We start from the raw sequence: 226,265 nt of genomic DNA on the forward strand, positions 1-226,265 counted from the left end.
TCATGTCGCAACCGAGTCAAAGGCGATTTTTTTTAAGAATGGCGAGGCAGGCTTGTCCGGCCGTGCGGTCAACGATTGAAGTGACCGGGCCGGTCCAGGCGGTGGCTATTGCTGCCCGGCTTGTCGTCATTGGCCGATTGCAGCACTTCAGCCGCTTTTTTTCCGCGCTCACGCGCTTTCCTCCAGATGAGGAAAACGACCGCGAGGAAATAGCCGATCTGAATGAGGACCGCACAGATCGCCGTCTGGATCAGCGTGGATGTGAGAGAGCCATTGAGGAAATAGGTGACGACAGCAAAAACCGTCAGGGCGCCGATCATACTCACGAAGACGCGTGGTGCGTACATGACACTAGCTCGCAATCGGTTCTATCGCTGCAGACGTCATCGCAAAATCGGCCTTTCCTCTGCAAATGTTAATATATTGGCGACGGACATCGGCTGCAACCGGCAATAGCCGCCGCTTTGGCACATAGAAACAGGCAAATCTTTATGTCGCGTTTCGAGCAGCGTCGATCGAATCAAAATCAGTTGATTGGCCTCGAACGCCATTGCGACGCGAGCCTGCGCTCGGCAGCTGATTTTCCACCTCCCGTCGGGAGACGCTCTCTGCGTCGCCCAATGGTTGCCGCCACACTCACGTGCTGATCAACTTTTATTACAAGTTTGAACGATGCTGCGCGTCTTCGTGTGCGCCGCGAAGACTTGGTGCGACGCAGCAGAATTTGGGAAATACGGACGACCGATAATTTTGGAGCAGGGGAAATCACACTCCCGAAGCTCAAGGAAAACATCGGCCTGCGAAGATATCGCCACTTATCCGGAAATGTAATTTGGCTCGCCAGAAACAATACAGGAATACGTGCGAGGTGATACTGTTTCTCGCAATAATATAACCGCGCCTGTCACGGGAAATATTTCATATTCGAAAGTGGTGATATACGCATTTTGGCCCCTGCTCGGATACTCGCCTTTATTTCGCCTTCAAAAAGCAAATCCTTACCGGACGTTCATTATTCACGATGAGCGCGCCCCAGTGTGGGCTGTAGGCCCCCCTGGGGAGACCGACAAATCGCCAAACGTAAATGGAGTCACCTCTATGAAGTCTGCGACCAGATCGGCCAATTCGCCGTTTTTCAGTGCCGCAGAGTTTGCGGCAATCCCACCCGTGGGTGGCGTTTCGAAGCGTGGCTTCGACGTGCTTGCCGCTTCCCTCGCCCTCGTTTTCTTAAGCCCGCTGTTCCTGATGCTCATGGCGCTGGTCAAGTTTTCCGACGGCGGCAGCATCTTCTACGGCCACCGCCGCATCGGCCATAACGGCAAGTCGTTCCGTTGCCTCAAGTTCCGCACCATGCGGCCTGATGGGGACCGTATCCTGCAGGACTATCTCAAGGCCAACCCGGCCGCCTATGAGGAATGGCGCGCGACGCGCAAACTGCAGGATGACCCCCGCGTCACGGTCGTAGGCAGCGTCCTGCGCAAACTCAGCCTCGATGAGCTGCCTCAACTCTTCAACATCGTGCGCGGTGAAATGAGCATCGTCGGTCCGCGCCCGGTGGTGGAGGACGAGCTGGAACTCTACGACAGCGCCGCCGTCTACTACCTGCAATCCCGCCCCGGTCTCACCGGACTTTGGCAGATCAGCGGGCGCAACGACGTTTCCTACGCAACCCGTATCGCGTTCGACACCCACTACGTCCAGAACTGGTCGCTGCTGAGCGACTTTTCCATTGTTGTCAGGACCATTCCCGCCGTTTGCCTTTCGCGCGGCAGCTACTGACGAAACAGCGCCTGGAAAGCCCGCGCGACCGGTCGCGGGACGGCGCCCCTTCATTCGGGAAGCCCAAATGAAAAAACACAATCTGTCGGGAAAGTCGCGCATGCCGCGCGCGCTGCCCCGTTTCCTGCGCCGCGCCGCTCTCATCGCCGCGGCGCTCACTTTCGCTTTTCCGGCTTGGGCCGACGAGTACCAACTCGGCACCATGGACAGGCTGAGGATCCGCGTGGCCGAATGGCAGACCGCTGAAGGAGCCGTCCGCGACTGGTCTGTTGTCAGCGGCGAGTACACGGTCGGTCCGTCGGGAGCGCTTTCCTTGCCCTTCATCGGCGACCTGCCGGCAGCCGGCAAGACGACGACCGAAGTCGGCGAGGCGATCGGCGAGAAGATGCAGACGCTCTTCGGTCTGCGTGACCGACCGTCCGCCTCCGTTGAGCTTGCGCAATACCGCCCGGTCTATCTCGCGGGCGAGGTGCAGAAGCCAGGCGAATATCCCTTTGCGCCCAATCTGACGGTGCTGAAAGCCGTAAGCCTCGGCGGCGGTCTGCGTCGTTCCGAAAGCGGCCAGCGCTTTGCGCGCGACTACATAAATGCGCATGGCGATTCCAGCGTCCAGACGTCCGAGCGTAACCGGTTGTTGATCCGGCGCGCCCGCCTTCAGGCCGAGATCGCCGAAAAGGATGGCATCGAACTGCCGAAGGACCTTCAAGGGGTACCGGGCATCGATAAGCTTCTCGCCAACGAGACGGCGCTGATGGCCTCGCGCGACAGGAAGCAGAAGCTGCAATTGAAAGCGCTTGCCGATCTGAAGTCCCTGCTCGAAAGCGAAATCCAGTCGCTGGCAAAGAAGACGGAAACCCAGAATCGCCAGCTCGAGCTCGTCGTCGAAGACCGCGAGAAAGTCGAGAGCCTTGCCGAGAAGGGGCTGGCGCTCAGCCAGCGCAAACTGTCGTTGGAGCAGCGCGTCGCCGAACTGCAGGCCGCTCTTCTCGACATCGACACCGCTTCGCTGAAGGCGAAGCAGGATGTCAGCAAGGCGGGGCAGGACGAGACCAATCTTCGCAACGACTGGGACGCCCAACTGGCCCAGGACCTGCAGAACACCGAGGCCGAACTCGACACGCTTTCGATCAAGCTCGGCACCAGCCGCGATCTGATGGCCGAAGCGCTGCTGCAATCGGCCGAAGCCGCGCAGTCGAAGGACAATACGGCGGAGGCCACGATCGCCTATTCGATCATGCGCGAGCGCGACGGCAAGCCGACGGAGATCGCCGCTGACGAAAACACGCCTGTATTGCCCGGTGACGTGATCAAGGTCGAAGCCAACCTGGCAACGCAGTAGGACCGGCTGTGAAGATTTCGAAGGCGAGCCTGATTTCTGCCGATCGCAATGGTGTCTATGGCACCGTTGCGATCGCGTTATCGCTCTTCGTCTTCGCCTATTCCTCGCGTTTCGGGCAGGCATCGATCCTGCTCTACTATGGCCTTTGGCTGCCGCTGGTGCTGGTCGATTATCGTCGCGTGCTCGGCAACTACGGCATCCGCCTCTGGATTCTTGGCTTCGCGATTTTCGCCTGCCTGTCGGTCTTCTGGTCGGCAGCGCCGGGTATGACGGCGCGAACGGGGGTGCAGTATCTCTCCCACGTGATATGCGCCCTGATTGCCATGCGGGTCGTCGGTATCAGGACATTGGTGCGCGGCGCGATTGCCGGCACCGGCGTCGTTCTCGTCTACTCGCTGCTCTTCGGCGTCTATCACCTCGATCCGCTCGACGGCACCTACAGTTTCGTCGGCGCCTTCGCCTCGAAAAACCAGCTTGGCTTCTACGCCTCGCTCGGCATCTATTTCGCCTTCGTCGCGCCGATAGCGCTTGGAGAACGCGGCCTGTGGCTCGCGGCATCGGGCCTGGTCGCGATGCTGTCGGCCTATTCCCTCTTTGCCTCGCAATCGGCGACGTCGGTGTTGACCACCGTGGTCATCCTCGGGCTCTGGCTCGGTATGCGGGTCGTCGGCCTATTGTCGCCGGCACACCGCAAGGGTCTCTTCCTCGCAGCTGCCGTTTGCGCCGTCATGGTTGCCGTTGCAGGTATCTATGGCGGGGGCGTCGATCTTGTCCTCGGCCTTTTCGGCAAGGATTCCACCCTGACCGGGCGCACCTATCTTTGGCAGCAGGGCATCGAGGCCGCCATGTCATCACCGTTGGTCGGTGTCGGCTATCAGGCCTATTGGGTCCAGGGATTCTCGGAGCCCGAGCGTCTTTGGGAAGAGTTCTATATCGCCACGCGCTCTGGCTTCCACTTTCACAACACCTTTATCGAAGCGATGGTGGAGACCGGCGCAATCGGGCTCGTTCTCTTGTCCGGTATCCTGCTGATAACCGTGCTCGGGCATACCAAGCGGCTTTTGACGCAGGACCACGACACGCAGTCCTCGGTGCTTTTCGGCATAGCGCTGCTGCTGCTGGTGCGGTCCTTCGTCGAGATCGACATCATGAACCCCTATCATATCGGCTCGTTCCTGCTCTATTTCGCCGCCGGAAAGCTGACATTGCCGGAAGCGCGCCCGCAGCAGAGCGTCGAAGATCGTTCGGGGCCGGCCGTATCGGAGATCCCGCTGCGCTTGAGGTATCGATGATCACCCCTCCGACGACGATCTACGGCATCCAGTACCTGCGGGCCGTCGCAGCGCTCGGTGTCGTCGTCTTTCATGCCGCCGAGCGCACCGGACATCACTTCGCGATCGGTGCTGCGGGCGTCGATGTCTTCTTCGTCATCAGCGGCTTCATCATGTGGGTGATCAGCGAGCGGCGGCCGGTGTCACCACTCGCATTCCTGCGCGACCGCGTTCAAAGGATCGCGCCGATCTATTGGCTCGCGACCGCGGTAATGGTCATCGGCGGCCTCGCCGGACTGTTTCCCAATCTCGTCTTGAGCAATGGACATGTGCTTTCCTCGCTGCTGTTCATTCCCACGCGCTCACCCAGCAGCGGCGAAATCTGGCCGGTGCTGGTGCAGGGCTGGACGCTGAACTACGAGATGTTCTTTTATGCCGTCTTCGCACTGACGCTGCTGTTGCCGCGGTCGAGGCGTCTGCTGGCGATCGCTGGCTGTTTCTCGGCGCTGGTGGCCATCGGCTTTGCCGTCGACAGCGACAACGCGCTCTTCGTCACCTATACACGGCCGATTATTCTCGAATTCGTGGCCGGTATGGTCGTCGCCGAACTCTGGCTGAGGGGCAGGGTGCCGGGCGCAACGTCCGGCCTCGTGCTTGTCGCCGGCGCGTTTTCAGGATTCGCGGCGGTCGCCGTGCTTCGCCTGCCTTTCGACGAGTTCATTCTCGGACCCTTGGCCGTCATGCTGGTTTTGGGAACGCTGGCGCTCGAGGTTAAGGGCTGGTTTCGCCCGCGCAGGCTGCCGATGATGCTTGGCGACGCATCCTATTCAATCTATCTCTGGCACACCTTTGCGATATCGGTCGTGGTCAAGGCCTGTGGAATGATGGGGATTGGGCCGCTCGCATCGGCCCTGCTGGCGGTCGTTGCGGGGACGGCGCTTGGCGCTTTCGCCTATCTTCTGATTGAAAAGCCGTTGGCCACACGGCTGCGCTCGGGCTTTTTCTCAAGGCCGGTGCAGCACACGGCCTGACGCGTCGGAGTGATCCTGGTGCGGCGATGACCGCCGCACCAGCGCCATCAAAGCCTCAAACACCCTGATTGCGGCGGGAATGCCAGTTCCAGGCCGTGCGCGTGATGTCGGTGAGGTCGTATTTCGGAACCCATCCCAGCACGTCGCGAGCCTTGTCATTGTTGGCGACCAGTGTCGTCGAATCTCCTTCGCGGCGTTCGACGAGATCAACCTGGAATTCACGTCCGGAAACCTCGGAAATCGCCGTCAGCAGTTCCTTGACGGTCGTGCCGGTGCCAGTGCCGAGGTTGAGCTCGACGCTGTCGCCGCCGGCAAGCAGGTGTTCGACCGCGCGCACATGGGCGTCGGCAAGATCAAGCACGTGGATGTAGTCGCGTACGCAGGTGCCGTCGCGCGTGTCGTAGTCCGTGCCGAAGATCTTGAAGCTCTGGCGCCGGCCGAGGGCGGCGTCGATGGCGAGCGGGATGGCATGCGTCTCCGGTTCGTGCCACTCGCCGATGCGGCCTTCCGGATCGGCGCCGGCGGCGTTGAAGTAGCGCAGGATGACCGAGCGCAAGCCCTTGTACTGCCCGTAGTCCTTCAGCGCCTGCTCGCACACCCACTTGGTCCGGCCGTAGGGGTTGATCGGCGCCTGGCGGTGCTGTTCGTCGATCGGCACGCTCTCCGGCAGGCCATAGGTGGCGCAGGTGGACGAGAACACGAAAGCTTCGACGCCGGCGGCAAGGGCGGCCGAAAGCAAGGTCAGCGTGCCGATGACATTGTTGTCGTAGAAGGAAACCGGGTCCTTCACCGATTCACCCACCTCGATCATCGCGGCAAAATGCAGGATGGCGCGTGGCTTGTGTCGGGCAAGCACCTCGTCGAGCCGCTTGCGGTCGCGGATATCACCCTTTTCCAGCACGCCCCATTTGACGAATTCCTCGTGGCCATTCGAAAGGTTGTCGTAAACGACCGGCTCGAAACCCTTGTTGGCGAGTTCGAGGCACGTATGCGAGCCGATGTAGCCGGCACCGCCGACGACGAGGACTTTATTGCTTTCCATGATGCTTACGATCCTTGGGAGGTTCAGAGAAATTGCCAAGATTTTTCAACGGATGACGACAATGGTGTCAATGCCGCGCGCAATCAAGCACGTGTCCATGTCGCGTATGTGGCGGTGGTTACCAGCGTGCTTCTTTCCACACTTCTGTCGATCCCGGCCCGTCAAAATCGGTGGGAAAAATACGGGAAGGGACAATTATCTCCCGGGCGTTCGCACGCTAGATGCTTCTTTCTGTTCGGGCAAAACATATAGCATATTAATTTACTAGATTTAATTGATTATGCCTGCCGCGGTCGTACCATAGCCTCCAGATTTCTGAAGGAAGGCTCTCATGACGACGAAACTGAAACGCCTGGCGCTGACGCTCGCCACACTTGCGACCTCTGGCCTGGCTCTGAGCGGTGCCCAGGCGCAAACGACGGATCCGGTCAAGGGCGGCACGTTGATCTATCTGGAGCAGCAGGCCCATACGAACCTCTACCCGCCGGCCGGCGGCTTCTATCCGAACGGTGGCATCCTCAACCAGATCACCGACAAGCTGACCTATCAGAACCCGAAGACGCTGGAGATCGAGCCCTGGATCGCCGAGTCCTGGACGGTCAACGCCGATGCGACCGAATACACGTTCAAGATTCGCCCCGGCGTGACGTTCTCCGATGGCTCGCCGCTCGACGCGGCTGCCGTTGCCAAGAATTACGACGTCTTCGGCCTCGGCAACAAGGCGTTGAAGCAGCCGGTTTCAGAGGTGATCAACAACTACGAGCGTAGCGAAGTCGTCGATCCGCTGACGGTCAAATTCTACTTCAAGAAGCCGTCGCCGGGGTTCCTTCAGGGAACGTCCGTGATCGGCTCGGGCCTGGTGGCCGAAAGCACGCTGGCGTTGCCTTTCGAAGAACTTGGTGACGCGACGAAAATCATCGGCTCCGGTCCGTTCGTCGTCGAGAGCGAGACGATCGGCAAGGAACTGAATCTGAAGGCCCGCGAGGAATACAACTGGGGCCCGGTCAAGCTCGAACACCAGGGCCGCGCCTATCTCGACGGCATCAAGTACATCATCACCGGCGAAGACAGCGTGCGCATCGGTGCACTGCTCGCAGGGCAGGCGGATTTTATCCGCCAAGTCCAGGCCTATGACGAGGGTCAAGTCGAGGCGCAGGACTATCAGATCTACGCGCCTTCCACCCGCGGGGTGAACAACAGCGTCGTCTTCCGCCCGGACAACCCGTTGGTGGCCGACATCCGGGTACGCCAGGCGCTGCTGCACGCGACCGACACCAAGGAAATCGTCACCACGCTGTTCTCGGCCAATTATCCGCAAGCCACTTCGATCATCGCGTCGTCGGCGCTCGGCTACAAGGACATCTCGGCCAAGCTCACTTTTGATCCCGTAAAGGCCAAGGCCCTGCTCGATGAAGCCGGTTGGTCGGTCGGCGCCAACGGCCTCCGCCAGAAGGACGGCAAGGAACTGGTGCTGACGGCTTATGAATCGCTGCCGCAGCCGCAGAACAAGGAAACGCTTCAACTGGTCGCCCAGCAGTGGGGCAAGGTGGGCGTGAAGCTGAGCGTTCTTGCCGGCGACAGTGGCAGCAAGACGGTGGATGATCTCGATCCGCTGAAGACGCCGGTGTCGCCCGCCATGGTCGGCCGCGCGGACCCCGATGTGATCAAGAGCCAATACTATCCGAAGAACCGCGATGTGCTGCGCCAGAAGGGCGGACTCAGCGACAAGGTTCAGAGCTTCGTCGATACCAAACTGAACGGTCTGCTCGATGCGCTCGCCTCCGAGCCGGATCGCGAGAAGCGCCTCGCGATCGCCGGCGAAGTCCAGGACTACGTCGTTGATCAGGCCTATGCGATCCCGATCTTCGAGGAACCGCAGGCCTATGCCGGTGCGCCCTACGTCCAGGGCGTGGCCTTCGAGGCTGTCGGCCGCCCAAGCTTCTACAGCACCTGGCTTGCCGAACACTGATCGGTTCGACGGTCACCCAAAGTGGGTGGCCGCCGTCTCTGAAATCCGCCTGCGAGGAAGGGATCATGTCCGCCTATCTGTTCAATCGTGTCGCTCAGGCCCTATTTGTGCTTTGGGCCGCATTCACGATCTCGTTCGTGCTGCTGCAGGCAATGCCCGGCGACGCGATCCTCATCAAGTTCCAGAACCCCGATCTCGGCCTGAACGCCGAACAGGTCGCCGAAATCCGCGCTTCCTATGCCGCCGACAGCTCCGTGCCGGTGCAGTACGCGCGGACCATCGGCAACTTCCTGGCCGGCAACTTCGGCTACTCTGTTCAGGCCGGCGTTCCGGTTTCAAGCCTGCTCGCCGCGCATCTGCCGGCAACGCTAAAGCTCGCGGGGCTCGGCTTCGGACTAGCCGCGGTCCTGGCGATCATTATCGCTTTCCTATCCAGTCTCGCGCCGTTCGGCTGGCTGCGTGGCGCTTTGCAGTCGGTTCCCTCGCTCTTCATTTCGGTCCCCACCTTCTGGCTCGGCATTATGCTCATCCAGATCTTCTCCTTCCGCCTGAAGCTCGTGCCGGTCATCAATCCTGGTCCCTGGCAGGAACTGATCCTGCCGGTCGCGACACTTGCCGTGCCGATTTCCGCGCCGCTGGCGCAGGTGCTCGTGCGCAACATCGACGAGGTGATGACGCGGCCCTTCGTCGCCGTGGCGCGGGCAAAGGGCGCCACCCGCCTTTGGGTTCTCTGGCGGCACGTCGCGAAGAACGCGCTGCTTCCGACGTTGACGATTGCCGGTGTCCTCTTCGGCGAACTGATCGCCGGGGCCGTGGTGACGGAGACCGTCTTCGGGCTGAACGGCATCGGCGGGCTCACCGAACGCGCCGTCGGCAGCCAGGACGCCGCCGTGCTTCAGGCGATCGTCGTGCTGTCGGCACTGGCCTTCGTGATCATCAATCTCGCTGTGGACCTGCTCTATCCGGTGCTCGACCCACGCCTCAGGACCAAAACGGGAGCCGTTGCATGACGACGTTAGATACGCTTCACGATGACGCCGTTGCGGCGCCAAGAGCAAAGAGCGAACGCAACGGCGCTACATCGCGGCTGCGCCGCGTTCCCCTAGGGTTGGCGCTTTCCTGGCTTATCCTTGGCACCGTGTTCCTCTGGGCGGTCACCCCTTCACTCTTCACAGGTTACAACCCAGTTGAAGGCGTCGGTGGTGCGCAGTTGCAGCGACCGAGCGCTGATCACTTGCTCGGAACCGATGCGCTCGGGCGCGATCTCTATGCGCGCATCGTCTACGGGGCCGTTCATTCCCTGACCGGTGCTTTTGTCGCCGTCGGGCTGGGACTTGCGGTTGGCACCGGTCTCGGCGTCGTTGCTGGTTCGGTGCGGCGTCGCTTCGACGATGCGATCATGCGCGTTGTCGACGTGCTGTTGTCGATCCCTCCGCTGCTGCTTTCGCTCAGCATCATTATCCTGCTCGGCTTTGGAACTGTGAACGCGGCAATCGCTGTTGGGGTCACCTCGGTCGCAGGCTTTGCCCGTCTGGCGCGGGCGGAAGTCGTGCGCGTGCGTCGCAGCGATTATGTCGAGGCGGCCTTCGGCAGTGGCGGAACCTTCGCCTCGGTTCTGTGGCGCCATATTCTGCCGAATTCCCTGACCTCGGTCGTCGCCTTTGCCGCGCTGCAATTCGGATCGGCCGTTCTGCAGATTTCGACGCTTGGATTTCTCGGCTACGGCGCGCCGCCGCCGACCCCGGAATGGGGCCTGCTGATCGCCGAGGGGCGCAATTACATCTCGACTGCCTGGTGGCTGACCACCGCACCCGGCATCGTGGTCGTCCTCGTCGTGCTGGCTGCCAATCGCGTCAGCCAATCTTTCGGAAGGGCCGCAGCATGACCGTCATACCTGGATCGTTTCCGCCCGTTCTCGAGGTCGAGGGCCTCTGCATCGCCTATGCTGACGGTAGCGGCGAACGCCGCGCCGTTCACGACGTTTCGTTTCGCATCAATCCAGGCGAGGTTGTGGCGCTTGTCGGTGAATCCGGTTCCGGCAAGACGACGACGGCCCAGTCGATCATCGGTCTGCTCGCTGCGAATGGCCGGGTGGAGCAAGGCAGCATCAAGCTGAATGGAACCGATATCGCCCGCTGGACGGATCGACAGCTGGACACGGTGCGCGGCGCGAGGATCAGTCTCGTGCCGCAGGATCCGGGAAGTTCGCTCAACCCGGTCAAGACGATCGGCTCGCAACTCGGCGAGATCTTTCGCATTCACAGGGCGCTGCGTTCCGACGAGATCGAGGCCCGCGTCATCTCTCTTCTCGCCCGCGTCGGGTTGAGCGAGCCGGCGCTTCGAGCACGGCAATATCCGCATGAACTGTCGGGTGGCATGCGCCAAAGGGTGCTGATCGCGATCGCGATTGCTTTGAAGCCACAGTTGATCATTGCCGACGAACCGACGAGCGCGCTCGACGTCACCGTCCAGAAGCGCATTCTCGATCTGATCGACGACTTGCGAACGGAATATGGCACGGCTGTGCTTCTGGTGACCCACGATCTCGGTGTTGCCGCCGACCGCGCCGATCGGATCGTCGTCCTTCAGGGCGGGCGGATTCAGGAGCAGGGCACAACGGGCGCGATACTTGCCGCACCGCGCAGCACCTACACGAAGCAACTGCTCTCAGACGCGCCGTCCTTTACCTCGCCCCCGAGGTTGGCAACCGTTCGACCACCCGTTGCGGAGGCTCCGGACGATATCGTCGTCGTCGAGGGGCTTGTCCGCGAGTTCGTCCGCAAGGACGGCGGTTCTCCGCTACGGGCCGTCGACGAGCTGAGCTTCCGCGTCCGGCGGGGAACGACCCACGCGATCGTCGGGGAGTCCGGATCTGGGAAGACGACGACGATCCGCAGCATTGTCGGCTTTGACAGGCCGACGGCAGGCCGGATCTCGATCGACGGAACCGAAGTTTCGGGGGTGACCGGAGAAGACCTTCGGCAGTTCCGCCGTAAGGTCCAGCTTGTCTACCAGAACCCCTACGGCTCGCTCGACCCGCGCCAGAGTGTGCTGCAGATCGTGACCGAGCCGCTGACGAATTATCCGGGACTTCGGCGTTCTGAGCGCGAGGAGAAGGCAAGGGCGATCCTAGGCCGGGTCGGCTTGCCGGAGGACGCATTTGCACGGCGGCCCCACGCGCTTTCCGGCGGCCAGCGTCAGCGCGTTGCCATCGCCCGGGCGCTGGTGCTCGATCCGCAACTGGTTGTGCTCGACGAAGCGGTATCCGCACTCGATGTGAGTGTGCAGGCGCGCATTCTCGACCTCCTGGACGAACTGCAGTGCGATCTCGGGCTCACCTATCTCTTTGTTTCCCACGACCTCGCCGTCGTGCGCCAGATCTCCGATACCGTTTCGGTTCTGAAGGACGGGCGACTGGTCGACGGCGGAACCGCTTCCGACGTCTTCGAAAACCCGCGCAGCGATTACACCCGTGAACTGATCAATGCCATCCCCGGACGCAGGCGCCGGGTCGCGGCCTGAACAACCGACGACAGACAGGACCGACCATGATTGAGACGACGCCACGCAAACGCCTTGGCTTTTTCACCCGACTGCTCGACGACGTACCGGCAGGCACCCGCTACTACTACGCAAAGGAGCAGATCGTCACGGCCGAGCGATTCGGTTTCGACACGGCCTGGGTGGCGCAGCACCATTTCCACGCGGACGAAGGCGGCCTTCCGGCGCCACTGGTTTTCCTCGCCCATGTTGCAGCCGAGACGACGCGTATCCGTCTTGGGACCGGTGTCATCACCCTGCCGCTTGAAAATCCGATCCGCGTGGCCGAGGACTCCGCCGTTTTCGATCTGCTCTCCGGCGGGCGACTGGAGGTCGGGTTCGGGACCGGCGGCACGCCATCCTCATTCTCGGCCTTTGGCCTGCAAAGCGCCGATCGCGGCGCGATCTACGGCAGGCATCTGCAAACCGTTCTCGACGCTTGGGCAGGGCGTGGGCTGCCCGGCGGCGATCGCCTCTATCCTGCAGCACCGCAACTGCTCGACCGCATCTGGCAGGCAACCTTTTCCGTGGCGGGCGGTGAGCGGGCCGGGCGTGCCGGCGACGGCCTGATGTTGTCGCGCACCCAGCCGCGGCCGGAGGGCAATCCGCATGCTTCACTGGCGGAGCTGCAAGACCCGATCATCGACGCCTATCTGCATGCGCTTCCTTCCGGCCGCGCGCCGCGTATCCTCGGTTCTCGCAGCCTGTTCGTCGCCGACAGCCGCGCCGAAGCGTTGCGGCTTGCCGAGGTTGGGTTGAGACGGGGCGCGGAACGGCTGATCGCCAGCGGCCACGCGGTTCCAGGCAATTCGCTTGCCGATCTGATCGCGGCCTTCGACGTACACGTCGGCTCTGTTGACGACGTCATCGCCAGCCTTAGCGCTGACGAGACGCTTGAGCGCGTCACCGACCTGGTGTTCCAGGTCCATTCCGTCGATCCGCCGCACCCACTGATCCTGCGCTCGATCGAGCTCATCGCGACCCAGGTCGCACCGGCGCTCGGCTGGTCGCCACAGGAGAAATTTCATGCCCGGCGTTTTGGCGCCGTCGGTTGAAACGGATTGCTTTCCATCTTGCAAAGGAGACGACGTCATGACCACTACGTCACCGGATATCATCGATCTGCTGGCCGGCATTACGGCCGGATCGGCGCTCGACCGCATTCGCGCCCACCGGCCGGAAACCCGCGAACAGGCACAGAAGAGCTATCTCGCACTCTTTCAGCCCGCGGATTTCGGCGACGTATCGGCGGCGGATCGGCATGCGATCGCAAGTTTCGTTGCCGGCCTCCACCGTCAGCCGGACATTTTCGAATTTTACACAAGCCCGTTCGAGGATAGCGACACCGATCGCTGGTTGATCGAGGTCATCAAGGCCGAGATCGGGGCAGGACGGGCAACAGGGCCATACGGCAACTATCCCGACGGGCCGCTCAATGGAGAGAACCAAACCGGCCCGCTCTACCAAGTATCGCAGTCAAGTCGCGAGGCGCTCGGCCCCAAGCTGTCCGCGGCGCTGGAGCATGCCCACCTGCTCATCTTCCATTTGCGTGATGCCAGCCCGCAGGCGTTGCAAGCCTTGCTCGACGCTGGCTGGACGACAAATGGTGTCGTGACCCTGTCGCAGCTGGTTTCCTTCGTTGCGTTTCAGATCCGTGTCATCACCGGTCTTGGCTTGCTGTCGACCGCCACGAAGCGCGCTGCGGCTTAAGAACTCAAGAGGACATGCGAATGACCGAACACGCCATCATTCCGATCGTCGAAAACCCGCCTGTCACGTTCACGCAGGCCGAGATCGGCTGGACACCGTGGCTGCAGCCTTTGCCGGAGGAAGAGTTGACGGAGCCTCACCTCAAAGGCCTGGTCGAGGCTGGGCGGGCTAAGTCGCCCTACTTCCGTCTGCTGGTGCGCGATCCGGAAGTGCTTGAGGCGCGCACGAAAACCGACAAGGACATCTTCTACAACACCCACTCGGGCCTGCCGCGCGCCGAGCGAGAACTGGCTGCGACCGCGGCGTCGCGATACAATGGCTGCATCTTCTGCGCTTCGGTCCATTCGCGCTTTGCTTCGCATCACTCCAAACGCAGCGAGGATGTGCAGAAGCTCCTCGACGAAGGTGTCGAAACCGATCTCGGCGAGCGCTGGAACGCAATCGTCGCCGCTTCGGTGGCACTGACAGCGACCCCGCCAGCCTTCGGTGAGGAGCACATCTCCCGACTTTCGGCAGTGGGCCTCGACGAACTGGAGATCGCCGACGTCATCCATGGTGCCGCATTCTTCAACTGGGCGAACCGGCTGATGCTCTCGCTTGGAGAGCCGACACCGGCAAACTGAGCCGCAGACGCGACCTACCGCAACCCGCACCAGACACAAGCAAGCCCGCAAGGTCGAGAGATTTGCGGGCTTTCGCATGCGCGTCATCCAACGTGCCTCCCAGCTGTGCGCCGGCGCAACAGATAACGCGTTGGAGGTGAAGCCTTGGGGGGCAGCGTGCGGCAGGCAATCCAAAACGATTGCAATCACACGCAAACGCTCATGCCGGCTCCGGGCGAAGTAATCCGGCCTATCCTAAGTCTGGAACAAGAAACGGTGGCCGACTTTACTTTCGCCATAGAAAAAGCCCGCAACCTTTTACGAAGTTGCGGGCTTCTTTCATCCGAGTTTAATCGGATTAGAAGTTACGCTGCAGACGAACGAAGCCCGATACGAAATCGCGGTCGGTCGTCGCGTTGATGTCTTCCTTGTTGTACTGAACCGATACGCGGGTCGCCAGACCTTCGGTGATCGCGTAGTCGAGGGTCAGGCCAGCGCGCCAACGGTCGAGGTCGCTGTTGAACTTGTAGTCGCCCCAGTACTGAGCGCCGGGGGTGATCTTCAGCTTGTCGGTCGCCTTGAAGGCGTACGAAGCTGCAACCGTCCACTCCGAAGCGTTCCAGTAAGCGTTCGGGTCGGAGGCCCAGATACCAGCGAGCTGGAACGTGCCCGGGCCGAGGTCAGCCGAAAGCAGAGCGCGGATCGCGCCTTCTTCAACTTCGGTGTCGTAACCGCCGAGCAGGTCGAAGGAAACACCACCGACCGTAGCCGAAACGATGGCTTCAACGCCAACGCCATTGTTCTTGGTCGTTGCGCCTTCGAGTTCGTCGATGGCGATACCAGCCTGGAACGAACCGCCATCATAGAGGTAGGCGATCGAGTTGAACTCGGTGACGTTGCCGAGCGAGTCGGATTCGCCGTTCAGGCCCTTATCCCACCAGCTGTAGAAGAAACCGGCCTTGAGGCCACCGAGCTGGATGTAGGCTTCGTCGACGTCGATGCGGCTGTCGCCAGCGTCGGTGTCGTTGTCGGCGTTGAATTCAGCAGCGAAGAAGCCGGTGAGCGTGCCGAATTCGGTGTCGCTCTTGGCGTCGAACGAGATGTAAGCGCGCGAGAACGAATCCCAGTCAGACGTGCCGGCGTCGCCCCAGCCCTGACGGCCGTTGACTTCGTTCGGGCCGAAGGAGGTCTGGAAACGGATGAAGCCGCCGATCTTGAGGCAGGTTTCGGTGCCCGGGATGTAGAAGTAGCCAGTGCCGAAAGCGTCGCAAACGCGAACGTATTCCATGGGCTCCGGCTCGGCTGCAACGATGGCGTCGGCAGCCTGGGCGCCGGAAACTGCTGCGAGAGCAGCAGCGGAGCCGAGAAGAAGGCTTTTGATAGTCATTCGATCGATCTCTCTAATGGTTATCAAGGTCAACAAGGCCCGGCCCTGGTGTCCCCCAGAGATTTATCGGTTACCTCGCTCGCGCTGCTACGAAATGAACCACTGCGATGACTCGCAGCGGGCAGCGGCGACACCGCTATCACAAAAAACAAGACAGTTATGTAACAAACGCGTTTTGGGCGTTTGTTAATAGCTATTACTATAAGCTGTTGCATATGGGCAACTATCATATATTTCTAAAATAAGATTATCTTGCAAACGATAGTAATGAATCCGAATTATATTAAAGACGAAGTCTTCATATGACAAAATGCTCTCATAAAAACTTCACAGTTTGCAGATTGACGTCTTGATTTTGTTATTTTACGTAGATCCGGCCTTTGAGAAGAGAGGCTTCCGGTGAAAGCGCCGTCAACTATCAACAGTTGGCGGCGCAATTATTTTCTAGGGGTGTGTTCGGAGGCTTTTGGGCTTCTCTGGTGCCCGGGAAGTGGCCTGCGTAGATCTACTGCGTCGTCGCCGCAGCAGACGGATCGGTGTTTCGCCTTACGACCTTGCCTTCCTCGGCTTTGTAGAAAAACTGACTTGAGACGAGCCAGCCCTTGAGGGGGCGAAGCGGCGGAATGCAGGTCAGCAGCATGAAGGGGCCGGTCACCAACAGGTGTATCCAGAGCGGCGCGCTGTATTGAACTTCCAGCCAGACGCCAAGAAAGACGCTCGGCACGCAGGCAAAGCAGATGACGAAGAATGCAGGGCCATCGGCCGGATCGGCGAAGGAGTAATCCAGGCCGCAGACTTCGCATTCCTTGCGCATCTTCAGGAAGCCGTTGAAGAGGTGCCCTTGCCCACAGCGGGGGCAGCGACCGCGCAAGCCGGTCTGCATGGGTGGGATTGGCGGCCAGTCACTATCGGAAGACATGTATGTTCCTTTCAGGCGTTCTTGCTGGCGCTTGGGGTTTGCGCCGAAATTGCCTGGATAGGCGGCCAGCCACTTCTTGGGGCCGTCTCAGGCTTGCCAAGATTAGGCGCCGAAAAACATACATTGTCAATTTATTGTATGCATACATATGTGCGACAATTTCGCCGCCGGCGTTTACACCACGAAGCTGGAAGCGGCCGGGGGCTGGCCGATAAGGTCAGTGATGACGAGAAGGCTGCGCCGCAACTCCGCGTGGCTGGCAGCAGCGCCGAGGCCGAGGCGGACGGCTTCCGGTGGCGTGCCGAGCGCAAAGGCGTCGCTTGCAACGACGCTGATCCCGGCCGCCTGCAATCGCGCGCTCAGTTCGCCGCGTGTCCAGGGGGATGGCAAGTGCAGCCAGGCGTGGAAGGCGTCCGGGTTCGTTTGAGCCACGTTGGCGGGAAGAAGCTCCGAGACGATGCGCTGTCGCGCCGCGGTCTCGCTGCGAATGGCTGCGAGCACCGCGTCAGCCGTCCCGTCCTCGATCCAGCGCGTGGCGATTGCGGCCGCAAGAGGGGACGCCATGCCGACTGTGGCGCGGATCGCGCCCTCGATGCGGACCGAGCTTCGGCTGTCTGGAACGATGAGATAGGCGATGCGCAAGGCGGGCGACAGGCATTTTGCAAGGCCGCCGACATAGTAGACGAGGTCCGGCGCCAGCGCTGCCAGCGGGCGCGGTGCGGAAATGGGAAGAGCGCCATAGGCATCGTCTTCGATGATCGCTACGTCGTGCCGCCTGGCGATAGTGACGATCGCCTGGCGCCGCTCGAGCGAAAGTGTCGTCGTCGTGGGATTGTGAAGCGTCGGATTGCAATAGAGCGCTTTCGGCGCTTCCTTCGCGCAGAGTTCTTCGAATGCCTCGGGCAACAGGCCTTCGCTGTCCATGGCGAGGCCACGCAGCCTGATGCCGAGGTGCGCTGCGAGCGCTCGGAGCCCGGGATAGGTAATCGCCTCGGCGCAAATCATGTCACCGGCTTTGGTCAGGCTTCCAAGCGTCGCAAGCAGAGCCCCTTGCGCGCCGGCGGAAATCAGCACGCGCTCCGCCGGAACCGCGCCCAGCCTGGGTTTGAGCCACGCGGCCCCTGTCGCGCGATTGTGCAGGGCGCCGCCCGGCGGCTGGTATCGCATCAGCAGTTCAAGACCGTGATCGGCCTGCAGCGCCGCCATGTCATCCCAGAGACAAGCGGCGAGAATTCGATCGTCGAACAATGGCGGCAGGTTCATGCTCATGTCGACGAGACCGCCAGTCGGCGTGCCGCTGGCACGCACACGTCGCGTTTTCACGTAGGTGCCCTGCCCGACCCGGCCTTCGACGAGGCCGCGATGTCGGGCCTCGTTATAGGCGCGACTGACCGTGGTGAAGTCGATCCCGAGCGCCTCGGCCAGCGTGCGCTGCGGCGGCAGCCGCATCCCCTCGGACAAGCGCCCTTCGCCGATATCGGCCGCGATGGCGTCGGCGATGGCGAGATAGAGCGGCCCATCCGATTTGCGGATTGCCGGTTGCCACGAAATTCCCAAGCGTTCGTCCGCCATCGCGAATACCTCCTGCTGAATTGTATGGATATTGCATGTGTTTCGCGGTTCAGGCAAGTGCTCGTAGCGGAGAAGGCAAGCGGCAGGCCGCGAGCAAGCGTCACCTAGCGTGACATGCTCACCGTTGTCAGCAATACGCCGAAGCCGACAAGCAGGGCACCGAAGGCGCGATCGATCCAATGGCGAAGCGCGATTAGGCGACGTCGTACTGTGCCCGACGAAAAGAACAGGGCGACGATCGTAAACCAGATCAGATGTGTGGCAGAGATGAACGCTCCGTAAGCCATTTGGACGGGCAGCGACGTGGTCGGCTCGACGACCTGCATGAAAAGGCTGACGACAAAGATCGTCGTTTTCGGATTGAGCGCGTTGGTCAGAAACCCCATACGCAGCGCGCCGAGATCGGAGAGCGCAGGAGGTGCGGCCAAGGCGGCCTCTTCGGCCGGTTTCGCGCGCAGCATCTGGATGCCGAGCCAGATCAGATAGGCGGCGCCGACGAGTTTCAGCAGGGTGAAGAGAAACAGAGACTGACGGACTAGAAGGCCGACGCCGAGCAGAGTATAGGCGACATGGACCCAGACGCCTGCGGCGATACCGAGCGCCGTCAGGACGCCGGCCCGTCGCGACAAGAGCAGGCTGTTGCGCGTCACCATCGCGAAATCCGGCCCCGGACTGATGACGGCGAAGATTGTAATGGTCACTACAGCTAACAATTCAGTCATTGTCTTTCCCGTTCGTCTCTTTCATTACTGCTTCAATAATTTGATCGATGAGAAACGACTAACGATGAGTTCTGACGATTTTGGTGATTTCTACTCACAGATGAAAGCGCCACGGCTTCCGCCGCTTGCGGCGCTGCGCTGTTTCGAGGCGGCGGCCAGACTTGAGAGCTTCAGTCGCGCCGCGGACGTGCTGCATTTGACGCATGGCGCCATCAGCCGCGCAGTCCGTCTTATCGAAGACGATCTCGGCGTGGCGCTGTTCGAGCGCCGCAGTCGGCGTGTCTTCCTGACAGAGGCCGGGCGGAAGCTGGCGGCGGCCGTGCGCGAAGGCTTCGGTCTGGTGGAGAATGCTGTCCGGGAGATCAGGGAAGTGTCGCGAACGCCGGCGCTGGTGGTCTCCTGCGAGCCGACACTTTTGATGCGCTGGCTGATACCGCGCCTTCCGGATTTCCAGGTGCTGCACCCGGATGTGTCCGTCCATCTCGTTGCGGGTGGCGGGCCGGTACCCTTGGGGCGAGGTATCGATCTGGCGATCCGTCGCGACGATTTCCCCTGGCCGGAGGGCACTCATGTGGTGCGGCTTTTTCCGGAGCGAATAGGTCCGGTTTGCCGCGCGGACAAGGTCACCGCGTTTTTCGACGCAGCCGAAGCCGGCTCCTCGCCCAAATTGCGGAAGGATGCGGTCCCCTTGCATACGCGAACGCGACCAGAAGCGTGGGAGACCTGGGCGAGAATGGTCGGCTGTGCCGTCCAAGAGCAGCGCGGCCAAGTCTTCGAGCATTTCTACATCAGCCTTCAGGCGGCGATCGCCGGGATGGGCGTCGCGATCGGGCCCTGGCAGCTTGTTCGCGACGATATCGACAATGGCATCCTGGCCGCGCCGTGCGGCTTTTTCGAAGACGGTTCGGCTTATCATCTGCTGTCGTCGGCGCCGATCGGCGAGCGCGGACCGAGCGCGGCGTTGCGCGACTGGCTGCTGGACGTATCGATCTGAAACGGACCGTTTTCATTTCTGTCATTTGCATAAAGGCGAGCAACGTCATACGTTTAACGAAGACGTGCGCATGACCGGCGATGCCAGTTGGCGGAAAGGCGCGCGAAGCACCTGATATGCAATCGATTCGACCTTCGGGTCCTGGAGCGGCGCCATGAACATCCTCAAAATCAATCTCGGCCAGGAGCGCGGTAAGCTGCGCCCGGCTCGCGCAACGGCATCGAGGATCGTGGCCGACGTCATGAAAAGACTGGTCGTTCCGGCGGCTGCTTTGGGCCTTGTCGCGTTCGCGGCGCCGTCGATGGCGCAAGCGGCCAGTTGCAAGGATTCGGCATCGCCCGGAGCCGACTGGACCGACTGCAACAAGAAAGCGCTTATGCTCGGCGGCAGCGACCTTCAGGGTGCCAATCTCGTAAACACCGACTTCACCTTGACGGATCTGCGCGGCGCGAACCTGACGGAAGCCAATCTGGAAAAGGCAACTCTGGTTCGATCCTCGATTGCGGGAGCGACGGCGAATGGCGCGAACTTCTCCAAGATCGAAGCCTATCGCTGCAACTTTGCCGGCGTCTCCGCCGAGAAGGCATCGTTCGTGAACTCCGAGCTGCAGCGGGCCAATTTCAGCGGCGCCCGCTTGACGGGCGCAAGCTTTGAGAAAGCCGAACTGGGCCGAGCCAATTTCGACAAGGCGGAGCTCACAGGAACCCGGTTTACGCACGCCAATCTTTCGCGCGCGGACCTGACCAGCACGAGTTTTTCCGGCCCGATCGATTTCCAGGGCGCGTTCATGTTCCTGACGCGTATCGAGGGCGTTGACCTGTCGGAGGCAACCGGACTTGAGCAGGAGCAGGTCGACATGACCTGCGGCGACAGCTCGACCAAGCTTCCCACCGGCATGAATGCGCCGGCGGGCTGGCCCTGCGCCAGCGACTAACTCCCGTCACAGAGCATCGGCTTCCGGCCGGCCGCTATGCCAGATGCTGCTTGGCGGCAATCGCAAGGCATTCCTTGAAGGCTTGTAGGTCGGTCAGGCGATCAGCCTCGGGTACTTCGCGCTGCACGAGCCTGCCTTCCCGTCGCAGAACGCCGCCATCTAGCATCAGGTTGTCGGCCATATCGAAGTCTTCGATGCTGTTCCCGTCCGGACCGGCCATGCGGCCGTCGGGGCGCAGGGCGGCGTTTCCGCCGTAGTGGTCATGCAGGATGCGCTCGTAGTAGCTGCGGGCGGTGTTCGTATAGGCATAGACGTGCTTGCCATGGCCGCACATGAAGCCGAGTTCGAACACTGTGCCGACGTCGGCGCTGATGCCGCGAAACGGCGTCAGGTTGGCGATGATCATGTCGGCGGCAAGCATCATGCCTTCGTCGACGGCGTAGATTGCAAGGCCGCGCTGATGCTTGGTCGGAGCCGGCGGGATCTCGAGATCGCCCGGCACCAGCGGCGTAAACCCGGCAGCGCGCGCCAGTTCCGCCTTCAGTTTCTGGATCTCAGCCGCATTGGGCAGAAACACTTCCGGGCCAGCGAGATAGACTTTCACGCGCATTCCTCCTCACATTTTCGAGGGGCCAATCTAGGAGAGCTGCAGCCAAGAGCCTAGCCATGGACGTCAGCTTGCCCACGGATTTTTGGAGCGGGGGAGGCTGGCGGGCCGCCTGGCATGTTCTGCGCCGGCGGAGACGCCGTTGGCCCAGATCAGCTTCGGCCAATCCCGGCATCTTTGAGCATGCCACGCGGGCGAGCTTGAAATGCCGGTAACCTGAAATCTGCAGCAGAAGTCTCCTCCGAAGGTGATCGCAACCGTTGCCACCGTTGCGCGCACCGCCGTTTGAGAAGGCTCACGTGCTGTTGCCGGCTCCGTATCCGTCACGTTTACATGCAGAAACACGCGTAAACGTCAGTGTTTTCGGTCGAATCCGGTTCTTGCGACGATTTTGCACCGTGTCCGTGCGCGGCTTGCCTGCCGAGGCTCGGCGGTTTCGATTCGCCCGACAGTTGCTGCGTTCCCTGAAATTTCCCCATGCCTTTGTTCGTCGACGAGTGGGCGTCTTTGCCGTCGTATGCGACTTTAAACAATCATGCATACAAAATTGTCGACAAAATAGTTGACATTGTCGCCGACAGCTTCAAATCTAGGGCAACTTGCTCACGAGTGGGTGAGGGCGCCTGCATATGGCGACTGATGAGAAAACAGAGGGAACGACATGAAACTGAGAAAGCATCTCCTCGCGGGGTTGGCATTTGCCTTTCTCGCATCCTCGGCCTCCGCCGAAACGCTGCGTTGGGGTAGCCCGCGGGATATCTTCTCGCTCGACCCCTATTCCTATGGCAGCACCTCGAACCTGGCCTTCCTCAACCACGTGTACGAAGGCCTGACGCGCTACACGCCGGAGTTCAAGGTCGAGCCGGCGCTCGCCACGAGCTGGGAGATGGTCAAGGACAAGGTCTGGCGCTTCCATCTGCGCAAGGGCGTAAAGTTCCAAAACGGCGCCGAGTTCAACGCTGACGACGTCGTCGCCTCCATGGCCCGCGTCAGCCATCCGACCTCGCCGCTGCGCGGCAACATTCCGGCCTATGTCTCGACCACCAAGGTCGACGATTACACGGTCGACATCGAAGTCAATTCGCCGAACCCGCTCTTCCTCAACGACATGACCAACATCTTCATGTTCGACAAGGACTGGCTGGTCGACAACAAGTCCGAGCTGCCAACCGATGTCGGCGCCAAGGTCGAAGGCTACGCCACCTACAACACCAACGGCACCGGCCCGTTCAAGGTCGAATCGCGCGTGCCCGACAGCAAGACCGTTCTCATCAAGAACGACGGCTGGTGGGATACGCCGAAGCACAATCTCGACCGCATTGAATTCATGCCGATTACCTCGGCCGCAACCCGCGTTGCAGCGCTGCTTTCGGGCGAAATCGATCTGACCGATGGTGCGCCGGTTCAGGATCTTGAGCGCCTAAAGAGCTCGCCGGACATCAAGGTAATCGAGCGCACTGACCTGCGCACCGTGCACATGGTCTTCAACCGTCACGAGACCTTCGCCGACGGTCGCGAAAACTTCTTCAACAACATCAAGGTGCGCCAGGCGATTGACCATGCCATCGACCGTCAGCTGATCTTCAAGCGCGTGATGCGCGGCAAGTCGCATGTCGCCGGCACCATGGTTGCTCCGGAAATCCCGGGCTACAGCGCCGAACTCGATGTGCCGACCGCCTATGATCCGGAACTCTCCAAGAAGCTGCTCGAAGAGGCAGGCGCCGTCGGCAAGGAGTTCACGCTCGTCTGCATGAACGACGAAAGCGTCAACGAGGAAGACGTCTGCAGCGCACTGGTCTCTATGCTGTCGCGCGTCGGCCTGAAGCCAACCCTCGACATCGGTCCGCGCGCCGTGCAGGCGCCGAAGCGCGCCGGCGGCAAGTCCGACGCCTACATGATCGGCTGGGCCAACGAGCCGACGCTCGATGCCTATTCGATCCTGGTTCAGGTTCTCTCGACCCGTGAAGGTGCTGCCGGCGTTGCCAACTATGGCGGCTGGTCCTATCCGGAACTCGACGCGATGGTGAAGAAGGCCGCGCTCGAGATGGATCACGACAAGCGTCTGGCGATCGAGACCGAGGCGCTGAAGTTCGCCAAGGATGAGGTCATCATGATCCCGTTGCACCAGCAGCCGATGGCCTGGGCAATGTCGAAGAACGTCACGGATGTGACCATTCGGGCCGACAACAAGCCGCGTCACTGGCTGACCCGTATCGGCGATTGAGTTTTCCTGCCCCGGCAGAGCGTGCTTTGCCGGGGCTCCTCATTCAGCGAGAAACCCAATGATTGTCTTTCTCATCAAGCGGCTGGCCAATGCCGTGCTGGTCATGCTCGCCGTCGCGCTGCTCGCCTTCCTGATCTTCCGCTTCGCCGGCGATCCGGTCGAGTTGATGGCCAACGAGCAGATGTCGCAGGCCGACCGTATCGAGCTGCGCGAAAAACTCGGGCTCAACGATTCGTTCCTCACCCAGTTCGGTCGCTTCGTCGGCAATGCCGCCCAGGGCGATTTCGGCATCAGCTACCGCAACGGCCAGGACGTGATGAAGCTCATTGCCGAGCGCTTCCCGGCAACGATGGAACTGGCGCTGGTCGCAACCGTCCTGTCGCTCCTGATCGGCCTTCCACTCGGCGTCCTGACCGCTATCCACCGAGGGCGATGGTATTCCGAGGGGTTGCAGTTCGTCAGTATCATCGGCGTCTCCTTGCCGAGCTTCGTCGTCGGTATCCTTCTGATCCTCGTCTTCGCCGTAACGCTCGGCCTCGTACCTGCTTTCGGGCGCGGCGATGTGGTGCAGCTCGGCTGGTGGAGCACCGGCCTGTTGACGTCGTCGGGCCGCGCGTCGCTGCTTCTGCCGTCGCTCGCACTCGCGCTCTACCAGATCACTCTGGTCATGCGCCTGGTGCGCGCAGAAATGATGGAAGTGCTGCGCTCGGACTTCATCAAGTTCGCACGCGCCCGTGGCGTGCCGCGGTGGCGGATCTATTTCCGACATGCGCTCAGGAACTGTCTGATGCCGGTTGTCACCATGACGGCGATGAACTTTGGCTCGCTGATCGCCTTCGCGCTGATCACCGAAACCGTGTTCCAGTGGCCGGGCATGGGCATGCTCTTCATCCAGGCGGTCACCTTCCTCGATATGCCAGTCATGGCGGGCTATCTCTGCATCGTCTCCTTCATCTTCGTCACGCTCAATACGCTCGTCGATATCGCCTATGCGGTCATCGATCCGCGGTTGCGCGATGCAACCCGCTGAGGTCGTTGCCATGACAGATCACGTCCAGCAAACCACACCTGCGCGCAAGCCTTCGCGGCTTGCCCGCTGGCGCCAGAGCGATCTCTGGTGGTCCTTCACCCACAAGCCTTCGGCAATCATCGGCGCGATCATCCTTACGTTCCTGATCGCGACCGCCTTTGCAGCACCTTTGATTGCGCCGCAGAACCCCTTCGATCCGGCTCAGCTCGAGCTCTGGAACTCCGAGCTGCCGCCGATCTGGGAGGCCGACGGCCAATGGCCTTACGTGCTCGGCACCGACACGCAAGGGCGCGACATGCTCTCGGCCATTCTCTATGGTTCGCGCATCTCGATCCTGATCGGCGTCGCCTCGGTCGTGCTTTCGCTCGCGGTCGGCCTTAGCCTCGGCCTCGTTGCCGGCTATTTCGGTCGCTTCATCGACAACTTCCTGATGCGCATCGGCGACGTGCTTCTGTCGATCCCGACCATCCTGATCGCGATCCTCGTCAGCGCCGTCGCGCGCCAGATGCTGCCGCCGGAACTCAGGGATGTCGGCTCTGCCGCCGTTCTGGTGCTGGCGATCACGCTCAGCGCCTGGGTGCAATATGCTCGTACCGTGCGTGCCCAGACGATCGTCGAACGCGGCAAGGAATACGTGCAGGCTGCGCGCCTTCTGAAAACGCCGGCTCGGCGGATCATGCTGAAGCACATCCTGCCGAACACGCTGACGCCGATCATGGTCGCTGCGACCCTGAACTTCGGCATGGCGATCCTGACGGAAGCGACGCTTTCGTTCCTCGGCATCGGCATGCCGCCGAGCCAGCCGAGCCTTGGAACGCTGATCCGTCTCGGCAATCAGTTCCTGTTTTCGGGCGTATGGTGGGTGGTACTCTTCCCCGTCGTCCAGCTTTGCCTTCTCGTCGTCTCGGTCAACCTGCTCGGTGACTGGCTGCGCGATGCGCTCAATCCGAAATTGAGGTGAATGATGTCCAATCTCCTGATCCGTAACGTCAGGCCCAACGCCGGCGAAGCGACCGACATTCTCGTGCGCGACGGCAAGATCGCCGCCTTCGGCAAGGGACTTGCCGCCGATGGCGTGGCCGTGGAAGACGGCAACGGCCATATCGTGATCTCCGGTCTGATCGAGGCGCATACCCATCTCGACAAGTCGGTCTGGGGCATGCCCTGGCACGTCAACGCCAAAACCGCGACGCTGCGCGAACGCATCGATTTCGAACGTGAGAAGCGGCTTGAAATCGGCATTGATCCGCACCGCCAGTCCATGCGCCAGGCGATCATGCTCGCTGCCAATGGCGCAAGCCACATCCGCAGCCATGTCGACATCGACACCACCCACGGCCTCCGGCTGATGGAAGGCATCATCGAAACCCGCCAGGCGCTGAAGGATGTCATCGATATCGAGATCGTCGCCTTCCCGCAGTCGGGTCTCGTCACCCGGCCTGGTACTGTGGAGCTGCTCGACCAGGCTCTGAGCAAAGGTGCTGAAGTCCTTGGCGGCATTGATCCCTGCGGCATCGACCGCGACCCGAAGGGCCATCTCGACGCGATCTTCGGTCTTGCCGAAAAACACGGAAAGCCGATCGACATTCACCTGCACGAGCAGGGCGAGCTCGGCGCCTTCAGCATGGAAATGATGTTCGAACGCATCCGAGCGCTCGGCATGCAGGGCAAGGTGGCGATCAGCCATGCCTTTGCACTCGGCGCGCCGGATTATCTGCGCGTCGGCGGCCTGATCGAACAGATCGCCGAACTCGATATCCGTATCGTCACCACCGGTTCGCCGTCTTCGACCGTGCCGTCGATCTTGCGTCTGAAGGATGCCGGCGTGAAGGTTGCTGCCGGCTGCGACGGTATCCGCGACACCTGGGGTCCGTGGGGCCAGCCCGACATGATGGATCGTGCCCGCATCCTCGGCATGAAGAACGGCCTGCGCCGCGACGTCGATCTTGAATACGCGCTCTACGTCTGCTCCAAGGGCGGCGCCGACGTCATGGATATCGAGGGCTATGGCCTCGAGGTCGGCTGTGACGCCGATTTCACCCTGCTCACCGGCGAGACTTTGGCGCATGCCGTCGTCGACGTCGCGCCTCGGCCGATAGTCGTCAAGCGCGGCCGCGTCGTCGCCCGCAACGGCGTTGCGGAGGTGGCGATCCCATGACCAACATCAAGGATTTGACGCTCGGTGAGCGCGCCGAAGGACGCACGCTTCTGACAGCGCAATGGGTGCTCGGGCACCGCGACGGTTCGCACCGGCTGATCCCGAACGGCGAAGTCGTCATCGAGGGCGGCACGCTGCTCTATGTCGGCCCGCGCTTCGAGGGTGAAGTGGCACGCCGCATCGATCTCGGCGCTGCCATGATCAGCCCCGGGCTGATCGACCTCGACGCGCTCTCAGATCTCGACACGACGATCCTTGCGATCGACCATCAGCCCGGCTGGGCCAAGGGTCGCGTCTGGCCGCTGAGCTACATCGAGCGCGGCCCCTATGAGATGTACACGCAGGAGGAGCTGGCGTTCCAGAAGCGCTTCGCCTTCGCGCAGCTTCTCTTGAATGGCATCACCACCGCAGCGCCGATCGCCTCGCTTTTCTATCGCGAATGGGGCGAGACCGTTGCTGAATTCGCCGCCGCATCCGACGCCGCAGGTGACCTCGGTCTTCGCGTTTATCTGAGCCCGGCCTATCGCGCCGGCGGCATGATGGTGACGGCGCCGGGTCAGCTCGAAGCGATCTTCGACGAGGCAAGGGGTCTGAAGGGCCTTGACGACGCGATTGGCTTCATCCGTGACCATGAAGGTCGCCATGGTGGCCTGGTGAAGGGCCTGCTGGCTCCCGACCGGGTGGAAACCTGCACCGAGAAACTGCTGGTTCGCACCGCCGATGCGGCGCGCGACCTCAATTGCCCGATCCGGCTTCATGCTGCGCAGGGCACGATGGAGGTCGACACCGTCCGCCGCCTGCATGGCAAGACGGCGCCGGAATGGCTGGCGAGCTTCGGTTTCTTGAGCGACCGGCTGATTGCGCCGCACGCAACGCATGCGACCGACAACGATCTGCGGCTCTATGCCGAAAATGGCGTGAGCATCGTGCACTGCCCGCTGGTTTCGGCCCGCGGCGGCAGCACGCTGAACTCGTTCCGCTCGGTGAAGGCCCGCGGCGTCAACATTGCCATGGGCACAGACACCACGCCGCCGGACATGCTGATGAACCTGCTCGTCGGCCTGATTGCTGCCCGCGTCGTCGAAGGCGACCCGTCAGCCGTAAGTTGCGCCGATCTCTTCGACGCCGCGACACTTGGCGGCGCCAAGGCGCTCGGCCGCTCGGATCTCGGTCGCCTGGAAGCGGGCGCCCGTGCCGATATCGCCGTCTTCGATCTCATGGACCATCACATGGCGCCGGCGATCGATCCGATCACGACGCTCGTCGTCGGTGGTTCCGGACGCGTCACCAAGGCGGTTTTCGTCGATGGCCGTCTGTCGATGCGCGATGGCGAGGTGGCAGGCTTCGACATGAACGCGGCACGCGCGCAGGCACAGGTCCAGTTCGATGGCCTGATTGCCAAGTATCCGGAGCGGAGCTTCGGTCACCCGCCTGTCAGCGAGATCTTCCCGCCGAGCTACCCATTGGAGGTGCAGCGATGACTGAACATGCCTCATCGGCCGTGCTCGACGTGCGCGGTCTCTGCGTCGAATTCCCCGGCCGCCATGGAACGGTGCAGGCGCTATCCGACGTTTCGCTCAGCATTCGCCCCGGCGAAATCCTCGGCGTCGTCGGTGAATCCGGCGCTGGAAAGTCGATGACCGGTCTTGCCGTCCAGGGACTTCTGGAGCCGCCTGGTCGCATTTCCGGCGGCGAGGTCTGGGTCGGCGGCCGCCGCATCGACCAGCTCGACGACAAGCAGATGCAGCAGGTCCGCGGCCGGCAGATCGGCGCAATCTTCCAGGATCCGCTGACGTCGCTGAACCCGCTCTTCACCGTCGGGGCGCAGCTTGTCGAGACGATCCGCCTCCACTTGAAGCTGTCCAGGGCCGATGCCAAGGCGCGTGCCATCCAGCTCCTGAAGGAAGTCGGCATTCCGGCGCCCGAGGCACGTTATGACCACTATCCGCATCAGTTCTCGGGCGGCATGCGCCAGCGCGTTGTCATCGCCTTGGCGCTCGCCGCAGAACCGAAGCTGATCATTGCCGACGAGCCGACGACGGCGCTCGACGTCTCGATCCAGGCGCAGATCACCTCGCTGCTTCGCCGTCTTTGCGACGATCACGGAACGGCGGTCATGCTCGTCACCCACGACATGGGCGTGATTGCCGAGACGGCCGATCGCGTGGCGGTCATGTATGCCGGGCGTCTCGTCGAGATCGGCCCTGTGGCCGAGGTACTGAAAAATGCCCGCCATCCCTATACGCGCGGCCTGATGGGCTCGATCCCGGCGCTTGGCCGCCGGGTCGAGCGGCTGAACCAGATCGACGGTTCCATGCCGCGTCTGAACGCGATCCCCGCCGGCTGCGCCTTCAATCCGCGCTGCCCGGATGCCGGACCGCGCTGCCGCAAGGATCGGCCCGAACCGGCGCCGGTCGGGACCGGCGTCGCCGCATGCTGGCTCAATGCAGGAGGAGTGCTATGAGTGATGCCCTGACGGTCAACGACCTGACCTGCAATTTCGACGTTTCGGCACCCTGGCTGAACCGGGTGATCGAGCGCAAACCGCGGCAGTTCGTGCGCGCCGTGGATGACATCAGCTTTACCGTACCCATGGGCGGTTGTCTGAGCCTCGTCGGCGAATCCGGCTGCGGCAAGTCGACGGTGGCGCGGCTGGTCACCGGTCTCTATCGCGCCAGCGAAGGCGAGGTGCGGTTCGCACCGAGCAAGAACGGCGAGCCGCTCTCGGCTCAGATGATCTTCCAGGATCCCTATGCCAGCCTCAATCCGCGCTGGCGGGTGCGCAACATCATCGCCGAACCGCTGCGCGAGTTGAAGCTGCGCAACTCCGAAGCCGAGATCATGGAACGGGTCGGCGAGCTGCTCACGATCGTCGGCCTTGCGCCCTCTGATGGCGCGAAGTTTCCGCACGAGTTTTCGGGCGGCCAGCGCCAGCGTATCTCGATTGCCCGCGCGCTTGCCGGCGAGCCGGAGTTCCTCGTCTGCGACGAGCCGACCTCGGCGCTCGACGTATCGGTCCAGGCGCAGATCCTCAACCTCATGCGCAAGCTGCAGGACGAGATGGGGCTGACCTATCTCTTCATCAGTCACGATATGAGCGTGGTGCGTCACATGTCGGATCGGATCGCCGTCATGTATCTCGGACGCATCGTCGAGGAGGCCGACACCGAGACGCTCTTTGCCAATCCGCGGCATCCCTATACCCAGCTGCTGCTGGAGACGATCCCGGATATCACCCATCCGAAGCGCGGGCGCAGCATTGCGGCAAGCGAAGTGCCGAGCCCGCTGAACCCGCCGTCCGGCTGTACCTTCCATCCGCGTTGCCCGTTTGCAGACCAGCGCTGCAAGAGCGAGCGGCCGGAGATGCGCAGCTTTTCTGACGGTTCGCGTGCCGCCTGTCACCGCATCGAAGAAACGGTGAAGGCGATCAACGCAGCGTAACGCCGACCTCTTTCCCTGAAGCCTTGGGCTCCGTGTCGTGCCAGTCGCGGAGCCTCTTTTTTTGCCGCCGGCAAGTTTCAGTCTTTGCTCCGGGCAAATCGCGCGCCCCTTTCGCACCGCTGTCGTCAGGCAAATGCTAGCCTGCTAACCGGAATTCAACGAAATAGACCGATGACCATTCCCGGGCTCCAACACTCACGTTAGGGTAAGGGCCGATGGCCGGACCGCATCCCGCTTGGGACATCTGGCCGGGATCGAAATGCGTTGATTTGAAGAGTTGGCCTATGAACACGACCTCCGACACCGATTTCCCCATCCTCAATGCCGTTGAAGCCCGCGTTCTCGGATGCCTGATCGAGAAGAAGGAAACGACGCCCGACGTCTATCCGCTGACGCTCAATTCGGCGCATTCGGCTGCCAACCAGAAAACGGCGCGCGATCCGGTCATGGCGCTCGAGCAGGTCGAGATCCACCGCGCGCTCTCGTCCCTGGCGCAGAAGGGATTGGTCCGGCAGGCGTTTGCCTCGCGGGTCGAGCGCTACGAGCACCTCGCAGCCAACCGTTTTTCGCTGACGTCGCCGCAGATCGTCGTGCTCGGCCTGCTTCTTCTTCGCGGCCCCCAGACGGCCTACGAGCTTTGGGCGCGCAGCGAGCGCATGGCACGGTTCTCGTCGGTCGAGGAGCTGAAGGACAATCTGGATCTGATGATGGGCCGCCGGCCGCCGCTGATCGTTCAACTGAACCGGGGTGCCGGCCAGCGCGAGGACCGGTTCGCGCATCTGTTGTGCGGTGACGTCGAGCAGCCTGCCGAAAGGGCCGTCGTGTCTTCGGCGCCGAGCGGCTCGGCTTTATCGGCCCTCGAAGAACGACTGGAAGCGCTTGAGCGCAAGGTGGCGACGCTCGAGGAGCAGCTCGATGCTCTGACGCGCTGAAGGCGTCAAGCTTCTGAACATAATGTCACCGGGCGCGCCATGTGCGTCCGGTGACATATCGGGATGCGCTCAGCCGGCGTCGACCAACTGGCAGGCTGGTGTTTCCTTGGCACGCGGATAGTCGTAGGCGCCCACCTTAGAGGTGGCATAGCCGCCACCGACCAGCGCTTCGGCAAGCTTCACGGCCGCCGTCACGCCGTCGATCACGGGCATGCCGGTCCGCGCCTTCAGCCGATCGCAGAGCTCGGACATGCCGGCGCAGCCGAGGATGATCGCTTCCGCGCCATCCTCCTGACGTGCCTTCAGGATTTCCTGAACCAGCATCTCCTCGGTGTGGGCAAGATCCTCCTCCAGCGCCAGCACGGGCATGTCGACCGAGCGCACCTTGCGGCAGCGATGGCCGGCACCGTAGGCCTCGGCCAGATCCTCGATGATCGGCACGGAGCGGGGCAGGGTGGTGATGATCGTAAAACGGGTCGCGATGTTCATCGCCACCTGCACGGCCGCCTGACAGATGCCGATGACCGGACCGCGGGCGATTTCGCGTGCAGCGCCAAGGCCGGGATCGTCGAAGCAGGCAATCACATAGGCATCGACGCCGCGCGCTTCGCCCTTGCGGATCTCCGCAAGCATCGCCGGCACCGCCATCGCTTCGTCCGCGTGGCCTTCGATGCTGGCCGGGCTCGATGTCGGGTTGATCGATTCGAGTTGCGTGTCGGATGCAGCGACGCGCTCGGCGCTGCGGTGCGCCTGTTCGGTCATCGAGCGGGTGGAGTTTGGATTGATCAGCAGGATGCGCATGGATCAGCTCGTCTTCCGCATGGCGTTTGCAAGGGGGGCATAGGCGGCAATGTCGGGCGTCGGCATGACGAATTGACGATCCGATGTGATGTAGTTATTGGCGTGCAGCCGTGCGATCGGCTGGTATTGCGACGGGTCGACGTAGCGGCCCTCCTCGTCGAGGCAGTCCTTGCGCACGTGCATATGCACGACCTCGCCGAGAACGATGACTCGGCGGTCGTATTCAATGAGCCGTTCGACACGGCATTCCATCGAGCAGGGCGACTCGACGATACGGCGGGCGCCAACCTTGAGGCCGTCAGCCGCTGTCAGTCCGGCGATTGCCACTTCGTCGACATCCGGCTCGAAGGATAGGCCGCAGACCAGCATCTGGTCGGCGATCGCCATGTCCACCATGTTGACGACGAATTCGTTGGTACGCCGGATATTGGCGACCGTGTCCTTCTCTTCGCCGTTCGGGCGGGTCTGGATACCGAGGATGACGATCGGCGGGTCGTGCGAGAAGACGTTGAAGAAGCTCATCGGCGCGGCATTGTCCTGTCCGCTCGGCGAGAGCGTCGAGACCAGCGCGATCGGTCGCGGGCCGATGAAGTTCGTCAGCAGGCGGTAACGGTCCTGGGCCGGCAGTTCTGTGAAATCGAAGTCCATCGGAGCTCTCAATTGGCGCCGCGGCCCGGGTTTGTGCCGGTCGCACGGTCGTGTTTAAGCGGTTGCCATTGCACATCAAGTTGCGGTACACAATATTGTCTACAATTTTGTAGTCAATATCTAACTGCAGCGGATGGAATTGACTTTGAGCGCCGCACGGCGAGAGTAAGCGAACGGCTAAGGGAGATTTCATGTATAACGCGGACGAAGTCGCCGGTGCTCCGACGGCGATCATTTGCGAGAAGATCTGGCTTGCGATTGCAGAGCGTCGGCTACGGCCGGGAACGCGATTGAAAGAAGAGCAACTTGCCGAAATATTCTCCGTCAGCAGGGCGCGCATCCGCCAGGCACTGACCGCGCTCGAGCGCGATGGCCTTGTGACGATCATGCCGAACCGTGGCGCCTTCGTCTCCGAGCCTTCGGTGGACGAGGCACGCGATGTCTTCGTTGCCCGCAGGGCGATCGAGCAGCGCGTCGTCGAGCGCCTTTGCGAGCGCGCCAATCCCAAGGATATCGTCCGGTTGCGCGCCCATATCGAAGAGGAGCGCATTGCCGGCCGGTCCGGCAATCTTTCTGATATCGTTCGGCTTTCCGGCGGTTTCCACCTGTTGCTCGCGGAGCTTTCGGGTTCTGCCTTCCTCTTCGGCATCCTGCGAGACCTCGTGTCCCGGACATCCCTGATCACAGCGATGTACCGGTCGAACCACCTGCACAATTGCGGGCCGGACGAGCACCTGGCCGTGGTCGAGTTCATCGCTTCTCGCGATGTGGCGAGCGCGATCAAGGAGATGGCCGAGCACCTGAACCATGTGGAAGCGGAACTGGATCTGGACGAGGAGAAGGACCAGCCCCGCGATCTTCGCACTGCATTGCTCTGATGCGGCGCGCGCGACCCATTGCACCGCACTTTAGAGGAGGCGGTGCCTGCCAGCAGACTGAAGGAAGATATGACCAACCGTAGTTATTATGCGCCGCATGGCGGCAACCCGCCCCAAACCCAACTGCTTTCGGATCGCGCGGTCTTCACTGAAGCCTATGCGGTGATTCCGAAAGGGACGATGATGGACATCGTCACCAGCTATCTGCCGTTCTGGGACAAGACCCGGCTGTGGATACTGTCCCGGCCGCTCTCCGGTTTTGCTGAAACATTTTCACAATATATCATGGAAATCGCTCCGGGGGGCGGTAGTGACAAGCCCGAACTCGACGAGGGCGCCGAAGGCGCGATCTTCGTCGTTGAGGGCGAATTGACCATCACGCTCGACGGCAAGGCGCACAAGATGCAGCCGGGCGGCTTCGCCTTCATCCCGCCGGCAAGCAACTGGACCGTTCGCAATGCAAGTGAAGCGACCGTTCGCTTCCACTGGGTGCGCAAGGCCTACGAGTATGTCGATGGCCTGCCCGCGCCGGAGGCCTTCTTCACCAATGAGGCCGAAATCACCCCGTCGCCGATGCCCGGCACCGAAGGCAAGTGGGCAACGACCCGCTTCGTCGACCCGACGGACCTGCGCCACGACATGCACATGACGATCGTCACCTTCGAACCCGGCGCGATCATTCCCTTTGCCGAGACGCACGTGATGGAACACGGCCTCTATGTGCTCGAAGGCAAGGCGGTCTACCGACTCAACCAGGATTGGGTCGAGGTCGAGGCCGGCGACTATATGTGGCTGCGCGCGTTCTGCCCGCAGGCTTGCTATGCCGGCGGCCCGGGCAAGTTCCGTTACCTGCTCTACAAGGACGTGAACCGCCACATGAAGCTGCGCTCGCGTTAAGCGAGCCCACGCTCGGAAAGACAAAACCGCGCGTTCCGGGGAACGCGCGGTTTTTCTTTGCAATCAATCGGTTATGGCGGCATCCGCAGACCGTTTTTTAATGGAAGCGGCGTCCGCTTGCTCAATCTACCAGTTGCGGATCGGCCGGCTGCAGGTTGCGCGGCTGGAGACGCCTGAGTGTGCTTCCGGTAGGGTTCTTGTCGAGGTGCAGCACGCGGGTAAAGAAGTCGCTGCCGCGTTCAGTGCGTCCGATGTTGACGATCGCCACGCCTTGAAGCTCGTCCTCCATGAACTTCAGCACGCGCTGGTAGGCGTCATCCTCGAGGGTATCGAGCGCTTCGTCGATGATCAGCCAGCGCGGCCTGTGCAGACCGAGCCTAGCGATGGCGAGGAGGCGCTGCTCGGCCTCGCTGAGGTTCATCTGCTTTCGTGCATCCTGGTCGAGCCGGCCACTCAGTCTGCCAAGGCCAACCTTGGAGAGAACGGCGGCGAGTTCGCCCTTGCTGTAGGTATCGGGCGGGCTCGGATAGGCGAGCACTTCTCCAAGCGTGCCCGGCGGGAAATAGGGAGACTTCGGCACAAAAGCCAGGCCATCGTCCACCGGCAGTGCGATGCGGCCGTGGCCCCAGGGCCAGAGCCCGGCGATTGCGCGGAAGAACGGCGCCTTTTCCACCTCGGGCGCGCCGGTGACGAGCACGCGCTCGCCCGGATCGATGGTGACGCTCGGCTCGCGAAGCTGGATGCAGCCGGTCGGTGAGACGATCTCGATGTTGTCGAAGCTCATCTGCGGCGTATCGGAGGTCCTGAAGTCGATGCGCTTGTCGCCCTCATGCCGTTCGTCGGTCATCAGGAGCGCCGAGCGGAAGGCAGCGACGCGCAGCAACGTGGCGCGCCAGTCGGCGATCGCGCCGATGTTGTCGACGAACCAGCGCAGCGACGCATGCACCTGGTTGAAGGCGCCGACGGCCATCATCAGGCCACCGAAGCTGAGGTCGCCGGCGAAGTAGACCGGTGCGGCAATGACGATCGGCGCAACCACGGTGATCCAGCCATAGCCGCCGGTCACCCAGGTGAGTCGCGTTACCGCTCGCAGCAGGCCGTAGCTGACCTCGAGCACCGATGCGAGGTCGCGCTGTAGCCGCTTTTTCTCGTTGGCTTCGCCCGACGAAAGCGACACGGCTTCGATATGCTCGTTGACCCGCATCAGCGAGAAACGCAGCGCCGCCTCCCGGGCATAGTGCTCGCCATTCAGCGCCACCAGAGGCCTGCCGACCAGCCAGCTCAGCCAGGAAGCAGTCCCCGCATAGAGGATCGCCGCCCAGACCATGTAGCCGGGGATGGCGAAGGAATAGCTCGCGACATGGAAGACGAAGCCGTCCGATAGCGACCACAGTACGCCGATGAAGCTCACCAGCAGGATGCCGGATTGGAAGAGGCCGATCGAAAGTCCGGCCGAGAGGTCGGTCAGGTGGCGCGCATCCTCATGGATGCGCTGGTCCGGGTTGATGCCGATGGCGCCGGCATTCGCCAGCCGGAACGCCCGCGTCGGGCGCATCCATTCGGTAATCAGGTCCTGGGTCAGGCCTTCCCGCAGGCGCAGCTTGATGACCTGGCCGAGCCAGGTTTGCAGGACGTTGAGGACGAGAAGAACGCCGGCGATCTGGGCGAAGACGACGAGTTGATGGAGAAAGGCCGGAAGGTCGCGGCGCTCGAGCGTGTCGTAGAACGGCTTGTACCATCGGTTGAGGATGATCTGACCAAAGGCTGTCACAACGATGACAACGATGATGCTTATGCTCAGCCAGATGATCTTGTTGCGCAGTGGCGAGGCCATGAAGGCCCGATGCATCATCCGCAATTGATCACCGAGGGATTGTTCGTCGCTAGGCTCTATCCGGCCACTAACTTCGCCGTTCGTCCGGTTCGACATCGGTGCGAATCTCTCCTTCCCGGTCTCCTCAATGAGAATATAGCCTGCCTTACCCTCTCTCCCTAGCGCGGATTGTCTGCACTCACATGTAACCGCGATCACTGCACGCCCCGCAAAGACCGATATGCTTCGAAGTCCCTGCCTTCGCGGCACTGAGAAAGTTGATTTGTAACCGCGTGCAGAGAGTTCATAGTTTTGTGAACGAGGTCGAAAACGGCACTGAGGGAGGAACCTGCATGTCGGCGCATCTCGATCAAATCCGCGACCAACAAAGAGAGACCTGGGACCGCTTCTCCGCCGGCTGGAAGAAGTGGGACGCACTTGTGCTCGGCTGGCTTGCCCCCTTCGGCGAAGCGATGATCCGGCAGGCGGCGATCAAGGACGGCGACCAGGTGCTGGACGTTGCCGCCGGCACCGGCGAACCGGGTCTGACGGTGGCCGCGTCGATCCCGAAAGGTCGCGTGACCGTCACCGATCTCTCCGATCGCATGCTGCAGGTGGCGACGGAAAATGCCTGGCATCGCGGTTTGACGAATTTTGAAACGAGGGTCTGCGATGCGGGTGCGTTGCCGTTTGCGGACGCGACATTCGACGCCGTCCTCTGCCGCTTCGGCTTCATGTTCTTTCCCGATGTTGCAGCGGCTGCCCAGCAGTTGACGCGGGTCGCGAAGCCCGGGTCGCGTGTTTGCGCCGCCGTCTGGGGCGCACCGGAAAAGAACGCCTGGGCTACGACGATCATGGCGACGATTGCCCGCAACGTCGACATGCCGAAACCACCCGCCGGCGCGCCCGGCCTGTTTCGCTGCGCGCCCGAGGGCCTGATGAAGGCCGTCTTCGAGGATGCAGGCTTGCGGGACGTCCGGCAGGAGGAGGTGACCACCACGATGGTCCACGAGACCCCGGAGGACTACTGGGCCTTCATGACCGAGATCGCCGCACCCGTCGTTGCCGGACTGGCACAGGCGGACGACGAGACCCGCACCCGCATCCGCAGCGAGGTTCTCGATCTGGCGAGCCAGGCGATGCGGGTGGGCAAGGTGGAACTACGCTCGACGGCAACGATCATCGCCGGCACGCGACCATAAAAGAATGGAACGACGGGGAGGGAGGTTTCCATGGACAAGCGGTCGGCAACGTCCAGCGGGGTGGAGGAAACGCTCGACCCGAAAGACTGGGCTGAATTGCGGGCTCTGTCGCATCGCATCGTCGACGATTCGATCGACTATCTGAGCGGGGTCCGGCAACGGCGCCGCGACGAGCGTCTTTCGTCGCGACACCACGGGGTCTTCTCGATCGATTAGTCCAGCTTCTTTTCCGCCAGGAACTTGGAGATCTGGTCGGCGATCTCGATGTTGTTGAGGTCAGACATCAGGAAGTGGGTGCCGCCCCTGATGCCTATGTCAGGCAAGTGAATGAGCGTGGCGTCGCCGCCGTGCCTGTTGACCGCATCGACCCAAAGCTTCGCCATCCCGAGCCGCACACGCCAGTTGTCCTGACCGCGTTCTGCCGTCGGCTCGGCTGGGAAATTGTCACCGTAGTAGATGACGATCGGCAGCTTGGTCAGCTTGTCGAAATCGGCGACGGGCACCACCTCGCCCTTGAGGGTTCCGGCGGCGCTCGGCATGTCGGCCGGAACCTCGCCCTCCGGAAAGATGAAGCCGCTTCCTGGCTCAAGCGCGACGATGGCCTTGACCTTCGGATTCTTGATCGCCGTCAACCAGCCGGGGCCACCAGCCTGCGAATGGGTGAACAGGATCCCCGGACCGGTCTTGTCGAACAGCGCGGACATGGCATCGGAGATCACGTTGGGGTCGAAGGGCCCGGTGTTGGGCGTGACGGAGCGGAAGAACTGATCGAGTGCCGCGGGATCGCGGGAGAACTGGACGTTCGAGAAATACTCCGGCCACTTGCCGATACGGAACTGATCGAAGAAAAGCTGGTCGTATGGCGTCGGCTCGATCGTCGTTGCGACGGTGCTGTCGCCTGCACGGCCGCGACGCGGCTGATCGACAAGATAGACCGGGTATCCTCGGCGAAGGAAGATTGTCTGGAAGCCTTCGCGGCCGTCGGGCGTCGTCTCCCAGCTTCGGGCGGACTGGAAGGCTCCGTGGAGCATTACGATCGGCAGGGGCTTGGGATTTGGCGGAATCTGATAGAATACGTAGGCATGGTCGCCATGCAGCGTTTGCCCTGCCGCCGTGGGAGCGTTGTTGTCGAAGGTTCCAGGCGTGCTCGATACCGTGCCGCCGACCGCGAAGCTTCCCTGCTGCTGAATTGTCAGCGGCTCCTGCTTGGAAGCGCCCTGGGCTCCCGCCACGCCCGACGATAGGAGCAGCATGGAGAGCGCGAGCGCGGATAGAGGTCTGGCGAACATGGTCGGTACCTGCCTTTGAACATTGAGCTGGCAGGAGACTAACTGAGCATCATTCAGATGATTAGGGATGCATTTCCGATTGAGGGTATTAGCCCTCCTTATCAATACATGTTGTCACCCTCTGTAGCGAAGGGCATCAACGACGAGCTGGAATGCCGGGGACGCGTGGCGGCGGTTCGGATAGTAGAGATGATATCCGGGAAACGGCGCGCACCAATCATCGAGCACCCGGATCAGAGTGCCCCTGGCGAGATCCTCGGCCACCAGGTCATCCGGCATGTAGGCAAGACCCAGACCACGCCGGACAGCGTCGAGACGCATCGCGATGTTGTTGAACACCATTTGTCCTTCGACGCGGACGTTCAGTTCATGGCCGTCCTTCTCGAATTCCCACTGCAGGATGTTGCCATGCGTCGGCATGCGCATCTGGATGCAGTTGTGGGCCGTGAGATCCTGTGGGACTTCCGGCCACGCGTGCTGGCGGAAGTAGGACGGAGCGCCGACCACCGCCATGCGCATCTCCGGTCCGATCTTGATCGCGATCATGTCCTTGGCAAGTTGCTCGCCGAGCCGGACCCCCGCATCGTAGCGCTCCGCGACGATGTCGGTCAGGCCGTAGTCGACGGTGATCTCGACATTCACATCAGGATTTTCGGGCAGGAACTTGTCTAGGCAGGGTGCCAGGACCGAGATCGCGGCGTGCTCTCCCGCCGTAATCCTGACCGTCCCGGCTGGTTTGTCACGCATCTCGGTGAGGGCAGCAAGCTCCGCCTGTATCTCCTCGAAGCGCGGCCCGGCCGTCTGAAGGAGACGCTCTCCCGCCGCCGTTGGAGACACGCGGCGGGTCGTCCGCGTCAGCAAGCGGAGGCCCAGCCGCTCCTCCAGTCCCCGGACGGTCTGGCTAAGCGCCGACTGCGACACTCCGAGCTTCACCGCCGCCCGCGTGAAACTCTCCTCGCGCGCGACGGTCACGAACGCGACCAGATCGTTGAAGTTCTCCTGCGGCATTCATAAGGCATCCTTATAGCTTCATCCCGATTACTGCCCCTAATCGACATGGTGAGCAAGAGCTATCTTTCCGTCATCGCAACGCAGCTTGCCGCGGAGGACGGTCAAGCAAGCAAGTCAACGGGACTGCAATGCCTGACGCAAACACAGCTACCTCACCATCGAACAAGACAGCGATCCTTGCGATCATCCTCATCAGCTACGTGATGATCGTGCTCGACATTTCGGTCGTCCTCACAGGCTTGCCGAAGATCCACAACGAACTCGGCTTCACGGACGCCGGGCTTGCGTGGGTTCAAAGCGCCTATACGCTGACCTTCGGCGGCTTCCTGCTGCTTGGCGCGCGTGCCGGCGACATACTCGGCCGCCGTCGGATGTTCGTCGTCGGCATGACGATTTTCACGGTCGCCTCCGTCGCCGTCGGAGCCTCGCAATCGTCGACATGGATGCTGTCGTGGCGTGCAATCCAGGGACTTGGATCTGCGATCCTCGCGCCAACGACGCTCGCTCTCTTGCAGACCACATTCGACGAAGGCGAAGAACGTGTCCGAGCTGTCTCGCTTTACAGTGCCGCAGCAGGCGTGTCCGCGACAGTCGGTCTCGTCGTTGGCGGACTGCTTGCGGACTGGCTCTCCTGGCGGGTCGGGTTCTTGATCAATCTCCCGATCGGCATCGCCACGGTTGCCGCGGCCCGCATCTACATCCACGAGACAAAGAAGCGTCCGGGAACGTTCGACCTGTTCGGTGCAGTGACTTCGACGCTCGGCATGGCCGCCTTCGTCTACGGATTCATCCGTTCCGCCCAATCGGGATGGGACATCATAACCCTGACGACATTGGCTTTCGCCGTCATCATGCTCGGGGCGTTCGTGCTGATCGAACGTCGTGCAAGGCAGCCGATCCTTCCGCTTCGCCTGTTCGCGGACATCGAGCGCTCCGGCGCCTATGGTGCCCGTGCGCTCTACATCAGTGCCATGGTCGGCTTCTTCTTTTTCACGACGCTGTACCTGCAGCAGGTCGCGGGTCTGCGCCCGGCACTGGCGGGACTTGCCTTCGTCCCCGCCACGATGCTGCATGTCCCGGTCGCGATGATCGTGCCTCGTCTCATCAGACGCTTCGGCCGGAATGCTGTTCTTATTGCGGGCATGCTGATCGGCATCGTCGCTATGGCCTGGCTCAGCCGGGCGGGGGTGGGTTCGAACTATTGGACGGCCGTGGCGTTGCCAATGGTTTTGATCGGCATCAGCCAGGGACTGACGCTCAGCCCGCTGACATCGTCTGGCGTCGTTCGGGTCGATCATGCGGACGCGGGAGCAGCCTCCGGCGCGGTCAACGTCGCCCACCAGATCGGCAGTTCCGTCGGTCTCGGCGTTCTCATCGCCATTGCCGCCATCGGATCGAATGGCCTCAACGGAGCCGACCTGACAGCATATCGAGTTTCCCATGCGTTCGACGCAGGAACCGTCATGCTGATCGCGACATTGGTGATCTTGCTTCTGACCATCATCCCTGCTGCACGGCGGCAGTCTAAATCCCAGGAAGAAGTCGCGCCGACCGAATGCGCGGCCTGATCAAGGAGAATGACCATGAAGAAACGAACTCTCGGAACGCTCGAGGTTTCGACGCTCGGCCTCGGATGCATGGGCCTTAGCCACGGCTACGGAGCGGCGACCGACACGAAGGATGCTGTTTCGCTCATCCGGGCGGCCCACGACCGCGGCGTGACCTTCTTCGACACGGCACAGGTCTACGGCCCGTTCACCAACGAGGACGTCGTCGGGGAAGCTCTCGAGCCGGTTCGTTGCAAGGTGGTGATTGCCACCAAGTTCGGCTTCGAACTTCCAAGCCCCGGCGGTGGCCAGCACATGAACAGCCAGCCCGCCTACATCCGCCAGTCCGTCGAGGCATCTCTGAAGCGGCTTCGAACGGATGTGATCGATCTTCTCTACCAACACCGCGTCGATCCGAACGTGCCGATCGAGGACGTCGCCGGAACGGTCAAGGATCTCATTGCGGAAGGCAAGGTCAGGCACTTCGGTCTATCTGAAGCTGGTGCGCAGACGATCCGCAAAGCCCATGCCGTGCAGCCGGTGACCGCTCTCCAGAGCGAGTACTCGCTGTTCTGGCGCGAGCCCGAGAAGGAGATCATCCCGACGCTTGAGGAACTCGGCATTGGCTTCGTGCCGTTCAGCCCGCTCGGCAAGGGCTTCCTTACGGGCAAGATCGACGAAACGGCGACCTTCGGCCCCGGCGACTTCCGCAGCGTGGTTCCGCGCTTCCAGGCGGAGAACCTCAAGGCGAATAAGGCGCTCGTGGCAGCTCTGACCCAAATCGCCGAAGCCAAGGGTGTCACGCCCGCTCAGATCGCGCTCGCTTGGCTGTTGGCGCAGAAGGATTGGATCGTGCCAATCCCCGGCACCACCAAGCTGCACCGCCTGGAGGAAAACCTCGGCGCCGCCTCGGTCGAACTCACCGCCAGCGACGCTTCTGAAATCGCCGACGCCCTCGCGAAGATCGACATCGTGGGAGACAGATACCCCGCGCACCTTCAGGCACGCGTCGGAAAATAAGACCAACGACCACAAGCCCCCCATCCAGACAAAGGATATGAAGATGACTACCACCGTACCCACCGTCACCCTGAACAACGGGCTCCAGATGCCGATCCTGGGATTCGGCGTCTTCCAGGTTCCCGATCCGGCCGAGTGCGAGCGCAGCGTCCGTGATGCGATCGATGTCGGCTACCGCCTGCTCGATACCGCGACCTCTTACGGCAACGAAGAGGCCGTGGGCACCGCGATCCGCAACCACGGTATCGATCGAAAGGAACTGTTCGTCACGACCAAACTCTGGATCGAGGACGCGACCTACGAGGGGGCCAAGGCCGCGTTCGAGCGTTCGCTGAACAAGCTACAGCTCGACTATCTCGACCTCTGGCTCATTCATCAGCCATACGGCGACGTTTACGGTGCTTGGCGCGCGATGGAGGAGTTGTACGAGGCGGGCCGCATCCGCGCGATCGGCGTCAGCAACTTCTATCCCGACCGTCTGGTGGACTTTGTGCTCCACAACAAGGTCGTCCCCGCGGTCAATCAGATCGAAATCCATCCATTCCATCACCAGGACGACGCTCAGAAGATCCTCCAGGAATACGGTGTTCAACCCGAAGCTTGGGGTCCATTCTCGGAAGGGAAGAACGGGCTGTTCACGAACGAGCTCTTGCAGTCGATCGGTAAGAAACATGGCAAGAGTGTCGCTCAGGTCGTGCTGCGGTGGTTGATCCAGCGCAATATCCTCGCGATCCCGAAGTCCGTCCGAAAGGAGCGCATGGCCGAGAACTTCTCGGTCTTCGACTTCGAACTCGACCAGGACGATGTCGCCTCGATCAGCGCGCTCGACCAGAAGACCAGCAGCTTCTTCGATCATCGCGATCCGGAGAAAGTTAAGTGGCTCGGCACCCGCAAGCTTTGAGCCGAGGTCGGAGTATCGGCCTGTCGATCTCCCGTTTCGGTTTCGATGCCATAGGCACGGCCTGGGAGGTCGACACGCCTGCACCACTCGATGCCGGAATCCGGGAAGAAATTCTGGGGCTGGTCGTTAGCTTCGATCGCACCTATTCCCGGTTCCGCAAGGACTCGATGATCGCGAGGGTCTCTGAAGCCGTCGACGGTGGCTCGTTCGTCTTCCCATCCGAAGCGGCGGGGATGTTCGATCTCTACGACCGGCTTCACGTAGCTACGGATGGGGCCGTGGATCCTTTGATCGGCCGGGATCTCGAACTGCTGGGCTATGACCGCGAGTATTCGCTGTCGCCACTCCCAATCGACTGCGGACTGCAGCGCGCAAGCTGGCGGCGCGACGTGCTCCGGAATGGAAGCGAGCTATCGACGCGGAAGCCGCTCACGATCGACCTCGGCGCTGTCGGAAAAGGATATCTCGTTGATCTAGTAGCTGATGTCTTGGAGAAGGCAGGGTTCCGAGACTTCATTGTCGACGGCAGCGGAGACATGCGCCACGCTGGTGGAACCGCCCTTGAAGTCGGTCTGGAACATCCTCTCGATCCGACAATGGTGATCGGCGTCGCGAGCCTGCTGAACAGATCTCTCTGCGCTTCGGCAGCCAACCGGAGACGATGGGGCGACAACCTCCATCATGTCCTCGACGGCCGAACGGGGGGGGGCCACCATGGATGTCATCGCAACCTGGGCCATCGCCGCCGACACGGCGACTGCGGACGGCCTTGCAACAGCGCTTTTCTTCGGTTCCGCCTCGCGTCTGAAGACCACGTTCGACTTCTCGTACGTCCGCATGTTTGCGGACGGGCGTGTAGAAGTGTCTGAAGACTTCGAAGGCGAACTGTTCATATGAGAAGGGGCCGACCATGCGAAACCAGAAAAGCAATATTCTTATGGCTGCGGCACTCTCCGTGGTTCTTTCAGGACAAGCCGACGCTCAGGGCGCGCGTCCCCCGCAGTACGCCGACGGCGAGTATACGGCGACGGGCGAATACGGCGGGCAGCCCTCTCACATCACCGTCCGAGTGACGCTGAATGACGGAGTCATCACGGCAGTCGCTGTAACACCGCACGCCTACGTGCGTCGCTCCCTAGAACTCCAACGTGCATTCGCGGACGCCGTGCCGAAGGCCGTTGTAGGTAGACGTATCGATCAAGTCAGGGTCGGAAAGCTGGCGGGTTCGAGCGGGACGCCGAAAGGATTCAACGACGCCATACGCCAGATTAGGGAACAAGCAGCGCGCAGGTAGACAATAAACTACGTCGGTGGCGCTGACCGACAGGCCAGCCTTCTTGGACGCTCAGGCCTCCCAACAACGCTCAGTCGCTGCCGGCAAAATCGCGTGATCGCGCCGTGATGCCGCGCCTCGGTGCCGCGATCTGGCGAACCCGCCGCGGCCAAACCTTTCAGGTTCGTGTCAGGTTAGGGTGGCTTGTGTGGTGCATCAATCGCTCCGGGGACAGAGGCGATTGCCCTCTCCTTTGGCGTGCTCCGGAAAAGAAAGGAAAATGCGAATGGTTGGCAAGGCCCCGCATCTACACGTGCACGACAACAGCCACCGCCGGGATGAAGTTTTCGCCGCACCGGACCAGAATGTCGGCGACTTCGCCTTCAATGCCACCGTGGCTGCCGTCTTCGACGACATGGTCAGCCGCTCGGTTCCCTATTACGGCGAAATCCAGCGGATGGTCTGCGAACTCGCCAGCGACTTTGCCGAAGCCGACACCAACCTCTACGACATCGGCTGCTCGACGGCGACGACGCTGCTCGGGCTGGACGCCATCGTCGATCCTGCCGTGCGCTTCGTCGGTATCGACAACGCGCCGGACATGATCGAGAAGGCCAAGGAAAAGATCGCCCAGGCAAACTCCAACCGGGCGATCGACCTCAGGGGAGGCGACCTGCACCAGGGCATCGAGATCCACAATGCCAGCGCTGTCCTGATGCTTCTGACCCTGCAGTTCGTGCGCCCCCTCTATCGCGAGCGGGTCATGCGCTCGATCTATGATGGTCTCAACGAGCGCGGCGCTCTGCTGCTCGTCGAAAAGCTGACCAGCGAGGACTCGACGTTCAACCGCCTGTTCATCGAGCACTACTACGATTACAAGCGCCGCAACGGCTATTCCGAGATCGAGATCGCCAAGAAGCGCGAGGCGCTTGAGAACGTCCTCATTCCCTATCGCCTGGAAGAAAATTTCCAGCTTCTGAAGGAGGTGGGCTTCCGCAGCGTCGAAGTGTTTTTCCGCTGGTACAATTTCTGCGGCATTATCGCGATCAAGTAGGACGGACAGACCATGATCGCGATCGGCAATTTTCTCTTCCGCTTCCGCAACCAGTTGTTCCCCGCGATCATCGTGGTGTTGTTCCTGCTGATGCCGCCGCCGGCATTGGTGTTGGACAATCCGCTGCTGACGCTGGCCAAGGACGCGGTCGCGATTCTCGTCATCCTGGCCGGCCTGGCACTGCGCGCGACGGTCGTCGGCTACAAGTACATCCAGCGTGGTGGCCTGAAAAAGAAGGTCTACGCCAAGGACCTGGTGACCGAGGGCATGTTCGGCGTTTGCCGAAACCCGCTCTATGTCGGCAATATGTTGCTCTACTCCGGCGTCTTTCTGCTGCACGGCAACCCGCTGCTCATCGTGGTCGGTATCGGGCTCTTTGCCTTCATGTATCAGTGCATCGTTTATGCGGAGGAGGCCTTCCTGCTTCGCACCTTCGGCGACGCTTATCGCGCCTATTGCCGCGATGTGCCGCGCTGGATGCTGCGCCTCTCGAACTTCAGCCAGTCGACGGAAGGCATGACGTTCAACATCAGGCGCGTCGTCGGCAAGGACTATTCGACCGTCTCGGCGGCCATGATCGCGGTGCTGGCGACGGAGATGTACAAGTTCGCGACCTACGAGTCGTCTAGCCAAAATGCCGGCGTGCTGGCTGTTCTCGGCGGCGCGATGGCGCTGGTCGGGATCGCGACGGCTGTCATCAGCTACAAGAAGCGGCGCGGGGCCTTTCGCGATCCCGTCGCCTCCTGAAATCCTCGCTCTTCTGCGCCTTGAGGGCGGCGGCCGAAACGGACCGCCGTCACCGCATTTCTCCGCTTGGCCGCTCAAGGACTTGACGCCCATCCCCGATCGACCCTAGGCAAGGACGAACAAGTGTCCGGTGATATCTTGAGAGTCCTACTAGTCGAAGACGATCAGGTTCTGGGGGAGGCGCTGCGCGACCATGTCGCCGCGGCCGGCCATGCGGTGGACTGGTTCAAGCGCGTCCTCGATGCGGTGGCCGCGACCGATACGGTAACCTATGGACTGATCCTGCTCGATCTCAGGCTGCCCGACGGCGACGGACTGATGCTTCTGCGTTCGCTGCGCGCACGTGGTGACGGCACGCCGGTGATCATCCTGACGGCGCACGACCAGATATCCGACCGGATCGAGGGGCTCAACAGCGGCGCGGACGACTATCTGGTCAAGCCTTTCGACCTCAATGAACTGACGGCCCGCATGCTGGCCGTTTCCAGGCGCTACACCGGCAACGCCGCGCCGACGGTCAAGCTGCCCGGTATCGAGATCGACCAGGTTCACCGCAAGATCGCCGTCAACGGCGACAGCCAGAACCTGAGCGCCCGCGAATGGGCCGTGCTGGACAAACTGGTCGCGCATCCCGGCGCGCTCGTGTCCAAGGCGCAACTGCACGATGCGCTTTACGCCTTTGGCGCCGAGATCGAAAGCAATACGGTCGAGGTCTATATCAGCCGCCTGCGCAAGAAGATCGGGCCCGATCGGATCGAGACCGTGCGCGGCCTCGGCTACTGCCTTAGGTGATCGCATGTCCGACAAGAGGAGCATGACCCGCAGACTGGCGATTGCCCTTACCGGCATCGTCGCCCTCTTCTGGTTCGTTGCGCTCGGACTTGGCGTCTACGTGATGCAGGACGAGTTCACCGAAATCTTCGACAGCGGCGTGCAGGAAACGGCCGAGCGATTGTTGCAGGTCATCGCCGACGATGTCGCCAGAGACGCGGCGGACGGCGCGCCAAAAGCCTCCGTCGTGGCACCGGCGCTCAATGCGCAATATCTCACCTATCAGGTGCGCGACCGCGATGGCCGCGTCCTGTTTGACGACGGCGCGCCGGAGCCCTTTGCCGTTCCCCTTGCGACCGGCTTCTCGCAGACCGCCACCCATCGGATCTTTACGGCCGGGACCACCGACGGATCGCTCTACGTGCAGGTTGCCGATGCAATGGAGCATCGGACAGAGGCGCTCATGGAAGGCGGAACAGCGCTGCTTCTGCCGTTGCTCGTGCTGATACCCGGCAGCATCCTTGCGATCGTCTTCGTCGTCCGCAGCACGCTGTCGCCCGTCTCTCAGCTGCGCGACGACATCCTGACCAAGGACAGCGGCAATCTGGCGCCGATCGACGAGGCGACGCTGCCACGTGAATTGCGCGCGATCGCCCGTTCCGTGAACCTGCTTTTGGCGCGGCTGAAGGCAGGCCTGGAGGCGGAGCGGGAGTTCACATCGAACAGCGCCCATGAACTGCGGACCCCGATTGCCGGCGCGCTCGCGCAAACCCAACGGCTGGCGCGCGAGGTGCCGCCGGAATACCAGCCGAGAACCGCCCAGATCGAAAGGGCGCTCGTGCATCTGAGCCGGCTTGCCGAGAAGCTGCTGCAGATGTCGCGCGCCGAGGCGGAGATTGCCATTTCGGACGAACAGCATGATCTGCTGCCGGTCTTGATGGTGGTGATGCAGGACCTGGAGCGCTCGGCGCTCGGCGCCAATCGCCTGAATGTTCACGTCGCCAAGGGCACCGTGCTCGAACGCCCGATTCGGGTGGACGCCTTTGCGATCGTTTTGCGCAATCTTCTCGAAAATGCGCTGATCCACAGCCCGCCGGGCAGCCGCGTCGATCTCCATGTCGACCCGATGGGTATCCGCGTCACCAACGAAAGCGCTGTCGTCGCCGCCGACGTCCGCGCCAACCTGACCAAACGCTTCGTTCGCGGCCCGACCGAGGCCTCCGGTTCCGGGCTCGGCCTTGCCATCGTTGAACGGCTGGTCGAGCAGATGCAGGGCGAATTGCGCATCGCTTCGCCGGCGCGGGGCAAAACGCAGGGTTTTGAGGTGGAGGTCCGCCTTTGATGGCTCGCCGGTGAACCCGGCGGTGTCTGAGCCAAGTGTTTCGTGGCTATCGATCACGGCGACGCGGTGGAAGGACGAGCAACCGGGGCGCCTGGAACGGCACCCCGGTTGCCTCTAGACCTTACTGCTGGTCGAGCGCCCGGGTGAGGCTCAGCGCGGCGATCGTGCAGATTGCACCCGAAATCAGGTAGCCGCCGATGAAGATGATGCCGAAGCTGCTTGCAAGGCCGAGCGCCACGAGCGGCGCGAAGGCCGCACCGACGAGCCAGGCGAGATCCGACGTCAGAGCGGCACCCGTGTAGCGGTAGTATTGGGTGAAGCGCGAGGAGACGGCGCCGGAGGACTGGCCGAAGGAAAGGCCGAGTATGGCGAAGCCGATCAGGATGTAGGCGTCCTGGCCCTTGCCGCCGGCATCGAGCAGGAAGGGAGCCGAGAAGCTGAAGATCGCGATCAGGATCGCGCCGATCATCAGCTGGTTGCGGCGGCCGACCCGGTCGGCAATCACGCCCGAAAGCACGATACCGATGGCGCCAACGGCAGCACCGGCGACCTGAACCCACAGGAACTCTGCGGCCGACTGGCCACCGTTGAGCGTCACCCAGCTCAAGGGGAAGATGGTGACGAGGTGGAACATCGCAAAGCTTGCAAGCGGCACGAAGGCACCGAGCACGACGTCGATGCTGTGTTTGCTCAGCATCTCGAAGATCGGCCGCGCCTCGAGCTCCTTGGCTTCCATGGCGGCGCCGAACTCCTTGCTGGCGACGATGCGAAGGCGGGCAAAGAGCGCCACGACGTTGATCGCAAAGGCGACGAAGAAGGGATAGCGCCAGCCCCAGGCGAGGAAATCTTCCTGCGAGAGGTTGCTGACGAAGTAGCCGAAGAGGATGCTCGCAAGCGCAAAGCCGATCGGCGCGCCGAGCTGCGGGATCATCGCGTACCAGCCACGGTGATTCTGCGGCGCATTGAGGTTCAGCAGCGATGCAAGGCCATCCCAGGCGCCGCCAAGCGCAAAGCCCTGTCCGAGCCGGAACAATGCCAGGAGCGCCACGGCCCAATATCCGATCGTGTCATAGCCGGGCAGGAAGGCGATCGACGCCGTCGAGCCACCGAGAATGACGAGTGCGATCGTCAGCTTCGTGCCGCGCCCGTAATTGCGGTCGACCCACATGAAGACGAAGGAGCCGACCGGGCGGGCGAGGAAGGCAAGCGGGAACAGCGCGAAGGACATCAGCGTCGCGGTGACCGCATTGGGCTCGAACGGGAAGATCAGCTTCGGGAAAACGAGGATCGAGCCGAGGCCGTAGACGAAGAAGTCGAAGAACTCCGAGGTTCGCCCAATGACCACACCGATGGCGATGCTGCCGGGGGACAGAGGCTTGTCGTCCTCGTGAATGCGACGTGCGTCCCGTTCGAGACCAGACGATGTTGGGTTAGCGACCGAAACCATGAATTTCTCCGACGAACGAACGTCTTGTCGTTAGAGTGTTGACCAATTGGCGTCTGATATCAAGAATGCCGTGCACGTACATGCGCACATGCCTCATTCGAGTTCGTGCCTAACGTTCGCTGGAACAGCCGGCATCGAACCGACAATAAGCCTTTGCGCCCGTACAAACGCGCATAGAGCGATAGGGCCGTCACTGCACTGCGGCAAAATGTTGCGCTGCGACGATGGACCTCACTTCCATGCGCGATCATGCCCGAGTAATGCCGACTAGACAAAACGCAAGTTGAGGCCGCAATGCCGAAGCCATACAGTTTAGCCGGACGATCGATGATTGCCGTCCTGTTGCTCTCCGTTCTCTCGGGATGCAACATGGTGGTGATGTCGCCTTCCGGTGACATCGCCGCACAACAGCGGGATCTGATCGTTATTTCGACGGTCCTGATGCTGTTGATCATCGTTCCCGTCCTCTTCCTGACACTGTTCTTTGCCTGGCGCTATCGCCAGTCGAACACGGCCGCCAAGTATGATCCGGAATGGCACCATTCCACCGGCCTCGAAGTCATCATCTGGTCGGCGCCGCTCGCCATCATCATCGCGCTCGGCGCGATCACCTGGGTCAGCACCCACAAGCTCGACCCCTATCGACCGCTCGATCGGATCGATGCGGCGCGCCCGGTGACCGAAGAGATGAAGCCGATCACGGTCGAAGTCGTCGCGCTCGACTGGAAATGGCTGTTCTTCTATCCGGAATATGGCATCGCCACGGTCAACGAGATGGCGGCGCCGGTCGACGTGCCGATCAATTTCAAGATCACCGCCTCCTCGGTGATGAATTCGTTCTATGTTCCCGCGCTCGCCGGCATGATCTATGCCATGCCCGGCATGCAGACCAAGCTGCACGCCGTGATCAACAAGCCAGGCGAATACGAAGGCCTTTCGTCCAACTACAGCGGCGACGGCTTCTCGCACATGCGCTTCAAGTTCCACGGTGTGGACCAGGCCGGCTTTGACGCCTGGGTTGCCCGGGTCAAGCAGAACGGCACGATGCTCAACCGCGACGCCTACCTGAAGCTCGAAAAGCCGAGCATCAAGGAGCCGGTCCGCTACTACGCTTCGGTTGACGACGGCCTTTACGAGGCGGTGCTCAACATGTGCGTGCGCGAAGGGCAGATGTGCATGAAGGACATGATGCACATCGACATGATGGGCGGCGCAGGCGTCGAAAGCCACGAGAACCGCACCAAGCTCGAGCATGACAACCGCCATGCGGGCGGTGTGACCGAAGCGGCCGCACCGGCTGCGACCTTCCCCGAAACCGGCAACCCCGCCAAGAGCGAGGAACCGGCCGAGGGCGTCAAGGAGCAGTCTGCACCATCGGCAGAGCCGATGAACCACGACATGCACAAGACGCAGTAGGACTTTCGCGCGCTCGCAGGCTTCGATCCAGCGAGCGCCAAGGCCTTTTGGGCCGCAATTCGAGACATATTGGAAGACCCATGTTTGGTGACACCAGCCTCACGCAATTCATCTTCGGGCGGCTTACCTGGGAAGCGATCCCCTATCACGAGCCGATCCTTGTCGTGACCTTCGCGTCCGTGGCCGTCGGTGGCCTGGCGATCGTTGCGCTGATCACGAAGTACAAGCTCTGGGGCTATCTCTGGCACGAGTGGTTCACGTCGGTCGATCACAAGAAGATCGGCATCATGTACATCATCCTGGCGATCGTCATGCTTCTGCGCGGCTTTGCCGACGCGATCATGATGCGCCTGCAGCAGGCGATCGCCTTCAACGGCAACGAGGGCTACCTCAACCCGCACCATTACGACCAGATCTTCACGGCGCACGGCGTGATCATGATCTTCTTCGTGGCGATGCCCTTCGTCACCGGTTTCATGAACTATGTCGTGCCGCTGCAGATCGGCGCGCGTGACGTTTCGTTCCCCTTCCTCAACAATTTCTCGTTCTGGATGACGACGGGCGGCGCGGTCATCATCATGATGTCGCTGTTCGTCGGTGAATTCGCGCGCACCGGCTGGCTCGCCTATCCGCCGCTCTCGGGCGCGGACTACAGTCCCGGCGTCGGCGTCGACTATTACATCTGGGGCTTGCAGGTCGCGGGTGTCGGCACGACGCTATCAGGCATCAACCTGATCGCCACCATCGTGAAGATGCGCGCTCCGGGCATGACCTTCATGAAGATGCCGGTCTTCACCTGGACTTCGCTCTGCACCAACATCCTGATCGTCGCGACCTTCCCGATCCTGACGGCGACCCTGGCGCTGTTGTCGCTCGACCGCTACCTCGGCTTCAACTTCTTCACCAATGACCTTGGTGGCAATCCGATGATGTACGTCAACCTCATCTGGATCTGGGGCCACCCGGAAGTCTACATCCTGATCCTGCCGGCCTTCGGCATCTTCTCCGAGGTCGTCGCGACCTTCTGCGGCAAGCGTCTGTTCGGCTACACCTCGATGGTCTACGCCACCTGCGTCATCATGATCCTGTCCTACCTCGTGTGGCTGCATCACTTCTTCACGATGGGTTCGGGTGCCTCGGTCAACGCCTTCTTCGGCATCACCACGATGATCATCTCGATCCCGACGGGCGCGAAGATGTTCAACTGGCTCTTCACCATGTATCGCGGGCGCATCCGCTACGAACTGCCGATGTTGTGGACGATCGGCTTCATGGTCACCTTCGTGATCGGCGGCATGACCGGTGTCATGCTGGCCATTCCCCCGGCGGACTTCGTGCTGCACAATTCGCTGTTCCTGATTGCCCACTTCCACAACGTCATCATCGGTGGCGTGCTGTTCGGGTTGATGGCCGGCGTCGTCTACTGGTGGCCGAAGGCCTTCGGCTACAAGCTCGATTACTTCTGGGGCGCGATGAGCTTCTGGTTCTGGCAGATCGGCTTCTTCTTTGCCTTCATGCCGCTCTATGTGCTCGGCCTGATGGGCGTTACCCGTCGCGTCAGCCAGTTCGAAGACCCGTCGCTGCAGATCTGGTTCATCATCGCCGCCTTCGGTGCGATCCTGATCGCCATCGGCATCGCGTCCTTCATCATCCAGCTCGTCGTCAGCTATCTCCGCCGCGATCAGCTGCGCGAAACCTCGGGGGATGCCTGGGACGGCCGCACGCTCGAATGGTCGACCTCGTCGCCGCCGCCGGACTACAACTTCGCCTTCACGCCCGTCGTGCACGACCACGACAGCTGGTACGACATGAAGAGCCGCGGCTACGAACGCCCGCTCGAAGGCTTTAAGCCGATACACATGCCGAAGAACACCGGCACGGGCGTCATTCTCTCCGGCCTCAGCGTCGTGCTCGCCTTCGCGTTGATCTGGTACATCTGGTGGCTGGCGGCGGTATCCTTCGTCGCTCTGATCGCCGTCTCCATCGGTCACACCTTCAACTACAACCGTGATTTCTTCATTCCCGCGGAAACCGTCGCGGCTACGGAAGATGCACGCTCGAAGCTGCTTGCGGAACGGATCTGAAACGATGAGCCAAACCCAAGTCCAAGAAACAGAAAAGCCGCAGTTCTACCTGAAGGAAGATCATCACCCGGAGCACAGCACCATGCTGGGCTTCTGGCTCTACCTGATGAGCGACTGCCTGATCTTCGCCGTTCTCTTCGCCACGCACGGCGTGGTTGGCCGCAACTATGCGGCAGGTCCGGCGCCGGCCGACCTGTTCGACCTCAACCTCATCGCCATCAACACGGCGATGCTCTTGTTCTCGTCGATTACCTACGGCTTTGCCATGCTCCAGATGGAGCGCAACGCCAAGATGGAGACGCTGTTCTGGCTCGGCGTCACCGGCGTGTTCGGGGCGATCTTCCTCGCGCTCGAGCTCTATGAGTTCTACCACCTGATCCACGAGGGCGCCGGTCCGACGCGTTCGGCCTTCCTGTCCTCGTTCTTCACGTTGGTCGGCACACACGGTCTGCACGTCACCTTCGGCATCATCTGGCTGATCACGCTTATGGTGCAGGTCAAGAAACATGGATTGAATCCGGAAAACCGCCGCCGCCTGATGTGCCTCTCCATGTTCTGGCACTTCCTCGACGTCATCTGGATCGGCGTCTTCTCCTTCGTCTATCTGTTGGGAGTACTCGGATGAGTTCGCAACATCCTGGCCACGAAAGCGCGTTCGAGCCTCATCACGCGCACAGCCATCCGGGCGACGCTGCCGGGCATGGTTCGCTCAAGAGCTACATGACTGGCTTCATCCTGTCGGTGATCCTGACGGCCATCCCGTTCTGGTTGGTCATGGGCGGCGTGCTCGACAGCAAGCTGCTGACGGCCGTGCTCGTCATGGGCATCGGCGTCGTGCAGATTGTCGTGCACGTTATCTACTTCCTGCACATGAACGCCCGTTCGGAAGGCGGCTGGACGCTGATGGCGCTGATCTTCACGATCATCATCGTCGGCATCGCGCTCGCCGGTTCGCTCTGGGTCATGCATCACCTCAATACGAACATGATGCCGATGACCCACGAGATGATGAAGAACATGCCCTGATCAGGGGCGGACGGACGCGAACATGACCGGCGGCCACGACGTGAAAGTGGAGGGTGCGAATGCGTCCTCCCGCGCCCGTTTTCTTTTGACGGGCGCGCTCCTGCTTCTCGCCGTCGTCTTCGTCGCGCTCGGGACCTGGCAGATCCAGCGGCTCTTCTGGAAACTGGACCTGATCGCTCGCGTCGATGCGCGCGTGCATGCGGCAGCAGTGCCGGCCCCGCCGCGGCCGGATTGGGACAGCATCACCCGGGAAAAGGACGAATATCTTCGCGTCACGGCGACGGGCACCTTCAATCATGACAAATCGGTGCTGGTGCAGGCCGTAACCGAGCGGGGTGCCGGATTCTGGCTGCTGACGCCGTTGCACCGCGAAGACGGCACGATGGTTCTCGTCAACCGCGGCTTCGTGCCTGCCGACCGGCGTGGTCGGGCTGACCGTGCGGAAGGTGAAGCACTAGGGTCGACAGGGGTCACCGGGCTTTTGCGCATCAGCGAACCGGGCGGCGCCTTTCTTCGATCCAACGATCCCTCAGGCGATCGCTGGTTTTCCCGCGATGTTGCGGCAATCGCGACGGCAAAAGGGCTGACGGATGTCGCCCCCTATTTCATTGACGCGGACGCGACGCCAAACTCAGGCGGTCTGCCGATCGGCGGCCTCACGGTCGTCAGCTTCCGCAACAGCCATCTCGTCTACGCGCTGACCTGGTTCGCACTGGCGGGCATGAGCGTGGGGGGCGTATACATCGTCCGTCGAAGGTCGACGAGTTCACATTAGTGAGGCGTCAGGTCGCGCCACCGCGTTGGTGTCGTTCACGATTCCGGCCACGGCAGACGGTCGCCGAGGGGTCTGTAGCGGGCGGTGGGCTGTAAAGGCGCGCGTCGGTCGATGATTCTGGTCCGTCATGTGCTGAAAGCTCGGGTAACAGCATCGACCGAGAAACCGTAATTACCATGAGTTGCAATGCGGGTAAGGTGAGTCCGGAAACGGCGAAAATCCACCTTCTAGACGTCAAAAACTGTGGCAAGTAGGCCACATGGATTGTTCGCATCGCGCTTTCCGCAACAATGAAGAGTTGCAAGATTGACTCTCTCCCCGCCGCTTCATTAGCTGCCTCGGCCGGGTGGGGCCCGGCATTTTTTGGGGGTGTTCATGGGGCTGTGGGCTGGCAACGCCACGGACGGACGATCGTTTTCGTCCACTTTTTTGCGTGGAGCTTTTCCGTCGTTGTTCGGCGCAATGGCCATGCTGTTGGCTTCGGCTTTCGGCGCCGCGGCTCAATCCGTGGCAATATCCGCGAGCCCCACGACATTCAATGCGCTCGGTGACACGATCAATTTCACCTATGTGATCAATCCCGGATCCTACACGATCACAGGTGTTGATGCCGCCACCAGCGCGATCAAGGGTGTTGCCGTTTCATGCGGTCCGGTCGGTAGCGGCACTTCGCCGATAACCTGTACCGGCTCCTATCGGGTCGATGCCAATGACGTGATGTCCGGGCAGTTTTCCGACTTTGTTCAATTCGCCGGAGGGCGCATCGGCGGCAACGAGAGATTCACCGCCACCAGCCCGACGATCGTCGTGCGTGCCGCAACAGGCGGCCCTGTTGTGCTCGACGTGGCTTCCTCGCCGAACCCGTCGCGTCCGGGGGACCCCGTATCCGTAACCGCCACGGTTTCGTCGATGGGCTGCAACGCCGGCCAGTCACCGCCGGGCAACGTGACGATCACGATCGGATCGCAGTCGACGACCCTTGGGTTAACGCCGACCGGGCCTGTCAGCACGGCATCGTCCGCGACCTTCCAGACGTCGACGCTGCCGCTCGGTCAACACACGGTTTCCGCCAGCTACGGTGGCGGCAGTGGCTGCAGCACCGGCACGGCGACCGGCGCCAGCCACTGGGTCGACACCAAGCCGACGGTCACGATCAACCAGGCTGCTTCGCAATCGGATCCCAGCGCCAGGACATCCATTGCCTTCGACGTGGTGTTCAACAAATCCGTCACCGGCTTTACCGCCGGCGACATCCAGATTTCCGGCACTGCCGGCGCAACGACGGCAAGCGTCTCGGGTTCGGGCGCCAATTACACCGTTTCGGTCAGCGGGATGACGCAGGCCGGCACGGTCGTGGCGTCCATCCCCGCCGGCAAGGCTGCGAGCGTGGCCGGCTTTACCAACGATGCATCCACCAGCACCGACAATTCGGTTGCTTACGCACCGATCGCGATCTCGACGACGACGCTGCCAAACCCGGTCTACAACCAGGCCTACGGCGCGCAAACGCTGAGCGCCACCGGGGGCGCGGGCGTGTTGAGTTACGCACGGACCGCCGGGGCACTGCCCGCTGGCATGTCGATCTCGAGCAGCGGCGTCGTTTCCGGCACGCCGACGGCGAGCGGTCCGTTCAATTTCACGGTGACAGGGACCGATCTCGAAGGCTCGACCGCCTCGCGCGCATTCTCCTTCACCATCGCAGCCCCGACGATCGCGCTCTCGCCAACGACGCTTCCCGATCCGACGGCTGGCACCGCCTATTCGCAAACCCTGACGGCGTCGGGCGGCGCAAGCCCCTACACCTTCGTCGTCACGCAAAATGCCTTGCCCGGCGGAATGACGCTGGCGAGCAGCGGGGTCTTGTCAGGCACGGCAACGATCGGCGGCGCCTTCACCTTTACCATTCAGGCAACGGACGCCTATGGAGCGACGGGAAGTCAGGTCTTCACCGTCGACGTTGCGCCGACGGTCCCCGACGCGCCGACCATTGGCGCGGCCGTGGAGGGTGACGGCTATGCGGATGTGGAGTTCACCGCTCCCACATCGGACGGCGGAGCGACCATCACGGACTATACCGTGACGTCGAGCCCCGGCGGCATCACGGCGACGGGACCGACGAGCCCGGTCCGAGTGCCTGGCCTGACCAACGGCACGAGCTATACGTTCAATGTGACTGCCACCAACAGCGCCGGGACAAGTATTGCATCGGCCGCGTCCAACCCGGTTACGCCGCGATTCGCGCAGACGATCACGTTTGCTAATCCGGGCACGCAGGCGTTCGGCACGGCTCCGACATTGACGGCGACGGCAAGTTCCAGCCTGGCTGTTGCCTTCACCTCGTCGACTGCCGGCGTGTGCACGGTGACGCCCGAGGGCGATCTGACCTTCCACGAGGCCGGCAGTTGCACCATCGCCGCCGATCAGGTGGGGAACGGAACGTACCTGGCTGCACCGACAGTCTCACAGACGTTTGCGGTCGATGCCGTTATGCCCGGCGCACCGACGATCGGAACCGCAACCGCCGATGTCTCTTCGGCCTCCGTCGCCTTCACTGCGCCGGCCAGCACGGGGGGAGCGTCCATCACCAGCTACACCGTGACGTCGAGCCCGGGTGGTTTCACCGGAACGGGGCCGTCGAGCCCGGTCGCGGTGACCGGCTTGAGCAATGGGACCAGTTATACATTTACGGTTACGGCAACCAACAGCGCCGGCGCGGGGCCAGCGTCGGCGGTCTCGAACACCGTTACGCCGAAGGCAACCCAGACGATCACCTTCGTCAATCCAGGCGCGCAGAACTTCGACACTACGCCGACACTGACGGCATCGTCGAGCGCGAGTTTGCCTGTTGCTTTCGCATCCTCGACCGCGGCCGTGTGCACGATCACCCCGGGTGGCAACCTGACCTTCCACAGCGCAGGGACCTGCTCGATTGCCGCGGACCAGGGCGGCGACGGAACCTATCTGCCTGCGATGACGGTCACCCAGAGCTTTACCGTCAACGCGGTTGTTCCGGACGCCCCGACGGTGGGCACGGCTATCGCTGGCGACGGCGAGGTGTCTGTCAATTTTACCGCGCCGGCAAGCGCCGGCGGCGCATCGATCACCGGGTACACGGTCACGTCCAGTCCGGGCGGTTTTGTCGGAACCGGAGCGTCCAGTCCGGTCACGGTCGGCAGTCTCACCAACGGCGCGAGCTACAGCTTCACCGTGACGGCGACCAACGCTGTCGGCACGGGACCGGCCTCCAGTGCGTCGAACACGGTGACGCCCAAGGCGCCGCAGACGATCACATTCGCCAATCCCGGCCCGCAGGACTATGCAACGCCGGTGACGCTTTCGGCGAGCGCCAGCTCCGCGCTGCCGGTAACGTTCCAGTCGCTGACGACGCCCGTCTGCGTCGTCACGTCAACCGGCGATGTCACATTCCACAATGGCGGCACCTGCACCATCGAGGTCTCGCAGGCGGGTGACAGCGCTTACCTGGCCGCGTCCAATGTGAGCCAGTCCTTCCTCGTCTCCGCGCCGATATTCGCCTTCACGCCGGCGGCCGGCGCTTTGCCGACCGCAACCGTGGCAATGGCCTACAGCCAGAGCTTCACGGCCAGTGGCGGAACGGGGCCCTACAGCTACTCCTTGGCCAGTGGCGCGTTTCCGGCCGGACTTTCGCTCGACGCGGCTGGTACACTGTCCGGCACGCCGACTGCTGACGGCAGCTTCACCTTCACGCTCGAGGCGACCGATACCCATGGCGCAACCGCGACCAGCGGCAGCTATAGCCTGACGGTTCGCATCCAGGCGCCGATCGCCAACGCGACAACGGCAACCGTTGCCGCCAACTCGTCGGCCAACGGGATTACGCCCAATCTTACGGGCGGGGCGGCCGCTTCGGTCGCCATCGTCGCGACCCCATCGCATGGCACGGCCACGGTGGCTGGAAACACGTTCAACTACACGCCGGCGGCCGGCTTCTCCGGCGCTGACAGCTTCATCTATACGGCAACCAATACAACCGGCACTTCCGCCCCGGCGACCGTCACGGTGACAGTGTCGCCGCCGACATTCGCCTTCACGCCAGCTGCGGGTGCGCTTGCTGGTGCAACGGTTGCCGATACCTATGATCTGACGATCACCGCTGCCAACGGAACCGCTCCCTACACCTATGCGGTGACCGGCGGTGCACTTCCGGCTGGGTTGACGCTGGCAGCCGACGGCCGCCTGTCCGGAACGCCGACCGCCGATGGACCGGCAACGTTCACGGTGACGGCGACCGACGCGAACAATGCCACAGGCACGGCAAGCTATAGTCTCGTGGTTGCCGTGGAGGCGCCATCGGCCGGCCCGGTCGGCGCCACTGTCGCTGCGAACTCCAGCGCAAATGCCATCAGCCTCAATCTGACGGGCGGGGCGGCGACGTCGGTTGCGATCGCCACGGCGCCAGCGCATGGCATGGCCACTGTGACGGGGACGGCGATCCTCTACACGCCGGCGGCCGGTTATTCGGGGGCGGACAGCTTCACCTACACGGCAACGAATGCGACCGGCACGTCGGCGCCGGCCACCGTTTCGGTTACGGTCTCGCTGCCGGTGCTGGTGTTGACGCCGGCAGCCGGGGCGCTTGCCAACGGCGTACCCGGTGTTTCCTATAGCCAGAGCATTGCCGCCAGCGCCGGCACGGCCCCCTACAGCTACACGGTCTCGTCGGGTGCGCTGCCGGGCGGTCTCACGTTCGATGCATCGAGCGGGTCGATTTCGGGACGGCCTTCGGCCGACGGCGATTTCGGCTTCACCGTGACGGCGACGGACGCCTATGGCGCGACAGGCCAGGCCAGCTACCGGATCGCCGTTGCGTCCGCGAGCTTCGTCTTTACCCCGTCGCCCGGCGGGCTTGCCGACGCCATGGTCGGTGAGGCCTATTCGGCCCGCATTGCGGCAACCGGTGGCACCGGTGCGCTGGTCTACAGCCTGAAGAGCGGCGCGTTGCCGAAGGGCATGGTGCTCAACATCTCGACCGGCGAATTGACCGGGCCGGTTGCCGCCGATGCGGCGCCTGACACCTACGGCTTCACCATTGCCGTGACCGACAGCCGCGGCGCCAGCGGTTCGGCCGCCTATACGCTGAAGCTGAACGCCCGCGCGGTGACGGTTCCCAATGTCGTCGTCGAGGTTCCGGCCGGTTCGACGCCGAAGGATGTCTATCTGAACGGTGGCGCCACCGGCGGTCCCTTCATCGATGCATCGGTCGCCTCGGTCTCGCCGCCCTTTGCCGGCACGGCCGAGATCATCGAAGGCGAGCTTGCGGCTGCCGGCAGCTTCACGCCGGTCGGCTTCTATCTGAAGTTCACGCCGAATCCGTCCTATTCCGGTTCGGCGGTGGTCAGCTACACCTTGAGAAGCGCGCTCGGCGCGTCCAATCTCGGCCGGGTTACCTACAAGATCGCGCTCGACCGTGTCGCAGCCGGCGAGGAGATCGACGGCCTGGTGCGCGATTTCGTGCGCAACCGGCAGAGCCTGCTGTCGTCGACGGTCAAGGTTCCGGGACTGATCGAACGGCGACGGGCGGCCGCCAGTACCGATCCGGTGACAACGGCGGTGACGCCGTCGGAGAAGGGCGCCCGCCTCGGCTTTTCCTCCAGCCTGTCGCAGATCCAGGCGGCGCGCGATGCCGCCGATGCAGAGGCAGCCGGACAAAGCTTCGTCGCCACCGACCGGCCGTTCGACATCTGGGTGAACGGCAGCTTCCTGTTCCACAAGGATGAAGACGACAGAAACGACAAGTGGGGCAATTTCGCCCTGTTTTCGCTCGGCGCCGACTATCTCCTGAGCGATCGGGCGCTCATCGGCCTGTCGTTCCACTACGACTACATGACCGATCCGACCGACGCGGATGCCGAGCTTAAAGGCAACGGCTGGCTGGCCGGTCCTTATGCCTCGTTCGAGATCGGCCAGGGCGTCTTCCTCGACGCCAACCTGCTCTATGGCGGTTCGTCCAACGACATCGACACCGGCATCTTCACCGGCACGTTCGACACCACCCGCTGGATGGCGGACGTCAAGCTGACCGGCGAATGGCAACTGGATGAGGCGACGGTGCTGATGCCGAAGCTTAGAGCCGTCTACTTCAATGAAGAGACCGACGACTACACCGTCAAGAACGCGCTCGGCGAGGTGATCGATCTCAAGGGCTTCATCGAGGAACAGGCCCGTCTCAGCATCGGCTTCGACGTCGAACGCACGCTGGAACTGGAAAACGGGCTGATCCTGTCGCCGACGGTCGGCGCCGATGTCGGCTTTGCCTCGCTTGACGGCGAGGGTCTGTTCGGGCGGGTGTCGGCCGGGCTTGCGCTCAGCAACAACGACAACTGGGACATCGACTTCTCGCTGCTCTTCAACATCGAGGGCGACGGCTCGAAGTCGGCCGGTGCCAAGGTCGGCGCCCGCGTCCGGTTCTGATCGCGCGCAACCGGTTCGGGCAGGCAGGCCGCCCGAACCGGCGCTCCACCGCCTTCTTTCCGCTCCGGGATATGCACCGGCCCATGTGCGTTCTGACCGTTAAATCGCGTTGGAAATATTACGGGCTTCCGTCAAACATTAAAGATGAGTAATAGAGGAAGGAATTAGCCGGAGGCGTCGCCTCGTCCCTTGAGCATTGGATACGCCTGGATGTCGTTTCAACCGCGGATGCAGAACAAGATTTCCGGATTCAAGGTGATCGGCGGGCTCAATCGGCGGGAGTGGAACGGCATCATCGCCGATGTCTGGGACGTCGAGTGCGAGGCGAGGGCAGGTGGCCACTATTTCTCGGATGATCCGCGCATGTTCATCGTGCTCGACGCTGAGGGCGGTAGCCGCTGCAATGTCAGACTTTCGCCCGACGGGCGCGGCGCGGTCGCGAACGCGCACCAGCAGGCGCTTTCTTATATTCCGGCGGGTATGGAAATCTGGGCCGACATGGTCGATGTCAGGCGCATCCGCCACCTCGATTTGCATTTCAATCTCGATGTCCTCAGCAGGCGCCTGGCGGAAGATCTCGATGCCGGCCGTTGCGACACGCCGCGGCTGATGTTTCATGACGAGCGCTTTCTGCAAATTGCGCAATTGATCGCCGCCGAATGCGTCAACCCGCAGCCTTTGCACGATCTCTACGGCGATGGCCTCACGGTCGCCCTGTTCATCGACCTGATGAAACTCAACCGCAACGATGGCCGCAAACGCAGCCCGCTTGCGGCCTGGCAGCTTCGCCGTGCGGTTGAGTACATCGATGAGAACTGGGGGCGCAACATCCGCCTGGAGGAATTGGCGTCCCTGGCCGGACTGTCGCAGTCGCATTTCAGCCATGCGTTCAAGGCGTCGACCGGCATGGCGCCGCACCAGTGGCAGATCAATGCACGGGTCGAACGAGCCAAGGAACTACTGCTGAAAAACGAGGCGTCGTTGACGACGGTTGCGGCTGAGACCGGATTCTCCGATCAGGCGCACTTCACCCGGGTGTTCCGCAAAGTCGTAGGTGCCACGCCGGCAGCGTGGAAGCGCAACCGAACGGCCTGAGCAAGTGCCATCTTCCAAAGCAGTTGTTCGCAGTAAAGAGCCCAGGAACGTTCAATTTCCGCCGATCGCGACAAGAGTTGCCCGAATAGTTGATATAAAAACTCATCTTATCAGAGGGTGTAAGCCGCGTCGCCTGAAAAGGCCCTGCGGTCGATCGGGTGAGACGACAGACAGATGATGGTAAGAGGCAAGGCAATACGGCGGACGGAATGGCTGGCAAGCGGGGTCGCCGCCGTTGCGGTTCTGGCGGCGGGCGCAGCTATCGCGCAGGATGCACCGGCGACGAGGTTGGAAACGATCGAGGCGACAAGCGCCAGGACAGAGAGCGATGCGACCGGGCCGGTCGATGGCTATGTCGCCAAGGCAACGGCCACCGGCTCGAAATCCGCAACGCCGATTACCGAAATCCCGCAGAGCGTTTCCGTCGTCGGACGCGAGGAGCTTGACGACCGCGGCGTTGTCAACAAGGTCGATGAGGCGTTGCGCTACACGCCGGGCGTGATGGCCGAGCCCTTCGGCGTCGACCCGGATACCGACTGGTTCTACATCCGCGGCTTCGACGCGACGCAGACCGGCGTGTTCCTCGACGGCCTCAACCTCTTCTCCTACGGTTTCGGCGGGTTCCAGATCGATCCCTTCATGCTGGAGCGTGTCGAGGTGCTCAAGGGGCCGGCCTCCGTGCTCTATGGCGGCGCCAACCCGGGCGGCCTCATCAGTCTCATCAGCAAGCGGCCGCAGGCGGAGAACTCGACCTATGTCGAGACCGGCATCAACAACAACGGCAATGCCTTTCTCGGCATCGACGTGAACCGCCAGCTCGACGACGCGATCAACTACCGCGTCACCGGCAAGGTTTCCGGCGGCAACAACTATGTCGATCACTCGGAAGATCTGCGCGGCTTCATTCTGCCGCAGATCACCTACGAGCCCGACGATGCGACCAGCCTGACCGTTTACGGCCTGCTGCAGGGCCTCGATCAGGTCCATACCGGCGGCGGCTTCCTGCCCTATAACGGCTCCGTCGTCGACGCATCCTTCGGCAAGGTCGATCGCAAGGCCTTCTTCGGCGAACCGGACATCGATACCGGAACCTACGTGCAGCAGATGCTCGGCTACGAATTCAAGCACGAGTTCGACAGCGGCTGGCAGTTCAGCCAGAACCTGCGCTACGGCCATCTCTACAAGCACGAAAACGGGCCTTACACCTACGGCTACTACGATCCGAGCCTTCCCTTCCCGGTTTCGAACACGCCGGCGTCCCCGGGCAATCTGCTTTATCGCCTTGGCTTCGAGGCGACCTCGAAGGTGGATACATTCGCCGTCGACAACCGGCTCGAAGGCGAGTTCGAGACGGGAGCGCTTGAACATACAGTCCTCGTTGGTCTCGACTACAAGTTCTTCCGGCTGGACCACGTCCAGGCGTCGTCGGCGGGAACGCCGATCAGCGCCACCGATCCGGTCTATGGCGCGCCGCAGCCGGCCAACGCCATCTATATCAACCAGGTGATCACGCAGCAGCAGCTCGGCGTTTACGCGCAAGACCAGGTCCGCTTCGGCGATGGCTGGCTCGTGACGCTTAACGGCCGCTACGACTATGTCGATACCAAAACCGACAATGGACCGACCTTCTGGGCGCCGACCCAGAATTCGAGCTTCGACTACAGCGAAGGCGCGCTCAGCGGCCGCGCCGGACTTGCCTATGAATTCGACAATGGCCTCACCCCCTACGTCAGCGCCGCGACCTTCTTCAATCCGGTCGTGGCGGTAACGGCGACCGGCAACACCAAGCCGGAAGAGGGCGAGCAATTCGAAGCCGGGATCAAGTACAAACCGACCTTTTTTGACGGCGTGCTGACGGCGTCCATCTATCAGCTGACCAAGCGCAACGCTCTTGTCACCGATCCGCTGACCAGCATCTCCACCCAGACCGGCGAGGTGCGTTCCCGCGGCATCGAGTTCGAGGGCAAGGTCAATCTTGACGAAAGCTGGAAGCTGATTGCGGGTCTCGATTTCATGGATATCGAGGTGACCGAGGATGCAAACCGGGCGCTGATCGGCAAGTCGCCCTATCTAGCGCCCGATGCACAGGCCTCGCTGTGGCTCGACTACACGGTGCAGCAGGGCGCGCTGGAAGGCCTCAGCCTCGGCGCCGGCGTGCGCTATCGCGGCGAGAGCTGGGCGGACAAGGAAAACACCGAGAAGGTGCCGGCATCGGCGGTCTTCGACGCAGCCCTGCGTTACGAGAAAGATGGCTGGGGTGCTGCCCTCAACGTCACCAACCTGTTCGACAAGGACTATGTCAGCGGCTGCAGCGGCCTGCTTGTTTGCGGATACGGCGATGCGCGCACGGTCACGTTGAAGCTCAGCAAGACCTGGTGAGACCGATAGGCTGATCGACGATCTGCCAAAAGCAAACAGGGCGCTCAACCCGTGTTGGGGAGCGCCCTGTTTTCAACCCGGAGTGCCGCTATCGCACGCCAAAGGCGCCGACGACTGAGAGCACTCGAAACGGGTAGTGGCCTTTAGATGGAGAGACCTGCCGCCTTTTCAAGGGCGGGGAGCCTCCCTTGCAGCAAATTACTTCGCGCCGATTGCAGCAAGGCCTGCAGTTGCGCAGTTTGCGTCAACGTCGCCCGACGGCGCGCCGCCGACACCGATGCCACCGACGAGCGCCTTGCCGAACTTGATCGGCACGCCGCCGGCCTGGATGACCATGCGAGCGTCCATGTCGCGAAGGCCTTCGTTGGCGGGCTTGGTAGCAATGAACTCGCCGAGGCCAGCCGTATCGCGACCCATGGCGGCCGAGGTGAAGGCTTTGCCCTGGGCGCTGTTTCCGGTGTGCGGGCCGGCATTGTCGGCCTTCAGCAGAACCTTGGTCGAACCGTCACGTGCAACGACCGCGACGCTGACGTTGTGGCCTTCTGTGGCGCATGCCTTCAGTGCCGCGTCGGCAGCCTTGACGGCCATGTCGAGCGGCAGGTAGGCAGCGGTCGGAAGCTCCTGCGCGGTGGCGGCAACGGGAGCGAGAAGAGCGGCTGCAAGCACGATATTGCGGATCATCAATGGGTTCCTTTCCTGTTGATAGGGAAAGGTTATTGCCGAACGCCGCCCGTCGATATTCGTAGCTCTTCCGTCACCATCCGTAGTTCTACGGAGTTTGCGTCCCTTCGAGCCAGATGCGGGTCATCTCCGCCTGCGAGGTGCTGCCGAGCTTGGCGCCGATCGCGGCGCGATGGCTTTCCACCGTTCGCGGCGACAGGCCGAGCCCCTCGGCGATCTGGCGGGTGGTGAAGCCTGCCGCAATGCGGTCGAGAACCTCGCGCTCGCGCTGTGTGAGTGCCGCCAAGAGGGCAAGCGTTTCCGCCTTTTCCGCCCGCGCCTGCAGGGTGCGCACCAGCATTTCCTGCCCCTTGTGGATCGCGTCGATCAGGTCCTGCTCGTCGATGGGCTTGGAGAGAAAGTCGATGGCGCCGTTGCGGAAGGCGCGCCGGCAGGCCTCGATATCGCCATGACCGGAAATGACGATCGTCGGCCAGTCGACGCCACTTTCACGGAGCTTTTCCTGCAGTTTCAGTCCGGAGATCGCCGGCATGCGGATGTCGAGGATCAGGCAACCCGGCTCGAGGCGCGACAATTGCCCGAGAAAAGCCTGCGGATCGCCGAAGGGGATGACCTTGATGCCGACCGTTGAGAGCAGCAGGCTTAGCGCGCGGCGGACCGCATCGTCGTCGTCGACGAGATAGACGGGAACGGTCATTGTGTCTCTTCCTGTCGCGCCGGCGCTTTGGGCAGTGTCACCCGGAAGGTTGCACCCTCATCGCCGGCCACCAGCGAGATCTCGCCGCCGGCGCGTTCCACCAGGCGCTGGCTGAGGGCGAGGCCAAGCCCCGTGCCGCCCGCCCGCGTCGTCATGAACGGGGTGAACAGGCGCGGGCGCAGCGCTTCGGGAATGCCCGGACCGTTGTCCACGACATCGAAAACCACCGCGGTGTCTTCCTGCGTCAAGGTCACGACGACACGGGGCGTTTCGCTCGCGTGGCCGTCGAGCGCTTCCATTGCATTGCGCACCAGATTGAAGGCGACCTGCTCGATTTCAACGGGATCACCAGTCACGATTACGGGCGCTTCCGGAAAGCGGAACTCAAGTTGGATCTGCCGCGACCGGGCGTCCTGCTCCATCAGTGCCTCGACATTGCCAAGCGCCCGGCGCAGGTCAAACGTCGTCACCGGCGTCGCGTGCGGCTGCGACCAGTTGCGGAACCGCTCCAGAATGCCCGAGGCCCGGCGCGCCTGGCTGACGGTATCGTCGAGCACGGAGGCAAGGGCTGCGCGGTTTCCCTGGTTGAGCAGGCGGCGCCCGGCCTGCGCCTGGGCGAGGATCGCGGTCAGGGGCTGGGTCAGTTCGTGGGCCATGCCGCTTGCCATCTCTCCAAGCGCGTTGACGCGCGAGGCGTGGCTAAGCCGTGAATCGAGCGCACTCAGACGCGCCTGCTGTTCCGCCATGCGGGTCCTTGCCCGTTGGCGCAAGGCGGCGAGCCCGGCGAGATAGGCCAGCGTGAGGGCAACGAGGGTCAGACCGGTCTGCACCGGCGGAAACATATCGGAGAGGCCGATATCCATGCCGGTTTCGAGTACGAGCGGTTGCGACGCGCTGCTGAGCGGCCTGGAAAAACGGATGGCATCGGGGAGTGCCGCCGGCTGAAGCAGGCTGTGGCCGTCGGGCAGTGAAAGCCGGACGGCGGTGCTAGGCCGGGACCAGAAAGGCCCTCCATCGCCGATCAGCTTGCCGGCATCGATGGCGAGCATCAACCCGTAGCGCGCCTCGTTCGTGTTGGGGCTGCGCTTGATCATCATGTAATGATCGGGGCGCTGCGGATGGGGCAGAAGGGCAATCCGGCCGTCGGAAGCCTTGGCCGCAGCACGAATGCGCTCGGCCGTCGCTGCGTCGAGCGGACCGGTCCCGATGGTCTCTGTTGCCGGATCGAGCGAGACGAGCTGGACTTCGTCGATGCGCGGGTAGAAGCGGGTGATGGTGCGGGCGACATCGAGGAAGAGGTCGTGCCGGCGCCCCTCTGACGCAACCGCTACGGCCGAAAGCGCGGTCAGGTGGGCATCGTGCTGATCGGCGCGCTGGGAGGCCAGGCCATGGAGCACGGTGCTTTCCCGCTCCAGTTCGGCAACCAGCGCCTGCCGCTCGCGGGTGCCAAGGGCTGCCGCCCCGACCAGCAGGATAAGACACCAGAGAGCAACAAGGTAAAGGGGCCGCTCAAGCAACGGACGACTGTTCGGTAGCATCGATCATTCTTGTCATTTGCAGGCTTGCTTGCGCAGCCTGCTCTTTTGTTGTCCGGCTGAGCACGGCATCGGCCGAGAAAATACGACCGCAACAACAGAAAATCCAGCCGCTCGCTTCAGCCCATCTCTCGCGCGACCACAAGCTTCGCCCTGAGGGTCTGCACGGCCTCGCCTTGCCGGTTGATCGTCCGGCTGACGTCCCTCTTTCTGCGCCTTCGACTTAGTGTGCTCCACCTGCACCGGCGCCGCCGAGTTGGATCTTGCAGGTGAAGAGCAATGCGATGGCTGCGAGAACGAGCACGATCCCGATCACCGCGAAAGTATCACTGAACCCTAGGATAAGCGCCTGCCGGCGAACCGTGGCGGCGATCGCGGCGATCGCTTTTTGCTGCGCGACGGCGGCGTCGGTGACGCCGTGCGTCATGAAGTACCGGGTCAGATCGCCGATGCGGTCGCGGACTTCGTCGCGGTAGACGGTCACGGACTGGCCGATGATATTCGAGTGGAACTGCTCACGCTTGGTCAGCACCGTCGCAAGCGTGGCCGTGCCCACGGCGCCGCCGAGATTGCGCAGCATGTTCGACAGGCCAGAGGCGGCGGCCGCGTCGCTTGAAGCGATGCGGGCGGTGGTGATCACCGTGATCGGCGTCAGCACCAGCGCCTGCCCGATGGCGCGCACGATGTTCGGAATGAAGAACTGGTCGCCGGCGCTGTCGAGCGACAGCGTCGTGTTCATGAAACAGCTAGCCGCGAAGATGCTGATGCCGACGAAGCCGATGTAGCGTGCGTCGAAGCGCTTCATCAGCGCCGGTACGAACGGGATGATGAGAAGCTGCGGCAGTCCGGTCCAGGCCAGCACGAGGCCGATCTGCTCGGCATTGTAGTGCTGCACCTGGCCGAGATACTGCGGCAGGATGTAGACCGTGCCGAACAGGGCGACGCCGACAAGAACGTTGACGAGAACACCGACCCCGAAATTACGCTGCTTGAGCAGGCGCAGCTGCACGAGCGGCTTTTCGACCTTGAGTTCGATGACGATGAACGCGATCAGGAACACGGCCGCCGTCAAAGCGAGCTTGACGATGAACGGCGACTGGAACCAGTCGTCCTTGTTGCCTTCCTCCAGAACCGTCTGCAGTGCCGAAAGGCCGATGGCCATGGTAACTATGCCCGCCCAATCGCCTTGCTTGAGCAGGGACAATTGCATCGGCCTCTTCTCGAGGGTGAAATAGAGGGCAATCACCATCACCAGGCTCGGTGGGGTGTTGACGAAGAAGATCGACTGCCAGCCGTAATTTTCGGTGAGGTAGCCGCCGATCGTCGGGCCGATCGCCGGGGCGAAGGTTACCGAGAGCGCAAACAGCGCCAGCCCGAACGGCTGTTGCGCCTTGGGGAGCCGGGTCAGCACCATGGTGAAGGCCATTGGAATGAGCACGCCGCCGGCAAAACCCTGCAATCCGCGCAGCGCGATCATCGAGCCAAGATCATGGGCAAACGCACAGGCTGCGGAAAACAGCGGAAATAGGATCGCGTTCGCCAACATGTAGCGCCGGAACGAGAAGACGCGGCTCAAATAGTCCGTGAGCGGGATCACGACGATTTCGCCGATGAGATACGAGGTCGATATCCAGGCGCCGTTGTCGACGCCGGTCCCGATGCCGCCTTCGATATCGAGCAAGGAGGCGTTGGTGATCTGGATATTGAGGATCGCCATGAAGGCGCCGATCAGGCCGGCGAGTACGGAAATCCAGGCGGTCGTGCTTGCCCTGTCGGGTGACGTCGCTGCGGGTTCCCGCACGCTGGGCGAAACCATGGGCATCGTGGTGGTGGACATTGCATCCTCCTTCCAGCGCTTGAGGCTGGGAACGGCGCCTGAGCGTCCTTCAGTTTAGGCTTGCCGGCACGGCGGCCACCGTCGTTCCCGCGGTCCGGGTGTCGATCGTCGGGTAGACGGACATGCCGGATCGCAGCACCACGTTGAGCGGGCTGTCGCGGTCGAGCACGATCTTGACGGGGATGCGCTGCACCACCTTGGTGAAGTTGCCCGTCGCATTGTCGGGCGGCAGCAGCGCAAATTCCTGGCCGCTTGCAGGCGAGATGCTGTCGACGTGGCCCTCGAAGACCTGGCCCGGAAACGTGTCCACCTCGATCGCCACCGACTGGCCAGGAACGACATCGGCAAGCTGCGTTTCCTTGTAGTTGGCAACGATGTAGGCGGCGTGCGTCGGCACGACCGCCATCAGCTGCGTCCCGGCCTGCACATATTGGCCGACACGCAAGGTGCGGTTGCCGATCACGCCGTCGATCGGCGCTGCGAGCGCGGTGTAGGAAAGATTGAGCTCGGCCTGGTGCTCGGCCGCCTTCGCGCTGTCGAGCGCGGCCTTTGCCTGTGCGACCTCGGCTTTGATCACGTCGAGCTGCTTGACAGCGCTTGCGAGCGCTGCCGTGTCGCGCGTCACCGCGGCCCTTGCGGCGGCAATGCGTGAGGCCGCCTGTTGCGCGTTCTGCACTGTGCCGAACCCTTGCCTTGCGAGTTCCGAGTAGCGCTTGTCGTCCTGTTCAGCGAAAGTTTGGTCGGCCTTGTCGGCCTCGACCGTCGCCTTGGCCGAATCGATCGCGGATTGCTGCGCGACGAGCGCCGACTGCTTGTTTGCGATGTTGGCCTCCGCGGCTTCGACCCCGGCCTTGGCCTGTTCGAGGCTGACCCTGAAGTCGCGGTCGTCGATGCGGGCGAGAACCTGTCCGGCCTTGACCTGCTGGTTGTCGGTGACCAGGACCTCAGCGACATGGCCCGAGACCTTCGGGGCAATCGTCGTGCTGTCGGCCTTCACATAGGCGTCGTCTGTCGCCACTTCGAAGCGACCCGTCGTCCAGTAGGCCCAACCGAAATCGACCCCGCCGGCAACTGCGGCGATGGCGACGGAGGCGAAAAGCAGGTTGCGAAGCCAGCGCTTACGGGTACGCGCGGCGTTTGTGGCTGCCGCGGTCGGGATGGCTGTGAGCGTCCGCTGTGCCTCCCTGCGGGGCACGGCCTCCAGCGTTTCCACGGGCTGGGCATTTTCGATGCTGAAAGACTGCTGGCTCATTTTCCGGTTCCTTTCACCGGTGTGGCGCGTCGAATTGAACGGCTGGCCAAATAAAGAAACTTTATGCTTTCCAAAATATTCGCGCCGCCGATTGCTGTCAAACGAATTTGGAAAGTTTGGATGTTCCATAAGCTGGGCTGTCACCCAGGTAACATGATTATGAGGCGTTCGGGATCGAAGGTGCCCGCCCGTTTTTCAATTGGCCGAACATGAACGCTTCTCTCTCGATGCTGCTATCGGGCGCACATTCCGCGTGAACCACCGAGGTTGCTAGGCAACGACAGGCTGGGCCCCTAAAGCCCGGCCTGTCGCATCTCGCTCGCCAGAAACTCGGTGAAGACCTTCACCTTGGGCAGCAACAGCCGATTGGTGGGATAGACCACGTAGATGCCGCGCTCGGCGAGCCTATGGCCCGGCAGGAGCTGGCAGAGCTTGCCCTCAGCGAGCAAGGGCTTGGCGATGAAGGAGGGCAACACGCCAATGCCGATGCCGGCCTGGATCATTTCGCTGAGCATCAGGCTGTTGTCGGCGACGAAACGCGCGGGCAGGTCGATCATGACCGCGCCGTCGGGCCCTTCCAGCCGCCAGCTGCCGGGTTGGTCGGCCAGGCGATAGGTCAGGCAATGGTGGCTCTTGAGGTCGCCAACGGTTGCAGGCGTGCCGTTGTCCGCGAGATACGACGGGGCGGCACAGATAACTTGGCCGATGTCGCCGAGCCGCCGGGCGATCAGCGACGAATCCGTCAGCGTCGCGCGCACCCGGATGGAAACGTCAAAGCCTTCCGAAACGACGTCGAGCACGTGGTCGTCGAGCGTCATATCCACCTTCAGCTGCGGATGCAGCGCCATGAAGCGCGCAAGCATGGGCGCAAGCACCGTCAGGCCGAAGGACAGCGGCGCATTGAGCCGGAGCCGGCCGTTGATTTCGCCGGCTTCGCCGGACGTGGTGCGCTCCAGATGGTCGAGCTCGTCCAGGAGCCGGCAGCATTCGGAAAAGTAGGCGCGTCCGTTTTCCGAGAGGCTCATCCGCCGGGTCGTGCGCACGATGAGCACAGCCCCCAGGCGCTCTTCCAGTTGCCGGACCTGCTTGCTGATCGAGGCGTTCGACTGTCCGAGTTCTTCGGCCGCCTTGTTGAAGCTCTGAAGCTCTATGACGCGTCGGAACGAACGCATGGCAGCCAACAGGTCCATTTTTTCTCCAGAGTGAAATATGTTTTCCATCCATCGCTGATTATTCGCTCCAGCGCCAGCAATAAGGTGAACCCAGCTTCCTGATGTCGCGGGAAGACCAGAAGAAGGAGTTCATCATGTTCAACACCACAGCCCTGGAGCGTGTATTGGTCGCGTCTCTCGTCGCCGGCCTCTTTGGCGGCACGGCCTTCGCGCAGGAGGTCGGCAAGAGCCCGTGGGGGCCGAAGGACGAGATCGGTCGGCTCAACCTGATTACCCCGGAATCCCGCGCTGCCATTCTGTCGCGGATCGAAGGGAGCAAGTCCTACGACCTCGCGGTCGAGTATTTCATCGGCATGCCCAGCTGGGAGGCAGCTGGCGACCCGCCCTATCAGATGTGGATGACGCACACGCCGAATGGCACCCTGGTCTCCGATCCGATGAAGGTCGGCAAGGAGATGAACACGCATGTCAGCTACAGCGGCTCGGCGGTTTCGATGTATGCGCATATGGGCACGCACATCGACGCGCTCAATCACTTCGGCCTGAACGGCAAGATCTGGAATGGCTATGCCGCCGCCGACCACCTCGGGGACCAGGGCTGGACCGTCACCGGCGCCGAAAAACTGCCGCCGATCGTCGCGCGCGGCGTGATGATCGACGTTGCGGCCGCCAAGGGCATGCAGATGCTGCCCGACAACTACCGGATCACCCGCAAGGATCTCGAAGAAGCGCTGAAAAGTCAGGGCGTAACGCTGGCGGAGGGCGATGTCGCCTTGATCCGCACGGGGCGGATGCAGAACTACGAAAACAAGTCCGCCTATATGAGCAACCCTCCGGGACTCGGCATCGACGCGGCAAAGTTCCTCGTCGAGGAAGGCGGCGCGATGGTGGTGGGTGCCGACAACTTGAGCTTCGAATCCTTCCCGGCCGAAACCGAAAACAACTACATTCCCGTTCACACCTACCTGCTTGCGCAGCAAGGCGCCCCGATCATCGAGCTCATCAATCTCGAACAGCTGTCCAAGGACCGGGTCTACGAGTTCGCCTTTGTCGGCGCCTCGCTGAAGTTCCGCGGCGCGGATGCAGCCCCGATCCGGCCGGTCGCCTTCCCGTTGCGATAGGCGGATGCCGTCAGATCATAATCGGTTGACTCGAGTGCCGCGGGATTGGTCCCGCGGCACTCGCCGGTCCCGAAACAAGCGCCGCCGAAGTACCTGTCGCACGGCGATGTCGATGCATGATAAATCTTGACATTGCACGAAAATGCACGAAATTGCCCGACCGAACGATAGCCTTGTCATGGAGGGCAGGATGAGCATTGCGCACCGGGTTCAAGTGGAAGACGTCACCATTCTCTCGGATGACTGGTACGTCCTGAAGAAGACCACTTTTTCCTTTCTGCGTGGCGACGGGAGCTGGCAGCGGCAGTCACGCGAGACCTACGATCGCGGCAACGGCGCGACGATCCTGCTCTACGATCCGGTCCGCCGCACCGTGATCCTGACCCGGCAGTTTCGCTATCCGGCCTTCGTCAACGGCCACGACGATCTGCTCGTCGAGGCGCCGGCGGGACTGCTCGACAATGCCGAACCGGAAGCGCGCATCCGCGCGGAAACGGAGGAGGAGACGGGCTTTCGCGTGCGCGACGTACGACAGGTTTTCGACGCCTTCATGAGCCCCGGATCGGTGACTGAGCGCCTGCATTTCTTCGTCGGCGAGTATCAGCCCGGCGACCGCACGTCGCAAGGTGGCGGCAATGAAGACGAAGGAGAGGATATCGCCGTCCTCGAACTTGTGATCGACGAAGCACTCGCGATGATCAGTTCCGGCACCATTCGCGACGGCAAGACGATCATGCTGTTGCAATATGCCGCCTTGAACCTGTTCCCCAGCTCAACACCGATTGGTGCAATGGCAGACTGAAGCGAGGGCAATCGCCAGAGCCGGCGATCCGAACACTGCTAGGTGACCGACGAGCGTGCTGCAGCTCCAGCGTCTACGGAGATCCAGGCCGCTCCCGTGTGACCGTGGTGGAAACCATTCGAAAACGGTCTGTTCGGATAGACGTCGGCAAGATCCGCCTGTGCTTCACATGCTGAGCGCCGCCCGGAGATGGCATCGGCGAAGATGTGTGCCACGGCTGCCATGTCGCAGTCCTGCGGCGACAGCCGAATGCGGGAAACGCCAGCGGCCAAGAACTCCGGCAGTTCCTGCAACAGCGCCTGGCAGGTATGCGACATGGTCTGTACGCCGTTCAGCGCCAGGAAGGGCTGGCTGTCGAGGGTCTCGACGGTCAGGCCATCCGGGTCTTCGCCGCAGATGAACTGGCAATTGTCCTTGATTAGCCCCTTGGAGCGGGCATGGGCGCAGCGCGCCGAGATCGCCAGCGGCACGCGACCGAAGGCGAAGACCTCGAAATCCACTCCGGGGTTTTCGCCAATGATCCCGTGCACCGACGTCATCGGCAGTTCCGGCGGCAGACAGATGCTCGTCGCGCCCCTCGAAGCCAGGAGCCGGGCGGTCGCGCCGTTATAGACGTTGACCAGCGGCCCGATCGAATGCGGCCTGCCGGCAAGCAGATGCAGCGCGGATAGGTCATTGACCTCGATCGGATGGGTGCTGTCACGCACCAGCCCGCGCATCAACTGGCTTTCGCGTTCGAGCGTCACCAGCGCGAGCGAGGTGAGGCTCACCTGCTTGCCGGCAACTTCCAGCCGTTCGATGACCTCGCCGACAAAGGGCTCGATGAAATGCAGCCGCTTCGAGCAGACGGCCTCGCCGATCGTCACATGGGCGATCGGCGCTTCGTCGGCGATGCGGAAGTAGAAGTCGCGCCATTTGGGGCCGTCCCAGAGATAGTAGACCGGGCCGAGGCTCAAGACGGGTTTGGATGCACTCGTCGATTTTGTCATGGCCGCTATCTCCACCGCTTTTCATAGGCGCCCGTCGTTGTCTTCTGGCCTTCGCTGAGCGCCTTCAGCCGCGACACCAAGGCAGGTCGCTCGTCGGGGCCGGCGGTCAGTGCCCGCCGCATGACCGAGACCACCTCGGCGACATAGGCCTTGCCGCGCTGCCGACCCTCGATCTTCAGCGCGCTGACGCCGGCGCTACGCAGCGCATCGATATGGTCCATGACGTCGAGCGAAACCGGATCTTCGAAGGCATAGCCGCGCTCCTCGGCGATGTCGAAACGGCCCTTGCAGAGCGTCGGATAGCCGGCCGCTTCGCCCGCCGGGAAGCGGTTGATGGTGTAATCGCCGAGTTCGGACACCAGCTCGCGTCCGTCCTGGCGATAGCGCACATGGCTCGCGGGCGAACAGACACCGTTCATGTTGGACGACTTGCCGGTGGCGTAGGAAGAGAGCGAACAGCGCCCCTCGGCCATGACGCAGAGGCCGCCGAAGGCAAAGACCTCGATCTCGCAATCGATCTGCTTGGCAAGGCGGGCAATGTCGGCGATCGTCAGCGTGCGTGGCAGCACAACGCGTTTCGCGGCGAAGGCCTCGACGAGGAAGCGCACGGCATCGGCATTCGAGGCCGAGGCCTGGACGGAAACATGCAGCCGCTGCTGCGGATGGCGTTCGACCGCGTAGGCCATCAGGCCGAAATCGGCGAGGATGACGGCATCGGCGCCAAGTGCTGCGGCGTCATCCACCGCCTGATGCCAGAGTGTCTCCTGGCCGGCTCGCATGAACGTGTTGATCGCGACGAAGGTCATCACCCTGCGCTGTTTGGCATAGGCGATGGCCGTCCTAAGTTCGTCGCGTGAGAAGTTCAGGCCCGGGAAATTGCGGGCATTCGTCTCGTCGCGAAAGCCGCAATAGACCGCGTCGGCGCCGGCATCGACGGCTTCGCGGAAGGCGGCGGGCGTGCCGGCGGGGCAGATCAGTTCCATTGAGGAGCCTCCTCCTTGAGAACGCGGCCAAGCGCCCGCGCGCGGATCTGTTCTGCCGCACGGCGCACGAGCGGCGCCAGCGGCCCGGCCATGTCGGCGAGATCGCTTGGAAGGTCGATCTCGCAGTCGTCGAGGGCGTTGCGCAGCGCCAGCATCGCCTCCATGTCGCCGCTGACGGCAAGATCGCGCGAGAAGAAGACGGCGTCGCCGTCGATGCGCCCCTCGAGCAGCGTCAGAAGCAGCGCGAGTTCGCCTTCCATACAGGCATCGGAAACCGGCGCGCGCTCCTTGCGATGCACGGTGATGCGCGGCACGGCCGGTTCGACAAGGAAGCCGATCGGCAGGTCCGACGGCAGGAAGGCGTAGCGCTTGGCTGCATGATCCGCGAGACGGTCGAAGAGGCCCGGATGGCTCGCGATCACGCGGGCAAAGACGCGCTGCACCACGCTTTCGATGGCGATGATGGCAACGAAGCTAAGGGGGGCTGTGATCGCGAGCGGAAGTGTCATTTGCTACCTGTGGAGCGTCGGAATCGAACGATGCGGCGCATGCTAGTCGCCTGCTGCCGGTCGTTGTTTGCGCCACGTCAAAGACAAGCGCCATTCGCCGCCACAAACAGGCGAAATGAACAGGACCTTTCGCCCGTCCAAGGGCTTTGCAACGCTTCAGGATTTTGTCGAAACGCTTGAGCGCGAAGGCGATCTGAAACGGATTTCGCGGCCGGTTTCGCTGGTGCACGAGGTGACCGAAATCCACCGCCGCGCGCTTGCCGCCGACGGGCCGGCGCTTCTCTTCGAGCGGCCGGTCGATGCGACGGGCGCCGCACAGCCGATCCGGCTTCTGACCAATCTCTTCGGGTCGGAGCGCCGGATCGAGCGTGGTTTCGGCCTGATGCCGGGTGGGCTCGATGGCCTTGCCTCAGATCTTGCAGAACTGCGCGATCCGCGAGCGCCGCAGTCGCTGCGTGACGCCTGGGATCGCCTCCCGCTGCTCCGATCGGCGATGTATATGCGGCCGCGAAAGGTAACGCGTGCACTCTGTCAGGAGGTCGTCTGGCGCGATCACGAAATCGACCTCGCGCGCCTGCCGGTTCAATGGTGCTGGCCGGGTGAGCCGGCGCCGTTGATTACCTGGCCGCTGGTGATCACGCGCGCGCCGGATGATCCCCTCGATGTCAATGTCGGGATCTATCGCATGCAGGTGCTGGGGCCCGATCGTGCCATCGTGCGCTGGCTCGCCCACCGCGGCGGCGCCCGTCACCATCGCCTGTGGCAACGCCTGGGGCAGGACATGCCGATCGCGGTCGTCGTCGGAGCCGACCCGGCGACGATTCTTTCTGCGGTCATGCCGCTGCCCGATGGCTTGAGCGAATTGAATTTCGCAGGGCTGCTTCGGCGCGGCAGGACGCAACTCGTCAACGCGAAGACCGTGCCGCTTTCGGTGCCGGCCAATGCGGAGATCGTGCTGGAGGGCACGGTCTCAGCGAGCGAGACCGCGGAGGAGGGCCCCTATGGCGACCATACCGGCTATTACAATTCGGTGGAGCCGTTCCCCGTCATGCGTCTGTCGGCGATCACCATGCGTCGGAATCCGCTCTATCTTTCCACCTACACCGGCCGACCGCCGGACGAGCCTTCGCGGCTTGGAGAGGCGATGAACAGGCTGTTTGTGCCACTGGTTCGCAAGCAGTTTCCGGAGATATCCGATCTCTTTCTGCCGCCTGAAGCCTGCTCCTACAGAGCCATGGTCGTTTCGATCGACAAGCGCTATCCCGGGCAGGCCAAGCGCGTGATGATGGGGCTTTGGTCTGTCCTGCCGCAGTTCAGCTACACCAAGCTGATCATCGCCGTCGATCCGGATATCGACGTGCGCAACTGGTCCGACGTGATGTGGGCGCTTGCGACCCGCTTTGATGCCAGCCGCGACATGACCGTGATCGAGGGCACGCCGATCGACTATCTCGACTTCGCGTCGCCGCGATCCGGCCTCGGCGGCAAGCTCGGGCTCGACGCCACCAACAAAATTGGCACCGAGACCGACCGCGAATGGGGGCGTGTTCTGGCGATGTCACCCGAGGTCATTGGCCAGGTCGATGCGATGTGGGCCGGTCTCGGACTTGGAGGGCTGACCCGATGAACCGGTTGAAGATCGTCCTCGGCGTCACCGGCGCTTCGGGCGCGACGATTGCCGTTCGCATCGCCGAGCGGCTCAGCGAAATCGAAGGCGTCGAGCTGCATCTGGTCCTGTCGCCGGCGGCGCATCGCACGCTCGCACACGAGGTCGGCGCAGACGCTCTTCCATCCCTGCTGCGTCTGGCCGCGCGGACCTATGACCACGGCAATATCGGCGCGACGATTGCGAGCGGGTCGTTTTCGACGGCCGGCATGATCGTCGCGCCGTGCTCCATGCGCACACTTGCGGCGATCTCTGCCGGCATGGCCGATAACCTCGTGGTACGGGCAGCCGACGTGCATCTGAAGGAGCGGCGCAGGCTGGTGCTGATGGCACGCGAGACACCGCTGCATCTCGGTCACCTGCGCAATATGTGCGCCGTCACGGAAATGGGGGCGATCATCATGCCGCCGGTGCCGGCCTTCTATCATCGGCCTGAGAGCGTCGCGGCCATCGTCGACCATCTGGCGGCCCGAGCGATCGACCTGCTGGCACTGCCGATCACCCCGCAGGCTATGGCCTGGCAGGGTGAGGACCAAAAATCATCGTGATCTAGGAGAGGGTGGCCTGAAGCAGCGGATCGGCGCTGAACAGGACCTCGTGACCGCCAAGCAGCAGCCACACGGCAATCGCGACGGTGGCAAAGGCGGCGATGATCATCACAGGATCGGCCCGCAAACGGCTTTCTCCCCGGATGATCGCTGCAAAGGGCCACACTGACGTGCCCTTCGAGGCGGCTTGCCAGCTCTCGCCCAAACGTCGGCGGGCACGCTTTTCAAGCATGAAGAAACCACCGACGGAAAACAACGCGAAACCGCCGAAAAGCACCAATGCGCGCAGGTCGCCGTTGGGCACGATGTGACCGGCGGCCCAGAGCAGGAAGCCCCAAAGCACCGGGTGGCGGGTGATAGCAACGATGGCGCCCGGCCGTTCGTTTCCCTGATAGATGGAGATCGACAGTGCATTCTCGCTGAAGAGGCCGGCCAGCACGAGAAAGATACCAAGCGGCGCCAGGACGAAGGTCACCCAGGCCTGCCAGGCCGCCGGCTCCCAGAGCGGGATGAAATCGAGCTGAAGGGCCGCGTGAAAGACGAAGACGAGAGCAAGCACCGACAGAAGCGAATAGACCGCGAAATAGGTCGAGCGACCGAGCCGGTCGATCAGGCCCTGGCGTAACGCCGGCCAGGCCGGCACCAGATGGAGAAGCAGGAAGACGGCGAAGGCGAGGAGAAAATAGGTCATATCGGTTGTCTCACGCATGGCGCCAGAGAAGCAGGCGTTCCGTTGCGATATGGCGGCGAACAGTTTCGAAGAAGCCCCGTAGCATGTAGCCGATCGCATCCCAGCTGAGCGATGGCCTGTTGTCGAGAACCGCCTTCAGCACACGTACCAGCTCGACGGCTGCCCGATCGTCCTGGTCATGCTCGGCGCGCAGCCGTGCGATCAAGGCGTAACGACCGTCGTCTGACCGCTGAATTTCGACTGCTGGAAACAGGATCATTTCCTCCAGCGCGTGGACGCGCCTGAGCTTTTCCGGCAGCTCCGTCAGGATCACGCGGCAGCTCGTCAGGTCGATGCGGCGCGGGATGGAATCGGCCAGCGTCTCGAGGCGATCACACAGGGACAAAAGTTCGCGATAAGCCTGCCCCAGCTCGTGATGTTCTGAAAATTGCTGCTGGATCGATCTGCTCCGTTGAGTGTTGGTTCGAACTACACCCGACGGCAATGATCCTCTTTGACATTTCTCAAAGTCTGCGGATCAGCGATCGAGAAAGAGAACGATGGCGATCGCAACGGAGGAGAGGATCGCCGACAGCGTGGCGCCGCGCTGAAGCACGCCCATGCGATGGAGCACGAGGGCGAAGACGATGATGATGGGGGTAGCGACGGAAAGGCCGATCTGTGCGTCTGTCATCGGAAGGCTCCTTTGTTGTCAGCCAATAGCCCCGCCCCTTGGCCGCTTCTTTGCTCAATCGCAAAGACAGGATGCGCCCTCGCGCCTAGCTCGAACGATGTTTGGGAGCGGGAAGAGGAAAAGTGTGCGCGGTTTTCCGCCCGCATCCCGCTCTAACCCAATAGACCTTACGGAGGCGCTGACATGGATGCCCGCAGTCATCCGATTGCCGCAACGGTGGAAGAGGACACGACGGACGCCTTGCTGCTCTGGGTGCTCGTCTGGAGTGAACTTGCCGCGTTCGGTATTCTGCTTGTCGGCTTCCTGATTGTGGGTCTTCTCCAGCCGGACGCGTTTGCCGCCGCCCGCTCGCATCTCGATCCGCTGCTTGCCGGTATCAACACGCTTGTTCTTTTGACAAGCGGCTGGCAGGCGGCCTTGGCGGCGAGGCCGAGGGCATCGCTTAAGCAGCGCAGGCGGGCGCTGGTGAATGCAGCACTTTTCGGCTTCGCCTTCGCGGCGATCAAGCTCTTCGAGTATAGCGCCGAGGCTGTCGTTGCCGGCGATCCTCAGTTCGGCTCCTTCTTCGAGCTCTATTTTCTCGTCACCGGCTTCCATCTGCTGCACGTCGTCTTCGGTGCCTTCGTGCTCATCATCGTTGCCTGGCGACCGAAACCCGGCAATGTCGCGTTGATCACCACGCTCTGGCACGTCATCGATCTGGTCTGGATCGTGATGTTCCCGCTCGTCTATCTCGTGTGAGTGCCATGACCGATCGCAATCCCAGACAATTGTTCAACACTTGGCTTCTGCTTGCCGGAGCCGTGTTTTCGGGCATGGCGCTGATGGTGGTCGCCGGGCCGGCCACCCTCGTCATCGCCGTGTTGCTCGGGCTCGCCGTCGTCAAAAGCCGGTTCGTCGCGCTCGATTTCATGGGGCTCCGGCAGGCGCCGTCGGCCCTTCGTCTCGGCCTTTTGATCTGGCCCGCAGCGCTCGTCCTTGCCGCTGCAGCGAAGCTGGTCCTGAGCACTGCTCTCTTCAGCTGAGACGACCCGTGGACTTGTTTGCCGAAACGCAAAGAAGCCGCCGCCGATTTCCCTAGACATGGGTTTGCCCCGATTGTTGCCAGCGCAGGAAATGCTGCGCCGCACGGGGAGGGGATCAGATCAGCCGGCCGCACTCTCAGCGGCCAACTGAAATCGAAAGGACCACGTGATGGCAGAACGCCTCACCAAAACCGGGGCCCGTAACGTCTTTTACGGCGGGTCCTTCTTTTTCTTCGCAATCTTTGTCGGGCTGACCGCCCACAGCCACTACTACATGCGCACGACCTCGACGGACGAAACGACGCTGACCGATGCGGTCGCACGCGGCAAACACGTCTGGGAAAAGAACTCCTGTATCAACTGCCACACGCTTCTCGGCGAGGGCGCCTATTTCGCGCCCGAGCTCGGCAATGTCTGGAAGCGCTTCGGCGGCGAGGCCGATCCGGCCGGCGCCCGCGAAACGCTAAAAGCCTGGATGGCTGCCCAGCCGACCGGCATCGAGGGACGGCGGCAAATGCCGCAGTTCAATCTCACCGAACAGGAACTCAACGACCTCGCCGACTTCCTCGAATGGACGAGCCGTATCAAGACCCAGAACTGGCCGCCGAACGAGGCAGGCTAAGCGAACCGATTGGAGTGTGACACCATGAAATATCAAACCCAAAAGGTCGCGATGCTCTATTTCTACGGAGCGCTCGGCCTGTTCCTCGCCCAGGTGCTGTTCGGCGTGCTTGCCGGTACCATTTACGTCCTGCCCAACACGCTCTCCGAGCTGCTGCCCTTCAACATCGTGCGCATGGTCCACACCAACGCGCTGATCGTCTGGCTGCTCATGGGCTTCATGGGCGCGACCTACTACCTGCTGCCGGAAGAAGCCGAAACCGAACTCTACAGCACGAAGATCGCCGTCGCGCAGTTCTGGATCTTCCTGATCGCCGCGGCTGTCGCCGTCGTCGGCTATCTCCTGCACATCCACGAGGGGCGCGAATTCCTCGAGCAGCCCTTCGCGATCAAGGTGGGCATCGTCATCGTCGCGCTGATGTTCCTCTACAACATCACGCTGACGGTGCTGAAAGGCCGCAAGACGACCGTCACCAACATCCTGATCTTCGGGCTCTGGGGTGTGGCGATCTTCTTCCTCTTCGCCTTCTACAATCCGATCAACCTGGCGCTCGACAAGATGTACTGGTGGTACGTCGTCCACCTCTGGGTCGAAGGCGTCTGGGAACTGATCATGGCATCGGTGCTCGCCTTCCTGATGATCAAGCTCAACGGCATCGACCGTGAGGTCGTCGAAAAGTGGCTCTATGTCATCGTCGGCCTGGCGCTCTTCTCCGGCATCCTCGGCACGGGCCACCACTATTACTGGATCGGTGCACCGGGTTACTGGCAATGGATCGGTTCGCTGTTCTCGACGCTGGAAGTGGCCCCCTTCTTCACCATGGTGGTCTTCACCTTCGTGATGACCTGGAAGGCCGGCCGCAAGCATCCGAACCGCGCAGCCCTGCTCTGGTCGATCGGCTGCTCGGTCATGGCCTTCTTCGGCGCCGGCGTCTGGGGCTTCCTGCACACGCTGTCTTCGGTGAACTACTACACCCATGGCACCCAGGTGACCGCGGCCCACGGACACCTCGCGTTCTTCGGCGCCTATGTGATGCTGAACCTCGCGGTCATGGCCTACGCCATCCCGGAAATCCGCGGCCGTGCGCCCTATAACCAGTGGCTGTCGATGGTGAGCTTCTGGATCATGTGCACCGCCATGTCGGTCATGACCTTCGCGCTCACCTTCGCCGGTGTCCTCCAGGCGCACCTGCAGCGCGTGCTCGGCGAAAGCTACATGGACGTCCAGGACCAGCTGGCGCTGTTCTACTGGATCCGCCTCGGCTCGGGTGCCGTCGTCCTGATCTCGGCGCTGATGTTCATCTGGGCGGTTCTGATGCCCGGCCGCGAGCGCAGCGAGAAGCTCGCCGGCGTCGTTCAGCCTGCCGAATGACCGATCAGCCGGCGCGGTTCGCCGCGCCGGCATCTCCTCAAGAATTCCCAGCATGGAGACTTGCCATGAGCCCTGTCCAATCTGCCGTCAGTCGCGCGGCACTCGATATCCCCGCCTATAGCCCCTCCGGCAATGAATGCGCGCTGTTCGAAAGCGCCTGGGTGCGGCAGCTGCCGCTCCTCTTGAAGGGACCGACCGGATGCGGCAAGACCCGCTTCGTCAGCCACATGGCGGCGAAGCTCGGCCTGCCGCTTTCGACCGTTTCCTGCCATGACGATCTGGCCGCCGCCGACCTCACCGGCCGCTATCTGCTGAAGGGCGGCGACACCGTTTGGGTCGACGGCCCCTTGACCCGCGCCGTGCGCAATGGCGGCGTCTGCTATCTCGACGAGATCGTGGAAGCCCGCAAGGACGTGGCCGTCGTCCTGCATCCACTGACCGACGACCGCCGCATGCTGCCGCTGGAGCGCACCGGCGAACTGCTCGAAGCACCATCGAGCTTCATGCTGATCGTGTCCTACAATCCCGGCTACCAAAATCTGCTGAAGAGCCTGAAGCCAAGTACAAGGCAGCGCTTCGTGGCGATCGAGTTCGATTTCCTGCCGCGCAACGCGGAGATTTCAGTCGTTTCGCAGGAGAGCGGGCTGCTGGAGGGCCAGGTGGCGCCGCTCGTTAACCTCGCGCACCGCCTGCGCGCGCTGAAGGGGCATGACCTCGAAGAAGGCGTGTCGACCCGGCTGCTCGTCTACTGTGCATCGCTCATCGATGCCGGCATGCCGGTCAAGGATGCCGTGCGCGCCGCAATGATCGAACCGCTCACCGACGAACCGGACGTGCGCGCAGCCCTTCTCGAAGTGGCCGGTTCGCTGATCGCGTGAGGTGAACCATGCTTGATTTCCTCGAGCTCGAAGAAACCGTCGGACGGGCCTGGCACCGTTTCGTCGGCAACACCAGAACCTGGCGGCGCTATCCGGAAGAGGCGGTGAAGCTCGCCGACATGTTGCCGGTGCTCGGCGTCTCCTTTCGCGGACATGGCGGCGAGGCGGCGGTGCAGATCGTGCCCGCCCGAGGACGCACGTCGACCCATCGGCTGCGGTGGCGGCAGCGCATGGGGCTTGGCGAAGAGAAGCTCGTTCAGCCGGCGCGCGACCACGCGTCGCTGATGTTGCCGGGCGAGATCGACATCTTTCCGACGAAAGACCTGAACCGGGATCTCTATCACTGGCTCGTTGCCTATATGGCGACGATGCCGGTCGACCCCGTCAGCGAGACCGATCCGCTCCGCCGCGACCTGGCGCTGATATCGCGCGCGCTGGAAACGGTCGAGGAAGTCTTCCAGCGGTTTCCCGGCCTTAGGCGGCGCTATCGGCGCCTGGCCGAGGCGACCCTGGCCGAGCGGCAAAGGGGAGCGTTGCCGTCGGTCGAGCAACATCTCGAAAACCGTATCCTGCGCCTGTTGCGCAAGACGACCGGGGAAGCAGACACCACGCTGCCGTCCATTTTCCCTCACCGCGCGCCGCCCGGTTACCTGCCGATGCTGCCGATGCCGCTTTGGCCGGACACGCTGCTTCGGGCGGAAACGAAGACCACCCGCGACGAGGATGTCGCCGCAACGGCAGGCACGCAGGGGACGGTCGCCGAAGTCGAACGCCACGTCGCCGTGCGCGAAAATCCTGAGAACCGCAAGGGGGAGCGCAGCCCCTTCATTCTCAACCGCTTCGAGAAGATCCTCGCCATGGCCGAGATGGTCAATGTCGACCGCCCCGGCGACGACAGCGACGACCACGACAGCAAGGCTGCCGAGGAACTCGACGACATGACGCTCGGTGAGCGCAAGGGACGGCCCTCGGCGCGATTCCGTTTCGACCTCGACCTGCCGCCGGAAGCCGTCGATCCGACGCCGCTGACGGCCGAGCTGACCTATCCCGAATGGAACTACCGGACCGGGCAGTACCTCAAGGACCATTGCCGCGTGCTGGCGATGCCGGCTTCCGCTGAGGCGGAGCGGAGCGAACTGACCGAGGAAAGCCGGAGCTTGATCCGCCGGGTGCGGCGCCAGTTCGAAGTGCTGCGCCCGCGGCACGAGATGCTGCGTGCACAACTTGACGGCGCCGATCTCGATCTCGACGCGGTCGTGCGTGCCCGCACCGATCTCGCCGCCGGCGGCCAGGGCAGCGACCGTATTCATCTGATGAGCCGGCCGCAGGTGCATGATCTGGCGGTGACGATCCTCGTCGACGTGTCGCTGTCGACCGATTCCTGGTCCGACAACCGGCGGGTGCTCGATGTCGAGAAAGAGGCGCTGCTCATCCTTGCGCACGGGCTCTCGGCCTGCGGCGACAACCACTCGATCCTGACGTTTACCTCAAGGCGGCGCGACTGGGTGCGGGTCGAAACCGTGAAGGCCTTCAACGAGGCGATGGGACCGCTGGTCGAAGCGCGCATCGCGGCGCTGAAGCCGGGCTATTATACGCGCATCGGTGCTGCGATCCGGCACGCCTCGGCCGAGCTCCGACGGCAGCCGAACCGCAAGAAGCTCTTGCTTGTTCTGACCGACGGCAAGCCCAACGATATCGACCACTACGAGGGGCGTTTCGCGCTTGAAGACATCCGCCGCGCGGTCACCGAGGCCCGGCGCAGCGGCATCAACACCTTCGCCGTCACCGTCGACCGCGATGCGAAGTCCTACGTGCCCGCCATGTTCGGCCAGAACGGCTATTCCGTAGTCGGCAACATCTCGCGGCTGCCGGCGGCACTGCCGGCGATCTACCGGAATTTGGTGGGGTAAGGCGGTACCCAAGTCGAGAGAGAAGCAAGAGGCCCGGGAACCGCCGGGCCTCTTTGATTCAACGGAAGCCGTTTGCCAGCCGCGCGTGCGCCGTTTCGCGGCCATTTGGGGCGGATTTGCCGATCCGCTCGCGGCTATTCTCGGGGGGAGGAGGCTGGGTCTCGATGCTCGGGAAAAGCCGGGCATGACGTGTTGGATGGGCAGTTTTGCCAAAGTGTATAGCTGAGCTGCCAGCGATGGCTGCCGACGACAAGCTTGGAAACGGCTCGTTTTCAGTGAGCGTAGTTGCCCAAAACTTCGTCATCGTCGCCCTTGAGGCGAGGATCCAAGGCGCATCCGAACGTATTTCGTGGCACAAAATAACGAAGTGCTCGGGTCGAGCACGAGCATGACGGAAGAGACGGACGGCGCTTTGCCGGCGTGATTGCGCCGGGAACGCTCGGCAATAGCCAAACCTTCCCGGCGATCAGCGCACTCAAGCCGCCTTGCTGTGCACCCTCTGGGACTCGTCGATATAGGCATCGAAGGCCGCCGCCACCGCGCGGATGACGAAGCGGTGCTCGGGCCTGACCGTGATGACGCCATCAGCGATATCGATCACACCGTCTTTTCGCAGTTCGGCCAACTTGCTGTTGCCGCCTACGAACGATTGCCAGTCCCGGCCATGCGCTGCGGCGATTGCGGAAATATCCGCACTGAAATCGCACATCAGCCGTTCGATGATCGCTGCGCGCAGACGGTCCTCGTCGGTCAGTCGGTAGCCCTTGGTGGTTGCGAGGCGACTGGAGGCGATGCGGCTTGCATAGACGCCGGGCGGCACCTCGTTCTGGACATAACCGTCGCGCGAGCGGCCGATCGCCGAGGCGCCGAAACCGATCAGGGTCTCGCAGGTGTCGGTCGTGTAGCCCTGGAAGTTGCGGCGGAGTTGCCCAGCCTCCTGGGCGGTGACGAGATCATCGTCGGGCAAGGCAAAATGGTCGAGGCCGATCTGCCTGTAGCCGGCTTTTACCAGCGCCTCGCTGATCGCCATCGCCTGTTCGGCGCGCGCAGCACTGTCGGGCAGTGCCGTCTCCTCGATCATGCGCTGGTGCTTCTTGAAGCTCGGCACATGGGCGTAACCGAAAACCGCCAACCGTTCCGGCCGCATCGCCACGGCCACATCGACCGTCTCGACGCAGGAGCGCACCGTCTGATGCGGCAGGCCGTAGATCAGGTCGAAATTGATCCCACTGACACCGGCGCCGCGCAAATGGTCGACGGCTTCGGCCGTCTGCTTCTCGCTTTGAATGCGGTTGATTGCCTTCTGCACGACGGGATCGAAGCTCTGTACGCCGAGGCTTGCGCGCCGGACTCCGCCTTCGCCGAGTGCCTCGGCCATGGCGAGCGTCAGCCGGCGCGGATCGATCTCGACCGCGACATTGGCCGATGGTGCCAGCGCGAAACGCTCGCGCATCAGCGCCATCAACGCCAGGAATTCACGCGGCTCGATGATCGTCGGCGTGCCGCCGCCAAAATGTACCTCTGCGACCGGAAGCGGCCGGCCAATGGCATCGGCGACCATGCGGATCTCGTCCCGGAGCACCTCGAGATAATCGAGGATCGGATCGTCCTTCTTGGTGATCGTCGTGTGGCAGCCGCAGTACCAGCACATGGAACGACAGAAGGGGATGTGCAGGTAGAACGACACGTCCTGCCCATCCGGGATCGCCTTCAGCCAGTCGCCATAGGTGTGATCGTCGACATCAGCGGCAAAGCGCGGTGCGGTTGGGTAACTCGTATAGCGCGGCAGGCGCATTTCACCGTATTTCAGCAGCGCAGAAGCTAACATTTCGTCCTCATCTGGGTGGCGATGGATGCAGCTTTTTAGGACCCGCGGGCCCGCATCTCTTTGCGAAAAATCAAGGACGGGACGGTCTCGGCCAAAGCGAGATTTGTTTGCGCTTCGACAAAATGTCGCGGCGGCGCTGTCGCTAGGTTGCGGAAATCCGGGGCGTGTGCGCCGGCGTTGCCCGGATCATCATCAAATGACGGCGCTCAGAAGCGGATGACCATGACCATTGCAGAGACCGACAAGCCCTTCATCGATGTGCGGACGATCCCGCCGGTAGAACGCCATCCGAAAATCTTCGGCATGTTGAACGCGCTTGCCGAGAGCGGCGCCTTCATCATCATCAACGACCACGATCCGCGCCCGCTGCACTACCAGTTGGAAACCCGCTATCCGGGCGAATTCACCTGGGAGTATCTCGAGCAGGGACCTGACGTCTGGCGTGTCGAGATCGGCCGGCAGCAGTCCTCCGGCTGTGACTGCTGCTGCGGCGGGCACTGAGCCCCTGGGTTCCTTCAAGAGCGGGGTGAGAAAAAGCGTGCGTCATTTTCCGCTCTCATTCCGCTCTCACCTACCAGAATTGATCACACTTGCGCGGCTCGACCAGAGCCATCGTGATCCAAGGGTTGAACCACCATGTTCGCAGCCACGCTATCCCGCTGGACCATGTCCTATTTCGCGGCCGCGCTGATTTTCCTCGTGCTTGGCGAGACCATGATGGCTCTCGGCTTCGGCTATCCGGTCTTGGCCCTTGAGGCGCCTGAAACGCTGGCGCTCGTCCATGTTGTCCTTCTGGGTTGGCTGAGCCTGCTGATGACCGGGGCGCTGCTGCAGTTCGTGCCTGTTCTCGTCGGCCGGCCGCTTTCCTTTCCCAGCGCCGCGCTACCCGCGCTTCTGTTCCTCATCACAGGCATCGCCAGCCTGGCGCTCGGCTTCATCAGCCTTTCCGGCGCGATCGATCTTCCGGTGATGCTGCTTCCTCTTGGAGCCGCTTTCTCGATCGTCGGCTTTTCGGTGCTGGGCTTTTCCTTCGCGGTTACGCTTTGGCATTCACGCCCCCTGCCACTCCCGGCTCGCTTCGTCGCGGTCGGCCTTGCCGCTCTCTTCGGCGCGATGTTGCTCGGTGGCGTCTATGCCGGCGTGCTCTCGGGCCTGATCGACGCCGAGGGTGCGATCGACCTCACGATCGACGGTCTTTCCCTACATGCTTCGCTCGGCCTTTGCGGCTGGTTGAGCTTCACCACGATGGGTGTCAGTTATCGGCTTTTGACCATGTTCATGCTGTCGCCGGACAAGGAACGGACGAGCAGCCGGCTGGTCTTCGCGCTCGGCACCCTTTCCCTCGGCCTTCTGGCCGCAGCTGTGCCTGTCATTCTCGTGGGCACCATTGGCCGCTCGCCGCTTCTCCTCCTTGCCGTCGGTTCCGGCGTGGCCGTGGTCGCGATCTATGTCGGCGATATCCAGCGCATCTATCGCGAACGCCGGCGAAAGGCGATCGAGCTCAACAGCCGCGCCAGCATTGGCGCCTTCGTGTCGCTCGTCGCCGCGAGCCTGCTCTTTGTCGCCCTGCTGGCCGCCGGCCGCCTCGGTGAGGCTATCGGCGCTGTCGTCTATCTCGTCGCTTTTGGTTGGCTGACGGGCATGGGCCTCGCCCAGCTTTACAAGATCGTGCCGTTCATGACCTGGCTCGAATGTTACGGGCCGGCGCTTGGGCGCATGCCGACCCCGAGGGTTCAAGATCTCGTCAGCGAAACGTCGGCCCTTCGCTGGTTCCGGCTCTTCTATCTGACGGTCGCGGTGGGCACGCTCGCGCTCCTGATCGGCAGCGCGCCTCTATTTCGTTTTGCAAGTCTCGGCCAGTTGATTGCCGTCAATGCGCTCATCCTCGAGTTCGTGCGAACACGGCGACTGATCAACGTTCCGGCCGAGCTTCGATTGCCTGACGGACTAGTTCGGCCAGGCTTGTTTCTGCCATCCATTCCTCACGGAGGTTCCCATGAGCCAAGATCCCTATGAACTCGACGTACGGCCGCACTTGCGCGGCGGCAGCGATCCGTTCCAGGCCATTATGAATGCAGTCGACAGCCTCGCTCCGGGCCAGGCGTTGAAGCTGATCGCAACCTTCCGGCCCATTCCGCTTTTCAGCGTCATGGCGGGTCGCGGCTTCACCCATCAGGACCGCCCCCTCGACAATGGCGAATGGGAGGTTCTGTTTACGCCAGAAGGGGAGGTCGAGGGGATCAGGCTTTCGGCCGGTGAAACGGAACTCGACACCTGGCCCGACCCGAGCCGGCAGCTCGAACTGACGGAGCTCGATCCCCCTGAACCGATGGTGCGCATCCTGGCGACGGCCGAGAAGATGGCCGAAGGCGAGGTTCTCTTCGCCTTGCTCTCGCGCGAACCGTTGTTCCTCTATCCGGAGCTCGCCAAGCGCGGCCACAAATGGGCGGGCAATTTCGATGCGACCGGCGAGACCTATCGGATCCTCATTCGCATCGGCGGGAGGCGTTCCCATGTCGGCGGCTGAAAGCCTGGACCTCGAAGCCAAGATCCGCGATGCCTTGCGCATCATCATAGACCCCGAAATGGGCAGGAACATCGTCGATCTCGGCCTGATCTATGACATCGACGTTCAGGAGGGCGGCATTGCCCGCGTCACCATGACGACGACGATCAAGGGCTGCCCGGCGACCGCATTCCTGAAGGAAGCGGTGCAGAACTGCGTCTGGTACGTGCCGGGCGTCGAATATGCCGAGGTCCGCCTGACTTACGAACCGCCGTGGACGCCTGACATGATGGCCGACGGTGCGATGGAATTTGCCCACGGCAGCATCTTCTAAGGATCAGCCTTGTAACGAAGAAAAGGCGCCGCAGATGCGGCGCCTTTTGCATTGGGGTTCGGGCGTGCGGTCAGGACGAGGCGCGGGGCGCGCGGCGTTCGCGCACCAGCATCGGTCCGTATTCCAGCGTGAACAGTGCGAAGGCGGCGATCCACAACACACCCGAAAGCGCAATTAGATGGTGGTAGTGAGCCGGCAGCACCTCGGCCAGCGGCCGGATCAGCGCCGCGCCCGCAATCGCGACATAGGAGGCGCTGGTGACTGCCGATCCCACCAGCGGCCGTCCGGTATGGCCGCGTGTGGCGCGTGTCATCACGGCGAGCATCATGAAGGCGATCACACCGACGGTCAGCACATGCATGACCGGGTAGTCGCCGAGGAGCTCGACCGCCCCCGCCGCTATCGCCAGGAAGCCGAGCGGCACGAAGACGTAAGCCGCGTGCAGGACGAAGAGCAGCTTCTCCGGCCAGGTCGGCGATCCGTGCCAGCGCAGCAGGCGTACCGCATGAAAGGCGCACGCGACGACGGCAATCGCTGCGGTGACGATGTGAACGGGCGCGAAGGTCCAGGCGCCGAGCGCCGCAACACCGATCAGGATCGCTGCAGTGTCGAACCGGTTGTAGGGCACCGGGAAATCGGTGCGGCCGACCTTGTTCAACCAGTTGCGGGTGAAGCTCGGCACGATGCGTCCGCCGACGATCATGATCAGCATGGTGTAGGCGCCGATCGCCAGTCGCGCTGCGGCGTCGACATCGAGATTGCCGAGGACCGAGAGGTGGAACCAGATGTTGGCGGCGGACAAAATTATGAGCCCGCCGATCACCTTGAGGTCCTTCCACTTGCGACCGACGATCACCTCGCGCGCGCAGATCAGGAGTAACACCGGCAGAAACAGAGCTTCGACAGCGGCTGCGACAGGTAGGCCGATGAATCCGCTCGACAGGAGAGCAACGCGACCAATGACCCAGAGCCCGAAGAGGGCCGCGAGCGGCCGTCCGGAAACCGGCAAGCGTCCGGTCCAGTTCGGGATCGCCGTCAGCAGGAAGCCGCCGAGAACGGCGGAGGAAAAGCCGAACAGCATCTCATGCGCGTGCCAATGGGCAGCGCCGTAGTCGCCCGCAAGGTCCAGGCCGAGAGTAACCGCGGCGATCCACAAAGCCATGGCGCCGATGGCCCACAGGGCAGCCGCCAGAAAGAACGGCCGGAAGCCATAGGAGAAGAGCACCGGGCCGGTGGTCGAGAGCCCGCGCGGAATGCCGCCGCTCGGTTTCGGTCTTATCAGTCTGTCCAACATGGTCGTGGTCCTCGTCGTGCGTCCTTGCGGACTTGCGGATGAGGCTTGATCTATCAATGGGTTCGAAGGCCCTCTTTGCGAAAACGCAAGTATCGCGGCCCGATCGAACCGCCAGCTTCGCAAGGCGCAAAGAAAAGCGATCTGCTCGAAACGATTTGTTCCAAGACAAAGACGCGATTCGTCTGTGGTTCTACTTCTCTAGTGACTGCTGGGGGACCGGTGGTCGAGACCGGAGGTGAGGCCGCCCAAGTCGGCGCCGCCCACCCTAATTCGTTGAATACAGGCGCGTTTCGCAGAAGGCCAATCCCGGCCGCTGGAACGCGCCGAAGGAGAGCAAGATGACTGAACAACTTCAGATGACCCGCCGGACGATGCTTGCCGGCGCTGCCCTGGCGGGCGCGGTTGCGCCGCTTCTCCATACCGCCCAGGCGCATGCCGCCGGCGCCGCCGCGGCAGCCGGTGCTGCCCCCGTCGACATCTCGACGCTGCCGCGCGTGAAGGTCGATCTCGTCAAGCCGCCTTTCGTTCACGCCCATGATCAGGTCGCCAAGACCGGACCGCGCGTCGTCGAGTTCACCATGACGATCGAGGAAAAGAAGCTGGTGATCGACCGCGAAGGCACCGAGATCCACGCGATGACCTTCAACGGCTCGGTGCCCGGACCGCTGATGGTGGTGCATGAGAACGACTATGTCGAACTGCGGCTGATCAACCCCGACACCAACACGTTGCTGCACAACATCGACTTCCATGCCGCAACCGGTGCGCTCGGCGGCGGGGCGCTGACGCAGGTGAACCCGGGCGAGGAAACCACGCTGCGCTTCAAGGCGACCAAGCCCGGCGTCTTCGTCTACCATTGCGCGCCTGAAGGCATGGTGCCCTGGCACGTCACCTCGGGCATGAACGGCGCCATCATGGTGTTGCCGCGCGAAGGCCTGAAGGACGAGAAGGGTCAGCCGCTGACCTACGACAAGATCTACTATGTCGGCGAGCAGGACTTCTACGTGCCGAAGGACGAGGCCGGGAACTACAAGAAGTACGAAACCCCCGGCGAAGCCTATGAAGATGCGGTCAAGGCGATGCGCACGCTGACCCCGACCCACATCGTCTTCAACGGCGCGGTCGGCGCGCTGACCGGCGACCATGCTTTGCCCGCGGCCGTGGGCGAGCGCGTGCTCGTCGTCCATTCGCAGGCCAACCGCGATACGCGGCCGCACCTGATCGGCGGACATGGTGACTATGTCTGGGCGACCGGCAAGTTCCGCAACCCGCCGGACCTCGACCAGGAAACCTGGCTCATACCGGGTGGTACCGCGGGCGCTGCCTTCTACACTTTCCGCCAACCGGGTGTGTACGCTTATGTCAACCACAACCTGATCGAGGCGTTCGAGCTGGGTGCCGCCGGCCACTTCAAGGTCACCGGCGAATGGAACGACGATCTGATGACATCGGTCGTCAAGCCGGCGTCGATGTAGCCGGGTGACAGCGGATGATCGTGGGGCCGCACTGAAAGCGACCCCACGCGTGAACAAAGGTACGCGCCAACAGGCGCGTGCTATTTCCCCGGAGACCTCCCATGCCCAGCACCAAGAAAACTACGGTTTCGCTCCTCTCGCTCGCAGCCCCGGCCGTCCTTTTGGCGGCAATCGGCGGCGTGCTTTCGGCAAAGGTTGGGCTGTTCGACGATCTCAAGGACGGCATCGATCCGTCGATCCGACCGCCGGTGACCATGACGATTGCGCCGCGTCAGATGAGCTATCGCGCCGAGGGCCACTTCCTGAAGAACGGCTTTGCCGTCGACGCGCCGATCGTGGTTGCCGCCCTCAAGCAGCCGCTCGAGATCATGAAGTATCAGGTGACGCGCGACGACTACGAGCGCTGCGTCGCCGATGGCGGCTGCCAGCAACCGGAAGGCGGCCATGGCGCCGGGCTGTCGGGTGTGCCGATGACTGGAGTAAACTACACAGACGCGACCGATTATGCGGCGTGGCTGACCAAGAAGACCGGCGAGGTCTGGCGCCTTCCGACCGACCAGCAATGGGCCTTTGCCGCCGGGTCGAAATTCCCAGACGATGCGCTGGGGATCGACGGTACCAAGGACAATCCGGCGCTGCGGTGGCTTGCGGACTACGAGCGCGAATCCAGCCGGCAGCGGGCGAAGAACCCGATGCCGCAGCCCTCAGGCGCCTTCGGCGAGAACGAGTACGGTGTTGCCGATCTCGACGGCAACGTCTGGGAATGGACCGAGACCTGCCACCGCCGCGTCACGATCGGCGACGATGGCGAGGTGCTGAAGGAGTCTCCCGCGTGCGGCATCTTCGTCGTCAACGGCAAGCATCGGGCGTCGATGAGCTTTTTCATCCGGGATCCGAAGAGCGGCGGCTGTGCGGTCGGCGTCCCGCCTGACAATCTCGGCTTCCGGCTCGTGCGCGACGACCGCTGGTATTCGGGCTATCTCTATGCCTTCGAACGCCGGTTTCAGGGGGCGGGCTGAGATGCGACGGCCGATGAAATTGCTGGGAAAACCCTCTCTAGCGCATAGTGCCGGGTCCTTTTGCAGGACCCGGCACTATGCTAGAGCAAGGGCAATTTCAAATCGGCAGGATGTAGGGCCAACGTGGCTGCACTCGATCGCACACTCGTCAAATCGCTCCCACTGTTTCAGAAGATGAGCGACCTGGAACTGGACACGCTGCTGACGCGCGCCACGGTGCGGCGCGTGCCGCAGAACGAAGCCGTGTTCGAACAAGGTGCGACGGCCGACTTCTTCTTCCTGTTGCTGAATGGTCGGCTGAAGGTGACCCAGGTCACCAAGGACGGCCAGCAGATCATCGTGCGGGTCGTCAATCCCGGCGATCTCTTCGGTTTTGCCCGGGCACTGCAGCGCAGCGACTATCCGGGCACGGCAACGGCGGCGACCGAAAGCCTGGTCCTCGCCTGGCCGACGGAACTCTGGAACATCTTCGTCGAGAAAAATCCGCATCTTGCGGTCAATGCCCTCCATACGATTGGCCAGCGCCTCGACGAGGCGCATACCCGTATCCGCGAAATGTCGACCGAAGAAGTCGAGCGCCGTGTGGCGCACACGGTACTGAGGCTCGCCGAACAGGCCGGCAAACCGGAAAGCGGCGGCATCCGCATCGATTTTCCGATCTCGCGCCAGGATATCGCCGAGATGACCGGAACGACGCTGCACACGGTCTCGCGCATCCTCAGTGCCTGGGAGGGGCAGGGCCTGGTCGTCGGCGGACGGCAGAAGCTGACGCTGAAGGATATTCCGGGATTGCGGCGCCTGGCGGAACGTGCCGGCAACTAACCCGGCCTGCGCACTGGTTTGATCGCCTTGCCATTGACACGGGGAGGGTTGCCGGTCGTTCCAAGAACAGGTGACCACCAGCCCGTCAACGACCGGTCGTCTCTCGAACCCTGGTGATGCAGCGCCATGAACGGTTGAATCGGATCGCGTAATTCACCAGTATCGGCGCTTGCATGATAATGGCCATGACATGGGGGATGGTGTGGTTCGACGTAGCATGCGTGCCGGCCGCCGGCGGCGGACGATCGGGCGCGCACTTTTGTCGGTGGGGATGCTGACGGTCGCGGGCTGTGCCCGGGATCCGCTTGCGCCTTCGATCGTGGTGTTCGGCTCGTATTTTCCAGCCTGGCTGCTCTGTGCCGGGCTCGGTATCGTCACGACGGTCGTCGCACGGCTGATCCTCGTGCACGCCGGCATTGACGAACACCTGCCGGCGCCGCTTCTCGTCTACCTCTCGCTCGCGCTCACCACCAGCATCATCTACTGGTATCTGGCCTTTGGCGGAGCGCCGCATTGAGTGGCGGTGATCTCTTCCGGCGCGCCGTCGCGCGTGTGCTCGGCCCGCTCATCATCGCCAGCGCGGCCTTCGCGGTCTATTTCGCTTTCTGGCAGGTCGATCGCAGCCCGCGCACGGACGTCGCTGAAATCGATGCACCGACGGTCGCGATCGCCGCGAGCGTGCCGGGCCGGGTCATCGCTGTCGAAGTGCGCAACAATTCCAGCGTGAAGAAGGGCGACGTGCTCTTCCGCCTCGATCCGGAACCCTATCGCCTGCGTCTGGAGCAGGCGCAGGCCGAGCTGAAGGCGACACAGTCGGAGGTGGCACAGGGAGAGCGCAATCTCGATCTCGAGCGCGCCAATGCCGACGTTGCGGACAGGCAGATCGCCCGCGCAAAGAACAATGTCATGCTCGCGCGCCAGACACAGGAGCGGCTGGAGCCGCTCTTGCCGAAGCGGTTCGTGACCGCGCAGCAGGTCGACGAGGCGCGTACCGCCGTCAAGGATGCCGAGGTCAGCCTTGCTCAGGCGTTGCGGTCGGCCCATGGCGCAAACCGGGTGATCGGCACCCTCGATACCCGCAAGGCCCAGGCGGATGTCGCGCGGGCGACGGTCGCGCTTGCCGAGCGGGACCTGGAGAACACCATCGTTCGGGCGCCGTTCGACGGCAAGATCGTCGGCTTGCGCACGACGGTCGGCAAGGTCGTGGTTCCCGCCGAAACGCTGTTTACCCTGATCGACACGGCCGAATGGGAGACCGTCGCCTTCTTCCGCGAAACGGAACTCAAGGCGATCGCCATCGGCAGCCGCGCCGATGTCTTCGTCATGGCGGATCCGGAGCGTCGTATTTCCGGCACGGTCGAGGGTGTCGGCTGGGGCGTGCGATCGGAAGATTCCGCCACGATCCTCGGCATACCGATCGTTTCCAACTCGCTGAATTGGGTGAGGGTCGCCAAGCGCTTTCCCGTGCATGTGCGGCTTGAAAATCCGCCGGAGGACCTGATGCGCGTCGGCGCCTCCGCCGTCGTCGTCATCGGGCCCGCGCATAACGACGCCGATGCTGTTCCAGCCGCGAAGTAGCGTCCGCTACACGTCGATCCTCTGGAACGAATTGCAACCCTATCCGGGCCGGCTGGACCTTTCCCTGCGCATGGCGCTGGTCACCACGCTGGTTGCTGTAACGGCGATGGCGCTGCAGGTCCCCGAAGCGGCGATCTCCTGTTATCTCGTCTTCTTCGCGTTCAGAGCTGATGCCGGCTCCGGCATCCTGATCGCCATCGGCTTGCTTGTCGGGGCGACGATCGGAATTCTGCTGGCCATCGTCTGCCTGATGGTGGTGGCGGACGAACCGGCACTGCGCCTGGCTCTGGTCGCCTTTTTTACCTTCGGCGGCATGTACCTGACGCAGGCAAGCCGTGCCGGGCCGCCGATCGGTACGGTCGCCATGGTCTTTGCCTTCGTCATGACGCTCTACGATATCGTGCCGATCCCGGAACTGCTGATCCGAGGGCTCGCTTGGATGTGGGTGGTCGTGTTCTTTCCGGTGGTCTATCTGATCGCGATCCACGTCATCGCCGGCCACAGCCCGGCGCGACGGCTACGCTCGGCGATCGCCGAGCGGTTGGAGGTGGCAGGCCGGCTCCTGGCTAGTAGAGACCACGCGGCGAAACGCGTGGCTGCGACGTTGCTGGCCGAAGGCAATGGCGAGCTCAAGAAATATGCCGGGTTCTCAAAGCTTCTGGCGTTGATGGACAAGCACGACGTGCCGCGCATGCAGGCGGCGACGGACGCGTCCTATGATTTGCTGACGCTGGCACTCGCCCTATCGCTCGATGGGCGAAGGCCGCGGGAAAATGCTGCGGCGGTGGAGGTTCTTCGCCGCATTGCCGAAGCGATCCGTAGACGTAGGCCGCCCGAACAGGGTCTCGCCGGATCGCCTGATTTTCGTGCCTTCAAAGCCGCTGATCCACTCCCGGCGCGCCTGGTCGAAAGGATCGTCGACATCCTGGTGGGGGTTGGCCAGCCCGCGCTCGCGTCAGGCGCTGCTGAAGAAGGGTTCTTCCTGCCGGACGCTTTCAGCAATCCGCTCTACACGCAGTTCGCGCTGAAGGCGCTGCTTGCGGTGATGATCACCTACATTACCTATACGGCCCTCGATTGGTTTGCGATCCACACCGCCCTGATCACCTGTTTCATGGTAGCGCTTGGAACGACGGGCGAGACCATGCACAAGCTGGCGCTGCGGCTGACGGGCTGCCTCCTTGGCGGCGCCGTGGCGATTGGCTCGACGATCTGGCTCGTGCCGCACATGACGGATATCGGCCAGCTCGCTTTTCTTGTCGGTGCGGTCAGCCTCATTGCGGCATGGATTTCCGTCGGTTCGGAGCGCATTTCCTACATCGGTTGGCAGATGGCGCTCTGCTTCTTCCTCGTCGTGCTGCACGGTTTCGGCCCGAGCCTGGATCTCAACGAGGCGCGCGATCGCATCATCGGTATCGTCTTCGGCAACATCGTCGTTTCGGTCGTCTTCTCGACGATCTGGCCGGTCAGCATCGGGCAGGGAATACGCAGGAACCTTGCGGCAAGCGGTGCCACGCTTGCCAATCTGTTAGCGCGCCGCGGCGGCCCCACCGGCGACTATGCCGACCTGATCAGCGGTGTCGCTGGCGCATTGCGCCAGAGTGAACTGCTGCGTTTCGAGCCTGCAAACGTGCGGCGGGGAGACATCGATGCCCGGACGACGGAGCGCATTGCCCTCGGTCTGCAGGAACTGGCCGCACCCATCATCGAACTGCGCGAACACGACCGCGCCTTCGGCCCGTTGCGCGGCGCGCCGGCGCCGCTGAAACGCGCTGTCCTTGGCTATGAGCGCGCGGTGGCGCAATGGCTGAACGGTCAGGCCGAGCGATTGGAGGTTTGGCACCGGCCGAAGCCCAGTGCGGATCTGGCCCTGGCGCTTCGGCGGCTGAAAGCGAGTCTCGCCCGCGCCCGGAAGGCAAGCATACATGCCGGAGGTTTTCCCCGGCGAATCCGCGACGAGCTCGCCTGGAGGCTTGCACTCTACGAGAAGATCGAGACTGTGGTTCGGCGGCTGGCAGCGGGGGATGCCTTGGAATGATGGTTTCTGCGGGGGCGAGGTGGGTTTCGGTAGGGGGGATCGCCCTTTGCCGAAGCATGTGCCGTGCTGCCCGAGGCTCTCTTCTCCTTGGCGCATTGTCGATCCCGGCAGCCTGCACGTCCGCTGCACTCGATGATCTGGCGCCACCGAGCGCCGACCGGCCGGCCGTTTCGGGAACGGGCACCAAGGACGCCTCGAAGGTGAGTGCCGGCGCGCCGGATTTCTCTCTCGCGCCGAACCCTAAGATCCCGATTACGATCGCGACGCCGTCGATCGATCCGAAACACGATTACAGCTTGCCGGAACTGGTCGATATCGCCCAGCGGACCAATCCGATTACCCGTGCCGCCTGGCAGCGCGCCCGGCAGGCGGCGATTGCCGTCGGCATCACCGAAGCGGTGTACCTGCCTCTCCTGACGGCCGATGTACTCGCCGGTCTGGAGCAGACGTCGGCGACTGCGCCCGGCATCGGCGGTCCCATACCGATCGCCCCCGGCACGCTGACGACAACTGGCGCGCAGTTCATTCCATCCCTTACGGTCAAGTGGCTGCTTCTCGATTTCGGCGGGCGGGATGCGGGGAGAGCGGCGGCGACGCAATTGGCGTTTGCCGCAAACGTCACCTTCAATGGCACCCACCAGAAGCTGATCTTCGATGTTTCCAACGCCTATTTCGTCCTGACGGCGGCGCGCGTTCAATTGAAGATCGCCCGCCAGACGGTGCAGAATGCCGAGCTCGTCCAGGCGGCCGCCAAGGCACGCATGGGCCGCGGCATCGCCACGTCGATCGAAGTCGCTCAGGCAAACCAGCAGGTGGCGCAGGCGCGCTTCAACCTGACCCAATCGCAAGGGCACGAGCGCAATGCCTATATGACGCTTCTCGAAGCGGTCGGGGTCTCGCCAACGCTTGAGATCCGCATCGCCGACGGCAGCAATCGCGCTCTGCCGAAGGCCGTGCCTGAAGACCTCAACCGGCTGATTGCGACATCGCTCCAGCGTCGACCGGATGTGCAGGCGGCTTTTGCTCGCCTGCAGGCCGACAAGAACGGTATTGCGGCCGCCCGCGCGGAGTTCATGCCGAAGGTTGCGCTGGTGGGCAACGTGAACCGCAACATCGGGTCGCTCAGCGTCGAAGACACGCGTTTCGACCAGCGCTCGACGATCCGCGTCAACCAGCCGAATGCCAACCTGATGATCGGCCTGAGCTTCCCGATTTACGATGGCGGGCTGCGCGATGCGCGGCTGCAATCGGCGATGGCACAGGTCGGCGCTGCCGAGCAGGAGATGGCGCAGCTGCAAAACACCGCAGCGCGGGAAGTTGTCGTCGCCTATGATCTGCTGCGAACCAGCCTGGCCGGCTATGCGGCAGCGAGCGAGCTGACGACCGCCGCTCAGACGACCTACGATGCTGCGGTCGACTACTACAAGCAGGGCCTGGGCACGATCACCGATGTCAGCATCGCGCAGACGGCGCTGCTGCAGGCGAAAGTCGCAAGGGCGACCGCCTACAGCGACACGCTCGTCGCCGCGGCCAGCCTTGCTTTTGCGACGGGAACGCTGACCAACCGCAATGTGGTCAATCGCTTCTGACGACCCGACGCGATGTACGTTCCGCCGTGGTACTCACCGGAGGATCGACGACGCCTCGATCAACAGTCCATCGAACGCGCCAGCAAGGATGCCCGCCACGGCCGTCGTTCCGACATGAGCGGCAAGAATGAGCAATCCCAGCATAGATACGGCCGATCCGATCCGGATTGCCGATGCACGCTCGCTTTCAAGGGCCAACGGAATGGCGACCGGCGTGGATAGTATTGGGCGTGGCGCACCCCGGAGGTTCTCATTTGCCGCACGCAGGAGACGGCGCGGCCGCGAATATTTCAGGCGGCTTTTTTCGCATATTCCGGGATAGGTTTCGCAAACTGAGCTAGGCATCTGACGTGTCCCTGACCAACTGGATCTGAGGGGATCTTAAGCGCTCCGTCCGCGTTGGCCGTTCCCGAGGGAACTCCTAAGTGGAGGGCTTGTTGCCTTCGAGAAGCAGGCGGTGTTTTGCGAGCGCCTGGCCGACAAATTCGGTGAAGGCGCTGACGCGTGCCGTGCGCCGCAAATCCTCGTGTGTCAGAAGCCAAAGCTCCCGCGTCATCTCGGCAACTGGCGCGCCGATGCGGATGAGACCGGCCGTCGTATCGCCGAGATAGCAGGGCAGGGCAGCAAGACCGATACCGGCCATTGCCGCCTCGCGCGCCGTGACCAGCGAATCGCAACGCAAGACCGCGGGCGCCGCGAGCGCCGCGCGCATCCATCGTGCCACGCTCGTGGACGCAAGCGCGTCGCCAAGCCCGATCCAGTGTTCCCGTGCGATATCGATCGTATCGGCAGCGGCCAGTCCCCGAATGTCGAGATAGGACGGCGCCGCATAGACGGCGAAAGCGACCTTGGCGATCCGCCGACCGACCAGGGCATCCGGTGAATCGACCGCGGGGCGTATGGCGACGTCCGCGTCGCGATGGGAGAGATTTGCAAGCGCATTCGAGGTGCTGACCTCGAGCAGGACGCCGGGATGACGTTGACGGAAATCGGCCAGGATCGAGGGCAGGATCGACGCCATGAGCGTATCGGTGGTGGTGATCCTCAGGCTACCCTCGAGCCGCAAATCCTGCCCCGTCAAGCGGCGCTCGAGCTCCGTGACCGTGTCAGCCATCTGCCGGGCCACCGCCAGGAGCTCCTCGCCACCGGCAGTGAGCGTGTAGCCGAACGGGAGCCGGTCAAACAGCCGGACCCCGAGCTTCCGCTCGAACGACCCGACACGCCGGAGCACGGTCGTGTGATTGACGCCGAGCGCCCTGGCGGCGGCCGCAAGGGAGTTTGCTTCGGCAACCGCCAGAACAAAGCGAAGATCTTCCCAGTCGATACGGTGATGGCTGTGCATGATTGCGCAAACCTAAAACAGGTTGTTCGTCGGATGGGCGAATTTGCACTGCCACCACCGCGTATTGTCAATCGCTTTTCGCAATCGAGTTCCACGGTCTAGACGACCCATTCGCTCTGGAGCCGTCATTGAATGCGGCTGTGCAAATACGCAGAGACACTAGGCAAAACGACAGATCGTTCTGCAACGGAGCACCGGCTAATGTTGGTCTCACGATCGGATGGGCCGGTCGGTGGAGCGACACGAGATGATCCCACTCTTCGGCGATCGGGTGCTTAGGACGGGCGCTCACTCGGCCGCCCCGCATCCTCAGGCGCCGCCGCACTAAAGCGCATTCACCGATCAACACTTCCTCCATTCTCAACGTCATTTTCATCCAGGAGGTCCCGTGATGGAGACCCTGTTCGTTCCATTGGCTTTGCTTGCGGGTGGTCTGCTCGCTGTCCAGGCGGGTGCCAACGCACAACTTTCCAAAGCGGTCGGATCGCCTTTTGCGGCGACCACGCTTCAGCTCGCGATTGGCACGGGCCTGTTGTTTCTCGTCACCCTCCTGACGGGAACAATCGCCGCGCTTGGTGCAATTCCCGCGGTCAAGTGGTGGCATCTCATAGGAGGCACCGCCTCAGCCGTCTATGTCGTCTCGACCATCGTTCTCTTCCCCCGCCTTGGCGCCGTCGTTTCCGTCGGATTGTTCATCGCCGGACAGATGCTCGCTTCCCTGACGCTCGATAGTTTCGGCTTGCTGGGCGTTCCGCCGACGGGACTGCGGGTCGGGGCCGCCGTTGGCACGCTCGTCGTGCTCCTCGGGGTTGCTATGGTGGTGTTCGGGCAAGGCGGAAAAGACAATGTTAAAGCCGACCGGCTTGGCTGGATCGCCCTTGCGTTGATGGCAGGCGCCGTGCTCCCGGTCCAGGGCGCCGTCAATGCGCTCCTGCGCCATGATCTCGGCGGTGCGCCGTTCGCGGTGGGTGCGATCTCGTTTCTCGTCGCCACGCTCGCCATGGCCGTGGTGATGCTTCTGGTGCTCGCCGGGCAAAAGACATCCCGCCCTGACATCGCCGACGTGCAGACAATGCCCTGGTGGGGATGGCTCGGGGGTCTCGCCGGAGCGACCTATGTCACCACCGTCTTTACCGCGATCCCGGCGATTGGCGCAGCCGCCGCTGTCGGCCTCACCGTGGCCGGCCAGCAGGTCGCAAGCGTCTTCGTCGATCGCTACGGCTGGTTCCGCCTACCGCAGAGGTCCGTGTCGGGGCTGCGCCTGGGCGGCGTGGTGCTGCTCTTGGCCGGTGTCGCCATCATCAAACTCGTGTGAAGCCGCAACCGATCGCGATCTGTCGAACGCCGGAGAATTGCCATGTCATCCACATCGCTTGCCTGGATCTATCTCGTTCTCTCCGGCGTCGCAGACGTCGCCTGGGCTGTCAGCACCAAGTTCTCGAACGGCTACAGCCGCCTGTCCTGGACGCTGGTCTCGATCGTCGCGTTGGTGGTCTTTCTCTCCCTGCTTACCCAGGCGCTCAAGACCTTGCCGCTAGGCACAGCTTACGCGGTCTGGACTGGCATCGGCGCCGTCGGATCCGTTCTCTGCGGCGTGCTGCTCTTCGGAGAAGCCATCACCATCTCACGGGCAACCGCAATGCTGGTGATCGCCGGCGGCGTCATCGCGCTGAAAATCGTGCCAGCATGAGCTCCAGGGCAGAGCGACCTTAAAACACAGTCTCTTCAATAGATTGAGCCATTTTTTTTCGACCATGCTGTTGTCACAATCAGCCGGCCGCCACCGTGTGTGGCGGGTCAGCATTCCGTAGCGGGAGTTCGCAGTCCCAACGTGACCAAACAGCAGACTGGATGACCCCTTTACAGAAGCGGCCGCGCAAGCATTTCGGCGCCGAGAACGAGCAGGCAGACGAGGAACCAGCGCCGGAATGCGGACGGGCTCACACGGTTGCGAACGACTTGCCCTGCCCACACGCCGGCAAGCGCGGGCGCAATGGCGAGACCGGAGACGAGCAGATTGTCAGCCTCGAAGGCACCTTGCCAGACGAGCCCGGCGGTGAGGGCGACCGTGGACACGGTAAAGGAGAGGCCGAGCGCCTGCACCAGTTCGTCCCGTTCAAGACCGAGCGCCTGCAGATAGGGCACGGCCGGGATGACGAAGACGCCGGTTGCGCCCGTCACGATCCCGGTTGCCGCGCCGACGACTGGAGACAGCCACGGCTCCCACTTTGCCGGTACGTGTAGCTGACGCTCAAAGAGTGTGAAGGCCGCGTAGAGAACGAGCGCCGCACCCAGCGCGCCCGTCGTCAGCGCGGTGCTCCCACCGGCAAGCACCGATGAACCGCCGAGCGTGCCGACGACGACCGCCAGCTTCATCGGCCAAAGCCGGACAGCGAGCGCGCGGAAGCTCGGGCCGGCGAGAAGCTGCCAGACGTTCGTCAAGAAGGACGGGGCAATCAACAGGCTGGCGGCGGCAAGGGGTGAGACGAGCGTGCCGAGCACGCCCATCGCCAGGGTCGGCAACCCCATGCCAGTGACGCCCTTGAGGATGCCGGCGGCGAAGAAAGTAGCGGCAATCGCAACGGCGAGGGACGGAGCAAGGTCGAGCATGCCACGGGCATAGCGCATACCCGCACCGGCACAATGCGGATCATCCGCAATCAGACTTCGGCTGGTCCGAAGGCTGCTTTTCCGATAGCCTCGTTTGCATGCGTTTCGACCTCACCGACCTTCGACTGTTTCTTGCCGTAGTGGATGCCGGCAGCATGACCCATGGCGCAGCGGATGCCGGGCTTTCCTTGCCGGCGGCAAGCGAACGCCTGCGTGACATGGAGGCGATCGGCAAGGTCAAGCTGCTCGAACGTGGCCGCCGCGGGGTGCGGCCGACGCCGGCCGGAGAAGCGCTGGCGCATCACGCCCAGCTGATCCTGCGGCAGATGGGGCGGATGCGCGGCGAGCTTGGTGAACACGCCGATGGCCTTCGAGCAACGATCCGGCTTGCGGCGAATACAGCCGCACTCACGGAGTTTCTGCCGCAGCGACTTGGCGCCTGGATGGCGGCACATCCGCGGATCGACGTCGATCTGAAGGAACGCCAAAGCATCGAGATTGCGCGAGCCGTCGCCGCCGACCTCGTGGAGATCGGCATTCTTTCGGACCAGGTCGATACGGGCGGCCTGCAACTGCGCCCCTTCGCGATCGACCGCCTCGTCGTCGTGATCCCGCGCGATCATGCACTGGCGGCAAGCAGGCATGTCGACTTTGCCGACATTGTCGACCAGCCGTTCGTCGGCCTGACGGATGGCGCATTGCAGGGCCACATCGACGTGCACGCGCGCCGATTGGGTCCGACGCTGAAGATCCGCACGCGCCTGCGCAGCTTCGAGGGCCTGTGTCACATGGTTTCGCCGGGTGTCGGCCTCGCCATCATGCCGGAGACGGCGGCGCGGCGCGGCAGCAGATCCGCCAAGACCGCGTTCGTGCGCCTTGCCGATGACTGGGCGACGCGGCGGCTGTCCGTCTGCGTGCGGGCGGAAAAAGAACTGAGCCGGCCGGCACGAGACCTGTTCGGACATCTGGGCTCGCGCGGTTCGCGTTGATGGCGGAACGTGCGCCGGCCTTTAATCGCAAAAATCGATTTTCCTTTGGAACTCTTCGCGCCTTTGGCGGTTGGGCTCCCATACGGATGTCGTTCGGCCCGATCCTTGCCGGGCCTACTGCGTGAGAAGGAGAGGGAGCATGATGCTTTTCCGAAGAGGGCAGGAAACGCCCCGGAAGCCCACCTTCTCTCAGACGGACCGCCCGCTCGTTTCCAAGAGCGAGACACCATGCTGGGCCTTTTCTGCAGGCCGCGAGGTATCGTCATGATCGGCAAATCGGTGCCGGCCTATGTGATCGATCTCGTCTTTGTCGAGCGGATGCTGGAGATGGCGGAGCGGCGTATCGCCGAGCCCGCGTCGAGCCAATCTCTCCACCAAGAGATCGCCGACGAACTTGAGCGGACCGGAGGAGATCCGAAGATGGCGCGCATCCTGCTCGTCACCTTCACCAATTCCTACGCCGCGCACGTGACAAGCGGCGATCGCCTGCGAAAGCTGAGAATTGAAGCGGAATGGGGTTCTTTCTTGCGCCGAAGGTGGCTTTGAGGCTCGCTTCGAGCGCGCTCACGGGCCAGGCGCCGGCCCGAAGCTCGGCAGCCGAAGCTAACAGAGCAACAGGAATACCGGCATCAGGGCGGCCAGATAGGCGAGACCGTCGGCGGTCAGGCGATCGCGAAGGTTTGGCGCAGCGAAGGAGTTGCCCGATAGGCGTCCATTATTGTTCATTTTCTTGTTCTTCCTTGGTCGTTGTTGTCGGTCCCGCCGGGAGGAAGGGGCCGGGCCCGTCGCATATGGGAGACAGGTTGGTCGGGATCAATGAAGGGCGCCAGGCAAAGCAGGCCTCCACGCGAAATTCCGACATCGACCGGTTGTCGATCTTCCAACGCGGTGCTTGAGGAGCCGGGTGTTAGCAGGGTTTGGACCCGATGCAATGCGTTGCCGGTCACGTCCTTGCACGTTTGCGTGAGCTGCCGCTGCCAAGCCGTCCGAACCGCGCGCCCGAACGCCAACTCGCAAGCGGGCGCTCAACCGCCCGCTTGGCCACTCGTTGCAGCTTGAGATTTGAAGTCCGGGAAATGCGGTGCAATAGAGTCCGCGCGTTCACCGAGGGGGAGGGGCTTATGGATCGGCCGGAACCGCGCATCCTTCGCGCGACGGCGGCGGACGCGGAGGAGCTTGGTTATGTCGGACCAGCGGCCTATGCCGCAGAATATGCGTATCTCTGGGACGACAGCGCTGCCCTGGCGCGTCAACTGGCGACGTTCAGTTCGGACGCATTCTCGAAGCTGCTCGAACGTCCGGAGGCGCGCGTCTGGGTGGCGCAGATGGATGAGGCAATTGTCGGCTTCCTCACGATGATCATTGGGGCCGTCGATCCGATCCGGTCAAAGCCCGGCGGCACTGAGATCCCTCGAATCTATCTCCTGCGGGCCACCAAGGGGCTGGCCATTGGCCGTAAACTCGTGGAATGCGCCATCACCCAGGCGAAGCAGGAAGGCAGCCGTTATGTCTGGCTGGACGTGATGGCGTCGGCAGAACAGGCACGACGTGCGTATCTCAAATGGGGCTTTGTCGAACTGGGCGCGACGCGTTTCGCGAAACCCGTGAAAGCAGACCTTGCCGGGACGATCGTCTTAGCCAAGCAACTCGATTGAACGCCGTGCGAGGCGCGACCAGCTTCTGTCCGTCACACCATTCGTGAGGGCGGATTGTTTCAAGGCTCGGCGCGACGCGACTGGCGGCCTCGTCGTGGCATCCCCTCAAGCGCTGAACTCCGCCACCGCCGGCTCATGCGCTTGTTCGCACCCCAAGTCCTCTTGCGCTCGCTGATAGGCCACGGAAATGGCCGCGAACTTGATCGCCTGCCAGCGAACATAGTCATTGAGCAGGGTTTCGGAGACGAACAGGTCGCCTCGATTGCCGGGAAGGCTCCAGACGAGGAGCCCGTCCGATTTGGCCCGGGCAAATACCCGCAATACGTGGCCGCGCGACAGGGTGTGTCTGTTCGAGACCTCGCCTGCGGCGAGCGCTCCGAGGCAAACCGGCCGATCAAACACCTCAAGGCCGCTCGGGACCCGGCCGATGAGTTCGTGCAGGATATTGCTTCCCGTTTCCGTTCGCACGAACAGATCCACGCTCGCCGGCGGCTGCGCCCAACCCGGATCGAATACGAGGGATCGAACGGCCAGCGGGTGGATCCGTCCAAGCAGGCGCTGGTCGCCCTCGAACCTGGACGCGCGATCACCGCCATCGAGCCGATCGAGGGCGACCAGATGGCTCGCCAGCCATTGGCCGATCATGCTTTCGCCGTAGGCGCTCAACCGCAATGGTCTTATGCGTTTGTCCCTGCTTTCCTGCGGGACAAGCAATCCATAGGCAACCATTTCCGCCAGATGGGCCGTAAGCGTGTTCTTGCTGAAGGGGAGCTTTGGCGCGAAGAATTCGATGAGTGAGCCCGCCGTTAGTGGCGAACGCGTTTCATCGCGTTTGCGTTCAAAATGCAGCGCGATGATCGCCTGCGTGATCAACCACTTCTGCATGCTGGCGACATAGCGCACCACCCTCGGAGCGACATCGTGCATGGCGAGCAGCTCTTTTGCCGCATCGCGCAGGACGGCCAAGAAAGCCGACCCCTCAAGTGGCGTTATGGGACTGAAAGCGTCTTGCGATCCTAAAGGCATGATTGTGTCTGTCGCACCACGGCTGATGGCATCCCCGGCATTACTACCCATCCACTGTTGCATCACCATGTCACGCCGTCACCTGTGTGACTCAATTTTGGGTGCACTCACCCACAACTTGCTTCTTGAGTTGATCCTGTTCCGCCGGTCTCGCTATGAGTGGCCAGCTTCTGGGGGAAACACCATGAAATCAATTCTTTGTCGTCTACGCGCAGGTTGAGCCAACAGCTTGCCGGGGCCGACCGTCGCTGTGGCCGAAGCTTGATGTAGCCGACTGACCGAACGGTCCATCCAGGGTCCATGCACGTCGCGCAAGGCGCGCCATGGCCACGGCGTTCTGCGCCGTTTTTTTGCCCCTGCAACAACGCCCCTTAGGCAAAATCGAATGCTCAAAAGCCTGCCGCTCACCCCCGTGTTTTCTTCTTTCGCGTTCCCAAAGACGTTCCTGAGAACGTTGCAACCGTGCTTGCGCCTGCTCCAGGCGTCGCGGATACTGCCTGGTTGGATACGCGCCGGATCATGTGGGATACGAAGCTGCAGCGGCAGTGCCTTGCGGCCCAGCATTGAGGCGGATCTGGACCGGGCCTACCGTCTCGACAACGGCGCGGTGTTGACCACACGCTTTGGTGGCATAGCCGTCTTTGCCGCACTCGCAAACAACGGTACGGCAGGAACGGTCAGCGCGGGTCTGAACCTCTCCAACGACCTCCACTGGGATTTCGCTTCTTCATTGCTCTACGGAATCGAAAGCGATGCGCGAAGGCAGGTGCTCATGCGCGCTTCTGATTTTGATGCTTGATGGCCTCAGCCCTCTCGGCTCGTCCAGTCGAAATACGGCATATGCCGTATTTTGTTGTCCAGGCGGACATGGGAAGCCTGCGGCCTGCGAAGGGCGCGTTCCCAGGAACTCATTATCAGCCCGAATGTTCGAAAAGACCGGCGCACGCCCTGGCAGAGCCCAAGCAGGCTTCACGGCCCGATTGTTACTTACGAAGTAACGCCCAGAATTTCCAAAAAAGGACATGAGAATAGAGATAGCCATGGAACAGTTAATCGATAGGAGGGAGTTCTCCGCTGGCTGGAAGACGGCCGATGCACTGTTTCGAAATCCTGAGTTCCCGGCCGTCGACCGGCAGCTTGCCGCTCATCTCATCAAGATTCATCGGCAGACGCCGCGCCTGGCTCGTCTCCAGGCTTCTCATCGCAAGTGGTTCATGACGCAGTCCATGTACGCGCTTTGTATGCAACGGGCGACAGGCTGCGACGTCGTCGGGCTGCATGCGAGCCGTTTCATCGAAACCGTAACTTCCATCGGCGTCGCGAGCCGCAACACGGCCGATGCCTTTCTCAAGGAACTGCTGGCCTACAAGATGCTGCAGGAGATCCCCTCGCGTCATGACAAGCGGATCCGCAACCTTGACACGACGCCTGCCAGCGACGCGGCGATGCAGGGCTGGTTCATGGGCCACATGAACGGATTGGACCGTCTGGACGGCGGTGGGCGTGTCGCGGCCTGCACAAAGGACCCACTGCTATTCCGCTTGGCGCAGCCGCGCGCCGCGGCGGCACTGATTGCCAACTCCGTGTGGCGTCATCCGCCCGACAGTATAGGGCATTTTCTGTCGTCGGAGTTCGGCGGCATGATCATCCACGAATTCATCTTCGAGATCGCGGATTTTACGGCCGTGGGGGACAGGGTGACCGTCGGCCCCGTCAACGTCCATTCGCTCGCGGTACAGTACGGAATTTCCGCCACCAACATCAAGCGGATGTTCAAGCGGGCGCAGCAGCAGGAGTGCCTGGGCTGGGAAGGTTCCCGCGGGCGGAAGGTCCTCTGGCTCTCCAGGCAGTTTCTCGACGACTATTTCTGGTGGCAGGCCCAGAAATTCGCAGCACTCGACGAGGCCTTTCATGCCGCCGTGGCGATGGTTCGGCGCGGCGAGAAAAATGCTCCCAGATTTGGCCCTTGAACATCGCGGGCGCATCTTCGTATGCCCGCTAGGGTTCTTTCAATCGTATGGGAGCCGTGTCGCGGAGTTAGATCGATGGGTTCGGTGGATGAAGGGCTTTTCCGCAAGGAAGCGCTGGAAAGGAACTTCTCGCCCGAGCGGTTGGAAGAGGCGGTGCGCATCAACACCGCGGCGAGCCGTGTCGGGCTTCTCGCCATGCTCCTGCTTTGCCTGCTGTTTGCGGCCTGGAGTTTCGTTGGCCGTATAGCGACCCGGGTCGAGGGCGAGGGCGTTCTGCTTCCGGTGCCGGGCAAGGCCTTGCTGGAAATGCAGCTCTATCTGCCGCCAGCGAGCGGCAAACGGGTACGACCGGGCATGCCCGTCAACATCGAGATCGCCGGTCTGCCGCGCGAGCGTTGGGGAACGCTTGCTGGCAGGGTCGTGTCGATCTCGGATTTACCAGTGAGTCACGAGAGCATGCTCGCCACGTTGGGGGACGATGGCCTGGCGTCACGCTTTTCGGCAAAGGCCATGCCCTTCGTTGCGGTCGTCGAGCTTTCAACCGATCCGCAACGGCCCGGCGCTTATGTCTGGCGTGGCGGCGAAGGCGCACAGACACAGCTGGGGCGGGGCGCGGTCGGCACTGGCAAGGTAACGATCGAGGAACGGGCGCCTGTCGATTTCCTGTTGCCTTTACTGCGTACCCGGCCGGGGGCCTGACATGCGCCGTTTCTTGCCGGTTCTGCGGCGATCGGTTCCAATCATCCTGCAGATCGAGCATGCCGAATGCGGCGTCGCGTGCCTTGCAATGGTGCTCGCCTGGCACGGTCGCCATGTCGGCCTCGACGAGTTGCGCATACGCGCCGGCGTTTCCCGCGATGGCACCAAGGCGAGCAATCTGCTGCGCGCCGCCCGCTGGGCAGGCCTTGAGGCCCGCGGCCTTCGTCAAGAGCCCGAGGAACTGCGTAATATCGAAGGCCCCGCCATCCTCCACTGGCAGTTCAAACACTTCGTCGTTCTGGAGCGCGTTTCTGGCGGCTTTGCGACCATTGTCGATCCGGCCGACGGCCGCCGGGCGGTGTCGCTGCAGGAGCTCGCGGGAAGCTTCACCGGCGTCGTTCTGACTTTTCGAAAAGGCGAAGCGTTTCGACCGAGTGGAAAGAGACTATCTTCGCTCTCTTCGCTCCGCGAACGGTTGGCTGGCCCCGGGATGCGCTCGGCACTTTTCGCCGTCCTTGCCGCTTCGCTCATCCTCGTCGTGCCAGGCATGGTGCTGCCGGTTCTTTCGCGCAGCTTCATCGACGATATTCTCGTCGATGGGCAGAAGGATTGGCTTCTGCCGTTCTGCCTGTTGCTTTTCGGAGTCATCCTATTTCAGGCGGGGGTGACGATGTTCCAGCAACTGCTGCTGATGAAGCTGGAAACGCGGCTCGCCTTCGTACCGACGGCGCGGCAGCTCCGGCATATGCTGCGGCTGCCCGTCGCGTTTTACACGCAGCGCGATGCCGGCGAGCTCGCCAGCCGGCTCGATGCCAATGAACGGCTCGCGAACCTTCTCTCCGGCGAGCTCGCAACGCACGTCTTCAACCTCGCGAGCATCCTGACCTATGCCGCGGTGATGCTGGTGTTCGATCCCATCCTCGCGGTGCTGCTCATCGGCTTGCAGGGCCTATATCTGCTGCTGCTGCGCGAGGCCATCCACCGTCAGCAGATAAACGCCCGCCAGCAAGTCGCCGCGGCGGGCAAGCTCGTGGCCGCTACCATCGGCCCCATCCGAAGTCTCGAAACGGTGAAGGCCTCGGGTCTCGAAAACGAGGCGTTCCGGCGCTGGGCCGGCCATCAGGCACGGCTTCTCGGGTTGCGCAGCGACGAGGCCCATATCGACGTTCTCCTGGCCGCCGCCCCGGCGCTGATGCAAGCGCTGGCCGGGGCGATCGTTCTCGGAGTGGGTGGGCTGCGCGTCATGGATGGGGCAACGACGCTCGGTACGGTGATCGCCTTCCAGGCCTTGGCCATCAGTTTTTCCGCACCGATCGGCGGTCTGCTCGCCCTCACGGGCCAGATCCAGCAGGTCCAGGCCGACCTGGAGCGGGCCGACGACGTCATGCGTGCGCCCCTCCTCACGCCGCCGGCCGGCGGCGTCCTGCCGAAGGACGGTGTGCTTGAGGCAAGGGATCTCAGCTTCGGTTACAGCCCACTCGATCCGCCATTGATCGAAGGGTTTTCGCTGGTTCTCCGACCAGCGGCCAGAATCGCTATCGTCGGCGGCTCGGGCAGCGGAAAAAGCACGGTGGGTCGTCTGCTCGCCGGACTGCTTGAGCCGGGAGGCGGGTCGCTCAAGCTGGGTGGTGTTGACCTCATTGCCGTCGCCACGAACCAGCGGGCTGCGTTATGCGGCTATGTCGATCAGGACATCTTTCTGTTCGAAGGAACGGTGCACGACAATCTGACGCTCTGGGATAGGGGCGTGTCGGAAAATACGATCACGCGGGCGCTGGCCGACGCGGCTATACTTGACGATGTATTGGCCCGCGACGGGGCGCTCTTCGCGCCGATCGACGAGAACGGCGGCAACTTCAGCGGCGGGCAGCGCCAGCGCCTCGAAATCGCCCGGGCGCTTGCCGCCAACCCACAGGTCCTCATTCTCGACGAGGCGACCTCGGCGCTGGATACGGCAACCGAGAGGAAGATCGTCGAGAGCCTGCGACAAAGAGGGTGCGCCTGCCTCATCATCGCCCATCGCATTGCCACCATCCGTGATTGCGACGAGATCATCGTCATGCGGGCCGGGCGGATTGTCGAGCGCGGCAGCAACGCCGAACTGCTTGCGCTCCAAGGCGAATATTTCAGCCTCGTGCAGGAGTCTGCGCCATGACGGGACCTCTCCAGCCGATTGCGTATGACGACGAGCGCAGCAATTCGGGCCTGATGCAGGTTTTCGGCGAACCTCCCGGCAACGACGGCAGCGGCGCCCCTGGCGCGGGCACACCGCTTGTCGAAGCGATAGCCATGGCCTTGCAGGCAGCCGGGCATCCCGTGTCTGCAGAAGCGTTGTGCGATCTCAATGCGCAGGCCTCAGAGGATGACGCTCCAGCCTTGCTGACCCGCGCCGGCGTCGCCTTCCGCCCGGTGGAACTTGCGGCGGACTGGTGGCGTCATGATGGCTTGCCCATGCTGGCGGAACTGGAGGACGGTACGCCTGTGGCGTTGGTTCCGGGGGCGCAGGGCGGCTGGCGCATTGTCATGCACGGTAAATCCATACGGGCCACGGCGCGTGCCGCCGCGCAAGTACGCTCACGGGCGATCCAGATCTATCCGCTCTTGCCCCGCGCCCCGGTAACGCTTGGCGGCCTGTTGCGCTTCGGTCTTCGCGGGGCGGGCATGGACGTCGCGCGCATGGCTATCATGGCCGCTCTCGCCAGCCTCTCGGCGATCGCGTTGCCCATCGCGGCCATTCTGCTGGTGGAGCATGTGATCCCCTCCGGCGATCGGGCTGCTCTCCTGCAAATCCTTATCGGCCTCGTCGCGATCGCCTTCGGACAGACGGCATTCGATCTGGTGCGCGCCTTTGCGATGGCGCGAATAGAAACGCGCCTGGACGCGACCTTGCAGGCCGCGGTCTTCCATCGACTGCTGCGCCTTCCCGCGCACTTCTTCAAGGGATTTACGACCGGCGATCTGGCCGAACGCGTTCTCAGCCTGCAGGAGGCGCGGCAGATGGTGACGGGGAGCATGCTCTCCGGTCTCTTCGGCATACTTGGCATTCTGACCAGTGCCGCCGTCTTGTTCCTGACCGATTGGCGGCTCGCCTTGGTTGGTGTTTCGGCCGCGGCGCTGCTTGCGTTCGTTTCGGCCGTTGTCTCTTGGCGACAACTTCTCGAAGAGCGCCATCAGATTGAGGCCCGAGGGGAAGTGCAGGGCTTCGTGCTGCAGCTGCTGTTCGGCATCGTCAGGCTGCGCGGGGCCAATGCCGAGGAGCGTGCGCTGACGCGCTGGGGCTCAAAGAGCGCCCGGCAGCGCCAGGCTTTCATGCAAGCGAGGCTTTACCGCGCGTGGCAGAGCGTGCTGCAGGTTTCGATGCCCTGGCTCTGCCTGTTGTTGATCTACGCATCGGTGGGGTGGCTGGGTAATCTCGATGAAACGCAGCCGCTCCATGCGCTCGCAGCTCCGACCGACGGTGACAACAGCGGAACCTTGAGCATTGCCGTCTTCGCAGCTTTTGCGACGGCGTTCGGCCAGTTGACGGCTGCCTTGCGAGCGTCGATCGGGGCCGTCTCAGGGCTGGTGGCGGTTGTCCCGCTCGTGCAGCGCACCCGCCCGGTGCTGGATGCTCAACCCGAGCAGGAAACGCTCCGTAACGCTCCGCTTCATCCGGACCTCCAGGGAAATGTCGTCTTCCGCAATGTTCACTTCCGCTACTTCGCGGACGGTCCGCCAGTCCTGGAGGACGTCAGCTTCGAGGTCGCCGCCGGGGAATTCGTCGCGATCGTTGGACCATCCGGCAGCGGCAAGTCTACACTGCTGCGACTGATGCTCGGGTTCGAAACGCTGGAAAGCGGTGAAATTCTCTTCGACGGCATACCAGTGGACGCGTTGGAGCCCAGCTTCATCCGCCGCCACATGGGTGTGGTGCTCCAGAACAGCATGCTTTTTGCAGGTTCGATCTACGACAATATCGCCGGCGCTTCGGGCTGCGGACCGGAGGCGGTTCTCGAAGCCTCGATTCTTGCCGGCCTGGAACAAGACATCGCGACCATGCCGATGGGGCTGCACACCATCCTGGCAGATGGTGGCAACACCCTCTCGGGCGGACAGCGCCAGCGCATTCTGGTGGCCCGCGCGCTCATCGGTCGGCCCAAAATTCTCCTGCTCGACGAGGCGACCAGCGCGCTCGACAACCGCACCCAGGCAGCGGTGTCGGAGAGGCTGGCCGAGCTGAACACAACACGGATCGTCATTGCCCATCGTCTGTCGACGATCCGCAAGGCCGATCGCATCATCGTGCTCGATGGGGGCAGGGTCGTTCAGGTGGGTCCCTTCGACGCGCTAGCACGCGCTGGCGGCTGCTTTGCAAGACTTGCAGCCGTGGACATGCTGGGCGGCCGGTGAAAGTCCAAATCTGGGAGTTTCACCGAAAATTCTTGAAACGGGGCCGGGAGGATTTTACCTCATCTGCCTAGAGGAAAAGCAGAATTTGCAGGGTCTGAACCCGTTTGACGGCGATCACCGGCGAGAATGAATCTCGCGTGATCGGCGGAGGGAAAACTGTGCGCTTTTTCTCCGGCCTTTGCGCCTCACGACAACCCGCCGTTCGACCCTTGCGGCGATCGGCATGCAACCAACCGCCCTGCAGGACAGGGCTGAAAGGAAAACAAATGAGCGACAACAAGAAGGACCAAGCGGTCAAGACAACTGTCAACGACGAGCTGCCCGATGCTGCACTCGACATGGTTTCGGGGGGCTATCCGGTACGTACGAGCCTGAAGCCGTCGGGCAAGGGTTCGGTCTTCGGCCGCTGATCGACCGCCCGGCCTTTCCTTAAGGCCGCAGGGCGAATCGGCCGGTATCCGCAACGGAAATGCGGATACCGGTTTTGAGAGAGATGGTAACTGCAATGTTTGCCGCGAGGAACCGGTCGTTCACGATCGAAAGACGAGACACGATCGCAGGTCGCGAGGCCGAGCGGATGACCTTTCCCGCCTATCGGCGGCTGCTATCCGGCGCACCGGGCCACGACATCTTCGTCGCGACGCAAGGGGCCGAGCTATGTGGGTTGGCACTTTGGCGCCAGAGTGAGGACGGCGGCCAACGGCTTCTGTCGCTCTTCACGGCGCATGATTGGCGCGGAGAGGGCGTGGCACGCAGCCTGCTCGCCCATGCGCAGGAAACCTACCGGCTTGCCGGGATTGGAGGACTGACGGCCTTCTGGTCCGATACGCTGCCTGGCGCCGAGCCATTCTCGCGGCTCATCCAATCGCTTGGCTGGAGCGCGCCGGCGCTCGATTGTGTCCGCGTTTCAGCCAATGCCGCGCAGACGAAAGTCTGGTCCGATAGCCGCCGAATGGAGCGCATGACCACCCGCCCGGGTATGGTATTCCGCGCGTTCGACGCCGTCGGCGCCGCCGAGCGGGCGCAGATCCAAAGTGGCCTTCAAGCTGAAGGCGTCCCCGTTCAATGGCGCCCTTTCGAACCCTATGATGATATCAACCAGCAGCTGTCGCTGCTGATGTACCGCAATGCCAACCTTGACGGCTGGATCGTGGTGCAGGACAGCGGTCCCAGCGAAGTTTGGTTGTGCAGCCTTTACAACAGAGGACTTTCAACCAGCGCCGGTGCTTTGATGCCGCTGCTCGTGGAAGTCTGTGCCAGGCACCACGCCACCTTCGGACCGACCGGGCGGTGGCGCTACAATACCGGGCCAGAGCATCCGGGGATGGCCGCATTCCTTTCGCGCTATGCCAGCGAATTTGCTGATTTCTACGATCGGCACCTTTACTCCACCTTTGCCTCGAACGGCGGGCGCAGCGCTACGATCTGATCGGCCAGCGCCAAAATGTCCTGCCTGTGCGAGGCGATGACGACGGCGATGGCGGTAGTGCGGGCGTTGGCAAGGATTTGGGCGGCGTGCTCGCGGTCGAGGCTGGAGAGCGTTTCATCCAGGAACAGGATTTTTGGCTGGGCGGCGAAGCATCGGGCGATGGCGATCCGTGCGCCAAATGCGCGTGGCACAGCGCCTTCAATCATCAATGTCATGTAACCCATCGGCAGCGTCATGATCTCGTCGTGCACGCAGGCAGCTCGCGCGGCCGCCTCGATCGTCTCAGGCGATACGTCGGCAAGTCCTGCGCCGATGACGGCGGAGATCGTCCCCGGCTCATCGCCCTCGTCCTGCATCACGCAGGCAACGGACATTCGCCATGCCTGCAGGCGATCGTGGTCGAGAGCCTCGCCATTCACCAGCAACTGACCCGCTTGAGGCGTTTCAAGCCCCATCAGCAGATGCATGAGGCTGGATTTGCCGATGCCGGACGGACCCGCCAATGCCAGAACCTTGCCCGGAGCCAAGGTAAACGACACCGGATGAAACAGAGCCGCACCCGTTCCGTGGGCGTGGCTGATTGCTGACGCCTCCAAGCGGATGAATGGCAGGGGCTCGCCGTCGCTTGCGCCGCTTTCCGGGCGGAAAACCGTGGCCCTTGTCATTCTCAGGCGAACTGCGGCACGCCCGAAGGATATCGTGGCCGTGCTGAGCGCTAGCGCGAAAAGGGCGGTAACGGAGGCAGTACCCGCCGGCGCCAGAGTGTAGCCCGCAAGCGGCGGCAGCGTCAGGCCGGCAAGATCGATGCTGCGTGCCGTGTCGTCGAACCGCGATTGGCGATTCAAGCGCCGTATCTGATCAGAAACGAAGTTCCGTCCGATCTGCAGGCGGCTCTCCAACGCGCCGTATCCGATGGCCCATGGCATGTATTTGAGCTGACCGGCCCGTCGCGACGCCGCCTCAGATCGCTCCCGCAAGCGTCCGGCCTGCGCCGCTCCCAGCCCCTCGCAGATCGAGGCAGCGATGGCGAGCGCCATTGCAATGCCCAAAGTTACGGCAGCGCCGGGCAACCCCATCGTCAGGAAGAGAGCAAGCAGGGCAGCAAATACCACGGGGACGCGGGCGGCGATCTCCATGCGCGCCGCGAAACAGATCAACGCGCCATGATTGCGACGGCCCTCCCGCCGGTCTGAATGGGCGCGCCGCTTACCGGAAGAGGTGAGCAGCCTGTCCCAGGAGCGATGGCGGATGGCCATGCGCGCGTCCCGCAGTCCCCGCAATGCCGCGATCTGGCCGGCATGGGCCAGGAGCAGAAGTCCGACGGCAAGGAGCACGGCAGCGATCGGACCGGCCCGTTTCGCGGTATCCGCCGTCTGCCAGACCCACAGCGCACAGCCGGGTGCAAGCCAGCCCGCATGCATGAACGCGACTGATGCCGGCGGGCGAAGCCGGGGAGCTTGCCCCTTCTCAGCGAAGGCATAGAGCGCCCGGTCATCGCGCGTTGTCCCCGCCAATTGGCGATAGGCAGTTGTGCCCGGTCGAACGATGCGCTCATCCTCGACCGTCTCCCCGCTCAAAACCGGGCCGATATCCTCGCCGCGCCAATGATTCGCCATCGGACGGATGCGCCTTCGCCAATAGCGCCCGCTCATGATGGGACCATCTCGGAGCCTAGAACTAGACGATGAATGGTGAGGCCTGCCGGCAGGGGACGCAGCGACGAGACGAGCAGTGTCAGTCCAGACCGACGCAGGCGCATAAGGATGCGCTCGGCTAGTTCTGGCTCAATGGAATCCAGCAGGCCGTCGACGACGAGAAGCGCCGGGCGGGCAAGCAGGGCGCGGGCGAGGCGCAGCCGCGCCCTCTGGCCGCCGCTCAGTTGCGGCGCGCCGGCCGAGAGATAGAGATCAAGCCCGCCGCGCGGCGAAAGCGTTGCGGTCAATTCCACGAGGTCGAGCACGCGGTCCTTGTCTGCGTCGCTACCGGCCGAAAGGAAGCCCCGTACACTGCCGCGCGGCATCGGCTCTTCGCCGTCGAGAAGGATGACGCCGGGGCGTGGGCCCGAGCATCGTTCACCGAACAAAAGGACCTCGCCCTCGGATGGTGCAAACAGTCCGGTACTCAGACGACAGAACACACTATGACCGCTGCCTGATGGCCCCTCAACGGCGAGCATGTCGCCGGCGGGTACTTGCAAATTGACGGGTCCGAATACGGTCTCTGCCCGTTGAAAAGGTGCCCAGGAGACGTTGAGATACTCCAGGGCGATGGATTGTTCTGGACCGTGAACGGACGATGGTGCAACCGAGGTCGCAGGTGGCCGTGGGACAGCGGGTTCAGGCGGAGGTACGTCCGCGAGGCGGGCATGGGCGGCTTCTGTTGTATGCCCGCTCGCCAGGCTTTCAATGAGACGGATACTCAGGAAGGCTGCGATAAGCCCGCACCAAAACAGGGCGATGAGCCCTTCGCCGTTGCCGTAGGTGACGGGAACGAGGCTGGCCACGACGCCTGCGAAGAAAAGGACAGTACGGCGCTGGCTCTCTTCGACCGCCATGACGAGCCGCTTGTCGCCTGCCGCTGCCAACCCGGACAGGCGGATGAACATCGTTTGCGGGCCGGTCCCAAGGCGCCAGCGCGCACGGGGCTCGAACAGCATCGCCGGCAGCGGTCCGGGCTCGGCTTCCAGGTCGCTTCTTGCGCCTGGCGATCTTTCACGCAGGGTGGATGCGTTGACGAACAGCAGCACGGTGGTGAACAAGACGACGCTTTGGGCAAGGCCGGCCAGACCGGCGACGAACGGCGGCAGAAGCATGTTCGCGACCAGGGCCGGCAGAAAAATTGCGCTGCGCTGCGGACGTGGATCGGCGATCGTAGCGATTGCCGAAAGCATCGCATCTAGCCTGTAGCGCCCCGAAAGAAGCATGTCCGCGGCCGGCCAGCGCCGCACCTGCTGCTCCAACCTAACGGCCTGCGCCTCTGCCCGGCTTCGCGCGGCAAGGCGCGTTCGGCGCATCGCAAGGGCGTCGCCCGCAAGCAGAAGCAGGATCGCGAGGAGCGCGAGACCGACCTCGGCGGCGGCGAGAAAATGGGGGGTGGCGACGACACCAGCGGCAATCAGTATCGCGGGAAGACTGCAAGCCGCACGAAGGGTCTCCTTCGACGGCCACGCCGAGCGTCTTGCGCCGGAAGCCGGTTCTGCTGGCGCAAGCGTGAGAACGATGCCCGTGAACTGGCGCGAAAACTCGCGCATCTCGACATGAACGATGCCTTCCGCCGGATCGTTGAGCCGCACTCCGGTCTGAGAGACCGCTTCGAGCACGGCAAAATGGAGGAAACGCAGGTGCACAAGGACCGGAAGCGATAGCGAAGAGAGACCGTCTAGATCGACCCGGCGCGCGATCGCGCAAAAACCCTCTTCCCGCGCCGTTTCGCGCAGTTGTCGCAGCGTCGAACCGGCCAGTGGCGAGGAGATGCGCCGTCGAAGCGTATCGAGCGGGATATCCCGGCCGTGATGCGCCATGAGTGTCGCAAGGGCAACCACGCCGCATTCGGCCGCCATGCCCTGCAAATGCAGCGGAGTGGCAATGCGTCTCATCCGGAGCATCCTGATGTGGCGCCCGCACGGCCTTTGAAGATACCGCCAGATTTGGTTGAAACCCATGCTTGACTCTTTTTGCCGGCGGGCGCATCGGCGAATTGCAATCCCTCGGTGTGGATAGACACAGCAACGTGGGCGCGATCAACTCATTTAAGGTCCAATTTTGTGGGCAATGACGCACATAACTCTGGCGCTGCGGAACTCTACCGTAAGGAAGCGCTGGATCGCCTGGCAGAAGGCGAGCCGTTGGACGAGACCGTTGCCGTGCGCGGCAGCATTTGGGCGCCGCTTGGTGTCGGCCTGACCTTCATTTTCGCGAGCCTCATGCTCTGGATGTGAGATGCCGACCCGCGAGCTCAAAAGTCGTATGAGGTCAGGCGATGGGTGAGGTGGCGATCGCAGGCGGCCCATTGGCCATGGGGCCCGACCGGCATGCGATCGCCGTTTTTTCAGGCGTGCTGGTCGCGCGATACTGCCTCGCTGCCTTGGCGATTTTCGCGTCGGATCGCCAGTTTCCGCACCAGGACGTAGAACACCGGTGTCAGCACAAGGCCGAACACAGTGACGCCAAGCATGCCCGCGAAGACGGCAATCCCCATGACGTGACGCATCTCGGCGCCGGCGCCCGTCGCAATCACCAACGGAACGACGCCGGCGATAAAGGCGAGTGACGTCATCAGGATTGGTCTCAGCCGAAGACGGGCTGCCTCGAGTACGGCCGACAGGGGATCGGCGCCTTCATCCTCCTTCGCTCGCGCGAACTCGACGATCAGGATCGCATTCTTGGCCGCGAGCCCCACGAGAACGACGAAGCCGATCTGCGTGAAGATGTTGTTGTCGCCGCCGGTAAGCCAGACGCCTGCGATCGCGGAAAGCAGCGCCAACGGCGCGATCAGCAAAACGGCGAAGGGCAACGACCAGCTGTTGTACTGGGCGGCGAGAATGAGAAACGCCAGCAGGACCGACAGGGGGAAGATATACATCGCCGTGTTTCCGGCCTGCTTCTCCTGATAGGCGAGCTCCGTCCATTCGAAGGTCATGCCGGGTGGCAGCGTCTCCGCGGCGATCCGTTCTATGGCTGCTGTCGCCTGTCCGAAGGAATAACCGGGCGCCGGTCCGCCGCTGATATCGGCCGACGGGAAGCTGTTGTAATGCATGACGCGATCCGGCCCCGAACTGTGCTTGACCGTCAGCAGCGCGGACAGCGGGATCATTGCACCCGCCGCGTTGCGCACCTTCAACCGGCCAATATCTTCCGGCTGCATTCGGAATGGCGCGTCCGCCTGAACCACCACGCGATAGGTCCGGCCGAAACGGTTGAAATCGTTGGCGTAGAGCGAACCGAGATTGACCTGCAGCGTTTCGAAGATGGTGTTGAGCGGCACCCCTTGAGACTTGGCTTTCACCCGATCGATGTCCACCTGCACCTGTGGCGCATTCACCTGAAAGCTTGCGAGCATGCCGGCAAGCTCCGGTGTCTGCATCGCCTTGCCCACGATCGCGCCCTGTGCTTCGGCAAGCGCCTCGAAACCGAGCCCGGCCCGATCCTCGACCTGGATCTTGAAGCCACCGGTCGTGCCGAGGCCCGGAACGGGGGGCGGTGGGAAGATGCCGGCGAAGCCGTCCGGTATCTGGCTGAACTTGCCCATCAGGCGTCCTGCGATCGCGAATGCGGACAGGGAGGGATCCTTGCGTTCGTCGAACGGCGTCAGCATCGTGAAGATGACGGCGGCATTGGGAATGTTGACCATGCCGTTGACCGAAAGCCCCGGGAAGGCGACGACGCTTTCCACGCCTGGTTCGGTGAGCGCGATCTCCGACATTTTCTTGACGACCGCCTCGGTCCGGTCGAGCGAAGCGCCTGTCGGCAATTGGGCGATGCCGACGAGGTAGTATTTGTCCTGCGCCGGCACAAAACCGACCGGCACGGTCTGGAAGCCCAGCCATGTCACGGCGACCAGGCCGGCGTAGACGAGTAGGACGAGCGCGCTGAGCCTGACGGCACGGCGGACGGACCAGACATAGGCATCCGAAGCGCGTTCGAAGAACCGGTTGAAAAGCCGGAAGAACCAGCCGAACAGGCCGTCGATCACCCGGGTCAAGAGATCGCGCTTCACCTCGCCGTGGTGTGGCTTCAGAAGTACGCCCGCCAGTGCCGGGGAAAGCGTGAGGGAATTGACAGCAGACAGGATCGTCGAGATGGCGATCGTGAGCGCGAACTGGCGATAGAACTCGCCTTGCAGGCCGGACAGGAAGGCGGACGGAATGAACACGGCCGAGAGCACGGAGGTGATGGCTATGATCGGTCCGGTCACCTCGTCCATCGCCTTGCGCGCCGCTTCCTTCGGCGTTTCGCCAAGCGCGATGTGACGCTCAACATTTTCGACGACGACGATGGCGTCATCGACCACGATCCCGATCGACAGCACCAGGCCGAAGAGCGAGAGCGTGTTGAGCGAAAAGCCGAACATGTACATCAGCGCAAAGGTGCCGACCAACGATATCGGCACGGCAACCAGCGGGATGATCGACGCTCGCCAGGTCTGCAGAAAGAGCACGACCACGATGACGACCAGAACGATCGCTTCGAGCAGGGTCATCACCACGGCCTCCAGCGAGGCCTTCACGAAGACGGTGGGGTCGTAGGCGATGCGATACTCGATGCCCTCCGGAAAGCCTTTCTGCAGGTCTTCCATGGTGGCGCGAATGGCGCTTGCCACGTCGAGTGCGTTGGCGCCGGGGCTCTGGATGATCTGCAGCGCCAGCGCCGGCTCGCCGTCAAGAAGACTGCGCAGCGCGTAGGAGTCCGCGCCCAGTTCGATACGGGCAATGTCGCGCAGCCGTGTGACCTGGCCATCGGCGCCGGTCTTGACGACGATCGCGCCGAACTGCTCCTCGTTGGATAGCCTGCCGAGCGCGTTGATCGTGACCTGCAGCGCTGCCGACGCATCCGGTTGCTGGCCGACGGAGCCGGCGGCCACCTGGGCGTTCTGTTCCTGGATTGCCGCGACCACATCGGAGGCGGTCAATCCGCGCGCTGCGACCTTGGCCGGGTCGAGCCAGACCCGCATGGAGTATTCGCCGGCGCCCCAGACAAGCACATCCCCCACACCGGACAGGCGCGCGAGCTGGTCGCGAACCTGCAGCGTGGCAAAGTTCGACAGATAGAGCGGATCGTAGCGGTCGTCGGGGGAGACGAGATGCACGACCATCAGGATGTCCGGCGAGGTCTTCTGCGTCACGACGCCGATGCGCTGAACTTCCTGTGGCAGGCGCGGAAGCGCGCGGGAGACGCGGTTTTGAACCTGAATCTGCGCCATATCGGGGTCGGTGCCCTGCTGAAAGGTCACCGTCAGCGTCATGCGTCCGTCGGTTGCAGCCTGCGAGCTCATGTAGAGCATATTCTCGACGCCGTTGATCACCTGCTCCAGCGGAGCGGCAACCGTTTCGGCGATCACTTCGGGGCTCGCGCCCGGATAGCTTGCGGTGACCTGCACGGTCGGCGGCGTCACCTGGGGATATTCGCTGAGCGGCAGCTTCAGGAGGGTCAGGCCACCAACGATCAGCATCAACACCGAAAGAACGACCGCGAAGATGGGGCGGTCGACGAAAAAGCGTGGAATGTTCATCGACGCGCCTCCTGCGATGCGGCCGCTGCCACATCACCTTCGGCCGCCTCGGCCGACACCATCGATACCGCCTGCGGGTCCACCTCCATACCGGGTCGCACGAGGCCCTTGAGAATGATCTTTTCACCCGGCTTGAGACCGCTTGAGACCACACGCAAGCCGTCGATCATCGGCCCCAGCTCGATCGGCCGGTATTCAGCCTTGTTCTCAGGCCCAAGGGCCAGCACGTAGCGGCGCCCCTGATCGGTACCGATCGCCTGATCGTCGATCAGAACGGTGCGGGCGGGCTCGGCTGTCACCAGGTTCACCCGTGCAAAAAGGCCGGGCGCGAGCAGTCCGTCCGGGTTCGCGACGATCGCGCGGGCCCGGATCGTGCCGGTGCTGCGTTCGACCTGGTTGCTGATGAAATCGAGAACGCCGGCATGGGGGAAACCGGTATCCGTCATGACGCCAATCCCGACGGGCAGCGTCTCGGTGGCGCCTTCTCCCTTGTCAGGCCGCGCTCGCCCGACAAAATCGAGAAACGTCGCCTCGTCTATGTCGAAGTAGACATAAAGCGGGTCCATCGAAACGATGGTGGTCAGGAGCGTGGCGGCGCCGGCATTGCCCCCTGAAACCAGGTTGCCTTCGGTCACTCGCACGCGATCGACCCGCCCACCGATCGGAGCCACGACGCGGGTGAAGGAGAGATCGAGCTCTGCCGCAGCCACTGCCGCCTTGGCAATTTCGACCTCGGCCTGCCGTTGGCGCTGGACGGCTTCGGCATCGTCATAGGTCTTGCGCGACACGGTTCCGTTCGGAACCAGGGTTTTGGCGCGCTGGAACGCGATGTCGGCGTGATCGAGCAGGACGATCGCCTGTTTCAACCGCGCCGTGGCGGCGTCCAGGGCGACCTGGAACGGTCGCGGATCTATCTGAAACAGGATCTGTCCTGCTTTCACGAGCGCGCCTTCGGGAACACTGACGCTGTCGACGGCGCCGCCGACGCGCGGACGCAGTTCAACGGATTTTGCCGCCTCGAAATGGCCCGTGAATTCCACCGCCGGCGCGACCTCGCGCGTGACGACCTCGGCGACCGGAACCTTGGGCATGGGCGCACCCGTGGTACCGGTCGCCGCGACTGCCTCGGACGCACTGGTCGAGGAGGCAAGCGCAAGAAGGCGTTTGGCGAAGGTTCCCGCTCCATCGTTGTTGACAAGGGCAAGCCCCCCAACGGCTGCGATACCGGCTAGAAACAGGGCGGCGGCCTTTTTACGCATTCTCGTTCACCTTCATTTGTTCACGCGCCCGGCCGGAGTGGCCACGGCAACGATCAGTTCTTCGCGAAGGTGCGGTTTCCAACGATGGAAAGGTCAAGACCTCCAGAAATTTCTTTCGCTTACCCTGATGCGAATGATCAGGATCTGCCGGAAAGAGATTGGAAAATCTGCATTTTCGTCTTGTGTATTCTTAGCGGCCGGCACTCCGGTAGGGGAGCCGCCGCGCACGATTGAGCCGTGCTCTCCGCTGGGGCGCCACGCCACTCTCATTGGTGCCGTCGCGCCGAAAGTCCCGCCAGGCGATCGGTGCAGCTTCGCCGTCGCATTCAGAGCCTACGGCATCCGAACCCAAAAGCGTCGGCCGTAATCCGACACCCCTTGACCTTACCAGCGCTGGAAGCCGCAGCCTGCGGGCATTTCCGCTTGCCGCCGTCAGAAGCCGGCCGGCGAGCGGATCCGAACTCTCATGAGGAAACATTTGATATGACCGTCAAACGCATAGACATACGATCGGCGCGGACAAACCTGGAGGTGCATGCCGACCAGACCATTCTCGACGCCGCGCTCGCGGCCAAGCTTCCTTACCCCCATGGCTGCAGGTCCGGGCGGTGCGGCGCTTGCAAGTCTCGGCTGATCGAAGGCGAGGTGGAGCTGCTCCAGCATTCGCTCTTCGCTCTCACCGATGAGGAGAAAGCCGGCGGCCTTATCCTCGCCTGTCGGGCGCTTCCCGTAACGGACACTGCCGTGGCATGGCTTGGAAACGGCGAAGAAGATACGCCTCAGTCGCCCCAACTGCTAAACGGCATCGTGACGCATCTGGAGGACCTCACGCACGACATCAAGCTGGTGCGCATCGATGCCGTGGGTGGGGCGAGTTCGCGCTTCGTCGCGGGGCAATATGCCGATGTCCGCTTTGAAGGGGTCCCGGCCCGCAGCTATTCCATGGCCAATCGACACGGCGATGGCGGTGTGGAGTTCCACATTCGTCATGTCGTCGGCGGCGCGACCTCGCAACATGTGCACGGCGCTCTGAAGGCAGGCGACAGGGTGGCGCTGGAATACCCGATGGGATCGTCGTATCTGCGGGAGAACCATTCCGGTCCGATCCTCTGCATCGCCGGCGGCTCCGGTCTAGCACCGATCAAGTCGATCGTCGAAACGGCCCTTGCCCACGGCATGAAGCAGCCGATCCATCTCTACTTCGGCGCACGCAGCGAGCGCGATCTCTATCTCGTCGATCATTTCCGCGCGCTCGCCGAGTGGCACGCCAATCTCGTCTTCCAGGCGGTCTTGTCGGAGGCGGATTCGGCGCACCACCGCCGGGGGTTTGTGACAGAGGCCGTGGCCGAGGATCTGTCTGACCTCGACGGATGGAAAGCCTATGTCGCCGGCCCACCGCCGATGGTGGATGCGGCGATGGAGGTCGCCTTTGCGCGTGGCCTGAACCGCTCGGACATGCATGCCGACGTGTTTTTCACGCCCGAACCGGCGGAATAGCCACTGTCGGGCGTGAAAACTGGCGGAGCGGCTGCTTAACTCGCGATGCGGAAGCAGCCTGGCGGAAGCTCAGCGAAACTGCGCGCCCGCCATCTCCTCCAACTGCGGCCTTCTGATTCTGACCTTGTCGACGTTGCGGCCATCCAAGGCGACGACTTCATAGGTCAGGCCACCGAAGCTGACGCTTTCACCCTGGTTTGGCAAATGCCCCAGGCGCCAGAGAACGAGGCCCGCCAGCGTGGAGTAGCGGTCGGCCTCATCCACGAGATCGACGTCCAGCAGCTTTGAGACATGGCGGATATCGATCCATCCGTCGACGAGCAGCGCGCCGTCTTCCTCGTGCTCGACCGTCAACTGGTCGTGATCAGGCAAGGCCAATCCTTCTATTGTTAAGGGGAAAAGAAAATGCGTCGCGCGCCCGTCTGGCAGACGGCTACGAGCGCAACGGAAGTGACCGCGGAACCGCTTCAGCGGCGCCGCGATTGTAGGGTCTGATAAAGGTTGGTCAGGGTCGGCGTCGTCAGGCATGCCGCGTGGTCTGCCTTGTCGGATAGGCCAGATAAGGCGCGGCAAACAGCAAGCCGAACGCGGCCCATCCTGCGCGACCGGAGAGGTGGCGGGTCGTCGTGACCGGATGGCGGACAGGCAATGGGCTTGGTGCAGCTGGGATCATGAGAAGAGGATGGTCTTTGTAGGAGGCTGGCTTCCGGGGGAGGGGGATGATCCCCGGAAGCCAAAAGCGGCGTCAAATATCTTCGTCGCCGCCGAAATCCATGTCGTCAGCGGGCGCTTCCGGCTCCGGAGCCGGGGCGGCGGGTTGAGCGGCCTGGGCCTCGTTGCCGCCAAACATGCCCGCGATCGCGTTGCCGAGCAGGACGCCACCGGCGACGCCCATCGCAGTCTGCGCGGCGCCCGCGAGGAAGCCGCCGCCGGCGCGCTGTTGCATCGGCTGGCCGTAAGCCTGGCTCTGGTTGCCCCATGGCGAGCTCGGCGCGGCATGGCCATACCCGGCCTGTTGCGGCGCCGGGCGCGGAGGGGCAGCATTGCTGCCAAACATCGAGGCGAAGAAGCCACCGCGCTGCTGGCTCTGTGCACTGTGCGCTTCCAGTTCTTCAATGCGGCGTTGAGCCGCCTCCAGCGCCTGCTCTTGCACGACGATCGTCTGCGCCATGTAATAGGGCGCGCCCTGCTGCTGGCCGATCCGCTCCTGAATGAATCGGTCCGCTTGCGCGTCGCGCGGAGCGGATTGCCGCTCCGCCTGGGCGAGCTTGGAGAACAGGCCGTCGATAGCCTGCTGATCATTGCGATCCATGAGATATGTCCTTGATATCGGCGACTGTTATTCTTCCCGCTGGCCGGTGAAATTCAGCAGCAGCTGGAAGATGTTGACGAAGTTCAGGTAGAGCGAGAGGGCGCCGAAGACCGCCAGCTTCTGCTGGGATTCCTGGTCGAAGTTGTCGGCATACTGCTCCTTGATGTTCTGCGTGTCCCAGGCGGTCAGACCGACGAAGACGACGATGCCGATCACCGAGACGGCAAACTGAAGAGCGCTGGAGCCGAGGAAGATGTTGACGATCGAAGCGATCATCACGCCGATCAGGCCCATGATCATGAACGAACCGAACTTCGCAAGGTCCCGTTTCGTCACGTAGCCGTAGAGGCTCGTCGCGCCGAACATCGTGGCGGCGATGAAGAAGGTGCGGGCGATGCTGGCGCCGGTGAAGACCAGGAACACCGAGGCGAGCGACAGCCCCATGACGGCGCAGAAAGCCCAGAAGGTCATCTGCGCCGAAGATGCCGACATCGAGTGCATCTTGAACGAGAAGAAAAAGACGAAGGCGAGGGGCGCCAGCATCACCACCCACTTCAGCGGGGTGGAGAAGATCGGCACGTAAAGCGCCGGCGTTGTGCCGACGATGAAGGCGACGAGGCCCGTCACCACGAGGCCGAGGCCCATATAGTTGAACACGCGCAGCATGTGCTGGCGAAGGCCCTCGTCGAGGGCGGCGGCCGAAGCCTGGCTCATACCGCCGAAGCGGTTCTGATTCTGATACATGAAGGTTTCCTCAGTAAAGTGAGTTCTTGAGAAGCTCGGCCTCGTCGCTGAGGCCGATGCCCGGCGTGCTTGAAACGACGGCATAGGCAACCTCGCCGACCTGCCACCAGGCAGCCTCGGCATTGGATAGGTTGAGGTCCTTCACGGGTTCGACCGCGAAGCGACCGGGCCTGCCGGCGAAAAGTGAAATGACTGTGCCCGCATCGGTCTTGACGCTCATCTCGACGCTGGGGCCAAATTCCGAGGGGAACACCTGGACATCGACGACGTTCCAGCCCTTCGGGAGCTCCGGCATGACGATGGCGGTCGCGGCACGAATGTCGTCCCGGTCATAGGTCTGAACCTCCGGCTGCGACGGCATTCCCGCCCTGACGACCGAGGTCTGATGGGCGCGGATGGCGTGCTCCACGAAAGCCGGCGGATGGGCCGAGGCATTGACTTCGCTCGGGCCGACCGCCGAATGCGCAATCCACCCGACTGACACCAGCAAGCCGACCGCCGCAACTTTTTGCAGCGCGTTCCAAACGCGCGCATTGGCCAGGCCAGATGAAAGGCGCCGAGCCGCCTCGCGCGTTTCCGGACGACCGGCAACGGCGTCCGACGTCATCGCCAGCTTGAGCGTGGTGCGCATGCCAAGGTCGGCCATGACGCGCGCCGCAGCATCCGGGTTCCTGGCAAGCCAGGTCTCGACCCGTAGCCGACCGGTCGCATCCAGCTGATTGTCGATGTAGGCGTCGAGATCGCCATCGGTAATCGTATCGACGTCAGTCACTGTCGCCTCCGACAAGCTTCAGATGGTTGGGCTTCTTCCGACCGCTTTCGAAATCCCTGAGGGCCGCTCGTGCGCGCGAGACGCGCGACATCAAGGTCCCGACGGGAATATCGAGTATGTCGGCCGCTTCCTGGTAGGAGAGATCTTCGACCGCAACGAGGTGTAGGGCTTCGCGCTGCTCTTCCGGCAACAGCATGAACGCTTCGCGAACCTGAGCGAGCCGGACGCTGTGTTCCTGGTGGGCCGGGTAGGACGCCGCCGCTTCCTGCGCCGTCTGGCAGTCACGCTGGCCGCGCGACATCGCCGACCGCACGCGATCGATATGGGCGTTGCGAACGATGGCGAAGAGCCAGTTCCGAAGGTTCGCACCTGACCGGAACGTCGAGCGCCGCTCGTAGGCTCTCACCAGGGCATCGTGGACGAGATCTTCAGCGTCCGGCGAATTGCGCGCAAGCGAACGCGCATAGCGCCGCAGCGCGGCCAGCTGCCCAATAACGTCGAAAGCACCCTTCTTAGAATCCATACCCGCATATACGGAGCCGATGCGATTTCTCATCCATGGTCGACGAAAAAAATATCATCCACCCGGATGCGGCACATTCGGATGGCATATTCGCCATCATAAGCGGAGCGCGCTTGCGCTTTGGTTGCCCGGGCGCTGCCCCTATGTGCTCGCGGCTAGCGCTTCGAGGGTTGCGGCAAACAGCATACGGGCACCGTCGATGGAATGCGCGGGCTCGACATATTCCGCTTCATTGTGGCTGAGCCCGTCGCGGCAAGGCACGAAGATCATGGCGGCCGGCGCAACGCGATTGAGGAACAGGGCATCGTGGAAGGCGCCGGAAAGCATGCGCTTGGTCTTTAATCCGAGCGAGGCGGCGGCGCGATCGAGACAGGCGAGCAGGCCGTCCGAGAACAGGGCGGGCGGCATGTCGAAGATTTGCCGCGCTGTGCTCTGGCAACCGTTCGCTTTGGAGGCGCTGTCTAATGCCTGCCGGACCCGCGCCTCCAAGTCGTCGATGGCTTTGGTCTCCGGGTGGCGCAGATCGACGCTAAACGTGACCGAACCAGGTATCGCGTTCACCGAACCTGGTTCGACTGCGAAGCGGCCGACGGTGAAGCGTGCGCGCGGGTCGCTCGGCATGACATTCTTGTAAAGTGGTTCAAGCGCGGCAACGGCGGCGGCCATCGGGTCGCGACGGAATTCGAGCGCCGTCGTGCCGGCATGCGCTGCCTGTCCATCGATCGTGACCTCCAACCACCGCGTGCCTTGGATGCCGTAGACGATACCAACCGGTATGTTTTCCCGCTCGAGCGACGGCCCCTGTTCGATATGAAGCTCCAGGTATCCGGAGATCGGGAAGCCAAGTGGGCGCAATTCGGCGTCCGGCAAGGCTTTCAGTGTTGCCTCCAACTCGTCGACGAACGACGCTCCGTCGCGCCCGCGAAGATCGGACCAGGCCTCGGGGATCGCGCCGGCGGCAAATGCCATAGACCCCATCGTGCCCGGGGCAAAACGGCTTCCTTCCTCGTTGGTCCAGGCGACGACCTCAAGCGGAAGATCGGTCTCGATAGCGGCATCTTCGAGGCTCTCCATAACCTCGAAGGCCGTCAGGGTGCCGAGTGCCCCGTCAAAGCGCCCGCCGGTCGGCTGGCTGTCGAGGTGGCTGCCGATGACGAACGGCGGGCGATGAGGAAAACGGCTCTCCCGCCTGATGAACAGGTTGGCCATCGGATCCTGAAAGACACGAAAACCGCGCGCAAGCGCGAGTTCCGCCAGCATGAGGCGGGAGGCGCGATCCTCCGGCGACAAAGCCTGCCGGTTGACACCGCCGGCCGGCGTCCCGCCGATTCTTGCGAAATCGTCGAGACGCTTGAGCAGGCGCTTGCCGTTGATCGTTGTTCGAGAGGTCATCGTCGTTCTCACATGTCGCCTTGATCAGCCGTAGGCTGCATCATGAAAGGCGATTTCCAGCTGCTGCGCTCGCCCGAAGATCGCGCTCAGGCGCTTGCGCTCGGAAGCGTCGAGCGTGTTGCCGGCCGCATCGAGTTCTTGCTTCAGCCACATCGCCTGGGCCGCGAACTCATCATCGGCGTGCATTTCCACCCATTCCTTCAAATGCGGATCGGCAAACGATGACCGGACGGCCCTTTTCGACCAGGTCCAGTACATCCACTCGGCCGCGAACATGGCAGCGACGGTATCGAGGAAACCGCCGTTTCGGGCGATCTCGAGCATGCCCGCCCGGAAAGCCTCGACCTCAGCAACATCGAGATCATAGGCGCCGGGATCGATGTTGCGCTCGGCAAAAATCCGCTCGAAATAGGCGATCTGCTGGTTGGCGAGCGCGTCCAGAACGGCAACCAGCCAGCGCTTCTGTTCAATTGTCTCGGCTTTCGCCGTCGCGAAGGCGAAGATCGAGATCGCGGTTTCCACGAACGCGCCCTCATAGACGAGATAGCGTTCGAAAACCGGCGTGGGCAGGCGCTCCGTGACAATGTCATAGACAAAGCGATGGTTCACCATGGCTTCGAAGACGGCGGCGTTCTCCCGCAGGATCTGTTCCGAAAGCGTTTCAGCCGCCATCGTCACGCCTCGAGCGCGGGTTCGGCAGCGGCGCGGAAAGCCTTCACCCGCTCGATATCGACCGGGTTCCACCAGACCCCGCCGTGCTTCAGCGACGAGGCAACGATCACGCCGTTGGTGCGTTTGAGGATTTCGAGGATGTTGTCCTTGGTCACGCCCGAGCCGACCAGAAGCGGCAGGTTTGTCGCCGAGCCGATCTCCTCGATTTCCGCGATGGTGGCCGTATTGCCGGTGCGCTGACCGGTGGCGATCACGCCATCGGCGTCGAAGAAGGCGAGGTCGCGCGTCAGTTCCTGGATCGAGCGATCGGCAACGATGGCGTGGGCACCGTGCTTCACATGGCTGTCGGCAAAGACCTTGATGTGCTCGGCGCGCAGCAACGATCGGTAGCGCATCGCTTCTGCGGCCCGCCCTTCCATGAAGCCTTCGTTGGCGACATAGGCATTGGCCCACTGGTTGACGCGAATGAATTTGGCACCGCCAGCCATGGCGATGGCAAAGGCCGGGATCGGCGCATTGGCGAGAACGTTGATGCCGAGCGGCACACCCGTCGCCCGGGCGATCCGGTCGGTGACGACGGACATGAAGGCGGCCGTTTCGTGACCGATATCTTCCGGTTTGGAGAACGGCACGTCGCCGTGATTTTCGATCATCAGGCCATGCAGCCCCCCCTCGACCAAGGCCTCGGCATCGCGCATGCAGGCGTCGTAGATCGCGGACATATCGGCGCCCCGATAACGCGGCGCACCGGGGAAGGCCGGGCAATGGATCATGCCGATCAGAACCTTGTCAGTCCCGAATATTTCCCTTATGGCGCTTGAGGACTTGTCAGATATTTCCTGCATTTCTCTCCCTTTCGAAGGTATGTTCATGCACGCTTACGTAATCGGTAATGTGACGGTGGACGAGACCATCGCCGTGTCGGAAATGCCGGCTGCGGGCGCATCGATCCACGGTAGCCAGCGGTCCCGGGACCTTGGTGGCAAGGGCGCGAACCAGGCTGTCGTCATGGCCCGCACGGGCCTGCCGACGAGCCTTGTCGCAGCCTTCGGCGACGGTTTTCGCGCCGACATGATCCGCCAGCATCTGGCGAGCGAGCCGGTGGTCAGCAGGCTTGTGCCGGTCCTCGGGAAGTCCACCGACTTCTCGATCGTGCTGACCACGCCGGATGGCGAAAACGTCAACATCACGACCACCGACTCTGCACAGAACCTCACGCTTGCCGACGCCATCGCTCCGCTGACCGACGCGGTCCCCGGCGACCTTGCGGTGCTCCAGGGAAACCTGTCGGACGAAACGACACGCGGCATCCTTGAAGCTGCACGCGCTCGCCACATGATCACCGCCTTCAATCCGTCTCCCTTGCGTCCCTATTTCGGCACCCTGTGGCCTTTGATCGACATCGCCTTCCTCAACCAGGGCGAGGCGCAGGCAATGACCGGCACCAGCGGCGAAGAGGCTGCCCGCAAGCTGCTTGCGGCCGGCGTTCGCGAAGTCGTTCTGACCTTCGGCGGCGACGGAGCCATGCTCGTCACCGCCGAAAGCAGTGTCCGGATCGGCGCCGTCGAATGTGACGTCGTCGACACCACGGGCGCCGGCGACACGTTCATGGCGGTGGCGCTCGCATCCGCTGCACTTCGTGGCAGTCGTCTCGATCGCACCGCGATCGAACATGCAACACGGGCCGCCGCCATCACTGTCAGCCGTCCCGGAACCCGTTCGGCGTTTCCGTCGATTGAGCAGTTGCAAGCGATCCTCGCCGCGCGCTGAGGCTCTTCCCAGCGCGCGGTCCTCGCCGTGCTTAGCGCGCCGTCTCCGTCATCCATCCAAGGATGTTCTTCCAGAGGCGGCCGTAGCCTTCCCACTCGCAGAATGCCGGCGACAGCCAGTGCGGGCCGATATCGGACGTCCAGGCGGCGGTGCGCCCCTTGCCAAAGCCACCAAGCACGAGCAGCGGGTGCCCGCCCTGGTCTTCCGGGAGCCGGGCGATGACCTCGGCTCCATCGCGTACCTCCACTTCGTTGACGCCAAGAAGCAACGGCCAGCTGCCCGAAAGCCCCGCCATGGTCGGATGATCCGGCTTGACGACGTCGGCGACGGCACCCTCGGGAATCTCGACGCGGTCGTCATAAGGAAGGCAGGTGACCGGAAGCGTGTCTTCTACGGCCGTGCGGCGCCAGCGGGCCTTGCCGTCGATGCCCTGGAAGGAGAAGTAGCCGCCGACCATCAGCAGCGCTCCACCCTTTTCGACCCAGGCCTTGATGAGCTTCAAGCGGTTCGGAACGGTGCGCGAATGCAGCCATACTGCCGGCGGCAGCAACAGCGAGTTGGCGCCGATGTCGGAAAGGATGATCGCATCATACTGGTCGAGGCCGGCCATCTCATAGGGGAACTGGTCGACGGCGTCGTGCGCGGTCATGTAGGTCAGCTCGAATTCGCTGTCCTTGAGCACCTTGACGAGCGGTTCCGCGCCCAGGTGGAAGGTGACGCTGCCGAACTGGTCGAAACCCTTGTAGTGGGTGGCGGAGCTTACCCAGCTCTCACCGACGAGAAGCACTTTCTTTGTCATGGTCTATCCGTATGTCTTGAATTGCGTTGGGAGCCGATGTCAGGCCCCGGTTTGGAATACCGAGCGGGGATTGTCCCGCATCATTCTGTCGAGCGTGCCGTCGTCCAGTCCGTGCCGTTTGAGGCGCGGCAAGAAGTGGCGCAGGACGTAGGCGTAGCCGTTGCCTCCGTAGTGGCTGAGCATCATTTTCAGGAACACGTCGTGCGAAAGCAGGATGCGGTCCATGTGGCCGGTGTCCACCAGCCTGGCGATCGCCCGTGCCGCCTCTTCGTCACTCGGGCATTGCACCTGCTGATCGGCATAGAAGAAGTCCATGCCGATCATGTCGTATTCGATGAACGCCCCGCGCTCGGCGAGTTCGCTTTGATAGGCGAAGTCGCCGTGGGACGGGTTCATGTGGCAAAGTACGGTGTGGCGCAGATCCCCACCTTCCTCGGCGACGACATCGAGCACCCGGTGGCCGAGCCGGAACCAGCCGGGCAGGTGCACCATCAGCGGCAAGCCGGTCCGGACCTGCGCCCGGGCGGCCCCACGCAGGGACTTCTCCTCCGCTGGAGTGAAATCGGAGGAGACACCGATCTCGCCGATCAGCCCGATTTTGACGCCCGTGCCGTCGACACCGTCGATGGCCTCGCGAACGATGCCGTCGGCGATCTGGTCGACGCTCATGTCGGCGACCTCGGCCGGATGCGAGGAGGCAAGATAGTACCCGGCTCCCATCACGATGTTGAGGCCCGTCGCCTTGGAGATCCGCTGCAAGGCGAGCGGGTTTCTACCGATGCCCTTGCAGGTGGGTTCAACCACCGTGCGGCCGCCTTCAGTCGCGAAAGCCTGCAATTCGGCGATCGCCAGGGGTTCGTCGTCAAGCGTGATGTTATGCTTGTTGACGAAGGGGTCCTGGCGCAGTTCGCCAAGGATCTCCATGCAGACGAAGCCTTCAGCGAGATACTGACGCTCCTTCGTTTGCGGCGCGTTCCACCAGCAGCGGCAATCGTTGAGGATATGCTCGTGCATCAGCGTGATGCCGAGTTGATCCGCACCGATCGCGCCGTGCACCGTCATCACCTTGCCGGACCGCACATGTCCTTCGGACAGTTCCTTGCTCATGGCGGTCATCTCTTGCCGCCGAAGCGGAAGTTGGCGGTGAAGATCCGCGTATTGAGCCAGATCGCAACGAGAATGATCGCGCCGGTAACAATCTGCGTGAAGAACGGCGAGATATGCATGAGGATGAGGCCGTTGCCGATGACGGCGATCGTCATGGTGCCGAGCACGGTGCCCAGGATCGTTCCGCGGCCCCCCATCAGCGACGTCCCGCCAAGCACCACCGCGGCGATGACCTGAAGCTCGAAGCCGACAGCAGCATTCGAGGAACCGGAGCCGAGGCGCGCAGCGATCAAGAGGCCGGCAAGGGCGCAGGCGACGCCAGCGATCATATAGACCGAAGCGATCACCCATTTCGCCGGCATGCCGACGCGGCGGGCGGCTTCCATGTTGGACCCGACGGCGACGACCTGGCGGCCGTACTTGGTCGAGGATATGACGACATAACCAGCGACCGCGACCGCAACCGCGATCAGGGCAGGCATCGGAATACCCAGCAATTCGCCGCGGCCGAGCATGAAGAAGCCCGGGGCATCCTTGATCGGGATCGAATAGCCCTGCGTCAGATAGAGCGCCAAGCCGCGCAGGATCGACAGGCCGGCAAGCGTGACGATGAAGGCCGGAATCCCCTGATAGGCAGTGAACCATCCCTGCACGAAGCCAAGGAAGGCACCAAAGAAGAGCATCGCGATGACGACGAGAGGCCAGGGATACCCCATCGCCAAGACGATGGCCGCGACCGCATTGACCAGGGCGACCTGCGAACCGACCGAGAGGTCGATGCCGCCGGTGATAATCACCAGTGTCATGGCGACCGCGACGATGAGGATCGGCGCTGCTTGGCGGATGACGTTCAGAATGTTGCCGAGCGTCATGAAGGTATCGGTCGTGGCCGCGAAAAAGACGACGCAGGCCAGGAAGAAGAAGGCGATCGACAGGACCTGGGCGTTTTCCGAGAGGAAGTCTGCCGCGGGTGAGCCTTTCGCGCGTTCGGTGTAGGCCGTCATTGCTTGGCTCCTTCCCCGACGATCAGCTTGACGAGGTCTTCCAGGTTGGTCTTGCCGATTTCGCGCTCTGCCACCTTGGTGCCTTCGTACATGACGGCAATGCGGTCGCAGACGCGGAACAGGTCCTGGAGGCGATGGGTGATCAGGATGACCGAGACACCCTTTGCCTTGACGCGGTTGATCAGCGCGAGCACGGCTTCGACCTCCGCCACGGCGAGTGCCGAGGTGGGCTCGTCCATGATCAGGACCTTCGGATTGAACGATGCGGCACGCGCAATCGCGATCGCCTGCCGTTGTCCGCCCGAGAGCTGGGCGACCTTGCCGGTCAGCCGCGGAATGCGGATTTCCAGCGCGTCGAGCATCTTGCGTGCTTCGGCGAGCATGGTCTTCGTGTCAAGGAATGGTCCCTTGCTGATTTCTCGACCGAGGAAGAGATTGCCGACCACGTCGATGTGGTCGCAAAGGCTCAAGTCCTGGAAGACCATTTCGATATTGCGGTTGCGCGCATCTGCAGGTCCTGAAAAGCGGACCTCTTCGCCTTCCAGGGTAATGGTCCCGCCATCGGGAATGTAGGTTCCAGAGATGACCTTCGTCAGCGTCGACTTGCCGGCGGCATTGTCACCGACGAGGCCAAGGCATTCGCCAGGATAAATATCGAGGTCGACGCCGCGCAGCGCCTGGTGCGATCCGAACGTCTTGACGATCCCCTTCAGGGACACGCGGGGGCTGACACCGGCGCGGGAGGGCAAAGCCCCCCCGACACCAGCGACAGCGGGAGGATGCTGTCTTTCAGTCGTCATCATTTGAAGATCGCCCGATATGGCTCGACGTTGTCCTTGGTGACGATCGTTACCGGCACGGCGATGGTCTTCTCGACGCTGCCGCCGTCGGAGACCTTCTTCAAGGCGTCGACGGCAGCGGCGCCCATTGCAGAAGGATCCTGCTGGATCACGGCGGTGACGTAGCCTGCGTCGATGCCGGCGATCGCCTGGGCGGTAAGATCCCAACCGAAGACCTTGACGCTATCCTGCTTGCTCTGGCTTTCAACCGCGGCGATGGCACCCATCAGGGCCGGCTCGCCGGTCGCATAGATCGCGGTCAGGTCGGGGTTGCCGGTAATCAGGTTCTCGGCGGCCGCAAGCGCGTTGTCCTGCACGTTCTGTCCATCGACGACGCCGGCCGAACTGATGCCGTCGACATCCTTGATGGTCTTTTCAAATCCTTCCTGGCGAACGTTCTGAATGAACGAGTTGAGCGCGCCGACGACACCGATCTTGGCTTTGCCATCGGCGTTGGCCTTGATGTAATCGAGGAAGAACTTGCCCATGTCGGCGCCCGCCGTGGCGTTGTCGACTCCGATCTGCGCCTTCTGCGGGCCTTCCGGAAGGATCGCATCGATGGCAACGACGGGGATCCCGGCTTCGGCCGCCTGATTGACGGCCGGCATGATGCCGTTGACGTCGATTGCGACGACGGCGATGCCATCGACCTTCTGCTGAATGTAGGTTTCGATCGCACTATTCTGCGCGGCCGGGTCGTTGTTGGCATTGAAGATGACGAGCTTCGCGCCGGCAGCGTCAGCTGCCTTCTGCGCGCCTTCGTTCATCTGGTTGAAGAAAAGCGCCTGCTGGTTGATCTGCACGAGTGCAAAGGTCTTTTCGGCGGCAAGGGCCGGCGAGAGAGCCGCGCCGAGGGTCGTCAACGCCGTGAATCCAAGCGTGGCGATTAAGGTCCTGCGTTTCAAATTCCAGTTCATGTTCTCATCCTCTGTTGGTTCTCCATTGCGTGATTTATCGTTTCGCCGGCGGAGCAACGGATTTCCGCACGACGATTTCGACTGGCAGGAGCTCTTCGACGAGAGCCTGCTTGCCCTGCCAGTTTGTTTCGAGAAGAAGGGAGAGGGCACGCTCGCCGATCGCGCGGACCGGCTGGCGGATGGCGGTCATGGGCGGACCGAAAAGATGCAGCGGGCCGACATCGTCGAAGCCGATGACAGAGACATCGTCGGGAACGGACACCCCCTGGTCCCGGAAGACCTCGATCATGCCGATGGCGATTTCGTCCGAGCTGGCGAAGATCGCCGTTGCTGGGCGGCCTTCCTCGATGAAGCGTTTCGCCGCCCACCGACCAAAGGTCACGGTGTAGTCGCCCGCGTATTTTGACAGCCGGAAATCTTCGCCGAACGCATCGCGCAGCGCCCGCTCAAGACCGTTGAAGCGTCGATGCGAACTGATCATCGCTTCGGGGCCGCCGACGAAGAGCACATCCCTATGCCCGAATTCGGCCAGATGCCGGCCGGCGAGCGATCCACCCATCTCGTTGTCGCAGAACAGCTTCGGTGCCTGGGCGCCGGGGACGTCTTCGTCGGCGATCACGACTTTGCCGGTGCGGTTTATCAAGGTGGCGAGTTGACCGTCATCCGGGTGGTTGGTGACGAAGATCAGGCCGTCGACGTGATTGCGTTCAATCAGTTGGAGATAGGCGACCTCACGACCGGCCCGGTTCAGGGTGGCGTAAAGAGAGACGGCAAGACCGCGGGTATCCGCCTCTTCTTCGACGGCTGCCACGAGGGTTGCGAAAAAGGGGTTGGCAATATCCGGAACGACAAGACCGATCGTGTCGGAGCGACCGCGGCTAAGCCGGCGGGCATGCGGGTTGGGCTGGTAATTGAGGTCGCGGATCGCATCCGAGATCCGCTTCTTCGTCTCGAAGGGCAGGTCGAGCGATCCGTTCAGCAGGCGCGACACCGTCGTCACTGAAACGCCGGCAGCTCGGGCTACATCCTTCAGACCTGTGACGCGTCGTGTGGTCACCTTGGCTCCATCCCTTGCCGTTGTAAACCGATTTACTAAAACGCTTTACAATAAGATTTCGAGTTTCATGTTCTGTCAAGAGACTTTCTCGGACGCGGCGGTGGCGCGCGCATCTGGCCACGGATTTGGGACGATTGGCGGCGGCGAAAAGACCTAGAGACAGATGGCGTTTGCTCTTGAGAAAACAGCATCTTGGCGCCGCGAGGCGGGAACAAATCAGCGCCCTGATCGATTGAGCGATCATGGAAAACAAAGTTCTTTGGGCAGCGCTGATGTTGCTATCCCCCGCCGTGCTGGCCAATGCCCAGACGCTTCAGCCCGAAGCCATCGACCGCGCTTCGATCACGCCCACCACGTTGGAGCGGACGACCGAGGTCTCGGACACGCCGGATGCGGCCATCGTCCGGCTTCAGGTTCTTCTCGATCGGGCAGGGACTTCGCCCGGCGTGATCGACGGATTCGCCGGCGAGAATGTCGCCAAGGCGATCGCCGCCTTCGAGACCATGCAAGGCCTGCCCGCTGACGGAAAACTGGACGCCGACGTGATCGAGCGACTGTTGGACCAGACGACGGTGGTCGAGCCCTATGTCATCTCCGAGGACGACGTCAAAGGGCTGGTGGCTGAGATTCCCGAAGACTATTCCGAGCAGGCGAAGATGGATCAGCTCGCATACACGAGCGTTGCCGAGAGGCTGGCCGAGCGCTTCCACATGGATATCGATCTCCTCAAGGCACTCACTCCGATTTCAACGTTCTCGGTCGGTGATACGGTCTCCGTTGTGAACCCAGGCGCGCCGAGGCAAGGAACGGTCAAACGCATCGAAGCACACCGGCGCACCGGTCAAATCTTGGCGCTTAGCGCTGATGGTACGCTGATCGCGGCCTATCCGGCGACCATCGGCAGCAGGGAGACACCGTCTCCTTCGGGAACGCACGAGGTCAAAGGCGTCGCCCGAATGCCGCCCTACGTCTACAATCCGAGGATCAACTTCAAGCAGGGCGATAACCGAAAGGTCCTGACCTTGCCGGGTGGCCCGAACGGCCCGGTCGGCACCGTCTGGATCGATCTCTCGAAGCCCACTTACGGAATCCACGGGACGCCCGAACCTTCGATGATCGACAAGTCGGGATCGCACGGATGCGTTCGCCTGACCAACTGGGATGCGGAGGAGTTGGCGGCGATGGTCAAGCCTGGCGTCATCGTCAAGTTCGTCGACTAAGCTACCGAAGACGCTCAGGAATTTCCGAATGGTCAAAAGCCGAAATCGGCCACCGAACACGCCGGTGATCGTTCCCGCAATTCCCAAGTCAAAACTTCAGCGGATGCGCGTCTGAACGCGCACGATGTTCATCTGAAGCTCGTGGCTGGTTGCGTATCTGCCAAGCACCTTGATAAGGCGCAGCTCTTCGGTCTTGTGAATTCCGGTCCGCCGGCAATAATCCGCGACGTCCCAGATATGCTTGATCTGGGAGCTGTCGACTGTTCGAACATCCGTGTGTTTCATCCCGTGCCTCCCCTAACCCAACACAACGTTTGGAGGCCGGTTTGGTTCCGCCAGGATAGGTTCCCGGCGGTTATCGCCTATGCGTGCCGTGCCATAGTGGATGAGCGACGGCTACAGGGTGCAGAGCGAGCGCGACGTCGGGGTCAGCCTCGAAACCTCGATCCTTCGCCAGCACTGGCTATCCATTCGAGGAAAGACCTCATTGGTCCATCTGACGTCGTTGCTCAACCGCTCCTGATGCCGTGAAAGGCCGTCCTCGTCCTCATGCATTTCAAACCAGGCAAGCACCGTGTCGCCTTGACGGACGGGGAGCCTCGGGAAGGCGTTTGCGCTGCGCTCGGTGACGAAAACCGCATCGATTCGAGCGCCGGCTTCTTCGAAGATCGGCAGCGCCTCGGCGATGAAGAATGCGGCGAAACGGTCCTCCGTGCCGGGGGCCAGCGAGCAGATGTTCACAGTGACGAGACCTTTGGTCGACCGTGCCTGCTTCTCCCTTGCAAGATTGCGGGCAAACGGCTGTGTGCCGGCGACAGGCTTCAGCAGCAACACGTTGTCCGAGTTGAGCATCGTCTCGTTTGCTAGAGATCCATGCTCTTTCCAGACCGGCCCCGAATAAAAGGCCGCCAACGCCTCCGTTCGCGTCTCCATATCCGCAAAGGACCGTACCCAGACGAAGGCGTCGGGATCACCGCAGTCGCGGAATTCACCTTCGACACGCATTCCAAGCGCTTCCTGCGGATCGACAAATTCGCGGTCGAACAGATCGATCAGGCGCTCCCTTCCGCCGGGATGAAGTCGGTAGCGGCGAAGTTCGTAAACGGCGTGCGGTTTCATGATTCCTCCAAAACAGGTCGATTGTCCTGTTTTTAATAACAGGTTGATCGACCTGTTTTGTCAAGGCACTATGTGAATCGAATTGTCAGGCGACGGTCATGATCGAACACAAAAGAACCAACGACCCGCAAGCGGTGCGCCGCAGGATCGTGGATGCGGCCTATCAGGCCTTTGTCACGCAAGGATACCTCGCGACGGGAATGTCGGAACTGCGCGCGACGGCTTCCGTGTCGGGCGGTGCAATGGCGCACCACTTCCCGGCCAAAAGAGAACTTGGATTGGCCGTTATCCGCGATCGCGTCGCTGAGGCGGTGCAGGAGACGTGGATCGACCCGCTGCGTACCGCCAGCGATACGCCTGCAGCAATTGATCGGATAATCACCGAGATCATCAAAGAACTCTCCGAGAACGGTTCCGTCTCCGGCTGCCCGCTGAACAATATGGCGATCGAAGTCTCCAAGCACGATGACGAGATGCAGGAGGCACTGGGTGCGATTTTCGACGCCTGGGAGAAAGCGCTGGCGGCGCGATTCCACGAAGACATCCGCCTGAAACGCGTCGCGGACATTCAACCTAACAGTCTCGCGACCTTCATCATCGCCGCCTATTCCGGCGCCATGGCGATGGCAAAAGCCAGTCAGGACACGCGCCCGCTCGTGAACTGTCAGGCGGAGCTCGCAGCCCTTCTCGCGTCCAAATACGCCTAGGTCGGTCCGACCGATGCGCTCGCTTTCGGTTGGTGGTTTTGACACCCTTTCGGCTTCCAAGCCGAAGGCCTTCATTCGAGATTCTTCGCAAATGTCGCCGGTGTGGGCGACAGGCCACAGCTCTAGATGCTAGAGGTGTTCATCGGGAAGGGGCACTCCAGTAAACAGGAGACTTCTCGATGAGCAGAACAGCCATGAACGCCCTTGGACAACCGCTTCATTACAGCGGAAGTTCGACCGCATGGTTTTCCGCAACCGGATCCGGGTCCACGCTCTACGGAACACCCGGTAACGATTCGATCTGGGGCGACAGTTCCGTCGACGTGACCATGTTCGGCGGCACGGGCGACGACATCTACTACCTCTATTCATCGGCGAACCGGGCCGAAGAGGCGCCCGGCGAAGGGATCGACACGATCGATACCTGGATGAGCTACATCTTGCCGGAGAACTTCGAAAACCTGACCGTCACCGGTGACGGCCGACACGCCTTCGGCAATGCCGCCGACAACATCATTGCCGGTGGCTCCGGCAGCCAGACCATCGATGGACGCGCCGGCAACGACGTGCTGATCGGTTCCGGCGGCGCGGATACCTTCGCGCTCAAGCGCGGCAACGGCAGCGACCTTGTCGCCGATTTCAGCTCCAACGATACCATCCGCCTCGACGGATACGGGATCACCTCGTTCGAAGAGGTGCTGGCGAGTGCGGCCCAGGAGGGAAACGATCTCCGCCTCCATCTCGACGATGGCGAAAGCCTGGTCCTGGCGGATACGACAGCCGATGAATTGCAAGAAGGCCAGTTCCAGTTGAGCCTGGACCGATCCGGCCTGACGCAGACCTTCTCGGACGATTTCGAGATGCTTCAGCTCACCGACGGCACGAGCGGCATTTGGGATGCGAAATACTGGTGGGCGCCGGAGGAGGGGGCGACGCTCTCGGAAAACGGTGAACTGCAATGGTACATCAATCCGAGCTACGGGCCGACCGCATCCGCCAACCCGTTTTCGGTCGAGGATGGTGTTCTAACGATCACCGCAGAACGTGGACCGGAGGCGATCCAGTCCGAGATCGGCGGTTATGACTACACGTCCGGAATGTTGACGACCTATTCGTCCTTTGCCCAGACCTACGGTTACTTCGAGATGCGGGCCGACATGCCGGACGATCAAGGCGCCTGGCCCGCTTTCTGGCTGCTCCCCGCCGACGGTTCCTGGCCGCCGGAGCTTGATGTCGTCGAAATGCGCGGGCAGGACGCCAACACCGTCATCACCACCGCCCATTCCAACGAAAACGGCGAGCACACGATCGTCCGAGACGGCGCGCAAGTCGCCGATACCGACGGGTTCCACGACTACGGCGTGCTTTGGACGGAAGACGAGATCGTCTGGTACTTCGACGACACGGAGATCGCCCGCGCCGATACACCAGCGGACATGCACGAGCCGATGTATATGCTCGTCAATCTCGCGGTCGGCGGAATGGCCGGTTCGCCCGATGGCGATTTTGACGATGGGGCGGAGATGAAGATCGATTCCATCGAGGCCTATGCGCTCGACGCCGACTGGCTGATCTAGACGGACGAGAGACGAAGGGAGCCGGCAGCATCCACGCTGCCGGCTCCGGCTGAGCCTATCTGGTAGTGAAGGGGAGCTGCGACGGTCCGCCGTTTCAGCTCCGCAACAGAGCTACTCCGCGATATGCGTGAGCCAATGGCGCGGCTTGTTGTCGGCGAGCTGAGCGACCTTATCGATCTTGTTGCTCATCACCCAGGCCATTGGCTGCTGGTGCAGCGGCAGCATGATGATCTCGTCCTTGACCATCTGCATTGCCTTGGTCTGCAGATCGAGCCGCTTCGTCCGGTCCATTTCCGTCGAGGCCTGGATGATCAGCTTGTCGATCTCAGGATAGCTCCAGCCGCCCCAGTTGAAGACGCCCGCCTTGTCGCTCCTCGTCTCGATCATCTGAAGCAGGATAGAATAGCTGTCGAGCATCGGCTCGTTCGCCCAACCGATGATGTAGACGTCCGACAGACCGCCCGTGCGCTTGGGCGCCTGTGCGGCCGTCGGGCCGATGTCGAGCTGGGGCTTGAAGCCGGCGCGGCTCAGCATGTTGACGATGCTCTGGCAAAGCTCCTCTTCGTTGACATAGGCCTCGTTCGTGCAGACGAGCGTGAAGGGGAGATCGCTGGCGCCGGCCTCGGCAAGCAGTTTCTTCGACAATTCGGGATCGTACGGTACGACCTTGTCCAGTGCCTCGACATATCCCGGGATCTCCGGCGCAACGATCGCACCCGCTGTCCTCGACTTGCCGCGCATGACCCGCTTCTGGATGAGCTCTGTGTCGAGCGCGTGGGCGACGGCCTGGCGGACACGCAGGTCGTTGAACTTGTTGTCGACGCCGTCAGCCAGTTTCGGCTTGCGGTTGAAGCCCATCATGATGGTGCGAAGGTCCGTGCGCTCCATGACCTTCAGGTCCGGCTGCGCGACAAGGCGTGGAAGATCCTGCGCCGGCGCATTCTCAGTGAAGTCGATCTCGCCTGACAGCAGTGCCGCCACGCGTGTCGCGGCCGAGACGATCGGCGTGAACTCGATGCGATCGATGTTGGATTTCGCCGGGTCCCACCACTCGTCGTTCTTGACGAGAACGGTCTTGCTGTCGGGCGTGCGGCTTTCGAGCTTGAACGGGCCCGTACCGTTGGTGTGATAGGTGGCGTAGCCCTCGATCTTCTTGCCGACATCTGTCGGCTTCAGCGAATTGTTGTCGGCGAGCCATGTGGCGTCGAAAATGTGGATGTTCGTCAGGTCGTTCAAGAGCAGGGGATAGGGGCCGGTCAGTTCGATATCGACAGTGCGGTCGTCGACCTTCTTCGCAGACTTGTAGGCCGGGAGGTTGCCCCGCAGCGGTGATGCCGGATCGCTAACCCGCGTCAGCGAGGCGATCACGTCATCGGCCGTGAAATCGGCGCCATTGTGGAACTTGACGCCCTCGCGCAGATGGAACCGCCAGACGGTGTCCGATACCGTCTCCCAGGAGGTCGCCAAGGCCGGCTCGATCTTCAGGTCGGCGTCAAAGCGGACGAGCCCTTCATAGACGTGATTGAGGAAGGACAGCGTGTAGCTGTCGCCATAGGAATAGGGGTCGAGCGAGTAGATATCGCGCGAAGAGCCCCATTTGAGCGTCTCCGCGTGAGCCGCCGCGGAAAGCGCCGTCGACATGGCGGCTGCGAGGATCAGTTTCTTGAGCATTCTGCTGTTCTCCTTTGTTGAGGTCACCGGTCCCCTTGACGGGAATCTTCTTTTTAAGAGGCATGAACGGCGCACAGGCCGTCCGTCTCGCCGCCCGGTAAGGGCGGCCAGTGGCATGATCTATCGTTGGCGCGGGCATGACCTTCGCGGTCGTGTCGATCACCGCAAAGACCTTTGAGTGCCTATGCGGGGATCTTGATCAACTGGCGTTCTTGGATGGCGATGCGCCCAAGCGAAAGCCTCCTGGCAATGCTTGAAGCGCCAGATCCTGTTGTCGATAGCGGTCGTTCGATGGCCAACGCCAGACATCGACTCGAACAGGGACACATCTCTGCGCCGCTTATGGATGCGGCTCAGAAACCCAATGTTCGGCGGTGCACGCTTGGAATGGCGTGCGAATGAGGAGATGTCAGGCGTGCCGGCCCGGCGGTGCAGGCGGGTATGTTTGGTATCGCGAAAAGACGTGCGAGTACGCTGTCTTCTGAAGCCCTTGCATCAACCTGCTCCTCCCTAGCTCGTTGCTGCTAGGCGGCACCATCGCACGCCAAAAGTATTTGTCAACGCTTTTGTCGACAATCATGAATACGATTATGGCGACAATCTTGGTGGCGACTGATCGGCCCGCTACGGTTGTCGCTCGCAACGTTCTGAACAAGTGAGATGGCTTTCAGGCCAGGGCGCGCACCGCCTTGTCACTTTGCGATGAAGGTTTGCTCGCTCCCGCCGCAAAGCGTGTCGATGCGGGCGCGGACGCGGGCAACGCCCTCGGCAATGCTTGTGCTCGGAATCGACGAATATCCCATCCGGAAGTAGCGGCAGGGCTGGTCGCTTCTGGGGAAGAAGGGCGAGCCGGATTCGACCAGCACGCCGTCCTGCCGCAATTCGCTGACCAGCCGGTCGGCGTCGAGCCCTTCCGGTCCCTCCATCCAGAAAGACGTGCCGCCGAAGGTCGAGGAGCCTGCGACTTTCAAGTTCGCCCTGCGTAGGGACTCGGCCATGATCACATGGCGTTTGTGATATTCGGTCCGCATGCGGTGGAGCACGGCGTCATAATGGCCGAGCGCGAGGAAATAGGCTGCGGTGCGCTGAAGATGCCCGGGCGGATGACGCAGCATCAGCGAGCGAAGCGCGCGCGCCTCGCGAATGAAGGGGGCAGGTGCGACGAGGTAGCCAAGCCGAAGCCCGGGAAACAGCGACTTCGAGAAGCTGCCGATGTAGAGCACCCGACCCGACGGATCGAGCGCCTTCAGCGCCGGCGAGGGCGGGGCGAGGTAGCTGATCTCGAACTCGTAATCGTCCTCGACGATGACGAAATCCCGTTCCTCCGCAGCCTGCAGCAGTTGCGTTCGCCGGTCGACCGGCATGGTCGCGCCGGTTGGCGAGTGATGGCTCGGGGTCACGAAAACGGCGTCCACCTTCTCCGGTAAGGCATCCGGTGACAGGCCCTCGCCATCGACATCGACGGTCGTGACATCCGCACCGCTCAACAGCAGCGAGGCGCTGATATCGGGGTGGCAAGGGTTTTCGCAGACGGCGGCGGAGCCCTTCTCCAGGATCAGGCGGGTCACGATCCAGAGCGCATTCTGCGCGCCGACGGTAACGAGGATTTCGTCCGGCGTGGCGTGGATGCCGCGGCGCGGCAGCGTGCGGGAGCAGATATAGTTCACCAGCCGCACGTCGTCGGCCGCGGCAAAGTCGCTCGCCATCAGCACGAAGTCCTCGCGCGCCAGAGCGCGGCGGGCACAGTCGCGCCAGGCATTGAGGTCGAAGAGCGTCGGATCCATCTGGCCATAGAGGAAGGGGAACGGGTAGCGCCGCCAGTCCAGCGGCTTGGCGACCTGGCGCACGACGCCGAAGCTCATCTTGATCTTACGGCTCCAGTCGACCGGATTGGACCCGGCGGATGGACGCTCCCCCTCCACATCCATGCCCGGCGGATTGCCGGAGATCCGATACGAACTGCGGTTGACCGCCTCGACGTAACCCTGGTTGATCAGCTCCTGATAGGCGAGCGTCACCGTGATGCGCGAAATCCTGAGATAGTCGGCGAGCTTTCGGCTCGACGGCAGATGCGCGCGCGGCTGCACCCGTCCGGCGAGCACGGCCGAAACGACTGTCTCACGCAGCTGCGCCTGCAGGCCGATACCGCTCTCTCGGTCGATGAAAAAAATGGTTTCTGAAACGTTCATCTGCACGGCGCCTGCTCCCCTTGGCGACGTTAAACTGGATCTATTCAACTTCCAGACTGGATATAACGCAAGCCGGATCTCGGCCTTATCGTCATCAACAAGACCGGAGAAACGGTCAGCGAATAAACAAAAGGGAATAAACAAAGAGGAGGAAGACGAATGCTACATGGACATTTCAGACGACTGGCCGCGGCGGCCAGTATAGTCGCGAGCCTCGCCGCATCCGGCGTCGCTTATGCCGAAACGAAACTCGTCGTCGGCTATCAGCAGATCGTGGGCCCGTTCGTGGCCGCGATCGCCGATGGCCGCTTCGATGCAGCCGCCAAGGAGGCCGGCTATTCGATCGACTGGCGCCAGTTCAGCTCGGCCGGCGACATCACCACGGCGCTCGCCTCGGGCGACGTGCCGATCGGGGTTCTCGGTTCGACCGGCACGGCATCTGCCGCAACGCGCGGTGTCGAGCTGCAGCTTTTCTGGATCCTCGACAATATCGGCCAGTCGGAAGCGCTGGTCGCCCGTGAGGGTTCGGGCATCGAGACGCCGGCAGACCTGAAAGGCAAGAAGGTTGCCGTGCCGTTCGTCTCGACGTCGCATTTCCACCTGCTGGTCGGCATGAACAAGGTCTGGAACGTCGATCCGCGCGAGGTGGAAATTCTGAACCTGAAGCCACCACAGATCGTGGCCGCTTGGCAGCGTGGCGATATCGACGCCGCCTATGTCTGGCCGCCGGCGCTCTCGGAAATCCAGAAGACCGGCAAGACGATTTCCGACTCTGAAGTAATCGGCGCTGCGAGCGTCCCGACCTTCGACGGGCTGGTGGTGGACAAGGCCTGGGCCGCGGAAAATCCGAAACTCATGGAAGCCTTCACCAAGGTTCTGGCCGATGCCTATGCCGACTACAACGCCAACAAGGCGGCATGGACGGAGGAATCGCCTCAGGTCGAAGGCATCGTCAAGCTGATCGGCGGCGATGGTCCGAGCACGGTCGAAGCCCTACGCCTGCTTTCGTTCCCGAATGCGGATGAGCAAGCCTCCGAGGTCTGGCTCGGCGGCGGCGCCACGCGTGCGCTGACCGAAAGCGCCAAATTCCTCGTCGAGCAGAAGCAGATCAGCCAGTCGCTCGACGACTATGCGCCTTACGTGAACGCCGACTTTGCCAAGGCGGCCGCACAATAGGCTAAGCTGCCGATTGCGCCGGCCGTTGAGGAGCGGCCGGCGCACCATCATAGACCGTGACCGAGGTGCAGGGAGGCATTTCTCATGGAAACACTCAGCGTCAGAAACATCAGTCTGACCTATCCGGGCCTCTACTCGGACCAGGCGATCATCGCCCTGAAAGGCGTCAATCTTACCATCAACAGCGGCGACTTCGTCGTCGCCCTCGGTGCCTCGGGCTGCGGCAAGACTACCTTGCTCAACCTGATGGCAGGCTTCATGGCGCCGTCGGAAGGTGACATCACGCTTGGCAACCACCAGGTCAACGGCCCGGGCGCCGAACGCGGCGTCGTCTTCCAGAAACACGCGCTTCTGCCGTGGCTGAACGTCATGGAGAACACTGAATTCGGCCTCAAGCTGCGTGGCGTCGACAAGGCGACCCGGCGGGAGCTTGCCACCAAGAACCTGGCACTTGTCGGCCTGCAGGACTTTCACCGCCACATGATCTATCATCTGTCGGGCGGCATGCAGCAGCGTGTGGGCATAGCAAGGGCGTTGACCTGCGACCCCGCGATGCTCCTGATGGACGAGCCTATGGCAGCGCTCGACGCGCTGACGCGCGAGACCATCCAGGAACTGCTCTTGAAGGTCTGGCAGCTCACCAACAAGATGTTCTTCTTCATCACCCACAGTGTGGAGGAAGCGCTGTTCCTCGGCTCGCGGCTGATCGTCATGTCGCCGCGCCCGGGCCGCATCACCCACACCTACGAGCTCAACTTCAACAAGCGTTTCCTCGCCGAGGGCAATGCGCGCGCGATCAAGTCCAGCCCGGAATTCATCCGCATGCGCGAAGAAGTGCTCGGCATCATCTATGGCGACGAACGCGCGTCCGGCAACCCGGAGGTGGCCCATGCTTGACAGAGTGACCCGGGCCAAGCCCGTAAAGGCCGGCAAGATCTTCGGCGCTCCCGGTGACGGAAACAGCGGCCTCATCAGCTTTTCGACAACGGTCGTGATCGTCGCGCTCTGGTTTCTCGTGACCGAGGGCGGCTGGGTCAAGCCGCTCTTCCTACCGTCGCCTCTGGCGGTCTGGGACAAGTTCATGCTGGCGATGACCGACGGCGTTTCGAACTCGACCTTGATGCAGCACACGCTCGCCAGTATCGGCCGCGTCTTCGGCGCCTTCCTGCTGGCATTGGTGACCGCTGTGCCGATCGGCGTACTGATGGGCGTCAACCGCTTCGTGCGCGGACTGTTCGACCCGATCATCGAATTCTACCGGCCGCTGCCGCCGCTTGCCTACCTGCCGCTCGTCATCATCTGGCTCGGCATCGGCGAGTTCCCGAAGGTCTTCCTGATCTATCTGGCGATCTTCGCCCCGATGGCGATTGCCGCAAGGGCAGGGGTGCGTTCTGTCTCTACCGAGCAGATCCACGCGGCCTATGCGATGGGCGCCACCCGTGGCCAGGTGATCAGCCAGGTGATCATGAAGGCGGCTTTGCCCGAGATCTTCACCGGCATGCGCATCGGTATCGGCGTCGGCTGGACGACCCTGGTGGCCGCGGAAATGGTGGCGGCCAACCGAGGCCTCGGCTTCATGGTACTCAACGCCGCCGAGAACCTCGAAAGCGATACGGTGATCATGGGCATCTTCATCATCGGCATCTTCGCATTCGCCTTCGATCTTTTGATCCGCTACCTCGAAAAGGCGCTGATCCCCTGGAAGGGCCGCCTCTAACCGGCGACCACCTCCGACACTTCAACTGAATAAGGCCTGGCGGCCTTTTGAAGACGGTCTTTCCCGTCTCCGGCGAAGCCATGCCTGACGATCAAGCCAAAGGACAGGACCATGACACTGACGGCAACCGATCTCAAAACCTTGTTCGATGCCTTCAACCGGCATGACATCGATGGGGTCATGCACTTCTTTTCCGAGGATTGCGTGTTCAACGCGGTTGGCGGCCCCGAGGTCTACGGCAACCGTTTCGTCGGTACTGGTCCGATCGCCGATGCCTTCAGCGGCGTCTGGAAATCGATGCCGGATGCCGAATGGGCCAACCACAGCCACTTCGTGGACGGTGACCGCGGCGTGTCCGAGTGGACTTTTTCGGGGACGGCTGCCGACGGCAGCCGCATCGAGGCCGAAGGCTGCGACCTCTTCACCTTCCGCAACGGCAAGATCGTGCGCAAGCAGGCGTTCCGCAAGAACCGCCCGGTCCTGCAGCCCCGCTACTAATGGCCTGGAGCGAAAGCCATGCAACTGCGCGCCACCCCTATCAAGCCTGCCAAAGAGCCGTTTGATCCGGCCTATGACCCTAACCATGCCCGCAGCCCCGGCACGGGCAAGGACTATGCGCCGACCTACTGGATCGGCACGGCCGGTCCGGAACCGGAGGACGACGGTCCGGTCACGGGCGATATCGATGTCGACGTCGCGATCATCGGTTCCGGCTATACCGGCCTCTCCTGCGCCATCCATCTGGCGCGCGAGCACGGCATCAAGGCAACGGTGCTCGAGGCCAATGGTGTCGCCTGGGGCTGCAGCACCCGCAACGGCGGGCAGGCGCAAATCTCCGCCGGCCGGCTGAAGCGCTCGCAATGGATCGCCCGCTGGGGCGTGGACGTTGCCCGCAAGATGCACGCGGAGATCTCTGAGGGCTTCGACCTTTTCCGCTCGCTTGTTCGTGAACCAGAAATCGACTGCGATCCGCAGGATGGCGGCCACCTCTATATCGCCCATCGCGACAAGATGCTGCCGGCTTTGCAAAGCGAGGTCCGCGTCCTCAACGATACCTTCGGCTATCGCGCCCGCATGGTTTCGCGCGACGAGATCCACCGCGACTTCGTCCGCGACGAGGAAGCGCGCGGCGCGATGTACGAGCCCGACGGCATGGGCATTCATGCGGCCAAGCTCGCCTTCGGCTACCTCAAGCTTGCCCGCAAGCTGGGCGCCAAGGTCCATACGTCGAGCCCGGTGCTTGACTGCACCGCCAAGGGCGGCGTGCATTACCTGACGACGCCTAGCGGAACGGTCAAAGCGCGTGCCGTCTGCATTGCGACGGCCGGCTATACCTCGCCGGGGATGAATGCGCTCACCCGTCACCGGCTGATGCCGATCCTGTCGAACTCGATCGTCACGCGGCCGCTGAGCGAAAGCGAGCAGCAGGCGCTGAACTTCAAGACGCGCATCCCGCTCACCGACACACGCACGCTGCGGCACTATTACCGCATGCTGCCTGACGGACGCGTGCAGATCGGCAGCCGCAGCGCCATTACCGGACGCGACGCGAGCAACCCGAAGCACCTCGAGCTGCTGCTTGCCGGTCTCTACCGCAAGTTCCCGGCGCTTCGCGGCATCGACATCGACTACTCCTGGTGGGGGTGGGTGGATGTCAGCCACGACATGATGCCGCGCATCTTCCAGCCGGACCCGAGCCAGCGGCTGTTCTACGCCATGGGCTATGGCGGCAACGGCGTCATGTATTCCGCCCAGGCCGGCCGTCGCATGGCGCAGATGGTCGCTGGCAAAGGCGGCGGCCTCGACCTTCCCATCTTCACATCACCCTTGCCGGGCCACGGGCTTCTGACGCCGTTCCGACGGCTTGGCCAATGGGGAATGTACCGCTGGTACTACCTCCGTGACGAGATCCTCTAACTCTTTGAAATAATACCAGGAAAGGAACCACCCCATGAAAATGACCACCGAGGAAGCCTTCGTCAAAGTTCTTCAGATGCATGGCCTCGAACATGCCTTCGGCATCATCGGCTCGGCCATGATGCCGGTGTCGGACCTGTTCCCGAAGGCCGGCATCAAGTTCTGGGACTGCGCCCACGAGACCAATGCGGGTATGATGGCCGACGGCTTCAGCCGCGCGACCGGCACGATGTCGGTCGCAATCGGCCAGAACGGCCCCGGCGTCACCGGCTTCATCACCGCGATCAAGACCGCCTACTGGAACCACACGCCGCTTCTGATGGTCACGCCCCAGGCGGCCAACAAGACGATCGGGCAGGGCGGTTTCCAGGAAGTCGACCAGATGGCGATGTTCGAGGAGATGGTCTGCTACCAGGAAGAAGTGCGTGATCCCTCGCGCATCCCGGAAGTCCTCAACCGCGTCATCGAGAAGGCCTGGCGCGGTTGTGCTCCGGCGCAGATCAACATTCCGCGCGACTACTGGACCCAGGTGATCGACGTCGACCTGCCGGCGATCGTTCGTTTCGAGCGTCCGGCGGGCGGTCCGCAGGCGATCGCCGAAGCCGCCAAGCTTTTGTCGGAAGCGAAGTTCCCGGTCATTCTCAACGGCGCCGGCGTTGTCATCGGCAATGCCATCTCCGATAGCATGAAGCTCGCCGAGCGTCTCGATGCGCCGGTCTGCTGCGGTTACCAGCACAACGACGCCTTCCCCGGCAGCCATCGCCTCTCGGTCGGCCCACTCGGCTATAACGGCTCGAAGGCGGCGATGGAGATGATCTCCAAGGCCGATGTCGTTCTCGCCCTCGGCACGCGGCTCAATCCATTCTCGACGCTCCCGGGCTACGGCATCGACTACTGGCCGAAGAACGCCTCGATCATCCAGGTCGACATCAACGCCGACCGGATCGGCCTGACCAAGAAGGTATCGGTCGGCATCTGCGGCGATGCCAAGCAGGTCGCCCGCCAGATACTCGAGCTGCTCTCGCCAACGGCAGGCGACACCGGACGCGAAGAGCGCAAGGCTGCAATCCACCAGACCCGCTCAGCCTGGCAGCAGCAGCTCTCCTCGATGGACCACGAGGACGATGATCCGGGCACGGAATGGAACGAAAGCGCACGTTCGCGCGAGCCGAACCGCATGTCGCCGCGCCAGGCCTGGCGGGCGATCCAGGCGGCCTTGCCGAAGGAAGCGATCATCTCGACCGACATCGGTAACAACTGCGCGATCGGCAATGCCTATCCGACCTTCGAAGCCGGCCGAAAGTATCTGGCGCCGGGCATGTTCGGCCCCTGCGGCTACGGCTTCCCGTCGATCGTCGGCGCCAAGATCGGTTGCCCTGACGTGCCGGTGGTCGGCTTTGCTGGTGACGGTGCCTTCGGCATCTCCATGAATGAAATGGGCTCGATCGGCCGCGAGGGTTGGCCGGCGATCACCATGGTGATCTTCCGCAACTACCAATGGGGCGCGGAGAAACGCAACACGACGCTCTGGTACGCCAACAACTTCGTCGGCACGGAGCTCAACCCCAACCTCTCCTACGCGAAGGTGGCTGAGGGCTGCGGCCTGAAGGGGGTGGCCGTCAACACGACCGCGGCCCTGACCGAAGCGCTTTCCAACGCGATCGCCGACCAGGAAAAGGGCGTGACGACATTCATCGAAGTCATCCTCAACCAGGAGCTCGGCGAACCTTTCCGCCGTGACGCCATGAAGAAGCCCGTGCCGGTCGCCGGCATCGACCGCGCCGACATGCGTCCGCAGAAGCGCGCCTGATCCACGCTCTACCTCAAGCCCCGCCCGGTGCGCCCGGGCGGGGCGAAGCTTCTCGCAGATGACCGGAACAGAACCATGACCTTCGTCGCCTCCGTCCACGAACGCTTCCGAAGCGTACCCTCCGGCTTTGCGGCCTACTGGCCGGGCTTTGCCGTTACCGCGGCCGTCGCCGTCGCCGCACAGTTCCTTTCCGATCACTACGGCGCACCGGCCATGCTGATGGCGCTGCTGCTCGGCATCGCCTTTCATTTCCTGTCCGAGGAAGGGCGCTGCGTCGCCGGCATCGATTTCTGCGCCAAGAAGGTGCTGCGCATCGGCGTGGCGCTGCTCGGCATGCGCATCAGCGTCGACCTCCTGATCGGCCTTGGCGCAAGCACGATCCTGCTGCTCATCTCGGCCATCGCCGCGACCATCGGCTTCGGACTGCTTGCCGCAAAATTGCTCGGTCGCGGCTGGCGGCTTGCGCTCATCACCAGCGGTTCGGTCGCGATCTGCGGCGCGTCGGCGGCCATGGCGATCGCAGCGGTGCTGCCGAAGAACGAGTTCTCCGAGCGTAATCTGATCTTCACCGTGCTGTCGGTCACGGTGCTCTCTACGCTTGCGATGATTGCCTACCCGATTCTTGCCCAGACCATGGGGCTGGACGCGCGCGCCACCGGCATCTTCTTCGGTGGCACCATCCATGACGTCGCGCAGGTCGTCGGCGCCGGCTTCTCGGTCTCGCCGGAGGCGGGCGAGACGGCCACACTCGTCAAGCTGATCCGCGTCACCATGCTCGCACCAGTCGTCCTCATCTTCTCCCTGTCGCTGCGCAGGGTACCGCAGCCCGAAGGCGAAACCGGCAAGCGCCCGCCGCTGCTGCCTGGCTTCGTCGTCGCCTTCCTGATCTTTGCGGCGCTGAATTCCTTCGGTTTCGTTCCGGAAATGGTCACCAAGGCCGGCATGGAGACATCGCGCTGGGCGCTGCTCGCCGGCATCGTCGCCGTCGGCATGCGGACGTCACTTCGCCGCGTGCTCGACGTCGGTGGCGACGCGGTCGCGCTGATCGTCGCCGAAACCGTCTTCATCGCTCTCTTCATCCTCGTCGGCATTCACTATCTGGGGCACGCCTGATGAAACCGCTCGACCGCATACTCGAGGCTGCAGAAGCCGCGCCGCGCCATATCGTGCTCGCCGAAGGCGAAGACCCACGGATCGTCGAAGGCGCCTTGCGTGCGTCGCGTGCCGGCATTGCCGCGATCACGCTCGTGGGCGACAGGAAGATCGTCGCGGCGCAACTGCACGCCGCCGGCGGCAGCCCAGACGAAATCCGCATCGAGGATCCGGCTTCGTCTCCGCTGACTGAGCATCTTGCCGCCGCCTACCACGACCTCCGGCGTGGCAAAGGTATCGATGAAGCCGCAGCCGCCGCAGCCGTTCGCTCGCCGCTCGTTTTTGCGGCCATGATGGTGCGCGAGGATCACGCAGACGGAACGGTCGGGGGGGCTGTCGCCACCACCGCCGATACGGTGCGCGCCGCACTCCAGACCATCGGCCGGGCACCGGATGTCGGCCTGGTGTCGAGCTTCTTCCTGATGATGCTCTGCGCGCCGCACCACGAAAAGAAGGGTGCCTTCGTCTTCGCCGATTGCGGGTTGATTGTGGATCCTGATGCCACCGGCCTTGCTGATATCGCGGTAACCTCGGCGCGCTCCTACGAGGCGCTCTCCGGCAAGCCGGCGAAGGTGGCAATGCTCTCCTTCTCGACGGCGGGCAGTGCTGCGCATGAGCGCGTTTCGAAGGTGGTGGAGGCGACGCGGCTCGCCCATGCCTCGGCACCAGGGCTGGTGATCGACGGGGAATTGCAGTTCGACACCGCCTTCGTCGAAGCCGTCAGCGCGGCAAAGGCGCCGCAATCGGCGCTACATGGCGAGGCCAATGTCTTCGTCTTCCCCAACCTCGACGCGGCAAACATCGGCTACAAGATCGCCCAACGCATCGGCGGCGCGACCGCGATCGGCCCGATCCTGCAAGGTCTTGCCAAGCCCGCCAACGACCTCTCGCGCGGCTGCAACGCCAACGACGTGTTCCACATGATCGCCGTCACGGTCGTTCAGGCGGGCCGAGGCCGGTGAGTCCGGTGGCGTGCTTCAAGTGCACCCGGATGGTTTGAAGAATGCCATCGCGGCGCGCTTCATCAAGGCGCAAAGGGCCTTCGACGCCCGAATGCTCTGCACCCACTAGGTGCCCGATCTTCTCTCTGAGTACCCGTCGTGTTCGCGGCGGAGCAAAGTCCGGTTGCGCGCAGGCTGCCGGTCACGAAGTCATGATGAAGGGCCGGCACGTCTCCGACGGCAGGCCGTCAAGCAGCAGTTTTCGGAACGCAGCGTCGACTTCGCGGGGAGGCATTTCCGGTCGCTCTTCCAGCCACCACCGCAAAACGGCGTTGAACGTGGAGACCATGTGGCGGATCACGAGGTCGCGGGGAAGAGCGGCATGCATCGTGCCAGGAAGCGACTGGCGGAGGACTTCCGCAAGCACATCATCGACCGCATCGCGCACGATGCCGCCTCCGCGTCCGCCGGCAAGCGCGACCTGGATGTCGGCGTGTTCGGCGACGTGCTCGAACAAGGCGCGGCTGGGATCCCATGCTTCTTCATGGCGTGCCGACGAGATCGCCTTGTCCTTTGCAGTCACCAGCAGATCGCGAAGACGTTCCAGACTGCGTTTCAAAAGGTCGTCTTTCGACGTGAAGTGCGCATAGAACGTCGATCGTCCGATGTTCGCCTCGGTCAGGATGTCTTCGACGGTGATCAGCTCGTAGTGCTTGCGGCGTATCAAGGCGAGAAGCGCTTCATAAAGCGCCGTGCGCGTTCGGGCCACGCGTCGATCGATCGCCAAGTTTGCTCTCCTTTTTCCGGACGAGCGCGCGCTCCAGTCCAATTCGGTACAAGTGGTGCCCGTCTGTTTCGCAACTTCCGAACACCATGTTCCGGATCGTGCTAGCCGATTGTCGTCTAGTCAACATCGAGGAACAGCCATGGTTGAACTTTCCGCAACGTCGCCTCTCTCTTCGCCTTTTCGAAAAGCCGGTGCCGGTGCGCTTCTGCTGCTCGCTCTGACGAGCCTGCACCACGCCTATGGCGCCTATATCTATGAAACACCGTGGCGCCTCCACATCGTCCATTTGGCCGTGCCGGCGGCGATCATCATAACAACCGCTCTGTATGTCGGTCGGTCAAAGGGCGGGACCATGGCCGGACGTGTCGCGATATGGCTGGCGGCCCTTGTCGTGCTCGCCTTCCCGGTCGCGATGATCGGTATCTACGAGGGAGGCTGGAACCATGTGATCAAGAATATCGCCTATTTCGGCTTCGGAACGGATGCGGCACGGTTCCTGTTTCCCGAGCCGGTGTACCGGTTGCCGGACGATTTTCTCTTTGAATTGACGGGGATTGCCCAATTCCCGCTCGCCATCGTCACCGCGCTCAACACGATCAACCTGTTGCGGCGACCCATCCGGTGATCGGATCTAGCTGCCGGCGGCCGCGCCCTCGTGCCGGCCGCCCGCAGGGTTGCGGTCGAAGGCCGCTACCTCAGCCTGCACTGCGTGGAGATTTGCCATCCCCTTTAATGAAATCGGCAAAGGCTGCGACCAGGTAATCGAACACCGCTGCGATCCTGGCCACCGATCTGAGATTCTCGTGGGCGACGATCCAGGTATCCAGTGACGTCACCACTACCTCCGGCAGGAGACGCTGAAGTCCTGGGTCCCTCTCTCCGATCGGAACCTGCATGATCGTGATGCCGAGGCCGGCCCGTGTCGCGGCAATGCGCGCGGGATGGCAATCCGTCCGCATCGCATAGCGCATCGGGGGTAGTTCTGGTGCGGCGCTCTTGCCGATCTTCATGTCGACGGGGGAGCGATACGGCCCGAGGACGTCGTGACTGGCGAGATCGGCCAAGGAGCCCGGCCGTCCCCGGCGCGCGATGTAGTCGGCGCTGGCGAACAAGCCGAGCGGGATGGAACCGACTTTGCGGGCGATCAAGGCATCCTGCGTCGGCGCAACTGTTGTCCGCAGTGCCGATCGTGCATCCCGATCAATGTCGCAGCCGAACCCTCGGCGCGCGGGAATTGCGCAGCCCGATCCATCCGCCAGGCTACGTCCACCAGACGCCAGCCTTGAAGGCGGTGGGTTTTGAGCATTATGCGCGGCTAGCCTGAGAGGGCACTCAGCCTCGGAGATCGAGCGCTCCTTCCGGGCGCTCACAAAGCAAGACCTGTTGCGGGATTTCCCGTTCGGGCGACAATTCGACGACAGGAAAACATATGCAGACTCGGCGATGCTGCTGGGCGGCGGCGCCTTGGGAGCGCAGGCGTCTCCTGTCATCTCGGACTTGACTGGCAGTTGGCGCATCGGGCTCGGTTCGCTGGCAGCGCTCGGCGTTGTCGCCGTCGCTGTTGCCTGGGTCGCGCTTCCCAGCGACGGCCCACGGAAACCGGAGGGCAATCTCGTCCGAAATTTGCTCACGAAGCCGCGGGCCTGGCTCCTCATGGTGTTCTTCGGTCTGGTCAATGGCGGCTACACTTCGGTGGTGGTCTGGCTCGCTCCACACTACCAGCAGCTTGGCTGGGGCCCTTCGGCGAGCGGCAGTCTGCTCGCGGTCATGGCGGTCTTCCAGGCAGCGGCTGCGCTCATCCTGCCGGTCTTGGCCTGCCGCAACGGGATGGACCGGCGGCCGTGGCTGTGGTTCACGCTCGGGTGCCAGTTCGCAGGCTTTGCGGGCTTTGCCTTCGCGCCGCATGCAGCACCGTTTGCGTTCGTCGCGCTGACCGGCGCCGGGCTCGGCGGCTGCTTCGCCCTGTCGATGGTGGTCGCGCTCGATCATCTGGCCGACCCCGCACAGGCAACTGCGCTATCGGCCGTGATGCAAGGCGGTGGTTTTCTGCTGGCGGCCACACCGCCGATGATCGTGTCCGCACTCCACGACCTGACCGGAAGCTTTGCCGCCGGCTGGACGTGGCACCTCGGTTCTATTCTCATCGCGGCCGCGCTCACCGCACGCCTGGCGCCGCGAGGCTATGCAGCCGCAAGGCCACTGGCACAGGCGACGACCAGCACCGACCGGCCATTCGGATAAGGCAACGCTCGAACAAGCGCGTCAGGCGATCGTTCGTGCGCTATCCGTCATCAGCTTCAGCCCAAGTGCGCCCACCACGGCGCCGGCGGCGCGGTCGATCCAGGTCTTTGAGCGCAGATAGACGACCCGCGGCCCCTGGGAGGAAAAGCCGAGGGCGACGATCGCGTACCACAGGAACTCGTTGATGAAGAGCAGCGGGGGGAGAGCGAGAAGCATCCAGGTGGGCGCCGGCGACGGCAGCAGCGCGGCAAACATCGAGGCGTAGAAGATCGCCGTCTTCGGGTTGGAGATCTGAACGAAGAGCCCCCGTAGCAGGGATTTCCAGAGCGTGCTCGGCTGGTCGGCGGGCGTCTCGGCAATCGTAATCTTCTGCGGTGCTGCCCGCCAGATGCCGATGCCGATCCAGACGAGATAGGCGCCGCCGGCGAGCCTTAGGAGGATGTTGAGCCATTCGACCTGAAGGAGGATCGCCGTCAGGCCAGCGACCGCAATACAGGCGAAGAAAAAGCCGCCAATGCCCATGCCGACCGCTGCCATCAATCCATCGGCGCGTGACCGCGCAATCGCGATCCGCGACACGACGATGAAGCTCGGGCCGGGGCTCATGGCTCCAAGCAGGAAGACGCCCAGGATGGAGGCAAGAATTGCAAGTTCATGCATGTCGCTATCCTCTCATTGGAGCGCTGCCGCCAGCGCGGGGTGATTATGTAATGCGTCGCGTCATTCCTCAATCGGGCGCGTGCCACACCTGCCTGCTCCGCGGGGAAACCGAAGATGTATCCCTCAATGGCGCCCCTCCTCGATCTTCGGGAGGAACCAAGCGAGAAGCCCCGCAAGCGGAAGGAACGAGCAGATATAATAGACCGTTTCGACACCGTAGCGGTCGGCCAATATGCCGAGAAGCGCTGCGGCAATGCCACCCAAGCCGAAGTTCAGGCCGTAGAACAGCCCTCCGATCAGTCCGATGCGGTTCGGTAGCAGTTCGATGGCGTAGATCAGGATCGATGCAAAGGCGCTTGCCATGATCAGGTTGATCATCACCGTCAGCACGCCGGTCCAGAACAGATCGACGTGGGGCAGGATCAGCGTCAGGGGAAGCGGCCCCAGAACCGAGATCCAGATGATCCGGTACCGCCCGATGCGATCGCCGATAATGCCTCCGATCAGTGCGCCTGCGGCCGAGGCGAGCAGGAAGATGAACAACATCATCTGTGCGGAAGGAATGGAAAGTCCGAACCTTTCCATGAGGTAGAAGGTGTAGAACGAACGGAAACTTTCGCCGTAGGCGTTCTTGGTGAACATCAGCAGCGTCAGGACCACCAGAGCGACAGCGATCGTTGCCGGCGCGTGACGGACGCTGCCGGCCTTCTTGCTCTCCGCCCGCAGCGCCATGAATGCAGCGCTGATCTCGCGCTGCTTGCTGCCAATCCAGGCGAGAAGCATCATGGCCAGCAACGCCAGGGCGGCGAACCACGCAAGGCTCGGCTGCCCCCAGGGAACGATGATCACCGCGGCAAAGACCGGGCCGAGCGCACCGCCTGCCTGGCCGCCGACCTGAAACAGTCCCTGCGCCAAGCCCTGCCGGCCGCCGGCGGCATAGCGCGCCATGCGCGTGGCTTCGGGATGGAAGATGGACGACCCGATGCCGATCAGTGCGACCGAGACAAGGATCATGGCATAGCTATCGGCAAGGGCGAGGCTGACCAGGCCCGACAGCGTGAACATCATCCCGACGACCGGCGAATAGGGGGCAGGGTGCTTGTCCGTGACCATTCCGATCGCCGGCTGCAGCAGAGACCCGGCAATCTGGAAGGTCATCGTGATCATGCCGATCTGTACGAAGTCGAGCGCGTAGGCGTCCTTCAGGATCGGATAGGCGGCCGGGATCAGCGACTGCATGAGGTCGTTGAGGAGATGGGTGACCCCGAGAACGACCAGGACGGCAAGATGCGTCTTCGGGCGTGTCACGGCAGGGATGGCGACTGTCATGGTAGATTTCTAGACTCCAGGATGCCGTGAAACGGCCTGCGGCGAAGCCGCGCGGCGGGGAGCTTATGCATCCTCCGATAGGCGGGCAACCACCGGATGACGTCGCGCGCGAAAAAATGGGCTATCGGGCCAGAAGGTTAGGCCCGTTCGGGCGCTTTCTTCGTCTGTCTACGACAGCGGGCACCTCGGCGCTTGCCGTCAACGTCCGGTTCCCGCCTCGCATGCTCTCGTTCGCGCCGACTCAGGCCTCGTGTCTGAAACCGGTCTCATGGCGCTCTCGCTTTCGGGTAGCAAGGTCCGCGATCGCGAGGAAAACACCGATGGCCAGGGGCTCGGCCGGCCGAGGTTATCGGTCCTTAACCAGCCGATCGGAAGCGAACCGTCGGATAGCCCGCCGCGCTACCGCGGAGCCGGCTCATTCACGCGTGGTCAAGGCGAAATGTCCGTGGTTCCCGGGGCCTATCACGGCTTCGATACGATGGTGCCGCAAGCGCGCGTTTCGGCGGATTTCGTCGCCAGCTGGAAATCGGCCTTGGGCCGATCGTTGGAAACAGACTGAAGGGCCGGCGCACTGCACAGTTGGCGCCGCACGGTTGCCACAGCGCAACAGGCTGTCCGCCCAAAGGCGGGCATCTCGCTTGACGACCACTACCTTTTCTTCCGATAGGGTCAGTGTACGCGCAGATGCAAGGCGAGGTGGCGACGGTGGCAATGCTCTTGGTTCCCGGCTTCATGCTGGACGCCGATCTCTGGCGCGACGTTGCTCCCGCGCTTGGCGACTACGGGCCTGCGATCCATGCCGACCTGTCGCAGGATGCCTCGATCGCTGCCATGGCCCGTCGCGCGCTGCTGGATGCGCCGGATCGCTTCATACTCGTTGGGTTCTCCATGGGCGGGTACGTCGCCCGGGAAATCGTCAGACAGGCGCCCGAGCGAGTGAGCGCCCTTGTCCTCATCGCTACGTCCGCGCGCGGCGAAAGCGACGTGGAGCGCCAACGAAAGGCAGCCGTCGCCGGGCAGTCGGCCGGCACGGCATTCAGAGGCCTCAGCCGTTTGGCCATCCTCTCGTCCCTGCACCCCGACAATGCCGGGCGGACCGATATCCTTGAGCGAATCCAGGCGGCCGGCCAGCGAATGGGAGGCGACGCCTTTCGCCGCCAGTCGCTCGTCGAGCGGAAGGACGAGCGGGATGCCCTGGCTTCGATCCGAAGCCCCAGCCTCGTCATTGCCGGTGAAGAGGATCGCTTGAGATCGCGCGCTGAGGCGCTCGAACTGCACCACGGGCTCGTCGGCTCAAGCTTCGAGGTCGTCGCTGAGACCGGCCATATGGTTCCGATGGAAGCGCCGCAACGCCTTGCGGCCGTCATTCGGGATTGGCTTGATCAATTGAACACCGGCGCCTAACGATCGCTGCTGTCAATGGGCGCCCGTTCGAGCGGCCATGGTCTCCACCTTTTCCATTTCCAGCCTGCTCCTCTTGCCAATCGAGCGGATATCTCACCGGGGCCGCGGGCGTGCCCATGAACGCTCCGGCAGGACCGAGCACGCCGCATAAGCGGCCGACTAACTCGCCACGTCCGCTCACCTCCCGTGGACGTAACAGAACAGCGTGAAGAACGCTGTTGACAAAACACACCGATGACTGGCAAATGTCAGAAATGTACAGAGGACGCCGGCTGCGGCTGGTTTCAGGGGAGACAGGAGCCTGAAACCGAAGGGTCGGGAAGCATATCCGTCTGCACAGATGCCAGCATGGGAGGGGGACATCGTGGCTTTTCAGATGGATCGGCAGCTCGGCTTTCTTGCCACTGTGAACGTTGCCGCGATTGTCGCCGGTGCGGTGCTCGTCGGCGCCAGCTTCGTCGAGCTCTATAACTTCCAGTCCATGGCGTCGCAGGTCCCCGAGCTGGGTTTCCTCGCGCTTGGCGTCATGCTGGCCATGATGTCCGGCAATGGCGGCATCGACCTTTCCGGCATCGCGCTGGCCAATCTCTCCGGGGTTGCCGCCTACTTCTTCCTGCGCGATGTGATTTCCGCCGACGACGCTCCGCTTCTCTTCACCTGGAGCCTGATCGGCCTTGCGCTTGGCGTCGGCCTTGTCGGCGGCATGCTGAACGGGTTCCTGATCGCGAAGGTCGGATTGACGCCGATCATCGCCACGCTCGGCACGCAATTGCTCTTCACGGGGTTGGCGATCGTTCTCACCAACGGTTCGGCGCTCAGCATCGGCTATGTCGAGCCGCTCGACGATTTCGGCAATGCCACGATCCTGAGCGTGCCCCAATGCTTCGCTCTGTTCCTGGTCGTCGCACTTGCGATCGGCGCCATCCTGCGTTTCACGCCCTTCGGCCAGCGTCTGCTTCTGCTCGGCAACAATGCCAAGGCGGCGCGCTACGCCGGCATCCCGGAGAAGCGCATCCTGTTCCTGACCTATACGGTTTGCGGGCTGTTGGCATCGGTTGCCGGCATCGTCATCGCCGCGCGCACCTCGAGCGTCAAGTGGGACTACGGCACCTCCTATGTCCTCATCGCGATCCTGATCGCGGTCATGGCTGGCGTTCGCCCTGAGGGCGGCTATGGGCGGGTCATCTGCGTCGTGCTTTCGGCAACATCGCTGCAGATGCTCTCCAGCCTCTTCAACTTCATGAACATCTCGAACTTCTTCCGGGATCTCGCCTGGGGCGTTCTTCTGCTCGTCTTCATCGCCACCTCCGGCTTCGATCTCAAAGCCTGGTTCAGGGCGACCCGCAGCTAACCCCGTTTCCGCCAGGGCCGGGCGCGAGCCTTCGCGCGCCACAGCTCTTTCCCTTCGAAGGCGCAATGGGAGGAACTATGCCTGATTTTCGTAAAATTGCCGCCTGCACCGTGGCCCTCGGCACCATCTGGGCCGCAACGGCGGCCACTGCCGAGGAGAAGCCGAGCATCGTGACCGTCGTGAAGGTCACCGGCGAGAACTGGTTTACCCGCATGGAGGAAGGCGTTGTCGCCTACGGCAACGACAATGATACGGTTGCCACGAGCCAGATTGGCCCCGGCAAGGCAGACGCTGCCCAGCAGGCGCGCCTGATCGAAGACCTCGTCGCCAAGAAGGTCAGCGCGATTGCCGTCGTGCCGATGGATGCAGCGTCGCTCGAAGGCGTGCTGAAGCGCGCCGCCCAGCGCGGCATCAAGGTTGTGACCCACGAAGCCGACAGCATGAAGAACACGCTCGTCGACATCGAAGCCTTCGAAAACAAGGCCTTCGGCGCTCGCTTCAACGAAAAGATCGCCGAGTGCATGGGCAAGTCCGGCAAGTGGACCTCCTTCGTCGGTTCGCTCGGCAGCCTGACGCACGTGCAGTGGGCTGACGGCGGCGCTGAAAATGCAAAGAAGTACCCGGACATGGAACTGGTCTCGGAGAAGAACGAATCCTTCAACGACGCCAACCGCGCCTACGAGAAGGCCCGCGAGATCCTGCGCAAATACCCCGATATCAAGGGATTCCAGGGCGGCTCTGCCATCGACGTCATCGGCATCGGCCGCGCCGTCGAAGAGGCTGGCCTTCAGGACAAGACCTGCGTATTCGGTATCGGCCTGCCGAAGGATACCGGATCCTATCTGGAGTCCGGTGCTGTGGATGGCATCAGCTTCTGGGATCCTAAGGATGCCGGCTACGTCATGAACAAGGTCGCCGACATGGTCATCAAGGGCGAAGAGATCAAGGACGGCATGGATCTCGGCGTGCCCGGCTACGAAAAGGTGACGGTCAAGAAGGGTGCAGGTGACGGCATGATTGTCGTCGGCGAAGCCTGGGTCGACGTCGACAAGTCGAACTACAGCAAATACCCGTTCTGATCGGTTCAGCCGATCAATGCCGTCGCGCCCACCGGCGCGGCGGCAGGACACTCGAACGCCCTCATGCCCCGTCAGGACAAAGCCATGCAGCCCCAGCCCACTGGCGGTGAACCGCATCTCAAGCCCGCGACCCCGTTTCTGGAGGTGCGCAACATCGAGAAGCACTTCGGTGGCGTGCGAGCGCTGAAGGGCGTCAGCCTTTCGATCGAGGCCGGCAACATCTATCACCTGATGGGTGAGAACGGCTGCGGCAAGAGCACGCTCATCAAGATCATTTCCGGGGCTCAAGGGGCCGATGCAGGCGAACTCCTGATCGACGGCAAGACGGTCACCGGACTGACGCCAGTCGCCGCCCTCGCTGCCGGCATCGAAACGGTCTATCAGGATTTCTCGCTGCTCCCCAACCTCTCCGTCGCAGAGAACATCGGCCTGACGCAGCAGCTCGTATCCTCGTCGGGCAAGCTTGCGCGGCGGCTCGACATACCGAAAATGCGGGCGACAGCCGAGCGCGCCCTTGCGGCCGTCGGCCTGCCCGCGAGCAGGGCCTTTCTGTCGACGCGCACGGACGAGTTGCCGATGGCGACGCGGCAGTTGATCGCCATTGCCCGTGCGATCGCCTCCGACGCCCGCCTCGTCATTATGGACGAGCCGACGACGGCGCTGACCAAACACGAGGTCGACAATCTTATCGGCGTCGTCGATCGCCTGCGCGCCAAGGGCGTTGCCGTGCTGTTTGTCACCCACAAGCTCGACGAGTGCAAATCGCTCGGCGGGCGGGCGATCATCATGCGCGACGGCCAGAAGGTCGCCGAATGCGATGTCGAAGGCCATTCGAAGACCGATCTGGCCTTCTGGATGACCGGCAAGGTGCTGGACGATACGCGCCAGCGCTCTGCCGTCACGCTCGGCGAGAAGTTGCTCAATGTCGAGAAGCTCTCGCGGAGCGGCTTTTTCGCTGACGTCTCCTTGTCGCTGCGCAAGGGCGAAATCGTCGGCATTACCGGGCTGCTTGATTCCGGGCGCAACGAACTGGCGCTTGCGCTCGCCGGCGTTTCGCCGGCTGACGGCGGCGGCATTTTTCTCGAGGGCGACGAGATCCGCCTTGGCAAACCCGCCGACGCGATAGCGTCTGGCATTGGCTACGTTCCCGAGGACCGGCTCTCGGAGGGGTTGTTCCTCTCGCAATCGATCAAGGACAATATCGTGGTTCCGGTCCTCGACCGGCTGCGCAATGCCCTCGGTATCGTTGACGGACGCCGCAGCCGTGCGCTTGCCGAGCGCACGGTCGACGATCTCCAGGTCGTCTCGGCCGGCGTCGACAAGCCGGTGCAGTCCCTATCCGGCGGCAACCAGCAGCGCGTGCTGATCGGGCGCTGGCTGACGATCGAGCCAAAACTTCTGATCCTGCATGGCCCGACGGTCGGCGTCGATGTGGGCTCCAAAGACACGATCTATCGGATCATCCAGCGGCTCGCCGGCGACGGCATGGGCGTCATCATCATCAGCGACGACCTGCCCGAATTGTTGCAGAACTGCGACCGCATCATGGTCATGCGCAAGGGTCGCGTCGTCAAAACCTTTGCCGCCGAAGGGCTGGCCGAAGACGTCCTCTCGCGTGCGCTGACGGACGATACCATTGCGAGGCTTCAATGACCGAAACCACCTTTTCCTCGGCTGCACCCCGGTCTGAAAGCGCAGGCGCGGTTGCCGGCATTTGGGCGTGGCTCATGCGGCATCCCCCGGCCTTCACGCTGATCCTGATCGTCGCCGTCTCGCTCGTCGTCGGCGCGATCAACACGGACTTCTGGCAGGTATCGAATCTCTTCGACATCCTGCGCGCGTCCGTCGTGCGTGGCCTTTTCGCGCTCGGCGTGCTCGTCGTGTTGGCCTCCGGTGGCATTGACGTCTCGTTCACGGCGATCGCCGCCTTCGTCATGTACGCCGTCACCATGCTGGTCGTGAACGTGGTGCCCGACATGCCGATCGTGGCGATCCTTGCGCTCGGCGCTGTCGGCGGCGCCTGTTTCGGCGCGCTCAACGGTGTTCTCGTTCATGCGCTCAAGGCGCCGTCGCTGATCGTGACGATCGGCACGCAATATGTCATTCGCAGCTTCCTGCTCACCTTTGTCGGCACAGCGCTGTTCATGAACATTCCGGCAGCAATGGACGCGTTCGGAAAGCTTGCGCTCTTCACCCACCACAGTGCCAACGGCTCAACCTCGACGCTGCCTGCCTTCGTGCTGATCCTTGCGGTCGCCGCGATCGTCACCTGGTGGATCCTCGAGCGCACCCTGATCGGCCGCGCGGTCTATGCCGTCGGCGGCAATGCCGGTGTGGCCGAGCGGCTCGGCTACAACCTGCGCACGGTCCGCATCTTTGTCTTTGCCTATGCGGGGCTTCTCGCCGGCATCGCCGGGATCATTCACGTCTCCAGCAACCGGCTGGCGAACCCGTTCGACCTCGCGGGCGCCGAACTCGAAATCATTGCCGCGGTCGTTCTCGGCGGCGCGCGCATCACCGGCGGCTCCGGGAGTGTCATCGGCACGCTTCTGGGCGTGGTTCTCATCACACTGGTCAGCAACGTCCTCATTCTTGTCGGCATCCCGAGCACCTGGCAGCTCGTCATCGTCGGCATCTTCATCATTCTCGCCGGCGGGATCTTCTCGATCCGCGGCCGACAATCCTGACGGCCGGCCTTAAGGCCGCCAAGCCGCGGTCGGGGCCGGTGTCTTTCGACACCCCTGTTTCTTTGAGAAAGGTTTGAGTGCATGGCGCACGATGTTTCGGTCATCGGACTTTACATTCTCGACATCCTCGGTCGCCCCGTCGACCGAATTCCCGAGGGCGGCAATGTCGAGTTCATTGACGAGATCCGCCTGACGGTTGCCGGTACCGCCGGCGGCACAGTGGTCGACCTTGCAAAGCTCGGTCTCAACTGCCTTGCGGTTGGCGCCGTCGGCGACGACGAGAAGGCCGACTTCGTGCTTTCGACCCTGCAGCGCTTCGGCGTCGACACCGCGGAGATGCAGCGGATCGCCGGCGTTCCGACGTCCGCCACGATCCTCAACATCCGCCGCAACGGCGAAAGGCCGGCGCTTCACGTCCGCGGCGCGTCCGGTCATTTCGAGATCGCAGCCGAAGCCCTCGATCGCGTGACAGACGCGCCGATCGTTCATCTTGGCGGCACGGGACTGCTCGACCGCCTCGACGGCGAGCCGAGCCGCGTGCTTCTCGAAGCAGCCAAGGCCAAGGGCCGCACCGTCACCTTCGATCTGCTCGGTGCCAGCGAGAAGACGCTCTCCCTCATCCGCCCGCTCTTCCCCTATATCGACTACTTCATGCCGTCGGTGGAGGAAGCCATGCTGATCTCCGGGCGGAAAACCGCCGAGGATGCGGCGCTCTTCTTCTGCGATCTCGGTGTGAAGCACTGCGTCTTCACGCTCGGCGGCGACGGCGTCTACTTCATGGATCCGGACCGAAAGACCGTGAAACTGCCAGCCTTCGAGATCGACGTCGTCGATACGACGGGCTGCGGCGATGCCTTCAACGCCGGCTTCATCGCCGCCCTGCACCACAAGATGGACACGGAGACGTCGCTGAAGTTCGCGCAGGCCTCGGCCGCGCTGGTGGCGACCGGTCTCGGTTCGGATGCCGGCATCACCTCTTTTGAGGCGACGCAGGCATTCATGCGCACGGCGCGCGTCAAGACGAACTGATAGGCTGGCGGGGCGCTCCTGTCGGAGCGCCTCAGGCCTATTCGGCCAGCAGCATCTCGGCGGTTGCGATGTCGGTGACGAGGTGGGTGGCGTAGCCGCCCTTCATCGTCGCGCGGATCGCCGTGACCTTGTTCGCACCGCCGGCGACACAAACGCGGCTCGGGATACGCACGAGTTCGTCGAGCTCGATACCCACCATGCGATCGTCGAGTTCACCGCTCACCTGTCGGCCCGCCTCATCGATGAAACGGCAGATCAGCACCGCGACGGCGCCGTGCGCTTGATAGGAATCGAAGTCCTCCTGGCTTGCGACATTGGCCGAGCGGATCAGCGTGTCGGGGCCGATATCGCCGACGCCGAAGACCAGGATGTTGGTGGAATGAATAAGCTCGAACTGCTTGACGAGCACCGGTTCCGAAAGCAGCCAGCGCTTGAGTTCCGGCGTCGACAGCAGCGCCGGCGCCAAAAGGTTGACGCAGCGTGCGTGAATGCGCTGGGACATCAGCGAGGTGCAGAATTCCGGCGAGAACTCGGGATTGGCGATCGAGCTGCCCGAAACCTGGACGACAGTGAGCCCATCGAGCGGTTCGGCCAGCGAGATCTGGTCGGCGACGGCAAGCACTGTCCGTCCCCAGGCAACGCCGATCGTGTCGCCTTGCTTGATCATGTCGGCAAGCAGGCGGGCGCCGGCCTCACCGAGCCGCGTGACCAGCGACGCCGGCTCTCCGGCTGGAATGACCAGCGCTCCTTCGAGCCCGAACTTCTCCTTCAGCTTGCGCGCGATGGCCACGCGTCCACCGACATCGGTGTTGACGCGGATGGTAACGAGGCCGCGTTCACGGGCCTCCTGAAGGTAATTGACGATGGTCGCGCGAGACATGCCGAGGATCTTGGCGATGTCGCTCTGGGTCAGTTGATCGACGTAGTAGAGCCAGGCGGCCCAAACGACCCCGTCATCGAACTCGGGCGGCAACGACTTGCCTTCGCCGATCATCCAACTTGCCCGTGCGCTCTCCGCCATCCGTCACTCCGCCTGATACTGTTTGCGCCACCTCAAACCGGAAATGAGGCCGCCGTCAAACAAATTCGAACGCTCAATTGACATTTGACACATGATGTTGTCATTTGTTTACGCCCCGTTGTAACGGGCGATCGAGAACGGAATCGCGTTTGAGCATGCGGCCACGAATGCGGCCGCATGGGCAGACGAGACTGCGGCAGACTGGATCGGATCCGCGCCTTCTTCGACGCGGCCCGCGCCAGACGCCGATCCCAAATTTCCCAAGCGGCCTTTCCTGCCAGCCTTCCACGGCTCGGCGGGCACGGTCCCGCCATGTCATTTTTGTCCGGAGCCGTCGCAGGTGATGTCCGCCGGAAGCTGAGGAGCCTTTGCATGAAATCGAGATGGTCCGAAACCGAATATGCCGATGTCGTCGACGCCTACGTCCGCAACGGCGTCAACCGTGATCTGGCGATCCGCACCTACACCACGCGCCTGCTCGGATCCGACCCGGAGCTGGTGCTGCATGGCGGCGGAAACACGTCGGTAAAGACCGTTTTCACCGATCTCGACGGCTCTGAAATTCCGGTTCTTTGCGTCAAGGGAAGCGGCTGGGACATGGGCACGATCGAACCGCCAGGCCTGCCTGCCGTCCGCCTGCAACCGCTCCAGGCGATGGTCGGTTTCCAAACGCTCAGTGACGACGACATGGTCATGCTGCAGCGCCGCTTGCTGCTCGATCCGGCAGCGCCCAATCCGTCGGTCGAAGCGATCCTCCATGCCAACCTGCCGTTCAAGCACATCGACCACACCCATGCCAACGCGATCGTGTCGCTGACAAACCAGCCGCACGGCGAAGAAATCGTGCGCGAACTCTTCCCTAAGGCGATCATCGTTCCCTATGTCATGCCCGGCTTCGATCTTGCGAAAGCCTGCGATGAGGCTTTCCGCGCCGATCCGACCGCCGACGGCATGATCCTCTTGAAGCACGGCATCTTCACCTGGTCGGAAGACCCGCGCGAATCCTACGAGAAGATGATCGCCGCAATCGACCGGGCCGAACGCCGCATTGCCGAAGGCAATCCGCGTCCGTTCGTCCAGGTGAAGCAGCCAATAGCGCTTGCAACGGCTGCGGAAATTGCGCCGGTCCTGCGCGGTGCCATCGCGATCGACACCGGTGTCGAAGGCTGCCCGAAACGCTTCGTGCTGGAGCACCGGGCAAGCGACGCGGTGCTTGCGTTCTGCAATGCGCAGAATGCCGGCGATCTCGCGCGCCGCGGCAATGCTACACCGGAGCATGTCATCCACATCAAGCGCTTCGGGCTGGTCCTGCCGGCGCCGGTTGCCGATGAAATGGCCACCTGGGCAGAGACGGTGCGCACGGCCGTGGCCGACTACGTCGCCGAATACCGCGCTTATTTCGAGCGCAACAACGCGCGCGTCGGTGGCAACAAGAAGATGCTCGACCCGATGCCCCGCGTCTTCTACGTCGCCGGCGTCGGCCTCTTTGCGGCCGGCCCCAGTAAGAAGGCCGCACGCGTCGGCGCCGATGTCGCGGAAGCCACGATCAACGTCATCCGTAACGCTGAAGGAATCGAGAGCTTCGAGGCGCTGTCGGAACATGATCTCTTCGACATCGAATACTGGTCGCTCGAGCAAGTCAAACTGACGAAACAGGTGGAGAAGCCGCTCAGCCGCCAAGTTGCGGTGGTGACTGGTGGTGCCGGCGGCCTTGGCCTTGCGATTGCCGAGGCGCTGCGCGCGGAAGGTGCGGAAATCGCGCTCGTCGATCTTGCCGAAGCGACGGTCAAGAAGGAGGCCGCCCGGCTCGGAGGGCTTGGCGTCGCCTGCGACGTGACCAATCCTCAGGCCGTTGACGCCGCTATCGCCAGCGTTGCCGAACATTTCGGCGGTATCGACATCGTCATTTCGAATGCGGGTGCCGCCTTCCAGGGCGCCATGATCGAGGTCGCCGACGAACTCTTCGAGAAAGCCTTCGCCCTCAACTTCTGGGGACACCATTACATCGCCCGGGCAGCAACCAGGGTGATGAAGACGCAACGCACCGGCGGCGCACTGGTGTTCAACGTCTCCAAGCAGGCGGTCAATCCCGGCCCCGATTTCGGTCCCTACGGAACGTCGAAGGCGGCGCTGATGGCACTGATGCGGCAATACGCCGTCGAACACGGTGCGGACGGCATCACCTCGAACGCCGTCAACGCCGATCGCATCCGCACCGGCCTCATGACCGACCAGATGGTCGAGGAGCGCAGCCGCGCCCGCGGCATCACGCCGGAAGCCTATATGCGCGGCAACCTCGTCCACCGCGAAGTCGCCGCCAAGGATGTGGCCGAAGCCTTCGTGCACCTTGCCAAGGCGCGCGCAAGCACAGGCGCGGTCATCACCGTCGATGGCGGCAATGTCGCGGCGATGATGCGATAGAAGGATAATGGGCGGCCGCGGTGGGAACCCCCGCGGCCGTGCCCAACGAAATGAAACACATCGGCACGATCTTCGGCCGAGTGGTGTCGCCGTAGCGGAGGCAACAGGCCACGCGACGGCCTATGCCGCCGCTGACGAGCAGGGCCCAGCCAACGACCCGGCGCTGGCGCTCCTAGATCCCGGAGCCGTCCAGTTCCTGCTCGTCCTCGCCTTCCCAGGGCAGCGGCATCGCGGCGCGATCGAGATTGGCCGTGGGCATCGGCATCCAACACTTCAACTCAGGCTCGGGATACTCGATGATGCGGCCGGGCGAGGAATCGGAGGCGCGCCAGCCTTCAGTCCCGAACTGATCACCCTTCGACCAATAGGCGAGATCGACTTCCGCGGGGCCCTGCTCGGACGGCCGGATCGTGACGAGGATCCGGCTCCCGTTTTTCGGAGCGCTTGCCATATGACGCCAGTGGTCCGCCTCAGCCATCACTTACCTCCTGCCTTGCTGCACCTGACAAGTGTCGCCTCGCCATCAAAAGCGGTCAACTCATAGTTTACGTGGGGGGAGGGAGGAGAAGGCGTGCGCCTGCGCGGTGTGTCTCGTGGCCGACAACGCCTTGTCCGCGCTACATTTGGCCAAGACCAGTGATCGCAAGTACGGCTCTGTTAGACGGCGAGACTGCACTCTCGTTGGCATGACCGGGAGCGCCCGGCCGCAACCAATAGATTCGATTTAAGGCTATCTCGAAATGGATCAGTTCCTGAAGTCTATCCGCAGCCGCAAGACGATCATTGAAACTCGAATCGCCGAGGAACAGGCGCGGCCAGCCCCTGATCGCTTTCGTCTCTGGACGCTGAAGAAACTCAGGCTGCAATTTTTGGAGCAGATCGCATTCGTCGAGCGCACGAACCGTCTGCTTCCGACGTAAGGTCCGATAGCACAGCCGCGAGCCACGGCTTGACGAACGACGTCGCCCCCGACGCGCGGATTGATTCCCGATGGTGTACCTTTAGCGGCATCGCGATGCCTGGCTTCCCGGACGCTGATTGCCTGTCAGCGTCCGGCGCCAGTAGGCCTTACGGGATGGCGATGACAGCCTCGATCTCCACCTTCGCGCCCTTCGGCAGCGCGCTGACTTCGTAGCAGGCGCGGGCCGGAAACGGCTTGGCGAAGAAGCCCGCATAGACCTTGTTGATTTCCGCGAACTGCCCGAGGTCGGTCAGCAGAACCGTGGTCTTGACGGTGTTCGAAAGGGTAGTGCCCGCGGCAGTCGCGATGGCAGCAAGGTTCTTCAGGCACTGCTCGGCCTGCGCGATCGCGTCGTCCGAGTTGAACTCTCCGGTGGCCGGATCGATCGGAAGCTGGCCGGAGACGAACAGGAGGTTGCCGACCTTGATCGCCTGCGAGAAGGGACCGACGGCGCCCGGCGCGTCGGTGGTGTGGATTTCCTGGATCATGATCCGTCTCCGAGATTGGTGGTTGAATTGAGCACGCTTATGCGTAGCGGGCGATCGCGAGATCGGTGGCGTCGATTTCCGGCTTACGCCCGCTGACGAGATCGGCGATCACCCGTGCCGAACCGGAACTCATCGTCCAGCCGAGCGTACCGTGACCGGTGTTGAGATAGAGGCCGGCGACCTTCGTCGGACCAATAACCGGCGTGCCATCCGGCGTCATCGGCCGAAGGCCGGACCAGAAGCTTGCCTTCGACACGTCGCCGCCCGGGAAGAGGTCGGTGACAGAGTGCTGCAGCGTCAGGCGACGGGGTTCGCCGAGATCGTTGGTGTAGCCGGAGATTTCCGCCATGCCGCCGACGCGGATGCGGTCGCCGAGCCTGGTGATGGCGATCTTGAAGGTTTCGTCCATGACCGTCGATTCCGGCGCGCGTGACGCGTCGGTGATCGGGATCGTCAACGAGTAACCCTTGACCGGGTAGACCGGCAGGCGGATGTCATGCGGCCTGACGAGGAGAGGGGAGAAGCTGCCGAGCGCCACGACGACGGCGTCGGCCTTGAGCGTGCCGTGCGCCGTGACGACGCCCTTGATCCGACCACCTTCCACGTCGAGACTGCGGATGATGCTGCCATAGTTGAAGCGCACGCCGAGCGCTTCCGCCTTCTTCGCAAGCTCGTTGCTGAACTTGAAGCAGTCGCCGGTCTCGTCCTTCGGTGTCAGCAGGCCGCCGACGATCTTTTCGCGCACATGTTTCAGCGCCGGTTCGACGCGAATGCAGCCGTCGCGATCCAGGACCTCGTAGGGGATGCCGTCGGCGGCAAGCGCCTTGACGTCCTTGCCGGAGGCGTCGAGCTGGGCCTGGGTCCGGAAAAGCTGCAGCGTTCCCTGCATGCGCTCGTCATAGGCGATGCCAGTTTCAGCGCGCAGCGCGGCGAGCGAGATGCGGCTGTAGTCGGCAAGCCTGAGCATGCGGCTCTTGTTGATCGCGTAGCGCCCGGACGTGCAGTTCGAGAGCATCTTGATCATCCAGGAGATCATGGCGGCATCAACCTTCGGTCGAAGGATGAGTGGCGCATGCTCCATGAACAGCCATTTCATCGCCTTCATCGGAATGCCGGGTGCCGCCCAGGGCGAGCAGTAGCCGAAGGAAACCTCGCCGGCATTGGCAAAGCTCGTCTCCAGCGCCGGCCCCGGCTGGCGATCGATGACGGTGACCTCGTGTCCGCTCTTGGCAAGCTGGTAGGCCGAGGTGACGCCGACGATGCCGGCGCCGAGAACGATAACTTTCATGATGTCCTCAAAAGGAAAGGAAGCTCAGCGATACTGCCGTTCGTAGCGATGCCCGAGACCGGTCAGGATTTCGTAGGAGATGGTGCCGGCATCGCGTGCGATGTCTTCGAGTGTCTGGTTGGGCCCGAGGACCTCCACCAGGCTGCCGAGTTGCAGGCGCCCCTCCGGCAAGGCCGAGATGTCGATGGTGATGCTGTCCATCGACACCCGGCCGACGATCGGCAAGCGAACACCGTCGCAATAGACCGCACCCCGATCGCTCAGGCTGCGCGGCAGGCCGTCGGCATAGCCGGCGGCAATTGTGGCAAGCCGGGTCGGGCTTGCGACGACATGGCTGCCGCCATAGCCGACGCGCGCACCGGTCGGCACTTCACGCGTCTGCACCACCGCGACATCGAGCTTGATGACCGGCTCCATCGGGTTTGGGTGACCATCCGTCGGAGCCCCGCCGTAAAGCGCGATCCCCGGACGAACCAGCACGCCGTGATAGGCTTCGCCCAGGAAAATGCCACCGGAATTGGCGAAGCACAGCTCGTATTCCGGAAACTCCGCTGCAATGCGCCGGAGTTCGGCAAGCTGGCTGCCGTTCTGTTCGCTCAAGACGTCGTCGGCAGAGGCCAGATGGCTCATGACGAACTGGATGTCGATCATGCCGCAGGTCCGCAACATCGAGGCGACCGCCGGTCGTTCCTGCGGCGGGACGCCGAGCCGCGACATGCCCGTGTCGAACTGCAGCGACGCCGGGAGCCGGCGGTTGAGATTTACCGCCGCACCGGCCCATTGCCGCAATTGCTCAAGAGAATTGATCACCGGTACGATGCCGTCGTCGGCGCAGGCGAGCTCGTTGCCCGGCTGCAGGCCGTTCAGGACGAAGATCATCGCATCGCGGGCAAGCTGCGGTCGCAGGCGCCGAGCCTCCACGAACTGGGCCACGAAGAAATGCCGGCAGCCATGGTCATAAAGGCGCGCCGCGACCCGGTCTGCGCCAAGCCCATAGGCATCCGCCTTGACGACGGCTGCGGCCCGCGCCGGCGCAATTTCAGACACCAGCCGGTCGTAATTGCGAACCAGCGCCGCAAGATCGATCGTGAGGTAGCCCGAGGCGCCGCCCTTGATCGCTTTCTGCTGCGTACTTTCCCTGACTGCGCCGTCCATGGCCGAGCCTCCCAACCTGTCCGGAGGGTAGTGAAACGATCGCAAAATTGTCGACGAATTGTCGATTGATCGTTGTGCAAATTCGTGATCTTTGAATGAAACGATCACGAATTGGAATAATCTGCAATGACTGCGCTCGACACCATAGACCGCAATATCCTGCGGCTGCTGCGCCTGGATGCGCGCCGGAGCAACGCCAGCCTCGCGAGCGAGGTCGGGCTCTCGCCTTCCGCCTGTCTGAGGCGGATAAAACTGATGGAGCAGTCCGGCGTCATTCGCGGCTATACCGCCCTGGTGGACACCTCGAACGTCGAGGCCACCATTGCCGTTATCATCAACATCACGCTGGACCGCCAGACGGAGGACTATCTCGACCGGTTCGAGGCGGCGGTGCGACGACATCCCGAGCTACGCGAATGTTTTCTGATGACCGGTGGATCGGACTATCTGCTGCGCGTCGAAGTCGCCAATGCCGGCGAGTTCGAGCGCATCCACAAGGAGATTCTCTCGGCCTTACCGGGGGTCTCCAGAATCCATTCGAGCTTTGCGATCCGCAACGTTCTTGCGACACGCCCCAAGGCACGTCGATAGGCCGCAATCCCGGAACCCGCGCGGCCGTCCCTAGCAGAGCAGGAGGGCGACGGGCATCGAGGCGAGGAGATAGGCAAACCCATCCTCCGCAAGGCGCTCGCGCAGGCTGTGCGTGATTGGCGAGTTGCACCTCGCCCGGGACGATCGAGCGTCGTGCGTTCCTATATGAAACAGAACGAATATTCCGAGGGTGGAAATTTGCGAATTCTGCATTCTATTTTCTCTTGCAGGTTCGTTAGCGTTCGTTTTTAATCAGCGCACTTTCGCTGCGAAAGTCAGGCGCGACTGATTGAGGAGGATCAACGCGACTGAGCACCGAGACTTGTCGTCTCAATATTGGGAGGAATCGCCATGACAGTTTTGAAATGGACGCTTGCGGCCACATCTGCGATGTCAGTCTTCGCCGCCCCGAACGCCTTCGCGGCGACGGAGCTTGCCTGGTGGCACGCAATGACGGGCGCCAACAACGAAACCGTTGAACGGCTTGCGAAGGAATTCAACGAAAGCCAGTCGGAATACAAGATTGTCCCCGTCTTCAAGGGCACCTATGGCGAGACGCTGAATGCGGGCATCGCTGCGTTCCGCTCCAAGCAGGCTCCCGCGATCCTGCAGGTGTTCGACGCCGGCAGTGGCGTGATGTTGGGCGCCGAAGGTGCCGTGGTCCCCGTGGCGGAAGTGCTTCAGAAGGGCGGCTACGAGTTCAACAAGGACCAGTACCTGCCGGGCATCGTCGCCTATTATTCCAAGGCTGACGGGACCATGCTGTCCTTCCCCTTCAACTCGTCGTCCCCGATCCTCTATTTCAACAAGGACGCCTTTACGAAAGCCGGCATCGATACCGACAAGCCACCGGCCACCTGGCCCGAGGTCTTCGAAGCGGCCAAGAAGATCAAGGCGAGCGGAGCGGCAAACTGCGGGTTCACCTCGACCTGGCTGACCTGGATCCAGACCGAAAACTTCTCGGCCTGGAACAACGTGCCCTACGGCACGAACGAAAACGGGCTTGCCGGGCTCGAAGTGGAACTGAAGATCGACGCGCCGCTCTTCGTCGACCATTTCCAGTCGATTGCAGATCTCGCCAAGGATGGCACCTTCCGCTACGGCGGCCGCACCTCCGAGGCCAAGCAGCTGTTCATGTCGGGCGAGTGCGCGATCCTGACGGAATCCTCCGGCGGTCTCGGCGACATCGTCAAGTCGGGCATCAACTACGGTGTCGGCGAGCTTCCCTATTATGAAGGCCATGGCCCGCAGAACACCATCCCCGGCGGCGCAAGCCTCTGGGTCTTCGCCGGCAAGAGCGACGCCGAATACAAGGGCGTGGCCGAGTTCTTCCACTTCCTCTCGAAAACGGAAACCCAGGCGCAGCTTCACCAGGTCTCGGGCTACCTGCCGGTGACGCTTGCAGCCTACGAGGAAACCAAGAAGTCCGGCTTCTATGAAAAGAACCCGGGCCGGGAGACGCCGATCAAGCAGATGATGGGCAAGGCGCCGACCGAAAACTCCAAGGGCGTCCGCCTGGTCAACCTTCCGCAGGTTCGCGACATCCTCAACGAAGAGTTCGAAGCGATGCTTGCCGGCCAGAAGGATGCCAAGACGGCGCTCAGCGAAGGTGTCGTGAAGGCAAACGCTGCGATCAAGACTGCGATCGGCAACTGACCTCCAGACGAAATGTCCGCATCGCCCGCAAGGCGGTGCGGACTGGTTTTTGATGGGGAGGGGAGACCATGCAGTCCGTCGTATTTCCAAACAAGGTGCTGCCGTATCTTCTGCTGGCACCGCAGATCGTCTTGACGGTCATCTTCTTTTTTTGGCCGGCAAGCCAGGCGCTCTATCAGTCGGTGCTGCGCGAGGATCCGTTCGGCCTGAAATCCGGCTTCGTCGGTCTCGCCAACTTCCGGGCGATCCTCGCCAATCCCGACTATCTGCATTCGCTCAAGGTCACGGTGGCCTTCAGTGTTGCGACAGCGCTGTTGTCGATGGCGCTCGCGTTGCTGCTCGCAACGGCGGCCGACCGGGTGGTGCGCGGCCGCAACGTCTACCGCACGCTCCTGATCTGGCCCTATGCGGTTGCCCCGGCCGTGGCCGGCATGCTGTGGCTGTTCATGTTCAACCCGGCGATGGGAACCTTCTCTTACATTCTGCGCCGCAATGGCTTTGCGTGGGATCCGTTGCTCAACGGCAACCAGGCGATGTTCCTGGTGATCGTCGCGGCAGCCTGGAAGCAGATCAGCTACAACTTCCTCTTCTTCGTCGCAGGCCTGCAGGCGATCCCGAAGTCGCTCATCGAAGCGGCAGCCATCGATGGCGCCCGCGGCACCAAGCGGTTCTGGACCATCGTCTTCCCGCTGCTCGCGCCCACGACGTTCTTCCTGCTTGTCGTCAACACCGTCTACGCCTTCTTCGATACCTTCGGCATCATTCACGCGGTCACCGGAGGCGGCCCCGCCAAGGCCACGGAGACGCTCGTGTATAAGGTCTACAACGATGGCTTCGTCAATCTCGACCTCGGCAGTTCGGCAGCACAATCGGTGATCCTGATGGTCATCGTCATCGCGCTGACAGCGTTCCAGTTCCGCTTCGTCGAGAAGCGGGTCCACTATTCGTGAGGCGCCGATGATCGAGAATCGTCCCATATCAACTGCGATCAGCCACCTGATACTCGTCATCGGGATCATCATCGTCGCGCTGCCGATCTATTATACCTTCGTCGCCTCGAGCCACAGTTCGATCGAGATCGTGCGGCCGCCGATGTCGCTCGTCGTCGGAGATCACCTCGTCGAGAACTATCGGGAGGCGGTCGGCGGCGGCGTCGAGCGCGTCGTCGGCGTCAGCCTCGAGCGTCTGCTGTTCAATTCCACCGTCGTTGCGATCGCGATCGCCGTCGGCAAGATCGTCATCTCCTTCCTGTCGGCGTTCGCGATCGTGTTCTTCCGCTTTCCGCTGAAGATGCTGTTCTTCTGGATGATCTTCATCACCCTGATGCTGCCGGTCGAGGTGCGCATCCTGCCGACCTACAAGGTGATCGTCGATCTCGGCCTGATCGACACCTATGCGGGGCTGACGCTGCCGCTGATGGCTTCGGCGACGGCGACGTTCCTCTTTCGCCAGTTCTTCCTGACGATACCGGGCGAGCTGGTGGAGGCGGCGCGCATCGACAATGCCGGTCCGTTCCGCTTCATGAAGGATATCCTGCTGCCGCTTTCGGCAACGAACATCGCGGCGCTCTTCGTTATCCTCTTCATCTATGGCTGGACCCAGTATCTCTGGCCGCTGCTCGTCACCAACGACGCGAAGATGAACACGATCATCATCGGGCTCCGGCGGATGATCGATTTTACCGACGCCTCGACGCCCTGGAACTATGTGATGGTGACGGCGATCCTTGCAATCATCCCGCCGATCCTCGTCGTCGTGCTGATGCAGCGCTGGTTTGTCAAAGGTCTTGTGGAGACAGAAAAGTAATGGCTGAAATTACCCTGAAGGACGTCCGCAAGACCTATGGCACGGTGGAAGCGATCAAGGGCGTTTCGCTCGACATCAAGGACGGAGAGTTCGTCGTTCTTGTCGGACCGTCCGGCTGCGGCAAGTCCACGCTGCTGCGCATGATCGCCGGGCTCGAGAACATCAGTGGTGGAGACATCCTGATTGGCGGTCGTCGGGTCAACGATGTCGAGCCGGCGGAACGCGACATTGCGATGGTCTTCCAGAACTATGCGCTCTATCCGCACATGACGGTGCGCCAGAACCTTGCCTACGGGCTCAAGAACCGGAAGACCCCGGCGGCCGAGATCGACCAGCGCATTGCCACGGCCGCAAGGACGCTCGAAATCGAGCCCTATCTCGACCGCAAGCCACGGCAGCTTTCGGGCGGCCAACGGCAGCGCGTTGCCATGGGGCGGGCGATCGTTCGCCAACCCGCCGCGTTTCTGTTCGATGAGCCGCTGTCGAACCTCGATGCGAAGCTGCGCGGGCAGATGCGCATCGAAATCAAGCGGTTGCAGCGTTCACTCGCAACGACGAGCGTCTACGTCACCCATGATCAGATGGAAGCGATGACCCTTGCAGACCGGCTTGTCGTCGTCAGCGCCGGCCGCATCGAGCAGGTCGGCACGCCACTGGAGCTTTACGAGAAGCCCGCAACCACCTTCGTTGCCACTTTCATCGGCTCGCCGTCGATGAACCTGCTGCACGGCAAGAATTTGTCGGCAGGATGGTCGCTCGCCTCGGACGCGGCACGCCCGAATGGCGATTACACGCTCGGCGTCCGTCCGGAAGACATTTCGCCGATGTCAGCCGACGCCCCGGCGCGAGCCTTCGAAGCGACGGTTCGCATCGACGGCATCGAACTGGTCGGCGCCGAAAGCCTCATACACGGTCGCCTCCAAAACGGAGACGAGTTGGTCTTTCGCGTTTCCGGGCGCGCGCGCAACGAGATCGGTGACGAGGTGAAGGTTGGGGCGAGCACCGAAGCGCTCCATATGTTTGATGGTAGTGGGAACCGGCATGGATGATAGCCGGAAGGTCGGCGCGAGATCAGCAGAGGTTCGTTGATCTCGCGAGCGTAAACTGTTGAATTGTTGGAAAACATTGGGGGCTATGGTCACGACCACAGGGAACGTAGCTCTTTGGCCTGTGGTCGCTTCTTTCAGGGCGTCTCGCTAAAATAGTCCGAAAGGACGCCCGCAGGCGAGTTCCATAATACTTGTTATGCGACTTAAATTTGTAGCCGGGCGGATTCCATTTTCAAATGCAACGGAGGCAAATTGGCCATCGTTTCAGGGGGATGGATGTGGCCCGCTCTTTTGTGCAGTTGAGTATGGATGAACGCCGCGTCATTGCTCGGATGCATGGAGAATAAGATCAGCCAGGCGGAGATCGCGCGGACGCTTCGTCGCGACCGTTCGACCATCTGCCGCGAGCTACGACGGAGTTTCTGGCACGATCGTGAAGTCCGCATTGCCGAGGGCTATTGGCACGTGACGGCTCAACAGATGGCTGAGGACCGGCGTCGGCGCTACCGGAAGCTACACCACCCGCGCAAGTGCCTGGGGCTCCAGACGCCGAAGGAGATCTTCAGCCAGTACCTGTTGGCTATGAGGGGTCAAAGCATGTAGGTTTCTCGCGATCATTGCATTCAATCTGGAACCACCACCGCAAAGTTAGAGCGTCCTGATCCTGCAAAGTTGGAATGTCACTCTCCCCGGGTTTTGATGAGCTGGGAGATTGCGGATGGGATTGATTGCGATGAGCGAGCGCGATCTGCAGCGGATTGAGGTTTTGTCGAATGTGATCGCCGGACGCATGACGCTGATGTCGCCGGCGCACGTGCTGGAGCTGAGCACCCGCAGGTTCGCCGGTTGCTGGATCGGGGCAGCACTGGCGGTGCGGCGTCGATCCGGCCGCACGCTATGACCGTGCGAACCGTATGTTCGGCATCTTCCTAAGACATGTCGTTTTCGAGCTACCCTGAAGATCGGCTAAAGGGCGCGTGGTGGCTCGGTCGGTCGTCGAGCGCGCGCCGGATAAGCGTTGAAGGCGGGACGTAAGCTAAAAGATGCTCCGCAAACAGGCGCTTACGATTGTCAACTTCAGCTGCGCAACGCAGGCCGACATCTCTCAAAAGATGACCCGAAGCCTCTGATAAGGCAAGCCAATTGCAAAGCGGCATCGACTGCGGATTGACAGTCGACAGAAATGAGCGGATAGCCCGGATGCCATTTAAGGCTTCAAAGCACCCTGCTTCCGGTTCTAGGGCTTTGGCAGCGATGCCGTTGACGGGCAGATGGGCCAACCGGTTATGAAGCCGACCCCGGGTTCTCGGCCACCCGGCAAAGCCACAAGAATTCTTCCACGCCGACAATCAGAGGACACCATGGAAACGGTAGAAATCAGCGATCGAAACGACTTTGCCCTTTGGGCCATTCAGCGCGCACAGGAAATCGTGACGGGAGAAGGCGCAGCCTTCGCAATCGCAGCCCAGGGCGCAGACGAAGAAGCTCTGTCGCAAACCGCGGCTGCCCTCGGCAAGGCGATCAGTGAGGCCATGCTCGAGGTTTTCGACGGTCTCGTCGCCTCATAAATTCAACCTTCGCCGAATTGGCTCTAGTTGCCGTCTCGCGATCCGCATTGGCGGGCGGCACGGGTATGTCCCCGCGAGATCGGGACCAATCTTCAGCGTCCTCAGGCCCGAGCCGAATTGTCGAAGGAAGCCAGCGCAAGCTGGCTCCCGACAGATTGAAGCATTAGATCACGCCGAGCGCGTCCATGGCTTCGGCGACCCGGACGAAGCCGGCAATGTTGGCTCCGAGCACGTAATCGCCGGGGTTTCCGTATTCCTCGGCGGTCTCGGCGCAACGGTCGTGGATCGATTGCATGATGATGGCAAGCCGCGTTTCGGTCTGCTCGAACGTCCAGCTGTCGCGTGAGGCGTTCTGCTGCATCTCAAGAGCCGATGTCGCAACACCGCCCGCATTGGCGGCCTTGCCAGGGGCAAACATGACCCCTGCATCCTGAAAGATGCGAACCGCTTCGGGGGTCGACGGCATGTTTGCCCCCTCACCCACTGCGATAACGCCGTTCTTTACCAGGGTGCGGGCATCCTTGCCCGTCAGCTCGTTCTGCGTCGCCGAGGGCATCGCGACATCGCAAGGAACGTCCCAGACGGAGCCGCCCTCGACGTAATGCGCCCTGGAGCCTTTCAGCCTGGCATACTCGGATATCCGCTCGCGGCGAACCTCCTTGATCTGCTTGACCAGTTCGAGATCGATCCCGTGCTCATCGACGACATAACCGTTGGAGTCGGAGCACGCGACGATCTTGCCGCCGAACTCCGCAACCTTTTCCATGGTGTAGATGGCGACGTTTCCGGATCCCGATACGGTCACGCGCTTGCCTTCGAAATCGAGGCCCTTGGTGCTGAGCATCCGCTGGACGAAGTAGGTCGCGCCGAAACCCGTTGCCTCCTTGCGCGCACGCGAGCCGCCGTAGATCAGCGCCTTGCCTGTCAGCACGCCGGCCTCGTACCGGTTGGTGAGCCGCTTGTATTGGCCGAACATGTAGCCGATCTCCCGGCCTCCGACGCCGATATCGCCGGCAGGAACGTCGGTATATTCGCCCAGGTGTCGATGAAGCTCGGTCATGAACGACTGGCAAAATCGCATGATTTCCCCATCCGAACGGCCCCTCGGATTGAAGTCCGAACCGCCCTTGCCGCCGCCGATCGGCATGCCCGTCAGGGCGTTCTTGAAGGTCTGCTCGAAACCGAGGAACTTGATGATCCCGACGTTGACGGAAGGGTGAAAACGTATCCCGCCCTTGTAGGGCCCAAGCGCCGAGTTGAATTGGACGCGGAAACCGCGGTTGATCTGTACCTGCCCGGCGTCATCGACCCAAGGCACCCTGAAGATGATCTGCCGCTCCGGTTCGCAGATCCTTTCTATAAGGGCCTGTTCCGCATAGCGCGGGTGCTTGGCAATGACACGCCCCAGACTTTCAAGCACTTCGCGTACGGCCTGGTGAAATTCCAGCTCGCCGGCGTTGCGCCTCAGTACTTCCGTCAGAATTGGTTCCAGCTTCTCATCGACATTCAAGATGGTTCTCCTCATGCGCGCAGGTTCTATGCGCAGACCCTCGCGCATTATCGGAAGCAGAGCGGCAAGTGAAGATTTATTTCCCGCGACCATGCAATTCGTGATTGCCGACCTGCGGGCCGGTTTTCCAGGGGAAAAGGTACACAAGGCGTGACTCTGATAGACACGCTCAAGATAAGGCGACCGTGCGCGGTCGCCTCTCCGGCAACGCCCCTCTTCCGGGGCAAAGTGCGGTAGCTTCCGGTGATGAAGTAAACGTCACTCCTCGCGGAAGGCTCGAAGCATTTGGTCGGTGAAGGGCTTCGTCAGATAGGAGATGGCCGTGCGCTCGTCCGTCTGGACATAGACTTCGACCGGCATGCCCGGCATCAGCTTGCGGTCGCCGAGCTTGTCCAGCGCCTGGGTGATGTCGACCGTGGCGAGATAGTAGGGCTGTCCGGTGGCGCGATCGATCGTCGTTGCGGCGGCGACCACACCGACCCGGCCATCGAGTTCCGGGGTCGTACGCTGGTTGAAGACGGTGAAGCGCAGGCGGCTGGCCCGGCCCGGTGCGATGCGGTCGATGTCGGCCGGCGGGATGCGGATTTCGACAGTAAGATCATCGTCCTCGGGCACGATCGACATCACGCTGGCGCCGGGGGCGATGATGCCGCCGATCGTGTGGACCTGCAGGTCGTAGACGAGACCGTCGACAGGGGCGCGCACCACCATGCGCGACAGTCGGTCGCGGGCGGCGACCTCGCGCTCGCTGAGTTCGGCGATCTTGGCCTCGATGCCGACGATCTGGGTCTGGGTTTCCTTGCGGATGTTCTGGTCGATGGCGAGCAGTTTGATGCGCAGTTCGCTGATCTGCCCGACTGCTTCTGCGATCCGCGCGACGAGTTCGCCCTTGGATCCATCGATGCGAGCCATCTGCCGCAGGAGGTCGCGGTGTTCGGAGACCGGCACCAGACCGCTCTTCAGCAAGGTCTCGAGCTTGGCGATTTCCTTCTCGACGATTTCCCTTTCGGCGTCGCTCGAGCCGGTCTGGGCCTTGAGGCCGCGGATCTGCTCCTCGAGCTGGGTGATCTGCAGGCGCATCTGCTCTTCCTGGCTGGTGATCATCCGGCGGTTGGCCTCAAACAGCTTGAGTTCGCTGACCTTCAGCACCTCGCTGACATCGAGGCCGTCGAAAGAAACAACGGTCTCGCCATCCCGCTCGGCCTTCAACCGAGCGCGCATAGCGTAGAACTGTTGCAATTGGCCGCGCACGATCGCAAGCTCCACCCGGGTCTGTGTTTCGTCCAGACGGATGAGCACGTCGCCCTTCCTGACCTGGTCGCCGTTGCGCACCGCAATCTCGGAGACGATACCGCCGTCACGGTGCTGGATGAGCTTGACCTGCTGGGAGATGGCGACCTGGCCTTGCGTGATGACAGCCCCGGAAAGCCGGGCGTGGGCGGCCCACCCACCGACGCCGAAGAGCAGGGTTGCGGCAAAGGCGGCGGAGACGACGATGCGCGAGGTGATGCCGAACTGGCTGCTGCCCTTTGCGATCTTGTCTTCGGCCTTGTTGGTCCTGCTCTCGTTCTCTCTGCTGATCATGGCCTTCTCCCGGTAACGCGTGACAACTCTGGTTGATGCGGGTGGTGTGTTTGCGATTGCTTAGACGGCGTCTCTCTGCTGCTCCCCGGCCGTCTCGATGGCGGCGAGAATGAAGTCCTGCTCGGTCAGCGCGTGGCGGCCGGCGATCAGGAACTCGAGGTCCTCATCGCGCTCGAGATCGATGACGGCGCGCACGACCGTGCGCTCGCTGTCGCTGAAAGTCTCGTGATAGAAGGTGATGCGGTTGACCGGCGCCGGGCTGCCGTCGTCGGCAAAGGGCGCAAAGACGAGGCCGCCGATGGCTTCGGCAATCTTCGACAGGTCGATGCGATCGCCGACCTGGAAGTCGCGGATCTCATCGCGCCCCTCCCCGCCATTGGCAAGAGCGGCGAGGCTGCGGAAGACGAAGATATCCGCCCCAGCACCTCCGGCCAGGAAGTTGACGGCGTTGCTGGCGACGACGATGTCGTCGCCCTTGCCGCCGATCGCGGTTTCGACGGAACTCAGGCTGTCGTTGCCGATCTCGACGCCCGTGGCAATGCCGCGGTCGAGATCGATCACCACGGCCTGCGTGGCTGCGGAGGCATCGTAGCGATCAACGCCATCACCGCCGTCGATCGAATCGTCTCCGTCGTCGGTACCGGGCAGGAGGACCACGACGAAGGTATCGTTGCCATCCTCGCCCTTCAGTTCGTCGTCGCCGGCACCGCCGACGAGCACGTCATCGCCGTCGCGGCCACGCAGCCTGTCGTCTCCGTTTCCGCCAAATAGCATGTCGTCGCCGCGACTGCCGGAAATCCGGTCGTTGCCGCGCCCGCCGACGATGATCTCGAAGTCTTCGATGCGATCCTCGCCGATCTCCTCGCCCTCGGCGATGCCGGTCTCCATATCGGCGAGAACCGCCTGCACCAGCGCGGACAGATCGAGCGTGTCGATGCCATCGCCGCCGCTATAGGTGTCATCGCCGTCATCGTCAGCGTCGCCGCTGCCATCGAAGGCGAGCACCAGGATCGTGTCGTTGCCGGCGCCTCCGGAGACGACATCGTCACCCTTGCCGCCAATCAGCGTGTCGTCGCCGGCATTTCCGGCAATCACGTCGTTGCCGTCCTTGCCGATCAGTGTGTTGCAACGCTCGTCGCCGGTGATCCGGTCGTCGCCGGAACCGCCGATCACGCTTTCGATGCTCTCGATCGTATCGGAGCCGATTTCCGTACCTGTCGCAGTGCCTGCGGCGAGGTCGATGACAACCGTGTCCTGTGCGGTGCTGGCGTCGAGCGTGTCATGGCCTTCGCCACCGGAATAGCGGTCGTTACCGTCATTGGCGGGCGGCGATGCGCTGCGCGCTTCCTCGGCGGCAAGGCCGGTGACGATGACGTCGTCGCCGCCTCCGGCAAGCACTGTATCCTCGCCGGAACCGCCGGTCAGCCGGTCGTTACCGGCCCCGCCGTCGACGAGATCGTTGCCGGCATCGCCATCGAGTACATCGCGACCCTCCTCGCCAAACAGGCGATCGTTGCCAGCACCGCCGGAGAGATAGTCGTCGCCGGCCTCGCCAAGCAGGATATCGTCTCCCTCCTCGCCATAGAGATGATCGTCCCCTGCCCCGCCGAACAGGATGTCGTTGCCGCGCCCGCCAAAGAGGCGGTCGTTGCCGGCTTCACCATAAAGCGTGTCGTTGCCATCGCCGCCGAGCAGCGTGTCGTCGCCGCTGCCGCCGAGGATGATGTCGTCGGACTCGCGGCCATAGACGATGTCGTCACCGCCAAGGGCCGCGATGATGTCCTTCTGCGGCGTGCCGCGCATCACGTCGTCGCCGTTGGTGCCGCGGATCTCGTTCGCCGGCCAGTCCATCAGCGTCATCGACGCGCCATTGACGGTACGGCCGGTGCCATCCGAAACCGAATAGGTGAAGGTGACTTCGCCGAGATCGCCACGCTCCGGCGTATAGAGCCACATGCCCTCGCCGTAGGAGCGGATCGAACCATTGGATACCGTCAGGTTGGCGATCGACAGCCCGTCGCCGTCCGGATCGACCGTGTTGGCGAGCAGGTCGTTCAACAGGATGACGGCCGAGAGGTTCATCAGGCCGTTGGCGAGCACATTGCGTCCGGTGACAACAGGCAGGCGATTGCTGCGAGCACTGCCGTCGTCGTCATCGTCACCATCGCCGGGACCACCAGGACCACCGGGCTCGTCATCGTCATCGTCATCGTCGTCGTCATCGCCCGGGCTACCACCGTCATCATCATCATCATCATCGCCCTCCTCGCCGCCGGGTGGCGAACTACCGAAGGACGCCAGAGCGGGGAAGTCGAAATCCAGCGGGCCGTTGTCGTTGGCGGGGCGTGCGCTTGTCTTGTAGGGCCGCTCGTCGATGAGGTCGGTCGTGGGCTGGCCGTCATCGAAGGCAAGCCGCACCGATGAGCGCAGGCGACCGAGCTTTGCCGGGATGGCTTCGTCCGGAAACGCCAGGTCTTGCAGCAGCGCCTGAACGTAGGCGGCGGCATCCTCGATCGCCCCGAGCGCCCCTGACATGTCGAGCAGGTCGCTCGGCTGGCCGGGCCCGACAGGTGCGGGATCCGGTTCGTGCTTTGCCGGTTCGCTTTCGCCTTCCTTGCTGCCGAACACCGAACCGAGTGCGCCGAGGAACAGCGCCGACAGTACCAGCCGCCCACGCTTGCGCTCGGGCTTGTCGGCGATCGCGTACCGGTTCATCGGCGCGATCGCCTGCTGACTGTCGGGGCGCTTCAGGATGAGCTTTTCGTCCATGACATCCTCCTCGGCCTGCGGCCGAACCTCTCAAGGTCTCTCACTCGGCCGCCGCCGACACCCGGTGCGGCGGTTGCCCGCCAGCATCCGCGCGCCGCGTCTTTTCGACCACCAATGGCCGGGTCTTCTGCGACGGCAGGATCTCCTCCTTCGGACCGAAGGCGACCAACCGACCGCCTTGCACCAGGCCGATCATGTCGACCGTCTGCAGCGCGCTCGGGCGATGTGCGACGATGACGACGATGCCGCCGCGCTCGCGTACATTGAGGATCGCCCGGTTGAGCGCTTCCTCGCCTTCGGCATCGAGGTTGGAGTTGGGCTCGTCGAGCACCACGAGAAAAGGGTCTCCATAGAGCGCGCGTGCCAAGGCGATGCGCTGTCTCTGGCCCGCGGACAGGGCCGTTCCATGGGGACCAAGCTCGGTCTGGTAGCCGTTTGGCAGATGCACGATCATCTCGTGAATGCCGGCGGCCTTGGCGGCGCGGATGATCGCCCGCGCATTCGGCGCTTCGGCGAAGCGCGAGATATTGTCGGACACGGTGCCATCCATCAGCGCCACGTCCTGCGGCAGGTAGCCGACATGCTGGTTGAACAGCCCCTCCGGCCACTGGCTGAGATCGGCGCCGTCGATGCGCACGGCCCCGCGCAGCACCGGCCAGATGCCGAGTATGGTGCGGGCGAGTGTGGTCTTGCCGCCACCGGACGGGCCGATCAGCCCCACGGCCTGGCCGGCCTTCAGTTCCAGGCTCACCTCGCTCAGAAGCACAGCACCTGTCGAAGGCGCGACCGTCGTCACCTTGTCGAGGCTAAGGCTCTGCTGCGGCGCCGGTAGGTCAAGATTGCCGCTGCGTTCGTCGAGCACGCCGAGCGTCTCGTTGAGGCGGTGAAAGCTGCGGCGGGCGGCAACGACGCCCTTCCACTGCGCGATTGCCAGGTCGACCGGCGCCAGCGCCCGGGCGGTCACGATCGACGAGGCAATGATCGAGCCGGCCGACATCTGTCCGCGGATCGCCAGATAGGCGCCGAGCCCGAGGATCGCCGATTGCAGGATCATGCGCAGCACCTTCGACAGGCCCGACAAGGTGCCGCCGATGTCGGAGGTTTTGGTCTGACAGTCGAGGTGGCGGCGGTTGGCCTTCTCGAAGCGCGCCACGGCCCGGCCGGTCATGCCCATTGCGTGCAGCACGTCGCTGTTGCGGGCATTGCTCTCGGCAATCGAGCTGCGCGCCACCGAGGCCTTGATCGTCGGGCTGGAATGGCGCCGCGTCATGACCTCGGCAATCACCGTCAGCAGCGCCAGAACCAAGGCGCCGCCGAGCGTGAGGTAGCCGAGCATTGGATGCAGCAGCCAGACGAAGGCGAGATAGATCGGGATCCAGGGCAGGTCGAACAGCGCCATCGGTCCCTGGCCGGCGAGAAAGCCGCGCAGCGTGTCGACATCGCGGCCGCGTTCCGTCGCCTCCGCCGTCGAATAGCCGAAGCGCGGCATTTCGATCACCACCTTGTGGGCGAGCGGTGCCAGTTCCGCGTCGAGCCGAGCGCCGAGACGCACCAGGATCTGCGAACGGATGACGTCGAACAGACCCTGGAACAGGTAAAGCCCGACCGCCAGAACCGAGAGCGCCACCAGTGTCGAGATGCTGCCGCTGGTCAGCGCCCGGTCATAGATCTGCAGCATGTAGAAGGCGCCGGTCAGCGCCAGAATGTTGATGATGCCCGATAGACCGAAGAGATAGATGAGGATACCGCGCATGCCGCCAATCTTGTATTGCGGCTCTTTCTTCTTGCTCATGATGAGAACCCCTTTTGCCCGCCCCGCATTCCATCCCGGCCGGCCTCAGCCGACCGGGATTTTTTGCTTCATGTTCAGGAGACGCCGTTGAAGTCGGCGACCTTGAGGTTGTGGGTGCCGTCGAGCGTCAGGGCGAACTCGGCATCCGGGTCGCCGTCGACACTGCCGCGGATCACGGTTACGTCCGCACCGTCGCGGGTCTCGTGCGTGACCACGATCTGGCCGGCCCCTGAAAGCGTCGTGCCGCTCGAGAGCGTGAAGCTCTGCTTGCCGGCCTGCCCGCTGTTTGCATCGATCGCCGAGAAATCGATCCGGTCACCCGGCGAGAAGCCGTAGATCGTGTCGCCGTCGGCCGCCGCCACCGAGGTAAAGCGGAAGACGTCGTCGCCAAGGCCTCCGTCCATGATGTTGACGGCAGTCGAGGCGGTGATCTCGTCGTGACCCGAACCGGCGATGATGTTCTCGAACCCGTAGATCGTGTCGGTGCCGACCTCGGCCCCCACCACCTGGCCGCGCCCCATGAAGCCGCTGCCGAGATCCACTTTGAGGTTGCCGGTCGCCACCGAATAGTCGAGCGTGTCGACGCCATCGCCACCCCAGTAACTGTCGGAACCGTCGTTGAGCGTGGCAAGCACGGTGTCGTCGCCGTCGCCGGCCCAGACCTTGTCCGCCCCGGCGCCGCCTTCGATGATGTCGTTGCCGGCATCGCCGTAGAGAAGATCGTCGCCGCTATTGCCGAACAGCGTGTCAGCACCGGCCCCGCCATGGATCTCGTCGTTGCCGGCTCCACCGGAGGCGACATCATCGCCATCGCCGCCGGACAGCACATCGTCGCCATCCTCGCCGCGCAGCACGTCGTTGCCGCCATCGCCCGACAGAATGTCGGAGGCTGCGCCGCCGAGCAGGATGTCGGACGCCGCGCCGCCCAACAGCACGTCCGACGCCGAGGTGCCGACCAGGGTGCGGGCTGCAATCGGCAACGGCACGCCGTTGCCATCGCCATCGCCCGATCCGCCGTCCGTACCACAGCCGTCGTCGTCACCGTCGTCGTCCGAGCCACCATCACCGCCGTCATCATCGTCGTCACCGGCGACGAGGGTCGGCGTATCGCCGCCGAAGGTGATGGAATGCCCGCCATTCGATAGCGTCGTGGTGCCGTCGCCGTTGTCGGTTTCCTCGTAGCTCGCCGGGTCCGCGCCGACGGGGATCTCGATCACGTCCTGGGGACGCAATGCACCGACGATCGTGTCCTGGCCGCCGTTGCTGCGGAAGACGATGCGGTGGGCGGACGACAGGCTCGAAATATCGACCACATCGTTGCCGGCAGACCCTTCGATCGTGATCGTCGAGTAGTTCAGGCTGGTCGTGTCGAAATTGCCGATGACCTGGATCGTGTCGCCCGCGCTTGCGCCCCCATCCGGTCCGCCATTGTTGTTGTTGTTCGTCACGTTCAGCGTGTTGACGCTGATCTCCTCGATGTTGTCGAGTTCGGCAATCACGCTTTCGGTACCGTTGACCGTGCGGGTGATCACGATCTCCGTCGATGCAAGGAAGGTCGTGTTCAGGCTTGCTGCCAGACCGGCATTCTGCCCGGCGGTAACCGCATAGATGCGGAACAGTTCGGCTCCCTGAACTCCGTTCAGAGTGTAAGTGTCACTGCCGGCGCCGCCATCGATGATGTCGCGTCCCTGGTTGCTGGTTTGGTTGATGTTGTCGTCGCCGCCGCCAGCAAAAATGATGTCGTTGCCCGCGTTGCCGTTCAGCGTGTTGGCGGCATTGTCGCCGACAAGTATGTCGTTGCCGGTCCCGCCGTCGATCGGTCCGCCGGCGTCGCGGACCACATCGACGGTTGCCGTATCGGTACCCGTACCGCGGTAGGTGAAGGAACCGCCGTTGGTGAGCCCGTTGTCGGTAACCGTGACGCCGTTCGGGCCAAGGGTGGCCGCGACGCTGTTCGTTCCTGTGATGGCCGAGATCGCCAAAGGGCTGTCGGGATCGGTATCGTTGGCAAGCAACGCCCAGCTCGGAATTGTGAACGGGTTGCCATTGGTCCAGTTCGTCACGATGCGATCGTTGTTGGCGATCATGGGGTCGTCCACGGCAACCACGCTGATGGTCGCCGTCGCGGGCTGGCTGTCGCGGATGCCATCGTTCACCGTCACCTCGATCGTCCGGGGCGTCGTGCTCGGATTATCGGAGGAGTTGGAGAAGCGAACCGAGTCCAGCGCGCGTTGGTAATCTGCGGCACTCGCCTGGCCCGTGAACTGCAGGACGATTTCACCACCAATTATGGCTTGCGTGACCGCGATAGCGGTGGGGCGCCCGTTCGCCGTGGTCGCCGTCAGTACGTCGCCGGCTGCCATGTTCTTCAGGACGATGCGGGCCGAAGCGATCATCTCGTTTGTGGTAATGCCCGACAGGCTGGAGATGCCGACGGCAGCCTGGTTTTCGGTGAACGTGCTGCTCCAATTGTTCGTGCCGTCGTCCACGGGCGTGGTGTATTGAACGTTCACATTGTCGATCAAGACAGACTCGGCGTTGCTGTTCACACCGCTGAAGACAAAGCGGATGGCCGACGAGGCCGAGAAGGGGCCGGCAAGCGTGAGGTTGGCGCTGCCGTCGTTGGCGTTACCGTCGATCGTGCGGATTGTGGTGAAGGTGATGCCGTCGCTCGAATACTGCACCAGAAGGCTTTCGCCGTTGTCGAGGCCGGTTTCGTCGTAGTCGAAACTCAGCGTCGCAGTGCCCGTGCCGACCATGGAAAGATCAACGGTCCGGGTGATCGTGGCGCCCGCCGGCGTCGAGCCGAAACCGGTGTCCTGCCGGAATTCAAGCTGGCCGCCATTGACGCGGATTTCACCCGTTGTCGCCACGTTGGTCGTGCGGTCGCCCGTCTCCGTCCATGCCGAAGTCCAGGCCGCCGATCCATTGGAGTTGGCGTAGTTCGCGGAGCCGAAGGCATCGCGATAGTTGCCGCTGTCGAAGGCGTGCAGGTCGAGCGATGGGCCGCGAAGGTCGAGAACCCGATCGGCAAACTGGATGCGTTCAATGTTGAAGAGGCGGTCCGTCCCCTCCGCTTCGAGATTGCGTCCGGTCACCGGGTCGATGACGCCGGCGGCCGGGTCCGTATGGGCGACCGTCACGCTGCCGTCGGCGTTGAAGGTGACCTCGTAGTTCTCGAAGTTGTCGTAGTAAACGGCCGTGTCGACATCGCCGGCCTTGCCGCCATCGACGATCTCGCGGACGACCTGCAACTGGCTCGGCTTGATCTCACCCGAAAACAGACGGCTCTGGATGTCGGCGATCGAGTCGACGCTGAAGGCCGGCCAGCCCTGGCCTTCGCGCGGCGAGACGAGGATGCGTACGTTCAGCCACTTGTCGCCGTCGATGATGTCATTGCCGCCCATGCCGCGGATCGTGTCCGAACCGCCGCCGCCGAGGATGATGTCCGACCCGTCGGACGTATCCATGACGGCGACCTCCTTCGCTCCGGCCGGGTTGATCGGAACGCCGTTCGCATCGAGGTTGTGCGGATTGTAGAGGTCGAAGCGCTGGAGGTGGGCGACGAGCTCGCGCAGGCCTGCGATCCGGTCGACATTCTTTTCGAGCAGCGCGTTCGAGAAGCTCTCGATCGGAGCGTCGGCGTCGACCTGGGCGGCGTTGCCGTTTGGATCGTACCCGCCGATGACCACGTCGCGGCCGGTGAGGGTATCGTTGCGATCCCAGCCGGACAGCCCTTCGACCAGATCGTAGCGGTCGCGCAGGATGTTGTTCTGCTGGTTGACGAAGATGCTGATGTTCATGTTCGCATCGGCGTCGTAGTTGTTGTTCTTGAACGTGGTCCAGTCGAAGCCGGCCATGCCGTTCGAACGGTTGATGCCGATGCCCTGAACCATGATGTCGTCGCCGGATTCGGCATCGAAATCGGTGTCGTTCTCGCCTGCGATCATCACGTCATGGCCGATGATGCGCGAGTTGAAGAACAGTTCCGAATTGTCGCCCGTGAGCGTCGTCATATTGCCCTGGGCTTCCATCCAGTCGTCACCCTCGTTGCCGAGAATGGCGCCGCCGCCGCCGGTGGGTGCGCGGATGAAGTCGTTGCCCTGGCCGCCGGAAAGCGTCTTCTGATCCTCGCCGCCGGCCAGCACGTCGTTACCGTCGCCGCCGAAGATCAGATCGAGGCCCATGCCGCCGTTGATGACGTCGTCGCCCGCTTCGCCCTTGATGACGTCGCTGGCGCCGATGTCGGTACCGCTATCGGTGATGATGTCGTCGCCGTCGCCGCCGTGCAGATGATCGACGCCGAAGCCGCCCTCGATGCGGTCATCTCCCCCCTCGCCCCAGATCGTGTCGTCGCCGGCACCCCCGATCAAGGTTTCGCCTGTGTTCGTGCCGCCGAGCACCACGTGCTCTTCGCCGGTGAAGCGCAGGTAATTCGTGCCGCGAATAACGAGGGAATCAGTGCCCGTAACCGCGGAAATCACGTCGGCCTCGCGGGTTGGGTCGGCATTGCCGAGCCCATGGTTCCACTGCTTGGTCTGATCCATCGTGATGATGTAGTCGGCCGTCTGGAAGGCCGAGCCATTGATATGGAGGCCGCTGTCCTCGGTGTCGGTGTTGCGGCGGATGAGGTCGGCAAAGCTGTCGGCCTCGAGCTCGTTGAGCAGGTTATGCCCTTGCGTACGGCTCAGGTAGTAGAAGCGGTCGGCGTTCTGGAGGTTCTGGATCTGCAGCTCGAAGACGAAGGTGAAGGTCGAGCCCAGCATTCCGCCGAAGGGCATCAGCGCCTCGGCTAGGCCGCCGATCCAGAAGTCCACCTTGTTGAGGCCGGTTTCCCGCGTTGCCCATGCGCCGGTGGAGTTCAGGTAGTCCAGTCGCGCCTGGCGCTCCGCCGCCGTTTCGCCAGTCGTGCCGAAAACGAGATCCCAGGCAGCATCCCGCTTGGCTTCGGCCGTGGTGGCAGCGACGATCGATTCATGGGTGCCGTAAGCGGCGATAAAGTTGACGATCGAAAGCGGGTTCTTGATGTGCAGCGCGAAATCCGCCCAGCTTTCATAGGGTTTGAGGTAGCTGTCGTTCGTCTGTTCGTAGATCTGGCGCCGCGCCTCGTTGAGCGAGGGGATGCCAGTTTCGCGCGCTCGGGTGATGTTGACCGCCGCAAGGTCCAACGGCAGGCCGACGAGGTTGTTGCGCAGCGCGCTGGTCATGAACTCGTCGATTTCGTTGCCGACCTGCTGGGTCATGCCGCGAATGATGGCGCCGGAGGCAGCGTGCGCATCGACACCCGCGTTGTTGAACGCCAGCGGGTTCAGGAACGCTTCGATCAGGCCGAGTTCTTGCGGTGTTGCAGCACCTTGAGCGTTCAGCGTGAGCATCTCGACGTTTTCGGTAAGCATCGAGTGGCCGAAGCGATAAACGACCTGGGCGAATTCTTCGAAGATCGCGCCGTCGAGTTCGACGGAATGGGAGAACACGAAGGCATCGATTTGCGGCGCGACAGCGCGGACGAACTCCTCGAAGACGAGGTGCTGATAGACCATTTCCGTCGAGAAACGTGCCGCCTGGAAGAGACGCTCGCCATCCCAGACAAGGCCTGCGGAACTGGTCGGGAACGTGGTCACGTCGACCAGCAGCCACTCGTTGAGCAGCGCCAGGTCTCCTTCGGCCAGCACCGTCGCCTTGATCGCGCTGACCTGTCGGTTGTGCTCGCTGTGGAAGACCGAATGGGTCGCCGTCAGCGCGATGTTCTCGTTGCCGCGGCCATCGCCGACGACGAAGTGGGCGTCGAGCAGTTCGTCGTCATAGGTGACGTTGACGCCGAACGCGTTCGGAAGGATCGTGTTGCCGGCAACGTCGTCGTCGTCCGCAACAACGGCAACGGGCGCGGTTAGCGGGTTCCGGTCGTGATCGACCGGGCCGCTCGGTACGGCGCTATGGGCGATGTCGTTGAGGAAGGCGCGGCCGGCGCTCAGCGCCGTGACCCCATCGAGCGGGTTTGCAAGATTGCCCTCCACAGGTCCGTTGACGGTGATCATCAGCGGCAGGCCGTTGGGTCCGCGAACGAATTCGCCGTAGAGGTCCGTCACCAGGAGCGGCACGCTATGGACGTTCAGGTCGCTAAGCTCGATGCCGAGCAGGTCCCTTGCCTGGTTCTTGATGTCGGCCCAGGTCGGCGGCCCACCGGTGGCGCCCTGCAGCATCTCACCCGTTGCCAGGGGCTTGCCGTCCACCAGCACATACTCGCGCAGGAAGACCTGGTGCGACGGATTGGATGTGTAGACCTGGTTGAGGTCGATCCACGGGGTGGTCTCGTTTTGATGATCGCGGATGTCGTCGGCCGTACCGAGCTGACCGTCAGGACCGGGATCGTTGGTCGCGCGGGTGAGGACCATGAAATTGGTCTGGCTACCCACGACGTAGAGCGGATCGTCCGGCTGCAGCGGAATGATGACGTTGCCGCTGCCCCCCTTCGAGGTCAGGTCAAGGCCGTGGTCGAAGAACTGGCCGAAGATGGTCATGAAGCCGTTGAACGAGGCGGTGTCCCCGAGGTCGGCGGCGACGTTCTTGATGAAGACGTTGTCGCCATCCATCGTCACGCCGTGAGACGAAAGCTCGTTGATGACGGCGGCATCGGCCGCGGCGGCCGCAGCTTCGGCGGCTGCCGTCGCCGCACTTCCGGTCGGGATTGCGTCGCGCACGGCAATTGCATCATTGAGCGCATCCGTCACGTCCGCCAGATCCCCCGCTGCCACGCCCAGGGCCGCGTCGGCGCTCGCGAGTGCCGAGGAGGCGCTTGCCGCAGTGCTCTGGGCACTGTCGACGGCGCTCGCCAGGTTTTGTTGCTCGGCCACCGCGTCCTGCAGGGCGACGACTGCCGTCGTATGCTCTGCCTGCGCTGCCGTCAGGGCAGCCGAAGCGTCTTCCAGATTCTCGGCGGACAGATTGTAGGCGATTTCGGCATCTTCCCGGGCTTCCACGGCCTCGATGTAGAGCGCGCTGTTTGCCGGCGTTGGATTGTTCTGGAACGCCGTGAGGGCGGCGCTCTCCGCCTGCTCGGCCAGGGCAAGATTGGCAAAGGCGACGTTGCGTGCATCGGTCGCGTTCGAGACCTCCGCCGCTGCAGCCTGGCTGGCTGCAAGTGCCGTGGCGGCAGCCGCCTGGGCGCTTGCGACCACAGGCGCATGGGCATCGCGCGCCGCGATTGCCGAGGCCAGGGCGGCATTGGCGCTTGCGAGTGCCTGCGCCGCTCCCGACTGTACGACCACGGCCGCGTCATAAGTCGCCTGCGCCGTTGCTTGCGCTGCCTGGGCGTTGGCGACGACGACATTGGCGGCAGCGACCGCGGCAGCGGCATTCGCAGCCGCGGTCGCGACGGCGGCATGCGCCGCCCGTGCGACGGCCTGGAGATCCATGACCGTGCGCACGATGCCCAGGGCTTCCGCCCCCTTGATGTCGACGGACGCAAGCGCTCCGGCTATCGCTGCCGGATTGTCGAGCGACTGGTCCGCGACGATGTTGGAGATCAGCCGAGGCTGGCTGTCGTAAACCGTACCCGATGGGTCGGCGTAACTCGTCTGCTGTCCGTTGCGCGGGTTGATTTCGGCCGGCGCGTAGTTCGGCGTGAGCAGGCGCACCATCGTCTGGTCCGATGAGCCGAGATGGGTCATGTTCGGCTGGAAGTTGTTGTACGAGCCGTCAACCGTGCGAAGGCCGTATGGAAGGAGCGGGTTGGAAACAAGCTCTGCAAGGGCAGCGCGCGGATCGGCGCCGCCGTCGATGGCCGCCGTATGGGCTTCTGCGATCTTGATCTGCTTCAGGATGAAGTCGAGGTCGTTCCGGTTAAGCTTTACCATTTTTCCCTCCATCGGAGCACCCCGCGGTCGCGGTCGCCCGTTTTCAAACAAAGTTCCACCGTCCGGCGGTGAGGCTGTCCTCCGCGGCGCGCCGGTTGCTTTTCGTGTCTCGTTGGTGAGCCGAATAGGCCTTTTGATGCTCGTATGGTGAGCCGCAGCGCCGACGAAAGAAACGGCGCAAGGTCGGACGAGATTGTCGACGAAGGTTGGAGCGGATTTCGGACTAGTGGACGTGCACCGATGGCATTGGTCCAATGAAAAACCTGGACTTAGGTCCAGTTCTTCTTTCTCCCGTAGAAATTGACTGGAGTAGCTCTTTCAATTTGTCAGAATAGTGCGATCATCGCGAAAGCGGCTTGGCCGGGGCACTGCATTCCGCGGCACGCAATCCGAGAGGAAACCGCGCAGCGTGACGGAGCATTCAGGGGGTATTTCGCATGAGATCGCCGCGCCAGCGGAGCCGGCGCTAGTGGGCCGCCGTCGGCTGTTGCTGCCGCTACGACAATGGTTTGGCCGGCAGACCCTCTCCATGCAGTTCCTGCTTGCTTGCGGTGTACTGATCTTTCTGGTCGCTGCCGTCTCCGGCTATCTCATTTCTCGCGAAGTGTCTCACAATGCGGCGGTCGATCGCGCAGCCGCGACGGCTCTCTTCATGCAGAGCATTCTCGAACCGGCCGGCAACGACCTTGCCCAGTCGGGCCAGCTTTCGCCGGAGCGCCGGCTTCGTCTCGACGAGCTTTTTGCCGAACCGCAGTTCAAGGATCGCTTCCCCTATTTCGAGCTCTGGCTTCCGGATGGGTCGGTCGCCTACTCCACGTCCAAGGAACTGATCGGCCGCCGTTTCAATCCGCCGCCGGGGCTTCTGCGCGCGCTCAAGGGAGAGGTTGCCGCAGAGTATGCCGACCTGACGGCGAGCGAGCATACGCTGCGCAGCCTGAGCACACGTTATCTGGAAATTTACAGTCCGCTGCGCCGGTCCGATACCGGCGACGTGGTTGCCGTCGCGGAGATACACGAGGACACGGATACCCTGCACTGGGAGATCTTCGAAGTGCGGCTGATGGGCTGGACGGTCGTTGCCGGCGCATCCACCCTCATCATGCTCGGACTGCTCGCGATCGTGCATCGCGGAAGCGCAACGATCGAACGGCAGCGTCTGCGGCTGGAGCAGCGCGCCGAGGAGGCCGAGCGGGTTTCCGAAGAAATCCGCGTCCTGCGTGATCGCGCAAGGATCGCCTCCTTGCGCATGACGGACTCCAACGAACGTCTGACTCGCGGGATTGGCGCGGATCTGCATGATGGTCCCGCGCAGCTTATCGGCTTTGCCATCCTCCAGACGGAGCCCGTCCGCGTCGCCCGGTCCAAGTCCGAGCGTGAGGAGGCGCTGGAGGTGATCTGTGGCACGCTGGAGGAAGCCCTGAAGGAAATTCGCCTGATCGCGCGGTCGCTGCTGCTCCCGGATATCGAGCATCTGGACCTTGACCAGGTGATCGAGCGGGCAGTGAAACTGCACGAGGCGCGAACGGGAACGCAGGTTGCCATCAAGGGTAGCGGCAGCAGTTTGCCGCTCCCGCCGGTTATCAAGACCTGCATCTACCGCTTCGTTCAGGAAGGGCTGAACAACGCCCACCGCCATGCGAACGGCCAGGGCCAGGCGGTGCGCTGTCGCATCGACGGCACCGTTCTGAACCTCAGCGTTCGCGACCATGGCGGCCCTTCAGCCAAGCGCAGCCCCGGCGACAAGCCGGACGGCAGCGGTCTGGGCATTCACGGCCTTCAGCAACGGGTGGAAAGCCTTGGCGGTACGTTAAAGTTCGTGCATCGACGAGATGGGGCGGAACTGCAGATGACGCTGGATCTCGGGGGAGGAATGCTCGATGGATGAACGATCGTCGGTCATCGTCGTCGACGACCACGCACTCTTTCGCATGGGCGTTCTCCAGGCACTGTCAGCGCACAAGCGCTTTGCCGTCGTCGGCGAAGGAGGTTCGAAAGAGGACGCGCTCCGGCTCGTGGAAAATTTTCTTCCGAACGTGGCATTGCTCGACATCTCCATGCCCGGCAACGGGATAGACGCCGCCCGTGAAATCTCGGCGCGATGGCCAACGACGAAGATCGTGATGCTGACCGTGTCGGAGGAGGACGACGACGTCCTGGAGGCACTCGATGCCGGTGCGGCCGGCTACGCGCTCAAGGGGGCGCCGGCGCTGGACCTGATTACGGCGATCTCGACCGTTGCCGAGGGGCGAGCCTATCTTTCGCCAGCACTTGGCATGCGCCTTTTCGGCGTCATTCGGAACCGCACCGAAGGGCATCGGGTGGAACGGCTCGTCGACAAGCTGACGCCGAAGGAGGCGACCGTCTTCCGCCTGCTGGGACGCGGCTGCACCAACCGGACGATCGCCGAGGAGATGAGCGTGCAGATCAAGACGGTGAAATTCCATGTCGGCCGGCTGCTCATCAAGCTCGGCGCCAAGAACCGGGTCGAAGCGGCACTCCTGGCGCAGCGACATCTGAAGCTTTCGGCAAACAGCAAGACGTGAGCCGGAGCGCCGGCAGGGCTGGTGCATGCATCTGGCCGAAACCGCGGACTCGGAAACGAACTCGCTGGCAGGTCACAGGTTCTCCAGCCGCATGATGCCCTGACGCGCGTTGCGATCCTTCAGGCTCAATCGGTGCGCGTTCAGTTGTTGATTTGGCGAATGCCGTTATCGCAAAACCGCGGCGCACGTTTGGGCGACATGCTCTAGTTAATCCGCTCGCCCTCGCCGGCACCCTTCGGGATCACATCCAGCCGCTGAGCCGCCAGCACCACTTCCAGGCGGTTCCTGGCATCGAGCTTCTGCATGAGCACGCTCATGTAGTGCTTCACCGTCTTCTCGCTGATATCGAGACAGCGCGCGATCTCTCGGTTGGTGCTGCCACGCATCAGGTGACGGACGATCTGCTCTTCGCGAAGGCTGAGGCGCTGCTGGGCCTGTTCGCGCCGGCGCATCTCCGCGGTCTTCATCGCCATGATGACCTTGGTGGCAAAGCCTGCCGAAATGAAAGTCTCCCCGTCATAGACCATGCGGATCGCCTGGTGCAGGTCGCTGGCCCTGCTGCCCTTGAGCACATAGCCGGCAACGCCGTAGTTTAGCACCTGGATCGCCGTTTCTATGCTTGAATTTGCCGTGAAAACGATGATGCGCGTGCCCTGGTATTTTCGAGCAATCAACTCAATGGCCGCAACCGCATCCCCCGGCATGCTGAGATCGAGGACCAGCACGCGCGGCGAATGATCTTCGACAATTCTTAAAGCGTCGACAGCGTTCTCACCCTTCGCAACGATCTCCAGATCGCTCTTTGCGGAAAATACGCTGATTAAGCCGTCAAGCAAAATAGGGTGATCATCGACAAATGCCACGGAAATACACATGGAAACCAGCCCGAAATTAGAAACAGTAATAAAATTACATTGCAAAATCGCAGAGAAATTACGCATTCAAATTTATGCAGTTACGAACGAATACATTCGATATCGAATATCAATACATACGAAAATTAAGGCGCCCCGCACAAAGCTTCGCGCATCCTCGTTCATTCGGTACGCGCGGGTTCGAATGACCTCCCCGCCCTCCGATCCTCAAATACTATTACAGAAGAACTCAATTTTAAAGTGCATGCTTAAACATAGGTTAATTTTAGGGGTTTGACGAGCCGCTGAGCGAGAAGTGGCGTCGCCGCGCAAAGCCCCTGTTCGCCGATCGGCACATCTGCGGCCACATGTCGGAACAAATCCGCTTATCAAAGGCCTTGCCGTCGGCAGGACGGTCGATTTCAATGCGCGCTGCCCGATCTCCTTATGGCTCGGATGCCGCCGACATTTGCCGAATGGGTGGTGAAACGTGGAAAACGCGTAAAGGACCTCGCGATGCCCAGAGCCGTCATTGTTGGTGGAACCGGACAGGTCGGCCTTGCGACGGCCCGCCGGCTGGTCGGCGAAGCCTGGGATGTGACAATCGCCAGCCGGCGCGCCACGACGTTGCCGGAAGGCTGCCACCACGTCGAAGTCGACGCTCGGGATGTCGATCGACTGCGCGCCGTCGTTGGTTCGGACACCGATGTACTGCTGTCTTGCGTCGCCTTCAACGCGACCGATGCCAAATGTCTAGCTGAGGCGGGGAAATCCGCCGGTCGCATCGTCGCGATCTCAAGCGCAAGTGTTTATCGAGATCACGAAGGGCGAACACTGGACGAAGCCGCGGACTGCGGATTTCCGGTTTTCGCCGGAGCGTTGACCGAAGAGAGCCCAACTGTTGCCCCCGGACCGGAGACCTACTCGACGCGAAAGGCGGCGATGGAACAGACACTTCTGGGCCGCGCCGGTTGCCCGGTCACGATCCTGCGCCCCTGCGCCATTCACGGCTCAGAAGCAGACACGCCCGCGAATGGTGGTTCGTCAAAAGGCTGCTGGACGGCCGGACCGCTATTCCCTTGGCCTATGGTGGCCGGAGCCAGTTCCAGACGACATCCGTGGCCGCCATCGCCAACGCCGTGCTTCAGGCAGCCGATGGACAGTTGCCGCCGATCGCCAATGTTTCCGACGCCGACAGCCCCACCGTTGCGGAAATCGGCCACGCCATCATGAACATTCTGGGTCGGCGGGCAGAGCTTATCGGCTTGCCGGAGGCGCCCGTTTATCCACCTGTTTTTGGTGCGACGCCCTGGTCGATCCCCTCGCCCATGATAGTTGCAGGCACGGCAGACCCGACTGCCACCTACGAACAATCGGTCAAACCCGCCATCCGATGGCTTGTAGAGCATGTCAGGAGCGACAATTGGCAAGAGCGCCTGCCGCAGCTTGCCGCATATCCAAATGAGCATTTCGACTACGAGAGAGACGATCGCGCGCTGCAGCTTCCGGAAGCGATACCGATCGCCTGTTGAACCCGTGGCTTCGGAAACCCCACACGTGCCGAGCCGAAACGCAGATTTGGAACCAACCCCGTGATCTTGGCGGCATGCGTTCCTATATTACGGTTCCGTCTCCGGCGCTGGCCGCGGCCAGTGCGAGACAAAAGCGAAGAAGCGCTCATGAAACAGGTGGAGGATATCTGAATGACCGAGAGAGCTGTTCTGGCCGGCGGTTGCTTCTGGGGAATGCAGGATCTGATCCGCAGGCTCCCCGGCGTCACCGGCACCCGCGTGGGCTACACCGGCGGCGATGTGCCCAATGCCACCTATCGCAACCACGGAACCCATGCCGAGGGCATCGAGATATTCTACGATCCGGCGAAGACCTCCTATCGGCGGATTCTGGAACTGTTCTTCCAGATCCACGACCCCACGACGAAAAACCGCCAGGGCAACGACATCGGCACCTCCTATCGTTCGGCGATCTACTATGTCGATGACGAACAGAAGCGCATTGCCGAGGACACCATCGCCGATGTGGAAGCCTCCGGCCTGTGGCCTGGCCAGGTGGTGACGGAGCTCGAACCTGTCGGCGATTTTTGGCAGGCGGAGCCGGAGCACCAGGATTACCTGGAGCGCTATCCCAACGGCTACACCTGCCATTTCCCGCGCCCGAACTGGGTGCTGCCGCGACGGTCCGCAGCGGAGTAACCGACGCCGGTCGAGCACCTGATAGAACCATGTCCGCATGAAACCGCCAGGTTCTGCGGACATGGACGCCGGCCGCATCATTCGCGTTCAGGACAGTCGTTGCGCCCTTGGGATGATTGTTCTCCTTTCTGGAGCATCACATGAACTTCAACAGTCAGAGACTTGAATTTACCGGCCATTCCGGCGCAACTCTCCGCGCCCGCCTCGACCTTCCAAACGGCCCGGTACGGGCATATGCGATTTTCGCCCACTGCTTCACCTGCTCCAAGGATCTGGCGGCGGCGCGTCAGATCTCGGCCGAGCTCGCGCGCGAGGGGATCGCCGTCCTGCGCTTCGATTTCACCGGCCTCGGATCAAGTGAGGGCGAGTTCGCCTCGACGAATTTTTCCTCCAACATCGCCGACCTTCGTTCGGCCGCCGACTATCTGCGGCAACACTTCGAGGCGCCGTCGCTCCTGATCGGCCATTCGCTTGGCGGGGCCGCCGTCTTTGCGGTTGCCAAGGAAATTCCCGAAATCCGCGCCGTGGCCACGATCGGCGCACCCGCCGACGTCGGCCATGTGCTGAAGAACTTCGGAGCGAGCCTTGAGGAAATCCAAGAGAACGGCGCCGCCGAGGTCGATCTGGCCGGTCGCAGGTTCCTGATCAAAAAGCAGTTCGTCGATGACGCCTGCGCCCAGCGCCTTCATGAGGCTGTGGCGACGCTCAGGAAACCCGTTCTCATTCTCCACGCGCCGCTGGATCAAACGGTCGGCATCGAGAACGCCAGCGACCTCTTCCATGCGGCCAAACATCCCAAGAGCTTCGTTTCGCTGGACAAGGCCGACCATCTGCTCACCGATCCTGCCGATGCCGCCTATGCCGCCCGGGTGATTGCGCAGTGGCTGAGCCGCTATCTCGTGGCCGACAGTCCGCAGGGCACGAAGCCAGTGGAACAGGTCCAGGTGACGGAAACGGGCGAAGGCAAATTTCAGAACTCGGTTCAAGCCGGCAGGCATCGCCTCTTTGCCGACGAGCCGCAAAGCGTGGGCGGGTTCGATTCCGGACCATCGCCTTACGATTACCTGTCGATCGGGCTCGCGGCCTGCACCTCGATGACGCTGCGCCTTTACGCCGACCACAAGAAGCTGCCGCTCGGGCGCATCAAGGTGGAGGTCTCGCATTCCAAGATCCATGCGCGGGATTGCGAAGACTGCGCCGCATCGGAGCGTGCCGACGGCGGGAAGATCGACCGGTTCGAGCGGCTCATATCGATTGAGGGCGAGGTCGCGGACGAGCTTCGCAGCAAGATCGAAGAGATTGCCGACAAGTGCCCGGTCCATCGCACGCTCGAAGGTATCGCCAGGATAACGACGGCGGTGAAGTAATCTGCAGGCTGCAGAATTTTTCTTTGTAGTATTCCGCTAGTACCCGTTGCTTTGCCCGCGTTGCTAAGCTCCGCCCATTGGTTTTTGGGAGGAAACAAATGGCAAACTCGAAAATTCTGATGATCACCGGTGATTTCACCGAAGACTATGAAACGATGGTCCCGTTTCAGACGTTGCTTGCGTGCGGCTACACGGTGCATGCCGTCTGCCCCGGCAAGAATGCCGGCGAGACGGTCGCGACCGCGATCCATGATTTCGAAGGCGACCAGACCTACTCCGAAAAGCGTGGCCATAATTTCGCACTCAACGCCACCTTCTCCGCCATTCGTGCCGAAGATTACGACGCGCTGGTCATACCGGGCGGCCGCGCGCCCGAATATCTGCGTCTCAACCCGGACGTCATCAAGGCCGTCCAGCACTTTTTCGCCGCGGGAAAACCGGTGGCGGCCATCTGCCACGGCGCGCAGCTGCTGGCGGCGGCCGGTGTGTTGAAGGGCCGCACCTGCTCAGCCTACCCTGCGTGCCGCCCGGAGGTCGAACTTGCCGGCGGCATCTATGCGGATATCGCGATCAGCGACGCGGTCGCCGACGGCAACCTCGTTACCGCGCCGGCATGGCCCGCCCACCCGTCGTGGCTGCGCCAGTTCATGGCTGTGCTCAACGCCTCGGCCCTGCTACAAACAGACGCCGCCTGAGGCGGCAGCCACGGGAGGGGCGAGATGTGCGAGTTGTTCATAAAGGCGGATGCGCGGCTCTGGGAAAGCACCACCCGGTCGCTGCGCATCGATGGCATGGTGACGAGCGTCCGGCTGGAGAACTTCTTCTGGTCGAAGCTTGAGGAAATCGCCCGGCGCGATCGCATGAACGTCACGCAGCTGATCACCAAGCTGCACCACGAGTCCATCGATGCCGGGCATGACCTCGGAAACTTCACGTCGTTCCTGAGGGTCTGCTGCGCGCGCTACCTCGACCTGCAGCTGTCTGGCGACATTCCGACGGATGTCAACCAGCCGATCGCCGGGCTGAACGCCCCTGCGATCCTCACGCGCGAGCAGGAAAAATACCATTGAGGCGAGGCAGGCTGCCCCTTCGCAGGGGCAGCCCCTGCTCGGCGCGCCCCTCGCCTGACCGACTGCTGCCGCGGATCCCCGATCGTAAAACGGAAGTCGTTTGGCTCGCGATGACGTTTGGTTCAATCCGCAGCGACAAGACTATGCTAATCAAGGGGACAGTGATTCTGAGTTTGTAATGCGATGAGCCCCAAGACCCGCGGTTATCTGTTTGCCTTCCTAGCCATTTGCATCTTTGCTGGCCAGGACGCCATCACCAAGTATCTTGGCGACCGCTACCCCGCATTGTTCATCACGATGATCCGGTTCTGGGCGTTCGCGCTCTTTGTTTTCGCCTTCGCCGCCTCGTCGTCGGGTGGACTTCGCAAGACCGCTCAGACGCGTCATCCCTGGCTGCAGGTCGTGCGAGGCCTGCTCCTCGTCGCCGAAATCGTCGTCATCGTCATTTCCTATGTTCACGCCGGGCTCGCCATGAGCCAGTCGATCTTCCAGGCGACGCCGCTGATCATCACCATCCTCTCGATCCCGCTTCTCGGAGAGACGGTGGGATGGCGGCGCGGCGCGGCCATTCTGATCGGCCTGATCGGCGTTCTGGTGATCATCAATCCCGTGAACGTACACTTCGACATGTCGCTGCTTCTGCCGCTCGCAGCATCCGTGCTTTTCGCGCTCTATAGCATCGCCACCCGCGCCGTCAGTCACGAGGACTCGGCCGTCACGAGCCTGTTTTATGCCGGTGTTATCGGCGCTGTGGCGATTTCGTTGATCGGCCCGTTCTACTGGACAGAGGTGGTGCCGTCCGATTGGTTTGCGCTTGCCGCACTTTGCGTCTGCGGCACCCTCAGCCACTTTTTCCTCATCAAAGCCTACGGACTGCTGCCGGCAGCCGAAGTCCAGCCCGTTACCTATTTCCAGCTGGTCCTCAACGTGATCTTCGCCGTCATGCTCTTCGGCGAGACGATAACCCACAACATGATCGTCGGCGCGCTCATCGTCGTCGGCGCCGGTCTCTTCACGATCTGGCGCGAGCATCAACTGACGAGACGGTCGTCGGCATCGCGCCCCTAGTCCTGCTCGCTCATTGGCAGCTCTGGCGCCGATAGGGATTTGAGAGCAGCCAACGTTTTGCGAAGGCCAAGATCAAACCGCTTGTCCTGCCGGACGATCACGCAGAGCCGCCCGCTCAGTTTTGGCGAAAACGGCCGGACCACAAGCTCACCCTGGCTTCCACGAGACCGACGATCGCTCGGCGGATCGTCGCCTCACTCTTGAATGAAATCACACAACACGTTCAGTGCGCCGGATATTATCGGAATTCCGTTCATCATCCATATTCCCTTCAAGCGAATGGAAACAGTGGAGGCGGTCAAGCGACCCCTTCCATCGATGCTGAGGGAGTTAGCAATGCGGATTTTGGTTATCGGAGCGTCCGGGACGATTGGTCGACCGCTGTGTGATGTGCTGGCGCAGCGCGGGCATGAAATCGTTGCTGCCGGCCGCAACGGGCGTGACGTTTCTGTCGACATTCGTTCGGCTGAAAGTATCGAGGCGATGTTTCGAAGCGCAGGGCTAATCGATGCCTGCATCTGCGTCGCCGAATCCGGCGCCCTCGACAAATTCGAGGAACTGACCGAGACCGTCCTGCTCGAAAACATGCGCGGGAAGTTCTTCGGCCAGATCAATCTTGTCCTGATCGGCCAAAGATATCTTTCCGATGGCGGATCCTTCACGCTCAGCAGCGGCATCTTTGCCGACGAGGCATGGCCCGGGGTTACCGGCGGCGCGGTTATCAGCGGCGCGCTGCACAGTTTCGTCCTGTCGGCCGCGATCGAGCTGAAGCGAAGCATGCGGATCAACGCCGTCAGCCCGACGATGGTCGCCGACTCCTTTGCCGACTACGGCCATCTCTTTCCGGGCATGGCCCCGGTGGCGATGGACGACCTGATCGGCGCCTATGTCGCCAGCGTCGAAGGTGGCGGCACAGGCGAAATCTACAGGATGTATGGCCGTTGATGCGCTTCCGGACTTCGACCGCGGCAACGCTTACGGCGCGGCCGAAGCCCGATCGAGGGCACGCTCGCGCAGCGCAAAGACATCGTCTACCAGTTCGGGCACCGGCCCCGCCACCACTGCGTCGCGGATGACCGCTTGGATCGGCAAGGCGTTCACGGGCGGTCGTGAAAGGCCGCGTCGGTCCAGCCATGCAACGAGTTGGTCCGACGATGTCGCATAAACGATCCGGCCAAGGCCGACCCATCCGTGTGCGGCGGCGCACATGGGGCAATGCTCGCCCGAGGTATAGACCGTGGCGCTAGCGCGCTCGACCGGTGTCATGTTTTCTGCCGCCCACCGGGCGATGGCGAATTCCGGATGCCGGGTGTGATCGCCGCCGGCAACCTCGTTTCGGCCCTCGTACAGAATGTCGCCGCCGCTCGAAACCAGCACCGAGCCAAAAGGCTGGTCGCCGGCATCCACCGCCTCCTCGGCAAGTGCGACGCAGCGGCGCAGATGTGTCATGTCGACTTCGGAAATCACGCTATTCTCCCTTGCTCACTTCTTGCCGTTGCCGGCCAGGGCCGCGGTGACGCCGAGCCCGATATAGAGAAATCCACTGAAGTAACGTTCGAACCGCAGGTAGCTGCGATTGCCGCGAAGCCAGCGTCCAGCCATCCCTGCCGCCATCGCATAGCTGGTGTCGGTGATCAGCCCAAGCGCAGTAAACAATAGACCGAGGGTGAAGATCTGAACCGCCACATGGCCAAGCGCCACATCGACGAACTGGGGCAGGAAGGCGAGGAAGAAAAGGGCGGTCTTCGGGTTCAGAAGGTTGACGATGAAGCCATCCCGAAACAGGCGCCAGTTGTTGTGACGCGCGAGCGCCGGTGCGCCGGTCGCAAGGCGAGGCACGGGCGCGAAGAGCTTGCGAAGGCCCATCCAGATCAGATAGGCGCGCCGGCATATTTCACGATGGCGAATGCGAGTGCAGAAGATGCGAGCAGCGCCGAGAGGCCGAGTGCTGCTGCCAGTACATGAAAAACGGTCGCGGCATGAATACCGGCAATCGAAACCAACCCGGCCGTCCGGCCCTGTTCGATCGAGCGGCCGACGAGATAAAGCACCGCCGGCCCCGGCACGAGGAGCAGCGCGAGTGCTGCGCTGACGAAGAGGCTGAGGCTGGCGGCATTCGGCAAAACGAAGTCCATGCGTGGTTACCTCATAAATTTGGCGAAGGAAGTACCCGAGCGCCGGGGCAAGCCGCAATCGCCCGCGGACCTGCTGTCCCATGATTGTATCCGCTATCGCTTCCACCGCTCCGGACGGCTGGCGCCCTGGGTGTTTCATGATGTGGGCGACCCCCACACGGTCGACGTCTCCGGCGGGCTCATCGTCAGCGACCACCCGACGCTCTATCAGATGATCGCCGACGGCCTAGGGCTCGGCTACGTGTTTCGCGATGGCCCGCCCGAAGCCTTGCGCCGCACAGGACTGGCCAGCGTTCTCACGGACCATCTCCTGCCCATTCCCGGTCTCTACCTCTATTATCCGCGCGAGTATCGTTCGATGCTGCCGCTTCGCCTGTTCATCGACCACATGCGCGGCGCCTTCAGGCGTGATGACCCGGATGCGTTGCCTGCCGAGATCCCGCGGCATCCTGCATCGCCCGTTCCGCAATCGTCGAAAGCTTGAGTTCGGCAAACTCCCGCAGCAGGGTCCGCTCCGCCTGTTCGAAGGCGCCCACCAGCGCCGCATTCGCTGCGCGCTCGACCGGGCAGGTCGGATGGTCCTCCGACACGCCGGCCGCCAGAACCTGCCCGTCATCGAGCGCCCGCTGCACATCCAGCACCGTCAACGCCTCAAGCGGCACCAGGAGCGCCCAGCCCCCTCCCCGACCGCCTTCGGAACCGACGACGCCCTTGCGCTTCAACGCCCCCATCGTCCGGCGGACGACAACCGGGTTGGTGTTCAGCATCTTGGCGATGGTCTCCGACGTCTCCCTTCCCCCGAGCAATGCCATGTGTATGAGCACATGGATCATCCGCGCCAACCGGCTATCTTGCTTCATTCCATTCCCCATAGCGTAACATCGTAAGTTACGCACTCTTGACGCCATCCGTTTCCGTAACTTATACAATTACGGTATAGAGTGTCGAGAAGGAACGAAGATGCAGGCCCGGACAATCCAGACCCGAACCATCCGCATGGGCTTTATCGAGCACGGAAACGGCCCGGCCGTCCTGCTCTGCCACGGCTTCCCGGAGACCTCGCATGCCTGGCGACACCAGGTAGCGGCACTTGCAGAGGCCGGCTTTCGCGCAATCGCGCCTGACTTGCGTGGCTACGGCCTCACGGAATGCCCGTCCTCGGTCGACGAATACAGCTTGTTTCACATCGTCGGCGATCTGATCGCTCTGCTGGACGCCCTTGATGTGCCGGTGGCCATCCTCGTCGGTAACGACTGGGGCGCGACCGTTGCCTGGCAGGCGGCACAGATGCGGCCGGACCGTTTCCACGGCGTCGTCGCCTTGAGCGTGCCGATGATGGGCCAGCCGCCCGTTCCGCCCACCCGGATCTTCCCGCAGACCGACGAGGCCGAGTTGTACACGCTCTATTTTCAGGAGCCCGGCGTCGCCGAGGCGGAACTGGAGCGTGACGTCGGCCAGACGCTGCGAAAGATCCTCTTTGCCGCTTCCGGCGACGCCGGCCCGCGACAGCCCGGAGACCAGACGCCCAATCCGTTCGGCATGGTATCGCGCCGGCATGGACTGCTTGGGGCCCTGCCCGACAGCATGCCGCGTTGGCTGACCGCTGCTGATCTCAACGCCTATATCAGCGCCTTTGCCACGACCGGTTTTCGCGGCGGGTTGAACTACTATCGAAACCTCGATCGCAATTGGCAGTTGCAGGCCGCCTTCGCCGGCGTGAAGGTCGGCATTCCCGCCCTGTTCATGACTGGCGAACGCGATACGGGCCTCGCCATCCCCGGGATGCGGGCTATCGTCGATGCGATGCCGCAACTCGTCCCACAGCTCAAGGAGAACATCATCGTGCCCGGCAGTGGCCATTGGCTGCCGCAGGAACGCGCCGATATCGTGAGCGAGGCCCTCATCCGGTTTGCCAGACAGATTTGAAAGGTAGGCGGCAAGACAATACCACGACGGCGTTTATCGCCGTCGTGGCGCGCTATCAGGCAAGAGCGGGTGAAATGACCTCGGCCCCCAACTGATCCGGCACGGTGCAGCGTCGCGAAGCCTCGTCCAGCATCGCGCCAACCGTCTCGAAACCAAAGGCACGCGCCATCTCGGCCGCGGTCTGGCCGTCATGGCCGCGTGGCGCGAGAGACACGCCGGCGTCGATCAGGATGGCAACGGTGTCGGCATGCCCCATCCACACCGCATCGTGCAGCGCCGTATAACCGTTGAACGGCCCATGGATATCCGCGATCTCGGCGAAGCGCGGATGCGCCACTAGCGCCGTTATGACATCGGACCTGCCCATATAGGCCGCTTTGTGCGCCGGGTGGGCGTGCAAGAAGTGGTCGACGAGCGTCATGTCGGCACCCGCTTCCAGAAGCGCACGAGCCGCCTCCGCCAGCCCGTCGCAATGACCGACGCCGCTTAGATTCTCACGAAAAGTCTGGCGGTATCTTTTAAAGGCTTAGGCGCGCCTCTATGTGGCAGCACGAAGATATGCATGATCGCACACGTAAAACGCGTGGGGCCGACGGGCACATCTCGATGAGAAAAGACCGCTCTCGCCTCACGAAACTTAAAGCCGGCCTCAAAGAAACCTCAGGATCCCAGTGAAAACCGTAAGATATCTTATATTGACTGCGGCCGCGATCACGTTATCGGCCTGCACGACGGCCTCCGAGCGTTCCCGGCAGCAGACACTGTCGATCACCGTGCGCAGCGGGGTGAAGACGCTTGTGGCCAAGAACTGGCACATCAACGACGATTGCAGCCAGATCGACTATCCTGCGATGACGATTGCCGAAAAGCCCAAGCATGGCCGCCTCGAAATCGTCCACGAACCGGTCTATCCAAAACTGGACGGCAAGCAGTCGAAATGCGCGACGACCAAGGTGAACGGCGTCGTCGCCTACTATACGCCGAACGCCGGCTATACCGGCCGCGACCGGCTCGTCATTCGCTCTCCTTATGAGGACGGAAAGATCGAAGAGGGCATGTTGAGCGTGACCGTCGTCAAGTAGACGCCAGCCCGAGGCGGGCAACGGAAGCACCTTCCAAAACGAAGTGCCATCGGGCCGGTTCCGCGCTATAATCAGGCGCGGGGTGGAAAGAAGGTGAAGCCAATGAAGAGGCTAGCAATCTTTGCCTTGTCGCTGGCGGCGGTAGCCACGAGTATTCCGCCAGCCATGGCATTTCCCCCAGCCGTTGCGGCGGGGGTACAGGCATCTCAAGTCCAACCGGTTCAATACAGGCACTACGGCGGCGGTTATCACGGCGGCCGCTATTATCACGGGCATCACCACGACGGTGGCGATGACTGGGCGTGGGCGCTCGGCGGACTGGCGACCGGCGCGATTATCGGCGGGCTGCTGGCGCAGCCACGCTACTATGGCCCGGGCTATTATGACGACGGCTATTACGGCCCGACTTACGATACCCCGCGTTACTATGCGCCGCGCTACTACCGCCAAACCTATTATGGAGGCAGCGCGCACACGCGCTGGTGTTATGCCCGCTACCGGTCCTACAGGGCCTATGACGACACTTTCCAGCCCTATTACGGTCCGCGGCAGGTATGCGTCTCCCCATATTATTGAGGTTGTGAAGCCCGGTTGAAACGGGCTTCATGATCGCGTGCAGGGCCAGAGGGGTTGCGCCGAAGGCAGGCCGGCGGCGCCCGCTCTTGCCCGCAGAAGTATCGATCGACCGAAAGCCGGAGGCGGAGCCCTCACTGGACGCAGCCGGTGATCCGAGGGCGGAAATCCCGCCGCGGCAGTCGCCGGGTCGATCCGGCAGGCGGCCTCTCTAATTGTATGAAAGTTTTACTCTTTTGTCGAAGCTGATGAAAGGAAAGTTTTGCATCCCTAATGTACGCAATGGTAGAGTGCATTGTTTGCCCTTCTCGCGTGGACAGAATTATAGCGTTTAGAGCACTTTGAGAGGGCAATACCCCCGGGGACCGTCAGCATGCTGAACCTGCCTCGCTTGCCGCTTCTGGACAACCTTAAGGGGTATCAGGGAAGCTGGCTACGCAACGACATCTCCGCCGGCGTCGCCATTGCCGCGGTCGGACTGCCGAGTGCGATCGCCTATCCGGCCATCGCCGGACTGCCACCCGAGACGGGCCTTTACGCGAGCATCACGCCGCTCGTCGCCTACGCCCTCTTCGGTCCGTCGCGCCAACTGATCGTCGGACCGGACGCGGCGACGATGACGGTGCTGGCGGCGGTGCTGACCACGGTCTTCGCCTCATCCTCCGGCGACGGCGACCGCGTGACTGCCGCCGCCCTGCTTGCGCTCATCGTCGGCATCCTCTGTCTCATTGCCCGCCTCGTTCGTCTCGGCGTGCTCGCGACCTTTCTGTCGCGCCCGATCCTGACGGGCTTTTTTGCCGGCATTTCGCTCTCGATCCTGGTCGGGCAGATCAAGCGCGTCACCGGAGTGCAGATCGAATCCGAGGGGTTGATCAGCCCCATTCTCGAACTTCTGAGGCAAGCCGGCTCCATCCATTGGCCCACCCTGGTGTTTGCCTTGGCGTGTTTTGCGCTCCTTCAGGTCGCCCGGATCTATCGCTCGCCCGTTCCAGGTCCCGTCATCGTCGTCTTCGTTGCCGTGTTGTTATCCTATCTCTTCGATTTCGAAGGGCGCGGCATGACGGTCGTCGGCAACATTCCCGACGGCTTGCCGTCCTTCCTCCTACCCCGTCTCGAGGGTCTGCCGATCGACGCCCTCCTGACAGGGGGTGCCGCGATCTTCCTGGTCAGTTTCGGCTCTGGCGTCATCGCAGCGCGCAGCTTCGCCGCACTCGGCGGCTACCGCGTCGATCCGAACCGCGAACTGAGCGGCTTTGGCGCCGCCAATATCGCGGCGGGCCTGTTCGGGACGTTTCCGGTGACCGCTTCAGATTCACGCACGGCCGTGAACTTCGCCGTTGGCGGACGGTCGCAGATCGCTAGCCTCGTCGCCGCGGCAACCCTGATGGCGGTGCTGCTCTTTCTCGGCAACGTCCTGCGCATCCTGCCGGTCGCGGCACTCGGCGCAATTCTGGCGGCGACCGCGCTCAGCCTGATCGACATCGACGGTCTCCGACGGATCTGGAGCGTCAACCGCATCGAGTTCATCTTCGCACTGATTGCCCTTTGGGGACCGATCGGCCTCGGCGTGCTCAACGGCGTGGTCATCGCCATTGCCGCGACGCTGGTCTACCTCATCCTGCAGACCATGTATCCGCACGACGCCATGCTGGGCCGCATCCCGGGGCGCGACGGTTTCTACAAGCTGCATCGCATGACCGACGCGCGCCCGGTCCCAGGTTTCGGCGCCTGCATGGTGCAGGACAGCCTGCTTTTCTACAACGCCGACTACGTTCGCGAGCGGCTGGAAGCGATCGCCGAGAGCCTGCCCCAGCCTGCCCGCTGGCTGGTGATCGACGCGAGCGCCATCCCGCAAATCGACAGCACCGCCGCGGACATGCTTGGCGAGTTGCAAGACGACCTGACGAGCCGCGGTATCGCGCTTGGCCTTGCCGAGTTGCACACCGATGCGCGCGCCCTGCTCGAGCGGTCCGGAGTCGTCGAGAAGATCGGCCCGGGCATGATCTTCGAGGGGATGGAAGATGCGCTCGACGCCTACGAGGCCAAATACGGGCGGAACGCCGACCAGCCGGCCGCTTCCGTTGAAATCAAGCCAGATGACCATGTCCAAACGGGAGGGAAGAATGGGCAAGCATGACGGCAAGAAGAAGAAGGGCAAAGACAAGAGCGAAGGCGAAATAGCCGCGGACGCAACGTCCTCGGAAGAATCGTCGTCCGAGGCATATGCCAAGGAGCTCGCCCGGCTGCAGCAGGAAACCGCCCATCTGCAGGCCTGGGTGAAGAAAACCGGCGCGCGCATCGTGATCGTCTTCGAGGGCCGCGATGCGGCCGGCAAGGGCGGCGTGATCAAGCGGCTGACCGAGCGTGTCAGCCCCCGCGTCTTCCGCGTTACCGCGCTGCCTGCGCCGACCGACCGCGAGAAGTCGCAGATCTACATGCAGCGCTATATCCAGCACCTGCCGGCCGCCGGCGAAATCGTGATCTTCGACCGCTCCTGGTACAACCGTCCCGGCGTCGAACGCGTCATGGGCTTCTGCTCGGACGACAGCGCCCGGCGCTTCCTCGAGCTCGCGCCACGTTTCGAAGCGGCCATGGTCGAAAGCGGCATCATCCTGCTCAAATACTTCCTCGACGTTAGCGAGAAGGAACAGGAAAAGCGCTTCCGGCAGCGCATTGCCGATCCGCTGCGCCAATGGAAACTCAGCCCGATGGACGTTGAATCCTATCGCCGCTGGTGGGACTATACTCGTGCCTACAACGAGATGATCCGCATGACGGACACCGAATTTGCGCCCTGGTGGATCGTGCCGTCGGATGACAAGAAGCGAGCCCGCATCAATTGCATCTCGCACATTCTCTCGTCCATTCCATATGAGCGCGTCAAATTCACCGAGCCCGACCTCGGCAAGCGCCAGAAGCGGCCGGATGTTTTTGCGGAGGACGATCATGTGCGCAGGAATGTGCCAGACGTTTTCTAGCTCGGCAAAGCCCGCAACTGGAAGTGCGGGCGCTCAGCTGTCGATCGGCCGCCCGGGGCGGGGAGCGCGCTGTTGCTCGATCCGCGTCCCGGTTGGCTGGCCTCAGGCTTTATCGGGAGCCCAGTTCAGAAAGAACCCGACGTCACCGGGTACCCCGCCCGGGAAGTTGATGATCATCGCCTTCAACTTATAGCCACTTGGCTTGCCGAAGCTCTGGTAGCGGTCAAAGAACTCCTTTGCTTTTCCCTGCAGTGTGTTCGGCCAATCTCGGTCGCCACTGTTGATCGCGCGGCCGCTGTCGGTGCAAAGCTCGGACGGGAAGCTGTAGACCATCGCTTCGAACTTGCCGGCCTTCACGGCGTTCGCGACCAGCCGGCGGACGATGGCGATTTCCTCTTCCGTTACCTGTTTCTTGAGAAAATCCGCTGCAAAGTCAGCGTGCTTTTGCTCTTCGATGGCCTTCAGCCGCCGCTCCTTGTCCATCTCGTCCATTTCACGCTGGAGCATCTGCATTCTAAGGTCCTGTGCACTCGGAGGTGCGCCTGCATTCTTGTTGTCAGACATCACATCGATCCACTTCAAGCTATTGGGCGCTCTGTGACCAGGCGGTACACGCTTTCCGCACATCGCATGACCAGGAACGTCCCGCAGTTACACCTAAGGGAACCCGAACGGAGTGCAGTTCGGGGACGAAACATTTTTGAATGCGAGCCGCTGTTTCTCCGATGACCCTCTATTTATTGGTCTTTTCACAGCAAACCGAGGGAGCCCCGCTGGCTCTCCCGACACAAGGCTATCCTAAAATACTACGACCGCAAGAGGACAGTGACAACTCAACAGGGGCGACAATATCAGTCGAAAATCCGCGCGCGTCCAAGCCGACTGAAAAGTTCGCGCCGCAGATATGTGGCGCATCCTAGAGTGCGGAACGCCCCGTTGCCCCGCCATATGTTTCCAGCGAGCCGGAGTGGGCCGACAGGCCAAAGATGGCCTCCATTCGCGGGTCGTTCTCGCCGATACGCTCATCGATCCATGACCTTGCCCATTGATAGGCTTCGGCGAACAGTTCGGAGTGCCGGCTCCAATCCATAAAGCTGATCGCGGCCGAAACCCGTGGGGAAATCAGGATGTCCCTTTCGCCAAGCGCAATCTCCTGCGGCCGGTGCGCCAGCATGCTTGCGGCAATGACCTGGATCAGGTTGGGGATCTTCGGCAAGCCCGAGCGGCCGAAGGGGTTCAGCAGCCGGACGGTCAGTTCGGATGCGCCGGGTATGCTGTCATAGTCGATGTGCTGTTTTCCAGGACCGCCCCCGCCCAGGCTTACGACGACGTTGGGGCCCGTCTTCAATTCCTTCATCTGCTCCAGCGGCAGATTGTTCATGATCGCCCCGTCGACGAGCATGTCTCCGTCGGCCGTGAAGAAGGGCGGCAGGATGCCTGGGATCGAGCCCGACGCTCTGACGGCCTGCCACAGCTTTCCGCGCCGATGGACATGCGCTTGCCCGGTACTGAGATTGGTCGACAGCGCGAAAAAGGGCAGCCAGAGATCCTCGATGAGTACGTCGCCATATTCCGCCTGCAGCGTGCGGTCGAGCATCTTGTGATCCAGCAGCGCATATTGCGGCACGGTCAGTCGACGAAACGCGCGACTGCGGACAAAGATCTCGTGCGTCCCACGATTGATCTCGTCGGCGTTCATGCCGCGAGCAAAGCCCGCCATCATCGCCGCTCCCGAACTGGTGCCTCCCAGATAATCGAAGGACGCGCCGGCCTCGACGAAAGCCTTGTGAACGCCAAGATGCGCGCATCCGAGCGAGCCTCCGCCGGCGGCGACAAAGCCCCTGGCCTCCCCGGAAATGAAGCGGACCAGGCGCTGAACATCCTCTCCGTCTTCCAGCGCCACATGGTGATGCTGCCGGATGCCGGGGCGCTCGTTCAGCCAGGCGCTGGTGCCGGTGACCGTTGCGGCGCGCTTGTCGTGAACCAGAACCAGCCGCACGCTCGATGGCGAATGCACCGACAGTACGAGTTGCTCCGACGGGTTGCGTTTTTCAGAGCCGGACGCCTCACCGACCAACAGGACGCCATCGGCTTGGCGGATGCAGACCCGTGTCCAGTCGCTCGGCTCTTCGTCGGCGATGTAGACGATGCCTCCGACCTTGGCCTCCAATTGGTTGAGCCAGTCCAGCACCGGCTGATCATCGACCGGAATGCCGGGAAAGCGATCCTCGATGTCGGCCCTCGCCAGGAAGGCGGTGCGCGTGGACCCGGCGAAAGCATTGCGCAACAGGTCGATAAAGCGAGGAGAAACCCGGCTGCTTCCGGCCGCAACAATTGCGAGCGTCCTTATCCGGCAGGCACCCTTGGCATGCGGCGAAACCGGCGCTTGCTTGGCGAACCGTCGCGCCAGAAACGTGGTGACCGACTGGCGCAAGCTCGGCAGGGCGCGCGCCGCTTTTTCGAACTGGTGGTCGCAGATCGAAAGGACAATGGAATCGCGCGCCGCAACGACCGTGGCCATGCGCGGCAGGCCGGCGAAGAAGCCGACCTCGCCAACGAGTTCGCCCTGCCCTATTTCGGCAACAGGTTCGGAGACGTCATCCCGGTGCACGGTGAAGCGGCCGGAGAGGACCACGAAAAACCGGTCCGACGGCTCGCCCTGGCGGACCAGAACCTCACCGCGTCGCACGATGCCGCGATCGGAATTGGCTGCCAAGGCTTCCAGTGCGGCCAGCGACGTCTGGTCGAACATCAGGGTCTCCGACAACAACTTGGCAGCAAGGGAACCGGTGGCGTCCATCGAACCTTCCTTGGAAACAGGCCGCTTCCGAGCTTAGCCGTTTCGATCGGGATTCCCGAACAGATTTCCTCCCCACGCGAGATTGCGCGCCCGGCGTTCACCGGACCAGGAATGGACGGCATCGCTCCTCAAGACACGATAGCGACGCGAGGCCGCGGACGCCAGCCGGATGCAACCTTTCTGTGCGGAACGGCGTTGCGTCACCGTTTTGGACGTGTCCATATCGAACCTTCATTTCAGCGCCCAACATGAATGCGACGACTACATGATACCTTCGATCCCGCTGCCGTTTGTCGTCGCGCTTCTGCTGACCATTCTGCTCATGCGTGCGCTCTTCCAACGTGGCCGAATTCTTCGGCCAGCCACGGTGTTCATCGCCGCATGCATCTTTCTGGTCGTAACGGTCGGCTTGCGCTGGACTGCGGATCTGCAATGGGTGCGGTTCCTTCAGCCCGTGGTCGCGGCTCTGCTTCCACCCATTGCATGGTTCTGTTTTTCAGAACTCAGAGGCTCCCATCGACAACGATACTGGCCCCACCTTCTCGCCCCCGCTGCGATATTGATCCTTTCGGCACTGTGGCAGTATTGGCAGTCTCCGATCGACCTGATCCTTGCCCTCCTCTACTTCACCTAGGCGGCGTTGCTTGCTCACCAGTCGTATGCGTCCGAAGGCAACTTCGAAAACGCCCGGCTGGCGGAGGCCCGCGGTGCTCGCAGCGCCGCGTTTGCCGTTGCCGGTCTGTTGCTGACATCAGGGATAATCGATCTGGTGATAGCTGCAGACTTCGAGTTCTATCGCGGAAGCCACGCCGCCCCGATCGTTAGTGCGGCTCACATGTTGACGCTCCCGCTTGTCGCCTTCGCGATCGCCGTCATGGGCCGGAGCGTGCCTGACAACGACGTCTGCCTTCCGTATGAAGCAAGCAAGATGCCAGCTCTCGCAATCGAAGCCGTACCGACAGACGACCACCGCCGCATCCTCGAAGCACTCGACACGGCAATGAGTGAAAGAAGGCTGTTTCGTGACCCGGATCTGACCCTGCGACGGTTGTCACGCAAATTGGCGATACCCGCCCGGCAAATCTCCGTTGCCATTAACCGGACCTCGTCGCGAAACGTGTCGCAGGTCGTCAACGAGTACCGTGTTCGAGAAGCCATGCGTCTGTTGAACGAAACCGACCTGTCGATCACGGCAGCGATGATGGAGTCGGGCTTCCAGACGAAGTCCAACTTCAACCGCGAGTTCCTGCGCGTGGCCGGCATGACGCCGCGTGAATACCGCCAGGAGAATTCCGCTTTAGGGTCAGTCGGAGGCCTCACGGGCCGGCCGGAAGGGCCTCGGCCAGAAAACCGATGACGAGAAAAGCGAGTTCCCGATGGATCTCGTCGCGTCCACGAACCCCGCCATCCTTGCAGACGATGCCGTCCCCCGGCGTCTGCGCCTCGATCAACGCCGCAGCGCCCGGTTTGCAAGGCTGCATGAAGCTGAAATGCATCGCATCGGGAATTTCGACATAGGTGGACGCATTTTTCGGCAAGCGCTCGGCGAGATAACCGGATTCGAGCCTGGCCGGCATGTCACCGATATCGGTGCCGGCGGCAATGACCAGTGATGGAAGACGAACCCGCACCAGGCTGTCGGGATCAAAACCCCGCGCCAGCCCCAGATCGAGCGACACGAAGGCATCGAGCCGAGGGTCCCTCAGGTCTTTTTCGAGTTCGGGCTGATCGAGGCCAAGCTCTGCGCTGAGGCCGCAGGCGCGCGGACTGGCATTTGTCTCACAGTCACGCCTGAAGCGGTCCCCGTCGAATGCCGCCCCGGCCAGTGCACTCACGGTCCATCCCCCGAGCGAATGGCCAATGGCTGCAATCCGGCTTTCATCGATGTCCCCGGCAAGCGCCGGATCGGCAATCAGGGCATCGATGACCCGGCTGAGGTCGCGTGGGCGCTCCCACAACTCCGCCGCCTGCTTCGCGGTCCTGTCGAACGTGGTCGTGCCCGGGTGATCCGGGGCAGCGACGACATAGCCTTGCTCGACCAGCCTGCCCGCCAGCCAATTCAGATTGCGCCAGCTGCCGCCGTAACCGTGGGAGAGCACGACCAACGGGCGCGCTCCCTTGGTGGTCGCCGCATTTCTGATAGCCTGGATACCCTCGAGGGCCCGGTTGTCGCCAACGGTAGAGGCCGCCGCGCGGTCTTGAGTGGAATACCAGAGCGCGACGTGGAGTGGTCGAGCGCTGTCCTTGAAAATGTCGGCCTCCCGAAAGCCGACCGCGTCTTTGGCGTGACCGAGCACTGCGGAACCAAGCCACAGGATGCCAACGAAAACGAATGGTTTGAACATGAGAAGCCCTTCGGTTGAAAACCTGGCCTCCATCCCGCGAAAACGGCCAACCGGCGACCTCGAACGCGATCGAGGACGAAAGCGGCTGGCGGCAGCATCGAAAATTGTGCGAAAGCACGCGTGTGGTGGGTCAGCGGACCTATCGCTTCGGACGTCTCTTGTCGGACGCAGCAGTTCCTTCGCCCTCCGGTTCCACGTCGGGCATTTCGTGCCGCATGGCCTTGCCCTCGAAATGGCCGATGATGGTAAGAACGGCGAAGGCGGAGCCGACCGCAAGGCCGGCGACGATCCAATGGCCGAAGCCGACGGAGATGCCGATCGCGCCTGCGAGCCAGAGGCTCGCGCCGGTCGTCAGGCCTTGGACCTCGCCGCGAGACAGGACGATGGTTCCGGCTGCAAGGAAGGCGACGCCTGCGGTTACCGCCTCCACCACGCGCAGCGGGTCGATGCGGACGCGTTCGTCGAAGAAGCCGCCAAGGCGGACGCTTTCGATCGAGATGATGCCAAAGGTGCAGGCTGCGAGGCAGACGAGCATATGGGTCTTCAGGCCGGCCGGCCGTGCCTTGACCTCGCGCTCGAAGCCAATGACCGCGCCCATCAGCAGCGCTCCGAGGATGCGCGCAAAAATGACCGTATAGGGGATCTGCGACGGTGGGAACAATTCGGCGGTGATCTGATCCATGCGGAACCAACGCGAATGCTTCGCATTGGTTCCGCATGATGGCGCCCGCGCCTCACCCAGTGCGCAGACGCGAGGAGCGGCCTGTCCCCACCCCGCTCCGAAGCGCTAGAAGTCGCTTAGTTGCCCAGCGCCGCGAGGGCCGCGTCCAGGCGTTCCTGGGCCTTCTTCGGGTTCTTCGCTCCCTTGACCGCTTCCAGGTTGGCCGGCGCATCGCCGACCTGGACGACGCCTACCATGCCCATGCCGTAGTGCGGCGTGCACTTGACGCCGTAGACGCCGGGTGCGGTGAAAGTCACCTTGTAGTTTTCATTGATCTTGCTTTTGAAGGCCTCGGCGCCATCGGGGATCATGCCCTTGATGGTTTCGACGTTATGTCCCTTGTCGGTCGGAATGAAGGTGACCGTGTCGCCGGGCGCAACCTTCAGCGACGCCGGCTCGAAAACCATCGCGCCGTCCTTGCCCTTGTTCAGCATGTGCACTTCGAAGTCCGCGGCGGCTGCCGGCGCGGCGACCAGCATTGCCGCGATCGCGATACCAAATCCGCTCTTGATTGCATTCAACATCGTCTTCTCCATTTGAGCGACCAGCCCGTGTTCGGGTTGTTCGAGAGGAGGATTAAGCCTGAGACGCCCCCTCCACTTTGATGCGCGTCAAATTCGCGTCGCTTTTTTATCGGCGTTGACAATACATAGGATTCCTATATTAGTCGCCTCATGAGCAAGGAACCTGATACGACACCGGCCCTGGTCGACCGCATCGGCGACGGGCTATCCCGCGTGGCGACGGCCATGCGCACGGAGGCCTGGTCGAGCGCGGACGCGATCGGCCTCAATCCCACGCAATTGCAGATCCTGACCTTCCTCGTCGCCCGTGGTCGCAGTGGAATGCGGGTGAAACAGATTGCCGGTTATCTCGGCGTCAGCCAGCCGACGACGACGGACTCCATCAACGCACTGCTGCGCAAGGGGCTGGTGGAAAAGCGCGCAGATCCGAGCGACGCACGCGCGCTTTCGGTTGCCACCACGCCGGCCGGCGAGGACGCGGTACTACAGGCGGGCCGGCTCGCCTCCGCAACGGAGGATGCCATCGCTTCGCTTTCGAGGCTGGAGCAGCAGGACCTGCTCATGCATCTCGTCAAGATCATCCGCGGCCTGCAGACGGCCGGCGCCATTCCGGAACAGCGCATGTGTGTCAACTGTCGATACTTCCGGCCGCATGTCTACGACGATCCGAAAGCGCCGCATCACTGCGCATTCGTCGATGCTGCGTTCGGACCGGCGGAACTGCGCGTCGATTGCGGCGAATACGAAACGGCAGAACCCGAGGCGCAACGGGCCGCCTGGCGCCTCTTCAATCGCGAGACGGTCTGATCATGCGAAACGATCCAGCCGCCGGCGCCAAAGCCGGCGGTCCTGAAGGCGTCACCGAGCATCCCCGGCGCCTTTTCAACAAGCTTCACCATCGGAATTCGCGAGCGCTGTTTCCTGCGTCGCAAGCGGACAGACGATGATGTCGGCGCCGGTCCGACGACTGCCATCGGCGGACCGGCAATTTTCTCCCTCCAGCAAACAGAAAGAGAAAACCATGAGCAGAATTAATCTAGTCGACCCCGTTTCGGCAACCGGTGCCAGCGCCGAACTGCTTGGCGAAATCCGCTCCGCCTTCGGGGTCGCACCCAACATGTTCCGCGCCGTCGCCAATTCGCCGGCGGCCCTTGCCAGCATGTGGGGCTCCTTCGGAGCACTCGGCAACGGTCGCCTCGGCGCCAAGCTCGGCGAGCAGATCGCCGTTGCCGTCGCGGATCGCAACGATTGCCACTATTGCCTGGCGGCCCACACGGCTCTTGGCCGCAAGGCGGGCGCCACTGCCGAGGAGATGACGGCTGCGCAACGCGGCAAGTCTGCCGATCCGAAGACGGCAGCGGCCCTCGCCTTCGCACAGAAGCTCGTCGATGCGCGCGGGCAGGTATCCGACGCGGATGTGCGCTCCCTGCGCGAGGCCGGCTACGATGACGAAGACGTGGTCGAGATCGTCGCCCATGTCGCGCTCAATCTGTTCACCAACTACATCAACGTCGCACTTGCCGTTCCCGTCGATTTCCCCGGCGTGAAGCTCGTCCGCGAAGCCGCCTGACCCGCACACACTGCAGTGGCCGGGCGGCGAGCCTTCGCCCGGCCCTCTCGGAGATGAGAACAATGAACAGCAATCGCAGGATCACGGCTCCGGAACTCGCCGTTTCGACCTGGTTCAACACACAGGAACGTCCAAGCCTTGCGCAGCTTCGTGGCCGGGTCGTTTTCCTTCATGCGTTTCAGATGCTGTGCCCGGCTTGCGTTTCGCATGGACTGCCGCAGACGCAGCGCGTCCAGAGCATTTTTCGGGACACCGATCTTCAGGTCCTCGGCCTGCATTCGGTATTCGAGCATCACGCGGTCATGACACCGGAAGCGCTGAGGGCCTTGATTCATGAATATCGCCTGACCTTCCCGATCGCCATCGACCAGCCTTCCGACCAGGGAGCGATACCGAAAACGATGGAACTCTACGGCATGCGCGGCACGCCGACGGCCATCATCATCGGACGCGACGGTTACATCGAACACCATCGTTTCGGCATCGAAGACGACATGGCCATCGGCGCGCGTCTTGCCACACTCCTTTCCGCGCCGATCCCCGACTTTGCCACGGCGGCCGCCACCTCCGCCGGCTGCACCAGCGAAGGCTGCGTCCCCGACGCGCGTGCCGGCTAGAACCTCTGAGCATGGAGAACAGACGATGACGACCAGAAAGGCGCTCGCCCTCAGGCATCTGCATTTCGAAGATCTCGGCAGCTTTGCCGGACCGCTGCGAGCGGCGGGTTTTGAAATCGAGTATCGCGATGTCGGCGACGAAAACTACCTCTCTTTCGATCCCTTGGAGCCCGATCTCGTCATCGTGCTCGGCGGCCCGATCGGCGTCTATGAAGACGAGGCCTACCCCGTCATCGCCGGGGAAATCGCCATGCTTCAGGCACGTCTTGCCGGCGACCGGCCGACGCTCGGCATCTGCCTCGGCGCCCAGCTGATCGCCCGTGCGCTCGGTGCCCGCGTCTACCCGTCCGGCCTGAAGGAGATCGGATTTTCGCCCTTGAGCCTGACCGCCGCAGGCCAGGCCTCCTCCCTCCGCCATCTGGCCGACGTCTCCGTCCTGCATTGGCACGGCGATACCTACGACCTGCCCGCCGGCACGGCACTTCTGGCTTCGACACCGCTGATCGCGCAACAAGGCTTTGCGCGCGGCAAGACCGTGCTCGCCCTCCAGTTTCACCCGGAGGCGCAAGCCGGCGCGGCGTTCGAACGCTGGCTCGTCGGTCACGCCTGCGAGCTGGCGGCGGCCGGGCTCAGCGTTCCGGGCCTGCGCGCCGATGCCCGACGTCTCGGGCCTCGTCTTGAGGCGGCGGCCTCTTCGGTGATCGGCGAATGGCTGGAGAACATCGATGGTTGAGCCGGCCCCGATCGCGCTCGACGCCCTGCTCATCGGCAGCCTCTCGCCGATCGACGACCGCGGAACCCTAAGCGGCATCGACAAACACCCGGCTCTCGGCCCGGTGCATCTTGGCACAACCGGCTTTGCCGGCGACCATCAGGGCGATCTGAAGAGGCACGGCGGCCCGGACAAGGCCGTGCACCATTACCCACGCGACCATTATAAGACATGGGTTGACGAGATCGGAAGCGTTGCGCGGCTGCAGCAGCCGGGCGCGTTCGGCGAGAACATCTCGGCCTTGGGGCTGACCGAAAGCGATGTCGCGATCGGCGACCGGTTCCGCCTCGGCGAAGCCCTTCTCGAGGTGAGCCAGGGCCG

The 226,265-nt window shown here is 62.7% G+C and carries 204 protein-coding genes and 3 pseudogenes (1 of these 207 running past the window's edge); 130 read left to right on the forward strand and 77 right to left on the reverse strand.

Features of this window, described 5'->3' with window-relative positions:
- Positions 1-68 precede the first annotated feature (68 nt).
- Positions 69-347 (reverse strand): exopolysaccharide production repressor protein, encoded by a 279-nt coding sequence (locus JVX98_RS00005; protein ID WP_060582949.1) that lies wholly within the window; start codon positions 345-347, stop codon positions 69-71.
- A gap of 751 nt (positions 348-1,098) precedes the next feature.
- Between JVX98_RS00005 and JVX98_RS00010 the strand changes: the two genes are divergently transcribed.
- The 4 genes from JVX98_RS00010 (at position 1,099) to JVX98_RS00025 (ending at position 5,420) form a co-directional block, all read left to right on the forward strand.
- Complete coding sequence (locus JVX98_RS00010) at positions 1,099-1,779, forward strand: sugar transferase (RefSeq protein ID WP_205236419.1); 681 nt, start codon at positions 1,099-1,101, stop codon at positions 1,777-1,779.
- Positions 1,780-1,846: 67 nt separating this feature from the next.
- The gene (locus JVX98_RS00015) at positions 1,847-3,118 is read left to right on the forward strand and encodes a polysaccharide biosynthesis/export family protein (protein WP_205236420.1); all 1,272 of its coding nucleotides are present in this window, start codon (positions 1,847-1,849) and stop codon (positions 3,116-3,118) included.
- Positions 3,119-3,126: 8 nt separating this feature from the next.
- Complete coding sequence (locus tag JVX98_RS00020) at positions 3,127-4,410, forward strand: O-antigen ligase (RefSeq protein WP_205236421.1); 1,284 nt, start codon at positions 3,127-3,129, stop codon at positions 4,408-4,410.
- Entirely contained in the window at positions 4,407-5,420 is a 1,014-nt protein-coding gene (locus JVX98_RS00025) for an acyltransferase (protein ID WP_205236422.1), read from the forward strand. Before JVX98_RS00020 ends, JVX98_RS00025 begins: the two co-directional genes overlap by 4 nt.
- A gap of 55 nt (positions 5,421-5,475) precedes the next feature.
- Here the strand turns inward: JVX98_RS00025 and galE are convergent, their stop codons facing one another.
- Complete coding sequence (galE, locus tag JVX98_RS00030) at positions 5,476-6,462, reverse strand: UDP-glucose 4-epimerase GalE (RefSeq protein ID WP_205236423.1); 987 nt, start codon at positions 6,460-6,462, stop codon at positions 5,476-5,478.
- 331 nt (positions 6,463-6,793) lie between these two features.
- On the opposite strand from galE, the gene JVX98_RS00035 reads away from it, so the two are divergent.
- The 7 genes from JVX98_RS00035 to JVX98_RS00065 all read left to right on the forward strand — a co-directional run bounded on the left by JVX98_RS00035 (position 6,794) and on the right by JVX98_RS00065 (position 14,304).
- Complete coding sequence (locus JVX98_RS00035; RefSeq protein ID WP_205236424.1) at positions 6,794-8,431, forward strand: TIGR04028 family ABC transporter substrate-binding protein; 1,638 nt, start codon at positions 6,794-6,796, stop codon at positions 8,429-8,431.
- 65 nt (positions 8,432-8,496) lie between these two features.
- Positions 8,497-9,441: an ABC transporter permease gene (locus JVX98_RS00040; RefSeq protein ID WP_205236425.1), complete on the forward strand. Its 945-nt coding sequence runs from the start codon at positions 8,497-8,499 to the stop codon at positions 9,439-9,441.
- Positions 9,438-10,316: an ABC transporter permease gene (locus JVX98_RS00045; RefSeq protein WP_205236426.1), complete on the forward strand. Its 879-nt coding sequence runs from the start codon at positions 9,438-9,440 to the stop codon at positions 10,314-10,316. The genes JVX98_RS00040 and JVX98_RS00045 overlap by 4 nt, the downstream gene beginning before the upstream one ends.
- Positions 10,313-11,953 (forward strand): ABC transporter ATP-binding protein, encoded by a 1,641-nt coding sequence (locus tag JVX98_RS00050; RefSeq protein WP_205236427.1) that lies wholly within the window; start codon positions 10,313-10,315, stop codon positions 11,951-11,953. Before JVX98_RS00045 ends, JVX98_RS00050 begins: the two co-directional genes overlap by 4 nt.
- Positions 11,954-11,979: 26 nt before the next feature.
- Positions 11,980-13,026 (forward strand): putative FMN-dependent luciferase-like monooxygenase, encoded by a 1,047-nt coding sequence (locus JVX98_RS00055; protein WP_205236428.1) that lies wholly within the window; start codon positions 11,980-11,982, stop codon positions 13,024-13,026.
- A gap of 37 nt (positions 13,027-13,063) precedes the next feature.
- Positions 13,064-13,681, forward strand: a complete 618-nt coding sequence (locus JVX98_RS00060; protein ID WP_205236936.1) for a CMD domain protein — start codon at positions 13,064-13,066, stop codon at positions 13,679-13,681.
- 20 nt (positions 13,682-13,701) lie between these two features.
- A complete protein-coding gene (locus JVX98_RS00065) occupies positions 13,702-14,304 on the forward strand; it encodes an alkylhydroperoxidase domain protein (protein WP_205236429.1) in 603 nt (200 codons plus the stop codon).
- Positions 14,305-14,641: 337 nt separating this feature from the next.
- On the opposite strand, the gene JVX98_RS00070 is transcribed toward JVX98_RS00065, so the two are convergent.
- The 4 genes from JVX98_RS00070 to JVX98_RS00085 form a co-directional block, all read right to left on the reverse strand.
- Positions 14,642-15,670, reverse strand: a complete 1,029-nt coding sequence (locus tag JVX98_RS00070; RefSeq protein WP_205236430.1) for a porin — start codon at positions 15,668-15,670, stop codon at positions 14,642-14,644.
- Between the two features lie 505 nt (positions 15,671-16,175).
- The gene (locus tag JVX98_RS00075; protein WP_192449949.1) at positions 16,176-16,589 is read right to left on the reverse strand and encodes a DUF983 domain-containing protein; all 414 of its coding nucleotides are present in this window, start codon (positions 16,587-16,589) and stop codon (positions 16,176-16,178) included.
- 174 nt (positions 16,590-16,763) lie between these two features.
- Entirely contained in the window at positions 16,764-18,161 is a 1,398-nt protein-coding gene (locus tag JVX98_RS00080; protein ID WP_205236431.1) for a PLP-dependent aminotransferase family protein, read from the reverse strand.
- 104 nt (positions 18,162-18,265) lie between these two features.
- Positions 18,266-18,883 carry a LysE family transporter gene (locus tag JVX98_RS00085; protein WP_205236432.1) on the reverse strand — a complete coding sequence of 206 codons (618 nt, stop codon included), beginning with the start codon at positions 18,881-18,883 and terminating at the stop codon, positions 18,266-18,268.
- Between the two features lie 64 nt (positions 18,884-18,947).
- On the opposite strand from JVX98_RS00085, the gene JVX98_RS00090 reads away from it, so the two are divergent.
- Both JVX98_RS00090 and JVX98_RS00095 read left to right on the forward strand, forming a co-directional pair.
- A complete protein-coding gene (locus JVX98_RS00090) occupies positions 18,948-19,877 on the forward strand; it encodes a LysR family transcriptional regulator (protein ID WP_205236937.1) in 930 nt (309 codons plus the stop codon).
- A gap of 241 nt (positions 19,878-20,118) precedes the next feature.
- A complete protein-coding gene (locus JVX98_RS00095) occupies positions 20,119-20,811 on the forward strand; it encodes a pentapeptide repeat-containing protein (protein ID WP_192450049.1) in 693 nt (230 codons plus the stop codon).
- A gap of 34 nt (positions 20,812-20,845) precedes the next feature.
- On the opposite strand, the gene JVX98_RS00100 is transcribed toward JVX98_RS00095, so the two are convergent.
- The gene (locus tag JVX98_RS00100; RefSeq protein ID WP_205236433.1) at positions 20,846-21,421 is read right to left on the reverse strand and encodes a nucleoside 2-deoxyribosyltransferase; all 576 of its coding nucleotides are present in this window, start codon (positions 21,419-21,421) and stop codon (positions 20,846-20,848) included.
- 658 nt (positions 21,422-22,079) lie between these two features.
- Here JVX98_RS00100 and JVX98_RS00105 point away from each other — a divergent pair.
- The 8 genes from JVX98_RS00105 to JVX98_RS00140 all read left to right on the forward strand — a co-directional run bounded on the left by JVX98_RS00105 (position 22,080) and on the right by JVX98_RS00140 (position 31,203).
- On the forward strand, positions 22,080-23,642 hold the full coding sequence (locus tag JVX98_RS00105) for an ABC transporter substrate-binding protein (protein WP_060539346.1): 1,563 nt from the start codon (positions 22,080-22,082) through the stop codon (positions 23,640-23,642).
- A gap of 58 nt (positions 23,643-23,700) precedes the next feature.
- Positions 23,701-24,672: an ABC transporter permease gene (locus JVX98_RS00110; protein WP_034797927.1), complete on the forward strand. Its 972-nt coding sequence runs from the start codon at positions 23,701-23,703 to the stop codon at positions 24,670-24,672.
- A 10-nt stretch (positions 24,673-24,682) separates the two neighbouring features.
- Entirely contained in the window at positions 24,683-25,633 is a 951-nt protein-coding gene (locus tag JVX98_RS00115; protein ID WP_060529200.1) for an ABC transporter permease, read from the forward strand.
- A 3-nt stretch (positions 25,634-25,636) separates the two neighbouring features.
- Positions 25,637-26,830, forward strand: coding sequence for an amidohydrolase family protein (locus tag JVX98_RS00120; RefSeq protein ID WP_205236434.1), 1,194 nt, complete (start codon positions 25,637-25,639; stop codon positions 26,828-26,830).
- A complete protein-coding gene (locus JVX98_RS00125) occupies positions 26,827-28,311 on the forward strand; it encodes an amidohydrolase family protein (protein ID WP_205236435.1) in 1,485 nt (494 codons plus the stop codon). The genes JVX98_RS00120 and JVX98_RS00125 overlap by 4 nt, the downstream gene beginning before the upstream one ends.
- Entirely contained in the window at positions 28,308-29,294 is a 987-nt protein-coding gene (locus tag JVX98_RS00130) for an ABC transporter ATP-binding protein (RefSeq protein WP_043621306.1), read from the forward strand. Before JVX98_RS00125 ends, JVX98_RS00130 begins: the two co-directional genes overlap by 4 nt.
- On the forward strand, positions 29,291-30,271 hold the full coding sequence (locus tag JVX98_RS00135; RefSeq protein WP_246764830.1) for an ABC transporter ATP-binding protein: 981 nt from the start codon (positions 29,291-29,293) through the stop codon (positions 30,269-30,271). Before JVX98_RS00130 ends, JVX98_RS00135 begins: the two co-directional genes overlap by 4 nt.
- A 284-nt stretch (positions 30,272-30,555) precedes the next feature.
- On the forward strand, positions 30,556-31,203 hold the full coding sequence (locus JVX98_RS00140) for a YceH family protein (protein WP_192449942.1): 648 nt from the start codon (positions 30,556-30,558) through the stop codon (positions 31,201-31,203).
- A 69-nt stretch (positions 31,204-31,272) separates the two neighbouring features.
- Here the strand turns inward: JVX98_RS00140 and JVX98_RS00145 are convergent, their stop codons facing one another.
- Positions 31,273-32,004, reverse strand: coding sequence for an aspartate/glutamate racemase family protein (locus JVX98_RS00145; protein WP_205236436.1), 732 nt, complete (start codon positions 32,002-32,004; stop codon positions 31,273-31,275).
- A 3-nt stretch (positions 32,005-32,007) separates the two neighbouring features.
- Positions 32,008-32,652 carry a flavin reductase family protein gene (locus JVX98_RS00150; RefSeq protein WP_043621296.1) on the reverse strand — a complete coding sequence of 215 codons (645 nt, stop codon included), beginning with the start codon at positions 32,650-32,652 and terminating at the stop codon, positions 32,008-32,010.
- 191 nt (positions 32,653-32,843) lie between these two features.
- Between JVX98_RS00150 and JVX98_RS00155 the strand changes: the two genes are divergently transcribed.
- Positions 32,844-33,530: a GntR family transcriptional regulator gene (locus JVX98_RS00155; RefSeq protein WP_052201955.1), complete on the forward strand. Its 687-nt coding sequence runs from the start codon at positions 32,844-32,846 to the stop codon at positions 33,528-33,530.
- A gap of 69 nt (positions 33,531-33,599) precedes the next feature.
- Entirely contained in the window at positions 33,600-34,427 is an 828-nt protein-coding gene (locus tag JVX98_RS00160; protein ID WP_205236437.1) for a bifunctional allantoicase/(S)-ureidoglycine aminohydrolase, read from the forward strand.
- Positions 34,428-34,548: 121 nt separating this feature from the next.
- Here JVX98_RS00160 and JVX98_RS00165 read toward each other — a convergent pair whose 3' ends face one another.
- A complete protein-coding gene (locus JVX98_RS00165; protein ID WP_205236438.1) occupies positions 34,549-36,357 on the reverse strand; it encodes an ABC transporter ATP-binding protein/permease in 1,809 nt (602 codons plus the stop codon).
- Positions 36,358-36,593: 236 nt separating this feature from the next.
- Here JVX98_RS00165 and JVX98_RS00170 point away from each other — a divergent pair, with 236 nt between their 5' ends.
- Positions 36,594-37,442: a class I SAM-dependent methyltransferase gene (locus tag JVX98_RS00170; protein ID WP_205236439.1), complete on the forward strand. Its 849-nt coding sequence runs from the start codon at positions 36,594-36,596 to the stop codon at positions 37,440-37,442.
- Between the two features lie 30 nt (positions 37,443-37,472).
- Positions 37,473-37,658, forward strand: coding sequence for a hypothetical protein (locus tag JVX98_RS00175; RefSeq protein ID WP_205237029.1), 186 nt, complete (start codon positions 37,473-37,475; stop codon positions 37,656-37,658).
- Here the strand turns inward: JVX98_RS00175 and JVX98_RS00180 are convergent.
- Together JVX98_RS00180 and JVX98_RS00185 are read right to left on the reverse strand one after the other, a co-directional pair.
- Positions 37,655-38,731 (reverse strand): alpha/beta fold hydrolase, encoded by a 1,077-nt coding sequence (locus JVX98_RS00180; RefSeq protein WP_205236440.1) that lies wholly within the window; start codon positions 38,729-38,731, stop codon positions 37,655-37,657. The two genes, JVX98_RS00175 and JVX98_RS00180, sit on opposite strands and share 4 nt — an antisense overlap.
- Before the next feature lie 114 nt (positions 38,732-38,845).
- The gene (locus JVX98_RS00185) at positions 38,846-39,739 is read right to left on the reverse strand and encodes a LysR family transcriptional regulator (protein WP_205236441.1); all 894 of its coding nucleotides are present in this window, start codon (positions 39,737-39,739) and stop codon (positions 38,846-38,848) included.
- A gap of 131 nt (positions 39,740-39,870) precedes the next feature.
- Here JVX98_RS00185 and JVX98_RS00190 point away from each other — a divergent pair, with 131 nt between their 5' ends.
- The 9 genes and pseudogenes from JVX98_RS00190 to JVX98_RS00225 all read left to right on the forward strand — a co-directional run bounded on the left by JVX98_RS00190 (position 39,871) and on the right by JVX98_RS00225 (position 48,397).
- Positions 39,871-41,310: an MFS transporter gene (locus tag JVX98_RS00190; protein WP_205236442.1), complete on the forward strand. Its 1,440-nt coding sequence runs from the start codon at positions 39,871-39,873 to the stop codon at positions 41,308-41,310.
- Positions 41,311-41,325: 15 nt separating this feature from the next.
- Entirely contained in the window at positions 41,326-42,309 is a 984-nt protein-coding gene (locus JVX98_RS00195) for an aldo/keto reductase (protein WP_205236443.1), read from the forward strand.
- Positions 42,310-42,352: 43 nt separating this feature from the next.
- Complete coding sequence (locus tag JVX98_RS00200; protein ID WP_205236444.1) at positions 42,353-43,210, forward strand: aldo/keto reductase; 858 nt, start codon at positions 42,353-42,355, stop codon at positions 43,208-43,210.
- Positions 43,186-43,857 (forward strand): annotated as a pseudogene (locus JVX98_RS00205) (FAD:protein FMN transferase); the annotation flags it as partial. The gene JVX98_RS00200 and the pseudogene JVX98_RS00205, both read left to right, overlap by 25 nt.
- A gap of 67 nt (positions 43,858-43,924) precedes the next feature.
- A complete protein-coding gene (locus JVX98_RS32625; RefSeq protein WP_371826527.1) occupies positions 43,925-44,107 on the forward strand; it encodes a hypothetical protein in 183 nt (60 codons plus the stop codon).
- 662 nt (positions 44,108-44,769) lie between these two features.
- A complete protein-coding gene (gene cmoA / locus JVX98_RS00210; protein ID WP_192449930.1) occupies positions 44,770-45,537 on the forward strand; it encodes a carboxy-S-adenosyl-L-methionine synthase CmoA in 768 nt (255 codons plus the stop codon).
- 12 nt (positions 45,538-45,549) lie between these two features.
- Entirely contained in the window at positions 45,550-46,284 is a 735-nt protein-coding gene (locus JVX98_RS00215; protein ID WP_043621279.1) for an isoprenylcysteine carboxylmethyltransferase family protein, read from the forward strand.
- Positions 46,285-46,422: 138 nt separating this feature from the next.
- Positions 46,423-47,076 (forward strand): response regulator transcription factor, encoded by a 654-nt coding sequence (locus tag JVX98_RS00220; protein ID WP_192449928.1) that lies wholly within the window; start codon positions 46,423-46,425, stop codon positions 47,074-47,076.
- Between the two features lie 4 nt (positions 47,077-47,080).
- Positions 47,081-48,397 carry a HAMP domain-containing sensor histidine kinase gene (locus JVX98_RS00225; protein ID WP_205236445.1) on the forward strand — a complete coding sequence of 439 codons (1,317 nt, stop codon included), beginning with the start codon at positions 47,081-47,083 and terminating at the stop codon, positions 48,395-48,397.
- Positions 48,398-48,518: 121 nt separating this feature from the next.
- On the opposite strand, the gene JVX98_RS00230 is transcribed toward JVX98_RS00225, so the two are convergent.
- The gene (locus tag JVX98_RS00230; RefSeq protein ID WP_205236446.1) at positions 48,519-49,844 is read right to left on the reverse strand and encodes an MFS transporter; all 1,326 of its coding nucleotides are present in this window, start codon (positions 49,842-49,844) and stop codon (positions 48,519-48,521) included.
- A 327-nt stretch (positions 49,845-50,171) separates the two neighbouring features.
- Here JVX98_RS00230 and cyoA point away from each other — a divergent pair, with 327 nt between their 5' ends.
- The 8 genes from cyoA to JVX98_RS00270 all read left to right on the forward strand — a co-directional run bounded on the left by cyoA (position 50,172) and on the right by JVX98_RS00270 (position 65,069).
- Positions 50,172-51,260, forward strand: coding sequence for a ubiquinol oxidase subunit II (gene cyoA, locus JVX98_RS00235; RefSeq protein WP_205236447.1), 1,089 nt, complete (start codon positions 50,172-50,174; stop codon positions 51,258-51,260).
- Between the two features lie 80 nt (positions 51,261-51,340).
- Positions 51,341-53,344: a cytochrome o ubiquinol oxidase subunit I gene (cyoB, locus tag JVX98_RS00240; RefSeq protein ID WP_205236448.1), complete on the forward strand. Its 2,004-nt coding sequence runs from the start codon at positions 51,341-51,343 to the stop codon at positions 53,342-53,344.
- Positions 53,345-53,348: 4 nt separating this feature from the next.
- The gene (gene cyoC / locus JVX98_RS00245; RefSeq protein ID WP_192449924.1) at positions 53,349-53,969 is read left to right on the forward strand and encodes a cytochrome o ubiquinol oxidase subunit III; all 621 of its coding nucleotides are present in this window, start codon (positions 53,349-53,351) and stop codon (positions 53,967-53,969) included.
- A complete protein-coding gene (gene cyoD, locus JVX98_RS00250; protein ID WP_043621262.1) occupies positions 53,966-54,370 on the forward strand; it encodes a cytochrome o ubiquinol oxidase subunit IV in 405 nt (134 codons plus the stop codon). Before cyoC ends, cyoD begins: the two co-directional genes overlap by 4 nt.
- 22 nt (positions 54,371-54,392) lie before the next feature.
- Positions 54,393-55,145 carry an SURF1 family protein gene (locus tag JVX98_RS00255; protein WP_205236449.1) on the forward strand — a complete coding sequence of 251 codons (753 nt, stop codon included), beginning with the start codon at positions 54,393-54,395 and terminating at the stop codon, positions 55,143-55,145.
- Between the two features lie 507 nt (positions 55,146-55,652).
- Positions 55,653-61,595 (forward strand): putative Ig domain-containing protein, encoded by a 5,943-nt coding sequence (locus JVX98_RS00260; protein WP_205236450.1) that lies wholly within the window; start codon positions 55,653-55,655, stop codon positions 61,593-61,595.
- A gap of 210 nt (positions 61,596-61,805) precedes the next feature.
- Positions 61,806-62,690 carry an AraC family transcriptional regulator gene (locus tag JVX98_RS00265; protein WP_205236451.1) on the forward strand — a complete coding sequence of 295 codons (885 nt, stop codon included), beginning with the start codon at positions 61,806-61,808 and terminating at the stop codon, positions 62,688-62,690.
- Between the two features lie 174 nt (positions 62,691-62,864).
- Positions 62,865-65,069: a TonB-dependent siderophore receptor gene (locus tag JVX98_RS00270; protein WP_205236452.1), complete on the forward strand. Its 2,205-nt coding sequence runs from the start codon at positions 62,865-62,867 to the stop codon at positions 65,067-65,069.
- Between the two features lie 198 nt (positions 65,070-65,267).
- On the opposite strand, the gene JVX98_RS00275 is transcribed toward JVX98_RS00270, so the two are convergent.
- The 6 genes from JVX98_RS00275 to JVX98_RS00300 all read right to left on the reverse strand — a co-directional run bounded on the left by JVX98_RS00275 (position 65,268) and on the right by JVX98_RS00300 (position 72,261).
- Positions 65,268-65,750 (reverse strand): heme-binding protein, encoded by a 483-nt coding sequence (locus JVX98_RS00275; protein WP_205236453.1) that lies wholly within the window; start codon positions 65,748-65,750, stop codon positions 65,268-65,270.
- Between the two features lie 88 nt (positions 65,751-65,838).
- Positions 65,839-66,447, reverse strand: a complete 609-nt coding sequence (locus JVX98_RS00280) for a response regulator transcription factor (protein ID WP_192449918.1) — start codon at positions 66,445-66,447, stop codon at positions 65,839-65,841.
- On the reverse strand, positions 66,444-67,985 hold the full coding sequence (locus tag JVX98_RS00285) for a sensor histidine kinase (protein ID WP_205236454.1): 1,542 nt from the start codon (positions 67,983-67,985) through the stop codon (positions 66,444-66,446). Before JVX98_RS00285 ends, JVX98_RS00280 begins: the two co-directional genes overlap by 4 nt.
- A gap of 220 nt (positions 67,986-68,205) precedes the next feature.
- Entirely contained in the window at positions 68,206-69,798 is a 1,593-nt protein-coding gene (locus JVX98_RS00290; protein WP_205236938.1) for an MDR family MFS transporter, read from the reverse strand.
- A gap of 70 nt (positions 69,799-69,868) precedes the next feature.
- On the reverse strand, positions 69,869-71,071 hold the full coding sequence (locus tag JVX98_RS00295) for an HlyD family secretion protein (RefSeq protein WP_205236455.1): 1,203 nt from the start codon (positions 71,069-71,071) through the stop codon (positions 69,869-69,871).
- Positions 71,072-71,364: 293 nt separating this feature from the next.
- Positions 71,365-72,261 (reverse strand): LysR family transcriptional regulator, encoded by an 897-nt coding sequence (locus JVX98_RS00300; RefSeq protein ID WP_205236456.1) that lies wholly within the window; start codon positions 72,259-72,261, stop codon positions 71,365-71,367.
- A gap of 116 nt (positions 72,262-72,377) precedes the next feature.
- On the opposite strand from JVX98_RS00300, the gene JVX98_RS00305 reads away from it, so the two are divergent.
- Both JVX98_RS00305 and JVX98_RS00310 read left to right on the forward strand, forming a co-directional pair.
- Positions 72,378-73,364 (forward strand): cyclase family protein, encoded by a 987-nt coding sequence (locus tag JVX98_RS00305; protein ID WP_205236457.1) that lies wholly within the window; start codon positions 72,378-72,380, stop codon positions 73,362-73,364.
- A gap of 190 nt (positions 73,365-73,554) precedes the next feature.
- Entirely contained in the window at positions 73,555-74,166 is a 612-nt protein-coding gene (locus tag JVX98_RS00310) for an NUDIX domain-containing protein (RefSeq protein WP_205236458.1), read from the forward strand.
- A 38-nt stretch (positions 74,167-74,204) separates the two neighbouring features.
- Here JVX98_RS00310 and JVX98_RS00315 read toward each other — a convergent pair whose 3' ends face one another.
- Genes JVX98_RS00315 through JVX98_RS00325 form a run of 3 tightly spaced genes read right to left on the reverse strand, consistent with a single transcriptional unit; the run spans position 74,205 to position 76,647 of the window.
- A complete protein-coding gene (locus JVX98_RS00315; RefSeq protein ID WP_205236459.1) occupies positions 74,205-75,155 on the reverse strand; it encodes a U32 family peptidase in 951 nt (316 codons plus the stop codon).
- 5 nt (positions 75,156-75,160) lie between these two features.
- Complete coding sequence (locus tag JVX98_RS00320) at positions 75,161-76,138, reverse strand: peptidase U32 family protein (RefSeq protein ID WP_205236460.1); 978 nt, start codon at positions 76,136-76,138, stop codon at positions 75,161-75,163.
- On the reverse strand, positions 76,129-76,647 hold the full coding sequence (locus JVX98_RS00325; RefSeq protein ID WP_205236461.1) for an SCP2 domain-containing protein: 519 nt from the start codon (positions 76,645-76,647) through the stop codon (positions 76,129-76,131). The genes JVX98_RS00320 and JVX98_RS00325 overlap by 10 nt, the downstream gene beginning before the upstream one ends.
- Before the next feature lie 115 nt (positions 76,648-76,762).
- Between JVX98_RS00325 and JVX98_RS00330 the strand changes: the two genes are divergently transcribed.
- Together JVX98_RS00330 and JVX98_RS00335 are read left to right on the forward strand one after the other, a co-directional pair.
- The gene (locus tag JVX98_RS00330; protein ID WP_205236462.1) at positions 76,763-78,274 is read left to right on the forward strand and encodes a UbiD family decarboxylase; all 1,512 of its coding nucleotides are present in this window, start codon (positions 76,763-76,765) and stop codon (positions 78,272-78,274) included.
- On the forward strand, positions 78,271-78,861 hold the full coding sequence (locus JVX98_RS00335) for a UbiX family flavin prenyltransferase (protein WP_205236463.1): 591 nt from the start codon (positions 78,271-78,273) through the stop codon (positions 78,859-78,861). The genes JVX98_RS00330 and JVX98_RS00335 overlap by 4 nt, the downstream gene beginning before the upstream one ends.
- 1 nt (position 78,862) lies before the next feature.
- On the opposite strand, the gene JVX98_RS00340 is transcribed toward JVX98_RS00335, so the two are convergent.
- From JVX98_RS00340 to JVX98_RS00350, 3 genes are all read right to left on the reverse strand, one after another.
- Complete coding sequence (locus tag JVX98_RS00340) at positions 78,863-79,552, reverse strand: NnrU family protein (RefSeq protein WP_205236464.1); 690 nt, start codon at positions 79,550-79,552, stop codon at positions 78,863-78,865.
- A gap of 10 nt (positions 79,553-79,562) precedes the next feature.
- A complete protein-coding gene (locus JVX98_RS00345; RefSeq protein WP_205236465.1) occupies positions 79,563-79,937 on the reverse strand; it encodes a hemerythrin domain-containing protein in 375 nt (124 codons plus the stop codon).
- A 132-nt stretch (positions 79,938-80,069) separates the two neighbouring features.
- The gene (locus tag JVX98_RS00350) at positions 80,070-80,225 is read right to left on the reverse strand and encodes a hypothetical protein (RefSeq protein WP_192449905.1); all 156 of its coding nucleotides are present in this window, start codon (positions 80,223-80,225) and stop codon (positions 80,070-80,072) included.
- Between the two features lie 183 nt (positions 80,226-80,408).
- On the opposite strand from JVX98_RS00350, the gene JVX98_RS00355 reads away from it, so the two are divergent.
- The 6 genes from JVX98_RS00355 (at position 80,409) to JVX98_RS00380 (ending at position 86,031) form a co-directional block, all read left to right on the forward strand.
- Positions 80,409-80,966: a cytochrome c oxidase subunit 3 gene (locus tag JVX98_RS00355; protein ID WP_205236466.1), complete on the forward strand. Its 558-nt coding sequence runs from the start codon at positions 80,409-80,411 to the stop codon at positions 80,964-80,966.
- 5 nt (positions 80,967-80,971) lie between these two features.
- Positions 80,972-81,250: a cytochrome C oxidase subunit IV family protein gene (locus JVX98_RS00360; RefSeq protein WP_192449903.1), complete on the forward strand. Its 279-nt coding sequence runs from the start codon at positions 80,972-80,974 to the stop codon at positions 81,248-81,250.
- A gap of 169 nt (positions 81,251-81,419) precedes the next feature.
- Positions 81,420-81,872: a cytochrome c gene (locus tag JVX98_RS00365; RefSeq protein ID WP_205236467.1), complete on the forward strand. Its 453-nt coding sequence runs from the start codon at positions 81,420-81,422 to the stop codon at positions 81,870-81,872.
- A gap of 24 nt (positions 81,873-81,896) precedes the next feature.
- Entirely contained in the window at positions 81,897-83,243 is a 1,347-nt protein-coding gene (locus JVX98_RS00370) for a nitric-oxide reductase large subunit (protein ID WP_113538314.1), read from the forward strand.
- Between the two features lie 65 nt (positions 83,244-83,308).
- Positions 83,309-84,121, forward strand: coding sequence for a CbbQ/NirQ/NorQ/GpvN family protein (locus JVX98_RS00375; protein ID WP_205236468.1), 813 nt, complete (start codon positions 83,309-83,311; stop codon positions 84,119-84,121).
- Between the two features lie 8 nt (positions 84,122-84,129).
- Positions 84,130-86,031: a nitric oxide reductase activation protein NorD gene (locus JVX98_RS00380; protein ID WP_205236469.1), complete on the forward strand. Its 1,902-nt coding sequence runs from the start codon at positions 84,130-84,132 to the stop codon at positions 86,029-86,031.
- 475 nt (positions 86,032-86,506) lie between these two features.
- Here JVX98_RS00380 and hemN read toward each other — a convergent pair whose 3' ends face one another.
- Positions 86,507-87,859 carry an oxygen-independent coproporphyrinogen III oxidase gene (hemN, locus tag JVX98_RS00385; RefSeq protein WP_205236470.1) on the reverse strand — a complete coding sequence of 451 codons (1,353 nt, stop codon included), beginning with the start codon at positions 87,857-87,859 and terminating at the stop codon, positions 86,507-86,509.
- A 222-nt stretch (positions 87,860-88,081) separates the two neighbouring features.
- Here hemN and JVX98_RS00390 point away from each other — a divergent pair, with 222 nt between their 5' ends.
- The 4 genes from JVX98_RS00390 (at position 88,082) to JVX98_RS00405 (ending at position 90,699) form a co-directional block, all read left to right on the forward strand.
- A complete protein-coding gene (locus JVX98_RS00390; RefSeq protein WP_205236471.1) occupies positions 88,082-88,360 on the forward strand; it encodes a DUF2249 domain-containing protein in 279 nt (92 codons plus the stop codon).
- A 135-nt stretch (positions 88,361-88,495) separates the two neighbouring features.
- Positions 88,496-89,875, forward strand: a complete 1,380-nt coding sequence (locus JVX98_RS00395; RefSeq protein ID WP_205236472.1) for a hypothetical protein — start codon at positions 88,496-88,498, stop codon at positions 89,873-89,875.
- Entirely contained in the window at positions 89,856-90,386 is a 531-nt protein-coding gene (locus JVX98_RS00400) for a DUF2249 domain-containing protein (protein ID WP_205236473.1), read from the forward strand. Before JVX98_RS00395 ends, JVX98_RS00400 begins: the two co-directional genes overlap by 20 nt.
- Positions 90,373-90,699, forward strand: coding sequence for a metal-sulfur cluster assembly factor (locus JVX98_RS00405; protein WP_205236474.1), 327 nt, complete (start codon positions 90,373-90,375; stop codon positions 90,697-90,699). Before JVX98_RS00400 ends, JVX98_RS00405 begins: the two co-directional genes overlap by 14 nt.
- A 70-nt stretch (positions 90,700-90,769) precedes the next feature.
- Here the strand turns inward: JVX98_RS00405 and JVX98_RS00410 are convergent, their stop codons facing one another.
- Positions 90,770-91,993: an NnrS family protein gene (locus JVX98_RS00410; RefSeq protein WP_205236475.1), complete on the reverse strand. Its 1,224-nt coding sequence runs from the start codon at positions 91,991-91,993 to the stop codon at positions 90,770-90,772.
- A gap of 338 nt (positions 91,994-92,331) precedes the next feature.
- Here JVX98_RS00410 and nirK point away from each other — a divergent pair, with 338 nt between their 5' ends.
- The 7 genes from nirK (at position 92,332) to JVX98_RS00445 (ending at position 100,514) form a co-directional block, all read left to right on the forward strand.
- Positions 92,332-93,468: a copper-containing nitrite reductase gene (gene nirK, locus JVX98_RS00415; RefSeq protein ID WP_205236476.1), complete on the forward strand. Its 1,137-nt coding sequence runs from the start codon at positions 92,332-92,334 to the stop codon at positions 93,466-93,468.
- A 101-nt stretch (positions 93,469-93,569) separates the two neighbouring features.
- Positions 93,570-94,487, forward strand: coding sequence for an SUMF1/EgtB/PvdO family nonheme iron enzyme (locus JVX98_RS00420; RefSeq protein WP_205236477.1), 918 nt, complete (start codon positions 93,570-93,572; stop codon positions 94,485-94,487).
- A gap of 174 nt (positions 94,488-94,661) precedes the next feature.
- Positions 94,662-95,309: a Crp/Fnr family transcriptional regulator gene (locus JVX98_RS00425; RefSeq protein WP_192450046.1), complete on the forward strand. Its 648-nt coding sequence runs from the start codon at positions 94,662-94,664 to the stop codon at positions 95,307-95,309.
- Between the two features lie 202 nt (positions 95,310-95,511).
- Complete coding sequence (locus JVX98_RS00430) at positions 95,512-95,826, forward strand: YtcA family lipoprotein (protein ID WP_246764832.1); 315 nt, start codon at positions 95,512-95,514, stop codon at positions 95,824-95,826.
- On the forward strand, positions 95,823-96,887 hold the full coding sequence (mdtN, locus tag JVX98_RS00435) for a multidrug transporter subunit MdtN (RefSeq protein WP_205236478.1): 1,065 nt from the start codon (positions 95,823-95,825) through the stop codon (positions 96,885-96,887). The genes JVX98_RS00430 and mdtN overlap by 4 nt, the downstream gene beginning before the upstream one ends.
- Positions 96,865-98,925 carry an FUSC family protein gene (locus JVX98_RS00440; protein WP_205236479.1) on the forward strand — a complete coding sequence of 687 codons (2,061 nt, stop codon included), beginning with the start codon at positions 96,865-96,867 and terminating at the stop codon, positions 98,923-98,925. The genes mdtN and JVX98_RS00440 overlap by 23 nt, the downstream gene beginning before the upstream one ends.
- A complete protein-coding gene (locus tag JVX98_RS00445) occupies positions 98,922-100,514 on the forward strand; it encodes a TolC family protein (RefSeq protein WP_205236480.1) in 1,593 nt (530 codons plus the stop codon). Before JVX98_RS00440 ends, JVX98_RS00445 begins: the two co-directional genes overlap by 4 nt.
- 421 nt (positions 100,515-100,935) lie before the next feature.
- Here JVX98_RS00445 and JVX98_RS00450 read toward each other — a convergent pair whose 3' ends face one another.
- Positions 100,936-101,856: a LysR family transcriptional regulator gene (locus JVX98_RS00450; protein WP_205236481.1), complete on the reverse strand. Its 921-nt coding sequence runs from the start codon at positions 101,854-101,856 to the stop codon at positions 100,936-100,938.
- Between the two features lie 391 nt (positions 101,857-102,247).
- On the opposite strand from JVX98_RS00450, the gene JVX98_RS00455 reads away from it, so the two are divergent.
- Complete coding sequence (locus JVX98_RS00455; RefSeq protein WP_205236940.1) at positions 102,248-103,171, forward strand: DMT family transporter; 924 nt, start codon at positions 102,248-102,250, stop codon at positions 103,169-103,171.
- Between the two features lie 42 nt (positions 103,172-103,213).
- On the forward strand, positions 103,214-103,546 hold the full coding sequence (locus tag JVX98_RS00460; RefSeq protein ID WP_205236482.1) for a multidrug efflux SMR transporter: 333 nt from the start codon (positions 103,214-103,216) through the stop codon (positions 103,544-103,546).
- Between the two features lie 170 nt (positions 103,547-103,716).
- On the opposite strand, the gene JVX98_RS00465 is transcribed toward JVX98_RS00460, so the two are convergent.
- Complete coding sequence (locus JVX98_RS00465; protein ID WP_205236941.1) at positions 103,717-104,466, reverse strand: sulfite exporter TauE/SafE family protein; 750 nt, start codon at positions 104,464-104,466, stop codon at positions 103,717-103,719.
- Positions 104,467-104,564: 98 nt separating this feature from the next.
- Here JVX98_RS00465 and JVX98_RS00470 point away from each other — a divergent pair, with 98 nt between their 5' ends.
- Entirely contained in the window at positions 104,565-105,455 is an 891-nt protein-coding gene (locus JVX98_RS00470) for a LysR family transcriptional regulator (RefSeq protein WP_205236483.1), read from the forward strand.
- A 264-nt stretch (positions 105,456-105,719) separates the two neighbouring features.
- Positions 105,720-106,001, forward strand: coding sequence for a hypothetical protein (locus tag JVX98_RS00475; protein WP_205236484.1), 282 nt, complete (start codon positions 105,720-105,722; stop codon positions 105,999-106,001).
- 57 nt (positions 106,002-106,058) lie between these two features.
- On the opposite strand, the gene JVX98_RS32490 is transcribed toward JVX98_RS00475, so the two are convergent.
- Entirely contained in the window at positions 106,059-106,181 is a 123-nt protein-coding gene (locus JVX98_RS32490; protein ID WP_256442638.1) for a hypothetical protein, read from the reverse strand.
- Between the two features lie 395 nt (positions 106,182-106,576).
- Between JVX98_RS32490 and JVX98_RS00480 the strand changes: the two genes are divergently transcribed.
- On the forward strand, positions 106,577-107,110 hold the full coding sequence (locus JVX98_RS00480) for a GNAT family N-acetyltransferase (RefSeq protein ID WP_205236485.1): 534 nt from the start codon (positions 106,577-106,579) through the stop codon (positions 107,108-107,110).
- A 105-nt stretch (positions 107,111-107,215) separates the two neighbouring features.
- Here JVX98_RS00480 and JVX98_RS00485 read toward each other — a convergent pair whose 3' ends face one another.
- Entirely contained in the window at positions 107,216-108,076 is an 861-nt protein-coding gene (locus tag JVX98_RS00485) for a hypothetical protein (RefSeq protein WP_205236486.1), read from the reverse strand.
- A 445-nt stretch (positions 108,077-108,521) separates the two neighbouring features.
- Here JVX98_RS00485 and JVX98_RS00490 point away from each other — a divergent pair, with 445 nt between their 5' ends.
- The 7 genes from JVX98_RS00490 to JVX98_RS00520 all read left to right on the forward strand — a co-directional run bounded on the left by JVX98_RS00490 (position 108,522) and on the right by JVX98_RS00520 (position 116,623).
- Positions 108,522-108,935: a hypothetical protein gene (locus JVX98_RS00490; RefSeq protein WP_205236487.1), complete on the forward strand. Its 414-nt coding sequence runs from the start codon at positions 108,522-108,524 to the stop codon at positions 108,933-108,935.
- 241 nt (positions 108,936-109,176) lie between these two features.
- Positions 109,177-110,106, forward strand: coding sequence for a hypothetical protein (locus JVX98_RS00495; RefSeq protein WP_246764834.1), 930 nt, complete (start codon positions 109,177-109,179; stop codon positions 110,104-110,106).
- Positions 110,107-110,181: 75 nt separating this feature from the next.
- Positions 110,182-110,805: a hypothetical protein gene (locus JVX98_RS00500; RefSeq protein WP_205236488.1), complete on the forward strand. Its 624-nt coding sequence runs from the start codon at positions 110,182-110,184 to the stop codon at positions 110,803-110,805.
- 1 nt (position 110,806) lies between these two features.
- Entirely contained in the window at positions 110,807-112,960 is a 2,154-nt protein-coding gene (locus tag JVX98_RS00505) for a cysteine peptidase family C39 domain-containing protein (RefSeq protein WP_205236489.1), read from the forward strand.
- Positions 112,957-115,194 (forward strand): NHLP bacteriocin export ABC transporter permease/ATPase subunit, encoded by a 2,238-nt coding sequence (locus JVX98_RS00510; RefSeq protein WP_205236490.1) that lies wholly within the window; start codon positions 112,957-112,959, stop codon positions 115,192-115,194. The genes JVX98_RS00505 and JVX98_RS00510 overlap by 4 nt, the downstream gene beginning before the upstream one ends.
- A gap of 266 nt (positions 115,195-115,460) precedes the next feature.
- Complete coding sequence (locus JVX98_RS00515; protein ID WP_205236491.1) at positions 115,461-115,604, forward strand: hypothetical protein; 144 nt, start codon at positions 115,461-115,463, stop codon at positions 115,602-115,604.
- 95 nt (positions 115,605-115,699) lie between these two features.
- Positions 115,700-116,623 carry a GNAT family N-acetyltransferase gene (locus JVX98_RS00520; RefSeq protein WP_205236492.1) on the forward strand — a complete coding sequence of 308 codons (924 nt, stop codon included), beginning with the start codon at positions 115,700-115,702 and terminating at the stop codon, positions 116,621-116,623.
- On the opposite strand, the gene JVX98_RS00525 is transcribed toward JVX98_RS00520, so the two are convergent.
- Together JVX98_RS00525 and JVX98_RS00530 are read right to left on the reverse strand one after the other, a co-directional pair.
- On the reverse strand, positions 116,578-118,275 hold the full coding sequence (locus JVX98_RS00525; protein WP_205236493.1) for an ABC transporter ATP-binding protein: 1,698 nt from the start codon (positions 118,273-118,275) through the stop codon (positions 116,578-116,580). The genes JVX98_RS00520 and JVX98_RS00525 overlap by 46 nt on opposite strands.
- Complete coding sequence (locus tag JVX98_RS00530) at positions 118,272-120,218, reverse strand: cysteine peptidase family C39 domain-containing protein (RefSeq protein ID WP_205236494.1); 1,947 nt, start codon at positions 120,216-120,218, stop codon at positions 118,272-118,274. Before JVX98_RS00530 ends, JVX98_RS00525 begins: the two co-directional genes overlap by 4 nt.
- 168 nt (positions 120,219-120,386) lie before the next feature.
- Here JVX98_RS00530 and JVX98_RS00535 point away from each other — a divergent pair, with 168 nt between their 5' ends.
- Entirely contained in the window at positions 120,387-120,560 is a 174-nt protein-coding gene (locus tag JVX98_RS00535; RefSeq protein WP_192449875.1) for a hypothetical protein, read from the forward strand.
- Between the two features lie 110 nt (positions 120,561-120,670).
- On the opposite strand, the gene JVX98_RS00540 is transcribed toward JVX98_RS00535, so the two are convergent.
- On the reverse strand, positions 120,671-123,850 hold the full coding sequence (locus JVX98_RS00540; RefSeq protein WP_205236495.1) for an efflux RND transporter permease subunit: 3,180 nt from the start codon (positions 123,848-123,850) through the stop codon (positions 120,671-120,673).
- Positions 123,847-125,109, reverse strand: coding sequence for an efflux RND transporter periplasmic adaptor subunit (locus tag JVX98_RS00545; protein ID WP_205236496.1), 1,263 nt, complete (start codon positions 125,107-125,109; stop codon positions 123,847-123,849). Before JVX98_RS00545 ends, JVX98_RS00540 begins: the two co-directional genes overlap by 4 nt.
- A gap of 483 nt (positions 125,110-125,592) precedes the next feature.
- Here JVX98_RS00545 and JVX98_RS00550 point away from each other — a divergent pair, with 483 nt between their 5' ends.
- Positions 125,593-126,606 (forward strand): 2Fe-2S iron-sulfur cluster-binding protein, encoded by a 1,014-nt coding sequence (locus JVX98_RS00550; RefSeq protein WP_205236497.1) that lies wholly within the window; start codon positions 125,593-125,595, stop codon positions 126,604-126,606.
- 69 nt (positions 126,607-126,675) lie between these two features.
- Here the strand turns inward: JVX98_RS00550 and JVX98_RS00555 are convergent, their stop codons facing one another.
- The 8 genes from JVX98_RS00555 to JVX98_RS00590 form a co-directional block, all read right to left on the reverse strand.
- Positions 126,676-127,134, reverse strand: coding sequence for a transporter associated domain-containing protein (locus tag JVX98_RS00555; RefSeq protein WP_205236498.1), 459 nt, complete (start codon positions 127,132-127,134; stop codon positions 126,676-126,678).
- Positions 127,135-127,351: 217 nt separating this feature from the next.
- Complete coding sequence (locus tag JVX98_RS00560; protein WP_205236499.1) at positions 127,352-127,918, reverse strand: DUF2076 domain-containing protein; 567 nt, start codon at positions 127,916-127,918, stop codon at positions 127,352-127,354.
- Between the two features lie 27 nt (positions 127,919-127,945).
- Positions 127,946-128,662, reverse strand: a complete 717-nt coding sequence (locus tag JVX98_RS00565; protein ID WP_034790478.1) for a Bax inhibitor-1/YccA family protein — start codon at positions 128,660-128,662, stop codon at positions 127,946-127,948.
- A 10-nt stretch (positions 128,663-128,672) separates the two neighbouring features.
- Complete coding sequence (locus JVX98_RS00570) at positions 128,673-129,434, reverse strand: anti-sigma factor (protein WP_205236500.1); 762 nt, start codon at positions 129,432-129,434, stop codon at positions 128,673-128,675.
- Positions 129,427-129,957: a sigma-70 family RNA polymerase sigma factor gene (locus JVX98_RS00575; RefSeq protein WP_205236501.1), complete on the reverse strand. Its 531-nt coding sequence runs from the start codon at positions 129,955-129,957 to the stop codon at positions 129,427-129,429. Before JVX98_RS00575 ends, JVX98_RS00570 begins: the two co-directional genes overlap by 8 nt.
- A 141-nt stretch (positions 129,958-130,098) precedes the next feature.
- Positions 130,099-131,349 carry a Zn-dependent hydrolase gene (locus tag JVX98_RS00580; RefSeq protein ID WP_205236502.1) on the reverse strand — a complete coding sequence of 417 codons (1,251 nt, stop codon included), beginning with the start codon at positions 131,347-131,349 and terminating at the stop codon, positions 130,099-130,101.
- A 24-nt stretch (positions 131,350-131,373) separates the two neighbouring features.
- Entirely contained in the window at positions 131,374-132,021 is a 648-nt protein-coding gene (locus tag JVX98_RS00585) for a TenA family protein (protein WP_205236503.1), read from the reverse strand.
- A 2-nt stretch (positions 132,022-132,023) separates the two neighbouring features.
- Entirely contained in the window at positions 132,024-132,866 is an 843-nt protein-coding gene (locus JVX98_RS00590; RefSeq protein ID WP_205236504.1) for a BtpA/SgcQ family protein, read from the reverse strand.
- 25 nt (positions 132,867-132,891) lie between these two features.
- On the opposite strand from JVX98_RS00590, the gene JVX98_RS00595 reads away from it, so the two are divergent.
- Entirely contained in the window at positions 132,892-133,791 is a 900-nt protein-coding gene (locus JVX98_RS00595) for a ribokinase (protein ID WP_192449864.1), read from the forward strand.
- Positions 133,792-133,822: 31 nt separating this feature from the next.
- Here the strand turns inward: JVX98_RS00595 and JVX98_RS00600 are convergent, their stop codons facing one another.
- Genes JVX98_RS00600 through JVX98_RS00625 form a run of 6 tightly spaced genes read right to left on the reverse strand, consistent with a single transcriptional unit; the run spans position 133,823 to position 139,514 of the window.
- Positions 133,823-134,590: a glutamine amidotransferase gene (locus tag JVX98_RS00600; protein WP_034790452.1), complete on the reverse strand. Its 768-nt coding sequence runs from the start codon at positions 134,588-134,590 to the stop codon at positions 133,823-133,825.
- A gap of 39 nt (positions 134,591-134,629) precedes the next feature.
- Positions 134,630-135,697, reverse strand: a complete 1,068-nt coding sequence (locus JVX98_RS00605; protein ID WP_205236505.1) for a phosphotriesterase — start codon at positions 135,695-135,697, stop codon at positions 134,630-134,632.
- 5 nt (positions 135,698-135,702) lie between these two features.
- Entirely contained in the window at positions 135,703-136,701 is a 999-nt protein-coding gene (locus tag JVX98_RS00610; protein WP_192449862.1) for an ABC transporter permease, read from the reverse strand.
- Entirely contained in the window at positions 136,698-137,501 is an 804-nt protein-coding gene (locus tag JVX98_RS00615; protein WP_205236506.1) for an ATP-binding cassette domain-containing protein, read from the reverse strand. The genes JVX98_RS00610 and JVX98_RS00615 overlap by 4 nt, the downstream gene beginning before the upstream one ends.
- Positions 137,501-138,457, reverse strand: a complete 957-nt coding sequence (locus tag JVX98_RS00620) for a substrate-binding domain-containing protein (protein ID WP_205236507.1) — start codon at positions 138,455-138,457, stop codon at positions 137,501-137,503. The genes JVX98_RS00615 and JVX98_RS00620 overlap by 1 nt, the downstream gene beginning before the upstream one ends.
- Before the next feature lie 34 nt (positions 138,458-138,491).
- Entirely contained in the window at positions 138,492-139,514 is a 1,023-nt protein-coding gene (locus JVX98_RS00625; protein WP_246764835.1) for a LacI family DNA-binding transcriptional regulator, read from the reverse strand.
- 242 nt (positions 139,515-139,756) lie between these two features.
- Here JVX98_RS00625 and JVX98_RS00630 point away from each other — a divergent pair, with 242 nt between their 5' ends.
- On the forward strand, positions 139,757-140,734 hold the full coding sequence (locus tag JVX98_RS00630; protein ID WP_205236508.1) for a L,D-transpeptidase: 978 nt from the start codon (positions 139,757-139,759) through the stop codon (positions 140,732-140,734).
- Positions 140,735-140,830: 96 nt separating this feature from the next.
- On the opposite strand, the gene JVX98_RS00635 is transcribed toward JVX98_RS00630, so the two are convergent.
- Complete coding sequence (locus tag JVX98_RS00635) at positions 140,831-141,019, reverse strand: hypothetical protein (RefSeq protein ID WP_205236509.1); 189 nt, start codon at positions 141,017-141,019, stop codon at positions 140,831-140,833.
- A 111-nt stretch (positions 141,020-141,130) separates the two neighbouring features.
- Positions 141,131-141,853 (reverse strand): NIPSNAP family protein, encoded by a 723-nt coding sequence (locus tag JVX98_RS00640; protein WP_205236510.1) that lies wholly within the window; start codon positions 141,851-141,853, stop codon positions 141,131-141,133.
- Positions 141,854-141,951: 98 nt separating this feature from the next.
- Between JVX98_RS00640 and JVX98_RS00645 the strand changes: the two genes are divergently transcribed.
- A complete protein-coding gene (locus tag JVX98_RS00645; protein ID WP_205236511.1) occupies positions 141,952-142,560 on the forward strand; it encodes a TetR/AcrR family transcriptional regulator in 609 nt (202 codons plus the stop codon).
- Between the two features lie 179 nt (positions 142,561-142,739).
- Entirely contained in the window at positions 142,740-144,137 is a 1,398-nt protein-coding gene (locus JVX98_RS00650) for a family 16 glycosylhydrolase (RefSeq protein ID WP_205236512.1), read from the forward strand.
- 111 nt (positions 144,138-144,248) lie between these two features.
- Here JVX98_RS00650 and JVX98_RS00655 read toward each other — a convergent pair whose 3' ends face one another.
- Complete coding sequence (locus tag JVX98_RS00655; protein WP_205236513.1) at positions 144,249-145,808, reverse strand: ABC transporter substrate-binding protein; 1,560 nt, start codon at positions 145,806-145,808, stop codon at positions 144,249-144,251.
- 692 nt (positions 145,809-146,500) lie between these two features.
- On the reverse strand, positions 146,501-147,997 hold the full coding sequence (locus JVX98_RS00660) for a PLP-dependent aminotransferase family protein (RefSeq protein WP_205236514.1): 1,497 nt from the start codon (positions 147,995-147,997) through the stop codon (positions 146,501-146,503).
- A gap of 159 nt (positions 147,998-148,156) precedes the next feature.
- On the opposite strand from JVX98_RS00660, the gene tauA reads away from it, so the two are divergent.
- The 8 genes from tauA to pta all read left to right on the forward strand — a co-directional run bounded on the left by tauA (position 148,157) and on the right by pta (position 156,731).
- Positions 148,157-149,173, forward strand: coding sequence for a taurine ABC transporter substrate-binding protein (gene tauA, locus JVX98_RS00665; protein ID WP_205236515.1), 1,017 nt, complete (start codon positions 148,157-148,159; stop codon positions 149,171-149,173).
- Between the two features lie 84 nt (positions 149,174-149,257).
- Positions 149,258-150,070, forward strand: coding sequence for a taurine ABC transporter ATP-binding protein (locus tag JVX98_RS00670; RefSeq protein ID WP_043615157.1), 813 nt, complete (start codon positions 149,258-149,260; stop codon positions 150,068-150,070).
- The gene (locus JVX98_RS00675; protein WP_043615155.1) at positions 150,063-150,890 is read left to right on the forward strand and encodes an ABC transporter permease subunit; all 828 of its coding nucleotides are present in this window, start codon (positions 150,063-150,065) and stop codon (positions 150,888-150,890) included. Before JVX98_RS00670 ends, JVX98_RS00675 begins: the two co-directional genes overlap by 8 nt.
- Positions 150,891-151,007: 117 nt before the next feature.
- Positions 151,008-151,388, forward strand: coding sequence for a nuclear transport factor 2 family protein (locus JVX98_RS00680; RefSeq protein ID WP_205236944.1), 381 nt, complete (start codon positions 151,008-151,010; stop codon positions 151,386-151,388).
- 18 nt (positions 151,389-151,406) lie between these two features.
- Positions 151,407-152,807, forward strand: a complete 1,401-nt coding sequence (locus tag JVX98_RS00685; protein WP_205236516.1) for an FAD-binding oxidoreductase — start codon at positions 151,407-151,409, stop codon at positions 152,805-152,807.
- A 34-nt stretch (positions 152,808-152,841) separates the two neighbouring features.
- Entirely contained in the window at positions 152,842-154,617 is a 1,776-nt protein-coding gene (gene xsc / locus JVX98_RS00690; RefSeq protein ID WP_205236517.1) for a sulfoacetaldehyde acetyltransferase, read from the forward strand.
- A 75-nt stretch (positions 154,618-154,692) separates the two neighbouring features.
- The gene (locus JVX98_RS00695) at positions 154,693-155,730 is read left to right on the forward strand and encodes a YeiH family protein (protein WP_205236518.1); all 1,038 of its coding nucleotides are present in this window, start codon (positions 154,693-154,695) and stop codon (positions 155,728-155,730) included.
- Positions 155,730-156,731 carry a phosphate acetyltransferase gene (gene pta / locus JVX98_RS00700; protein WP_205236519.1) on the forward strand — a complete coding sequence of 334 codons (1,002 nt, stop codon included), beginning with the start codon at positions 155,730-155,732 and terminating at the stop codon, positions 156,729-156,731. Before JVX98_RS00695 ends, pta begins: the two co-directional genes overlap by 1 nt.
- A gap of 181 nt (positions 156,732-156,912) precedes the next feature.
- Here the strand turns inward: pta and JVX98_RS00705 are convergent, their stop codons facing one another.
- Complete coding sequence (locus JVX98_RS00705; protein WP_205236520.1) at positions 156,913-157,497, reverse strand: TetR/AcrR family transcriptional regulator; 585 nt, start codon at positions 157,495-157,497, stop codon at positions 156,913-156,915.
- Between the two features lie 139 nt (positions 157,498-157,636).
- Here JVX98_RS00705 and JVX98_RS00710 point away from each other — a divergent pair, with 139 nt between their 5' ends.
- Positions 157,637-158,122 (forward strand): hypothetical protein, encoded by a 486-nt coding sequence (locus JVX98_RS00710; RefSeq protein ID WP_205236521.1) that lies wholly within the window; start codon positions 157,637-157,639, stop codon positions 158,120-158,122.
- Between the two features lie 70 nt (positions 158,123-158,192).
- Here JVX98_RS00710 and JVX98_RS32630 read toward each other — a convergent pair whose 3' ends face one another.
- The gene (locus JVX98_RS32630) at positions 158,193-158,645 is read right to left on the reverse strand and encodes a LysR substrate-binding domain-containing protein (RefSeq protein ID WP_205236522.1); all 453 of its coding nucleotides are present in this window, start codon (positions 158,643-158,645) and stop codon (positions 158,193-158,195) included.
- 235 nt (positions 158,646-158,880) lie between these two features.
- Between JVX98_RS32630 and JVX98_RS00720 the strand changes: the two genes are divergently transcribed.
- The gene (locus JVX98_RS00720; RefSeq protein WP_246764836.1) at positions 158,881-159,738 is read left to right on the forward strand and encodes an MFS transporter; all 858 of its coding nucleotides are present in this window, start codon (positions 158,881-158,883) and stop codon (positions 159,736-159,738) included.
- 21 nt (positions 159,739-159,759) lie between these two features.
- Here JVX98_RS00720 and JVX98_RS00725 read toward each other — a convergent pair whose 3' ends face one another.
- Complete coding sequence (locus tag JVX98_RS00725) at positions 159,760-160,398, reverse strand: LysE family translocator (RefSeq protein WP_205236523.1); 639 nt, start codon at positions 160,396-160,398, stop codon at positions 159,760-159,762.
- A gap of 123 nt (positions 160,399-160,521) precedes the next feature.
- Positions 160,522-161,727 carry an MFS transporter gene (locus JVX98_RS00730; RefSeq protein ID WP_156134048.1) on the reverse strand — a complete coding sequence of 402 codons (1,206 nt, stop codon included), beginning with the start codon at positions 161,725-161,727 and terminating at the stop codon, positions 160,522-160,524.
- A 711-nt stretch (positions 161,728-162,438) separates the two neighbouring features.
- Here JVX98_RS00730 and JVX98_RS00735 point away from each other — a divergent pair.
- The 6 genes from JVX98_RS00735 (at position 162,439) to JVX98_RS00760 (ending at position 169,277) form a co-directional block, all read left to right on the forward strand.
- Positions 162,439-163,131: an alpha/beta fold hydrolase gene (locus JVX98_RS00735; RefSeq protein WP_371826515.1), complete on the forward strand. Its 693-nt coding sequence runs from the start codon at positions 162,439-162,441 to the stop codon at positions 163,129-163,131.
- 376 nt (positions 163,132-163,507) lie between these two features.
- Entirely contained in the window at positions 163,508-164,482 is a 975-nt protein-coding gene (locus tag JVX98_RS00740; RefSeq protein ID WP_192450037.1) for an ABC transporter permease, read from the forward strand.
- Between the two features lie 77 nt (positions 164,483-164,559).
- A complete protein-coding gene (locus JVX98_RS00745) occupies positions 164,560-165,561 on the forward strand; it encodes a substrate-binding domain-containing protein (RefSeq protein ID WP_205236525.1) in 1,002 nt (333 codons plus the stop codon).
- 84 nt (positions 165,562-165,645) lie between these two features.
- Positions 165,646-167,214, forward strand: coding sequence for a sugar ABC transporter ATP-binding protein (locus tag JVX98_RS00750; protein ID WP_205236526.1), 1,569 nt, complete (start codon positions 165,646-165,648; stop codon positions 167,212-167,214).
- A gap of 74 nt (positions 167,215-167,288) precedes the next feature.
- The gene (locus JVX98_RS00755; protein WP_246764837.1) at positions 167,289-168,248 is read left to right on the forward strand and encodes an ABC transporter permease; all 960 of its coding nucleotides are present in this window, start codon (positions 167,289-167,291) and stop codon (positions 168,246-168,248) included.
- Positions 168,249-168,329: 81 nt separating this feature from the next.
- A complete protein-coding gene (locus tag JVX98_RS00760; protein ID WP_205236528.1) occupies positions 168,330-169,277 on the forward strand; it encodes a carbohydrate kinase family protein in 948 nt (315 codons plus the stop codon).
- 37 nt (positions 169,278-169,314) lie between these two features.
- On the opposite strand, the gene JVX98_RS00765 is transcribed toward JVX98_RS00760, so the two are convergent.
- A complete protein-coding gene (locus JVX98_RS00765) occupies positions 169,315-170,298 on the reverse strand; it encodes a sugar-binding transcriptional regulator (RefSeq protein WP_246764838.1) in 984 nt (327 codons plus the stop codon).
- 372 nt (positions 170,299-170,670) lie between these two features.
- On the opposite strand from JVX98_RS00765, the gene JVX98_RS00770 reads away from it, so the two are divergent.
- Positions 170,671-172,719, forward strand: a complete 2,049-nt coding sequence (locus tag JVX98_RS00770) for a bifunctional aldolase/short-chain dehydrogenase (RefSeq protein WP_205236529.1) — start codon at positions 170,671-170,673, stop codon at positions 172,717-172,719.
- Positions 172,720-172,891: 172 nt separating this feature from the next.
- Here the strand turns inward: JVX98_RS00770 and JVX98_RS00775 are convergent, their stop codons facing one another.
- Complete coding sequence (locus tag JVX98_RS00775) at positions 172,892-173,197, reverse strand: hypothetical protein (RefSeq protein WP_205236530.1); 306 nt, start codon at positions 173,195-173,197, stop codon at positions 172,892-172,894.
- A gap of 262 nt (positions 173,198-173,459) precedes the next feature.
- Here JVX98_RS00775 and JVX98_RS00780 point away from each other — a divergent pair, with 262 nt between their 5' ends.
- On the forward strand, positions 173,460-173,639 hold the full coding sequence (locus tag JVX98_RS00780; RefSeq protein WP_205236531.1) for a hypothetical protein: 180 nt from the start codon (positions 173,460-173,462) through the stop codon (positions 173,637-173,639).
- 148 nt (positions 173,640-173,787) lie between these two features.
- On the opposite strand, the gene JVX98_RS00785 is transcribed toward JVX98_RS00780, so the two are convergent.
- Genes JVX98_RS00785 through alr form a run of 3 tightly spaced genes read right to left on the reverse strand, consistent with a single transcriptional unit; the run spans position 173,788 to position 176,611 of the window.
- Positions 173,788-174,168, reverse strand: coding sequence for a RidA family protein (locus tag JVX98_RS00785; RefSeq protein ID WP_192449836.1), 381 nt, complete (start codon positions 174,166-174,168; stop codon positions 173,788-173,790).
- Between the two features lie 37 nt (positions 174,169-174,205).
- Entirely contained in the window at positions 174,206-175,456 is a 1,251-nt protein-coding gene (locus JVX98_RS00790; RefSeq protein WP_205236532.1) for a D-amino acid dehydrogenase, read from the reverse strand.
- A 24-nt stretch (positions 175,457-175,480) separates the two neighbouring features.
- Positions 175,481-176,611 carry an alanine racemase gene (alr, locus tag JVX98_RS00795; RefSeq protein ID WP_205236533.1) on the reverse strand — a complete coding sequence of 377 codons (1,131 nt, stop codon included), beginning with the start codon at positions 176,609-176,611 and terminating at the stop codon, positions 175,481-175,483.
- A gap of 126 nt (positions 176,612-176,737) precedes the next feature.
- Between alr and JVX98_RS00800 the strand changes: the two genes are divergently transcribed.
- The 8 genes and pseudogenes from JVX98_RS00800 (at position 176,738) to JVX98_RS00835 (ending at position 183,281) form a co-directional block, all read left to right on the forward strand.
- Positions 176,738-177,202: an Lrp/AsnC family transcriptional regulator gene (locus JVX98_RS00800; protein ID WP_043612509.1), complete on the forward strand. Its 465-nt coding sequence runs from the start codon at positions 176,738-176,740 to the stop codon at positions 177,200-177,202.
- Between the two features lie 351 nt (positions 177,203-177,553).
- Positions 177,554-178,858, forward strand: a complete 1,305-nt coding sequence (ugpB, locus tag JVX98_RS00805; RefSeq protein WP_192449832.1) for a sn-glycerol-3-phosphate ABC transporter substrate-binding protein UgpB — start codon at positions 177,554-177,556, stop codon at positions 178,856-178,858.
- A gap of 68 nt (positions 178,859-178,926) precedes the next feature.
- On the forward strand, positions 178,927-179,808 hold the full coding sequence (gene ugpA, locus JVX98_RS00810; protein WP_043612503.1) for a sn-glycerol-3-phosphate ABC transporter permease UgpA: 882 nt from the start codon (positions 178,927-178,929) through the stop codon (positions 179,806-179,808).
- Between the two features lie 7 nt (positions 179,809-179,815).
- Entirely contained in the window at positions 179,816-180,664 is an 849-nt protein-coding gene (ugpE, locus tag JVX98_RS00815; protein WP_205236534.1) for a sn-glycerol-3-phosphate ABC transporter permease UgpE, read from the forward strand.
- The gene (locus tag JVX98_RS00820) at positions 180,664-181,713 is read left to right on the forward strand and encodes a sn-glycerol-3-phosphate import ATP-binding protein UgpC (protein ID WP_205236535.1); all 1,050 of its coding nucleotides are present in this window, start codon (positions 180,664-180,666) and stop codon (positions 181,711-181,713) included. Before ugpE ends, JVX98_RS00820 begins: the two co-directional genes overlap by 1 nt.
- Before the next feature lie 336 nt (positions 181,714-182,049).
- A complete protein-coding gene (locus JVX98_RS00825; protein ID WP_246764881.1) occupies positions 182,050-182,316 on the forward strand; it encodes a helix-turn-helix domain-containing protein in 267 nt (88 codons plus the stop codon).
- 115 nt (positions 182,317-182,431) lie between these two features.
- Positions 182,432-182,613 (forward strand): annotated as a pseudogene (locus JVX98_RS00830) (ISNCY family transposase); the annotation flags it as partial.
- A gap of 461 nt (positions 182,614-183,074) precedes the next feature.
- Positions 183,075-183,281 carry a hypothetical protein gene (locus JVX98_RS00835; protein WP_043612491.1) on the forward strand — a complete coding sequence of 69 codons (207 nt, stop codon included), beginning with the start codon at positions 183,075-183,077 and terminating at the stop codon, positions 183,279-183,281.
- Between the two features lie 163 nt (positions 183,282-183,444).
- Here the strand turns inward: JVX98_RS00835 and gdhA are convergent, their stop codons facing one another.
- The 5 genes from gdhA to JVX98_RS00860 all read right to left on the reverse strand — a co-directional run bounded on the left by gdhA (position 183,445) and on the right by JVX98_RS00860 (position 198,789).
- Entirely contained in the window at positions 183,445-184,791 is a 1,347-nt protein-coding gene (gene gdhA, locus JVX98_RS00840) for an NADP-specific glutamate dehydrogenase (RefSeq protein WP_205236537.1), read from the reverse strand.
- A 258-nt stretch (positions 184,792-185,049) separates the two neighbouring features.
- Positions 185,050-186,375, reverse strand: a complete 1,326-nt coding sequence (locus JVX98_RS00845; protein ID WP_205236538.1) for an HlyD family type I secretion periplasmic adaptor subunit — start codon at positions 186,373-186,375, stop codon at positions 185,050-185,052.
- A 60-nt stretch (positions 186,376-186,435) separates the two neighbouring features.
- The gene (locus JVX98_RS32605) at positions 186,436-189,144 is read right to left on the reverse strand and encodes a calcium-binding protein (protein ID WP_205236539.1); all 2,709 of its coding nucleotides are present in this window, start codon (positions 189,142-189,144) and stop codon (positions 186,436-186,438) included.
- A gap of 40 nt (positions 189,145-189,184) precedes the next feature.
- Positions 189,185-190,936 carry a type I secretion system permease/ATPase gene (locus JVX98_RS00855; protein WP_205236540.1) on the reverse strand — a complete coding sequence of 584 codons (1,752 nt, stop codon included), beginning with the start codon at positions 190,934-190,936 and terminating at the stop codon, positions 189,185-189,187.
- A 74-nt stretch (positions 190,937-191,010) separates the two neighbouring features.
- Entirely contained in the window at positions 191,011-198,789 is a 7,779-nt protein-coding gene (locus JVX98_RS00860) for a peroxidase family protein (RefSeq protein ID WP_205236541.1), read from the reverse strand.
- A 409-nt stretch (positions 198,790-199,198) separates the two neighbouring features.
- On the opposite strand from JVX98_RS00860, the gene JVX98_RS00865 reads away from it, so the two are divergent.
- Positions 199,199-200,674: a sensor histidine kinase gene (locus JVX98_RS00865; RefSeq protein WP_246764839.1), complete on the forward strand. Its 1,476-nt coding sequence runs from the start codon at positions 199,199-199,201 to the stop codon at positions 200,672-200,674.
- A complete protein-coding gene (locus JVX98_RS00870; RefSeq protein WP_205236542.1) occupies positions 200,667-201,332 on the forward strand; it encodes a response regulator transcription factor in 666 nt (221 codons plus the stop codon). Before JVX98_RS00865 ends, JVX98_RS00870 begins: the two co-directional genes overlap by 8 nt.
- A gap of 203 nt (positions 201,333-201,535) precedes the next feature.
- Here the strand turns inward: JVX98_RS00870 and JVX98_RS00875 are convergent, their stop codons facing one another.
- The gene (locus JVX98_RS00875; RefSeq protein WP_246764840.1) at positions 201,536-202,273 is read right to left on the reverse strand and encodes a response regulator transcription factor; all 738 of its coding nucleotides are present in this window, start codon (positions 202,271-202,273) and stop codon (positions 201,536-201,538) included.
- Between the two features lie 429 nt (positions 202,274-202,702).
- On the opposite strand from JVX98_RS00875, the gene JVX98_RS00880 reads away from it, so the two are divergent.
- The 8 genes from JVX98_RS00880 to JVX98_RS00910 all read left to right on the forward strand — a co-directional run bounded on the left by JVX98_RS00880 (position 202,703) and on the right by JVX98_RS00910 (position 208,846).
- A complete protein-coding gene (locus tag JVX98_RS00880) occupies positions 202,703-203,419 on the forward strand; it encodes an NAD-dependent epimerase/dehydratase family protein (RefSeq protein ID WP_246764841.1) in 717 nt (238 codons plus the stop codon).
- The gene (locus tag JVX98_RS32190) at positions 203,305-203,718 is read left to right on the forward strand and encodes a hypothetical protein (protein ID WP_246764899.1); all 414 of its coding nucleotides are present in this window, start codon (positions 203,305-203,307) and stop codon (positions 203,716-203,718) included. Before JVX98_RS00880 ends, JVX98_RS32190 begins: the two co-directional genes overlap by 115 nt.
- Before the next feature lie 171 nt (positions 203,719-203,889).
- A complete protein-coding gene (gene msrA / locus JVX98_RS00885; protein ID WP_205236543.1) occupies positions 203,890-204,396 on the forward strand; it encodes a peptide-methionine (S)-S-oxide reductase MsrA in 507 nt (168 codons plus the stop codon).
- Positions 204,397-204,536: 140 nt separating this feature from the next.
- Positions 204,537-205,763, forward strand: coding sequence for a bifunctional alpha/beta hydrolase/OsmC family protein (locus tag JVX98_RS00890; protein ID WP_205236544.1), 1,227 nt, complete (start codon positions 204,537-204,539; stop codon positions 205,761-205,763).
- 98 nt (positions 205,764-205,861) lie between these two features.
- Positions 205,862-206,458 carry a DJ-1/PfpI family protein gene (locus tag JVX98_RS00895; protein WP_205236545.1) on the forward strand — a complete coding sequence of 199 codons (597 nt, stop codon included), beginning with the start codon at positions 205,862-205,864 and terminating at the stop codon, positions 206,456-206,458.
- A gap of 24 nt (positions 206,459-206,482) precedes the next feature.
- Entirely contained in the window at positions 206,483-206,833 is a 351-nt protein-coding gene (locus tag JVX98_RS00900; RefSeq protein WP_060520550.1) for a ribbon-helix-helix domain-containing protein, read from the forward strand.
- Positions 206,834-207,016: 183 nt separating this feature from the next.
- Complete coding sequence (locus JVX98_RS00905; protein ID WP_205236546.1) at positions 207,017-207,901, forward strand: DMT family transporter; 885 nt, start codon at positions 207,017-207,019, stop codon at positions 207,899-207,901.
- A gap of 336 nt (positions 207,902-208,237) precedes the next feature.
- Positions 208,238-208,846, forward strand: a complete 609-nt coding sequence (locus JVX98_RS00910) for a short chain dehydrogenase (RefSeq protein ID WP_205236547.1) — start codon at positions 208,238-208,240, stop codon at positions 208,844-208,846.
- A 30-nt stretch (positions 208,847-208,876) separates the two neighbouring features.
- Here the strand turns inward: JVX98_RS00910 and JVX98_RS00915 are convergent, their stop codons facing one another.
- Both JVX98_RS00915 and JVX98_RS00920 read right to left on the reverse strand, forming a co-directional pair.
- Positions 208,877-209,368: a nucleoside deaminase gene (locus tag JVX98_RS00915; protein ID WP_205236548.1), complete on the reverse strand. Its 492-nt coding sequence runs from the start codon at positions 209,366-209,368 to the stop codon at positions 208,877-208,879.
- Between the two features lie 15 nt (positions 209,369-209,383).
- Positions 209,384-210,036 (reverse strand): annotated as a pseudogene (locus JVX98_RS00920) (LysE family translocator).
- A gap of 19 nt (positions 210,037-210,055) precedes the next feature.
- On the opposite strand from JVX98_RS00920, the gene JVX98_RS00925 reads away from it, so the two are divergent.
- Positions 210,056-210,520 carry a LysR substrate-binding domain-containing protein gene (locus JVX98_RS00925; RefSeq protein WP_205236549.1) on the forward strand — a complete coding sequence of 155 codons (465 nt, stop codon included), beginning with the start codon at positions 210,056-210,058 and terminating at the stop codon, positions 210,518-210,520.
- Here JVX98_RS00925 and JVX98_RS00930 read toward each other — a convergent pair.
- The gene (locus tag JVX98_RS00930) at positions 210,438-210,896 is read right to left on the reverse strand and encodes an Rrf2 family transcriptional regulator (RefSeq protein ID WP_205236550.1); all 459 of its coding nucleotides are present in this window, start codon (positions 210,894-210,896) and stop codon (positions 210,438-210,440) included. The two genes, JVX98_RS00925 and JVX98_RS00930, sit on opposite strands and share 83 nt — an antisense overlap.
- Positions 210,897-210,996: 100 nt before the next feature.
- Between JVX98_RS00930 and JVX98_RS00935 the strand changes: the two genes are divergently transcribed.
- The gene (locus JVX98_RS00935) at positions 210,997-211,962 is read left to right on the forward strand and encodes an alpha/beta fold hydrolase (protein WP_205236551.1); all 966 of its coding nucleotides are present in this window, start codon (positions 210,997-210,999) and stop codon (positions 211,960-211,962) included.
- A 55-nt stretch (positions 211,963-212,017) separates the two neighbouring features.
- Here JVX98_RS00935 and JVX98_RS00940 read toward each other — a convergent pair whose 3' ends face one another.
- The gene (locus JVX98_RS00940) at positions 212,018-212,425 is read right to left on the reverse strand and encodes an ankyrin repeat domain-containing protein (RefSeq protein WP_256442647.1); all 408 of its coding nucleotides are present in this window, start codon (positions 212,423-212,425) and stop codon (positions 212,018-212,020) included.
- Positions 212,426-212,657: 232 nt separating this feature from the next.
- On the opposite strand from JVX98_RS00940, the gene JVX98_RS00945 reads away from it, so the two are divergent.
- The 4 genes from JVX98_RS00945 (at position 212,658) to ppk2 (ending at position 216,595) form a co-directional block, all read left to right on the forward strand.
- Entirely contained in the window at positions 212,658-213,044 is a 387-nt protein-coding gene (locus JVX98_RS00945) for a hypothetical protein (RefSeq protein WP_246764842.1), read from the forward strand.
- A 102-nt stretch (positions 213,045-213,146) separates the two neighbouring features.
- Positions 213,147-213,620 carry a BA14K family protein gene (locus JVX98_RS00950; RefSeq protein ID WP_205236554.1) on the forward strand — a complete coding sequence of 158 codons (474 nt, stop codon included), beginning with the start codon at positions 213,147-213,149 and terminating at the stop codon, positions 213,618-213,620.
- Positions 213,621-213,990: 370 nt separating this feature from the next.
- Positions 213,991-215,754, forward strand: a complete 1,764-nt coding sequence (locus tag JVX98_RS00955) for a SulP family inorganic anion transporter (RefSeq protein ID WP_205236555.1) — start codon at positions 213,991-213,993, stop codon at positions 215,752-215,754.
- Positions 215,741-216,595 carry a polyphosphate kinase 2 gene (gene ppk2 / locus JVX98_RS00960; protein ID WP_205236556.1) on the forward strand — a complete coding sequence of 285 codons (855 nt, stop codon included), beginning with the start codon at positions 215,741-215,743 and terminating at the stop codon, positions 216,593-216,595. Before JVX98_RS00955 ends, ppk2 begins: the two co-directional genes overlap by 14 nt.
- A 102-nt stretch (positions 216,596-216,697) precedes the next feature.
- Here the strand turns inward: ppk2 and JVX98_RS00965 are convergent, their stop codons facing one another.
- Together JVX98_RS00965 and JVX98_RS00970 are read right to left on the reverse strand one after the other, a co-directional pair.
- Positions 216,698-217,159, reverse strand: coding sequence for a histidine kinase (locus tag JVX98_RS00965; protein WP_192449809.1), 462 nt, complete (start codon positions 217,157-217,159; stop codon positions 216,698-216,700).
- Positions 217,160-217,511: 352 nt separating this feature from the next.
- Entirely contained in the window at positions 217,512-219,395 is a 1,884-nt protein-coding gene (locus tag JVX98_RS00970) for a patatin-like phospholipase family protein (RefSeq protein ID WP_205236557.1), read from the reverse strand.
- Between the two features lie 265 nt (positions 219,396-219,660).
- Between JVX98_RS00970 and JVX98_RS00975 the strand changes: the two genes are divergently transcribed.
- Together JVX98_RS00975 and JVX98_RS00980 are read left to right on the forward strand one after the other, a co-directional pair.
- A complete protein-coding gene (locus JVX98_RS00975) occupies positions 219,661-220,029 on the forward strand; it encodes a hypothetical protein (protein WP_205236558.1) in 369 nt (122 codons plus the stop codon).
- A 6-nt stretch (positions 220,030-220,035) separates the two neighbouring features.
- Entirely contained in the window at positions 220,036-220,752 is a 717-nt protein-coding gene (locus tag JVX98_RS00980; protein WP_205236559.1) for an AraC family transcriptional regulator, read from the forward strand.
- On the opposite strand, the gene JVX98_RS00985 is transcribed toward JVX98_RS00980, so the two are convergent.
- The 3 genes from JVX98_RS00985 to JVX98_RS00995 form a co-directional block, all read right to left on the reverse strand.
- A complete protein-coding gene (locus tag JVX98_RS00985) occupies positions 220,712-221,740 on the reverse strand; it encodes an alpha/beta fold hydrolase (RefSeq protein WP_205236560.1) in 1,029 nt (342 codons plus the stop codon). The two genes, JVX98_RS00980 and JVX98_RS00985, sit on opposite strands and share 41 nt — an antisense overlap.
- 139 nt (positions 221,741-221,879) lie before the next feature.
- A complete protein-coding gene (locus JVX98_RS00990; protein ID WP_192449804.1) occupies positions 221,880-222,422 on the reverse strand; it encodes an MgtC/SapB family protein in 543 nt (180 codons plus the stop codon).
- Positions 222,423-222,538: 116 nt separating this feature from the next.
- Complete coding sequence (locus JVX98_RS00995) at positions 222,539-222,985, reverse strand: pseudoazurin (protein WP_082005895.1); 447 nt, start codon at positions 222,983-222,985, stop codon at positions 222,539-222,541.
- Between the two features lie 150 nt (positions 222,986-223,135).
- Here JVX98_RS00995 and JVX98_RS01000 point away from each other — a divergent pair, with 150 nt between their 5' ends.
- The 5 genes from JVX98_RS01000 to JVX98_RS01020 all read left to right on the forward strand — a co-directional run.
- A complete protein-coding gene (locus JVX98_RS01000) occupies positions 223,136-223,792 on the forward strand; it encodes a MarR family winged helix-turn-helix transcriptional regulator (RefSeq protein ID WP_205236561.1) in 657 nt (218 codons plus the stop codon).
- 214 nt (positions 223,793-224,006) lie between these two features.
- Positions 224,007-224,555, forward strand: a complete 549-nt coding sequence (locus JVX98_RS01005) for a carboxymuconolactone decarboxylase family protein (RefSeq protein ID WP_205236562.1) — start codon at positions 224,007-224,009, stop codon at positions 224,553-224,555.
- Between the two features lie 62 nt (positions 224,556-224,617).
- Positions 224,618-225,172, forward strand: coding sequence for a redoxin domain-containing protein (locus tag JVX98_RS01010; protein WP_205236563.1), 555 nt, complete (start codon positions 224,618-224,620; stop codon positions 225,170-225,172).
- Between the two features lie 25 nt (positions 225,173-225,197).
- A complete protein-coding gene (locus JVX98_RS01015; protein WP_205236564.1) occupies positions 225,198-225,905 on the forward strand; it encodes a glutamine amidotransferase in 708 nt (235 codons plus the stop codon).
- On the forward strand, positions 225,898-226,265 hold the start of the coding sequence (locus tag JVX98_RS01020) for an MOSC domain-containing protein (RefSeq protein WP_205236565.1). The gene runs 388 nt beyond the window's last position; the window shows 368 of its 756 coding nt (coding positions 1-368); its start codon is at positions 225,898-225,900; its stop codon lies off the right edge, out of view. The genes JVX98_RS01015 and JVX98_RS01020 overlap by 8 nt, the downstream gene beginning before the upstream one ends.

Origin of the sequence: Ensifer sp. PDNC004 (assembly GCF_016919405.1) — a bacterium.
Lineage (GTDB): Bacteria > Pseudomonadota > Alphaproteobacteria > Rhizobiales > Rhizobiaceae > Ensifer.

What these genes read in the sequence shown, in the direction of transcription:
- JVX98_RS00080 (WP_205236431.1), bottom strand. Translation starts at nt 18,161, where the DNA reads ATGGCGGACGAACGCTTGGGAATTTCGTGGCAACCGGCAATCCGCAAA.
- JVX98_RS00505 (WP_205236489.1), top strand. Translation starts at nt 110,807, where the DNA reads ATGCGCCGTTTCTTGCCGGTTCTGCGGCGATCGGTTCCAATCATCCTG.
- JVX98_RS00965 (WP_192449809.1), bottom strand. Translation starts at nt 217,159, where the DNA reads ATGTCTGACAACAAGAATGCAGGCGCACCTCCGAGTGCACAGGACCTT.
- JVX98_RS00645 (WP_205236511.1), top strand. Translation starts at nt 141,952, where the DNA reads ATGATCGAACACAAAAGAACCAACGACCCGCAAGCGGTGCGCCGCAGG.
- JVX98_RS00900 (WP_060520550.1), top strand. Translation starts at nt 206,483, where the DNA reads ATGTGCGAGTTGTTCATAAAGGCGGATGCGCGGCTCTGGGAAAGCACC.
- JVX98_RS01015 (WP_205236564.1), top strand. Translation starts at nt 225,198, where the DNA reads ATGACGACCAGAAAGGCGCTCGCCCTCAGGCATCTGCATTTCGAAGAT.
- JVX98_RS00120 (WP_205236434.1), top strand. Translation starts at nt 25,637, where the DNA reads ATGTCCAATCTCCTGATCCGTAACGTCAGGCCCAACGCCGGCGAAGCG.
- JVX98_RS00575 (WP_205236501.1), bottom strand. Translation starts at nt 129,957, where the DNA reads ATGGATTCTAAGAAGGGTGCTTTCGACGTTATTGGGCAGCTGGCCGCG.
- JVX98_RS00285 (WP_205236454.1), bottom strand. Translation starts at nt 67,985, where the DNA reads ATGCTACCGAACAGTCGTCCGTTGCTTGAGCGGCCCCTTTACCTTGTT.
- JVX98_RS00785 (WP_192449836.1), bottom strand. Translation starts at nt 174,168, where the DNA reads ATGATCCAGGAAATCCACACCACCGACGCGCCGGGCGCCGTCGGTCCC.
- JVX98_RS00370 (WP_113538314.1), top strand. Translation starts at nt 81,897, where the DNA reads ATGAAATATCAAACCCAAAAGGTCGCGATGCTCTATTTCTACGGAGCG.
- JVX98_RS00010 (WP_205236419.1), top strand. Translation starts at nt 1,099, where the DNA reads ATGAAGTCTGCGACCAGATCGGCCAATTCGCCGTTTTTCAGTGCCGCA.
- JVX98_RS00340 (WP_205236464.1), bottom strand. Translation starts at nt 79,552, where the DNA reads ATGACCTATTTTCTCCTCGCCTTCGCCGTCTTCCTGCTTCTCCATCTG.
- JVX98_RS00860 (WP_205236541.1), bottom strand. Translation starts at nt 198,789, where the DNA reads ATGGTAAAGCTTAACCGGAACGACCTCGACTTCATCCTGAAGCAGATC.
- JVX98_RS00985 (WP_205236560.1), bottom strand. Translation starts at nt 221,740, where the DNA reads ATGTTCAAACCATTCGTTTTCGTTGGCATCCTGTGGCTTGGTTCCGCA.
- JVX98_RS00320 (WP_205236460.1), bottom strand. Translation starts at nt 76,138, where the DNA reads ATGGAACTGATCTGCCCCGCCGGCACGCCCGCCGCCTTCCGCGAAGCC.
- JVX98_RS00280 (WP_192449918.1), bottom strand. Translation starts at nt 66,447, where the DNA reads ATGACCGTTCCCGTCTATCTCGTCGACGACGACGATGCGGTCCGCCGC.
- JVX98_RS00685 (WP_205236516.1), top strand. Translation starts at nt 151,407, where the DNA reads ATGCAACTGCGCGCCACCCCTATCAAGCCTGCCAAAGAGCCGTTTGAT.
- JVX98_RS00150 (WP_043621296.1), bottom strand. Translation starts at nt 32,652, where the DNA reads ATGGACTTCGATTTCACAGAACTGCCGGCCCAGGACCGTTACCGCCTG.
- JVX98_RS00065 (WP_205236429.1), top strand. Translation starts at nt 13,702, where the DNA reads ATGACCGAACACGCCATCATTCCGATCGTCGAAAACCCGCCTGTCACG.
- JVX98_RS00140 (WP_192449942.1), top strand. Translation starts at nt 30,556, where the DNA reads ATGAACACGACCTCCGACACCGATTTCCCCATCCTCAATGCCGTTGAA.
- JVX98_RS00745 (WP_205236525.1), top strand. Translation starts at nt 164,560, where the DNA reads ATGCCTGATTTTCGTAAAATTGCCGCCTGCACCGTGGCCCTCGGCACC.
- galE (WP_205236423.1), bottom strand. Translation starts at nt 6,462, where the DNA reads ATGGAAAGCAATAAAGTCCTCGTCGTCGGCGGTGCCGGCTACATCGGC.
- JVX98_RS00655 (WP_205236513.1), bottom strand. Translation starts at nt 145,808, where the DNA reads ATGCTCAAGAAACTGATCCTCGCAGCCGCCATGTCGACGGCGCTTTCC.
- JVX98_RS00265 (WP_205236451.1), top strand. Translation starts at nt 61,806, where the DNA reads ATGTCGTTTCAACCGCGGATGCAGAACAAGATTTCCGGATTCAAGGTG.
- JVX98_RS00055 (WP_205236428.1), top strand. Translation starts at nt 11,980, where the DNA reads ATGATTGAGACGACGCCACGCAAACGCCTTGGCTTTTTCACCCGACTG.
- JVX98_RS00995 (WP_082005895.1), bottom strand. Translation starts at nt 222,985, where the DNA reads ATGTTGAATGCAATCAAGAGCGGATTTGGTATCGCGATCGCGGCAATG.
- JVX98_RS00855 (WP_205236540.1), bottom strand. Translation starts at nt 190,936, where the DNA reads ATGAGCAAGAAGAAAGAGCCGCAATACAAGATTGGCGGCATGCGCGGT.
- JVX98_RS00905 (WP_205236546.1), top strand. Translation starts at nt 207,017, where the DNA reads ATGAGCCCCAAGACCCGCGGTTATCTGTTTGCCTTCCTAGCCATTTGC.
- JVX98_RS00175 (WP_205237029.1), top strand. Translation starts at nt 37,473, where the DNA reads ATGGACAAGCGGTCGGCAACGTCCAGCGGGGTGGAGGAAACGCTCGAC.
- JVX98_RS00375 (WP_205236468.1), top strand. Translation starts at nt 83,309, where the DNA reads ATGAGCCCTGTCCAATCTGCCGTCAGTCGCGCGGCACTCGATATCCCC.
- JVX98_RS00600 (WP_034790452.1), bottom strand. Translation starts at nt 134,590, where the DNA reads ATGACAAAGAAAGTGCTTCTCGTCGGTGAGAGCTGGGTAAGCTCCGCC.
- JVX98_RS00710 (WP_205236521.1), top strand. Translation starts at nt 157,637, where the DNA reads ATGGTTGAACTTTCCGCAACGTCGCCTCTCTCTTCGCCTTTTCGAAAA.
- JVX98_RS00760 (WP_205236528.1), top strand. Translation starts at nt 168,330, where the DNA reads ATGGCGCACGATGTTTCGGTCATCGGACTTTACATTCTCGACATCCTC.
- JVX98_RS00990 (WP_192449804.1), bottom strand. Translation starts at nt 222,422, where the DNA reads ATGGATCAGATCACCGCCGAATTGTTCCCACCGTCGCAGATCCCCTAT.
- JVX98_RS00095 (WP_192450049.1), top strand. Translation starts at nt 20,119, where the DNA reads ATGAAAAGACTGGTCGTTCCGGCGGCTGCTTTGGGCCTTGTCGCGTTC.
- JVX98_RS00170 (WP_205236439.1), top strand. Translation starts at nt 36,594, where the DNA reads ATGTCGGCGCATCTCGATCAAATCCGCGACCAACAAAGAGAGACCTGG.
- JVX98_RS00910 (WP_205236547.1), top strand. Translation starts at nt 208,238, where the DNA reads ATGCGGATTTTGGTTATCGGAGCGTCCGGGACGATTGGTCGACCGCTG.
- JVX98_RS00820 (WP_205236535.1), top strand. Translation starts at nt 180,664, where the DNA reads ATGGCTGAAATTACCCTGAAGGACGTCCGCAAGACCTATGGCACGGTG.
- cmoA (WP_192449930.1), top strand. Translation starts at nt 44,770, where the DNA reads ATGGTTGGCAAGGCCCCGCATCTACACGTGCACGACAACAGCCACCGC.
- JVX98_RS00880 (WP_246764841.1), top strand. Translation starts at nt 202,703, where the DNA reads ATGCCCAGAGCCGTCATTGTTGGTGGAACCGGACAGGTCGGCCTTGCG.
- JVX98_RS00585 (WP_205236503.1), bottom strand. Translation starts at nt 132,021, where the DNA reads ATGGCGGCTGAAACGCTTTCGGAACAGATCCTGCGGGAGAACGCCGCC.
- JVX98_RS00490 (WP_205236487.1), top strand. Translation starts at nt 108,522, where the DNA reads ATGCTCAAAAGCCTGCCGCTCACCCCCGTGTTTTCTTCTTTCGCGTTC.
- JVX98_RS01010 (WP_205236563.1), top strand. Translation starts at nt 224,618, where the DNA reads ATGAACAGCAATCGCAGGATCACGGCTCCGGAACTCGCCGTTTCGACC.
- JVX98_RS00520 (WP_205236492.1), top strand. Translation starts at nt 115,700, where the DNA reads ATGTTTGCCGCGAGGAACCGGTCGTTCACGATCGAAAGACGAGACACG.
- cyoA (WP_205236447.1), top strand. Translation starts at nt 50,172, where the DNA reads ATGATTGCCGTCCTGTTGCTCTCCGTTCTCTCGGGATGCAACATGGTG.
- JVX98_RS00590 (WP_205236504.1), bottom strand. Translation starts at nt 132,866, where the DNA reads ATGCAGGAAATATCTGACAAGTCCTCAAGCGCCATAAGGGAAATATTC.
- JVX98_RS00365 (WP_205236467.1), top strand. Translation starts at nt 81,420, where the DNA reads ATGGCAGAACGCCTCACCAAAACCGGGGCCCGTAACGTCTTTTACGGC.
- JVX98_RS00050 (WP_205236427.1), top strand. Translation starts at nt 10,313, where the DNA reads ATGACCGTCATACCTGGATCGTTTCCGCCCGTTCTCGAGGTCGAGGGC.
- ugpB (WP_192449832.1), top strand. Translation starts at nt 177,554, where the DNA reads ATGACAGTTTTGAAATGGACGCTTGCGGCCACATCTGCGATGTCAGTC.
- JVX98_RS32625 (WP_371826527.1), top strand. Translation starts at nt 43,925, where the DNA reads ATGGATGTCATCGCAACCTGGGCCATCGCCGCCGACACGGCGACTGCG.
- JVX98_RS00825 (WP_246764881.1), top strand. Translation starts at nt 182,050, where the DNA reads ATGGAGAATAAGATCAGCCAGGCGGAGATCGCGCGGACGCTTCGTCGC.
- JVX98_RS00835 (WP_043612491.1), top strand. Translation starts at nt 183,075, where the DNA reads ATGGAAACGGTAGAAATCAGCGATCGAAACGACTTTGCCCTTTGGGCC.
- JVX98_RS00895 (WP_205236545.1), top strand. Translation starts at nt 205,862, where the DNA reads ATGGCAAACTCGAAAATTCTGATGATCACCGGTGATTTCACCGAAGAC.
- JVX98_RS00630 (WP_205236508.1), top strand. Translation starts at nt 139,757, where the DNA reads ATGGAAAACAAAGTTCTTTGGGCAGCGCTGATGTTGCTATCCCCCGCC.
- JVX98_RS00200 (WP_205236444.1), top strand. Translation starts at nt 42,353, where the DNA reads ATGACTACCACCGTACCCACCGTCACCCTGAACAACGGGCTCCAGATG.
- JVX98_RS00765 (WP_246764838.1), bottom strand. Translation starts at nt 170,298, where the DNA reads ATGGCGGAGAGCGCACGGGCAAGTTGGATGATCGGCGAAGGCAAGTCG.
- tauA (WP_205236515.1), top strand. Translation starts at nt 148,157, where the DNA reads ATGCTACATGGACATTTCAGACGACTGGCCGCGGCGGCCAGTATAGTC.
- hemN (WP_205236470.1), bottom strand. Translation starts at nt 87,859, where the DNA reads ATGTTAGCTTCTGCGCTGCTGAAATACGGTGAAATGCGCCTGCCGCGC.
- cyoC (WP_192449924.1), top strand. Translation starts at nt 53,349, where the DNA reads ATGAGCCAAACCCAAGTCCAAGAAACAGAAAAGCCGCAGTTCTACCTG.
- JVX98_RS00510 (WP_205236490.1), top strand. Translation starts at nt 112,957, where the DNA reads ATGACGGGACCTCTCCAGCCGATTGCGTATGACGACGAGCGCAGCAAT.
- JVX98_RS00135 (WP_246764830.1), top strand. Translation starts at nt 29,291, where the DNA reads ATGAGTGATGCCCTGACGGTCAACGACCTGACCTGCAATTTCGACGTT.
- JVX98_RS00400 (WP_205236473.1), top strand. Translation starts at nt 89,856, where the DNA reads ATGAGCCAAGATCCCTATGAACTCGACGTACGGCCGCACTTGCGCGGC.
- msrA (WP_205236543.1), top strand. Translation starts at nt 203,890, where the DNA reads ATGACCGAGAGAGCTGTTCTGGCCGGCGGTTGCTTCTGGGGAATGCAG.
- JVX98_RS00390 (WP_205236471.1), top strand. Translation starts at nt 88,082, where the DNA reads ATGACCATTGCAGAGACCGACAAGCCCTTCATCGATGTGCGGACGATC.
- JVX98_RS00755 (WP_246764837.1), top strand. Translation starts at nt 167,289, where the DNA reads ATGCGGCATCCCCCGGCCTTCACGCTGATCCTGATCGTCGCCGTCTCG.
- JVX98_RS00890 (WP_205236544.1), top strand. Translation starts at nt 204,537, where the DNA reads ATGAACTTCAACAGTCAGAGACTTGAATTTACCGGCCATTCCGGCGCA.
- JVX98_RS00495 (WP_246764834.1), top strand. Translation starts at nt 109,177, where the DNA reads ATGGAACAGTTAATCGATAGGAGGGAGTTCTCCGCTGGCTGGAAGACG.
- JVX98_RS00605 (WP_205236505.1), bottom strand. Translation starts at nt 135,697, where the DNA reads ATGAGCAAGGAACTGTCCGAAGGACATGTGCGGTCCGGCAAGGTGATG.
- JVX98_RS00950 (WP_205236554.1), top strand. Translation starts at nt 213,147, where the DNA reads ATGAAGAGGCTAGCAATCTTTGCCTTGTCGCTGGCGGCGGTAGCCACG.
- JVX98_RS01005 (WP_205236562.1), top strand. Translation starts at nt 224,007, where the DNA reads ATGAGCAGAATTAATCTAGTCGACCCCGTTTCGGCAACCGGTGCCAGC.
- JVX98_RS00350 (WP_192449905.1), bottom strand. Translation starts at nt 80,225, where the DNA reads ATGACAGACGCACAGATCGGCCTTTCCGTCGCTACCCCCATCATCATC.
- JVX98_RS00640 (WP_205236510.1), bottom strand. Translation starts at nt 141,853, where the DNA reads ATGAAACCGCACGCCGTTTACGAACTTCGCCGCTACCGACTTCATCCC.
- JVX98_RS00615 (WP_205236506.1), bottom strand. Translation starts at nt 137,501, where the DNA reads ATGACGACTGAAAGACAGCATCCTCCCGCTGTCGCTGGTGTCGGGGGG.
- ugpA (WP_043612503.1), top strand. Translation starts at nt 178,927, where the DNA reads ATGCAGTCCGTCGTATTTCCAAACAAGGTGCTGCCGTATCTTCTGCTG.
- JVX98_RS00090 (WP_205236937.1), top strand. Translation starts at nt 18,948, where the DNA reads ATGAGTTCTGACGATTTTGGTGATTTCTACTCACAGATGAAAGCGCCA.
- JVX98_RS00230 (WP_205236446.1), bottom strand. Translation starts at nt 49,844, where the DNA reads ATGGTTTCGGTCGCTAACCCAACATCGTCTGGTCTCGAACGGGACGCA.
- JVX98_RS00725 (WP_205236523.1), bottom strand. Translation starts at nt 160,398, where the DNA reads ATGCATGAACTTGCAATTCTTGCCTCCATCCTGGGCGTCTTCCTGCTT.
- JVX98_RS00025 (WP_205236422.1), top strand. Translation starts at nt 4,407, where the DNA reads ATGATCACCCCTCCGACGACGATCTACGGCATCCAGTACCTGCGGGCC.
- JVX98_RS00770 (WP_205236529.1), top strand. Translation starts at nt 170,671, where the DNA reads ATGAAATCGAGATGGTCCGAAACCGAATATGCCGATGTCGTCGACGCC.
- JVX98_RS00115 (WP_060529200.1), top strand. Translation starts at nt 24,683, where the DNA reads ATGACAGATCACGTCCAGCAAACCACACCTGCGCGCAAGCCTTCGCGG.
- JVX98_RS00550 (WP_205236497.1), top strand. Translation starts at nt 125,593, where the DNA reads ATGACCGTCAAACGCATAGACATACGATCGGCGCGGACAAACCTGGAG.
- JVX98_RS00185 (WP_205236441.1), bottom strand. Translation starts at nt 39,739, where the DNA reads ATGCCGCAGGAGAACTTCAACGATCTGGTCGCGTTCGTGACCGTCGCG.
- JVX98_RS00470 (WP_205236483.1), top strand. Translation starts at nt 104,565, where the DNA reads ATGCGTTTCGACCTCACCGACCTTCGACTGTTTCTTGCCGTAGTGGAT.
- JVX98_RS00075 (WP_192449949.1), bottom strand. Translation starts at nt 16,589, where the DNA reads ATGTCTTCCGATAGTGACTGGCCGCCAATCCCACCCATGCAGACCGGC.
- JVX98_RS00595 (WP_192449864.1), top strand. Translation starts at nt 132,892, where the DNA reads ATGCACGCTTACGTAATCGGTAATGTGACGGTGGACGAGACCATCGCC.
- JVX98_RS00515 (WP_205236491.1), top strand. Translation starts at nt 115,461, where the DNA reads ATGAGCGACAACAAGAAGGACCAAGCGGTCAAGACAACTGTCAACGAC.
- JVX98_RS00295 (WP_205236455.1), bottom strand. Translation starts at nt 71,071, where the DNA reads ATGAGCCAGCAGTCTTTCAGCATCGAAAATGCCCAGCCCGTGGAAACG.
- JVX98_RS00180 (WP_205236440.1), bottom strand. Translation starts at nt 38,731, where the DNA reads ATGTTCGCCAGACCTCTATCCGCGCTCGCGCTCTCCATGCTGCTCCTA.
- JVX98_RS00325 (WP_205236461.1), bottom strand. Translation starts at nt 76,647, where the DNA reads ATGACACTTCCGCTCGCGATCACAGCCCCCCTTAGCTTCGTTGCCATC.
- JVX98_RS00970 (WP_205236557.1), bottom strand. Translation starts at nt 219,395, where the DNA reads ATGGACGCCACCGGTTCCCTTGCTGCCAAGTTGTTGTCGGAGACCCTG.
- JVX98_RS00740 (WP_192450037.1), top strand. Translation starts at nt 163,508, where the DNA reads ATGGATCGGCAGCTCGGCTTTCTTGCCACTGTGAACGTTGCCGCGATT.
- JVX98_RS00525 (WP_205236493.1), bottom strand. Translation starts at nt 118,275, where the DNA reads ATGAGCGGGCGCTATTGGCGAAGGCGCATCCGTCCGATGGCGAATCAT.
- nirK (WP_205236476.1), top strand. Translation starts at nt 92,332, where the DNA reads ATGACTGAACAACTTCAGATGACCCGCCGGACGATGCTTGCCGGCGCT.
- JVX98_RS00975 (WP_205236558.1), top strand. Translation starts at nt 219,661, where the DNA reads ATGATACCTTCGATCCCGCTGCCGTTTGTCGTCGCGCTTCTGCTGACC.
- JVX98_RS32490 (WP_256442638.1), bottom strand. Translation starts at nt 106,181, where the DNA reads ATGAACAATAATGGACGCCTATCGGGCAACTCCTTCGCTGCGCCAAAC.
- JVX98_RS00330 (WP_205236462.1), top strand. Translation starts at nt 76,763, where the DNA reads ATGAACAGGACCTTTCGCCCGTCCAAGGGCTTTGCAACGCTTCAGGAT.
- JVX98_RS00935 (WP_205236551.1), top strand. Translation starts at nt 210,997, where the DNA reads ATGCAGGCCCGGACAATCCAGACCCGAACCATCCGCATGGGCTTTATC.
- JVX98_RS00800 (WP_043612509.1), top strand. Translation starts at nt 176,738, where the DNA reads ATGACTGCGCTCGACACCATAGACCGCAATATCCTGCGGCTGCTGCGC.
- JVX98_RS00315 (WP_205236459.1), bottom strand. Translation starts at nt 75,155, where the DNA reads ATGACAAAATCGACGAGTGCATCCAAACCCGTCTTGAGCCTCGGCCCG.
- JVX98_RS00085 (WP_205236432.1), bottom strand. Translation starts at nt 18,883, where the DNA reads ATGACTGAATTGTTAGCTGTAGTGACCATTACAATCTTCGCCGTCATC.
- JVX98_RS00790 (WP_205236532.1), bottom strand. Translation starts at nt 175,456, where the DNA reads ATGAAAGTTATCGTTCTCGGCGCCGGCATCGTCGGCGTCACCTCGGCC.
- JVX98_RS00540 (WP_205236495.1), bottom strand. Translation starts at nt 123,850, where the DNA reads ATGAACATTCCACGCTTTTTCGTCGACCGCCCCATCTTCGCGGTCGTT.
- JVX98_RS00580 (WP_205236502.1), bottom strand. Translation starts at nt 131,349, where the DNA reads ATGACCTCTCGAACAACGATCAACGGCAAGCGCCTGCTCAAGCGTCTC.
- pta (WP_205236519.1), top strand. Translation starts at nt 155,730, where the DNA reads ATGAAACCGCTCGACCGCATACTCGAGGCTGCAGAAGCCGCGCCGCGC.
- JVX98_RS00775 (WP_205236530.1), bottom strand. Translation starts at nt 173,197, where the DNA reads ATGGCTGAGGCGGACCACTGGCGTCATATGGCAAGCGCTCCGAAAAAC.
- JVX98_RS00955 (WP_205236555.1), top strand. Translation starts at nt 213,991, where the DNA reads ATGCTGAACCTGCCTCGCTTGCCGCTTCTGGACAACCTTAAGGGGTAT.
- JVX98_RS00635 (WP_205236509.1), bottom strand. Translation starts at nt 141,019, where the DNA reads ATGAAACACACGGATGTTCGAACAGTCGACAGCTCCCAGATCAAGCAT.
- JVX98_RS00670 (WP_043615157.1), top strand. Translation starts at nt 149,258, where the DNA reads ATGGAAACACTCAGCGTCAGAAACATCAGTCTGACCTATCCGGGCCTC.
- JVX98_RS00750 (WP_205236526.1), top strand. Translation starts at nt 165,646, where the DNA reads ATGCAGCCCCAGCCCACTGGCGGTGAACCGCATCTCAAGCCCGCGACC.
- JVX98_RS00730 (WP_156134048.1), bottom strand. Translation starts at nt 161,727, where the DNA reads ATGACAGTCGCCATCCCTGCCGTGACACGCCCGAAGACGCATCTTGCC.
- JVX98_RS00410 (WP_205236475.1), bottom strand. Translation starts at nt 91,993, where the DNA reads ATGTTGGACAGACTGATAAGACCGAAACCGAGCGGCGGCATTCCGCGC.
- JVX98_RS00195 (WP_205236443.1), top strand. Translation starts at nt 41,326, where the DNA reads ATGAAGAAACGAACTCTCGGAACGCTCGAGGTTTCGACGCTCGGCCTC.
- JVX98_RS00475 (WP_205236484.1), top strand. Translation starts at nt 105,720, where the DNA reads ATGATCGGCAAATCGGTGCCGGCCTATGTGATCGATCTCGTCTTTGTC.
- JVX98_RS00225 (WP_205236445.1), top strand. Translation starts at nt 47,081, where the DNA reads ATGTCCGACAAGAGGAGCATGACCCGCAGACTGGCGATTGCCCTTACC.
- JVX98_RS00060 (WP_205236936.1), top strand. Translation starts at nt 13,064, where the DNA reads ATGACCACTACGTCACCGGATATCATCGATCTGCTGGCCGGCATTACG.
- JVX98_RS00160 (WP_205236437.1), top strand. Translation starts at nt 33,600, where the DNA reads ATGACCAACCGTAGTTATTATGCGCCGCATGGCGGCAACCCGCCCCAA.
- JVX98_RS00650 (WP_205236512.1), top strand. Translation starts at nt 142,740, where the DNA reads ATGAGCAGAACAGCCATGAACGCCCTTGGACAACCGCTTCATTACAGC.
- JVX98_RS00460 (WP_205236482.1), top strand. Translation starts at nt 103,214, where the DNA reads ATGTCATCCACATCGCTTGCCTGGATCTATCTCGTTCTCTCCGGCGTC.
- JVX98_RS00660 (WP_205236514.1), bottom strand. Translation starts at nt 147,997, where the DNA reads ATGAACGTTTCAGAAACCATTTTTTTCATCGACCGAGAGAGCGGTATC.
- JVX98_RS00620 (WP_205236507.1), bottom strand. Translation starts at nt 138,457, where the DNA reads ATGAACTGGAATTTGAAACGCAGGACCTTAATCGCCACGCTTGGATTC.
- JVX98_RS00130 (WP_043621306.1), top strand. Translation starts at nt 28,308, where the DNA reads ATGACTGAACATGCCTCATCGGCCGTGCTCGACGTGCGCGGTCTCTGC.
- JVX98_RS00155 (WP_052201955.1), top strand. Translation starts at nt 32,844, where the DNA reads ATGTATAACGCGGACGAAGTCGCCGGTGCTCCGACGGCGATCATTTGC.
- ugpE (WP_205236534.1), top strand. Translation starts at nt 179,816, where the DNA reads ATGATCGAGAATCGTCCCATATCAACTGCGATCAGCCACCTGATACTC.
- JVX98_RS00015 (WP_205236420.1), top strand. Translation starts at nt 1,847, where the DNA reads ATGAAAAAACACAATCTGTCGGGAAAGTCGCGCATGCCGCGCGCGCTG.
- JVX98_RS00165 (WP_205236438.1), bottom strand. Translation starts at nt 36,357, where the DNA reads ATGTCGAACCGGACGAACGGCGAAGTTAGTGGCCGGATAGAGCCTAGC.
- JVX98_RS00105 (WP_060539346.1), top strand. Translation starts at nt 22,080, where the DNA reads ATGAAACTGAGAAAGCATCTCCTCGCGGGGTTGGCATTTGCCTTTCTC.
- JVX98_RS00545 (WP_205236496.1), bottom strand. Translation starts at nt 125,109, where the DNA reads ATGCGTAAAAAGGCCGCCGCCCTGTTTCTAGCCGGTATCGCAGCCGTT.
- JVX98_RS00300 (WP_205236456.1), bottom strand. Translation starts at nt 72,261, where the DNA reads ATGGACCTGTTGGCTGCCATGCGTTCGTTCCGACGCGTCATAGAGCTT.
- JVX98_RS00005 (WP_060582949.1), bottom strand. Translation starts at nt 347, where the DNA reads ATGTACGCACCACGCGTCTTCGTGAGTATGATCGGCGCCCTGACGGTT.
- JVX98_RS00565 (WP_034790478.1), bottom strand. Translation starts at nt 128,662, where the DNA reads ATGTATCAGAATCAGAACCGCTTCGGCGGTATGAGCCAGGCTTCGGCC.
- JVX98_RS00045 (WP_205236426.1), top strand. Translation starts at nt 9,438, where the DNA reads ATGACGACGTTAGATACGCTTCACGATGACGCCGTTGCGGCGCCAAGA.
- JVX98_RS00100 (WP_205236433.1), bottom strand. Translation starts at nt 21,421, where the DNA reads ATGCGCGTGAAAGTCTATCTCGCTGGCCCGGAAGTGTTTCTGCCCAAT.
- JVX98_RS00440 (WP_205236479.1), top strand. Translation starts at nt 96,865, where the DNA reads ATGCTGTTCCAGCCGCGAAGTAGCGTCCGCTACACGTCGATCCTCTGG.
- JVX98_RS00255 (WP_205236449.1), top strand. Translation starts at nt 54,393, where the DNA reads ATGACCGGCGGCCACGACGTGAAAGTGGAGGGTGCGAATGCGTCCTCC.
- JVX98_RS00560 (WP_205236499.1), bottom strand. Translation starts at nt 127,918, where the DNA reads ATGGATCGCAATGATCAGCAGGCTATCGACGGCCTGTTCTCCAAGCTC.
- JVX98_RS00145 (WP_205236436.1), bottom strand. Translation starts at nt 32,004, where the DNA reads ATGCGCATCCTGCTGATCAATCCAAACTCCACCCGCTCGATGACCGAA.
- JVX98_RS00445 (WP_205236480.1), top strand. Translation starts at nt 98,922, where the DNA reads ATGATGGTTTCTGCGGGGGCGAGGTGGGTTTCGGTAGGGGGGATCGCC.
- JVX98_RS00465 (WP_205236941.1), bottom strand. Translation starts at nt 104,466, where the DNA reads ATGCTCGACCTTGCTCCGTCCCTCGCCGTTGCGATTGCCGCTACTTTC.
- JVX98_RS00305 (WP_205236457.1), top strand. Translation starts at nt 72,378, where the DNA reads ATGTTCAACACCACAGCCCTGGAGCGTGTATTGGTCGCGTCTCTCGTC.
- JVX98_RS00610 (WP_192449862.1), bottom strand. Translation starts at nt 136,701, where the DNA reads ATGACGGCCTACACCGAACGCGCGAAAGGCTCACCCGCGGCAGACTTC.
- JVX98_RS00215 (WP_043621279.1), top strand. Translation starts at nt 45,550, where the DNA reads ATGATCGCGATCGGCAATTTTCTCTTCCGCTTCCGCAACCAGTTGTTC.
- JVX98_RS00395 (WP_205236472.1), top strand. Translation starts at nt 88,496, where the DNA reads ATGTTCGCAGCCACGCTATCCCGCTGGACCATGTCCTATTTCGCGGCC.
- JVX98_RS00675 (WP_043615155.1), top strand. Translation starts at nt 150,063, where the DNA reads ATGCTTGACAGAGTGACCCGGGCCAAGCCCGTAAAGGCCGGCAAGATC.
- JVX98_RS00875 (WP_246764840.1), bottom strand. Translation starts at nt 202,273, where the DNA reads ATGCGTAATTTCTCTGCGATTTTGCAATGTAATTTTATTACTGTTTCT.
- JVX98_RS00040 (WP_205236425.1), top strand. Translation starts at nt 8,497, where the DNA reads ATGTCCGCCTATCTGTTCAATCGTGTCGCTCAGGCCCTATTTGTGCTT.
- JVX98_RS00500 (WP_205236488.1), top strand. Translation starts at nt 110,182, where the DNA reads ATGGGTTCGGTGGATGAAGGGCTTTTCCGCAAGGAAGCGCTGGAAAGG.
- JVX98_RS00070 (WP_205236430.1), bottom strand. Translation starts at nt 15,670, where the DNA reads ATGACTATCAAAAGCCTTCTTCTCGGCTCCGCTGCTGCTCTCGCAGCA.
- JVX98_RS00380 (WP_205236469.1), top strand. Translation starts at nt 84,130, where the DNA reads ATGCTTGATTTCCTCGAGCTCGAAGAAACCGTCGGACGGGCCTGGCAC.
- JVX98_RS01000 (WP_205236561.1), top strand. Translation starts at nt 223,136, where the DNA reads ATGAGCAAGGAACCTGATACGACACCGGCCCTGGTCGACCGCATCGGC.
- JVX98_RS32605 (WP_205236539.1), bottom strand. Translation starts at nt 189,144, where the DNA reads ATGGACGAAAAGCTCATCCTGAAGCGCCCCGACAGTCAGCAGGCGATC.
- JVX98_RS00360 (WP_192449903.1), top strand. Translation starts at nt 80,972, where the DNA reads ATGACCGATCGCAATCCCAGACAATTGTTCAACACTTGGCTTCTGCTT.
- JVX98_RS00780 (WP_205236531.1), top strand. Translation starts at nt 173,460, where the DNA reads ATGGATCAGTTCCTGAAGTCTATCCGCAGCCGCAAGACGATCATTGAA.
- JVX98_RS00735 (WP_371826515.1), top strand. Translation starts at nt 162,439, where the DNA reads ATGCTCTTGGTTCCCGGCTTCATGCTGGACGCCGATCTCTGGCGCGAC.
- JVX98_RS00845 (WP_205236538.1), bottom strand. Translation starts at nt 186,375, where the DNA reads ATGATCAGCAGAGAGAACGAGAGCAGGACCAACAAGGCCGAAGACAAG.
- JVX98_RS00110 (WP_034797927.1), top strand. Translation starts at nt 23,701, where the DNA reads ATGATTGTCTTTCTCATCAAGCGGCTGGCCAATGCCGTGCTGGTCATG.
- JVX98_RS00530 (WP_205236494.1), bottom strand. Translation starts at nt 120,218, where the DNA reads ATGAGACGCATTGCCACTCCGCTGCATTTGCAGGGCATGGCGGCCGAA.
- JVX98_RS00405 (WP_205236474.1), top strand. Translation starts at nt 90,373, where the DNA reads ATGTCGGCGGCTGAAAGCCTGGACCTCGAAGCCAAGATCCGCGATGCC.
- JVX98_RS00480 (WP_205236485.1), top strand. Translation starts at nt 106,577, where the DNA reads ATGGATCGGCCGGAACCGCGCATCCTTCGCGCGACGGCGGCGGACGCG.
- cyoD (WP_043621262.1), top strand. Translation starts at nt 53,966, where the DNA reads ATGAGTTCGCAACATCCTGGCCACGAAAGCGCGTTCGAGCCTCATCAC.
- JVX98_RS00695 (WP_205236518.1), top strand. Translation starts at nt 154,693, where the DNA reads ATGACCTTCGTCGCCTCCGTCCACGAACGCTTCCGAAGCGTACCCTCC.
- alr (WP_205236533.1), bottom strand. Translation starts at nt 176,611, where the DNA reads ATGGACGGCGCAGTCAGGGAAAGTACGCAGCAGAAAGCGATCAAGGGC.
- JVX98_RS00290 (WP_205236938.1), bottom strand. Translation starts at nt 69,798, where the DNA reads ATGGTTTCGCCCAGCGTGCGGGAACCCGCAGCGACGTCACCCGACAGG.
- JVX98_RS00335 (WP_205236463.1), top strand. Translation starts at nt 78,271, where the DNA reads ATGAACCGGTTGAAGATCGTCCTCGGCGTCACCGGCGCTTCGGGCGCG.
- cyoB (WP_205236448.1), top strand. Translation starts at nt 51,341, where the DNA reads ATGTTTGGTGACACCAGCCTCACGCAATTCATCTTCGGGCGGCTTACC.
- JVX98_RS00035 (WP_205236424.1), top strand. Translation starts at nt 6,794, where the DNA reads ATGACGACGAAACTGAAACGCCTGGCGCTGACGCTCGCCACACTTGCG.
- JVX98_RS00450 (WP_205236481.1), bottom strand. Translation starts at nt 101,856, where the DNA reads ATGCACAGCCATCACCGTATCGACTGGGAAGATCTTCGCTTTGTTCTG.
- JVX98_RS00425 (WP_192450046.1), top strand. Translation starts at nt 94,662, where the DNA reads ATGAGCGACCTGGAACTGGACACGCTGCTGACGCGCGCCACGGTGCGG.
- JVX98_RS00125 (WP_205236435.1), top strand. Translation starts at nt 26,827, where the DNA reads ATGACCAACATCAAGGATTTGACGCTCGGTGAGCGCGCCGAAGGACGC.
- JVX98_RS00355 (WP_205236466.1), top strand. Translation starts at nt 80,409, where the DNA reads ATGGATGCCCGCAGTCATCCGATTGCCGCAACGGTGGAAGAGGACACG.
- JVX98_RS00870 (WP_205236542.1), top strand. Translation starts at nt 200,667, where the DNA reads ATGGATGAACGATCGTCGGTCATCGTCGTCGACGACCACGCACTCTTT.
- JVX98_RS00455 (WP_205236940.1), top strand. Translation starts at nt 102,248, where the DNA reads ATGGAGACCCTGTTCGTTCCATTGGCTTTGCTTGCGGGTGGTCTGCTC.
- JVX98_RS00310 (WP_205236458.1), top strand. Translation starts at nt 73,555, where the DNA reads ATGAGCATTGCGCACCGGGTTCAAGTGGAAGACGTCACCATTCTCTCG.
- JVX98_RS00275 (WP_205236453.1), bottom strand. Translation starts at nt 65,750, where the DNA reads ATGATCCGCAATATCGTGCTTGCAGCCGCTCTTCTCGCTCCCGTTGCC.
- JVX98_RS00555 (WP_205236498.1), bottom strand. Translation starts at nt 127,134, where the DNA reads ATGCCTGACGACGCCGACCCTGACCAACCTTTATCAGACCCTACAATC.
- JVX98_RS00270 (WP_205236452.1), top strand. Translation starts at nt 62,865, where the DNA reads ATGATGGTAAGAGGCAAGGCAATACGGCGGACGGAATGGCTGGCAAGC.
- JVX98_RS00930 (WP_205236550.1), bottom strand. Translation starts at nt 210,896, where the DNA reads ATGAAGCAAGATAGCCGGTTGGCGCGGATGATCCATGTGCTCATACAC.
- JVX98_RS00190 (WP_205236442.1), top strand. Translation starts at nt 39,871, where the DNA reads ATGCCTGACGCAAACACAGCTACCTCACCATCGAACAAGACAGCGATC.
- xsc (WP_205236517.1), top strand. Translation starts at nt 152,842, where the DNA reads ATGAAAATGACCACCGAGGAAGCCTTCGTCAAAGTTCTTCAGATGCAT.
- JVX98_RS00420 (WP_205236477.1), top strand. Translation starts at nt 93,570, where the DNA reads ATGCCCAGCACCAAGAAAACTACGGTTTCGCTCCTCTCGCTCGCAGCC.
- ppk2 (WP_205236556.1), top strand. Translation starts at nt 215,741, where the DNA reads ATGGGCAAGCATGACGGCAAGAAGAAGAAGGGCAAAGACAAGAGCGAA.